Annotated in this window: 210 protein-coding genes, 1 tRNA gene and 2 riboswitches (1 of these 213 cut by a window edge); of the genes, 87 read left to right on the top strand and 124 right to left on the bottom strand. The window is 65.8% G+C overall.

The annotated features are described in order from the left end of the window. The 4 genes from VLK31_RS10315 to VLK31_RS10300 all read left to right on the top strand — a co-directional run. Nucleotides 1-555 carry the 3' portion of a GntR family transcriptional regulator gene (locus tag VLK31_RS10315; RefSeq protein WP_409168300.1) on the top strand. The gene continues 135 nt to the left of window position 1, outside the view, so the window shows 555 of its 690 coding nt (coding positions 136-690); the start codon falls outside the window, past its left edge; it ends in the stop codon at nt 553-555. Between the two features lie 171 nt (nt 556-726). Next, a complete protein-coding gene (locus VLK31_RS10310) occupies nt 727-1899 on the top strand; it encodes a DSD1 family PLP-dependent enzyme (RefSeq protein ID WP_409168299.1) in 1173 nt (390 codons plus the stop codon). 148 nt (nt 1900-2047) lie between these two features. After that, nucleotides 2048-3307 carry an acyl-CoA dehydrogenase family protein gene (locus tag VLK31_RS10305; protein WP_409168298.1) on the top strand — a complete coding sequence of 420 codons (1260 nt, stop codon included), beginning with the start codon at nt 2048-2050 and terminating at the stop codon, nt 3305-3307. 103 nt (nt 3308-3410) lie between these two features. Then, nucleotides 3411-3608, top strand: coding sequence for a hypothetical protein (locus VLK31_RS10300; RefSeq protein WP_409168297.1), 198 nt, complete (start codon nt 3411-3413; stop codon nt 3606-3608). A gap of 18 nt (nt 3609-3626) precedes the next feature. On the opposite strand, the gene VLK31_RS10295 is transcribed toward VLK31_RS10300, so the two are convergent. Further along, nucleotides 3627-3941, bottom strand: coding sequence for a hypothetical protein (locus tag VLK31_RS10295; protein ID WP_409168296.1), 315 nt, complete (start codon nt 3939-3941; stop codon nt 3627-3629). 367 nt (nt 3942-4308) lie between these two features. After that, the gene (locus tag VLK31_RS10290; RefSeq protein WP_409168295.1) at nt 4309-5136 is read right to left on the bottom strand and encodes a crotonase/enoyl-CoA hydratase family protein; all 828 of its coding nucleotides are present in this window, start codon (nt 5134-5136) and stop codon (nt 4309-4311) included. Nucleotides 5137-5265: 129 nt separating this feature from the next. Between VLK31_RS10290 and VLK31_RS10285 the strand changes: the two genes are divergently transcribed. Beyond that, nucleotides 5266-7161, top strand: coding sequence for a PhoX family protein (locus tag VLK31_RS10285; RefSeq protein WP_409168294.1), 1896 nt, complete (start codon nt 5266-5268; stop codon nt 7159-7161). A 46-nt stretch (nt 7162-7207) separates the two neighbouring features. On the opposite strand, the gene VLK31_RS10280 is transcribed toward VLK31_RS10285, so the two are convergent. Then, nucleotides 7208-7816: a glutathione S-transferase family protein gene (locus VLK31_RS10280; RefSeq protein WP_409168293.1), complete on the bottom strand. Its 609-nt coding sequence runs from the start codon at nt 7814-7816 to the stop codon at nt 7208-7210. 126 nt (nt 7817-7942) lie between these two features. On the opposite strand from VLK31_RS10280, the gene VLK31_RS10275 reads away from it, so the two are divergent. Next, nucleotides 7943-8401 (top strand): Lrp/AsnC family transcriptional regulator, encoded by a 459-nt coding sequence (locus VLK31_RS10275; RefSeq protein ID WP_409168292.1) that lies wholly within the window; start codon nt 7943-7945, stop codon nt 8399-8401. A 32-nt stretch (nt 8402-8433) separates the two neighbouring features. Here VLK31_RS10275 and VLK31_RS10270 read toward each other — a convergent pair whose 3' ends face one another. Then, nucleotides 8434-9336 carry an SDR family oxidoreductase gene (locus VLK31_RS10270; RefSeq protein ID WP_409168291.1) on the bottom strand — a complete coding sequence of 301 codons (903 nt, stop codon included), beginning with the start codon at nt 9334-9336 and terminating at the stop codon, nt 8434-8436. Between the two features lie 146 nt (nt 9337-9482). Here VLK31_RS10270 and VLK31_RS10265 point away from each other — a divergent pair, with 146 nt between their 5' ends. After that, on the top strand, nt 9483-10376 hold the full coding sequence (locus VLK31_RS10265) for a CoA transferase (RefSeq protein ID WP_409168290.1): 894 nt from the start codon (nt 9483-9485) through the stop codon (nt 10374-10376). Between the two features lie 25 nt (nt 10377-10401). On the opposite strand, the gene VLK31_RS10260 is transcribed toward VLK31_RS10265, so the two are convergent. Next, the gene (locus VLK31_RS10260) at nt 10402-11328 is read right to left on the bottom strand and encodes a hypothetical protein (RefSeq protein WP_409168289.1); all 927 of its coding nucleotides are present in this window, start codon (nt 11326-11328) and stop codon (nt 10402-10404) included. A gap of 82 nt (nt 11329-11410) precedes the next feature. Here VLK31_RS10260 and VLK31_RS10255 point away from each other — a divergent pair, with 82 nt between their 5' ends. Beyond that, nucleotides 11411-12130, top strand: coding sequence for a DUF1294 domain-containing protein (locus VLK31_RS10255; protein ID WP_409168288.1), 720 nt, complete (start codon nt 11411-11413; stop codon nt 12128-12130). A 42-nt stretch (nt 12131-12172) separates the two neighbouring features. Here the strand turns inward: VLK31_RS10255 and VLK31_RS10250 are convergent, their stop codons facing one another. Next, complete coding sequence (locus VLK31_RS10250; protein WP_409168287.1) at nt 12173-14590, bottom strand: YgiQ family radical SAM protein; 2418 nt, start codon at nt 14588-14590, stop codon at nt 12173-12175. A 141-nt stretch (nt 14591-14731) separates the two neighbouring features. Between VLK31_RS10250 and VLK31_RS10245 the strand changes: the two genes are divergently transcribed. Beyond that, nucleotides 14732-15688 carry a GNAT family N-acetyltransferase gene (locus tag VLK31_RS10245; protein WP_409168286.1) on the top strand — a complete coding sequence of 319 codons (957 nt, stop codon included), beginning with the start codon at nt 14732-14734 and terminating at the stop codon, nt 15686-15688. 141 nt (nt 15689-15829) lie between these two features. Here the strand turns inward: VLK31_RS10245 and VLK31_RS10240 are convergent, their stop codons facing one another. From VLK31_RS10240 to VLK31_RS10225, 4 genes are all read right to left on the bottom strand, one after another. Further along, nucleotides 15830-16612: a 3-hydroxybutyrate dehydrogenase gene (locus VLK31_RS10240; RefSeq protein ID WP_093122986.1), complete on the bottom strand. Its 783-nt coding sequence runs from the start codon at nt 16610-16612 to the stop codon at nt 15830-15832. A 45-nt stretch (nt 16613-16657) separates the two neighbouring features. Next, nucleotides 16658-17407, bottom strand: a complete 750-nt coding sequence (locus VLK31_RS10235; RefSeq protein WP_409168285.1) for an acetoacetate decarboxylase — start codon at nt 17405-17407, stop codon at nt 16658-16660. A 70-nt stretch (nt 17408-17477) separates the two neighbouring features. Further along, complete coding sequence (locus tag VLK31_RS10230) at nt 17478-18608, bottom strand: patatin-like phospholipase family protein (RefSeq protein ID WP_409168721.1); 1131 nt, start codon at nt 18606-18608, stop codon at nt 17478-17480. 179 nt (nt 18609-18787) lie between these two features. Further along, nucleotides 18788-19237 carry a CHRD domain-containing protein gene (locus VLK31_RS10225; RefSeq protein ID WP_409168284.1) on the bottom strand — a complete coding sequence of 150 codons (450 nt, stop codon included), beginning with the start codon at nt 19235-19237 and terminating at the stop codon, nt 18788-18790. A 160-nt stretch (nt 19238-19397) separates the two neighbouring features. Here VLK31_RS10225 and VLK31_RS10220 point away from each other — a divergent pair, with 160 nt between their 5' ends. Beyond that, entirely contained in the window at nt 19398-19949 is a 552-nt protein-coding gene (locus VLK31_RS10220; RefSeq protein ID WP_409168283.1) for a DUF924 family protein, read from the top strand. A 33-nt stretch (nt 19950-19982) separates the two neighbouring features. Here the strand turns inward: VLK31_RS10220 and VLK31_RS10215 are convergent, their stop codons facing one another. After that, nucleotides 19983-20909 carry a YihY/virulence factor BrkB family protein gene (locus VLK31_RS10215; protein ID WP_409168282.1) on the bottom strand — a complete coding sequence of 309 codons (927 nt, stop codon included), beginning with the start codon at nt 20907-20909 and terminating at the stop codon, nt 19983-19985. 85 nt (nt 20910-20994) lie between these two features. Here VLK31_RS10215 and VLK31_RS10210 point away from each other — a divergent pair, with 85 nt between their 5' ends. From VLK31_RS10210 to VLK31_RS10195, 4 genes are read left to right on the top strand one after another with little or no spacing between them, the layout of a single operon-like run. After that, a complete protein-coding gene (locus VLK31_RS10210) occupies nt 20995-21570 on the top strand; it encodes a chromate transporter (protein WP_409168281.1) in 576 nt (191 codons plus the stop codon). Further along, the gene (locus tag VLK31_RS10205) at nt 21567-22175 is read left to right on the top strand and encodes a chromate transporter (RefSeq protein WP_409168280.1); all 609 of its coding nucleotides are present in this window, start codon (nt 21567-21569) and stop codon (nt 22173-22175) included. The genes VLK31_RS10210 and VLK31_RS10205 overlap by 4 nt, the downstream gene beginning before the upstream one ends. A gap of 50 nt (nt 22176-22225) precedes the next feature. Continuing rightward, entirely contained in the window at nt 22226-23194 is a 969-nt protein-coding gene (locus VLK31_RS10200) for an aldo/keto reductase (RefSeq protein ID WP_409168279.1), read from the top strand. Nucleotides 23195-23207: 13 nt separating this feature from the next. Continuing rightward, nucleotides 23208-23684, top strand: a complete 477-nt coding sequence (locus VLK31_RS10195; RefSeq protein ID WP_409168278.1) for a DUF3237 domain-containing protein — start codon at nt 23208-23210, stop codon at nt 23682-23684. Between the two features lies 1 nt (nt 23685). On the opposite strand, the gene VLK31_RS10190 is transcribed toward VLK31_RS10195, so the two are convergent. After that, nucleotides 23686-24207: a GNAT family N-acetyltransferase gene (locus VLK31_RS10190; protein ID WP_409168277.1), complete on the bottom strand. Its 522-nt coding sequence runs from the start codon at nt 24205-24207 to the stop codon at nt 23686-23688. Between the two features lie 45 nt (nt 24208-24252). Between VLK31_RS10190 and VLK31_RS10185 the strand changes: the two genes are divergently transcribed. From VLK31_RS10185 to VLK31_RS10175, 3 genes are all read left to right on the top strand, one after another. Next, on the top strand, nt 24253-24867 hold the full coding sequence (locus tag VLK31_RS10185; protein WP_409168276.1) for a helix-turn-helix domain-containing protein: 615 nt from the start codon (nt 24253-24255) through the stop codon (nt 24865-24867). 104 nt (nt 24868-24971) lie between these two features. Then, a complete protein-coding gene (locus tag VLK31_RS10180) occupies nt 24972-25142 on the top strand; it encodes a hypothetical protein (protein WP_165840258.1) in 171 nt (56 codons plus the stop codon). Nucleotides 25143-25233: 91 nt separating this feature from the next. Then, nucleotides 25234-26442, top strand: a complete 1209-nt coding sequence (locus tag VLK31_RS10175) for an NAD(P)/FAD-dependent oxidoreductase (RefSeq protein ID WP_409168275.1) — start codon at nt 25234-25236, stop codon at nt 26440-26442. A gap of 24 nt (nt 26443-26466) precedes the next feature. Here the strand turns inward: VLK31_RS10175 and rlmB are convergent, their stop codons facing one another. The 4 genes from rlmB to VLK31_RS10155 are packed head-to-tail and all read right to left on the bottom strand — an operon-like array spanning nt 26467 to nt 29512. Further along, a complete protein-coding gene (gene rlmB / locus VLK31_RS10170) occupies nt 26467-27213 on the bottom strand; it encodes a 23S rRNA (guanosine(2251)-2'-O)-methyltransferase RlmB (protein WP_409168274.1) in 747 nt (248 codons plus the stop codon). Nucleotides 27214-27267: 54 nt separating this feature from the next. Next, complete coding sequence (locus VLK31_RS10165) at nt 27268-28248, bottom strand: hypothetical protein (protein WP_409168273.1); 981 nt, start codon at nt 28246-28248, stop codon at nt 27268-27270. A gap of 4 nt (nt 28249-28252) precedes the next feature. Continuing rightward, the gene (locus VLK31_RS10160; RefSeq protein WP_409168272.1) at nt 28253-28750 is read right to left on the bottom strand and encodes a ribosomal protein L7/L12; all 498 of its coding nucleotides are present in this window, start codon (nt 28748-28750) and stop codon (nt 28253-28255) included. Nucleotides 28751-28789: 39 nt separating this feature from the next. Beyond that, nucleotides 28790-29512, bottom strand: coding sequence for an ABC transporter ATP-binding protein (locus VLK31_RS10155; protein WP_409168271.1), 723 nt, complete (start codon nt 29510-29512; stop codon nt 28790-28792). A 36-nt stretch (nt 29513-29548) separates the two neighbouring features. On the opposite strand from VLK31_RS10155, the gene VLK31_RS10150 reads away from it, so the two are divergent. Next, nucleotides 29549-30211 carry an arylesterase gene (locus VLK31_RS10150; RefSeq protein ID WP_409168270.1) on the top strand — a complete coding sequence of 221 codons (663 nt, stop codon included), beginning with the start codon at nt 29549-29551 and terminating at the stop codon, nt 30209-30211. Nucleotides 30212-30270: 59 nt separating this feature from the next. On the opposite strand, the gene VLK31_RS10145 is transcribed toward VLK31_RS10150, so the two are convergent. The 3 genes from VLK31_RS10145 to VLK31_RS10135 all read right to left on the bottom strand — a co-directional run bounded on the left by VLK31_RS10145 (nt 30271) and on the right by VLK31_RS10135 (nt 32447). Further along, complete coding sequence (locus VLK31_RS10145) at nt 30271-30474, bottom strand: hypothetical protein (RefSeq protein WP_409168269.1); 204 nt, start codon at nt 30472-30474, stop codon at nt 30271-30273. 114 nt (nt 30475-30588) lie between these two features. Continuing rightward, nucleotides 30589-31782: a PLP-dependent transferase gene (locus VLK31_RS10140; protein ID WP_409168268.1), complete on the bottom strand. Its 1194-nt coding sequence runs from the start codon at nt 31780-31782 to the stop codon at nt 30589-30591. Further along, nucleotides 31779-32447: a hypothetical protein gene (locus VLK31_RS10135; protein WP_409168267.1), complete on the bottom strand. Its 669-nt coding sequence runs from the start codon at nt 32445-32447 to the stop codon at nt 31779-31781. The genes VLK31_RS10140 and VLK31_RS10135 overlap by 4 nt, the downstream gene beginning before the upstream one ends. Before the next feature lie 101 nt (nt 32448-32548). Between VLK31_RS10135 and VLK31_RS10130 the strand changes: the two genes are divergently transcribed. Next, nucleotides 32549-33409 (top strand): helix-turn-helix domain-containing protein, encoded by an 861-nt coding sequence (locus VLK31_RS10130; protein WP_409168266.1) that lies wholly within the window; start codon nt 32549-32551, stop codon nt 33407-33409. A gap of 106 nt (nt 33410-33515) precedes the next feature. Continuing rightward, nucleotides 33516-33971, top strand: a complete 456-nt coding sequence (locus VLK31_RS10125) for a VOC family protein (protein WP_409168265.1) — start codon at nt 33516-33518, stop codon at nt 33969-33971. A 23-nt stretch (nt 33972-33994) separates the two neighbouring features. Here VLK31_RS10125 and VLK31_RS10120 read toward each other — a convergent pair whose 3' ends face one another. The 20 genes from VLK31_RS10120 to VLK31_RS10025 all read right to left on the bottom strand — a co-directional run bounded on the left by VLK31_RS10120 (nt 33995) and on the right by VLK31_RS10025 (nt 54637). After that, complete coding sequence (locus VLK31_RS10120) at nt 33995-34519, bottom strand: phosphoribosyltransferase (RefSeq protein ID WP_409168264.1); 525 nt, start codon at nt 34517-34519, stop codon at nt 33995-33997. 17 nt (nt 34520-34536) lie between these two features. Further along, on the bottom strand, nt 34537-35868 hold the full coding sequence (locus tag VLK31_RS10115) for an adenylosuccinate synthase (protein ID WP_409168263.1): 1332 nt from the start codon (nt 35866-35868) through the stop codon (nt 34537-34539). Between the two features lie 23 nt (nt 35869-35891). Continuing rightward, entirely contained in the window at nt 35892-37052 is a 1161-nt protein-coding gene (locus VLK31_RS10110; RefSeq protein ID WP_409168262.1) for an ATP phosphoribosyltransferase regulatory subunit, read from the bottom strand. A gap of 44 nt (nt 37053-37096) precedes the next feature. Then, nucleotides 37097-37285, bottom strand: coding sequence for a DUF2065 domain-containing protein (locus VLK31_RS10105; protein ID WP_409168261.1), 189 nt, complete (start codon nt 37283-37285; stop codon nt 37097-37099). Between the two features lie 13 nt (nt 37286-37298). After that, nucleotides 37299-38198, bottom strand: coding sequence for a protease modulator HflC (gene hflC, locus VLK31_RS10100; protein ID WP_409168260.1), 900 nt, complete (start codon nt 38196-38198; stop codon nt 37299-37301). 20 nt (nt 38199-38218) lie between these two features. After that, a complete protein-coding gene (hflK, locus tag VLK31_RS10095; protein ID WP_409168259.1) occupies nt 38219-39583 on the bottom strand; it encodes an FtsH protease activity modulator HflK in 1365 nt (454 codons plus the stop codon). Between the two features lie 74 nt (nt 39584-39657). Next, nucleotides 39658-40827, bottom strand: a complete 1170-nt coding sequence (gene hflX, locus VLK31_RS10090) for a GTPase HflX (RefSeq protein ID WP_409168258.1) — start codon at nt 40825-40827, stop codon at nt 39658-39660. A 56-nt stretch (nt 40828-40883) separates the two neighbouring features. After that, complete coding sequence (hfq, locus tag VLK31_RS10085; protein ID WP_056522177.1) at nt 40884-41129, bottom strand: RNA chaperone Hfq; 246 nt, start codon at nt 41127-41129, stop codon at nt 40884-40886. Nucleotides 41130-41319: 190 nt separating this feature from the next. Beyond that, nucleotides 41320-42663 (bottom strand): ribosome biogenesis GTPase Der, encoded by a 1344-nt coding sequence (der, locus tag VLK31_RS10080; protein WP_409168257.1) that lies wholly within the window; start codon nt 42661-42663, stop codon nt 41320-41322. A 54-nt stretch (nt 42664-42717) separates the two neighbouring features. Further along, a complete protein-coding gene (bamB, locus tag VLK31_RS10075; RefSeq protein WP_409168256.1) occupies nt 42718-43860 on the bottom strand; it encodes an outer membrane protein assembly factor BamB in 1143 nt (380 codons plus the stop codon). Nucleotides 43861-43867: 7 nt separating this feature from the next. Beyond that, nucleotides 43868-44560, bottom strand: a complete 693-nt coding sequence (locus tag VLK31_RS10070) for a YfgM family protein (RefSeq protein WP_409168255.1) — start codon at nt 44558-44560, stop codon at nt 43868-43870. Nucleotides 44561-44566: 6 nt separating this feature from the next. Beyond that, nucleotides 44567-45877: a histidine--tRNA ligase gene (hisS, locus tag VLK31_RS10065; protein WP_409168254.1), complete on the bottom strand. Its 1311-nt coding sequence runs from the start codon at nt 45875-45877 to the stop codon at nt 44567-44569. A gap of 16 nt (nt 45878-45893) precedes the next feature. Continuing rightward, nucleotides 45894-47174, bottom strand: a complete 1281-nt coding sequence (gene ispG, locus VLK31_RS10060; protein WP_409168253.1) for a flavodoxin-dependent (E)-4-hydroxy-3-methylbut-2-enyl-diphosphate synthase — start codon at nt 47172-47174, stop codon at nt 45894-45896. Then, nucleotides 47174-48109 carry a helix-turn-helix domain-containing protein gene (locus tag VLK31_RS10055; protein WP_409168252.1) on the bottom strand — a complete coding sequence of 312 codons (936 nt, stop codon included), beginning with the start codon at nt 48107-48109 and terminating at the stop codon, nt 47174-47176. The genes ispG and VLK31_RS10055 overlap by 1 nt, the downstream gene beginning before the upstream one ends. Then, on the bottom strand, nt 48102-48956 hold the full coding sequence (gene pilW / locus VLK31_RS10050; RefSeq protein WP_409168251.1) for a type IV pilus biogenesis/stability protein PilW: 855 nt from the start codon (nt 48954-48956) through the stop codon (nt 48102-48104). Before pilW ends, VLK31_RS10055 begins: the two co-directional genes overlap by 8 nt. Before the next feature lie 4 nt (nt 48957-48960). Continuing rightward, complete coding sequence (rlmN, locus tag VLK31_RS10045; RefSeq protein ID WP_409168250.1) at nt 48961-50109, bottom strand: 23S rRNA (adenine(2503)-C(2))-methyltransferase RlmN; 1149 nt, start codon at nt 50107-50109, stop codon at nt 48961-48963. A 21-nt stretch (nt 50110-50130) separates the two neighbouring features. Next, nucleotides 50131-50556: a nucleoside-diphosphate kinase gene (ndk, locus tag VLK31_RS10040; protein WP_409168249.1), complete on the bottom strand. Its 426-nt coding sequence runs from the start codon at nt 50554-50556 to the stop codon at nt 50131-50133. 153 nt (nt 50557-50709) lie between these two features. Continuing rightward, nucleotides 50710-52656 (bottom strand): pseudouridine synthase, encoded by a 1947-nt coding sequence (locus VLK31_RS10035; RefSeq protein ID WP_409168248.1) that lies wholly within the window; start codon nt 52654-52656, stop codon nt 50710-50712. Continuing rightward, nucleotides 52653-53483 (bottom strand): SMC-Scp complex subunit ScpB, encoded by an 831-nt coding sequence (gene scpB / locus VLK31_RS10030; RefSeq protein ID WP_409168247.1) that lies wholly within the window; start codon nt 53481-53483, stop codon nt 52653-52655. Before scpB ends, VLK31_RS10035 begins: the two co-directional genes overlap by 4 nt. Before the next feature lie 131 nt (nt 53484-53614). Then, nucleotides 53615-54637, bottom strand: coding sequence for an RluA family pseudouridine synthase (locus VLK31_RS10025; RefSeq protein WP_409168720.1), 1023 nt, complete (start codon nt 54635-54637; stop codon nt 53615-53617). Nucleotides 54638-54672: 35 nt separating this feature from the next. On the opposite strand from VLK31_RS10025, the gene VLK31_RS10020 reads away from it, so the two are divergent. Then, nucleotides 54673-55479, top strand: a complete 807-nt coding sequence (locus VLK31_RS10020; RefSeq protein ID WP_409168246.1) for an outer membrane protein assembly factor BamD — start codon at nt 54673-54675, stop codon at nt 55477-55479. Between the two features lie 42 nt (nt 55480-55521). Here the strand turns inward: VLK31_RS10020 and VLK31_RS10015 are convergent, their stop codons facing one another. Both VLK31_RS10015 and VLK31_RS10010 read right to left on the bottom strand, forming a co-directional pair. Beyond that, complete coding sequence (locus tag VLK31_RS10015) at nt 55522-57624, bottom strand: ATP-dependent DNA helicase (RefSeq protein WP_409168245.1); 2103 nt, start codon at nt 57622-57624, stop codon at nt 55522-55524. Then, on the bottom strand, nt 57621-57824 hold the full coding sequence (locus VLK31_RS10010) for a YdcH family protein (RefSeq protein ID WP_409168244.1): 204 nt from the start codon (nt 57822-57824) through the stop codon (nt 57621-57623). Before VLK31_RS10010 ends, VLK31_RS10015 begins: the two co-directional genes overlap by 4 nt. A 107-nt stretch (nt 57825-57931) precedes the next feature. Here VLK31_RS10010 and VLK31_RS10005 point away from each other — a divergent pair, with 107 nt between their 5' ends. After that, entirely contained in the window at nt 57932-58702 is a 771-nt protein-coding gene (locus VLK31_RS10005; RefSeq protein ID WP_409168243.1) for a PP2C family protein-serine/threonine phosphatase, read from the top strand. 61 nt (nt 58703-58763) lie between these two features. Here VLK31_RS10005 and VLK31_RS10000 read toward each other — a convergent pair whose 3' ends face one another. From VLK31_RS10000 to VLK31_RS09965, 8 genes are all read right to left on the bottom strand, one after another. Further along, on the bottom strand, nt 58764-59438 hold the full coding sequence (locus VLK31_RS10000) for a hypothetical protein (protein ID WP_409168242.1): 675 nt from the start codon (nt 59436-59438) through the stop codon (nt 58764-58766). Then, the gene (zapE, locus tag VLK31_RS09995) at nt 59435-60535 is read right to left on the bottom strand and encodes a cell division protein ZapE (protein ID WP_409168241.1); all 1101 of its coding nucleotides are present in this window, start codon (nt 60533-60535) and stop codon (nt 59435-59437) included. The genes VLK31_RS10000 and zapE overlap by 4 nt, the downstream gene beginning before the upstream one ends. A 13-nt stretch (nt 60536-60548) precedes the next feature. Continuing rightward, nucleotides 60549-61976: a dihydrolipoyl dehydrogenase gene (gene lpdA, locus VLK31_RS09990; RefSeq protein ID WP_409168240.1), complete on the bottom strand. Its 1428-nt coding sequence runs from the start codon at nt 61974-61976 to the stop codon at nt 60549-60551. 15 nt (nt 61977-61991) lie between these two features. Then, nucleotides 61992-62453, bottom strand: a complete 462-nt coding sequence (locus tag VLK31_RS09985; protein WP_409168239.1) for a GNAT family N-acetyltransferase — start codon at nt 62451-62453, stop codon at nt 61992-61994. Between the two features lie 16 nt (nt 62454-62469). Beyond that, a complete protein-coding gene (gene odhB, locus VLK31_RS09980; RefSeq protein WP_409168238.1) occupies nt 62470-63735 on the bottom strand; it encodes a 2-oxoglutarate dehydrogenase complex dihydrolipoyllysine-residue succinyltransferase in 1266 nt (421 codons plus the stop codon). 52 nt (nt 63736-63787) lie between these two features. Next, entirely contained in the window at nt 63788-66664 is a 2877-nt protein-coding gene (locus VLK31_RS09975; protein WP_409168237.1) for a 2-oxoglutarate dehydrogenase E1 component, read from the bottom strand. Between the two features lie 179 nt (nt 66665-66843). Beyond that, complete coding sequence (locus VLK31_RS09970) at nt 66844-68757, bottom strand: propionate--CoA ligase (RefSeq protein ID WP_409168236.1); 1914 nt, start codon at nt 68755-68757, stop codon at nt 66844-66846. Between the two features lie 146 nt (nt 68758-68903). Beyond that, nucleotides 68904-69509, bottom strand: a complete 606-nt coding sequence (locus VLK31_RS09965; protein WP_409168235.1) for an isochorismatase family protein — start codon at nt 69507-69509, stop codon at nt 68904-68906. A gap of 161 nt (nt 69510-69670) precedes the next feature. Here VLK31_RS09965 and VLK31_RS09960 point away from each other — a divergent pair, with 161 nt between their 5' ends. Together VLK31_RS09960 and VLK31_RS09955 are read left to right on the top strand one after the other, a co-directional pair. After that, complete coding sequence (locus tag VLK31_RS09960; RefSeq protein WP_409168234.1) at nt 69671-70474, top strand: alpha/beta hydrolase; 804 nt, start codon at nt 69671-69673, stop codon at nt 70472-70474. 485 nt (nt 70475-70959) lie between these two features. Next, nucleotides 70960-71544, top strand: a complete 585-nt coding sequence (locus tag VLK31_RS09955; protein ID WP_409168233.1) for a C40 family peptidase — start codon at nt 70960-70962, stop codon at nt 71542-71544. A 116-nt stretch (nt 71545-71660) separates the two neighbouring features. Here the strand turns inward: VLK31_RS09955 and lpdA (VLK31_RS09950) are convergent, their stop codons facing one another. From lpdA (VLK31_RS09950) to aceE, 4 genes are all read right to left on the bottom strand, one after another. After that, complete coding sequence (lpdA, locus tag VLK31_RS09950; RefSeq protein WP_409168232.1) at nt 71661-73487, bottom strand: dihydrolipoyl dehydrogenase; 1827 nt, start codon at nt 73485-73487, stop codon at nt 71661-71663. Then, nucleotides 73484-74077: an MFS transporter gene (locus tag VLK31_RS09945; protein WP_409168231.1), complete on the bottom strand. Its 594-nt coding sequence runs from the start codon at nt 74075-74077 to the stop codon at nt 73484-73486. The genes lpdA (VLK31_RS09950) and VLK31_RS09945 overlap by 4 nt, the downstream gene beginning before the upstream one ends. Then, the gene (gene aceF, locus VLK31_RS09940) at nt 74074-75747 is read right to left on the bottom strand and encodes a dihydrolipoyllysine-residue acetyltransferase (protein WP_409168230.1); all 1674 of its coding nucleotides are present in this window, start codon (nt 75745-75747) and stop codon (nt 74074-74076) included. The genes VLK31_RS09945 and aceF overlap by 4 nt, the downstream gene beginning before the upstream one ends. Nucleotides 75748-75809: 62 nt before the next feature. After that, entirely contained in the window at nt 75810-78524 is a 2715-nt protein-coding gene (gene aceE / locus VLK31_RS09935; RefSeq protein ID WP_409168229.1) for a pyruvate dehydrogenase (acetyl-transferring), homodimeric type, read from the bottom strand. A gap of 217 nt (nt 78525-78741) precedes the next feature. On the opposite strand from aceE, the gene VLK31_RS09930 reads away from it, so the two are divergent. The 5 genes from VLK31_RS09930 to VLK31_RS09910 all read left to right on the top strand — a co-directional run bounded on the left by VLK31_RS09930 (nt 78742) and on the right by VLK31_RS09910 (nt 85580). Continuing rightward, nucleotides 78742-81282 (top strand): PAS domain S-box protein, encoded by a 2541-nt coding sequence (locus tag VLK31_RS09930; RefSeq protein ID WP_409168228.1) that lies wholly within the window; start codon nt 78742-78744, stop codon nt 81280-81282. Next, nucleotides 81279-81911: a response regulator transcription factor gene (locus tag VLK31_RS09925; protein ID WP_187109543.1), complete on the top strand. Its 633-nt coding sequence runs from the start codon at nt 81279-81281 to the stop codon at nt 81909-81911. Before VLK31_RS09930 ends, VLK31_RS09925 begins: the two co-directional genes overlap by 4 nt. Before the next feature lie 76 nt (nt 81912-81987). Continuing rightward, nucleotides 81988-82839 (top strand): bifunctional methylenetetrahydrofolate dehydrogenase/methenyltetrahydrofolate cyclohydrolase FolD, encoded by an 852-nt coding sequence (gene folD, locus VLK31_RS09920; protein WP_409168227.1) that lies wholly within the window; start codon nt 81988-81990, stop codon nt 82837-82839. A 5-nt stretch (nt 82840-82844) separates the two neighbouring features. After that, complete coding sequence (locus VLK31_RS09915; protein WP_409168226.1) at nt 82845-84902, top strand: M3 family metallopeptidase; 2058 nt, start codon at nt 82845-82847, stop codon at nt 84900-84902. A gap of 30 nt (nt 84903-84932) precedes the next feature. Then, nucleotides 84933-85580: a glutaredoxin family protein gene (locus tag VLK31_RS09910; protein WP_409168225.1), complete on the top strand. Its 648-nt coding sequence runs from the start codon at nt 84933-84935 to the stop codon at nt 85578-85580. Here VLK31_RS09910 and rpiA read toward each other — a convergent pair whose 3' ends face one another. Beyond that, on the bottom strand, nt 85581-86291 hold the full coding sequence (gene rpiA, locus VLK31_RS09905; protein ID WP_409168224.1) for a ribose-5-phosphate isomerase RpiA: 711 nt from the start codon (nt 86289-86291) through the stop codon (nt 85581-85583). It lies immediately after the preceding gene. A 40-nt stretch (nt 86292-86331) separates the two neighbouring features. Between rpiA and VLK31_RS09900 the strand changes: the two genes are divergently transcribed. Next, nucleotides 86332-87408: a quinone-dependent dihydroorotate dehydrogenase gene (locus VLK31_RS09900; RefSeq protein WP_409168223.1), complete on the top strand. Its 1077-nt coding sequence runs from the start codon at nt 86332-86334 to the stop codon at nt 87406-87408. Nucleotides 87409-87415: 7 nt separating this feature from the next. Here the strand turns inward: VLK31_RS09900 and VLK31_RS09895 are convergent, their stop codons facing one another. The 4 genes from VLK31_RS09895 to VLK31_RS09880 all read right to left on the bottom strand — a co-directional run bounded on the left by VLK31_RS09895 (nt 87416) and on the right by VLK31_RS09880 (nt 89891). After that, complete coding sequence (locus VLK31_RS09895) at nt 87416-88141, bottom strand: phage holin family protein (RefSeq protein WP_409168222.1); 726 nt, start codon at nt 88139-88141, stop codon at nt 87416-87418. 51 nt (nt 88142-88192) lie between these two features. Then, on the bottom strand, nt 88193-88489 hold the full coding sequence (locus VLK31_RS09890; RefSeq protein ID WP_409168221.1) for a YqjD family protein: 297 nt from the start codon (nt 88487-88489) through the stop codon (nt 88193-88195). Nucleotides 88490-88629: 140 nt separating this feature from the next. Continuing rightward, the gene (locus tag VLK31_RS09885; protein WP_409168220.1) at nt 88630-89733 is read right to left on the bottom strand and encodes an NAD(P)/FAD-dependent oxidoreductase; all 1104 of its coding nucleotides are present in this window, start codon (nt 89731-89733) and stop codon (nt 88630-88632) included. A gap of 35 nt (nt 89734-89768) precedes the next feature. Further along, nucleotides 89769-89891, bottom strand: a complete 123-nt coding sequence (locus tag VLK31_RS09880) for a stereocilin (RefSeq protein ID WP_409168219.1) — start codon at nt 89889-89891, stop codon at nt 89769-89771. A 346-nt stretch (nt 89892-90237) separates the two neighbouring features. Between VLK31_RS09880 and VLK31_RS09875 the strand changes: the two genes are divergently transcribed. Both VLK31_RS09875 and VLK31_RS09870 read left to right on the top strand, forming a co-directional pair. Then, a complete protein-coding gene (locus tag VLK31_RS09875; protein ID WP_409168218.1) occupies nt 90238-90840 on the top strand; it encodes an N-acetylmuramoyl-L-alanine amidase in 603 nt (200 codons plus the stop codon). Further along, nucleotides 90837-91208 carry a hypothetical protein gene (locus VLK31_RS09870; protein ID WP_409168217.1) on the top strand — a complete coding sequence of 124 codons (372 nt, stop codon included), beginning with the start codon at nt 90837-90839 and terminating at the stop codon, nt 91206-91208. The genes VLK31_RS09875 and VLK31_RS09870 overlap by 4 nt, the downstream gene beginning before the upstream one ends. Before the next feature lie 72 nt (nt 91209-91280). Here VLK31_RS09870 and VLK31_RS09865 read toward each other — a convergent pair. The 10 genes from VLK31_RS09865 to uvrB all read right to left on the bottom strand — a co-directional run bounded on the left by VLK31_RS09865 (nt 91281) and on the right by uvrB (nt 99929). Next, a tRNA-Val gene (locus VLK31_RS09865) sits at nt 91281-91355 on the bottom strand. 60 nt (nt 91356-91415) lie between these two features. Continuing rightward, nucleotides 91416-92138, bottom strand: a complete 723-nt coding sequence (gene dnaQ, locus VLK31_RS09860) for a DNA polymerase III subunit epsilon (protein WP_409168216.1) — start codon at nt 92136-92138, stop codon at nt 91416-91418. Beyond that, entirely contained in the window at nt 92138-92476 is a 339-nt protein-coding gene (gene fdx, locus VLK31_RS09855) for an ISC system 2Fe-2S type ferredoxin (RefSeq protein WP_409168215.1), read from the bottom strand. The genes dnaQ and fdx overlap by 1 nt, the downstream gene beginning before the upstream one ends. A gap of 9 nt (nt 92477-92485) precedes the next feature. Next, nucleotides 92486-94351 (bottom strand): Fe-S protein assembly chaperone HscA, encoded by a 1866-nt coding sequence (gene hscA, locus VLK31_RS09850; RefSeq protein ID WP_409168214.1) that lies wholly within the window; start codon nt 94349-94351, stop codon nt 92486-92488. 4 nt (nt 94352-94355) lie between these two features. Continuing rightward, nucleotides 94356-94874, bottom strand: coding sequence for a Fe-S protein assembly co-chaperone HscB (gene hscB, locus VLK31_RS09845; protein WP_409168213.1), 519 nt, complete (start codon nt 94872-94874; stop codon nt 94356-94358). Between the two features lie 63 nt (nt 94875-94937). Continuing rightward, nucleotides 94938-95261 (bottom strand): iron-sulfur cluster assembly protein IscA, encoded by a 324-nt coding sequence (iscA, locus tag VLK31_RS09840; protein WP_007828190.1) that lies wholly within the window; start codon nt 95259-95261, stop codon nt 94938-94940. Nucleotide 95262: 1 nt separating this feature from the next. Further along, nucleotides 95263-95682 carry a Fe-S cluster assembly scaffold IscU gene (gene iscU / locus VLK31_RS09835; protein WP_409168212.1) on the bottom strand — a complete coding sequence of 140 codons (420 nt, stop codon included), beginning with the start codon at nt 95680-95682 and terminating at the stop codon, nt 95263-95265. A gap of 59 nt (nt 95683-95741) precedes the next feature. Beyond that, nucleotides 95742-96962 (bottom strand): IscS subfamily cysteine desulfurase, encoded by a 1221-nt coding sequence (locus tag VLK31_RS09830; protein WP_409168211.1) that lies wholly within the window; start codon nt 96960-96962, stop codon nt 95742-95744. 79 nt (nt 96963-97041) lie between these two features. Then, nucleotides 97042-97578, bottom strand: a complete 537-nt coding sequence (iscR, locus tag VLK31_RS09825) for a Fe-S cluster assembly transcriptional regulator IscR (RefSeq protein ID WP_093237517.1) — start codon at nt 97576-97578, stop codon at nt 97042-97044. Between the two features lie 233 nt (nt 97579-97811). After that, the gene (uvrB, locus tag VLK31_RS09820) at nt 97812-99929 is read right to left on the bottom strand and encodes an excinuclease ABC subunit UvrB (RefSeq protein ID WP_409168210.1); all 2118 of its coding nucleotides are present in this window, start codon (nt 99927-99929) and stop codon (nt 97812-97814) included. A 105-nt stretch (nt 99930-100034) separates the two neighbouring features. On the opposite strand from uvrB, the gene VLK31_RS09815 reads away from it, so the two are divergent. From VLK31_RS09815 to VLK31_RS09805, 3 genes are all read left to right on the top strand, one after another. Next, a complete protein-coding gene (locus VLK31_RS09815; RefSeq protein ID WP_409168209.1) occupies nt 100035-101231 on the top strand; it encodes an amino acid aminotransferase in 1197 nt (398 codons plus the stop codon). A gap of 157 nt (nt 101232-101388) precedes the next feature. Then, nucleotides 101389-102876 (top strand): polyhydroxyalkanoate depolymerase, encoded by a 1488-nt coding sequence (locus VLK31_RS09810; protein WP_409168208.1) that lies wholly within the window; start codon nt 101389-101391, stop codon nt 102874-102876. A gap of 20 nt (nt 102877-102896) precedes the next feature. Next, a complete protein-coding gene (locus tag VLK31_RS09805; RefSeq protein WP_409168207.1) occupies nt 102897-103529 on the top strand; it encodes an RnfABCDGE type electron transport complex subunit B in 633 nt (210 codons plus the stop codon). A gap of 80 nt (nt 103530-103609) precedes the next feature. On the opposite strand, the gene VLK31_RS09800 is transcribed toward VLK31_RS09805, so the two are convergent. The 7 genes from VLK31_RS09800 to scpA all read right to left on the bottom strand — a co-directional run bounded on the left by VLK31_RS09800 (nt 103610) and on the right by scpA (nt 112519). Continuing rightward, nucleotides 103610-104095 (bottom strand): VOC family protein, encoded by a 486-nt coding sequence (locus tag VLK31_RS09800; RefSeq protein WP_409168206.1) that lies wholly within the window; start codon nt 104093-104095, stop codon nt 103610-103612. After that, nucleotides 104092-105138 (bottom strand): biotin synthase BioB, encoded by a 1047-nt coding sequence (gene bioB, locus VLK31_RS09795; protein ID WP_409168205.1) that lies wholly within the window; start codon nt 105136-105138, stop codon nt 104092-104094. The genes VLK31_RS09800 and bioB overlap by 4 nt, the downstream gene beginning before the upstream one ends. After that, nucleotides 105138-107186, bottom strand: a complete 2049-nt coding sequence (gene accC / locus VLK31_RS09790; RefSeq protein WP_409168204.1) for an acetyl-CoA carboxylase biotin carboxylase subunit — start codon at nt 107184-107186, stop codon at nt 105138-105140. Before accC ends, bioB begins: the two co-directional genes overlap by 1 nt. 20 nt (nt 107187-107206) lie before the next feature. Beyond that, complete coding sequence (locus VLK31_RS09785; RefSeq protein WP_409168203.1) at nt 107207-108751, bottom strand: acyl-CoA carboxylase subunit beta; 1545 nt, start codon at nt 108749-108751, stop codon at nt 107207-107209. 74 nt (nt 108752-108825) lie between these two features. Then, nucleotides 108826-109824, bottom strand: coding sequence for a methylmalonyl Co-A mutase-associated GTPase MeaB (meaB, locus tag VLK31_RS09780; RefSeq protein ID WP_409168719.1), 999 nt, complete (start codon nt 109822-109824; stop codon nt 108826-108828). Between the two features lie 44 nt (nt 109825-109868). Beyond that, complete coding sequence (locus VLK31_RS09775) at nt 109869-110342, bottom strand: GNAT family N-acetyltransferase (RefSeq protein ID WP_409168202.1); 474 nt, start codon at nt 110340-110342, stop codon at nt 109869-109871. A gap of 14 nt (nt 110343-110356) precedes the next feature. Further along, on the bottom strand, nt 110357-112519 hold the full coding sequence (scpA, locus tag VLK31_RS09770; protein ID WP_409168201.1) for a methylmalonyl-CoA mutase: 2163 nt from the start codon (nt 112517-112519) through the stop codon (nt 110357-110359). A gap of 128 nt (nt 112520-112647) precedes the next feature. Here scpA and VLK31_RS09765 point away from each other — a divergent pair, with 128 nt between their 5' ends. Next, nucleotides 112648-113289 (top strand): GntR family transcriptional regulator, encoded by a 642-nt coding sequence (locus VLK31_RS09765; RefSeq protein ID WP_409168200.1) that lies wholly within the window; start codon nt 112648-112650, stop codon nt 113287-113289. 28 nt (nt 113290-113317) lie between these two features. On the opposite strand, the gene VLK31_RS09760 is transcribed toward VLK31_RS09765, so the two are convergent. Both VLK31_RS09760 and dusA read right to left on the bottom strand, forming a co-directional pair. Further along, a complete protein-coding gene (locus VLK31_RS09760; protein WP_409168199.1) occupies nt 113318-114103 on the bottom strand; it encodes an IclR family transcriptional regulator in 786 nt (261 codons plus the stop codon). A gap of 209 nt (nt 114104-114312) precedes the next feature. Then, the gene (dusA, locus tag VLK31_RS09755) at nt 114313-115353 is read right to left on the bottom strand and encodes a tRNA dihydrouridine(20/20a) synthase DusA (RefSeq protein WP_409168198.1); all 1041 of its coding nucleotides are present in this window, start codon (nt 115351-115353) and stop codon (nt 114313-114315) included. A 453-nt stretch (nt 115354-115806) separates the two neighbouring features. On the opposite strand from dusA, the gene VLK31_RS09750 reads away from it, so the two are divergent. From VLK31_RS09750 to VLK31_RS09730, 5 genes are all read left to right on the top strand, one after another. Continuing rightward, on the top strand, nt 115807-115968 hold the full coding sequence (locus VLK31_RS09750; RefSeq protein WP_409168197.1) for a hypothetical protein: 162 nt from the start codon (nt 115807-115809) through the stop codon (nt 115966-115968). A 55-nt stretch (nt 115969-116023) separates the two neighbouring features. Next, nucleotides 116024-116305: a hypothetical protein gene (locus VLK31_RS09745; RefSeq protein WP_409168196.1), complete on the top strand. Its 282-nt coding sequence runs from the start codon at nt 116024-116026 to the stop codon at nt 116303-116305. 22 nt (nt 116306-116327) lie between these two features. Continuing rightward, nucleotides 116328-116744: a hypothetical protein gene (locus VLK31_RS09740; protein ID WP_409168195.1), complete on the top strand. Its 417-nt coding sequence runs from the start codon at nt 116328-116330 to the stop codon at nt 116742-116744. A 60-nt stretch (nt 116745-116804) separates the two neighbouring features. Next, entirely contained in the window at nt 116805-117065 is a 261-nt protein-coding gene (locus VLK31_RS09735) for a hypothetical protein (protein ID WP_409168194.1), read from the top strand. Nucleotides 117066-117140: 75 nt separating this feature from the next. Next, nucleotides 117141-117515 carry a pyocin activator PrtN family protein gene (locus VLK31_RS09730; protein WP_409168193.1) on the top strand — a complete coding sequence of 125 codons (375 nt, stop codon included), beginning with the start codon at nt 117141-117143 and terminating at the stop codon, nt 117513-117515. A gap of 59 nt (nt 117516-117574) precedes the next feature. On the opposite strand, the gene VLK31_RS09725 is transcribed toward VLK31_RS09730, so the two are convergent. The 5 genes from VLK31_RS09725 to VLK31_RS09705 all read right to left on the bottom strand — a co-directional run bounded on the left by VLK31_RS09725 (nt 117575) and on the right by VLK31_RS09705 (nt 125856). After that, complete coding sequence (locus VLK31_RS09725; RefSeq protein ID WP_409168192.1) at nt 117575-118270, bottom strand: hypothetical protein; 696 nt, start codon at nt 118268-118270, stop codon at nt 117575-117577. Between the two features lie 115 nt (nt 118271-118385). Further along, nucleotides 118386-122654 carry an AAA family ATPase gene (locus tag VLK31_RS09720; RefSeq protein ID WP_409168191.1) on the bottom strand — a complete coding sequence of 1423 codons (4269 nt, stop codon included), beginning with the start codon at nt 122652-122654 and terminating at the stop codon, nt 118386-118388. 1058 nt (nt 122655-123712) lie between these two features. Beyond that, entirely contained in the window at nt 123713-124552 is an 840-nt protein-coding gene (locus tag VLK31_RS09715; protein ID WP_409168190.1) for a helix-turn-helix domain-containing protein, read from the bottom strand. Nucleotides 124553-124602: 50 nt separating this feature from the next. Next, nucleotides 124603-125394 carry an acetoacetate decarboxylase family protein gene (locus VLK31_RS09710; protein WP_409168189.1) on the bottom strand — a complete coding sequence of 264 codons (792 nt, stop codon included), beginning with the start codon at nt 125392-125394 and terminating at the stop codon, nt 124603-124605. Between the two features lie 120 nt (nt 125395-125514). Then, nucleotides 125515-125856, bottom strand: coding sequence for a response regulator (locus VLK31_RS09705; protein ID WP_409168188.1), 342 nt, complete (start codon nt 125854-125856; stop codon nt 125515-125517). A gap of 247 nt (nt 125857-126103) precedes the next feature. Here VLK31_RS09705 and VLK31_RS09700 point away from each other — a divergent pair, with 247 nt between their 5' ends. Both VLK31_RS09700 and VLK31_RS09695 read left to right on the top strand, forming a co-directional pair. Beyond that, nucleotides 126104-126487, top strand: a complete 384-nt coding sequence (locus VLK31_RS09700; protein WP_409168187.1) for a response regulator — start codon at nt 126104-126106, stop codon at nt 126485-126487. Between the two features lie 14 nt (nt 126488-126501). Beyond that, nucleotides 126502-126897 (top strand): hypothetical protein, encoded by a 396-nt coding sequence (locus tag VLK31_RS09695; protein WP_409168186.1) that lies wholly within the window; start codon nt 126502-126504, stop codon nt 126895-126897. Here the strand turns inward: VLK31_RS09695 and VLK31_RS09690 are convergent, their stop codons facing one another. Next, a complete protein-coding gene (locus VLK31_RS09690) occupies nt 126898-128136 on the bottom strand; it encodes a serine hydrolase domain-containing protein (RefSeq protein ID WP_409168185.1) in 1239 nt (412 codons plus the stop codon). It lies immediately after the preceding gene. A 19-nt stretch (nt 128137-128155) separates the two neighbouring features. Then, nucleotides 128156-129061 carry a GntR family transcriptional regulator gene (locus VLK31_RS09685; RefSeq protein ID WP_409168184.1) on the bottom strand — a complete coding sequence of 302 codons (906 nt, stop codon included), beginning with the start codon at nt 129059-129061 and terminating at the stop codon, nt 128156-128158. Nucleotides 129062-129331: 270 nt separating this feature from the next. On the opposite strand from VLK31_RS09685, the gene VLK31_RS09680 reads away from it, so the two are divergent. The 8 genes from VLK31_RS09680 to VLK31_RS09645 all read left to right on the top strand — a co-directional run bounded on the left by VLK31_RS09680 (nt 129332) and on the right by VLK31_RS09645 (nt 138665). Continuing rightward, a complete protein-coding gene (locus VLK31_RS09680) occupies nt 129332-130672 on the top strand; it encodes an aspartate aminotransferase family protein (RefSeq protein WP_409168718.1) in 1341 nt (446 codons plus the stop codon). A gap of 22 nt (nt 130673-130694) precedes the next feature. Continuing rightward, nucleotides 130695-131795, top strand: coding sequence for a C45 family autoproteolytic acyltransferase/hydolase (locus VLK31_RS09675; protein ID WP_409168183.1), 1101 nt, complete (start codon nt 130695-130697; stop codon nt 131793-131795). Nucleotides 131796-131930: 135 nt separating this feature from the next. Next, nucleotides 131931-133493: an ABC transporter substrate-binding protein gene (locus VLK31_RS09670; RefSeq protein ID WP_409168182.1), complete on the top strand. Its 1563-nt coding sequence runs from the start codon at nt 131931-131933 to the stop codon at nt 133491-133493. A gap of 59 nt (nt 133494-133552) precedes the next feature. Further along, nucleotides 133553-134497, top strand: a complete 945-nt coding sequence (locus tag VLK31_RS09665; RefSeq protein WP_409168181.1) for an ABC transporter permease — start codon at nt 133553-133555, stop codon at nt 134495-134497. Beyond that, the gene (locus VLK31_RS09660; protein WP_409168180.1) at nt 134494-135306 is read left to right on the top strand and encodes an ABC transporter permease; all 813 of its coding nucleotides are present in this window, start codon (nt 134494-134496) and stop codon (nt 135304-135306) included. Before VLK31_RS09665 ends, VLK31_RS09660 begins: the two co-directional genes overlap by 4 nt. Beyond that, nucleotides 135306-136973 carry an ABC transporter ATP-binding protein gene (locus tag VLK31_RS09655; protein WP_409168179.1) on the top strand — a complete coding sequence of 556 codons (1668 nt, stop codon included), beginning with the start codon at nt 135306-135308 and terminating at the stop codon, nt 136971-136973. The genes VLK31_RS09660 and VLK31_RS09655 overlap by 1 nt, the downstream gene beginning before the upstream one ends. Next, entirely contained in the window at nt 136970-137956 is a 987-nt protein-coding gene (locus tag VLK31_RS09650) for an alpha/beta hydrolase fold domain-containing protein (RefSeq protein ID WP_409168178.1), read from the top strand. Before VLK31_RS09655 ends, VLK31_RS09650 begins: the two co-directional genes overlap by 4 nt. 58 nt (nt 137957-138014) lie before the next feature. Further along, the gene (locus tag VLK31_RS09645; RefSeq protein WP_409168177.1) at nt 138015-138665 is read left to right on the top strand and encodes an FMN-binding negative transcriptional regulator; all 651 of its coding nucleotides are present in this window, start codon (nt 138015-138017) and stop codon (nt 138663-138665) included. A gap of 78 nt (nt 138666-138743) precedes the next feature. Here the strand turns inward: VLK31_RS09645 and VLK31_RS09640 are convergent, their stop codons facing one another. From VLK31_RS09640 to VLK31_RS09625, 4 genes are all read right to left on the bottom strand, one after another. Then, entirely contained in the window at nt 138744-139856 is a 1113-nt protein-coding gene (locus VLK31_RS09640) for a fimbrial protein (protein ID WP_409168176.1), read from the bottom strand. A 3-nt stretch (nt 139857-139859) separates the two neighbouring features. Then, on the bottom strand, nt 139860-142523 hold the full coding sequence (locus tag VLK31_RS09635; protein ID WP_409168175.1) for a fimbria/pilus outer membrane usher protein: 2664 nt from the start codon (nt 142521-142523) through the stop codon (nt 139860-139862). A gap of 99 nt (nt 142524-142622) precedes the next feature. Further along, complete coding sequence (locus VLK31_RS09630) at nt 142623-143330, bottom strand: fimbria/pilus periplasmic chaperone (protein WP_409168174.1); 708 nt, start codon at nt 143328-143330, stop codon at nt 142623-142625. A 116-nt stretch (nt 143331-143446) separates the two neighbouring features. Beyond that, entirely contained in the window at nt 143447-143986 is a 540-nt protein-coding gene (locus VLK31_RS09625) for a fimbrial protein (RefSeq protein ID WP_409168173.1), read from the bottom strand. A gap of 313 nt (nt 143987-144299) precedes the next feature. Here VLK31_RS09625 and VLK31_RS09620 point away from each other — a divergent pair, with 313 nt between their 5' ends. Next, nucleotides 144300-146033, top strand: a complete 1734-nt coding sequence (locus VLK31_RS09620; RefSeq protein ID WP_409168172.1) for a hypothetical protein — start codon at nt 144300-144302, stop codon at nt 146031-146033. Between the two features lie 49 nt (nt 146034-146082). On the opposite strand, the gene ilvB is transcribed toward VLK31_RS09620, so the two are convergent. After that, nucleotides 146083-147882, bottom strand: a complete 1800-nt coding sequence (ilvB, locus tag VLK31_RS09615; RefSeq protein ID WP_409168171.1) for a biosynthetic-type acetolactate synthase large subunit — start codon at nt 147880-147882, stop codon at nt 146083-146085. Nucleotides 147883-147947: 65 nt separating this feature from the next. Between ilvB and VLK31_RS09610 the strand changes: the two genes are divergently transcribed. Both VLK31_RS09610 and VLK31_RS09605 read left to right on the top strand, forming a co-directional pair. Next, a complete protein-coding gene (locus VLK31_RS09610; protein WP_409168170.1) occupies nt 147948-148442 on the top strand; it encodes an Lrp/AsnC family transcriptional regulator in 495 nt (164 codons plus the stop codon). Between the two features lie 57 nt (nt 148443-148499). Continuing rightward, complete coding sequence (locus VLK31_RS09605) at nt 148500-149168, top strand: hypothetical protein (RefSeq protein ID WP_409168169.1); 669 nt, start codon at nt 148500-148502, stop codon at nt 149166-149168. A 21-nt stretch (nt 149169-149189) separates the two neighbouring features. Here VLK31_RS09605 and VLK31_RS09600 read toward each other — a convergent pair whose 3' ends face one another. Both VLK31_RS09600 and VLK31_RS09595 read right to left on the bottom strand, forming a co-directional pair. Continuing rightward, entirely contained in the window at nt 149190-150197 is a 1008-nt protein-coding gene (locus tag VLK31_RS09600; RefSeq protein ID WP_409168168.1) for an OmpA family protein, read from the bottom strand. Between the two features lie 161 nt (nt 150198-150358). After that, complete coding sequence (locus VLK31_RS09595) at nt 150359-151315, bottom strand: LysR family transcriptional regulator (protein ID WP_409168167.1); 957 nt, start codon at nt 151313-151315, stop codon at nt 150359-150361. A 111-nt stretch (nt 151316-151426) separates the two neighbouring features. On the opposite strand from VLK31_RS09595, the gene VLK31_RS09590 reads away from it, so the two are divergent. The 3 genes from VLK31_RS09590 (at nt 151427) to VLK31_RS09580 (ending at nt 154147) form a co-directional block, all read left to right on the top strand. Further along, a complete protein-coding gene (locus VLK31_RS09590) occupies nt 151427-152407 on the top strand; it encodes a tripartite tricarboxylate transporter substrate binding protein (RefSeq protein ID WP_409168166.1) in 981 nt (326 codons plus the stop codon). A 3-nt stretch (nt 152408-152410) separates the two neighbouring features. Next, nucleotides 152411-153289 carry an alpha/beta fold hydrolase gene (locus tag VLK31_RS09585; RefSeq protein WP_409168165.1) on the top strand — a complete coding sequence of 293 codons (879 nt, stop codon included), beginning with the start codon at nt 152411-152413 and terminating at the stop codon, nt 153287-153289. 144 nt (nt 153290-153433) lie between these two features. Next, complete coding sequence (locus VLK31_RS09580) at nt 153434-154147, top strand: Crp/Fnr family transcriptional regulator (protein ID WP_409168164.1); 714 nt, start codon at nt 153434-153436, stop codon at nt 154145-154147. Between the two features lie 77 nt (nt 154148-154224). Here VLK31_RS09580 and VLK31_RS09575 read toward each other — a convergent pair whose 3' ends face one another. Then, entirely contained in the window at nt 154225-155118 is an 894-nt protein-coding gene (locus tag VLK31_RS09575) for a LysR family transcriptional regulator (RefSeq protein WP_409168163.1), read from the bottom strand. 89 nt (nt 155119-155207) lie between these two features. Between VLK31_RS09575 and VLK31_RS09570 the strand changes: the two genes are divergently transcribed. After that, nucleotides 155208-156002 (top strand): NAD(P)H-dependent oxidoreductase, encoded by a 795-nt coding sequence (locus VLK31_RS09570; protein WP_409168162.1) that lies wholly within the window; start codon nt 155208-155210, stop codon nt 156000-156002. 13 nt (nt 156003-156015) lie between these two features. Here VLK31_RS09570 and VLK31_RS09565 read toward each other — a convergent pair whose 3' ends face one another. The 3 genes from VLK31_RS09565 to VLK31_RS09555 are packed head-to-tail and all read right to left on the bottom strand — an operon-like array spanning nt 156016 to nt 158824. Continuing rightward, entirely contained in the window at nt 156016-156981 is a 966-nt protein-coding gene (locus VLK31_RS09565) for a Bug family tripartite tricarboxylate transporter substrate binding protein (protein ID WP_409168161.1), read from the bottom strand. 56 nt (nt 156982-157037) lie between these two features. Further along, nucleotides 157038-157400: a hypothetical protein gene (locus VLK31_RS09560; RefSeq protein WP_409168160.1), complete on the bottom strand. Its 363-nt coding sequence runs from the start codon at nt 157398-157400 to the stop codon at nt 157038-157040. Continuing rightward, complete coding sequence (locus tag VLK31_RS09555; protein ID WP_409168159.1) at nt 157397-158824, bottom strand: acyclic terpene utilization AtuA family protein; 1428 nt, start codon at nt 158822-158824, stop codon at nt 157397-157399. Before VLK31_RS09555 ends, VLK31_RS09560 begins: the two co-directional genes overlap by 4 nt. Nucleotides 158825-158917: 93 nt before the next feature. On the opposite strand from VLK31_RS09555, the gene VLK31_RS09550 reads away from it, so the two are divergent. Further along, complete coding sequence (locus VLK31_RS09550; protein ID WP_409168158.1) at nt 158918-159835, top strand: LysR family transcriptional regulator; 918 nt, start codon at nt 158918-158920, stop codon at nt 159833-159835. A 365-nt stretch (nt 159836-160200) separates the two neighbouring features. On the opposite strand, the gene VLK31_RS09545 is transcribed toward VLK31_RS09550, so the two are convergent. Beyond that, complete coding sequence (locus VLK31_RS09545) at nt 160201-161088, bottom strand: patatin-like phospholipase family protein (RefSeq protein ID WP_409168157.1); 888 nt, start codon at nt 161086-161088, stop codon at nt 160201-160203. Between the two features lie 112 nt (nt 161089-161200). Beyond that, nucleotides 161201-162202 carry a Bug family tripartite tricarboxylate transporter substrate binding protein gene (locus VLK31_RS09540; RefSeq protein ID WP_409168156.1) on the bottom strand — a complete coding sequence of 334 codons (1002 nt, stop codon included), beginning with the start codon at nt 162200-162202 and terminating at the stop codon, nt 161201-161203. 266 nt (nt 162203-162468) lie between these two features. Here VLK31_RS09540 and VLK31_RS09535 point away from each other — a divergent pair, with 266 nt between their 5' ends. Beyond that, the gene (locus VLK31_RS09535; protein WP_409168155.1) at nt 162469-162858 is read left to right on the top strand and encodes a DUF427 domain-containing protein; all 390 of its coding nucleotides are present in this window, start codon (nt 162469-162471) and stop codon (nt 162856-162858) included. Between the two features lie 142 nt (nt 162859-163000). Here VLK31_RS09535 and VLK31_RS09530 read toward each other — a convergent pair whose 3' ends face one another. From VLK31_RS09530 to VLK31_RS09500, 7 genes are all read right to left on the bottom strand, one after another. Beyond that, nucleotides 163001-163381 carry a helicase SNF2 gene (locus tag VLK31_RS09530; RefSeq protein ID WP_409168154.1) on the bottom strand — a complete coding sequence of 127 codons (381 nt, stop codon included), beginning with the start codon at nt 163379-163381 and terminating at the stop codon, nt 163001-163003. A gap of 198 nt (nt 163382-163579) precedes the next feature. Beyond that, a complete protein-coding gene (locus VLK31_RS09525) occupies nt 163580-164602 on the bottom strand; it encodes an LLM class flavin-dependent oxidoreductase (RefSeq protein ID WP_409168153.1) in 1023 nt (340 codons plus the stop codon). After that, nucleotides 164599-165342: an ABC transporter ATP-binding protein gene (locus VLK31_RS09520; protein ID WP_409168152.1), complete on the bottom strand. Its 744-nt coding sequence runs from the start codon at nt 165340-165342 to the stop codon at nt 164599-164601. Before VLK31_RS09520 ends, VLK31_RS09525 begins: the two co-directional genes overlap by 4 nt. Beyond that, on the bottom strand, nt 165339-166331 hold the full coding sequence (locus VLK31_RS09515) for a FecCD family ABC transporter permease (RefSeq protein WP_409168151.1): 993 nt from the start codon (nt 166329-166331) through the stop codon (nt 165339-165341). The genes VLK31_RS09520 and VLK31_RS09515 overlap by 4 nt, the downstream gene beginning before the upstream one ends. Then, nucleotides 166328-167143: an ABC transporter substrate-binding protein gene (locus VLK31_RS09510; RefSeq protein WP_409168150.1), complete on the bottom strand. Its 816-nt coding sequence runs from the start codon at nt 167141-167143 to the stop codon at nt 166328-166330. Before VLK31_RS09510 ends, VLK31_RS09515 begins: the two co-directional genes overlap by 4 nt. A gap of 98 nt (nt 167144-167241) precedes the next feature. Beyond that, the gene (locus VLK31_RS09505) at nt 167242-169392 is read right to left on the bottom strand and encodes a TonB-dependent receptor (protein WP_409168149.1); all 2151 of its coding nucleotides are present in this window, start codon (nt 169390-169392) and stop codon (nt 167242-167244) included. Between the two features lie 145 nt (nt 169393-169537). Beyond that, nucleotides 169538-169818, bottom strand: a riboswitch (cobalamin riboswitch). Between the two features lie 79 nt (nt 169819-169897). Continuing rightward, complete coding sequence (locus VLK31_RS09500) at nt 169898-170467, bottom strand: TetR/AcrR family transcriptional regulator (RefSeq protein ID WP_409168148.1); 570 nt, start codon at nt 170465-170467, stop codon at nt 169898-169900. Nucleotides 170468-170715: 248 nt separating this feature from the next. Between VLK31_RS09500 and VLK31_RS09495 the strand changes: the two genes are divergently transcribed. The 9 genes from VLK31_RS09495 to VLK31_RS09455 all read left to right on the top strand — a co-directional run bounded on the left by VLK31_RS09495 (nt 170716) and on the right by VLK31_RS09455 (nt 180348). Beyond that, the gene (locus tag VLK31_RS09495; protein WP_409168147.1) at nt 170716-171579 is read left to right on the top strand and encodes a hypothetical protein; all 864 of its coding nucleotides are present in this window, start codon (nt 170716-170718) and stop codon (nt 171577-171579) included. A gap of 14 nt (nt 171580-171593) precedes the next feature. Then, nucleotides 171594-173258 (top strand): GMC family oxidoreductase, encoded by a 1665-nt coding sequence (locus tag VLK31_RS09490; protein WP_409168146.1) that lies wholly within the window; start codon nt 171594-171596, stop codon nt 173256-173258. Between the two features lie 34 nt (nt 173259-173292). Beyond that, nucleotides 173293-173613, top strand: coding sequence for an NIPSNAP family protein (locus VLK31_RS09485; protein WP_409168145.1), 321 nt, complete (start codon nt 173293-173295; stop codon nt 173611-173613). Nucleotides 173614-173684: 71 nt separating this feature from the next. Then, on the top strand, nt 173685-174737 hold the full coding sequence (locus VLK31_RS09480; RefSeq protein ID WP_409168144.1) for a BMP family ABC transporter substrate-binding protein: 1053 nt from the start codon (nt 173685-173687) through the stop codon (nt 174735-174737). Nucleotides 174738-174779: 42 nt separating this feature from the next. After that, nucleotides 174780-176342, top strand: coding sequence for an ABC transporter ATP-binding protein (locus tag VLK31_RS09475; protein ID WP_409168143.1), 1563 nt, complete (start codon nt 174780-174782; stop codon nt 176340-176342). 26 nt (nt 176343-176368) lie between these two features. Continuing rightward, nucleotides 176369-177397: an ABC transporter permease gene (locus VLK31_RS09470; RefSeq protein WP_409168142.1), complete on the top strand. Its 1029-nt coding sequence runs from the start codon at nt 176369-176371 to the stop codon at nt 177395-177397. Beyond that, on the top strand, nt 177394-178296 hold the full coding sequence (locus VLK31_RS09465; protein WP_409168141.1) for an ABC transporter permease: 903 nt from the start codon (nt 177394-177396) through the stop codon (nt 178294-178296). The genes VLK31_RS09470 and VLK31_RS09465 overlap by 4 nt, the downstream gene beginning before the upstream one ends. Nucleotides 178297-178298: 2 nt before the next feature. Then, on the top strand, nt 178299-179819 hold the full coding sequence (locus VLK31_RS09460) for an amidohydrolase family protein (RefSeq protein ID WP_409168140.1): 1521 nt from the start codon (nt 178299-178301) through the stop codon (nt 179817-179819). A 136-nt stretch (nt 179820-179955) separates the two neighbouring features. Further along, the gene (locus VLK31_RS09455) at nt 179956-180348 is read left to right on the top strand and encodes a VOC family protein (RefSeq protein ID WP_409168139.1); all 393 of its coding nucleotides are present in this window, start codon (nt 179956-179958) and stop codon (nt 180346-180348) included. On the opposite strand, the gene VLK31_RS09450 is transcribed toward VLK31_RS09455, so the two are convergent. The 3 genes from VLK31_RS09450 to VLK31_RS09440 all read right to left on the bottom strand — a co-directional run bounded on the left by VLK31_RS09450 (nt 180335) and on the right by VLK31_RS09440 (nt 182208). Then, nucleotides 180335-180835, bottom strand: a complete 501-nt coding sequence (locus VLK31_RS09450) for a plastocyanin/azurin family copper-binding protein (RefSeq protein ID WP_409168138.1) — start codon at nt 180833-180835, stop codon at nt 180335-180337. The genes VLK31_RS09455 and VLK31_RS09450 overlap by 14 nt on opposite strands. 102 nt (nt 180836-180937) lie before the next feature. Next, complete coding sequence (locus VLK31_RS09445; RefSeq protein WP_409168137.1) at nt 180938-181834, bottom strand: PhzF family isomerase; 897 nt, start codon at nt 181832-181834, stop codon at nt 180938-180940. Continuing rightward, complete coding sequence (locus VLK31_RS09440) at nt 181831-182208, bottom strand: RidA family protein (protein WP_409168136.1); 378 nt, start codon at nt 182206-182208, stop codon at nt 181831-181833. Before VLK31_RS09440 ends, VLK31_RS09445 begins: the two co-directional genes overlap by 4 nt. A gap of 100 nt (nt 182209-182308) precedes the next feature. Here VLK31_RS09440 and VLK31_RS09435 point away from each other — a divergent pair, with 100 nt between their 5' ends. The 3 genes from VLK31_RS09435 to VLK31_RS09425 all read left to right on the top strand — a co-directional run bounded on the left by VLK31_RS09435 (nt 182309) and on the right by VLK31_RS09425 (nt 184879). Continuing rightward, a complete protein-coding gene (locus tag VLK31_RS09435) occupies nt 182309-183229 on the top strand; it encodes a LysR family transcriptional regulator (protein WP_409168135.1) in 921 nt (306 codons plus the stop codon). Nucleotides 183230-183257: 28 nt separating this feature from the next. Beyond that, on the top strand, nt 183258-183764 hold the full coding sequence (locus VLK31_RS09430; protein ID WP_409168134.1) for a hypothetical protein: 507 nt from the start codon (nt 183258-183260) through the stop codon (nt 183762-183764). 161 nt (nt 183765-183925) lie between these two features. Continuing rightward, nucleotides 183926-184879: a hypothetical protein gene (locus VLK31_RS09425; RefSeq protein WP_409168133.1), complete on the top strand. Its 954-nt coding sequence runs from the start codon at nt 183926-183928 to the stop codon at nt 184877-184879. A gap of 31 nt (nt 184880-184910) precedes the next feature. Here the strand turns inward: VLK31_RS09425 and VLK31_RS09420 are convergent, their stop codons facing one another. After that, on the bottom strand, nt 184911-185117 hold the full coding sequence (locus VLK31_RS09420) for a hypothetical protein (RefSeq protein ID WP_409168132.1): 207 nt from the start codon (nt 185115-185117) through the stop codon (nt 184911-184913). An 18-nt stretch (nt 185118-185135) separates the two neighbouring features. Then, complete coding sequence (locus VLK31_RS09415) at nt 185136-185540, bottom strand: BLUF domain-containing protein (RefSeq protein WP_409168131.1); 405 nt, start codon at nt 185538-185540, stop codon at nt 185136-185138. 335 nt (nt 185541-185875) lie between these two features. Here VLK31_RS09415 and VLK31_RS09410 point away from each other — a divergent pair, with 335 nt between their 5' ends. Then, on the top strand, nt 185876-186121 hold the full coding sequence (locus VLK31_RS09410) for a hypothetical protein (RefSeq protein WP_409168130.1): 246 nt from the start codon (nt 185876-185878) through the stop codon (nt 186119-186121). Between the two features lie 67 nt (nt 186122-186188). Here VLK31_RS09410 and VLK31_RS09405 read toward each other — a convergent pair whose 3' ends face one another. Together VLK31_RS09405 and VLK31_RS09400 are read right to left on the bottom strand one after the other, a co-directional pair. After that, nucleotides 186189-186608 carry a cupin domain-containing protein gene (locus VLK31_RS09405; protein ID WP_409168129.1) on the bottom strand — a complete coding sequence of 140 codons (420 nt, stop codon included), beginning with the start codon at nt 186606-186608 and terminating at the stop codon, nt 186189-186191. Nucleotides 186609-186744: 136 nt separating this feature from the next. Further along, nucleotides 186745-187836: a DMT family transporter gene (locus tag VLK31_RS09400; protein WP_409168128.1), complete on the bottom strand. Its 1092-nt coding sequence runs from the start codon at nt 187834-187836 to the stop codon at nt 186745-186747. A gap of 338 nt (nt 187837-188174) precedes the next feature. Between VLK31_RS09400 and VLK31_RS09395 the strand changes: the two genes are divergently transcribed. The 4 genes from VLK31_RS09395 to VLK31_RS09380 all read left to right on the top strand — a co-directional run bounded on the left by VLK31_RS09395 (nt 188175) and on the right by VLK31_RS09380 (nt 193951). Next, nucleotides 188175-188447, top strand: a complete 273-nt coding sequence (locus VLK31_RS09395; protein WP_409168127.1) for a hypothetical protein — start codon at nt 188175-188177, stop codon at nt 188445-188447. Between the two features lie 348 nt (nt 188448-188795). Further along, nucleotides 188796-192551 (top strand): hypothetical protein, encoded by a 3756-nt coding sequence (locus VLK31_RS09390; RefSeq protein WP_409168126.1) that lies wholly within the window; start codon nt 188796-188798, stop codon nt 192549-192551. Nucleotides 192552-192635: 84 nt separating this feature from the next. After that, nucleotides 192636-193115 carry a DUF2845 domain-containing protein gene (locus tag VLK31_RS09385; protein WP_409168125.1) on the top strand — a complete coding sequence of 160 codons (480 nt, stop codon included), beginning with the start codon at nt 192636-192638 and terminating at the stop codon, nt 193113-193115. A 104-nt stretch (nt 193116-193219) separates the two neighbouring features. Then, on the top strand, nt 193220-193951 hold the full coding sequence (locus VLK31_RS09380; protein ID WP_409168124.1) for a DUF6882 domain-containing protein: 732 nt from the start codon (nt 193220-193222) through the stop codon (nt 193949-193951). Nucleotides 193952-194020: 69 nt separating this feature from the next. Here the strand turns inward: VLK31_RS09380 and VLK31_RS09375 are convergent, their stop codons facing one another. Beyond that, nucleotides 194021-194758 (bottom strand): NAD-dependent epimerase/dehydratase family protein, encoded by a 738-nt coding sequence (locus tag VLK31_RS09375; RefSeq protein ID WP_409168123.1) that lies wholly within the window; start codon nt 194756-194758, stop codon nt 194021-194023. Between the two features lie 152 nt (nt 194759-194910). Continuing rightward, complete coding sequence (locus VLK31_RS09370) at nt 194911-195993, bottom strand: ATP-dependent DNA ligase (protein WP_409168122.1); 1083 nt, start codon at nt 195991-195993, stop codon at nt 194911-194913. A gap of 445 nt (nt 195994-196438) precedes the next feature. Here VLK31_RS09370 and VLK31_RS09365 point away from each other — a divergent pair, with 445 nt between their 5' ends. The 6 genes from VLK31_RS09365 to VLK31_RS09340 all read left to right on the top strand — a co-directional run bounded on the left by VLK31_RS09365 (nt 196439) and on the right by VLK31_RS09340 (nt 202172). Further along, nucleotides 196439-197548: a GNAT family N-acetyltransferase gene (locus VLK31_RS09365; RefSeq protein WP_409168121.1), complete on the top strand. Its 1110-nt coding sequence runs from the start codon at nt 196439-196441 to the stop codon at nt 197546-197548. Further along, nucleotides 197545-198396: a PA4780 family RIO1-like protein kinase gene (locus VLK31_RS09360; RefSeq protein ID WP_409168120.1), complete on the top strand. Its 852-nt coding sequence runs from the start codon at nt 197545-197547 to the stop codon at nt 198394-198396. Before VLK31_RS09365 ends, VLK31_RS09360 begins: the two co-directional genes overlap by 4 nt. A gap of 27 nt (nt 198397-198423) precedes the next feature. Beyond that, nucleotides 198424-199377: an ABC transporter substrate-binding protein gene (locus VLK31_RS09355; protein WP_409168119.1), complete on the top strand. Its 954-nt coding sequence runs from the start codon at nt 198424-198426 to the stop codon at nt 199375-199377. Between the two features lie 175 nt (nt 199378-199552). Further along, nucleotides 199553-200755, top strand: a complete 1203-nt coding sequence (locus tag VLK31_RS09350; RefSeq protein WP_409168118.1) for an ATP-binding protein — start codon at nt 199553-199555, stop codon at nt 200753-200755. Continuing rightward, complete coding sequence (locus VLK31_RS09345; RefSeq protein WP_409168117.1) at nt 200752-201678, top strand: GNAT family N-acetyltransferase; 927 nt, start codon at nt 200752-200754, stop codon at nt 201676-201678. Before VLK31_RS09350 ends, VLK31_RS09345 begins: the two co-directional genes overlap by 4 nt. Beyond that, entirely contained in the window at nt 201675-202172 is a 498-nt protein-coding gene (locus VLK31_RS09340) for an SET domain-containing protein (protein ID WP_409168116.1), read from the top strand. Before VLK31_RS09345 ends, VLK31_RS09340 begins: the two co-directional genes overlap by 4 nt. 79 nt (nt 202173-202251) lie before the next feature. On the opposite strand, the gene VLK31_RS09335 is transcribed toward VLK31_RS09340, so the two are convergent. Further along, nucleotides 202252-202560 (bottom strand): DUF1090 family protein, encoded by a 309-nt coding sequence (locus VLK31_RS09335; RefSeq protein ID WP_409168115.1) that lies wholly within the window; start codon nt 202558-202560, stop codon nt 202252-202254. Between the two features lie 51 nt (nt 202561-202611). On the opposite strand from VLK31_RS09335, the gene VLK31_RS09330 reads away from it, so the two are divergent. Further along, nucleotides 202612-202818, top strand: coding sequence for a hypothetical protein (locus VLK31_RS09330; RefSeq protein ID WP_409168114.1), 207 nt, complete (start codon nt 202612-202614; stop codon nt 202816-202818). A gap of 20 nt (nt 202819-202838) precedes the next feature. Here VLK31_RS09330 and VLK31_RS09325 read toward each other — a convergent pair whose 3' ends face one another. The 6 genes from VLK31_RS09325 to VLK31_RS09300 all read right to left on the bottom strand — a co-directional run bounded on the left by VLK31_RS09325 (nt 202839) and on the right by VLK31_RS09300 (nt 211250). Next, nucleotides 202839-203348, bottom strand: coding sequence for a vWA domain-containing protein (locus VLK31_RS09325; protein ID WP_409168113.1), 510 nt, complete (start codon nt 203346-203348; stop codon nt 202839-202841). 140 nt (nt 203349-203488) lie between these two features. After that, the gene (locus VLK31_RS09320; protein ID WP_409168112.1) at nt 203489-204592 is read right to left on the bottom strand and encodes an ATP-binding protein; all 1104 of its coding nucleotides are present in this window, start codon (nt 204590-204592) and stop codon (nt 203489-203491) included. Next, complete coding sequence (gene cobN, locus VLK31_RS09315) at nt 204589-208443, bottom strand: cobaltochelatase subunit CobN (RefSeq protein WP_409168111.1); 3855 nt, start codon at nt 208441-208443, stop codon at nt 204589-204591. The genes VLK31_RS09320 and cobN overlap by 4 nt, the downstream gene beginning before the upstream one ends. A 36-nt stretch (nt 208444-208479) precedes the next feature. After that, a complete protein-coding gene (cobW, locus tag VLK31_RS09310) occupies nt 208480-209550 on the bottom strand; it encodes a cobalamin biosynthesis protein CobW (protein WP_409168110.1) in 1071 nt (356 codons plus the stop codon). 175 nt (nt 209551-209725) lie between these two features. Beyond that, nucleotides 209726-210403 carry an energy-coupling factor ABC transporter permease gene (locus tag VLK31_RS09305; protein ID WP_409168109.1) on the bottom strand — a complete coding sequence of 226 codons (678 nt, stop codon included), beginning with the start codon at nt 210401-210403 and terminating at the stop codon, nt 209726-209728. Nucleotides 210404-210663: 260 nt separating this feature from the next. Beyond that, a riboswitch (cobalamin riboswitch) is annotated at nt 210664-210948 on the bottom strand. A gap of 38 nt (nt 210949-210986) precedes the next feature. Next, nucleotides 210987-211250, bottom strand: coding sequence for a hypothetical protein (locus VLK31_RS09300; protein ID WP_409168108.1), 264 nt, complete (start codon nt 211248-211250; stop codon nt 210987-210989). Between the two features lie 124 nt (nt 211251-211374). On the opposite strand from VLK31_RS09300, the gene VLK31_RS09295 reads away from it, so the two are divergent. Then, nucleotides 211375-211779 (top strand): hypothetical protein, encoded by a 405-nt coding sequence (locus tag VLK31_RS09295; protein WP_409168107.1) that lies wholly within the window; start codon nt 211375-211377, stop codon nt 211777-211779. A gap of 32 nt (nt 211780-211811) precedes the next feature. Here VLK31_RS09295 and ybaL read toward each other — a convergent pair whose 3' ends face one another. The 3 genes from ybaL to phbB all read right to left on the bottom strand — a co-directional run bounded on the left by ybaL (nt 211812) and on the right by phbB (nt 216112). Then, nucleotides 211812-213518: a YbaL family putative K(+) efflux transporter gene (ybaL, locus tag VLK31_RS09290; protein WP_409168106.1), complete on the bottom strand. Its 1707-nt coding sequence runs from the start codon at nt 213516-213518 to the stop codon at nt 211812-211814. Between the two features lie 386 nt (nt 213519-213904). Continuing rightward, nucleotides 213905-215248 carry a dicarboxylate/amino acid:cation symporter gene (locus VLK31_RS09285; protein ID WP_409168105.1) on the bottom strand — a complete coding sequence of 448 codons (1344 nt, stop codon included), beginning with the start codon at nt 215246-215248 and terminating at the stop codon, nt 213905-213907. Between the two features lie 126 nt (nt 215249-215374). Continuing rightward, the gene (gene phbB / locus VLK31_RS09280; RefSeq protein ID WP_187109426.1) at nt 215375-216112 is read right to left on the bottom strand and encodes an acetoacetyl-CoA reductase; all 738 of its coding nucleotides are present in this window, start codon (nt 216110-216112) and stop codon (nt 215375-215377) included. Between the two features lie 226 nt (nt 216113-216338). Between phbB and VLK31_RS09275 the strand changes: the two genes are divergently transcribed. Next, the gene (locus tag VLK31_RS09275) at nt 216339-216989 is read left to right on the top strand and encodes a DJ-1/PfpI family protein (RefSeq protein ID WP_409168104.1); all 651 of its coding nucleotides are present in this window, start codon (nt 216339-216341) and stop codon (nt 216987-216989) included. A 7-nt stretch (nt 216990-216996) separates the two neighbouring features. Further along, nucleotides 216997-217524, top strand: a complete 528-nt coding sequence (locus VLK31_RS09270) for a CinA family protein (protein ID WP_409168103.1) — start codon at nt 216997-216999, stop codon at nt 217522-217524. Between the two features lie 77 nt (nt 217525-217601). Here the strand turns inward: VLK31_RS09270 and VLK31_RS09265 are convergent, their stop codons facing one another. Continuing rightward, nucleotides 217602-225869, bottom strand: coding sequence for a beta strand repeat-containing protein (locus tag VLK31_RS09265; RefSeq protein WP_409168102.1), 8268 nt, complete (start codon nt 225867-225869; stop codon nt 217602-217604). Nucleotides 225870-225878 lie beyond the last annotated feature (9 nt).

The raw sequence follows: 225878 nt of genomic DNA, 5'->3' as shown, positions 1-225878 counted from the left end.
GCGGGCGCGGTGCGCGAAGGCCTGGCCATGCTGGAGGCCGAGGCGCTGGTGGTGTCGGAGCCGGCGCGCGGCTTTCGCGTGAGCCCTGTTTCGCCGACCGACCTCGAAGAGCTGGTGACAGCGCGCATCGAAATCGAAAAGCTGTGTCTGGCCGAAGCCATTCGCCACGGCGACCTGGCCTGGGAAGGCAGCGTGGTGTCGGCGCACCACCGGCTGTCGCGCCTGGCCGAGCGCGACGCGGCCATGCCCACGGTGCTCAGCACCGAATGGACCGGCAGCCATGCGGAGTTCCACAACGCGCTGGTCTCGGGTTGCCCCAACAGCTGGCTGCTGCGCATGCATCAGATGCTGTACCAGCAGAGCGAGCGCTACCGGCAGCTGTCGGCACCGCTGTCGAAGGAATCGCGCGACGTGGGCGCCGAGCACCAGGCGCTGCTGGACGCGGTGCTCAACCGCGACATCCTGGCCGCGCAGACGTTGATTTCGGAGCACCTGCAGACCACCGGCCGGCTGCTGCTGGCCGCGTTGAAGGCCAACCCGCCGGCCGAGCGCTGAGGCCGTAGCGCGGCCCCACCGCCGCAGCCCAACGGCCGCGCTGCGGGCGGGCAAAGTTTGGGAAACTACGAGGCATCGAACGAACATTTCGATGCGATCATTTCCCCGCACACACATTTCCGATCTGCCTCGCTCCTGCAGGCAGACCCCTCCCCCCAAAGGCTTTCCTCGATGTTTCAAGACCTGCAAGTCAACGCGCCGCTGATCGGCGTTCCCGGCGGCCGCCATCTGCTGGACACCCCGGCGCTGCTGATCGACCTGCCCGCGATGACACGCAACATCGAACGCATGGCCGCCTTTGCCAAGGCACGCGGCGTCAACCTGCGCCCGCACGTGAAGACGCACAAGTCGGTGGAGATTGCGCGGCGCCAGGTGGCGGCGGGCGCCATTGGCGTGAGCTGCGTCACGCTGGGCGAGGCCGAGGTGATGGTGGAGGGCGGCATTCCGGGCGTGCTGATCACCTCGCCGGCGGTCACGCCGAGCAAGATCGCGCGGCTCATCAAGCTGGCGCAGCGCGCCCGGCCCGGCGACGTGATGGTGGTGGTCGACAACCCGCGCAACCTGGCCGACCTGGCCCAGGCCGCGAGCGAGCTCACGCATCCGCTGGACGTGCTGGTCGACTACGGCGCGGGCTACAACCGAACCGGCGCCGCCACGCAGGCCAAGGTGCTGGAGCTGGCCGCGCTGGTGGCCGCCGAGCCGCGCCTGCGGCTGCGCGGGCTGCAGTCGTACGCGGGCAACCTGCAGCACATCGTGGCGCGCGACCAGCGCAGCGCGGCGGCGGCGGGGCTGCGTGAAACGGTGGCGGGCATCGTGGCGGCGGCGCGGCGCCAGAGCCTGCACTTCGAGATCGTTACCGGTGCGGGCACCGGCACGCACGACCTCGACACGCAGGAAAACGCATTCACCGAGCTGCAGGCCGGCTCCTATGTGTTCATGGACGCGGAATACACGCAGGTGCTGGCCGGTGGCGGGCAGCCTTCGGCGTTCGAGGTGTCGCTGTTCGTGCAGACCGCGGTGGTCAGCACCAACGCGCCCGACTGGGTGACTGTGGACGGCGGCACCAAGTGCTTTTCGACCGACAGCGGCGTGCCGCTGGTGGCGCGCGGCGTCGATGCGGCCACGCGCTATGCCTTCTTCGGCGACGAGCACGGCAAGCTGATGCTTCCGCAAGGCACGCAAGGGATACAGGGCACGCACAGCGCCCGGCCCGCGCTGGGCGCGCGCGTCGAGTTCGTCACGCCGCACTGCGACCCGACCGTGAACCTGCACGACACGTACCACGTGGTCGAGGGCGGCACGCTGGTGGGCATCTGGCCGGTGGATGCGCGCGGCAAGCGGTGAAGCCCTGAAGGGCGGGCCGCGCCGCGAACGGTACTCGCACACGGCATAAGAAAACGCGAAAAGCGTATTTCACAAACGCGGGGGCGCGGGGGACAGTCGGACGCCTGTCTTCTCCCTTTCAGTGCGCGCTTTCAAGCCGCCCCGCCCCATGCCATCCACACAAGAAACGACGCGCCCCGCGGCGCACGTCGCCAGCGCGCAGGCGCCCTCCTCGCAACAACTCTTCGACCGCTTCCGCCGCGTGTTCGCACGCATCGCCGAGCACGCGACACGCCGGGAGATCGAGCGCGAACTGGCCTACGAACCGGTGGCCTGGCTCAACGCCGAGCGCTTTGGTGCGCTGCGCGTGCCGCTGGCGCACGGCGGCATCGGCGCGTCGGTCGAGCAGCTGTACGACCTGCTCATCGAGCTTGGCGAGGCCGACTCCAACCTGCCGCAGATCCTGCGCGCGCACTTCGGCTTCATCGAGCGGCTGCTCGCCGAAATCGACCCCGCGCTGCACGGGCCGTGGATGCGCCTGGCCGCGGAGGGCGTGGTGTTCGGCAACGCGACCACAGAGCTGGGCGACGGCGCCATCACCACCATGCAGACCACGCTCAAGCGCGACGGCGATGCATGGCTGCTCGACGGCGACAAGTACTACAGCACCGGCACGCTGTACGCCGACTGGATCTCGGTGTCGGCCCAGCGGTTGAACGACGACGGCAGCAGCGAACGCGTGATTGCGCTCGTGCCGGCCGAAGCAAAGGGCGTGGAGCGCGTGGACGACTGGCGCGGCTTTGGCCAGCGCCTCACGGCCTCGGGCACCACGCGCTTTCGCCAGGTGCGGGTGAAGGCCGAGAACGTGCTGCTCTACGTGCGCGACCAGCCCACGCCGCTCACCGCGCATTTCCAGCTCACGCACCTGGCCACGCTGGCGGGCATTGCGCGCGCCATCGTGCGCGACGCGGTGGCCTTCGTGCAGCCGCGCAAGCGGGTCTACAGCCATGGCAGCGGCAGCACCCCGCGCGAAGATCCGCTGGTGCAGCAGGTCATCGGGCAGCTGGCGAGCACGGCGTTCATTGCAACCGCCACCGTGCAGGCGGTGGCGCGCGGGCTGGGCGAGATCGACCGCTTTCGCGTGCGCGGCGAAATCGTTCCGCAAAGCCTGTTGTTCGAAGTGGAACTGAACACGGCCAAGGCGCAGGCCGGCATCGTCGACGCGGTGCTGCAGGCGGGCACGCGGCTGTTCGACATCGGGGGCGCATCTGCCCTGCAGGAAGACCGGCGGCTGGACCGGCACTGGCGCAATGCGCGCACGCTGGCGTCGCACAACCCGACGATCTACAAGGGCCGCGTGGTGGGCGACCATCTGCTGAATGGGGCGCGGCCCACGTTTTATTGGGCAGTAGGAGCGATCGCGTCCTGAAGAAGGGCTGCGCCGAAGGCTGCAGCGCTTAAAGTCCCGGGTCTTTTACCGACCGGACTCTCTCTTCATGCGCCGCTTGCTGCTTGCCCTTGCTCCCCTCGCCTTGGCCACACTGGCCGCCCTGGGTGGGTGTGCCACCCCGGTGACGGGTGTGGTGCGCCTCTACGACGGCATCCTGCGCGCAGCCGACACGCAAGAGGCAGAGGCCTATTGCCGCAAGGACGGCAACCCGATCCGCTTCCTGGAACCGGCGGATGCGCCCAACACACCGGGCAGCGGCGTGCTGTTCAGGTGCGACTGAGAGCGCACGGCGCCCTGTTCACACGCGCGGCAGCGCGGCCAGAAAGGTGGAGACCACGATCGCGGCGGCGCGATCGAGTTGCAGAATGTCCGCCACCTCGAAAGCGTGCGGCGCGGTTCGCCCGCTCGCGCCGACCGGCTTGCGGATTTCAACAAGCACTTCGGCCGCCAGCTCGCGGTCGCTGCGCGGCGCGCCGTCGGCGTCCATCACCCACTCGTCGACCTGGTCGAACGGAATGCTGCGAAACACCCCGACGATGGGGATGTACTTGTAGCGATCCTCTCCCACCAGGATGGGCACGCTGAGGTTACAAAAAAACGTAGTAATCGACATGCAGGAGCGCCGTCGCGAAACGAAAGCATCCAATTGTTGTTTAGTGCAGCGTCAGGGGCCATGCTCCCCAGTGGTCATCTGGGGGAAGATGTGATGTTCCGCACACAAATTGCTGTCAACGCCATCGATCTTCCCCGCAAAACAACTACTTTATTCTTACATAACGACGCCGAAAAAGCACTTTCTTCTCATTTTCGGGAAAGAAAGGTCAAAAAGTGTGCAGGCAGGGCAGAAGGCCGGCACGTATGGCGCCGTTGGACAAAATGAGACAGAAAGCGCGCGAGCGTGCGCCAAGACCGGCCCGCGCGGGCCCATGGGTTACCCCATGGCGTCGGGTTGCCGCCACACCCCGGCGGCCGGGAAAGCCTCAGGCGGGGTCGGCGAAACGCGGCGCGCGGCGCTCGATGTTGGCCTTCACCGCCTCGGCCTGGTTGGCGCTGCCGATCAGCGCCTTCTGCTCGACCGACTCGGCCAGCAGCAACTGTGCCGCGCTCAGCGATGCAGAGCCGTTGAGCAGCCGCTTGCCCGCGCGGATGGCGTCGGGGCTCTTCTGCGCGATCTCGTGCGCCATCTGCAGCGCCTCGGCCAGCGGGTCGACCGCCACGCGCGTGGCAAAGCCGATGCGCACAGCCTCTTCGCCCGAGAAGATGCGCCCGGTGTAGGTGAGCTCGCGCACCACGTCGTCGCGCGCCAGTTCGCGCATGAGCACCATGCCGGCCATGTCGGGCACCAGGCCCCACTTGATCTCCATGACCGACAGCCTGGTGTCGGGCGCCACGATGCGCACATCCGCGCCCAATGCCACCTGCAGGCCGCCGCCGAAAGCCACGCCGTGCACCGCCGCAATCACCGGCACCGGCACGTCGCGCCAGACCATCGCCACCTGCTGCGCGGCGTTGGCGATGCCGTGCGTGCGCACCAGCAGGTCGGCGCCGGCGGCGCCCTCGCCCAGCACGTCGGCGCCCGGGCCCTCCTGCATGCGCTGGAACGAGGCCATGTCCAGACCTGCGCAGAAGGCCTTGCCACGGCCCGAGATCACCACCGCGCGCACCGCCTTGTCATGGCGCAGCGCTTCGCCGACCTCGATCAGCGCGTCGAACATCGCGGGGTCGAGCGCGTTCATCTTGTCGGCACGGGAAAGCTGCAGTTCCACCACGCCGTCGGGGTGGCGGATGGATTCGATGCGGTCGTTCATTCGTTGTCTCCAGAGCGGCCCGGGGGCCGGGGGGCGGTCGGCGCGGTTTTGCGCGCCAGTATCGCGCCGCGGGGCCCTGCGCGATGATGGCGGCTGTCGCCTACACAACACTTGCCCAACCTCCCCGCCATGCCATTGGACCGCCGCCAGTTTCTTCTTCAATCGGGCTCGGCCGTGGCCGTGGTCGCGCTGTTCGGCCAGGGCTGCACGACAGCGGCACCCGGCATGCGCAACGAAGTGCTCGGCTTCACCGGCGTGCCCGCTTCGCTGCGCGACGGCGTGGTGATTCCGCCCGAATACGAATGGCAGTTGCTCTACCCCTGGGGCACGCCCACGGGCGTGGCGGGCCGCATGCCGGCGTTTGCGCCGGACGCAAGCAACAGCGCCGACGACCAGGCCGTGCAGGCCGGCATGCACCACGACGGCATGCACTTCTTTCCGCTGGGCACTGGCGGTGAGCGCGGCCTGCTCGTGATGAACCACGAGTACACCGACGAGTCGCTGCTGCACACGGACGGCATCAAGGGCGCCACAGGCTGGACAGAGGACAAGGTGCGCAAGTCGCTGCATGCCATGGGCGTGTCGGTGATCGAAATCCGGCGCACCGCACAGGGTTGGCGGCAGGTGAGCCCTTCTCCCTTCGCGCGCCGCGTGCACGGCCGCACGCCGATGCGCATCAGCGGCCCGGCCGCGGGTACGACGCTGCTGCGCACCGCCGCCAACCCGGCCGGCGACGCGGTGTTCGGCACCTTCGCCAACTGCGCCATGGGCGTCACGCCCTGGGGCACCTACCTGACCTGCGAGGAGAACTTTCACGGCTACTTCGGCGGCCCGAAAGAAGCCGCCAGCGCCATGACGCCCGCGCAGCGCCGCTACGGCACCGTGCCGGGCACGCAGTGGGTGGAGTACTGGCGCTTCGACGAGCGCTTCGACCTGAGCCGGCATCCGAACGAGGCGCACCGCTTCGGCTGGGTGGTCGAGATCGACCCCTTCGACCCCAGCGCCACGCCCATCAAGCGCACCGCGCTGGGCCGCAAGCGGCAAGAGAGCGCCACCTGCACCGTCGCGAAAGACGGCCGCCTGGTGGTCTACATGGGCGACGACTCGCGCTTCGAATACATCTACAAGTTCGTCAGCACCGGCAAGGTGGCGCTTGGCAGCGACGGCCAACCTGCGCCGGCGGCGGGGAATGCCAAGTTGCTCGACGAAGGCACGCTGTACGTGGCCCGCTTCGACGCCGACAAGCGCGGCCAATGGCTCGCGCTGACGCACGGCAGCAACGGGCTGAACGCCGCCAGCGGCTTTGCCGACCAGGCCGAGGTGCTGGTGCACGCGCGGCTGGCCGGCGATGTGGTGGGCGGCACGAAGATGGACCGGCCCGAATGGATCGCCGTGCATCCGCAGTCGGGCGAGGTGTACGTCACCCTCACCAACAACAGCCAGCGCGGCGACGCAGGCAAGCCCGGCCCCGACGCGGCCAACCCGCGCGCCAACAACTTCTTCGGCGGCATCCTGCGCTGGCGAGAAGACGGCGCGGACGCCGCGAGCACCGGCTTTGCCTGGGACCATTTCGCGCTCGCGGGCGACCCGTCGCAGCCCGGCAGCGGCGCGCGCTACCCCAGCGCCGACGCCGACATGTTCGGCGCGCCGGACGGCCTGCATTTCGACCGGGGCGGGCTGCTGTGGATTCAGACCGACCTGAGCGGCCAGGTCATCGGCAAGCCGCCCTACACCTCGCTGGGCAACAACCAGATGCTGTGCGCCGACCCAGCGTCGGGCCGCATCAAGCGCTTTCTGACCGGGCCGAACGGCTGCGAGATCACGGGCTGCGTAGTCACGCCCGACCGGCGCACGCTGTTCGTGAACATCCAGCATCCGGGCGAGGCACGCGACGACGGCGACGGCGTGCACAACAGTGCCTGGCCCGACACCCGCACGCCCGCCAGCACTCCACCCGACAAGGTGCGCCCGCGCTCCGCGACGCTGGCGATCCGCCGTCGCGATGGCGGCATCGTCGGCACCTGAAGCTCAGGCGAGGCACCGCCAGGCGAGCCCCGCCATGCGCCGAGGTTCAGGCCTGCGGCGCGCCCAGAAACACGGGCAGGCTTTCCGCCTGCGCAGCGTATGCGGCCAGCGCAGGAAAGTCTGCGGGCGAAACCAGCTCGGGCAGCATCAGCTGCGTGAAAGACCAGGCCACTGCGGTTGAAACGCCGGCCTGCGTCATCGTGTGTTCCTGCGCGGCCAGCGGCGCGGCGGCCACGTCGCTTTCGAGCGCCGCATACGCCGCCATGAGCTGGCTGCGCACCCGGTCCACCCACGGCTGGTGCAGCTTTTCGGCCGGTCGCAGGTTGTGCTCGTAGACGATCTGCACCGTCTTCTCGCAGGCCGCGAGCGCGAGCCCTGTGAGGCGCAGCGCACGCAGCCGCTGCACGGGGTCGGCGGGCATCAGGCTGCGCCCACTCAAGGCTTGGGCGTAGTCGATGATGAGCGTCGAGTCCATCAGCACCCCACCGTCGTCGCACACCAGCGTGGGCGCCTTCACCACCGGGTTGATCTCGCGAAACTGCGCGAAGGTGCTGAACACCGAGAGCGACTGGTGCGCGAACGGCACGCCGAGCAGGCGCAGCGAAATGGCGGCGCGCCGCACGTAGGGGGAGTCGAGCATGCCGACGAGTTGCATTGGTTCTCCTGAAAGGTGGGCGCCAAGATACCGCCGATGCGGCGCGCATCGAAGTGCAATCCATCGAAAATCGCGCCCGCAAACCGATCAACCATCGGCCTTCACATTGCAAGACACGGCACCCCAATGAACATCGACAAGAAGGACCGGCTCATCCTCGAAGCGTTGCAGACCGACGCACGCCAGAGCCTGGCCGCCATCGGCAAGCGCATCGGCCTGTCGCAGCCGGCCATGAGCGAGCGCGTGCGCAAGCTCGAAGAGGCCGGCGTGATCCAGGGTTACGGCGCGCGCGTGAACCTGCGTGCGCTGGGCGTGGGCCTGCAGGCCATCATTCGCATCGACACCACGCACGCGGGCATTGCCCGGTACCTGAAGCTGTTCGACGCCATGCCCGAGGTGCTGAGCGCCGACCGGGTGACCGGCGAAGACTGCTTCATCGTGCGCTGCGCCATCGCCGAGCCCGCCGACCTGGAGCGCGTGGTGGACGCGCTGGCGGTCGACGGCGCGGTGACCACGTCGCTGGTGCTGTCCAGCCCGGTGAACAAGCATGTGACGGTGCACGCGGCGAAGGCGCCGAAAAAGTAGCCCGCTCTGCACGCCCGGCAGGCTCGGTGCGGTCAGCGCTGCGCCTTGTCCTTCTGGTTCTGCGCCTCGATGCGCTCGCGCGCGGCCAGCCAGTCGGCGTCGCTCCACTGGCGCAGTTCGTAGAAGTTGCCGCCGGTGGCCAGCGCGTTGCCGCCGTCCATCATGATGCTCTGGCCCGTGAGCCAGTCGCACTGCCCAGACGCCATGAGAAAGGCCGCCAGGTTCTGCAGCTCGCTCATGCGGCCGGTGCGCGCCATCGGGTTGGTCGCCTTGCTGCGCGCGCCGGGCTCCTCGCCGGGGTTCAGGCGCTTGCTCATGCCCTCGGTGGGAATCTCGCCCGGGCCGACCGCGTTCAGGCGGATGCCGTGGCGCGCCCACTCGACCGCAAGCGACTTGGTCATCACGTCGATGCCGGCCTTGCTCATGGCCGAAGGCACCACGTAGGGGCTGCCGTTGTCGACCCAGGTCGTGATGATGCTCATGACGCTGCGGTATGCATCGCCCGCCTTCCAGTCGCCCGCCTTGGACTGCGCCACCCAGCGCTTGCCCACGGCCTGCGTCACGTAGAAGCTGCCGTGGAACACGATGTTGGCCACGGCGTCGAAAGCACGCGAGGAAAGGTTCTCGGTGGGCGAGACGAAGTTGCCCGCCGCGTTGTTGACCAGCCCCGTGAGGCCACCGCTCTGGAACAGGCTCTCGACCATGTCCTCGACCTGCTGCGCGATGCGGATGTCCACGCCGAAGGTGTCGACGCGCCGCCCCGGGAACTGCTGACGCCATTCAGCGGCCGTTTCTTCGCAGACCGCCTGGCGCCGCCCGCAGATGGCGACGTCGGCGCCCAGGCTCAAAAAGCGCTCGGCCATCGCACGGCCCAGGCCGGTGCCGCCACCGGTCACGAGGATGCGCTGGCCGCGCATCAGGGAAGCTTCGAACATGGGGTGTCTCCTTGTCGGTACGGGCAGCGGCAAGAGGGGTGGCTGCCACCGGCGCATGCTACGCGCGGGTGGGCCTCGCGGCTTGCGGGAACTGGCTTTGCATGGCCATGGAGAATGTTCGGCACAAGCTCCTGGAGACAACACCCATGCTGCGTTCCGCAAGCCCTGCTCACCTCATTCACGCCGACAACGCCGCACCGCTCGAAGGTGTGCGCGTGATCAGCCTCGCACTCAACCTGCCCGGCCCCGCCGCGCTGCTGCGCTGTCGCACGATGGGCGCCACCTGCCTCAAGCTGGAGCCGCCCGGCGGCGACCCGATGGCGCTGTACAACAAGCCGGCCTACGCCGCGCTGCACGAGGGCATCGAAGTGCGCGCGGTCGACCTGAAGACCGAAGCCGGGCAGCAGCAACTGCACGCCGACCTGGCCAACACCGACGTGCTGCTCACGTCGTTCCGCCCTTCCGCGCTCGACAAGCTCAAGCTCGACTGGCCCACGCTGCACGCGCGCTACCCGTCGCTGTCGCAGGTGGCCATCGTCGGCGCGCCGGGCGAGCGCGCCGAGGAGCCGGGCCACGACCTGACCTACCTCGCGGAAAGCGGCCTGGTCACCGGCACCGAACTGCCGCCCACGCTGTATGCCGACATGGGCGGCGCGCTGCTTGCCAGCGAGGCGGTGCTCAAGGCCGTGCTGCTGCAGTCCCGCAAGGCGGGCGGCGTGCACCTGGAGGTCGCGCTGAACGCCTCGGCCGACTGGCTCGCCCTGCCCCGCGCCTGGGGCCTGACGCAGCCCGCGGGCGCTGTCGGCGGCGCGCATGCGGGCTACCGCGTGTACCGCTGCGCCGATGGGCGCGTGGCGGTGGCCGCGCTGGAGCCGCATTTCGCGGCCCGGCTGTGCGAGGCGGCACAGCTCAGCTCGCGCGACATGATGGCGGTGCAAACGCACGAAGCCCTGGCCGCATGGATCGCCCAGCGCACGCGCGCCGAGCTCGACGCCATGGCGCGCGAACGCGACGTGCCGCTGCTTACGCTGGCGGACTGACCGCCAACATCACGCCGTCACGCCGTCACTTGACGGCGCCGTCGCGCTGCTTGTCTTCGCGCTTGAGCGCGAGGTACGTATCGAGCTCGACCTCGTGCAGCTGCCGCGGGTACTGCTCGGCCGCCGCGAACCAGCGGCGTTGCCTGCGGTCGGCCTGGTCGGCACCGGGTGCCGCAAGGTAGGCGTCCAGCGTGAGGAAGTAGCGCATGGCGTTGCGCTCCACCAGCCCGCGCAGGCCGCGAATGTAGTCGGGCTGCCCCTCCGCCGTCTTGCCCACCACGGTGAAGCCGACCTTGTCGCTGCCGAAGGTGGCCAGGTAGGCCATGGTGCCCAGCCGCACCATCGCGTTGTGGTCGTAGCTGTAGCTGAAGTGCAGAAAACTCTTGCGCTCGTCGAGCGCCACCGCCTCCAGCGTGACGCGGTAGTTGCTGGTGCCCAGCGGGCCGCTCTGCGCCGTGAGCTCGACCGACAGGTGCTCGGGCGTGGCGCTGGCCACGCGGTAGACAAAGGGCAGCTCGAAGGCGTCGTCCAGCGGCTTGTCGTAGCGGCGCACCACGTACAGCGTGAGCGTTTCGCGCCCTTGCGGCCCGGCGGCCACCTGGCAGCGCCGGTTGTTGATGTGCAGCGTGAGCACGTCGCACCAATGGGCAGAGCCCTTGAGCGTGGCGCTGATTTCCGCGAGGGGGTGATCGACCACCGCATAGACGTCGCCCTGCAGGCCGTCGGCCGTCTCGACCGAGTCGAGCTGCACGGGCCGCCCGAAGCTGCTGTGGTCGAGCTTGTCGCTGAGCCGCTGGTGGGTGGCACGCAGCGCCTGGGCAGGCGCCGACGCTGACGCGGGAGCGGCCTGGGCATCCGGCGCGGCGGCCGGCACCTGTGCCGAGACCGCGAGCAGCAACGCCCCCGCCAGGGTGCGCGTCCATGAAGCCAGTGGGTGGGGCGAACTGCTCATGGGGCCACACCATACAACGGCGCGCCCTTGCGTGCCTTTGCTGCGGTCGGCAACTCGGTCGGCAGCGGTGAAAATGCCGCCCATGAAACGCCAAGGCACACTCGTTCGCTGGGACAAAGACCGGGGCTTCGGCTTCATTCGCAGCCCTGAAGTCTCCGCCGACGTGTTCGTGCACCTGCGCGACTTTGCCGAGCGCGGCAGCACGCCGCAGATCGGCATGCAGCTCACGTTCGAAGAGATCCATGTGGGCGGCAAGGGGCCGCGCGCCGTGGCGGTGCAGGCGGCGGGCGCGATGCAGCAACGTCCGCAAGAACCACAACGCAGGCAACACCGGGAACAACGGGAACAACGGCAGCCGCATCGCGCTGTCGGCGCACACCGCGCAATGCCCGCCCGCCCCGCAAGCCGCCGCCGCGAGGCCGCGCCCTCTTCTTCATCTTCGCTGCCCATGCTGCTGCTGCTCGCCGGGTACGCCTTATTGCTTGGCTACGGCGTGTGGACCGGCCGCATTCCGGCGATAGCACTGGGCGTGTTGCTGCTGCTGAGCCTGGCGACCTTCTTCGTCTACGGCTTCGACAAGAACGCCGCCGAAACCGGCCGCTGGCGCACCGCGGAAAACACGCTGCACCTGCTCTCGCTGGCCGGGGGATGGCCGGGCGCCTGGGTGGCCCAGCGGCTGTTTCGCCACAAGGTGCGCAAGACGAGCTTCATGGCAGGCTACTGGGCCACGGTGCTGGCGCACATGGCGGCCGTGGGCGCATGGGTGGGCAAGCTGCTGCCAGCAGGGCTGCTGGCACTTTGACCTTGAGGCCGTGAGGCCCCAACGCAGCGAGGCCCTGTGGCTTCAGCGCGGCTTGCGGATGCTGCCGCGCACCGGGCCGGCGGCCTTGCGCGACGCGGCGGGGGCCGAGCCGTTGTCGCGCGGCGGCAGGCCGGTGTGCTGCGTGAGGATGCGGCCCTTGGAGGGCTTCACCGGCGTCAGCCTGACCGGCGCGGCCTTGGCGGCAACGGGTGCGGCCGTCGAGTTCTTGCGCCGCGCGCTCGTGTAGCCGCCGTCGGTCAGCGGCTGCCACGTGGGAATGAGGTGGTGCTTGCCGTTGCCGATGAGGTCGGCGCGGCCCATGCTCTTGAGCGCCTCGCGCAGCAGGGGCCAGTTGTTGGCGTCGTGGTAGCGCAGAAAGGCCTTGTGCAGGCGGCGGCGCTTGTCGCCGCGCACGATGTCCACCGTCTCGCTGTCGCGCGTGATCTTGCGCAGCGGGTTCTTGTTGGTGTGGTACATCGTGGTGGCCGTGGCCATCGGGCTCGGATAGAAGGTTTGCACCTGGTCGGCGCGAAAACCATTCTTCTTGAGCCAGATCGCGAGGTTCATCATGTCCTCGTCGCTGGTGCCCGGGTGCGCGGCAATGAAGTACGGAATGAGGTACTGCTTCTTGCCCGCTTCGGCCGAGAACTTCTCGAACATCTGCTTGAACTTGTCATAGCTGCCGATGCCCGGCTTCATCATCTTGGTGAGCGGGCCCTGCTCGGTGTGCTCGGGCGCAATCTTCAGGTAGCCGCCCACGTGGTGCTGCACCAGCTCCTTCACGTACTCGGGCGACTGCACGGCCAGGTCGTAGCGCAGGCCCGAGCTGATGAGAATCTTCTTGATGCCCTTCAGCGCACGCGCGCGGCGGTAGATCTTGATGAGCGGGTCGTGGCTGGTGTTGAGGTTCGGGCAGATGCCCGGGTACACGCAGCTGGGCTTGCGGCAGGCCGACTCGATCTCGGGCGACTTGCAGCCCACGCGGTACATGTTGGCCGTGGGGCCGCCCAGGTCGGAGATGGTGCCGGTGAAGCCCTTGACCGAGTCGCGAATGGCCTCGACCTCCTTGATGATCGAGTCTTCCGAGCGGCTCTGGATGATGCGGCCCTCGTGCTCGGTGATCGAGCAGAAGGTGCAGCCGCCGAAGCAGCCGCGCATGATGTTCACGCTGAAGCGGATCATTTCCCACGCGGGAATTTTGGTGGCGCCGTCGTGGCTGCCCTTGTCGTCGGCGTAGCTCGGATGCGGGCTGCGCGCATACGGCAGGTCGAACACCAGGTCCATTTCGGCCGTGGTGAGCGGAATGGGCGGCGGGTTGATCCACACGTCGCGCGCGGTGTTGCCCTCGCCATGCGCCTGCACCAGCGCGCGGGCATTGCCCGGGTTGGTCTCGAGGTGCAGCACGCGGTTGGCGTGGGCGTAGAGCACCGGGTCGCTGCGCACTTGCTCGTACGAGGGCAGGCGAATCACCGAATGGTCGCGCGGCGGCACCTTGATTTTTGCGCGCGACACCAGGGCCGGGTTGGGCACGAAGGTCAGCGGCTTGATGGCGGGGTTGACCAACGAAGCAGCAGCCACCGCTCCCGAAGTGCCTGCGGCTTGGGCGGCCTTGGCCACGGCTTCGGCCTCGTCTTCCTTCGCGCAGGTGGCGCCGTTGGCCTTGGCCTGCTCGGACACCATCAGGTACGGGTTGACGTGCGCCTCGACGCGGCCGGGCTCGTCGACGCTGGTGGAATTGATTTCGAACCAGCCCTCGGGCGTTTCACGGCGCACGAACGCGGTGCCGCGCACGTCGGTGATCTGCTGCACCGGCTCCTTGGCGGCCAGGCGGTGCGCAATCTCGACGATGGCGCGCTCGGCGTTGCCGTACAGCAGCAGGTCGCACTTGGCGTCGACCACCACGGAGCGGCGCACCTTGTCCGACCAGTAGTCGTAGTGGGCGATGCGGCGCAGCGAGCCTTCGATGCCTCCGAGGATGATCGGCACGTCGCTCCAGGCTTCCTTGCAGCGCTGCGAATACACGATGGCCGCGCGGTCGGGGCGCGAGCCGCCGACGTCGCCGGGGGTGTAGGCGTCGTCGCTGCGGATCTTGCGGTCCGCCGTGTAGCGGTTGATCATCGAATCCATGTTGCCGGCGGTCACGCCGAAGAACAGGTTCGGCTTGCCCAGCACCTTGAAGGGCTCGGCGCTTTGCCAGTCGGGCTGCGCGATGATGCCCACGCGAAAGCCCTGCGCCTCCAGCATGCGGCCGATCACCGACATGCCGAAGCTGGGGTGGTCGACGTAGGCGTCGCCCGTGACCACGATCACGTCGCAGCTGTCCCAGCCGAGCGCCTCCATTTCCTTGCGCGTGGTCGGCAGGAACTTGGCCGTGCCGAAGCGGGCCGCCCAGTACTTGCGGTAGCTGGTCAGCGGCTTGGCGGCACGCGCGAAAAAGGAGACGTCGACGGGGGCGTTCATCGGTGGGAGTGGACAGCGCCGCAGGGGCGCCGTTGTGGGCAACCCTCAATTTTAGGGTTTTCCACCATCGCTGTCGCTACAAACATCCGGTGACCGCGCCGTGCGCAGGTCTTCCTTTGATTGCCAAAGTCAATCAACCAAATGACAATGGCAACCATGCCAATGAATTTATCGACTGACGATACTGCCGCCGTCAAGGCGATCCGGCAGTTCAACCGCTTCTATACCCGGCGCATCGGCGCCCTCGACCCCTACCTGGGCAGCGCCATGTCGCTGACCGATGTGCGCGTGCTGTACGAACTGGCGCACCGCGAAACGGCGGTGGCCAGCGAGATCGGGCGCGACTTGGGGCTCGACGCGGGCTACATGAGCCGCATCCTCCGCCGCTTCGAAACCGAAGGCTGGCTCACGCGCGCGCCGCACCCCCGCGATGCGCGCCAGAGCGTGTTGCGCCTCACGGACACCGGCCACGCCGCATTTGCGCCGCTGCAACAGAAATCGCGCGACGAAGCGGCCAGCCTGCTCGCACCGCTGGCGCCCGCGCAGCGCCAGCAGCTGGTGCAGGCCATGGGCACGATGCAGTCGCTGCTCGACCCCGAAGCCCCGCCGGCCAGGCAGCTGGCCGCGGTGCTGCGCGACCCGGCCCCCGGCGACATCGGCTGGGTGGTGCAGCAGCACGGCGAGGTGTATGCGCGCGAGTACGGCTGGAACAGCCAGTTCGAGGCGCTGGTGGCGGGCATCGCGAGCGAGTTTCTGCTGAAGTTCCAGCCCGAGTGGGAGCGTTGCTGGATCGCCGAACTCCACGGCGAGCGGGTGGGCGCGATCTTCGTGGTGCGCAAGTCGCCCACGGTGGCGCAGCTGCGCATGCTGATCTTGGCGCCCGGTGCCCGCGGCCTGGGGCTGGGTGGCAAGCTGGTGGACGAATGCATCGCCTTCGCGCGGCTGAAGGGCTACAAGAAAATGGTGCTGTGGACCAACAGCTGCCTGGTGGCCGCGCGCGACATCTACGCCAGGCGGGGTTTCAAGCTGATCGAGTCGGAGCCGCACGAGGGCTACGGCAAGTCGTTGGTGGGGGAGACGTGGGAGCTGAAGCTGTAGTCAGCCGTGTTGCTCCTTCCCCCTCTGGGGGAAGGCTGGGATGGGGGCAAGCGCCCAACGAGCGCCTTGAAGAGCTGAAGGCTGTCGTGCCCCCACCCCGGCCCTCCCCCGGGAGGGGAGGGAGAAATACCGCAAACCCTCTTACTGCATGAACCAGCCGTGGCTCACCACCAGCGACTGGCCGGTCAGCGCATTGGTCGGGAAGCCCGCGAACAGCAGCGCCACGCGCGCCACGTCTTCCGTGGTGGTGAACTCGCCGTCGACGGTCTCCTTCAGCATCACGTTCTTGATGACTTCCTCTTCGCTGATGCCCAGCGTCTTGGCCTGCTCGGGAATCTGCTTTTCGACCAGCGGCGTGCGCACGAAGCCCGGGCAGATCACGTTGGCGCGCACGCCGTGCTTGGCGCCTTCCTTGGCCACCGTCTTGGCCAGGCCGATGAGGCCGTGCTTGGCCGTCACATAGGGCGCCTTCAGCAGCGAGGCTTCCTTCGAGTGCACCGAGCCCATGTAGATCACGCTGCCGCCGCGGCCTTGCGCGTACATGTGCTTCAGGCAGGCCTTGGTGGTGAGGAACGCGCCGTCCAGGTGAATGGCGAGCATCTTCTTCCAGTCGGCAAAGCTGAATTCTTCGACCGGGTGCACGATCTGGATGCCGGCATTGCTGATCAGGATGTCGATGCCGCCGAAGGCTGCAGCGCCCTCTTCCACCGAGGCATTCACCTGGTCTTCGTTCGTCACGTCGACCGCCACGCCAATGGCCTGCGCGCCCGTGGCCTTCAGCTCTGCCGCAGTGGCATCGGCCGCTTCCTTGTTCAGGTCGGCAATGATGATCTTTGCGCCTTCCTGAGCGAAAAGAATGGCAATTTCCTTGCCGATGCCGCTGGCCGAGCCGGTGATGTAAGCGACCTTGTCCTTGAGTTGCATGGTGACGTTCCTTGAATGGGTAGGGGTGAAAAAGAGGCTGCGAGATCAGGCGAGATAGTCGTGTTCGACGGTGCCCAGCGCAAGGGTCATGTCGGCGATGTAGTGCACCGCCGATTCAACCTTCAACACCGGCAGGTCGGCCACCGGTGCCAGCGCATGCGGATGCAGTTCGAGCGACGCGGGGCCGGCCCACGCACCGTGCAGCGTCACGTCGACCATGTGATAGCGCACCAGCTCGCAGATGCGCGCCGTGCCGTCCACGTGCGGAATGATCTTCAGCAAGAAGTTGGGCTGGGCAATGCCCGCAAGAATCGGCTCGGGCTCGAGCGCGCGGTGCTTGAAGCCCATGGTGGCCTTGGCGATGCGCACCTTGCCGTAGTCGAGCGTGCCGACCACCACGTCGGTTTCGTAGTCGAGCACCGGCGAGGCCAGCTTCTTCGGAAAGCCCCAGAGCTCGCGCCCGCCGGCAATGGGCGGGTGGTCGTTGAGGTACATCGCATGCACGTAGGCGCCCTTCTCCAGCCCCTTGGCGGTGCGCAGTTGCACTGGAATGACCTGGCCCGACTCGGTGTAGTCGCCGAAGCCGGTGGAGTCGGGCATGCGAATGAACTCGTACTTGACGAGCGGCTCGACCACCTCCAGCGGCTCGGGCACCACGGCGCGCAAAGCGTCCATGTCGGTGCGGTAGGTCACGATAAGAAATTCGCGCCGCATGAAGCGGTAAGGGCCGGGCGGAAACGCGGGGCTGGTGAGCGGCATTGCGAAAGCCGTGCGTCGCACATCTTCAATGTTCATGAACATTTCCTCCTGTTGAAGTGACGGCCCAGTCTGGCGCTGGTTTCTTAGTCGAAGCTGAATCGCGGGGCTAGCGCGCCAGGCCGGGCCGCTTGACGCGCCCCGTTCCGTGCTCACCCAGGTCGAAGGTGGTCACGCCGTTCACCGTGGCATCGGCGCGCAGCGTCTCCGGGTGCGCGAGCGTGATGCGCATGTCGCGCGCGCCGGAGTCCCAGTGCTCTTCCACCGCGGCGCGCGAGAACTCGTAGTCCTTGGAGTCGAGCTCGTAGGGCTTGTCGCGGTAGATCAGGTGAAAGATGTCGATGGGCTCGTGCGTGAGCTGCGACTGCACCGCAAGCACGCTCGGGTCGTTGCGCAGGCTGGCGGGCAGCTTGGTGATGAGGTCCGCAATGGCCTGCTGCAGGTTCATGTTGGCGGCCATCGCGTCGGTGTTCATGCGCGTGCGGCTCGAATAGGTGATGTCCTTCTGCCGCTCCAGCACGCCCGCCAGCGTGCGGGGCATTTCGCCGCGCGCGTTGAACAGGTCGACCTGCAGCACCACCAGCGGCTCGTTGCGCGGATGCATGTCCAGCACGTACTGCAGCGGCGTGTTCGACACGATGCCGCCGTCCCAGTAGTCGTCGCCGTCGATGGTGATGGGCGCAAAGCCCGGCGGCAATGCGCCGCTGGCCATGATGTGCTCGGGCCCGATGCGCTGGCGCGTGTTGTCGAAGTACACCGAGTTGCCGGTGCGCACATTCACCGCGCCCACGCTGAAGCGGGCCTCGCAGGCGTTGATGCGGTCGAAGTCGACCAGCCGTTCGAGCGTGGCTTTCAGCGGCGACGTGTCGTAGTAGCTCAGCAGCGGTGCGGCACCGCCCATGAGCAGGGCCGGCGAATAGCGTGGCTCGAAGAAGCCCGGAATGCCCACCAGCGAGGCCATGGTGGCGCTGAACTGGTTCTGCGCGGCGCGGTCGCCCATCCACGACGGCAGGCGCTGCGAAGGGCTCGACGACATGAGGTGCCAGAACTCGCGCAGCCGGTCGACCCGCTGCGCGGGCGCGTTGCCTGCAATCAGCGCCGCGTTGATGGCGCCGATCGACACACCGGCAATCCAGTGCGGCTCGAGTTCGGTTTCGCTGAGTGCGGCGTACACGCCAGCCTGGTACGCGCCAAGCGCGCCTCCACCCTGCAACACGAGCGCCTTGCGGGCACTGCGCATGTCTTCGCGGCGCGAAGCAAAGGGGTTGAGGGCGGGGGCGGCGGCACGGAGTTTCTTCTTCGAGGGTGTCGTCATGCGTTCATTTGACACCAGCCGTGCGACACCAACCTGACCAGGGAATTACCAGCAACTGACAGCAGTTGCCAAGGGCCCTTGCCTGGCGAGCCCCTGGCGTCGCGTCACATCTTCGGCAGCAGCTGCCCGCGAATTTCGCCGCCCGGGTTGGCCGCCGTGTGCACGTTGGCGTACCACTTGCCGGCGGACAGGTCGGCGGCCTGGGCCGGCGTGAGCGTGGCCTGGCCTTCGATCGGGCTGGCAGGGTTGGCAAAGGGCAGCACCACGCCGGCATTGGCGCCCGCGGCGGCAGGGCCGTGGAAGTGGGCCATGGTGGCGGGGCCGCTCAGGCCCGTGTAGGTGATCTTGTACTTGAGCACGTTGGTGTCTCGGTTGAGCCAGGCCTCGGCCATGCCGCTGCCACGCGTCATGTTGGGCGGGACTTCGCTGGCGGCGTTCATGGCGCCGCTGAAGCTCGCCACGTTCGACTTGGACATCATTCCGCAGCCGACCAACGCGGCACTGGCCACGCCGGTGATGAGGGCTGCGCGCAAAAAGGTGCCGTATTTGTTCATGTGCTGGGTCTCCTGAGCTGTCTGAGGTTATGGAAGCGGTCCCAGCATAGGCAGCAGCGCGCGAGTTGTCTTGTCGGCCATCACCCCGACTTTGGCGGCCTGCGCAGGCCTTACAACAGGCTTGAAGAAGGCTCATGGAGGGCTGAAAGAGAATGTGCCCATGACCGCTCACACCCTCCCCGCTCCCGCCGACGTGGTCGCCTTCTGGCGCGCAGCCGGCCCCAAAAGCTGGTTCGCGAAGAACGAAGCGTTCGACGCCGACTTCATCGCCCGCTTCGCGCACGCGCACCAAGCTGCGGCACGCGGCGAACTTCAAACCTGGATGGCCGATGCCGAAGGCACGCTGGCGTTGCTGATCCTGCTCGACCAGTTCCCGCGCAATGCCTGGCGCCACAACCCGCACATGCTGGCCACCGACGGCCAGGCCCTGGCCGTGGCGAAGAAAGCAGTTGATGCGGGCTTCGACACACAGCTGGAGGCCGCACTGCGGCCCTTCTTCTACCTGCCCTTCATGCACGCAGAAGTGCTGGCCGAGCAGGAGCGTTCAGTGTTGCTGAACGCGGCGCTGGACGCCAACACCCAGCGCTTTGCGCTGCTGCACCGCGACATCGTGGCGCGCTTCGGCCGGTTTCCGCATCGCAACCGGCTGCTGGGGCGCACGTCGAGCATGGAAGAGCAGAAGTACCTGGACGAAGGCGGCTTCGCTGGCTGACCCGCGGCCAGGTGTTCAGGCGTCTGAGGCATCTCAGGCGTCTGTATGCACTGGCAACGGCGCGTCGCGCGTGGGTGAGGGGTTCAGGTCGCCCACGCCCTTCATGTCTTTCATGGAGCCGTAGGTGCGCGCATAGACCCAAGTGAACTCGGCCCCCAGCAGGAAGATCTGCGCCGAGTAATACACCCACACCAGCACCACCACCAGCGAACCGGCGGCCCCGTAGCCGGATGCCACGCTGCTCTTGCCGATGTACAGCCCGATAAGGTGCTTGCCCACCGTGAACAGCAGCGCCGTCACCGCCGCGCCCACCCACACGTCGCGCCACTGCACCCGGGCCCGCGGCATGATCTTGTAGATCATCGCGAAGATCACGGTCACCATCGCAAAGCTGAAGAGAAAGTTGACCACCTGCGCGGTGCTCTCCCAGGCCCCGAACATCGGCGACCACCACTTGCCCAGGGCCGCGAGCGCGGCACTCGCCACCAGCGACACCATCAGCAAAAAGCCGATGCCCATGATCATGCTGAACGACAGCAGCCGCACGCGCAGCATGTTGAACAGGCCCGAGTTCTTCGCACGGGCCGGCGCGCGCCAGATGCGGTCTAGCGCGTCCTGCAGCTCACCGAACACCGTGGTGGCACCCACCACCAGCAGGCCGATGCCGATGACCGTGGCCACGACGCCTTCGGTGGGCTTGTTCACGGCCTGCAGCATGCCCTGCACCGCCGCGGCACCCTGCGTGCCCATGAGGCCCGAGAGCTGCGCAAAAATCTCGCCGCGCGCCGCCTCCTGGCCGAACACCAGGCCCGCCACCGCAATGACGATCAAGAGCAGCGGCGCGATGGAAAACACCGTGTAGTAGGCCAAGGCGGCCCCCATGCTGGGGGCGTAGTCGTTCGACCATGAATTGAAGGCTCGCTTGCAGAGGTCGAAGAGGGCGCGCAGTTGGTTGATCATGCGGAATTGTCTCTGTGGTGAAGGGCGGCGCCTTGTCAGTCCGCTGCCCGGCATGGTGAAGGCATGCCCACGATAATCGCAGCCCATGCACCCGTCTCCTCCAGCCACGGTTCGTCACCCGCAGTCGCCGCGCGACCTGTTCGTTTCATTCACCTTTTTGGCGCTGCAGGGCTTCGGCGGCGTACTGGCCATCGTGCAGCGCGAGATGGTCGAGAAGAAGAAGTGGCTCACGCCCGAGCAGTTTCTCGAAGACTGGGCCGTGGCGCAGGTGATGCCAGGGCCCAACGTGATCAACCTCGCGCTGATGATCGGCGACCGCTACTTCGGGCTGCGTGGCGCGCTGGCCGCGGTCGCGGGCATGCTGACCGTTCCGCTGGTCGTGATCCTGGCGCTGGCCGTGCTGTACGCCCATTACGCCGGCAACCCGCAGGTGGCCGCCGCGCTGCGCGGCATGGGCGCCGTGTCGGGCGGGCTGATTGCCGCCACCGGCATCAAGCTGGTGCCGCAGTTGCGCAAGCACCCACTGGGCTTCGTCACCTGCCTGATATTCATGGCGCTGGTGTTTCTGGCCATCGCGGTGTTCAAGGTACCGCTGGGCTGGGTGCTGCTGGTGGTGGGCGGGGTGGCCTGCGTGTGGACCTGGAAGAAGATCGCGCCATGACCAGCATGACCATCGTGATGCAGTGGCACGACTGGCTGGCCCTCTTCGGGCAGTACCTGCTGCTGTCGCTGCTGTCGATCAGCGGCGCCATCACCACCGTGCCTGACATGCACCGCTACTTGGTGGCCCAGCACGGCTGGCTCACCGACGCGCAGTTCAGCTCCTCGGTCGCCATTGCGCAGGCCGCGCCGGGGCCCAACGTGCTGTTCGTCGCGCTGATGGGCTGGAACGTGGGGCTCAACGCGGGCGGCGGCATCGGTGCAGGGCCCGGGGCCTGGCTGCTCGGGCTGTTCGGGCTGCTGGTCACCATGGTCGGCATCATGGTGCCGAGCACCACCCTCACCTACTTCGCCACCCGCTGGGGCCACCGCAACCGCACCCGGCGCGAGGTGCGCGCCTTCAAGCAGGGCATGGCGCCCGTGGTGGTGGGCCTGCTGATCGCCACCGGCTGGGTGCTGGCCGCAGGCAACCATGCAGGCAGTGCGCCTGCGTGGCACCTGTGGCTGCTCAGCGGCGTGGCCGCGCTGGTCGTGTGGCGCACGCGCATCCACCTGCTGTGGCTGCTGGGTGCCGGCGCGGTGCTGGGCGCCGTGGGCTTCGTCTAACCTTTGCTCCTTCCTACTTTCTTTCTTCCCTTCTTCAGGACACCTTCGACATGTCGCAACTTCGCCCGCTCGGCCGCTCCGGCCTCCTGGTTTCCCCGCTCGCCTTCGGCGGCAACGTGTTCGGCTGGACGGTGGACGAGGCGGCCTCGTTCAAGCTGCTCGACGCCTGGCTGGACGCGGGCTTCAACTTCGTGGACACGGCCGACGTGTATTCGGCCTGGGTGCCGGGCCACACCGGCGGCGAGTCGGAAACCATCATCGGCAAGTGGCTCAAGCAGACCGGCAAGCGCAACCGCGTGGTGCTGGCCACCAAGGTCGGCAAGCCGATGGGCGAAGGCAAGGTGGGCCTGTCGCCCGCGTACATCCGCGAGGCCGTGGAAGCCTCGCTCAGGCGCCTGCAGACCGACCACATCGACCTGTACCAGTCGCACGACGACGACGCAGCCACGCCGCTGGAAGATTCGCTGGGAGCCTTCGACGCGCTGATCAAGGAGGGCAAGGTGCGCGCCATTGGCGCATCGAACTACACCGCGCCGCGGCTCGAAGAAGCGCTGGACGTGTCGGAGCGCCTGGGCATTGCGCGCTACGAGAGCCTGCAGCCGCTGTACAACCTGTACGACCGCGCGGTGTTCGAAGACGCGCTGGAGCCGCTGTGCGTGAAGCGCGAAGTGGGCGTGATCAATTTCTACGCGCTGGCCGCGGGCTTTCTCACCGGCAAGTACCGCACCGAGGCAGACGCCAGCAAGAGCGCGCGCGGCGCCAACACCACCAAGAAGTACCTCAATGAACGCGGCCTGCGCATCCTGGACGCGCTCGACAAGGTGGCGCAGCAGTACAACGCCAAGCCAGGCCAGGTCGCCATTGCCTGGCAGATCGCCCGCCCCGGCGTGACGGCGCCCATTGCCAGCGCCACCTCGATAGCACAACTCGAAGAGCTGGTGGTCGCCACGCAGCTGAAGCTCGACGCCGGCACCATCGAGATGCTCGACCGCGCCAGCGCCGAGACCCCCGCCGCCTGACGGAACACGGGCGATGAGCGTCTTCGATTCCATCGCCGCGCCCGCGCTCGAGCACTTTGCCGACCTGCGCGTCGAGGTGGGCGTGCCGCAGGTGCTGGGCAAGAGCGCGCGCGGGCTGCGCCGCATGGTGCCGATCACCGGCGGCGAGGCCGTCGGGCATGGCTGGCGGGCCCGCGTGCTGCCGGGCGGGAGCGACTTTCAGCTGATCGTGAGCGACACGCTGTCAGAGCTGGACGCGCGCTACGGGCTCGAAACAGACGCGGGCGACCTGGTCTACGTGCAGAACCACGCGGTGCGCGCGGCGTCGCCCGAGGTCATGGCCCGGCTGCTGCGCGGCGAGCCGGTCGACCCTGCGCAGGTGTACTTTCGCTGCAGCCCGCGCTTCGAAACCACTTCGCCCGCGCTGAAATGGATCAACGAACGCATGTTCGTGGGCGCGGGCATGCGCCACCCGGCCGAAGTGGTGATGCGCTTCTACACGCTGGCGTAGTTCAGCCGTCGACCGGGTTCAGCGGCGTTGCCAATATGCGCTGGTAGAACGCCACGTCGAGCCAGCGGCCGAACTTGAAGCCGGCCTGGCGCACCGTGCCGGAGTGCTCGAAACCCAGACGCTCGTGCAGCGCGATGCTGCCTGCGTTGGCGGCATCGATGGCACCCACCATCACGTGCACGTCGCGCGCCGCGGCCTCGGCCACGATGGCTTCCATCAGCGTGCGGCCCAGGCCCTCGCCACGGTGGGCGCTGTCGACGTACACCGAGTGCTCCACCGTGTACTTGTAGGCCGGAAAGGCGCGGAAGGCCCCGTAGCTCGCAAAGCCCAGGAGCTTGCCGTTGTCGTCCACCGCGCCGATCACCGGAAAGCCGCCGGCACGCTTGGTGGCGAACCACGTGACCATGTTCTCCAGGGTGCGCGGCTTGTAGTCGTACAGCGCGGTCGAGGTGACGATGGCCTCGTTGAGGATGGCAAGGATCGCGGCGGCGTGTGCTTCTTCGGTGCAGGGGATCAGACGCATGGTGTTTCTCGGAGGTCGTTCAATATAGGAGAATAATAATCTCATATGAGAAACGAATCAGCGCCTTTTGCAACCCCTGTTCCTGCCGCATCGGAAGCACCAAGCGACGGCATCGACGCACTCATCGCCACCCGGCTGGCAGCGCTTCGGCAGGCGCAGGCGCTCAGCCTCGCGGAACTGGCGCAGCGCTCGGGCGTGAGCAAGGCGATGATTTCGAAAGTGGAGCGCGCGCAAAGCAGCCCCACTGCCGTGCTGCTGGGCCGCCTTGCCGCAGGGCTGGGCGTACCGCTGGCGCAGCTGCTGACCGAGGAGAAAGCGCAACCCCAGCGGCTGCGCCCCCGCGCGGCACAGGAGGTCTGGCGCGACCCGAAGGCAGGCTACCTGCGCCGGCAGGTCGCCGAGCGCCATGCGGGCAGCGGCGTCGAACTGGTCGAGGTCGAGCTGCCGCGCTCGGCCCAGGTCGGGTATCCGCGCTGGAGCGGCAAGCCCTACCGGCAGTGCCTTTGGATGCTCGAAGGGGCACTGCGGGTGGACTACGGCGACGAGCGTTTCGAGCTCGCACCTGGCGATTGCCTGGACTTCGGCGTGGACCGGCCCCTGGTTTTCAAGGCATTGGGGCGCAGCGGCTGCCGCTACCTGTTGGTGGCCAGCCCCGACTAGGCACAGGGTAGGCAAGCTCCCACACACACTGGCGACCGATGCCGGTGTGCAGCAACGCCGCCTTGGACATACTGCAATGCATCTCAGCTTCTGGAGGAACAGCGATGTCATTTGCGCTCTACATGATCGGTTTTGTGATTTTCCTGGGCGGTGTGATCTGGGGTGCATCGGTGGCCGGCGTGCCCACGCTGTACATCGGCATCGGCGCCATGATCCTGCTGGGCATCGGCATCTTCAGCGCGGTCGGCCGCACGCGCGGCAAGGACCCTTCCTGAGTTCACACAGGCTTCACGCCTCGCGCACAGGGGCTGGCTAACTTCGCATGCGCACCGCACAACGTGGTGCGCATCGAACCGTCAGCCGCCCATGCACACCTCTTCCAGCTTTTTCTCCTCCCTCGATTCGTCTTGTGCCGCGCCCGAGCCGGCACACATCCCTTCGACAAACAACGGCCTCGGCAGCATCAAGGTCGACCTGCTCGTGGTCGGCGCGAGCTTTGCAGGGCTCGCCTGCGCACGCGCCGCGGCCATGGCAGGCCTCAGCGTGATGGTGCTGGAGAAAAAGACCAGCGCCGGCGCCAAGCTGCACACCACCGGCATCATCGTGAAAGACGCGGTCGACAGCGTGCCGTGGCTGGCCGAAGTGCCGCCAGCGCTGGTGCGCCGCATTGACGGCGTGCGGCTCTATGCGCCCAACATGCGCCATGTCGACCTGCATGCACCCGGCTATTGGTTCTGGGCCACCGACGCGCCCGCCCTGCTCGACTGGATGGTCGACGCCACGCGCGCGTGCGGTGTCGATGTGCGCCTGGGCACGCTCTTCGAGCAGGCGCTGTGGCGCCTTGGCCGCTGGGAGGTGCCGGTGACGCAGGGCCCCTGCATCACCGCCAAGTACCTTGTGGGCGCGGACGGCCCGCATTCACGAGTGGCCAAGGCGCTGGGCCTGTCGCGCAACACACGCTTTCTTTACGGCATCGAGCATGAGTACCAGGGCGCACGCATGGCGCCCGACCTGCTGCATTGCTTCGTCGACCGCCAGCTCGCGCCCGGCTACATCGGCTGGGCGCTCGACGGCGTGGACGTGAGCCAGATCGGCCTGGCGCGGCGCGTGAGGCCGAACGATGCGGGCGCGCTGAAGCTCGACCCGCTCCTGCGAAAGATCGCCTCGGTGGTCACGCCGGGCGACGCGCCACCAGTGGCGGTGCGCGCCGGCATGATTCCTTGCGGCGGCGTGCTGCCGGTGGTGGCGCGGGAACGGGCCCTGCTGGTGGGCGACGCGGCCGGCATGGTGTCGCCCGTGACGGCGGGCGGCATCCACACGGCGCTGCAGCACGGCGAAGGCGCCGGCAAGGCCGTGGCGCGCTTCGTGCGCGGCGAGGTGGGCGACCCGGCCACGTGGTTCGTTCGCGGGTATCCGGGCTTTCGCCTCAAGCGCACGCTGCGCTGGGCCTTCGACCATTTCCAGAGCGACTGGATGTTCAACCACCTGCTGGGCACGCCGCAGATGCGGCGCGTGGCGGAACTCGTGTACTTCCACCGCAAGGGGGCGCCGCTGCCCCGGGACCCCAGGGCGTAATGCCTGAAGCGTCGGGCGTTCCGCTCAGACGCTGCGTTGCCGCATCGCCTCGTAGAGGCACACGCCGCTGGCCACGGAGACGTTCAGGCTCTCGACCGCGCCAGCCATCGGAATGCTCACCAGCTCGTCGCAGGTCTTGCGCGTGAGTTGGCGCATGCCGTCGCCCTCGGCGCCCAACACCAGCGCCAGCGGGCGCTTCAGGTCGGTCTGGTAGACCGTGCCCGGCGCGTCGTCGCTGGTGCCCACGCACCAGATGCTGCGCTCCTTGAGCTCGTTCAGCGTGCGCGAGAGGTTGGTGACCATGAAGTACGGCACCGTTTCGGCCGCGCCGCTGGCCACCTTGGCCACGGTGGCATTGATGCCGGCCGCATGGTCCTTGGGGGCGATCACCGCATGCGCGCCCGCGCCGTCGGCCACGCGCAGGCAGGCGCCCAGGTTGTGCGGGTCGGTCACGCCGTCGAGCACCAGCAGCAGGGGCACGGTGCCGGCGGCTTCCAGGCCTTCGAGCAGTTCGTCGAGCGAATGGATTTGCGCGACCGGCTCCACGCGCGCCACCACGCCCTGGTGGCCGTGGCTGCCGCTGAGCTTGGACAGCCGCAGGCCGTCGGCCTCGACCAGCCGCACGCCGGCATCTTGCGCACGCGCAATGAACTGTTTCATGCGCGCGTCGCGCCGGCTGGTGTCGAACATCACTTCGAGCACTGATTTGGGCGCGGTCTTGATGCGCACGCCCACGGCATGAAAGCCGAAGATCACTTTGGGAGAAGACATGGCCCGATTATCGAGTGCCGCGCGCCCCACCCCGCCAGAACGTGCCGCAAGGCCTCAGGCCAGCGGCAGGCCGCTGAGCGCGCGGGTGCGCTCGTCGTGCAGTTCCTGCACCGCCTTGGCGCTCGGATGGACCTTGTCGGCGTTGCCCACGCTCTCCAGGTACTGGCACGCGGCGTGGCCCACAGCGACTTGCTCGTAGCGCGCAATCCAGGCGTCGCGCTCGGCCAACTGCTCGGGCGCGACCGGCCACACGCCGCGCCGTGGCCGCACATGCTCATCGATGCCGATGCGCCAGGGCTTGGCGCTCAGGCGGGCGCGAAAACAGTTCTGGTTGCGGCACATGCGCGCATAGACCTTGTCCACGCCCAGCGCATGGAAGCAGTCGGCCACGGCCATGTCAGCGGGGTTGAACACATCGTGCATGGCCAGCAGGCGAAAGCCAGCGGGCGTGCGGTACACGCGCAGGTGCCAGTCGGGGTGCTGGTGCATGAAGCGGCCGATGCGCTCGGCCGCCTGCTTCTCGGGCGCCGGGTTGCCGCTGGGCTCCCCGCGCTTCTTGCGCTGGCCGATGAACCAGGCAACCGCAAACACCACGATGAAAGCGATCAGCCCGCCCAGCCAAGTCTTGGCGGCCCAACCACCAACCACGCCGGCAATGAGCGCGGGCACCAGCGCAAAGCCGAACACGCTGGTGCGCAAGGGCTGCTCGAAGTCGATGTCGACGAACAGCACGTCGGGCGTGTTGAGGCAGCGCGCGCCATAGGTGTTGCGCGTGACCACGGTGTCGCCCTGGCGTTCGACGATTTCCTCGCGGATGGGCACGCCGTCGGCGCCGTTGTAGGCCCGCTTGCGCTCGCGGCGGTCGAGCTTCTCGCCCTGCGCGATGCGGTCGAAGGCCTCGCGGGTGCGCTGGTCGGCATGGGCCTGCGCGGCCAGCGGGCTTTCGTCGGACCAGCCGTATCGGCGAACGGTGATCTGCTTGCCGGCCACCCGCTCCTGGATGCGGCCTTCGGCCCAGAACTGCGGAACGATCATCGCGTCAGACTTCTCCGCCGAAATACATCCACACCATCAGCGCCAGCAGCACGACGACGACCATCGGCAGCCATTTGTAGCTGCCGCCCTGCACGCGGCCCGGTTCCTCGACGCGACGGCGCGGCATGGCCGAGGGCAGCGGGCCGAAGCCGCCGGTGGACGGGTCGTCATGGTTCTCGACCAGCCGCTTGGCGGCGGCCAGGCCCAGCCCGGTGGCCTCGCGCGTGAGGCGGATGGCCTCGATCTTGTTGCCTTGCACCAGAGCCGCCAGCGCCGTCGAGGGCATCGATGCAAAGCCGCGGTCCTGCATGGCCGCGCTGGGCACGCCACGGCTGCCTGCGGTGTCTGCGTCGTCCCCTGCCGCCATGCGATCGGCATAGCGTTCGACAGCTTCCTTGGCCGACTTGAGGTCCATGCCCGTGCTGTCGCGCACGATCTTGATGGCCTGGATCAGCCTGCCGCTCTGCAATGCGTCCACGGCGTCGGGGGGAAGTTCTTCCATGCGGTCTCCTCGGATGTATCTTGCTATTTATTTAATAGCTTACAGCGCTTGCTGCACGGGCGCTACGGCAGCTTTTTCATTAATGGCCACACGTCCGGCCTCGATGGTGATGCGTCTTTCGCACTGCGCCGCAATGCCGCGGTCGTGGGTGACCAGCACAAGCGTGGTTCCCAGTTCGCGGTTCAGGTCGAACATCAGCCGCATGACCTGCTCGCCGGTGGCGAAGTCGAGGCTGCCGGTGGGCTCGTCGGCCAGCAGCAGCGCCGGCTGCACCACGAAAGCACGGGCCAGCGCCACGCGCTGCTGCTCGCCGCCCGAGAGCACCTTGGGGTAGTGGGCCAGGCGCTGGCCGAGGCCCACGCGGCCCAGCATCTCGGTGGCGGCCTTGCGCGCGTCCTTGCGGTTGGCCAACTCCAGCGGGAGCATCACGTTCTCCAGCGCGCTCAGGTTGCCCAGCAACTGGAAGCTCTGGAACACGAAGCCCACGCGCTGGGCGCGCACCGCGGCGCGCTCGTCCTCGTCGATGGCGAAGATGTCCTCGCCGGCAATGCGCACCGTCCCACGCGTGGGCGTGTCCAGCCCGGCAATGATCGACAGCAAGGTGCTCTTGCCGGAGCCCGAGGCGCCGACGATGGCCGCGGTCTCCCTTGCCCCGAGGGTGAAATCGATGTCCTGCAGAATGTCCAGCGTACCGGTCGAGTCGGTGACGGACTTGAAGACATGCTCGACGGCAACAATGGCATCTGACGGAGGTTGGGACATGGAAAGGCTTTGGTTTTGAATCGACGTGACTTTATCTTGACCACCGCCGCGCTCGGCAGCGCGGGGCTATGGGCGAACGCGGCGCAGGCCCAGGCACAGGCCCCGACATCGAACACGGCAGCCGCCTCGTCGGCGGGCAAGCCGGTGATTCTGGTGCTCGGCGATTCGCTGAGCGCAGAGTACGGGCTGAAGCGCGGCGAAGGCTGGGTACCCTTGCTGGAGAAAAGGCTTGCGCAGCAGAAGGTGGCCGCCAGCGTCGTCAACGCCAGCATCAGCGGCGACACCAGCTCGGGCGGACGCGCGCGTTTTCCGGCCCTGCTCACGCAGCACAAGCCTGGCTATGTGGTGGTCGAGCTGGGCGCCAACGACGCGTTGCGCGGCCTGCCGCTCACGGACACCGAAAACAACCTGCTGCAGATCACCAAGGCCGCGAAGGCCGCGGGCGCGAAGGTGCTGATCGTCGGCATCCAGGTGCCACCGAACTACGGCGGCGACTACACGCGCCGCTTCGAGGCTGTGTTCTCGAAGGTGGCAAGCGCCACGCAATCGGCCCTCGTGCCCTTCTTGCTCAAGGGCGTGGCTGACGCGCCCGACGCCATGACGCTGTTTCAGGCCGACCGCATTCATCCGACCGCGGCCGCGCAGCCGCAACTGCTTGACAACGTCTGGCCCGAACTGCGCAAGCTGCTGCCCAAATAAAAAAACCGCCGCAGGCGCAGGCCTGCGGCGGTTCATTCAATCGGTACGCCAGGAATGGATCAACCGTTCTTGGTGGGCAACTCGGGCACCGTGGGGGCATCGCGTTCAAGCGAGGCCACATCGGTTTCCGGGTCTCCGGGGGCAAGGCCGTCGCTGCTCGGGGAGAGTTTGCGATGCGCCTTTTCTCGGAGCTTCTCTTCCTTTTTCTTTCTCTTGGCCAGCTCTTTCTGGCGCTTCTCGTAGCCGTAATTGGGTGTTGCCACTGCTTCTCCTTGGGCGAGGCAGTCAGGGTGACTGCGCGGGGCCTACTGTAAGCGATAACGGTGCAGCCCCAAGACGTTACCCCGCGCAGCGCCCCAGAGGGCAGAAGCGATTTTTTACATTCGCGCCAGCGCTTGCTGCAGATCGGCGCGCAGGTCCTCGACATCTTCCAGGCCGATGGAAAAACGCACGAGCGTGCCCTTGTGCGGCCAGCGTGCCACGGACGCGTCGCGCATCAGCCCGATGTCGTAGGGCACCACCAGGCTGATCGGCCCACCCCACGAATAGCCGAGGCGGAACAGCTTCAGGCTGTCGCAGAAGCGGTCGACCTGCTCGCTGCTGTAGCGCTCGTCGAACACCACCGAGAACAGGCCGGCGGCCAGGTCGGTCTCGCCGCACAGCGCGCGCCAGTGCACATGGCCCGGCGAGTCTTCCAGCGCCGGGTGCAGCACCTGCGCAATTTCTTCACGGCCGTTGAGCCAGCCCGCCAGCTCGCGTGCCACGCGGTCGTGCGCGGCGTAGCGAAGCCCAATGCTGGGCAGCGAACGCAGCAGGGTCTCGACGTCGCCCACGCCAATACCGAAGCCCATGCGCATGTGCGTGAGCTTGAGCGCGCGGTGCAGGCGCTCGTCGCGCGTGACGACGCTGCCCATCAGCACGTCGCCGCCGCCGCTGGGGTACTTGGTGAGCGCGTGCACCGAGATGTCGACGCCCTGCCCGGTGCCCTTGAAATCGAAGGGCGCGAAGGCCAGGCCGGCGCCCCAGGTGTTGTCCAGCGCGGTCATCACGCCGCGTGCGCGGCAGACGTTCACCAGTGCGGGCAGGTCAGGGAATTCCATGGTCACCGAACCTGCCGCCTCGAGCCACACGAGCCGCGTGCGGTCCGACAGCTTGGCCGCAAGGTCGGCCGGGTTCATAGCGTCGTACATGCGGTGGGTGATGCCGAAGTTGGCGAGCTCGCCCGTGGCCAGCGCCTTGTTGGGGCCGTAGGCGTTGTCGGGAATGAGCACCTCGTCGCCGGTCTTCAGGAACGCGAAGGACACCAGCGCAATGGCTGCCAGGCCGCTGGGCACCAGCAGGCATTCGGTGCCGCCTTCGAGCGTGGCCAGGCGCTCCTCCAGGGTGAAGGTGGTGGGCGTGCCGTGCAGACCGTAGGTGTAGCCGGCCTTGGTCTTCCAGTCGCGCGCGCGCATGGCGGCGACGTCGGCGAAGAAAACGGTCGACGCCTTGAACACACCGGGCTGCGGCGCGGCAAATTTGGCGGGCGGGGTGTAGGGGTGGTGAATCAGGTGGGTGGAAGGCTTGCTCATGCGGCAATGCTAGCCGCCCTGGGCACCACCCACTCGGCCTTCAGCTCGAACAGGTCTTGCGGGTTGCGCCAGCTTCCGTAAGGCAGTTGGGACCGCAAAAAGCAGGACATGGTGCCGGTCCCCGCCTCGGAGCCCGACACCACGCTCACGCTGTCCCACAGAACGGCGCGCATCCGTGCGCAATCGACGAGCTCGTGCGTCTTGAGGTCCCACCCCAGTTCCACGACGCAGGCGCGGATGCGGTCCAGTTTCGACGGCATGGAGAGCGAGGCGATGTGCAGCGCGGGCTTGTCGAAACGCTCGGCATGCCGCAGCGAGAAGATCTCCAGCCCGGCACGTTGTGCTGCTTGCAGCGCCAGCTTCGCGTTGCAGCCGAGCATGGCGGCGACGGCCCAGTGGTCGTGGTCGCGGTCCGATGTCGTGAGGCGCGCAAGGCATCGGTCGAGCCACGCGGTTTCGTCGGTGCGCCATTCCGTCCACAGCGGGGCCAGCGAATTTCGCAAGAGACCGGCTTCGTGCGCGGCGCCGAGCAGATTGATGCGGCGATCAAGGTCGTCGCGGTGTGCGATCAGGTCGCCGCATGCGGCGGCCAGCGGAAAGCGCCCCTTCTCCAGCGACGTGGCTTGCAGTTTCAGGAGTTTTCGCTCGATGGGATCAGTGGCCATGGGGTCAGCTTATCCGAGCGCCATGGCCTCTTTCGGCCTGCCGGTTCCGCCGCACAATGCGCCGATGGGCGACACGCCCGCTTCCTGAAAAAGCCTGTGGCATGCAGCTGACACGCCTCCCTGCTCCCCACCTTCGGCCCTTTGTGCGGCTGCTGTGGACCTCGTCACCCCGCGGCACGCCACTGGCAAGGCCGGGCGCACGCGAGCATGTGCTGCCGACCGGCGGCATGCACCTCGTGTTCCGCATGGGCGGGCCGCCGCTGCGCCTGTTCCGCAACGACGCCGATGCACAGGGCTTCACGGTGGGCTACGCGATGGTGGGCGGCACGCGCAGCGCTTTCTTTGTGCGTGACGTGTCCGTCGAGACGCCTTCGGTCGGCGTCATGCTGCAGCCAGGCGCGGCCAGGGCGCTGCTTGGCGCGCCTGAAGATGCGCTGGCCGATTGCCACACGCCGCTCGACGCGCTCTGGGGCGCCGACGCAGGCTTTGCGCTGGAGCAATTGCACAGCACCGATGCCCCGGCGCGGCGGTTGGCGATCGTCGAGGCTCTGCTGACCGCACGCCTGGGCGCGCACTCGGCAGCACGCGCGCTGCACGGCCTGCACCCTGCGGTGGCGCATGCACTGGCCAGCCTGTCCGGCGCCATCGCCCACGGCCACGAAGCGCAAGCCGGCACCATCGGCCAACTGGTGCGGCACAGCGGCTACAGCCACCGGCGTTTCATCGCACTCTTTCGCGGCATGACCGGGCTGGCGCCCAAGCAGTACGCACGCATGCTGCGCTTCGACCGGGTGCTGGCGCAGTTCGCCATCGAACCCGGCCAGCCCTGGGTCGACCTTGCGCTGCAGGCCGGCTACAGCGACCAGGCGCACTTCAACCGCGACTTCATGACCATTGCCGGCATGTCGCCGCAGGCCTACCGGCGCGCAGCGCCTTCGGCCTCGCGGCATGTGGATGTTTGAGGCCTCTTCGGCAGTTGCGGCAGCTGCAGCAGGTCAAATTTGTCCAAGACCCGACGAGCGACGAAATCCAGAATCGCGCCCATCTTCAACTGAACGAGCAAAGACCATGGCCATCCACGAACTGTTCCCGTACCTCTGCGTGCACGATGCCGCTGCAGCCATCGACTTCTATTGCGAGGTCTTCGAGGTGAAGGAAATTTTTCGCCTGACCGAGCCCAGCGGGCGCATCGGCCATGCGGAACTGGACTTCCACAACGGCGCGGTCCTGATGATTTCGGACGAATTTGCGGAGTTCAACATCCGCAGCGCGAAGACGCTGGGCGGAACGCCCGTCTCGCTGCACCTGCATGTGGACGACGCCGACACGGTGGTGGCGCGTGCCGTGGCGGCAGGCGCCACGCTGGACATGGCACCGCAGGACCAGTTCTACGGGGAACGCTCCGGTGTCTTTCGCGACCCCTTCGGCCATCGCTGGAACGTGGGGCACAGCATCGAGAAGCTGACGCCGCAGGAGATGCAGCGGCGCTATACGGCGATGCTGCTCAATCCCGCCGCTGAGTGAGTCGGCAGGATTGAAAGCTCAAATCAGACCGACCACTTCTCGATGAGCTTCTCTGCACCCATCGAGTCGTAGCCTTCGAAGGGCTGGTGAATCCACGGGTTGGTGGCCAAAAACTCCACTTGGTAGTCAGGCGTGAAGGTCGACAGCGCCTTGGTCCAGATTACCGCGCTGCGCAGCTCGGTGATGGGCGGGTAGTTGTTGCGCAGCATGTCCATCACGGCATGCAGCGTGTGGCCCGAGTCGGCCAGGTCGTCCACCAGCAGCACGCGCCCGGCGATCTCGCCCTTGGGCGTGGTGATGAAACGGGCGATGTCGAGGTGGCCCTGCACCGTGCCGGCGTCGGCGCGGTACGAGCTGGTCGACATGATGGCCAGAGGCTTGTCGAAGATGCGGGAGAGCACGTCGCCCGGGCGCATGCCGCCGCGTGCCAGGCACAGGATGGTGTCGAACTCCCAGCCCGACTGGTGCACCTTGATCGCGAGCTTCTCGATCAGGTTGTGGTACTCGTCGTAGCTGACGTAGAGATGCTTGCCGTCTTCGGTCAACATGGTTCTGATTTTCCTCTTCAGTCGGCCAGGTAGGGGTGACGCATCATGATCGTGTGATCACGGTCGGGGCTGGTCGACACCATGTGGATCGGCACACCGGTGACCTGCTCGATACGCTGCAAGTACAGGCGCGCATTGACCGGCAGCTTGTCGTACTGCGTGACGCCCACCGTGCTCTCGGTCCAGCCTTCGAGGGTTTCGTAGATTGGCGTGCAGCGTTCGATTTCGTCCGCGCCCATCGGCAGGATGTCGGTGATCTCGCCATCGAGCTCGTAGCCGGTGCACAGGTCGAGCGTTTCCAGGCCGTCCAGCACGTCGAGCTTGGTGATGCACAGGCCCGACAGTCCGTTGACCTGCGCCGAGCGCTTGAGCAGCGCGGCGTCGAACCAGCCGCAACGGCGGCTGCGCCCCGTGGTCACGCCCTTTTCGGCGCCCACGGTGCTCATGTGGTTGCCGGGGGTGCCGGGCTTTTCCCAGTCGAGCTCGGTGGGAAACGGACCACCGCCCACGCGGGTGCAGTAGGCCTTGGTGATGCCCAGGATGTAGTGCAGCATGCCCGGGCCCACGCCCGAACCGGCGGCGGCATTGCCGGCCACGCAGTTGCTGGAGGTGACGTACGGGTAGGTGCCGTGGTCGACGTCGAGCAGCGTGCCCTGCGCGCCTTCGAACAGCAGATTGGCGCCGTTCTTGTGGGCGTCGTTCAGCTCGCGCGACACGTCGGCCATCATGGGCTTGAGCAGCTCGGCGTGCTTCATCGCTTCGTCGAAGACTTCGTCGTAGTCGATGGCGGGCGCGCTCAGCACCTGCGTCAGCACGTGGTTGTGCAGGTCGAGCAGCACGCGCAGCTTGGCCGCGAAGCGCTCGGGGTGCTTCAGGTCTTGCACGCGCAGCGCGCGGCGGGCGATCTTGTCTTCGTAGGCCGGGCCGATGCCGCGGCCGGTGGTGCCGATCTTCTCGATGCCACCCTTTTCGCGGTAGGCCTCGCGGGCGATGTCCAGCGCGGCATGGAACGGCAGAATCAGCGGGCAGGCCTCGCTGATGCGCAGGCGCGAACGCACTTCGACACCGGCTTTTTCCAGCCCTTCGATTTCCTCGAACAGCTTGGCGGCGGACAGCACCACGCCGTTGCCGATGTAGCACTTGACGCCGGGGCGCATGATGCCGCTCGGAATCAGGTGCAACGCGGTTTTCACGCCGTTGATGACCAGCGTGTGGCCCGCGTTGTGGCCGCCCTGGAAACGGACCACGCCTTGGGCGCTTTCCGTCAGCCAGTCGACCAGCTTGCCTTTGCCTTCGTCGCCCCATTGGGTACCGACGACGACCACGTTTCTACCGGTGGTTACGCTCATGCTCGTTCCATTGCTTCAAAAATTCAGATCGTTCGGACATTCCACTGCCCCGCTTGCTCGACGAGCTCGCGGTCGCAATGGAATTCATCGATTTCGCTGCCATGGCCCGGCAGCACGCAGACTACCGTTTCGCCAGACTTGCGCAATTGGGCAATTGCCTGACGCAGGCCTGCCGCGTCGCTCCAGGGCGCGCGGATGGCGGCACGCAGCGGGCGCGCCGGCAACACGCCGACCAGCTCCCGCACGTCGAGGCTGAAGCCGACCGCCGGACGGTTGCGGCCGAACACGGCCCCCACTTCGTCGTAGCGGCCACCGCGCACCAGTGAATCGGCCGCGCCGGGCACATAGATGCCGAAACGCATGCCGCTGTAGTAGGCGTAGCCGCGCAGGTCGGCCAGGTCGAAGCTGATCTCACGACCCGCCACGCCCTCCAAGCCGTTAGCGAGCTGCTTCAGGTCGGCCAGGGCCGCATTCACTGCGGGCGTACCCTTCAGAGCCTTGGCGGCCTCGTCGAGCACCGACGCATCGCCGTACAGCTGAACCAGCGCGCGCAGCCCGTCACGGGAGGCAGCGGGGAAATCCTTGGTGAGGACGTCGAGCTCGCTCGCATCCTTGGCTGCCAGCGCGGCATGCACCCGGGCCAGCCCGGCGGCGTCGATCGGCACGCCGTCGAACAGGGCACGCACGATGCGGGCATCGGCCAGGTCGACGATCACGCCCTCTTCCACACCGGCGGCCTGAAGGCAGTCGAGCGCCAGCAGCAGCGTTTCGGTGTCGGCCTCGAGGCCGGCATGGCCATAGATTTCGGCGCCGAACTGCAGCGGCTCGCGGGTGGCATGGGGCCGGTCGGGCTTGGTGTGGAGCACCGGGCCGCAGTAGCACAGGCGGGCCACGCCGTCGCGGTTCAGCAGATGGGCATCGATGCGCGCCACCTGGGGGGTGGTGTCGGCTCGAAGGCCCATGCTGCGGCCGGAGAGCTGGTCGACAAGCTTGAAGGTTTGAAGGTCGAGCGCCTCGCCGGTGCCCGAAAGCAGCGACTCAAGGTGCTCGAGCAGCGGCGGCATTACCAACTCGTAGCCATAGCCACGGGCGGTATCGAGCAGCTGGCGTCGAAGTTCTTCGATGTGGCGCGCCTCGGAAGGCAGCACATCGGCAATGTGATCCGGGAGAACCCAGGCGGACATGGGAATCGGGGGCGTGGTTAAACCGGGATTCTACCGGGACCGCGCTACCCCAAGAACCAGAGCAGTACCAAACCCAGCAGGATGCTGCAAAGTCCAAAGAAACGAAGCTGGCCGTCGCGCAGCTGCATGAGCTGCCCAAAGCCGCGCCGCCACCCTCCTGGAGAGACGAAAGGCAGGATGCCTTCGATGACCAGGACGAGCGCCAGCGCGCTCCAAAGGGTGTCGGCGCTCACGGGCTCCGGCGAATCAGCGACGCGGTGCGTTGGTGGTCGATCCCGAGCCTTGCATGGCGCGGAAGAAGTCAGACGACGGGTCGAGCACCAGCACATCGCTCTTCTTGTTGAAGCTCTGCTTGTAGGCCTCGAGGCTGCGATAGAACTGCGCAAACTGCGGGTCCTTGCCAAAGGACTCGGAATACGCGGCGGCGGCCTGGGCATCGCCCTCGCCCTTGATCTTCTGGGCATCGCGGTAGGCATTCGCGACGATCACTTCGCGCTGGCGGTCGGCGTCGGCCCGGATCTTTTCGCCTTCGGCCGTGCCGGTCGAGCGCAGTTCGTTGGCCACGCGCTTGCGCTCGGCTTCCATGCGGCGATACACAGATTCGGTGATGGCTTCCACATAGTCGACACGCGTGATGCGCACGTCGACCACATCCACGCCCCAAGGCTTGGCACCCTTCACCACTGCGAGCACTTCGCGCTGCACGTCAGCCATCAGCGCCTCGCGGCGCACCGAGATCAGGTCACGCACGGTGCGCTTGTTGATGTTTTCCTGGAACGCATTGCGCACCACGCGGTTCAGTTGCATGGCCCCAGCGTTCTCGTCGAGGCCGACGTTGCGGATGTAGGCCTGCGGGTCGCTGATGCGCCAACGCACGTACCAGTCGATCACCACGCGCTGCTTCTCGGCGGTGAGCATCGGCTCGGTGTCCAGGCTGGAGAGCGTCAGCAGGCGCTTGTCTATGTACGACACGTTCTGGAACGGCGGCGGCAACTTGAAGTTGAGGCCGGGCTCGGTAATGACCTGCTTGATCTGGCCGAGGGCATACACCACGCCGAACTGGCGCTGATCGACCACGAAAAGGGTCGAGCTGAGCAGCACGAGCAAGACGAGGATCGACGAGGCGATGAATCCGATTCTGTTCATGTTCTTCTAGGCCTTGTTCATCAACGCACGTCGCGGTCGCGCGAGCGGCCGTCACGGCCACGCACGTCGCTTGTGGTGGGAGCCACGGGGATCACCGAGGACTGGGCCGGCGCGGTGCCGGCAACGTTCGGGCTGGCCGCATCGACCGGCGTGGCCGCTGCGCTGTTGCCGCCCATCTGCATGAGCTTGTCGAGCGGCAGGTACAGCAGGTTGGAACCCTGCTTGCTGTCGACCAGCACCTTGGTGGTGCTGGCGTAGATCTGCTGCATGGCATCGGTGTACATGCGGTCACGCGTGACCTGCGGTGCCTTCTGGTACTCGGCCAGCACCGCGCCAAAGCGGCCTGCATCACCTTGAGCCTGCGCCACGATGCGCGCCTTGTAGGCCTCGGATTCTTCCTTCAGGCGCGAAGACGTACCGGTGGCCAGCGGCACCACGTTGTTGGCGTAGGCCTGGGCATCGTTCTTGGCGCGTTCGCGCTCCTGGCCGGCCTTCAGCACATCGTCGAATGCGGCTTGCACCTGCTCGGGCGGACGCACGCCACCCTGCTGCAGGTTGATGCCGACGACTTCGACGCCGACCTTGTAGCGGTCCAGGATGGTTTGCATCAATGTGCGCACGCGCGGTGCGATCTGGTCGCGCTCTTCAGCCAGGGCGGCGTCCATCTTCATCTTGCCGACCACTTCGCGCACGGAGCTTTCGGCCACCTGCACAATGGTTTCGGCCGGCGACTTGCTCTCATAGAGCCAAGCGCGCGCATCGCTCAAGCGGTACTGCACGGCGAACTTGATCTCGACGATGTTCTCGTCTTCGGTCAGCATGGCCGATTCACGCAGGCCGGTGGAACGCACGATGGCATCGCGGCCTACGTCGGTGGAACGGATCTGCGTGGTCACCACCAGCTCGTGGCGTTGAATGGGGTATGGCAGGCGCCAATTGAAGCCGGCGTTCACGGTGGACTTGTAGCGGCCGAACTGGGTCACCACGGCCTGTTGGCCTTCGTTCACGATGAAGAAGCCGGTGCCGAGCCAGATCAGCACGGCTACGGCGGCCACGAGCCCAAGGCCGAACCCTGCGTTCTTCATGTCGGGCTTGAAGCCATTGCCGCCACCGCCGCTGCTGCCGCCATTGGGGCGGTTGCCACCGCCCTTGCCGCCGAAGAAGCCTCCGAGCTTGCGATTGAGGTCGCGCCACAGCTCGTCAAGATCTGGCGGCCCCTGGTTGGGACCCTGTCCGCGGGGACGGTTGTCGTTGTTGTTGCCCGAAGGCGGGGGTGTCGGTGCGCCCGGAGGGTTGGCGTCGGGCGGCCGATTGCCGGCCGGGCCATCGCCGTTGGACGACGGTTCGTCGCCGCGCCCCCATCGGCCATCGTTCAGATTGAACATGCCCAGAAACCCTCTCCACGCTGGCTTTGAATTCATTCGCTTCGTTCTCTTGTCAGTGGCGGGATTGTGCCCAATCAATCGGCGGAATCGGGCAATTCAGCGTCCGCCTCAGGGGTCATCGTATCGGCTACCGAGCCCGACTGCCGGGCGAGCTCTGCGCGCAGCAGCGGCACACCCTCGCCGCTCTTGGCGCTCAGGAAGATGCGGGGCACCTGCACGCCGTCGACTTCCATCTCGTCCTGCAGATGCAGCGGATGTTGTGCGCTTTCAAGGGCATCGAGCTTGTTGAAGACAAGAAGCTGCGGCACGGTGTCCGCGCCGATGTCGCGCAGCACCGACTGCACCTCGGCCATCTGCTCGGGGTAATGGGGGTTGGACGCGTCTATCACGTGCAGCAGAAGATCGGCATCGACCGCCTCCTGCAGCGTCGCCTTGAAGGCGTCGACCAGGCCGTGCGGCAGGTCGCGAATGAAGCCCACGGTGTCCGAGATCGACACCTGGCGACGCGCGTCGCCCAGGTACAGGTTGCGCGTGGTGGTGTCGAGCGTGGCGAACAATTGGTCGGCCGCATACGCACGCGCCTTGACCAACGAATTGAACAGCGACGACTTGCCCGCGTTGGTGTAACCCACCAGAGAGATGTTGAAAGTCTCGCGCCGCTCACGCTGGCGGCGCTGCGTGCCGCGCTGCTTTTGCACCTTGGCAAGGCGCTCGCGCGTGCGCTTGATCGACTCGCTGATCATGCGGCGGTCAAGCTCGATTTGCTTTTCGCCCGGGCCGCCGCGCACACCCGCACCGCCGGTCTGGCGCTCCAGGTGAGACCAACGGCGTACCAGTCGCGTGCTGAGGTACTGCAGGCGAGCGAGCTCGACCTGCAGCTTGCCTTCGTGCGAACGCGCGCGCTGGGCGAAGATTTCGAGAATGAGGAAGGTGCGGTCGTAGACGGCAACGTCGAGCTGCCGCTCGAGATTGCGCTGCTGCGCAGGGCTCAGGGACTGGTCGAAGATGACTTCGCTGGCCCTGTGCAGGGCAGCCAGTTCCTTGATTTCTTCGGCCTTGCCGGTTCCAACGAACAATGCAGCGTCGGGTGCCTTGCGCTTGCACGCAATACGGGCGACAGGCGTGAGGCCCGCGGTCTGCGCGAGCAGGCCGAGTTCCTCGAGTTCGCTGTCGAAATGGGGCAGCCCGAAATCGACGCCGACGAGAACGGCGGCGCCTTCCAAGCGGGGGATCAGTTCAGACAAGCGGGATCAGAATAGGGGAAAAAGCGCGGCAGCCGGGGCTGCCGCGCTCCGCGCGATCAGGCAGCGGCGTCTTCGTTCTCGTTGGCCGAGAAGTTGACGGCACGACCCGGCACGATGGTGGAAATGGCGTGCTTGTAGACCATTTGTGTCACCGTGTTGCGAAGCAACACGACGTACTGGTCAAAGGACTCGATCTGGCCTTGCAGCTTGATACCGTTGACCAAATAAATGGAAACCGGCACATGCTCGCGACGCAAAGTGTTCAGAAACGGGTCTTGCAGAAGTTGCCCTTTATTGCTCACGATATTCTCCGTGTTCAAGAGTAGTTGTTGGAGATATGACCTTAACACAGGGTTTCCGCGCTGCAGCAACCGGGGTCAAAAGCCTTGAGAAAATAACGTCTCTCAAAAGGCGGAACTTCCGTGACAGCAGCAAGTCAACAGCGGCCATCGGAGGCCAAGCCCCCAAATGCCCTGACCGCTTGCTGCGCCCTTAGTCGTCCTTGTCGGCAAACGGATTCGCCGAACTCTTGAATTGAATGCGCAGCGGCGTGCCCACCAAGTCGAATTCCTTGCGAAAGCGCCCTTCGAGGAATCGCTTGTACGCCTCGGTCACATGCTCCAGCGAATTACCGTGGATCACGATGATCGGCGGGTTCATGCCCCCCTGGTGCGCATAGCGCAGCTTGGGGCGGTACATGCCACCGCGCTTGGGCGCCTGAAACTGCACCGCCTCGAGCAGGAGCCGGGTCAGCACCGGCGTCGACATCTTGCGCGTGGCCGACTTGTGGGCCTGCGCAATCGCCTGCCACACCGGGCCCAGGCCCTGGCGCTTGATGGCCGAGATGAAATGCAGCGCCGCGAACTTCAGGAAGGGCAGCCGGGTTTCGATCTGGCGCTGGATCTGCTCGCGCTGGTAGCTGTCGACCGCATCCCACTTGTTGATGGCAATCACCACCGCACGTCCGCTTTCGAGGATGTAGCCGGCAATGTGCGCGTCCTGGTCGGTCACGCCTTGCGTGGCATCCAGCAGCAACAGCACGACGTTGGCCGACTCGATGGCCTGCAACGTCTTGACCACCGAGAACTTCTCGATTGCCTCGAACACCTTGCCCTTGCGGCGCAGGCCGGCCGTGTCGATCAGCTCGAAGTGTTGCCCGTTGCGCTCGAACGGCACCGAGATGGCGTCGCGCGTGGTGCCCGGCATGTCGAAGGCCACGAGGCGCTCCTCGCCGAGCCAGGTGTTGATCAGCGTCGACTTACCCACGTTGGGCCGGCCGGCCACGGCCAGCTTGATCGGCTTGTTGACATCGTCTTCGTCGACCTCGTCCTCGGGGTCTGGCAGGTTCAGCGGCTCGAGCGCAAGCTCGACCAGGTCACGCATGCCCTGCCCGTGCGCCGCGGACACACCGTGAACGTCGCCGAAGCCGAGCTCGTAGAAGTCCACGAGCCTGGTGCCGTCCTGCATGCCTTCGGCCTTGTTGGCCGCCAGCACGCAGGGCTTGCCCAGTCGGCGCAGCTCGTTGGCAATGTCATGGTCTTGCGCCGACAGGCCTTCTCGGGCATCGACCACGAAGATCACCACATCGGCCTCGGCCACGGCCTGGCGCGTCTGCTTGGCCATTTCCTTGTAGATGCCGCTGCCCGCGTCGGGCTCGAAGCCACCGGTGTCGATGACGATGAACTCGTGCTTGCCCAGGCGACCGTTGCCATAGTGGCGGTCGCGCGTGAGGCCGGCAAAGTCCGCGACGATGGCGTCGCGCGTCTGCGTCAGGCGGTTGAAGAGGGTCGACTTGCCAACATTGGGTCGTCCGACCAGGGCCACGACCGGCTTCATGGCCGGCCTTTCGATGGCACGGAATTCATGGTCGGGCCTTGCAAGAAGTTCAAGTTATTCAGGGCGATAGCCAAACACGCCACCCTTCGCAGTCACGACCACGACCGTGTTGCCGGCCAGGACCGGCGTGACGGTGATGGCCGAGCCATCGGGCGTGACACGGTTGAGCAGCGCACCGTCTTCGCGCGACACGAAGTGCAGCGTGCCGGTGCTTTCACCAATGATGAGCGAGCGGCCCACAGCCAGTGGCGCGGTCAGCTCACGGTTCTTCAGTCGGGACATTTGCCAGGCGCGCTCGCCATCGGCACGACGCCACGCCACGATGTTGCCGTCGGATTCGGTGCCGTAGACGAAGCGGTCGTCGCCGCTCACGCCGTCGGCGCCCGAAGCAGGCTTGCTCCAGACGAGCGAACCGCGCACGGTTTCGACGCAGCCCACGCTGGCGTAGTACGCCCGTGCGCAAATCGTGTCGCCGTAACGGCTCACGCTGCCGGTCAGGTCGACCAGGCGTTCCACGTCGTTGGTGCCGCGCGGCGCCGCAATGGGCGATTCCCAGCGCGAGGTGCCATTGGCCGGGTTGATGCCCACCAGGCGCCCGCCAATGCCGGCGACCAGCGTGTCGCCCACGGCGATCAGCACGCCCGACTTGCGCAGCACCAGGTTTTCACCGGTGCGCTGCTGCAGCCAAAGGCGACGCCCGCTCTGGCCGTCCCAAGCGCTCAGGCTGCGGTCGGCGGTCTGCACGAACACACGTCGGCCTGCCACCAGCGGTGCGGTGAAGGCCTGGGCCGTCAGCTTCTGCTTCCACAGGACCTTGCCGTTTTCAATGGCGACCAGTTCGTTGTTGGTGGTAACGACAGCGGCCATGTTGCCGTCGCTGCCGACACCGGCTGCCAGCGGCGCGCCAACATTGGCGCGCCAGGTCTCGCGGCCAGCGCGGGCGTCGATGGCAACCACCGTACCGTCGCTGCCAGCCACGGTCACGGTGTCGCCGCTGATGTCGGTGGTCAAGGGGAACTTGACCTCGGGAATCCGCACGGTCCAGGCCTGGCGCACGCCGACCAGGGCTGGGTTGGCGGGGAGTTCTTCCGGCTTGGGCTTGCCACTGCCCGAACAGGCAGCGAGCATGGCCACCAAAACAAGAGCTGATCCCGCACGCAAGGCGGTCGATTCAGGCATGAGACGCTTGAAATTCATGATGCGGTCAGGGAGTTTTGGGGGCTGCGGGTGTGACGGTGACGACGGGCGCCAGGCTCTTCGGATCCACGCCGACGGCGTTGAGCTTGATCTCGATCAGGCGGCGGTAGTCGGAGGTTGCGCCAAGGCCGGTCCACGCCTTGCGGTATTCGGCTTGCGCTTCGGCGCGCTTGCCCTGGGCCAGGAAGATGTCGCCCTTGCGGTCGGCCACCAGCGGTTCGAATTCCTTGGGCACGGTGCCGTCGAGTTGCTTGAGCGCATCGTCGTACGACTTGGTGTCGAGCAACTCGGCCGCGAGCCGCAGCTTGGCGATGGCCTGGTAGCCGGGGTCGATGGCGCTTTGCGCCACCCACGTGAGCGCGGCGCGCGAGCCTTCGGTGTTGCCCTTCTCGTACAGCGTCTTGGCGACCAGCAGGCCGGCCTGCTGCGCGTAGGCCGTAGAGGCAAAGCGCTCCTTCATGTCGCCCAGCACGCGCTGAATGCGCTCGACGTCGCCGGACTGCGTGCTGCGTTCGACCTCGTCGTAAAGCGCGGCGGCCTGCGTTGCCTTGCTGCGCTGGTAGTACTGCCAGCCGTTCCAGGCCACGAAGGCGCCAGCGGCAAGCAGCACGACCCAGGTGATCAGGGTGCCGTAGGTATTCCAGAAATGCTTGAGCTGGTCGAGCTGTTCTTGTTCTTCGAGATCGAGATGGGTTGCCATGCGCTGTCAGGTGTTGGGAGCCGGCGATTGTAGGGTGACGGCCCAGGCGGCCACTTCTGCGAGGGGCCGTGCGGTCTGCGGGACACTGGCGTCGCGCAGGGCTTTGAGAGTCACTTCCCCGCGCGCAAGTTCATCCGCGCCGAAGATCAGTGCGAAGGTGGCGCCGCTGGCGTCAGCCTTCTTCATCTGCGACTTGAAGCTTGCGAGGCCTTCGGCGGTGGCCGCGTGCATCTGCACGCGCACGCCCGCTTCGCGCAGTTGCTGCAGGGTGCGCAGCACGAGCGGCATCGACGATGCATCGGGCACGATGGCATAGGCATCGGCCACCGGTGACGGCACGTCGGCGCCCTGCTCCTTGAGCAGGTCGAGCACGCGTTCCACGCCCATGGCCCAGCCCACGGCCGGCGCGGGCTTGCCGCCGATCTGCGCAATGAGGTCGTCGTAGCGTCCGCCCGCGCACACGGTGCCCTGCGCGCCCAGGCGGTCGGTGACGAACTCGAACACCGTGAGGTTGTAGTAGTCGAGCCCGCGCACCAGGCGCGGATTGATCGTGAACGCAATGTCGTTGGCCTTGAGGATGGCCTGCAGTCCCTCGAAGTGCGCGAGCGATTCGGCACCGAGAAAGTCGATGAGCTTCGGCGCCGACTCGACCACCGCCTTCATCGCCGGATTCTTCGTGTCCAGAATGCGCAGCGGGTTGCTGTGCAGGCGGCGCTTTCCGTCTTCGTCGAGCTTGTCGGCGTGCTGCTCGAAGTGGGCGATGAGCTGGGCGCGGTGCAGCGCGCGCTCGGCGGGCTGGCCCAGGCTGTTGAGCTCCAGGCGCACGTCGGTCAGGCCGATGGTCTTCCAGAGTGCGCTGGCCAACAGGATCAGTTCGGCGTCGACATCCGGACCGGCAAAGCCCAGTGCCTCGGCGCCGATCTGGTGGAACTGGCGATAGCGTCCACGCTGAGGCTTCTCGCGGCGGAACATCGGGCCGGTGTACCAAAGGCGCTTGGGGCCGTCGTAGAGCATGTTGTGCTCGATCACGGCGCGCACCAAGCCGGCGGTGTTCTCGGGCCGCATTGCCAGGTGCTCGGACTGGCCGTGTTTGTCGGAGCGGTCTTCGAAGGCGTACATCTCCTTCTCGACGATGTCGGTCACTTCGCCGATGCCGCGCACGAACAACGCCGTGTGCTCCAGGATGGGCGTGCGCACGTTGCGGTACGCAAAGCGCCCCATCAGGTCGCGCACGGTGGCCTCTAGCCACTCCCAGCGCGCCGATTCGGGCGGCAATATGTCGTTCATGCCTTTGACGGCATTCAATTTTTCAGCCATGGATCCTGCGGAGGTGTCAGGCAGCGACAGCGTGTTCGCCGCCGAAGCGCTTTTCGATGTAGGTTTCGACGAGTTGATGGAACTCGTTGGCGATATTGTCGCCGCGCAGCGTGAGGGCCTTTTCACCGTCGATGAAGACCGGCGCGGCAGGCGCCTCGCCGGTGCCGGGCAGGCTGATGCCGATGTCGGCGTGCTTGCTTTCGCCCGGGCCGTTGACGATGCAGCCCATGACGGCCACTTTCATCGTCTCGACGCCGGGGTACTTGGTGCGCCAGACCGGCATCTGCTGGCGCAGGTAGTCGTCGATCTGCTTGGCCAGTTCCTGGAAGGTCGTGCTGGTGGTGCGCCCGCACCCCGGACATGCGGTGACGCTGGGCACGAACACGCGCAGGCCCAGGGCCTGCAGAATTTCGTTGGCGATGAGCACTTCCTGCGTGCGCGACTCGCCCGGCTGCGGCGTGAGCGACACGCGAATGGTGTCGCCGATGCCTTCCTGCAGCAGGATCGACAGCGCCGTGGCTGAAGCCACCGTGCCCTTGGTGCCCATGCCGGCTTCGGTCAGGCCCAGGTGCAACGGATAGTCGCAGCGCCTGGCCAGTTCGCGGTAGACCGAGATCAGGTCCTGCACGCCGCTCACCTTGCACGACAGGATGACCTGGTTGCCGTTCATGCCCATCGATTCGGCCAGCTTGGCGGATTCGATGGCCGAGGTGATGAGCGCTTCGTACATCACCTGCTTGGCGTCCCACGGTTGGGCTCGCTGGCTGTTGATGTCCATCAGGCTGGCGAGCAGTTCCTGGTCGAGGCTGCCCCAGTTCACGCCGATGCGCACCGGCTTGTTCCAGCGCATGGCCGCGTCGATCATCTGGCCGAACTGCTTGTCCTTCTTGTCGCCCTTGCCCACGTTGCCGGGGTTGATGCGGTACTTGCTCAGCGCCTCGGCGCAGGCCGGATAGTCGGTCAGCAGACGGTGGCCGTTGTAGTGGAAGTCGCCGATCAGCGGCACGTCGATGCCCATGCGGTCGAGCTGCTCGCGGATGTACGGCACCTGTGCCGCGGCCTCCGGCGTGTTGACGGTGATGCGGACCATTTCCGAGCCGGCAATGGCCAGCTCCTTCACCTGAATCGCCGTGCCGATGGCATCGACGGTGTCGGTGTTGGTCATGGACTGCACGCGCACGGGCGCGTCGCCGCCCACCGTGACCACGCGCGGGCCCCAGGCCACGCTGGCCTGGCGCGAGCGGCGCGCCTTGGGCGCGGCCGCTTCAATGGGCAGGGGAAGGCTGTTGTTCGTCATCACTTCACCTCGAAACGCGCCACGCCACCGTTCTTGGTGACAGGCTTCAAGTCGTAGGGCTGGCCGCGCACCTGCACATCGACGCTGGAGGCGCGGCCGATCACGACAGACAGCGGCAACGTACCTGACAGGCCGAGCGTTTCGCCGGCCTTCAGGCTGCGTCGCAGCAACTGCTTGCCGCCGGCTTCGGTCACGGTCACCCAGCACTCTTCACGTGCCACGAGAACAAGTTGCTGGCTGCTTTCCGCAGGCGCCACAGGCGCGGACGCCACGGCGGCAGGTGCCATGGCAACGGGTGCATTGGCAGCCGAAGGCACCTGCCCCGCAGGCCCGCTGGGCGCCACCGCCTGCACGGGAGCGGTGTCGCCCGCCACGCCGCTGGCGCCCGAAGGCGCGTCGCTGGCCGTGCCTGCATCAGCACTGCCATGCGACGTGAAACGCGACACCGACGCACCGATCTGGTCGAAGACCGACTGGGGCATCCAGAACAGCGCGCCCGCGCCGATGAGCAGCAGCAGCACGACGGCCAGCAGCGCGCGCGACGGCAGGCCGCTCGAACGGCTGCTGCTGCCGCTCCAGCGCGGCAGGCCCGAGGAAATGTTGGTCTTGAGCGTGCGGTCGGACTCGGCGAGCGACACCCTCTGCGTGGACGGCAGCTTTGCAAGCACCGGCGCGGGGTCGATGCGCAAGGCGCGGCACACGCTGCTGGCCAGGGCACGTGCAAAGACCGGGTCGGGCAGCGAGGCGATGTCGTTGGCCTCGAGCGCCAGCAGTTTCTGCGGTGGCACCTTCAGCGCGGCCGCCACCATCTCGATGTGCAGGCCATGGGCCTCGCGCGCCTCGCGCAGCATGTCGCCGGCGGTCTTGTGCGTGATGTCGCCTTCTTCGAGCGTCTGTGCCACGGAAGTGCCGAACTCCGAAACCCGATCAGTCATTGAGATTCCCGCGCTCGTACGCCATTGCCTCCCGCGACTGAGGGAAGCGTCGTTGCAATTGACCGCCCAACTGCGAGGCGGCTTCGCGGTTGTTGAGCTTTCGTTCGATTCGCACGCCGAGTGCAAGCGTTTCGGCGCTGGCCGACGCGCTGTTGTTGACCCGGCGAATGTAGAACTGCGCGCGCGACCATTCTTCGCGCTGCGCGAGCACCGAGGCCAGGTTGAAACCAACCACCGGGTTGCCGGCGTCGATTTCGTAAGCCTGCATGAGGCTGCGCTCGGCCTGCTCGCGCTGGCCCGCCTTGAGTTCGCACACGCCGCGCGTCATCAGGGTCTTGGCACGGTCGGCATAAGCGGGCACCGCCAGGGCTTCGGTGAACTGCGCGGCGGCATCGCCGTAGCGGTTCTGCTGGCACAGCAGCCAGCCGTAGTTGTGGCGCGCATTCGCGTCGCGCGGGCTGATGGCAATGGCGCGGCGGAAGCTGTCCTCGGCCAGGGCGGCGTCGTCCAGGCGCATGTACACCAGGCCGCGCAGGTTGTAGGCGTCCGCGTTGTTCGGGTCTGCAACCAATGCTTGCTTGATTTCGTCGAGTGCCACGGTGTTCTGGCCCTGCTCGAAATAACCCGAGGCCAGCTCCATGCGCAGACGCGAGCGACGCTGGCGCGAGCTTTCGTCCGACTCTGTCACGATCTCGGTGCCCCGACTCGAACTGCTGTCGGCAAGGCTGGTGGTAGTGGTCCGCGTGTTCACGCAGCCCGAGAGCAGAAATGCCACGGCGACGCCGGCAAAGCTCGCGGCAAACAGCCGCGGCGAGCTCACGGTCGTCATCGGAAGGGCCATGCTCATGGGTTCAGTGCTCCTGGGGGGTGGTCTTGCGAACCGGATGCAAAACGATGGTGCGCTCGGACGCGCGGCGCTGGGCCATGCGTTCGGCCGCGCGGGTGCGGTCCTTGACGTCGCCGGCCAGCTGGCCGCAGGCGGCGTCGATGTCGTCGCCACGCGTCTTGCGCACCGTGGTCACGAGCCCGGCTTCGCTCAGCGTCTTGGCAAAAGCCAGCACGCGCGGCTGCGGCGAGCGCAGCAGGCCGGAGGCCGGGAACGGATTGAACGGAATCAGGTTGAACTTGCACGACACGTCATGCGTGCGCACGAGCTCGATCAACTGGCGCGCATGCTCGGGCTGGTCGTTCACGCCGTCGAGCATGCAGTACTCGAAGGTGATGAAGTCGCGCGGCGCGTGCGCCAGATAGCGCTTGCAGGCCTCGAGCAGTTCGGCAATGGGGTACTTGCGGTTGAGCGGCACGAGGTCGTCGCGCAGCGCGTCGTTGGGCGCATGCAGCGACACCGCCATGGCCACGGCGCAATCGGTGCCCAGGCGATCGATCATCGGCACCACGCCGGAGGTCGACACCGTGACCCGACGCCGCGACAGCCCGTAGCCGTTGTCGTCGAGCATGGTGCGCAGCGCGGGCACCAGCGCCGAATAGTTCTGCAGCGGCTCGCCCATGCCCATCATCACCACGTTGGAGATGACGCGATCGTTGCGCTTGAGGTGCGTGCGAAGGAAATGCTCGGCAAACCACAGTTGAGCGACGATTTCGCCCGTGCTGAGGTTGCGGCTGAAGCCCTGATGCCCAGTCGAGCAAAAGCGGCAACCGACCGCACAGCCGGCTTGGGACGACACGCACAGCGTGCCGCGGTCGCCCTCGGGAATGAATACGGCTTCGACGGCATTGCCGTCACCGACGTCGAACAGCCACTTGATCGTGCCGTCCTTGGATTCGTGCTGCGTGACGACCGGCAAGGCCTCCACGCGCGCGGTGGTCGCGAGCTTTTCGCGCAGCGACTTCGCCAGATCGGTCATCTGGGTGAAATCGCTCGCGCCACGCTGGTGGATCCAGCGGAACAACTGCGTGGCGCGAAATTTTTTCTCGCCGAGTTTTTCGCAGAACGCAGCCAACCCCTCGAGATCGAATTCGAGCAGATTGACTGTGGTCATGGAATCGGTCGAGCTACCGGTTCAGCGTGCGTAGACGTTGAGGCCGGCGAAGAAGAAAGCGATTTCATTCGCTGCGGTTTCCGGAGCGTCCGAACCGTGCACGGCGTTGGCGTCGATGCTGTCGGCGAAGTCGGCGCGGATGGTGCCGGCGTCTGCCTTCTTGGGATCGGTGGCGCCCATCAGGTCGCGGTTCTTGGCGATGGCGTTGTCGCCTTCGAGGGCTTGCACGAACACCGGGCCCGAAATCATGAATTCGACCAGGTCCTTGAAGAAGGGACGTGCGCTGTGCACGGCGTAGAACTGTTCGGCTTCGTTGCGCGACAGGTGCACCAGCTTGGCGGCGACGACCTTGAGGCCGGCGGCTTCAAAGCGGGAAACGATCTTGCCGATGACGTTCTTTGCAACGGCGTCGGGCTTGATGATGGAGAGGGTACGTTCGATAGCCATTGAAATGCTTCCTGGAGCTTTGATTTTGAAGTGTTTTGTCACAACTGCAACACAATGCGTGCGTCACCTGTCGACAAAGCCTCTGATTTTAACCGGCGCGGCCTTGCGGAATGGTGAAAACCCCGCGAAAGGCCGCGCTGTGGCGGCAGGCTTTCAGCGTCCGCGGCGGCGTCCGCCGCCCTGCCCTGCGGGCCCGCCGTAGCCACCACCACCGCCGCCGCCACTGCGACGGCCGCCAGGGCCGGTGCGCTGCTCCTTGCGCTGGCGCGAGAAGCTGTCGGCACCGATGTAGCCCAACGAGGTCTTCATCGGATCGGGCTGGTTGGCACCGCTGGGCTGACGGTCGTCACCACCCTGGCGATTGCCACCACCACCCTGGCGATTGCCACCACCGCCCTGGCGATTGCCGGCGTTGCCGCCGTTGCCGTTTCCGCCGTTGCCACCACCACCTGCGCGGCGCGCCTGTCCTTGCGGGGGACCGCCGTTGCCGGGGCCGCGGTTGTTGCGCGCACCACGGTCACCACGCGGGGGACGGGCCTCACCCAGCGGGCTGGGGATCGGGGCCTCGCGGCCGCCGTCATTGCGCATGTCGCGCGGCTGGCCTTCGCCCGCTCCGCCGCCGTTGCGATTGCCACGGCGCTTCTTGTTGCGGCCGTTGCGGCCATTTCCGCCATTTCCGCCATTACCGCCGTTACCGCCGCCGTCCTGGCCAGGGCCCCGCGCTTGCTGCGGGCTCGAACGCTCCGCCGCGCCGCCGGACGCCTGAAACAGCGCACGAATGTCGCGCTCGTCGAGCTCCATCCAGGCGCCGCGCTTCAGCCCGCGCGGCAGCACCATCGCGCCATAGCGGATGCGGATCAGCCGACTGACCGCATGGCCCACCGACTCGAGCAGCCGGCGCACTTCGCGGTTGCGGCCTTCGGAGATGGTCACGCGGTACCAGCAGTTGGCGCCTTCGCCGCCACCGTCCTCGATGGTGCCGAACTGCGCCATGCCGTCGTCCAGGCGCACGCCTTCGAGCAGCTTCTTCTTCTCTTCGCTGGTAAGCGCGCCCAGCACGCGCACCGCGTACTCGCGCTCCAGGCCGAAGCGCGGGTGCATGAGCTGGTTGGCCAGGTCGCCGGAGCTGCTGAACAGCAGCAGGCCTTCGGTGTTCAGGTCAAGGCGGCCGACCGACTGCCACTTGCCCTGTTGCAGGCGCGGCAACTTGCGAAAGACCGTGGGGCGGTTCTGCGGGTCGTCGTGGGTCACCACTTCGCCCACCGGCTTGTGGTACGCAATAACGCGCGGCGGCGGGGGCGCGATACGGAAGCGAATGGGCTTGCCGTTGATCTTGACCTGGTCGCCGAACTGGATGCGCTGGCCAATGTGGGCCGGCTCGTTGTTGACGGAAATGCGGCCCTGAAGAATCAGCTGCTCCATTTCGAGCCGCGAGCCCAGGCCCGCCTGCGCCAGCACCTTGTGCAGCTTGGGCGAATCGGCTTCGGGCAGCAGCACGCGCTTGAGCGGCGGCACTTCCGGGCTTTCCTCGTCGGCATCGAACTGGCCGGAAATGACGTCGGCGAAGCGGATCGGCTCGGGCGGCAGCGCATGGCGCTGTTCGCGCTCGGCGGCACGGCGGGCGCGGTCGAGGTCGTCCTCTTCCTCGTCGGGCTCTTCTTCCTCGTCCTCGTCGTCCTGATCGCCTTGGTTGTCGCGGTCCGTCTGCTCGGGCTGTTGTTGCTGCCGGGCTTGAGGGGCGGGCGATGGGACGACCTCTTCAGCCTCTTTCACTGGAACTGCAGCGACAGGCACGGCCACCTGGGCCACCTCGGCCGCATCAGCCACAACGGGCTCGACCACTTCAGGCGTTTCAGCTGCCACAGGTGCATCGGACGTCACGGACGCTTCGTCGGCCACTGGCTTCTTCTTGCGTGGCGCGCGCGGCTTCTTCGGCGCTTCGGCCTCGACGGGCGCAACGGCCTCAAGCGTCACGGCCTCCGGCGCTACAGCTTCAACAGCATCACCTGCCGCCTTCTTGGGCGCGGTCGCACGTTTTTTCTTTTTGACTTCGGGTTCGGCAGGCAGCATAGCCGCGTCTTCGGTGTCGTTTGTGCTCATGAGGTTTTTCCGGAGGAAGGAGCGTAAGGGTCGGCCTCGTCCAGGGACGGGGCATCGGGTTCGGGGGCCGGGGGCGCGGCATGAGCGGACACGGGCGTCGGCTCGGTAGGGAATTCAGGCTCTGCCGCGGCTTGCGCCACAGGCGAGTCTTGCAGCGTGTCGACGGGGGCGGCGGCCTGCACCAGCACTGACTCGACCGCTTCAGCGGTTGCCACCGCCTCCACAGCGTCGGCCACCTCCGGCGCGGCATCGATCGGCAGGCCCTGCTGCTCGCCTGAGGCCCGCTCCAGAGCGTCGACCAGCGCGGCCTGCTGCGCAGGCGTTTCGATCAGCGGCAACTGGTCGAGCGAGGCAAGGCCCAGGTCGTCCAGGAACTGGCGCGTGGTGGCGAACAGCGCCGGCCGGCCGACGGTTTCGCGGTGGCCGATCACCTCGACCCAGCCGCGGTCTTCGAGTTGCTTGATGATCAACGAGTTGATCGTCACGCCGCGAATGTCTTCCATGTCGCCACGCGTGGCCGGCTGACGGTAGGCAATGATGGCCAGCGTCTCGAGGGCGGCGCGCGTGTAGCGGGGCGGCTTTTCGGGGTGCAGGCGGTCAAGGTGGTCGCGCATCTCCGGGCGGCTCTGAAAGCGCCAGCCGCTGCCCACGCTCACAAGCTCCAGGCCGCGCTGCGCCCAGTCTTCCTGCAGTTCAAGCAACAGCACCTTGATGGTGTCCACACCCAACTCGTCGTCGAACAGCACGCGCATATCGCGCACCGGCAACGGCTGGCTCGAACAGATCAAGGCGGTTTCGAGAATGCGCTTGGCATCCGCCGTATTCATGGTTCGCGTTATCCGGGAAAAAGGCGTCTCGGGGGACGCTTGTTCAGAAGGATGAAAGGAGTAGGCGTTGCAGGCACTTGGCAAATGCAACGCAAGGCCGGCCTTGGGTGGCCGGCGCGGCACTCGGGCCGTCAGGCGCGATTGTAATCCAGCCCCCAGGCTTGCAAAGCCTGGGCCAGGTCGGGCGGCGGCGGCGAGCGAAACTCCATTGGCGCCTGCGTGACGGGGTGCACGAAGGCCAGCCGGAACGCATGCAACGCCTGGCGGGTCAAGCCCACGGCCGGCGCGCCACCATAAAGCGCGTCGCCCACCAGCGGATGGCCGATGGACGCCATGTGCACGCGAATCTGATGGGTGCGGCCGGTTTCGAGCGTGCAGCGCACCGCGCAGCCCTCGGAATGGCTGTCGAGCCGCTCGACGAGCGTGCGCGCGGTCTTTCCCGAATTGCGCTCCAGATCGACCACCGCCATGCGCAGCCGGTTGCGCGGGTCGCGTCCGATGGGCGCGTCTACCTGCCTGGCAGCGCTTCCTTCCCAAGGCTTGTGGCCCATTGCAAGGTATTGCCGCTTGACCTCGCGCGCTGCAATCAACGCCACCAGCGCGTCCATGGCGGCCCGGGTGCGAGCCACCATCATCAGCCCGCTGGTGTCGCGATCGAGCCGGTGCACGATACCGGCGCGCGGCAGCAGCACGGCCTTCGGATCGAGTGCCAGCAGGCCATTGAGCAGCGTGCCGCTCCAATGGCCCGGCGCCGGGTGCACCACCAGCCCGGCGGGTTTGTCGATGATGCGCAGGTGCTCGTCCTCGTGCACGGTGACGATGTCCATCGCCTCCGGCCGGAAGGCCTGACTCTGCGGCGTCGGGCGCAGCTCGATGCGCCCGGCCTGGCCCGCCTTCACCGCAGCCGACACTTTTTTGAGCGTGCGCCCCTGCAATTCGACCGCACCGGCCTCGATCAACTGCTGCAGATAGCTGCGCGAAAACTCTGGCACCAGAGCGGCCAGCGCGCGGTCGAGCCGTTGGCCATGCTGGGCCGCGTCGATGACGAAGGGGCGCAGTTCGCTGGGCTCGATGGGGTCGGCGCCCTCCTCGAGTTCGCTCGCCTCGGTGGCCTCAGGGGCTTCGAAGACAGGGCCCAGAGGGTCGGTCGATATAATTGAGGGTAACTGTTTCACGAAAGCCGTATGTGATGTTTCGCGCCAAATTATCGGTCCCCGCTTGGATCGCGCTCAGCGCGGCGGCTTTGCTAGCAGCTGGCTGCTCTTCTACCTCGGTCGACAAGACCGCGAACTGGAGCCCCAACCGCATCTACTCGGAAGCCAAGGACGAATCGGGTTCGGGCGCCTACGACAAGGCCGTGCCGCTCTACGAGAAGCTGGAAGGCCGCGCCGCCGGCACGCCGCTCGCGCAGCAGGCCCAGCTCGAAAAGGCCTACGCCCAATACAAGTCTGGCGAGAAGGCCGCGGCCATCTCCACCATCGACCGCTTCATGAAGTTGCACCCGGCGAGCCCCGCGCTCGACTACGCGCTGTACCTCAAGGGCGTGATCAACTTCAACGACGACCTCGGCATGTTCGCCTTCATGACGCGCCAGGACCTGTCCGAGCGCGACCAGAAGGCCGCCAAGGAATCGTTCGAGTCCTTCAAGGACCTCGTCACGCGCTTTCCGGACTCGCGCTACACGCCTGACGCCCGCCAGCGCATGAACTACATCGTGAACTCGCTCGCGCAGTACGAAGTTCATGTGGCGCGCTACTACTATTCGCGCGGTGCCTACCTGGCGGCCATCAACCGCTCGCAGATCGCACTGTCCGACTACCGCGAAGTGCCGGCGCTCGAGGAAGCCCTGTACATCATGGTGAAGTCGTACGACGCCCTCGGCATGAAGGACCTGCGCGACGACGCGCAACGCGTGCTGACCACCAACTACCCCAAGAGCGCCTACCTTGCCAACGGATTCAAGGGCAAGGACGACCCTTGGTGGAAGGTCTGGTAAGGCCGGCAACACAACAGCCAGCGCACGCGCGGCGCGCTCGGGTCAGGTCTTGAGCGCGTCCAGCGCGGCGTTGAAGTCCGCTTCGCTGTCCAGCCGCCGCATTGGCGGCAGCGCCGACAGCAACCGGCGGCCATAGCCCATGGCGACCAGGCGGGTGTCGCAGATTGCCAGCACGCCGCTGTCGGTTTCCCGGCGAATCAACCGCCCCGCCCCTTGCTTGAGCGCTACCGCCGCCTCGGGCAGCGAATAGTCCGCGAACGAACTGCGGCCTTGCGCCTCCAGCCGCTGCGAGCGCGCCTCGACCAGCGGATCGTTGGGCGGCGGGAACGGCAGCTTGTCGATCACCACCAGTTGCAGCGCATCGCCCGGTGCATCGAAGCCCTCCCAGAACGACGCCGACGCCACCAGCACGCAGCCTGCACGCCCGCCGCTCGCGCCTTCGCGAAAGCGGTCCATCAGCACGCGCTTGGGCAACTCGCCCTGCACCAGCACCTCGGGGCGCAACGCGGCATCCAGCAGCTCCAACTGCTGCTTCATGGCGTCGCCGATGGTGCGCAAGGCGCGCAGCGTGGTGGTCAGCACCAAGGTGCGCCCGCCGAGTTCCGTGGCGCCATGCGCGGCCAGTTCCGCCACCCGCTGGCTATGAGAAGGGTCGTTGGGCTTTGGAAAGGCACGCGGCACGTAGAGCGCCGCCTGCACCGCGTAGTCGAACGGGCTCTTCACGCGCAGCACTTGCGCGTCATGCAGGCCGCAGGGCTCGGTGAACCAGCGCAACGTGGGCTCGTCGCCCAGGGTGGCGGAGGTAAAGACCCAGGCGCGCCCGCCGTTCTGCTGCACCGGCGGCGCCTCGCCTGACTGGCGTTCGTCCGCTTGACGCTCTCCATAGGCGTCGAGATCGTCATCTTCGGCGGCGTCTTCAGCCGCATCGGACTGCGCATCAACGATCTTCAGCACCCGCTTGCGCATTGCGTCGGCGATGTCCAGCGGCGACTCCACCAGCCGCAGCTGCGTGCCCACATCAACCCAGCGCACCGAATCGACCGCGCACGGCAAGGCGAAGCGCGCGGTGCGCTTGGCGATCTGGCGGGCCCGCTCGTGCAGGCGCACGAAGTCGGGCGAAATTTCGCTGACGGTGGCCAGCCCTTCAGCGGCCTCTTCAAAGGAATGCTGCAGGTCGTCGAGCGCGCGTTGCCATGCCTCGGGATCGATGCCTTCCGGCGATGCGCCCAGCCAGCGCAGCTTGGCGCCCGGCCATTGCTTGCCGACCACCAGCCGCAACTCGCGCGCCGCGCGTTCGACGCCGGCCGCCAGTTGCTGCCAATCGACCAGCCCGCGCGCATGCTGCAGCCCGGCGCCAAGCATGTCGCGCGCAAAGTCGAGCGCTTGGCCGCTGCCCAGTTGAGCGCCAAGAAACTGTACCCCGGTTTCGTTGAGTTGGTGTGCCTCGTCGAACACCACCACGCTCACGGTCGGCAGGAGTTCCGCCATGCCGGTCTCGCGCACCGCCAGGTCGGCAAAGAACAGGTGGTGGTTGATGACGACGATGTCGGCCGCCAGCGCCTCGCGCCGCGCCAGGTTCACGTGGCAGAGCTTGAACTGCGGGCATTGCGCGCCCAGGCAGTTTTCGCGCGTGGAGGTGATCAGCGGAATGAGCGGCGAGCGTTCGTCCAGCCCCGGCAATTCAGCCAGATCGCCGGTGCGCGTGGCCTTGGACCATTGCTCGATCTTGGCCAGCGTGCGCAGGCTGCCGCGCTCGGGCAGCGACGCGTCGTGGCGGGCCATGTCGAGCCGGTGCAGGCACAGGTAGCTGCCGCGCCCCTTGAGCAGCGCCGTGCGCACCGGCAGCCCGAAAGCCTCGACCAAGCGAGGCAGGTCGCGCCCGTACAGCTGGTCTTGCAGCGTCTTGGTGGCGGTGGACAGCAGCACGCGCTCGCCACTCAGCAAGGCCGGCACGAGGTACGAGAAGGTCTTGCCCACGCCCGTGCCCGCCTCCACCACCAGCACCCCGCCCTCCTCGATGGTGCGGGCCACGGCCAGCGCCATTTCGGTCTGGCCCGAACGCTCTCGGAACTGCTCGGCGGCACGCGACAGCACGCCGCCTTGCGCGAAGGCGTCGCGCACCTGGTCTTCGAGCGCGCCGCTCACGCCGGCTCTTTCGGGTCGAGCACGTTCTCCAGCCGCGTGATCTGGTCACGCAGCGCGAGTCGGCGTTTTTTCAGGCGCCGCAACATCAGCTCGTCTTGCGGCGAGGTTTCGGACAACCGGTCGATGGAGGCGTCGAGATCGGCATGCTCGATGCGCAGCTCGATCAGTTGGCGGGAAAGGGAGTGAAGATTGGAGTCCAACGGTGGGGGGCGCTCACGGCGTTTTTGTGGCGCATGTTCATTCGATAATACGTCCTGACACGACCCCCAGTGACGACAGAAAAACGCGCTTCACGCGCATATGCCTCATGACTCAAGGCTTTCGACTTGCCGCGGCCACCGGACTCCACAAGGGAGACCGCCCGTACCAACAGGACCAGGTGATGGTCATGAGTCATCCCCGCGTACCGGGCTGCGTGCTTGGCGTGGTGGCCGACGGCATGGGCGGGCGCAGCGGCGGCCGCAAGGCCTCCGACCAGGTGCTGATGACGTCCCGCCAGCTCTTCACGCGCTACCAGCCCGGCCGCGACGACCCGCAGGCGGTGCTCAGGCAGATATTGGAAGACTCCCACACGGTCATCAAGCTCACCGCCGTGTCCAGCGAGCAGGAGCCGCACAGCACGCTGGCGGCCTTCCTCATGAACCCCAAGGGCGACTGCGCCTGGATCCATGCCGGCGATTCGCGCATCTACCACTACCGCGACGGGCAACTGGTCACGCGCACGCGCGACCATTCGTACGTGCAGGTGCTGATCGACCGAGGCCAGATCAGCGAGGCCGAGGCCAACATCCACCCGCAGGGCAACATCCTGCTCGGCTGCCTGGGCATGACGACCACGCCACCGCCCGTCGACCCTTACTACATCCCCAAGCTGGCACCCGGCGACCTGCTCATGGCATGCAGCGACGGCCTCTGGCATTACTTCAGCACGGAAGAAATGGCGAGCGTGCTGTATTCGCATCCGCCGCGCGATGCGGCGGAAATTCTGGTGGGCGAGGCGCGGCGCCGCGCCCGGGGCACGGGCGACAACATCTCGATCGCCGTGCTGAAGGTGGATGCGCTGCCGCCTGCTGTCTGACGCTGTCAGACCGGGTCAACCCTGGTGCGGTCAGCGCTTAGGTGACCCGGACCCGGCGCGCTCAGCGCGCGGGTGACGAGGCCGCGGCCTCTGGCGGGGGCGGTGGCAGCGGCGCGCCACGTGGCTTGCCGGGGTTGGCGTTGCGCCGCTCGCGGTCGGCCTTGTGCGCTTCTGCGCGCTTGAGCTTGTCTTCGTAGCGCTGGGCCAACCCTGGCGCTTCCGTCTTGCGCTGGGCGGCCCTGGCCTGCTCGTCGGCATGCGTCTTCTGCTTGGACTGAAACTCGCGTTCGCGCTCCGCAGCCTCACCGGCCGTGGACGCGCGGCTGTTGGCGTGGTCGGCCGCGCGCTGCTCGCGGTCCTTCTGGTTCTGGCTCGACTGCTGCTGCTTCTCGGGCGTGTCCTGCGTGCGTTGCTGGCCGGCCTTCTGGTCGAGTTTCTGCAGTTCGGCCGCGCCGCTGCGCTGGCGCTGGATGTCGTTGATTGCCGTTTCCTGGCGCTTGATGTTGTCGGCTTCCTTGCGGCGCCGCTCGCGGCTCTCGCGCAGGCAGTCTTCCACCGCGAACTTCTTGTAGCAAACCGCCCGCTCTTCGACAAAGCGTTTTTCGATGGCTTCGCGCTCGGTCGACAACCTGCGCTTCTCGACCTCGAGGTCGGCATTGCCCGCAGCCGCATTGGACTGCGCCCACAACGGCAGGCTGGCCAGGGTCAGGAGCAGGGCAAGGGCGAATTTTTTCATGTGAGTCGGGTGTCGACGATGCGGCGTTCCAGGGCAAGAAACTCGCTCGACTGCATTTCAGTGAGCCGGGAGACCGTGCGCGGAAACTCGTGCGCCAGCGGCCCCTCGGTGTACAACGCCTCGGGCGGAACCTCTGCCGACATGATGAGCTTGCAGCGCCGGTCGTACAACACGTCGATCAGCCAGGTGAAACGGCGTGCTTCGGAGGCCATGCGCACCGGCATGTGCGGCACGTCGGAAAGCAGCACCGTGTGGTACTGGCTCGCAATTTCCAGGTAATCATTCTGCGAGCGCGGGCCGCCGCACAACGTCTTGAAGTCGAACCAGACCACGCCGCCCGCCTTGCGCATTGCGCGAATCTCGCGCTGCTCGATGTGCAGGATCGGGTTTTCGTCGGCCGTCTCGGCCAGCTTGTCGAAGGCCTTGCGCATTTCCTTCTCGGCCGATGCGTCGTTCGGCGTGAGGTACATGCGAAGTTGCTCGAGCGTGCGGCGCCGGTAGTCGGTGCCGTTGTCCACGCTCAGCACCTCGAGCTTCTCGTTCAGGAGCGCGATGGCGGGCAGGATGCGGTCGCGGTGCAACCCACCCGGATACAGGTCGTCGGGCTTGAAGTTCGAGGTGGTGACGAAACCCACACCGTTCTCGAACAGCGATATCAGCAACCGATGAAGAATCATCGCGTCGGTGATGTCCGCCACATGGAACTCGTCGAAGCAGATGAGCTTGTAGCGCTTGGAAATGCGCAAGCCCAGCTCGTCGAGCGGATTGACCGTGCCCTGCAGCTCGCGCAGTTCGCGGTGCACTTCGCGCATGAACTCGTGAAAGTGCAGGCGCGTCTTGCGCCGCAGCGGCACGGCATTGAAGAAGAGGTCCATCAGGAAGCTCTTGCCCCGCCCGACGCCACCGTACATGTAGACGCCGCGCGGAAGCTCAGGCCGGTTGATGAACTTCTTCAGCGCGTTCGAACGCTGGGCCTTGTACTCGGCCCATTCGTTGGCGCAACGGTCCAGCGCCTCCACGGCATGCAGCTGCGCGGGATCGGCGTGGAACCCGCGCTTGGCGAGCTCCGCCTCATAGGCCTGTTTGACGCTGGTCAAGAGAAACGGCAGCTCAGAAGTTCAGCGTGCGCTTGTCCACGGCCAGAGCCGCTTCCTTCGTGGCTTCCGACAGCGACGGGTGCGCGTGGCAGATGCGTGCGATGTCTTCGGCGCTGGCCTTGAACTCCATCGCCACCACGGCTTCGGAGATCAGCTCGCTGACCTGCGGGCCCACCATGTGCACGCCCAGGATCTCGTCGGTCGTGGCGTCCGCCAGAAACTTGACCATGCCTGTCGTGTCGCCCAGCGCGCGTGCGCGGCCGTTCGCCAGGAACGGGAAGGTGCCAGCCTTGTAGGCGCGGCCTTCGGCCTTGAGCTGTTGCTCGGTCTGGCCGACCCATGCAATCTCGGGGTGCGTGTAGATGACCCAGGGCACGGTGTTGAAGTTGACATGACCGTGCTGGCCGGCAATGCGCTCGGCCACGGCAACGCCCTCTTCCTCGGCCTTGTGCGCCAGCATCGGGCCGCGCACCACGTCGCCGATGGCCCACACGTTGGGCAGGTTGGTCTTGCAGTCGCCGTCGACGTTGATGGCACCGCGCTCGTCGAGCGCCAGGCCCACTGCTTCGGGGTTCAGGCCAATGGTGTTGGGCACGCGGCCGATCGACACGATCAGCTTGTCGACGTCGAGCGTCTGCGCTTCGCCCTTGGCGTTGGTCCAGACGATGGAAACGCCCTTCTTGCCCGACTTGATCTCGCCGACCTTCACGCCCAGTTCGATCTTCAGGCCTTGCTTGTCGAACGCCTTCTTGGCTTCCTTGGCGATCTGCTCGTCCACCGCGCCCAGAAAGGTGGGCAGTGCTTCGAGCACCGTGACTTCCGCGCCCAGGCGGCGCCACACCGAGCCCATTTCCAGGCCGATGACGCCGGAGCCGATCAGCGCCAGCTTCTTCGGCACGGCGCCGATGCGCAGCGCGCCGTCGTTCGACAAAATGTTTTCTTCATCGAAAGCCGCACCTGGCAGCGCGCGGGCGTTGGAGCCCGTGGCCAGAATGATGTGCTTGCCGACGATGGTTTCTTCGGCCGCACCGGCCACCTTGATTTCGTAGCCGCCTTCAGCGGCCTTCACGAACGAGCCGCGACCGTGGAAGGACGCGATCTTGTTCTTCTTGAACAGGTAGGTGATGCCGTCGTTGTTCTGCTTCACGACCTGGTCCTTGCGGGCCAGCATCTTGTCGATGTCGAGCGACAGGCCCGACACGTTGATGCCGTGGTCCGCAAAGCCGTGGCCGGCGTGCTCGAAGTGCTCCGACGACTGGAGCAGCGCCTTCGAGGGAATGCAGCCGACGTTGGTGCAGGTGCCGCCGAGCGCGGGGCCGCCCTTGGCGTTCTTCCACTCGTCGATGCAGGCCACGTTGAAGCCGAGTTGCGCCGCGCGGATCGCGGCGATATAGCCGCCGGGGCCGCCACCGATGACGACGACGTCGAATTGTTTGGTCATGTGATTCTCAAAAATTTAGTGATGAACGCTCCGCACCATTTCGATGTGCGGTATCCCGTCTTCGTCGTAGGGCTCGCCCACAGTGGCAAAGCCTGCCGACGCGTACAACTTCTGCAGGTACGCCTGCGCGCCGATCCTCAGCGCGGTGTCGGGCCAGAGCATGTTCGCTTGCACGAGCCCCTTGTTCAGCAGCTCTTGCCCGAGGCCCTGCCCGCGATATTCGCGGCCTGTGAGGACGCGTCCGAGCGAGGCTTCCTCGTATGACACGCCCGGCGGCAGCAGCCGCATATATGCCGCCACCTGTTGCCGGCCCAGTGCGCCGTCCAGTGCGAACAGGTGATGCGCCTGCATGTCCTTGCCATCCGGGTCCAGGTACACGCAGCGCTGTTCCACGACAAAGACCTCGCTGCGCGCCGAAAGAATCGCGTAGAGCTCCCACGCCGTCAAAGCGTCGAAGGTCTTGCAAAACCACTCCATCGGCGGCGCGCGTGGATCAGATGTCGAACAGCAGGCGCGACGGATCTTCCAGCGCTTCCTTCATGGCGACCAGGCCCAGCACGGCTTCGCGACCGTCGATGATGCGGTGGTCGTAGCTCATGGCCAGGTAGTTCATCGGACGGATCACGATCTGGCCGTTCTCCACCACCGCGCGGTCCTTCGTGGCGTGCACGCCCAGAATGGCCGACTGCGGGGGGTTGATGATCGGCGTCGAGAGCATCGAGCCGAAGGTGCCACCGTTCGAGATGGAGAACGTGCCGCCGGTCATGTCTTCGATGCCCAGCTTTCCGTCTTGCGCCTTCTTGCCGAACTCGGCGATCTTCTTCTCGATGTCGGCAAAGCTCATCTGATCGGCGTTGCGCAGAATTGGCACCACCAGGCCACGCGGCGAACCGACAGCAATGCCGATGTCGAAGTAGCCGTGGTACAGGATGTCGTTGCCGTCGACCGAGGCGTTGATCACCGGGTACTTCTTCAGCGCATGCACTGCCGCCTTCACGAAGAAGCTCATGAAGCCGAGCTTCACGCCGTGCTCCTTGGTGAACGCGTCCTGGAACTTCTTGCGCAGGTCCATGACCGGGGCCATGTTGACTTCGTTGAACGTCGTCAGGATGGCGTTGGTCGACTGCGACTGCAGCAGGCGCTCGGCGATGCGGGCGCGCAGGCGGCTCATGGGCACGCGCTGTTCCGGGCGCTCGCCCAGGTCAGGGGCGCGGGCCGATGCGCTCACTTGCGGCAGCGCGGGCTTGGCAGCCGGTGCGGCAACGGTGGCGGCAGCAGCGGGCTTGGCACCCGAGGCCACGGCGCCGAGCACGTCACCCTTGGTCACGCGGCCGTCCTTGCCCGTGCCGGCCACGTCGCCGGTCTTCAGGTTTTTGTCGGCCAGCAGCTTGGCGGCGGCGGGCATGGCCACGTCGGCCTTCGAGCCGCCAGTGACTGCTGCAGCGGCTGCCGGAGCAGGCGCAGCGGCGGCCGGTGCGGCAGCGGGTGCTGCGGCAGCAGGTGCGGCGGCGGCCTTGCCTTCGGTGTCGATGCGGGCGATCAGCTGTTCGGCGATCACGGTGGCGCCGTCGGGCTGCAGAATTTCGATCAGCACGCCGGCCGAAGGCGCGGGCACTTCCAGCACGACCTTGTCGGTCTCGATCTCGATCAGGATTTCATCGACGGCGATGGCATCGCCGGCCTTCTTCTTCCAAGTGAGCATGGTGGCTTCGGCCACGGATTCGGAAAGCTGGGGGACTTTGACTTCTACGATAGACATTTGGAGTGAGCTCCGTTTTGTTCTTGAGGTGTTCGTGTGAAAAGAACTGGTTTTACTTGGTCAGCACGAAGCCCTTGAGCTTGCCAAACGCGCCATCCACGAGCGCTTTCTGCTGTTCTTGATGCAGGTGCGAGTAACCCACTGCCGGCGATGCCGAAGCGGCACGGCCGGAGTAGCCGAGCTTCTGGCCGTCCTGCATGTTTTCGTGGATGTAGTGCTGCACGAAGAACCAGGCGCCCTGGTTCTGCGGTTCGTCCTGGCACCACACCACGTCCACGAGGTTCGGGTACTTCTTGATTTCCGCGGCAAACGCCTTGTGCGGGAACGGGTACAGCTGCTCGACGCGGATGATCGCCACGTCGTCGTTGCCCTGCTCTTCGCGCTTCTTGGCCAGGTCGTAGTAGACCTTGCCCGAGCACGCGACAAGGCGCTTGACCTTCTCGGCCTTCAGGCCCTTGCTGTCCGGAATGACCGTCTGGAAGCTGCCCTTGGTGAACTCGGTCAGCGGCGACGTGGCGTCCTTGTTGCGCAGCAGCGACTTGGGCGTGAGGATGATCAGCGGCTTGCGCAGGTTGCGCACCATCTGGCGGCGCAGCACGTGGAAGATCTGGCTGGCCGTGGTGGGTTGCACCACCTGCATGTTGGTGTCCGCGCTCAGCTGCATGAAGCGCTCCAGGCGTGCCGAGCTGTGCTCGGGGCCCTGGCCTTCGTAGCCGTGCGGCAGCATCATGGTCAGGCCGTTGACGCGGCCCCACTTCACTTCGCCCGAGGCGATGAACTGGTCGATCACCACTTGCGCGCCGTTCACGAAGTCGCCGAACTGGGCTTCCCAGATCACGAGCGTGTTCGGGTCGTTCGAGGCGTAGCCGTATTCGAACGCGAGCACGGCTTCTTCCGACAGGATCGAGTCGATCACGACGAACGGCGCCTGGTTTTCTGCCACGTTCTGCAGCGGCGTGTAGGTGCCGGTGTCGAACTTTTCGCGGTTCTGGTCGTGCAGCACGGCGTGGCGGTGCGTGAACGTGCCGCGGCCCGAGTCTTCGCCCGACAGGCGGATCGGGTAGCCGCTGGCCACCAGCGAGGCAAAGGCCATGTGCTCGCCCATGCCCCAGTCGACGTTGACGTCGCCCCGGCCCATGGCGGCGCGGTCGTCCAGCACCTTCTTCACCAGCGGATGCACGGTGAAGCCTTGCGGCACGGTGGTGATCTTTTCGGCCAGGCGCTTCCATTCGGTCGAGGGAATGGCGGTGTCGCCGGCGTCGGTCCACTTCTTGTTGAGGTAGGGGCTCCAGTCGACGGCGAACTTGCTCTTGAAGTTCGTGAGCACGGGGTCGACCGTGTTCTTGCCTTCGTCGAAAGCGGCGCGCTGCGCCTTGACCATGTCGTCGCCGAGCGTGTCGCCCAGGCCTTGCGTGGCCAGCTTGTCGGCGTACAGCTTGCGCGTGCCGGGGTGCTGGGCAATCTTCTTGTACATCAGCGGCTGGGTGAGCGAAGGCGTGTCCTGCTCGTTGTGGCCCAGCTTGCGGAAGCAGATGATGTCCACAACCACGTCCTTCTGGAACTCCATGCGGAAGTCCAGCGCGAGTTGGGTGGCGAGCACCACGGCTTCGGGGTCGTCGCCGTTCACGTGCAGCACCGGCGCGTCGATCATCTTGACGATGTCGGTGCAATACAGCGTCGAGCGGCTGTCGCGCGGGTCGCTGGTGGTGAAGCCGATCTGGTTGTTGATGACGATGTGCACCGTGCCGCCGGTGGAGTAACCACGGGTTTCGGCCAGCGCCAGCGTTTCCATCACGACGCCCTGGCCTGCGAAGGCGGCGTCGCCGTGCACGATCACGGGCAGCACCTGCTTGCCCAGCGGATCGCCGCGGCGGTCCATGCGGGCGCGCACCGAGCCTTCGACCACCGGGTTGACGATTTCAAGGTGCGACGGGTTGAACGCAAGGCTCAGGTGCACCGGGCCGCCGGGGGTGGTCACGTCAGAGCTGAAACCCTGGTGGTACTTGACGTCGCCGCTGGGGAGTTCTTCAGGGGCGGTGTGATCGAACTCGGCGAACAGGTCGGCGGGCATCTTGCCCAGCGAGTTCACCAGCACGTTCAGGCGGCCGCGGTGGGCCATGCCGATCACGATTTCCTGCACGCCCTTGATGCCGGCCTGGTTGATCAGCTCGTCCATCGAGACAATGAAGCTCTCGCCGCCTTCGAGCGAGAAGCGCTTCTGGCCGACGTACTTCGTGTGCAGGAAGCGCTCCAGGCCTTCGGCGGCCGTGAGTCGGTTCAGCACGTGCTTCTTCTGCTCGGCGCTCAGCTTGGGGTTGGTGCGGGCGCTTTCGAGCCGCTGCTGCCACCAGCGCTTGTGGTTCTGGTCGGTGGTGTACATGTACTCGGCACCCATGGTGCCGCAGTACGTTTCACGCAGTGCGTTGAGCAGTTCGCGCAGGGACATGGTGTCCTTGCCGAAGAATGTGTTGCTGGTGTTGAACACCGTCTCGAGGTCGGCGTCGGTGAAGCCGTAGAACGAGGGCTCGAGCTCGGGAATCGAGGGACGCTCGGCGCGCTTGAGCGGGTCGAGGTCGGCCCAGCGGGCGCCGACGTTGCGATAGGCGGCAATCAGCTGCTGGACGGCGGTGCGCTTGCGGCCGAGTTCGGAGTCCGCGCCGCTGGCCACCACGACCTTGGTCGTGCCCTGCTTCGCACGTTCGGCGAAGGCGTTGATCACGGGCAGGTGGGGAACGTCGCGGGTGTTCGAGCCGTCGCCGGCGGGAACGTTCTGCAGGGCATCGAAGTACGAACGCCAGTTGTCGGGCACGCTGCCGGGGTTGGCGAGGTAGTTTTCGTACATCTCTTCGACATAGGGCGCATTGCCGCCGAAGAGGTAGGTGTTGCCTTGATAGGCGGTGTACGCCGATGGCGTCGATGAATCGCTCATGATCCGCTGACCTTCGCTTCCCTGAGGGAAGCACTAGCTGGTTAAGAAACCTTCCGCGACACGGCTGGACCGGTTGGCGGATGCGACTGTGGCTGGGGAAGGGCCTGAGTACCTTGGCATTGTGCCACGTCAACCATATGACGGTTCCAAGGGGGCCTGCAAGCCCACAGGGGGCTAACTCAGGGCGAAGAGAGTAACTGTTTGATCTGATGCAGCGTCGCGGGGTCGTCGATGGTGGTCAGATCGCCCGGGTCGCGCTGCTCGCACACGGCCTGGATGGCGCGGCGCAGCAGCTTGCCGCTGCGGGTCTTGGGCAGGCCGCTCACAAAGCGCACACGGGCCGGACGCGCCAGCGCGCCGAGTTGGTCGGCCACAAGCTTCATGATCTCGCCCTCCAACTGGAGCGCCGCGCCGGCATCGGCCAAGGCTTGGCCGTCCCTGGGCACGACGAAGGCCATTGCCACCTGACCCTTCAGCGCGTCGGCCACACCCACCACCGCCACTTCGGCCACGTTGGCATGGCCCGAGATGCTCTCCTCTATCTCGCGCGTGCCCAGCCGATGGCCCGCCACGTTGATCACGTCGTCGGTGCGGCCGAGGATGTAGAAGTACCCGTCTTCGTCGCGAATGCCCCAGTCGCAGGTCGAATAGACCATCTTGTCCGGCACGCTTTTCCAGTACGTGTCGACAAAGCGCGCATCGTCCTTCCACACGGTTTGCATGAAGCCCGGCGGGGTCGGGCCCTCGACCACGACCACGCCTTTCTGGTTCGAGCCGGTCAGCTCCTCGCCGGTCGACTCGTTCAAAATCTTGATGCGGTAGCCGTACATCGGCACGCCGGGGCTGCCGAACTTGCTCGGCTTGGCCTCCACGCCGTTGGCGATCGTGATCATCGGCCAGCCCGATTCGGTCTGCCAGTAGTTGTCGATGATCGGCACGCCCAGGCCCTCGCTGATCCAGCGTGCAGTGGGTTCGTCGAGCGGCTCGCCGGCCAGGAACAGCGCGCGCAGGCTGCGCAGGTCGTACTTTTTCAGCAGCGCCGGGTCTTGCTTCTTGAGCACGCGCACGGCGGTCGGCGCGCTGAACATCACCGTCACCTTGTACTTTTCGACCAGGCGCCACCAGATGCCGCCGTCAGGCTGCCGGTCGATGCCCTGCGTGGGCAAGCCCTCGTACAGAATGGTCGCCATGCCCGCGATCAGCGGCCCGTAGACGATGTAGCTGTGGCCCACCACCCAGCCGATGTCGCTGGTCGAGAAATAGGTTTCGCCGGGGCGGCCGTCGAAGATGTGCTTCATGCTCGCGGCCAGCGCCACCGCATAGCCGCCCACGTCGCGCTGCACGCCCTTGGGCTTGCCAGTGGTGCCGCTGGTGTAGATGGTGTAGCTGATGTCGGTGGAGGCCAGCCACGTGCAGGGCACCTGGGCATCGAAGTGCTTTTGCCGGAGTTCGCCGGCCAGATGGTCGCGGCCTGCGGTGAGGTCCATGGGCGCCAGGCCCCGGTCCGTCAACAGCACGGCTTCGGGCTTGTACTTGGACAGGCGGATCGCCTCGTCCAGCAGCGGCTTGTACGCAATGACCTTGCCGCCGCGCGAACCCGCGTCGGCGCTCACGACCACCTTGGGTTCGGCGTCTTCGATGCGCGTGGCCAGCGAGCCGCTGGCAAAGCCGCCGAACACCACGCAGTGGACCGCGCCGATGCGCGCGCAGGCCAGCATGGCGAACGCGGCCTCGGGAATCATCGGCATGTAGATGAGCACGCGGTCGCCCTTCCCCACACCCAGTTCCATCAGGCTGGCAGCGGTGCGCTGCACCTCGGCATGCAGTTCGGTGAAGCTGTAGCTCGTCTCGACGCCGGTTTCGGTCGACACGAAGATCAACGCGCGCTGGTCGCCCCGCGCGGCCAGGTGCCGGTCGACCGCGTTGTGGCACAGGTTGGTGGTGCCGCCGACGAACCAGCGCGCAAACGGCGGGTTGCTGGCATCGAGGATCTGCGTGGCGGGGGCCTGCCAGTCGATCAGCTTCGCCTGCTCGGCCCAAAAGGCTTCGGGCGCGTCGACGGACTGGCGATGGAACTCTTCGTAGCGGCTCATCGGGGTTTGTCTCCTTATATGTATTCGGCTCCAGCGGGCACCGCTAAAACTGAATTCATAATTATGGAGATCGATCTTGCAGGAAGCTGACGGCCGGAGCAAACCGGTTCAGCCTGCCCGCGGTACCAGTGCCGGCCGCCGTCAGCTCAGCGGATCAGCGCTTGCAGATCGTGGAACGCAGGGTGCTCGGCGGTGCGCAGCCACTCGAAGCCGACCATCTCGGTCGTCACCAGTTCGGCACCCGCTCCGGCCAGGCGGTCGAACGCGGCGTCGCGGTTGCGCTCGGTGCGCGAGCTGCAGGCGTCGGTGACGACCCACACGTCGAACTCGTCTTCCAGCAGGTCGAGCGCCGTCTGCAACAGGCACACATGGGCTTCGCAGCCGGCAATGACGATGGTGTTGCGCTCTTCGGGCGCGGCCTGCGGCTTTTGCAGGTGCTTGGGCAGGCTACGGGCATTGCCCTGCGGCGCGGCCTTGGCCGGTGCGCGCAGCCATTCGCCCAGCCCCTCTTCCACGCCGCTGAAATGCATCTTGGCCAGTGTCTTGCGGCACAGCGCGCGAATGTCGGGCAGGTTCTCGCCCAGCTTGGAGGGGTTCTGCTCGGTGCCCCACACGGGCACCTCGACCATTGCCGCCATCTTGCCGAGGCGCACCGCGTTCGCTGCCACGGCCTCGCTCTCGAAGACGGCCGGCATCAGGCGGGCCTGGTAGTCGACCAGCACGAGTTGGGAGAGCGAAGCATCGAGAAGCATGGGGTTTCTTTCTGGGGGGAGCGTGATTGACGGGTCAGACCGTACCACCGAACAAATTGATCAAGGCTCCAATTATCGAGCCGGCGCTAGCCCACCACTCCGCCCCAAGGAAGTCGTGATGGTCGACCTGCCGGCGCGCCTTCACACCTAAACTGCCGCGCATGACATTCTTTACGAAGCGGTGGGTTCTGGTCGTGCTGGGTGTGAGCGCCGCGCTGCTCACCGTGGCCTGCGGCGGCATGCGAAAGACGACGGTGCCGCTGGCGACCTCGCTCGAAAAGAGCAGCTGCTCGCGCAACACCGACACGCTGCTGGTGATGCTCCCGGGCCTGTACTCCACCCCGGACGAGTTCGAACGCGAAGGCTTCGTGCATGCGGTGCGCGACAACCGCATTGCGGCGGACGTGATGCTGGTCGACGCGCACATCGGCTATTACAACGACAAGACGATCCTCGAGCGCCTGAGCACGGACGTGGTCGCACCCGCACGCGGGCAGGGTTACAGGCACATCTGGTTCGTCGGCATTTCGCTGGGCGGCTTCGGCAGCCTGCTCTATGCGCAGACACACCCCGGCGATCTGGCCGGCGTGGTGGCGCTGGCCCCGTACCTCGGCGAACGCGTGCTGAGCACCGACATCGCCAATGCAGGAGGGCTTGCTCAGTGGAAGGGGCCGTTGAGCGACGCGCCTGGCAGCGCCCCGAACACTCCGGTCAGGCCGAACGAAACACAGCTCTGGCAATGGCTGCGCGGCTACGTGGGCTTCACGGACACCGCGGGCGCCCGGCCGCCGCTCTATCTGGGCTTCGGCGTGGACGACCGCTTCGCGTTCAGCCATCGGCTGCTGGCCGGGGCGCTGCCGCCAGCGCGCGTCTTCACGACCGAGGGCGGCCACGACTGGCCCGAGTGGCGGCGCCTGTGGCAGAGCGCACTGCCGACGCTGCCGCTGCCGAGCTGCCCTGGTTGAGCCTGTCACACGCGGTGGAGGTGGCCGAACTTGAGCGAGCCCAGCTCCGGCCAGCCACGGGAGGTCCGGCTTCTCCTTGAGCACGAAGCGTTCGTCTGCCAGGAAGGTCAGGCCCCATGGGTTTTCGAGTTCCGACGCGACGGTCAGGGATGTGATCTGCTGGCGCGAGGCCGATGAAACCGGTTACCTTGACCGCCGCAAAGACGCCCAAGAAGTCTCAAAGCGGACCTAATTGACTGTTAGCGACTTTTATAGAGAGTTGAGGCAATTTTGGGAAAAGATAGCCACCCGATTCCGTCCAAGCCTCAGTCCACCTCCTGCGTGAAGGCCCCCTCGCGGTCAACCACTTATGCCTAATAAACGTTCGTGGTTACATTTTTTCTTCGGTCGAATTGAAAATATCAATGTAAATCAATGACTTACATAAGAAATTGCTCATTCTTTTTAAATTGACATAACCGCGCGTCATCAATATCCTACGCGCCATGCGTTTTTTCGTCCTACCCGCGTCCCTCCTGTTTGCCGTCGCTGTCCATGCAGCCCCTCAACAGGATAAAACCGATGACGAGTTGGCACGAATGCTGGCCGACAAGGGCCTGATCGGGCAGCTCAAGCAGGTTCGCCAGACCGTCAAGGAGCGCACGTCCGACCTGGTCGTGACCGCCATCGGTTTCCTCGGCGTCCCGTACCGCCTGGGCGGCAACACCGCCGAATCGGGTTTCGACTGCAGCGGCTTTGTCCGCGCCATGTACAACCAGACGGTCGGCCACATGCTCCCGCGCCGCGCCGAAGAGCAAGCCGCCGCCACCGAGAAGATCGACGCCAGCCAGCTCAAGCCCGGCGACCTCGTGTTCTTCAACACCATGCGCCGCGCCTTCAGCCATGTCGGCATCTACGTCGGCGAAGGCAAGTTCATTCACTCGCCGCGCTCCGGCGCCCAGGTTCGCGTGGAAGACATGAACGGCAGCTACTGGCAACGCCGCTTCGACGGCGCCCGCCGCGTGCTGGGCGGCCCGGCGGACGAAGTCAAGGCCGCAGCAGTCGCCAACCTTCCCAGCACCGGCAACTGAGCCTTCCTGAGGCCCTGACCCTCACCAGGCCCCAGGCCCTTCAGGACGAAAAAAATCCCGCCTCGGCGGGATTTTTTGTGAGCGCTCGGTCGGCGCCCTCTTCTTCAGCCCGCTAATCAGCTCTTCTTGGCTGGCGGCAAATCGGTACAGGTGCCGTGCGCCACTTCCGCCGCCATGCCGATGCTCTCGCCCAGCGTCGGGTGCGGGTGGATGGTCTTGCCAATGTCGATTTCGTCGGCGCCCATCTCGATGGCCAGCGCAATCTCGCCGATCATGTCGCCCGCATGCGTGCCCACAATGCCGCCACCCAAAATGCGGTGCGTCTCGGCGTCGAACAGCAGCTTGGTGAAGCCCTCGTCGCGGCCGTTGGCAATGGCGCGGCCCGATGCGGTCCAAGGGAAGTGCCCCTTCTTGACCTTGATGCCTTCGGCCTTGGCCTGGTCTTCCGTCAGGCCGACCCACGCCACCTCGGGGTCTGTGTAGGCCACGCTGGGGATCACGCGGGCGTTGAAGGCCGCGCTCGACAGTTCCTTGTCGCCCTTCTGCTCACCGGCGATCACTTCGGCCGCCACATGCGCCTCGTGCACCGCCTTGTGCGCCAGCATGGGCTGGCCCACGATGTCGCCGATGGCAAAGATGTGCGGCACGTTGGTGCGCATCTGAATGTCGACGTTGATGAACCCGCGGTCCGTCACAGCAACGCCGGCCTTCTCGGCGCCAATCTTCTTGCCGTTCGGGCTGCGCCCCACGGCCTGCAGCACCAGGTCGTACACCTGCGGCTCCTTCGGCGCGTTCTCGCCCTCGAAGGTCACTTTGATGCCCTCCTTCGTGGCTTCGGCGCCCACCGTCTTGGTCTTCAACATGATGTTGTCGAAGCGCGGCGCGTTCATCTTCTGCCAGACCTTCACCAGGTCGCGGTCGGCGCCCTGCATCAGGCCGTCGAGCATCTCGACCACGTCAAGGCGCGCGCCCAGCGTGGAATACACAGTGCCCATCTCCAGGCCGATGATGCCGCCGCCCAAGATGAGCATGCGCTTGGGGTCGGTGCCCATTTCCAGCGCGCCGGTCGAGTCGACCACGCGCGGGTCTTTCGGCATGAACGGCAGGCTCACCGCCTGCGAGCCCGCCGCGATGATCGCGTTGCGGAACTTCACCGTCTGCTTCTTGCCGTTGGTGTCCCAGCTGGTGCCGGTGCTCTCTTCGACTTCCAGGTGGTACGGGTCGATGAAGTTGCCCACGCCGCGCAGCACCGTCACCTTGCGCATCTTGGCCATGGCCGTCAGGCCGCCGGTGAGCTTGCCCACCACCTTGTTCTTGTGGCCGAGCAGCTTGGCGCGGTCGACTGTGGGCGCGGCAAAGCTCACGCCCAGGTCGGCGAAGTGCTTCACCTCGTCCATGACCGAGGCCACATGCAGCAGCGCCTTCGACGGGATGCAGCCGACGTTCAGGCACACGCCGCCCAGGGTGGCATAGCGCTCGATCAGCACGACCTTCAGGCCGAGGTCGGCCGCGCGGAAGGCGGCCGAGTAGCCGCCGGGGCCGGCGCCGATCACGACCACGTCGCATTCGACGTCGACCTTGCCGCCATACGTGGACACGGGCACGGGCTTGCTCACCGGCGCGGCGGCGGAGGGTTGGGGTGCGGGCACAGGGGCGCTCGCAGGCGAAGCGGCGGGCGCAGCGGGTGCAGGCGCGGCCGCGGCGGCGTCCACTTCCAGCGTCAGCACGACCGAGCCTTGCTTGACCTTGTCGCCCACCTTCACGGCAATGGCCTTCACCACGCCGCCGGCGGACGACGGAATCTCCATCGAAGCCTTGTCCGATTCGACCGTGATCAGCGACTGCTCGGCCTTGACCGTGTCGCCTACATTGACCAGCACCTCGATCACCGCGACTTCGTCGAAGTCGCCGATGTCGGGTACCTTGATTTGTTGTTCGCTCATTTGGACACTTTCAGTTTGAGTGTGAGAACGTCGACCGGTGGGGCCGAATTGCGATCGAATTCGCAGGCGGCGGCAATGCCTGCCTCCGCCACGTCGCGCGCGCTGCGCGACTTGCTGTCATAGGCCGCGTGCATGGCGCCAAGCGCAAAGCTGCGCCCCGAGCCGATGGCCCAGAACTGCTTGAACTCGAACACCTCGCGGTAGCTGTAGATGCCGTAGATGCCGCTGCGGTTGGCCATCAGCATCGTGAACTGGCTCGACTCGTAGGGCTCGTGCTCGTCTTCCTTGGTCTGCATGAAGAACGACTCCTTGAGCACCGGGTGCAGCAGCGTGAAGGTGCGAAAGATCTCGTGCTTGCTGCCGAACAGCAACTGCTCGCGCGGTTGCGCGGCCAGCGCATGCTGCAGCACCAGAAAGTGCGCGGCGGCGCCGGCCACGGCGAACAGGCTCTGGCCTGCCGCGTCCTCGACGGTGAAGATCTTCTGGTTGGCTTCGGCGCGGTGCGAGAGCCGCGTGTCGCCGAAGGTCACCAGAGAGTCGGCTGCCATCGTGACCTGGCCGCCCTTGCGGACGACCACTACGGTGGTCATAACAGGATTCGACGGTAGTCCGCGAGCACCTGGCCCAGGTAGGCGTTGAAACGCGCAGCCAGAGCGCCGTCGATCACGCGGTGGTCGTACGACAGCGACATCGGCAGCACCAGGCGCGGCACGAATTGCTTGCCGTCCCAAACCGGCTTCATCTGGCCCTTGGAGAGCCCGAGGATGGCCACTTCAGGTGCGTTGACGATGGGCGTGAAGTGCGTGCCCCCAATGCCGCCGAGCGAGCTGATCGACATGCAGCCGCCCTGCATGTCGACCGATCCGAGCTTGCCGTCGCGCGCCTTCTTGGCAAGTTCGCCCATCTCGGCGCTGATCTGAAGGATGCCCTTCTTGTCGGCATCCTTCAGCACCGGCACCACGAGGCCGTTGGGCGTGTCGGCCGCGAAGCCGATGTTGTAGTACTGCTTGTAGACGAGCTGGTCGCCGTCCAGGCTGGTGTTGAACTCGGGGAATTTCTTCAGCGCCGCGACCACCGCCTTGATGACGAAGGCCAGCATCGTGACCTTCACGCCCGACTTCTCGTTCTCCTTGTTGGTGGAGACGCGGAAGGCTTCGAGCTCGGTGATGTCGGCTTCGTCGTTGTTGGTGACGTGCGGAATCATCACCCAGTTGCGGTGCAGATTGGCGCCGCTGAGCTTCTTGATGCGCGACAGATCCTTGCGCTCGACGGTGCCGAACTTCGTGAAGTCGACCTTGGGCCACGGAATGAGGCCCAGCGCCGCGCCGTCGCCACCACCACCGGACGGTGCCTTGGCGGCAGACGCCTTGGTGCTGGCCTGGCCGCTCATCACGGCCTTGGTGAAGCCCTGGATGTCTTCCTGCGTGATGCGGCCCTTGGGCCCGGAGCCCTTGACCTCGTCGAGCGGTACGCCCAGTTCGCGGGCGAACTTGCGCACCGACGGCGACGCGTGCGCCAGCTTGCCGGTGGGCGCGCTGGTGGGGTCGTGCGGTGCGGCTGCCGGTGCAGGGCTGGCGGCAGGTGCCGGCGCGGCAGCAGCCGGCGCCGGGGCGCTGGCGCTTGCCGTTGCCGGTGCTGCGGCAGCCTGCGCCGGGGCGGGTGCCGCGGCCGCTGTGCCTTCGAGCACCGCGATCAGGTCGCCGATGTTGACGGTGTCGCCAACCTTGACCTTCAATTCCTTGAGCACGCCGGCGCCCGACGACGGGATTTCCATCGAGGCCTTGTCCGTCTCCACCGTGATGAGCGACTGCTCGGCCTTCACCGTGTCGCCGACCTTCACGAGCAGCTCCACGACCGCGACGTCCTTGAAGTCGCCGATGTCCGGCACCTTGATCTCGATCGGACCCGAGGCGGCGGGGGCCGCTGCTGGCGCGATTGCGGCGGGGGCCGGTGCAGGCGCGGCGGCTGCGGGCGCCGCGGCAGGAGCCGTTGCAGGTGCAGGCGCCGTTGCAGCCGACTCCGCTTCAGCCTCGAGCACAAGCACCACCGAGCCTTGCTTGACCTTGCCTCCAATCTCGACCTTGATCTCCTTCACCACACCGGCGGTGGACGACGGAATTTCCATCGACGCCTTGTCCGATTCGACCGTAATGAGCGATTGCTCGGCTTTCACCGTGTCGCCCACCTTCACCAGCACCTCGATCACCGCGACTTCATCGAAGTCGCCGATGTCGGGCACTTTCACTTCCACTGCTGCCATATCGTTTGTCTCCCGCCGTGAGGCGCCGTTTCGTTCGTTGGTTATTGATTGCCTGGCGAGGCTCAGGCGTAGAGCGGGTTGACCTTGTCGACGTTGATGCCGTACTTCTTGATGGCTTCCACCACCTTGGCGACCGGCACCGTGCCATCTTCGCTCAGCGCCTTGAGCGCGGCCACCACGATGTAATGGCGGTTGATTTCGAAGTGCTCACGCAGCTTGTTGCGGAAGTCGCTGCGGCCGAACCCGTCGGTGCCCAGCACCTTGTAGGTACGGCCCTTGGGGATGAAGGGGCGAATCTGTTCCGCATAGGCCTTCATGTAGTCGGTCGAAGCCACCACCGGGCCGTTCGATGCGGCGAGCTGCTCGGACACGAAGGGCACGCGCGGCGTCTGGTCGGGGTGCAGCAGGTTCCAGCGGTCGGCGTCCTGGCCGTCACGCGTGAGCTCGTTGAAGCTCGGGCAGCTCCACACGGAAGCCGACACGCCCCAGTCCTTCTCGAGCAGCTCTTGCGCGGCAAAGCTTTCGCGCAGGATGGTGCCGCTGCCCAGCAGTTGCACCGTGGGTGCCTTGCCCTTGAGCGCGGGGCCCGGCTTGGACAGGTACATGCCCTTGATGATCTGCGCTTCGGTGCCGGGCGTGAGGCCGGGCATGGCGTAGTTTTCGTTCAGCAGCGTCAGGTAGTAATAGACGTTGTCCTGCTTCTCGACCATGCGCTTCATGCCGTGGTGCAGGATGACGCCGACTTCGTGCGCGAAGGTCGGGTCGTAGCTCACGCAGTTGGGAATGGTGTTGGCCAGGATGTGGCTGTGACCGTCTTCGTGCTGCAGGCCTTCTCCGTTCAGCGTGGTGCGCCCCGAGGTACCGCCCAGCAGGAAGCCGCGGGCCTGCATGTCGCCGGCGGCCCAGGCCAGGTCACCGATGCGCTGGAAGCCGAACATCGAGTAGTACACGTAGAACGGCACCATGATGCGGTTGTTGGTGCTGTACGACGTGGCAGCGGCAATCCAGCTGGACATGCCGCCGGCCTCGTTGATGCCTTCCTGCAGGATCTGGCCGGCCTTGTCTTCCTTGTAGTACATGACCTGGTCCTTGTCGACCGGGGTGTACTGCTGACCGTGCGGGTTGTAGATGCCGATCTGGCGGAACAACCCTTCCATGCCGAAGGTACGGGCCTCGTCCACCAGGATGGGCACCACGCGCGAACCCAGCGCCTTGTCGCGCAGCAGCTGCGTGAGAAAGCGAACGTAGGCTTGCGTGGTCGAGATTTCGCGGCCTTCGGCCGTGGGCTCGATCACCGACTTGAAGGTGTCCAGAGAAGGCACCGTGAAGCTCTCGTCGGCCTTGGTGCGACGGTGCGGCAAGTAGCCGCCCAGCGCCTTGCGGCGCTCGTGCAGGTACTTCATTTCAGGCGTGTCGTCGGCCGGCTTGTAGAACGGCAGTTCGGCGATCTGGCTGTCCGGAATCGGGATGTTGAAGCGGTCGCGAAAGGCCATGATGTCCTCGTCGCTGAGCTTCTTGGTCTGGTGCACGTTGTTCTTGCCCTCGCCGATCTTGCCCATGCCGAAGCCCTTGACGGTCTTCACGAGCAGCACCGTGGGCTGGCCCTTGTGCTCCTGCGCGGAATGGAAGGCGGCGTACACCTTTTGCGAGTCGTGGCCGCCGCGCTGCAGGCTCCAGACCTCGTCGTCGGTCATGTGCTCGACCATCTTCAGCGTGCGCGGGTCGCGGCCGAAGAAGTTCTTGCGCACGTAGGCGCCGTCGTTGGCCTTGAAGGACTGGTAGTCGCCATCGTTGCACTCCATCATGATCTTGCGCAGCGCGCCGTCATGGTCCTTCTCGAGCAGGGCGTCCCAGCCCTTGCCCCAGATCAGCTTGACCACGTTCCAGCCGGCACCGCGGAACTCGCCTTCGAGCTCCTGGATGATCTTGCCGTTGCCGCGCACCGGGCCGTCCAGGCGCTGCAGATTGCAGTTGATGACGAAGATCAGGTTGTCGAGGTTCTCGCGTGCCGCCAAACCGATGGCGCCCAGCGATTCGACCTCGTCCATTTCGCCGTCGCCGCAGAACACCCACACCTTGCGGTTCTCGGTGTTGGCGATGCCGCGGGCATGCAGGTACTTGAGAAAGCGCGCTTGGTAGATCGCCATGAGCGGGCCCAGGCCCATCGACACGGTGGGGAACTGCCAGAACGCGGGCATGAGCTTGGGGTGCGGGTAGCTCGACAGGCCCTTGCCGTCCACTTCCTGGCGGAAGTTGAGCAGTTGCTCTTCGGAAAGGCGGCCTTCCAGGTAGGCGCGAGCATAGATGCCGGGTGACACGTGGCCCTGGATGTACAGCAGGTCGCCGCCGTGGTTTTCGCTCTCGGCGCGCCAGAAGTGGTTGAAGCCGGCACCGAACATGCTCGCCAGCGAGGCGAAGGAGCCGATGTGGCCGCCCAAGTCACCGCCTTCGGGCGGGTGGTGGCGGTTGGCCTTGACCACCATCGCCATGGCGTTCCAGCGCATGTAGGCGCGCAGGCGCTGCTCTATTTCGAGGTTGCCGGGGCTGCGGGCTTCCTGCGATGGCTCGATGGTGTTGACATAGCCGGTGTTGGCCGAGAACGGCATGTCGACCGTGTTCTGGCGGGCATGCTCGAGCAATTGCTCGAGAAGAAAGTGTGCCCGCTCGGGGCCCTCGTTCTGGATGACGGAGGACAGTGCATCCATCCATTCACGGGTCTCCTGGGCGTCCGCGTCATTCGCGGCCGAGCCGAACAGGTTCTCTGGATTTGCCGACATGCTTGTCTCTCCTTTTAGGGCTGTGGCGGTAATTTAGTGCGCTATGCGATCAGCGCGGCGGAGTTTCTCATAGAAACATTGAGATTTCAAATAGTGCGCAATCGTTTCTTAATGTGATATTTCAATGAAAAAGCGCCCCCTGAATCCAACCATACCGGGGCCCATGTCACCGCAGCTTTCACGTTGCCGCTACAGGGGCTTCACCTAAACTCGGACCATGCCCTTCTCCTCCCCGCTGGCGGTTGCCCGCAGTGCCGTGAAAGCGTCCCCCCTGTCTTGGTGGCGCAAATGGTGGCGCCGGCAAACGCCGGTGCTCCAAGACGCCGTCGCCATGCTCGCGCCGATGGCGGCCGTGCTTCTTTTTCTGGCCGCCATCGTCTCGGCCTTCTGGTATTTGCGCACCGAGGAGGTCGAGCGAGAGCAGGAGTCGGTGCGCCGCGACGTCGAGTACGCGCAGCAGCGCATGCGCCTGCGCCTGCTGGAGCGCCAGGAGCAGCTGATGCGCATCGCGCGTGATGCCTCCAACCGCGAAATAGACCCGGTCGAATTCACCAGCCGCGCCGAGTCGCTGGTGAGCCAGTTCCCCGAACTGCAGACCATCACCTGGATCGACGACCGCCGCCGCTTCAAGGCCGGCTATGCCGCGCCCAGCGTGCACCCGGCACAGCAGCATCTGATTGGCGACGTGCTGCGCCCCGGCGACATCGAGAGCAACTACGCGCTCGCCCGCGAGCTGCGCCAGCCCGTGTATTCGCAGCCCGTGGCCGGCGGCGAACCGGCGGCGATGCTGCAGCTGCACATTCCCCTGTTCGACCAGGGCCTGTTCGCGGGCGTGGTGCTCGGCGAGTTCTCGGTCGACGGTCTGCTGCGCTACGGCATGCCCTCCGAGGTGCAGGCGCGCTACGCGGTGTCGCTGCTCGACGCCAAGGGCCATGTGATCGCGGGCAACACCACCAACCCGAAAGACACCGGCACCCGCCTGCTGCCCTGGACCGAGCGCACCAACGAATACGAAGTGCCGGTGTCGCCCGTGGGCAACGCGCTGGTGCTGCGTGCCCAGGCCTACCGCACGTCGCAAGGCGTGGTCGGCAACGGCCTGTTCTGGCTGGTGTGCGCGCTCAGCGTGCTCACCAGCTGGATGCTGATCGGCACATGGCGCCACACGCGCCGCCGCCTGCAGGCCCAGCAGCGGCTGGTGGCGGAAACCAACTTTCGTCGCGCGATGGAAAACTCCATGCTCACCGGCATGCGTGTGCTTGACCTGCAAGGCCGCATCACCTACGTGAACGCCGCCTTCTGCGCCATGACGGGCTGGAGCGAAGAAGAACTGGTCGGGCAGTCGCCGCCCTTCCCGTACTGGCTCGAGTCCGACCGCGAGGTGATGAACGAGCGCCTGGAAGAAGAACTGCACGGCCGCGCCCTGCCCGGCGGCTTTCAGGTGCGCGTGAAGCGCAAGAACGGCAGCGTGTTCAACGCGCGGCTGTATGTGTCGCCGCTGATCGACGCGCGCGGCCACCAGACCGGCTGGATGACCTCGATGACCGACATCACCGAGCCCACTCGCATCCGCGAGCAGCTGTCGGCCTCCTACGAGCGCTTCACCACCGTGCTGGAAGCGCTGGACGCCGCCGTGTCGGTGGCGCCCATCGGCAGCGAAGAGCTGCTGTTCGCCAACAAGCTGTACCGCCTGTGGTTCGGCTCGGACACCGTGGGCCACCTGGGCATGGTGGCGCAGGCCGGCGTGCCGGCATCGAACGCGCACGACGAGGGTCTGGACGACGTCGACCCCTACGCGGGCCTGCCGATCGACACGCTCACCGCGGCGCAGGCTGCCAACAACGAAATCTTCGTGCCGCACCTGGGCAAATGGCTCGAAGTGCGCTCGCGCTACCTGACCTGGGTCGACGGGCGCCTGGCGCAATTGGTGATTGCCACCGACATCACACCGCGCCGCGATGCCGAAGAGCAGGCCGCCGCGCAGGCCGACAAGGCCCAGTCGGCCAGCCGCCTCATCACCATGGGCGAAATGGCCTCCAGCGTGGCGCACGAGCTCAACCAGCCGCTGACCGCCATCACCAACTACTGCAACGGGATGATGTCGCGCATCAAGGGGCAGACGATCGACACCGAGGCGTTGCTCGCCGCGCTCGAAAAGACATCGAAGCAGGCGCAGCGCGCGGGGCAGATCATTCAGCGCATTCGCTCCTTCGTGAAGCGCAGCGAGCCCAACCGCACGCCGGCCGACGTGGCCACCATGGTGAGCGAGGCGGTCGAGCTTGCGGGCATCGAGCTGCGCCGGCGCAACGTGCGCCTGAACCATTACGTGGCCGCGCGGCTGCCGGTGGTGCGCGTCGACCCGATCCTCATCGAGCAGGTGATGGTCAATTTGCTGAAGAACGCGGCCGAGTCCATCGACATTGCCGACCGCCCGCTGGCGCGCCGCAGCGTCGAATTGCGGGTGCTGCCCAAGGTCATCGAGGGGCACAACGCCATTGAATTTTCGGTGCAGGACACGGGCAAGGGCCTGGCTCCGGAAGTGATGGACCGGCTCTACGAGGCCTTCTTTTCCACCAAGCCCGAGGGCATGGGCATCGGGTTGAATCTGTGCCGCACCATCGTCGAGTCGCACCGCGGCCGGATGCAGGCGGAGAACATCTACAATGGTCCGGATGTGATCGGATGCCGTTTCTCCTTCTGGATTCCGGTGTTGGACGCTATCAGTTCCGTAGCTAGCGACGAGGCAAAGGTACCTGCATGAGTTTGATTCCGAAGAAGGGCACGGTCTACGTCGTCGACGACGACGAAGCCGTACGCGATTCGCTGCAATGGCTGCTCGAGGGCAAGGACTACAGAGTCCGCTGCTTCGATTCCGCCGAATCCTTTCTCTCCCGATACGACCCGCGCGAAGTCGCGTGTTTGATCGTCGACATCCGCATGGCCGGCATGACCGGCCTCGAATTGCAGGATCGGCTGATCGAGCGGCGCTCCCCGCTGCCTATCGTGGTCATCACCGGTCACGGCGACGTGCCGATGGCGGTCGACAGCATGAAGAAGGGCGCCATGGATTTCATCCAGAAGCCCTTCAACGACGAAGAGCTCGTCACGCTGGTCGAGCGCATGCTCGAACATGCGCGCGGCGCCTTCACGCAGCACCAGCAATCGGCCAGCCGCGATGCGCTGCTGTCCAAGCTCACCGGCCGCGAGGCGCAGGTGCTCGAGCGCATCGTCGCTGGGCGCCTGAACAAGCAGATTGCCGACGACCTGGGCATCAGCATCAAGACGGTGGAGGCGCACCGCGCCAACATCATGGAAAAGCTCAACGCCAACACCGTGGCCGATCTGCTGAAGATTGCACTCGGACAGGCGGCACCAGTGGCCAAGGCCTAGAAGCTATCTCCCCGATAGCCATGCATATCCCCCACGCCTGCGCAAGCGGGCGTTTTTACTTGGAAAATCGAAACCGATGACCGCCCAACTGATCGACGGCAACGCCCTCGCCAAAACCATTCGCGCCGAAGTCGCCGGCCGCACCGCCGCACTCAAGGCCCGAGGCGTGAACCCGGCCCTGTCCATCATCCTCGTGGGCGAAGACCCGGCAAGCCAGGTCTACACGAAGCACAAGGTCAACGACAGCGCCCAGACCGGCCTGCAGGCCACGCTGGAGACCTACCCTGCCGATATGGCCGAGGCCGACCTGCTGGCCCGCATCCGCACGCTCAACGACGACCCGCTGGTGCACGGCATCCTGGTTCAGCTGCCTCTGCCCAAGCACATGGACAGCCAGAAGGTCATCGAGACGATCTCGCCCGCCAAGGACGTGGACGGCTTCCACGTGGCCAGCGCCGGCGCGCTCATGACCGGTGCCCCCGGTTTCTGGCCCTGCACGCCGCACGGCTGCATGAAGATGCTCGAGGCGATCGGCTACGACCTGCGCGGAAAGCACGCGGTGGTCATCGGCCGCAGCAACATCGTCGGCAAGCCGATGGCCATGATGCTGCTGGCCAAGAGCGCCACCGTGACCATCTGCCACAGCGCCACGCAGGACCTGGGTGCCATCACCCGCCAGGCCGACGTGATCGTCGCGGCCGTGGGCAAGCGCAACCTGCTGACGGCCGACATGGTCAAGCCTGGCGCGGTGGTCATCGACGTGGGCATGAACCGCAAGGAAGACGGCAAGCTGGCCGGCGACGTCGATTTCGACGGCGTGAAGGAAGTGGCCAGCTGGATCACGCCAGTACCTGGCGGCGTCGGCCCCATGACGCGCGCCATGCTTCTGGAAAACACCCTTGAAGCGGCCGAACGCGCCGCCAAGTAACTTTCATGGCCATGACGAACAACCCCCTCCTCGACTTCACCGACCTCCCGCTGTTCGACAGCATTCGACCCGAGCACGTCGCGCCCGCCGTCGACGCGTTGCTGGCCGATGCCGACACTGCGCTGCAGACCGTCACAACGCCTGAATTCCCGGCCGACTGGAATGCCATCTCGAAGGTGCTCGACGTGGCCTCCGAGCGCTTCAGTCGCGCCTGGGGTGCCGTCGGCCACCTGAACGCCGTGGCTGACACGCCCGAGCTGCGCGCCGCCTACAACGAGGCCATGCCGCGCGTCACCGCCTTCTGGACTCGCCTGGGCTCCGACGAGCAGCTCTATGCCAAGTACAAGGCCATCGACGTTGCCACGCTCAACGACGAGCAGCGCCAGGCCCACCGCAACGCGGTGCGCAACTTCGTGCTGGGAGGCGCCGAGCTGCAGGGCGATGCCAAGAAGCGCTTCGCCGACATCCAGGAGCGGCAGGCGGAGCTGAGCCAGAAGTTCAGCGAGAACGCCCTCGACGCCACTGACGCGTTTGCGTACTACGCCACCTTCGGCGAGCTCGAAGGCGTGCCCGAAGACGTGGTGAGCGCCGCGCGCGCGGCCGCCGAGGCCGACGGCAAGGACGGCTACAAGCTCACGTTGAAGATGCCGTGCTACCTGCCCGTGATGCAGTTCGCCAAGAGCAGCGCGCTGCGCGAGAAGCTCTACCGCGCCTACGTCACGCGCGCCAGCGAGTTCGGCGACACCGCCTTCGACAACACCGCGCTGATCACCGAGATCCTCGCGCTGCGCGAAGAAGAAGCCAAGCTGCTGGGCTACCAGAACTTTGGCGAACTCTCGGTGGTGCCGAAGATGGCCGAGTCGCCCGAGCAGGTCGTGAAGTTCCTGCGCGACCTTGCCACCAAGGCCAAGCCTTACGGTGAACGCGACCTGGCAGACCTTCGCGTCTTTGCCTCCGAGCAACTGAGCGTCACCGACCCCCAGCCCTGGGACTGGAGCTACATCGGCGAGAAGCTCAAGGAGGCGCGCTACGCCTTCAGCGAGCAGGAGGTGAAGCAGTACTTTCCGGCGCCCAAGGTCATGGCCGGCCTGTTCAAGATCGTCGAGACACTGTTCGAAGTGGCGATCCGCCGCGACAGCGCGCCCACGTGGCATCCGAGCGTGGAGTTCTATCGCATCGAACGTGCCGGCCAGAAGGTCGGCCAGTTCTACCTCGACCCCTCCGCCCGCGCCGCCAAGCGCGGCGGTGCCTGGATGGACGACGTGCGCGCCCGCTGGCTGCGCCCCGACAACGGCGTGCTGCAGACGCCCATCGCGCAGCTGGTGTGCAACTTTGCCAGCGGCGTGGACGGCAAGCCGCCGCTGCTCACGCACGACGACGTGACCACCCTCTTCCACGAGTTCGGCCACGGCCTGCATCACATGCTCACGCAGGTGAACGAGCGCGACGTGTCAGGCATCAGCGGCGTCGAGTGGGACGCGGTCGAGCTGCCGAGCCAGTTCATGGAAAACTTCTGCTGGGAGTGGGACGTGCTAAAGCACATGACCGCTCATGTAGACACCGGCGAGCCGCTGCCGCGCGCGCTGTTCGACAAGATGACGGCCGCCAAGAACTTTCAGAGCGGACTGCAGACGCTGCGCCAGATCGAGTTCTCGCTGTTCGACATGCTGCTGCACACCGAATACCACGCCGCCGACGCCAAGCCCGGCGACGTGATGGCGCTGCTGGGTAAGGTGCGCGCGGAGGTGGCAGTGATGCCCTCGCCGCCGTTCAGCCGCACGCCGAACACCTTCAGCCACATCTTCTCGGGTGGCTATGCGGCCGGCTACTACAGCTACAAGTGGGCCGAGGTGCTGAGCGCCGATGCCTACGCCGCCTTCGAGGAAACCGTGGGCGCCGACGGCGAACCGAACATCGAAACCGGCCGCAAGTACCGCCAGGCCATTCTGGAAGCCGGCGGCAGCCGCAGCGCCATGGACTCGTTCAAGGCGTTCCGCGGCCGCGAGCCCCAGCTTGATGCGCTGCTGCGACACCAGGGCATGGCACAGGCCCAGCCCGCTTGATGCGGCGCTGAAGCTTGCGATACTCGGGCGATGCATCCGACTTACAAATTCTCACTGCATCGCCTGACCGGCCTTGCCTTGCTGCTCGTTGCCACGGGCGCCATGGCGCAGCCGGTCTATCGCCAGGTCGACAAGAACGGCAAGGTCAGCTTCTCGGACCGAGCGCCCACCGCCAGTTCCGAGCCGGCCACCGGCCGCCAAGGCGAATCGGGCTCCTTGGGCTCCTCCACCGGTGCGGGGCTGCCCTACGAGCTTCGCCAAGTGACGCAGCGCTACCCGGTCACGCTCTACACCAGTGAAGAATGCGGCGCCTGCAGCGCGGCCCGCACGCTGCTTGTGACGCGCGGCATCCCGTTCGACGAGCGCACAGTGAAGAGCAATGCAGACGTCGATGCGCTGCAGCGCTTGAGCAGCCAAAGCTCGGTGCCGCTGCTCACCATCGGCTCGCAGCAGCTCAAGGGCTATTCGGACGCCGAGTGGTCGCAGTACCTGGACGCCGCCGGCTACCCCAAGAGCAACAGCCTGCCCGCCGGCTACCGCAATGGACCCGCGCGACCGCTGGTTGCACAGCAAACGGCACCTGCGCCGCGTGCGCCCGCAGCACCGGCCGCGCAGACAGCGCCGCCGGCTGCATCGAGCGAACCGGGTCCGAGCAACCCGGCCGGCATCAAGTTCTAGTCAGTCGAACTGCAGGGTCTGCACGCCCGACGAAGTGCCCAGCAGGCACACGTCGGCCTTCTGGTGCGCGAAGACACCCACGGTCACCACGCCAGGCCACTGGCTCACTTCAGACTCGAAAGCCAGCGGCTCGGTGATGCGCAGGCCGGTGACATCGACGATGTGCTGCCCGTTGTCTGTGACCAGCGGCAAGCCGTCCTTCTCGCGCACCTGAGCGATGCCACCCATGGCGGCAAACTGCCGCATCACGCGGCGCACGGCCATGGGAATCACTTCCACCGGCAGCGGGAAAGCACCGAGCGTCTCGACCAGCTTCGAGGCATCGGCAATGCAGATGAACCTGCGCGACTGGGCCGCCACGACTTTCTCGCGCGTAAGCGCGGCACCGCCGCCCTTCACCATGAAGCCGCGGTGGTCGATTTCGTCGGCGCCGTCGATGTAGACGGCCAACTCTTCCACCTCGTTGCTGTCGAACACCGGAATGCCCAGGGCCCGCAGGCGCTCGGTGGAGGCTACCGAGCTGGAAACGGCGCCGCGAATTTCGCCTTTGATGGTGGCCAGCGCATCGATGAACTTGTTCACCGTCGAGCCGGTGCCGACGCCGACGATCTCGCCCTTGACCACATAGGCCAGCGCGGCCAGGCCGACCTGGGCCTTGAGCTCGTCCTGCGACAGCGGGTTGGAGGGGGTTGGGGAGGCGGGTGCGGTCATCGCGGAGAATCCTTGGCTCATAGAAGTTCAGAATTATCCGATGCCCCTGATGATGCCCTCCTCGCTCTACGGCCTGGCCCGCCCTTTTCTCTTCGGCTTCGACCCCGAGCATGCCCACGAGATCACGCTGGACGGCCTGGCGCGCACGCAGAACACGCCGCTGGCCTGCGCCTACTCGGCACCGCGCGTGAACGACCCCATTCAACTTGCTGGGCTGACCTTTCCCAACCGCGTAGGCCTGGCCGCCGGGCTCGACAAGAACGCGCGCTGCATCGACGCCTTCGCCGCCATGGGCTTCGGCTTCGTCGAGGTCGGCACGGTCACGCCGAAGGCGCAGCCGGGCAACCCCAAGCCCCGCATGTTCCGCTTGCCGCAGCGCGATGCGCTGATCAACCGGCTGGGCTTCAACAACGATGGCCTCGACGCCTTCCTGGCGAACGTGCAAAAGGCGCGTTGCCGCAAGGGCGGCGTTGCCAGGTCACCCATGCTGCTGGGCCTGAACATCGGCAAGAACGCCGCCACGCCGATCGAGCGCGCGGTGGACGACTACCTCGCCTGCCTCGATGGCGTGTACCCGCATGCCGACTACGTGACGATCAACATCTCCAGCCCCAACACCGCCAACCTGCGCACGCTGCAGAGCGACGAGGCGCTCGACGCGCTGCTGGGCGCGGTGGCCGAGCGGCGCGAGGCCCTGGGCACGCGCCACAACAAGCGCTCTCCGCTGTTCGTGAAGATTGCACCAGACCTTGACGAAGCCCAGGTCGCCGTCATCGCAGCCACGCTGAAGCGTCACGGCATGGACGGCGTGATTGCCACCAACACCACGCTCGCGCGCGACGCGGTGAAGGGGCTGCCGCATGCCGATGAAGCCGGCGGGCTTTCAGGTGCGCCGGTGCGCGAATCGAGCAACCGCGTGATTGCGCAGTTGCGCGCCGCGCTGGGCACTGGCTTTCCAATCATCGGGGTGGGTGGCATTCTGAGCGCGGCGGACGCCAAGGCCAAGATTGCCGCGGGCGCGGACGTGGTGCAGATCTACACCGGCCTGATCTACCGCGGCCCCGGGCTGGTCCGCGAAGCCGCCCAGGCGCTGCTGCGCGATCGCAGCAAGGCCTGAGTTTTCTTCAGCGCATGCGCCAGAGCACTGGCGCCAGGAATGCGGCCCAGCGCAGCAGGCGCTTCGGCCGGATCACCACGACGGCGGCTGCGGCTACAACGCCCGCTGCAACCGGATGGGCGCGCGCTATGCGCAGTGCTGCGGCGCTGGCCGATTCGTTGGGCGGCGGCGCCTCGTGCTCGTTTGCACCTTGCGCGCCAGCCGGCTCGGTTTCGCCACCGCCTTGCAAGGTCGCGATGCGTTCGCGCTGACGCGCCATGCGTGCGAGCAACTCCTCACGCGTGGTGGGCCGCGCCGGACGCGGCGCGTCGTCGCCCTGCTCCGGGTCCTTGCCAAGGCCGAACTGGTCCTGAACCCAGGTCCAGTCGCGCTCGAACTCGTGGCGCGCCGGCACGAAGCTGTTGGAGGCATTGCGCAGCGTCAGCAGCAAGCCGACCGCGGCCACCAGCCATAGCACCACCCAAACGCCCGCCACCGACCAGGCGGCCGTGATGCGGTAAGGCGTTTCCCAGAAATGAACCACCACCGCCACGGACAGCAATGCGACCGTGACCGTGGTCAGCCCCAGCACGGCCACCACGAGGATGAGCATCAGCTTGAGCCGCTGCTTCTCGTCCTCCCAGGCCATGCGCAGCAACTGCACACGGTCTTCGGCAGCCAGAGCGCCTTCGGCTGCGGCGATGCGCAGCCGACGGACCCGGGCGTCAAGCCCGAACAAAGACAACAGCCTCATCGGTCGGCTCCTGCCATGTCCAGGTGAAAGCTGTTGCGGTACGTGCTCAGGTCAGCGGCGGCCAAGCAGCAGGCCCACCAGCACGCCGAAAGCCAGTGCGGCACCGGCGATCTGCCACGGTTCGTCGTGGGCGTAGGCGTTGGCGGAATTGGCCGCGTCACGGGCCTTCTTGGCAGCCAGCTTGCTCTTCTCGGCTGCGAGTTCGCGTGCGATGGCCAGCTTGGTGTCGATGCGCTGGCGCAGCGCCTTGATGTGGGGAACCGAATCCAGGTCCTTGCTTGCCAGCACGCCGCGCACGTCGCTGGCAATGTCTTCGGCTGCTGCTTCAAGATTTTGGGATGCACTCATTGGAAACTTTCCTCCGTGATGACACCGGCACCGCGCCGGCGGCTTCACGCCAGCAAATGGCGTGCTGTCATGGTACAGGCACAAAAGACCCTCATGCGTGACGGTGTGCAGACTTTGAAGCGGCACTCGTCACTAGTGAATCATGTGTCCGCCAACAGGCCTGCAACATGCCGTCCGATGGCCAGGCTGCTCGTGAGCCCCGGCGATTCGATACCGAACAGGTTGACCAGGCCCGGTACGCCGTGAGAAGCGGGGCCGTCGATCACGAAGTCGGCCGCTGGCTCACCGGGGCCGGAGATCTTGGGCCGCATGCCCGCATAGCCCGGAATCAGGGCGCCGTCTGGCAGCGCCGGCCAGTACTTGCGCACCTCGGCATAGAAAGCATTGCCGCGCGCCGCGTCCACGACCAGGTCGTCGGCCGATTCGACCCACTGCACATCAGGTCCAAACTTGGCCTGGTCGCCCAGATCAAGCGTCAGGTGAACGCCCAGGCCACCTGGCTCGGGCACGGGATAGACAAGGCGGCTGAACGGCGCCCTGCCCGACAAGGTGAAGTAGTTGCCCTTGGCGAAATAGGCCTGGGGCACCGCCGCCGAGGGGAGACCTTCGAAGCAGCGCGCCAGCGCTGGCGCCCCAAGGCCGGCGGCGTTCACCACGCTGCGGCAGCGCAGCGTGGTGCCGTCCTGGGCGATCAGCACGATGGCGTTGTCGCCGCATTCGGCGCGCACGATGGGCGATTTCAGGGCCAGCATGCCGCCCGCGTTCTCCAGATCCCCCAGCAAGCTCAGCATCAGCGCGTGGCTGTCGACGATGCCCGTGCTGGGCGAATGGAGCGCTGCCACGCAATTCAGTTGCGGCTCAAGCGCCATGGCCTGCGGCGCGGTAATCAGCACCAGATCGCCGACGCCATTCGCCGCTGCCTTGGCCTGAATGACCTCGAGCTGCGCGGCCTGGTCGGGCGAAGTGGCAACGATCAACTTTCCACAGCGCCGATGCGGCACGCCACGTTCGCCTGCATAGGCGTAGAGCAATTGCTTGCCCTCGACACACAGCTTCGCCTTCAGCGAGCCCTGCGGATAGTAGATTCCCGCGTGAATGACCTCGCTGTTGCGCGAACTGGTCCCAGTGCCAATCGCACCTTCGGATTCGAGCACCAGCACCTCCCGGCCTTCAAGCGCCAACGCGCGCGCCACGGCCAGGCCAACCACACCCGCGCCAATGACGGCGCAATCAATTTCTTCCATCGCGCGAGCTTAGCGCGGCGCGTGGTGCCTGCAGCTCACAGGACGGTGGGCGGTGGCACCGGGTCTGTGGTTTCGTCGGGGACGGTGCTCGGCCCTTGGTCGGGTTCTACGGGCAGGTCCGGGGTCACGGGTGTCGGAAGATCGGGATGGGTGGCCATGGTTTTGCTCCTTGTTCACTCGTTGTAGGCCCGTGCCTCAGAAAAGTCGAGAGGCCTTCGCTGCACTTGGCGTCAGCCTGTGCCGACATATCGCAGGAGATGGCTCAACCCGGGGCGATTGCACCGATGCATTGTCTTTGCGCGATACGCCGAAAGTGCGCTTGCGATACGGGCGGCCGCAACGAGCACCAGTGACAGCAAAACGTGGCACCTTCACGAAAGCATTCACTTCAGCTCGCATTGATAAACCGCGTTACCACTGCGGCTTGGGGATCTGCGAGTGGTGTGCTGTACTTTGCAGCGCTGGCGCCACCCGGCGAGCGGCTTTACAGAGGGAGGAGAAGAAATGTCCACCATCGACGCCAACGGGATGCTTGTCGACCCCAAGGTGATTCCCAGAAGGTCATCGGGTATCGAGCACGGCGCGCTGCCCAGCGTGCTGGCCATCGTCGTTCACCAGACCGACTCCGGCACCGCCGAGTCCAGCCTCAACGGCTATGAGGTGGGCGGCAACGGCGCTCACTTTCTGATCGACAAGAACGGCCAGATCTACCAGACGGCCAGCGTCTTCGCGCGGTGCTACCACGTGGGCAAGCTCATCAAGTCAAAGTGCCTGACCGTCAACAAGAGCAGCTGCGACACCGCTGCCATGGCCAAGATGCTGGCCATGTCGTGGACCAGCCAGATCAACGCCATCGACGCGCACGAGCGCGCCAAGCCCTACCCGGACCGTTTCCCGGTGAACAGCGATTCGATCGGCATCGAACTGGTGGGAAAGCACGTCGACGACAACAGCTACGAGGCCGTCACGGCCGCGCAGAACACGTCGCTTCAATGGCTGATCGAGGCGCTGTATGCGCAGTTCAACCTGAAGGCCAGCGACGTCTACCGGCACCCGACCGTGTCGTACAAGAACCCCGGAGAAGCAAGTTCGGCGGTGTGGAAGTGAGAGCCCGGGTTCTGGCGCTGCTGGCGGGCGCCGCGCTCGTCGCTTCTTGCGCCACGCGCGATGCCGCGTTCAGCAATGTCTATGTCGCCGATTTCCATTCGACGGAGCCGGCCTCTTGCCGAGCATCCGATGTGCCGCGCAGCCATGGCAAGGCACAGGCCTTCTTTTCGCGCGCAAAAGAAGTCGACTACAAGACCCTGCACGACAACTACGAACTGGCGCCCTGCTACGCCGAAGGCACGCTGACGCGGCAGGGTCGGTCGTGCGATTGGCAGATTCGCGCGGGCGCCACGGGTTCGGTGCAGTGCGGCGAGCAGAAGCTGTACTTTGCTTGCGACACCTGCGACGACCTGTTCGGCGCCCAGTAGCAATTCAAAGGCCAATCCAAAACAAACGGGCAAGAAAAAAGCGACTTGGAAATCCAAGTCGCTTTTTCTATTTGGTGGGCGGTGGAGGTTTCGAACCTCCGACCCCAGCAGTGTGAATGCTGTGCTCTACCCCTGAGCTAACCGCCCTGAGACACTGCTTTTGAGTTCAGTGTCTTGAACACGTATCGCGTTGTGCGAAGCCTCAGATTATGCCACAGCTTTTTCGCTGTTTTGGCGAAACAGCGTGCGACCACCACTGGATTTATCAAGTTGCGTCAAAACCGCCTCGTGCGCGGCCAGCTCCTGCTCGCCCGCAACAATCACAGGCAGTGCGAACTGGCTCAGGTCGATGGCCACCAGCGTGGTGCCCTGCACCGGCTCGTTCGACGCCACGTCGATCAGCAGTGCGTCCTGCCCGCGCGTGAGGTTGATGTACACATCGGCCAGCAATTGCGCGTCCAGCTTGGCGCCGTGGAACGTGCGGTTCGAGCGGTCGACACCGAAGCGGTCGCACAGCGCATCGAGCGAATTGCGCTTGCCCGGGTACACCTGCTTGGCCATGGCCAGCGTGTCGGTCACTTCGCTGACAAAGGTGCGCAGCGGCGGCAGGCCGGCGCGCTCGAATTCCTTGTTGAGGAAGCCGACGTCGAAGGCCGCGTTGTGAATGATCAGCTCGGCATCGCGCAGGTACTCGATGATGTCGTTGCCCAGCGTCGCAAACTTGGGCTTGTCGCGCAGAAAGTCGGTGGTCAGCCCGTGCACCTTGAGCGCGTCTTCATGGCTCTCGCGCTCCGGGTTGAAGTACATGTGCAGGTCGTTGCCCGTGAGCTTTCGGTTGAACAGCTCCACGCAGCCAAGCTCGATGACGCGGTCGCCGTTCTCAGCAGAGAGGCCGGTGGTTTCGGTATCGAGAACGATCAAACGGGACATCAGTGATTTTCCTTGGCGTGGTTGATCGAATACTTGGGAATCTCGATCGTCACATTCTCCTGCGCCAGGATCGACTGGCAACTCAGGCGCGACTGCGGCTCCAGGCCCCAGGCGCGGTCGAGCAAGTCTTCTTCGCCCTCTTCCGCTTCGTTGAGCGAGTTGAAGCCCGCGCGCACGATCACGTGGCAGGTGGTGCAAGCGCAGCTCATCTCGCAGGCGTGCTCGAGGTTGATGTGGTTGTCCAGCAGCGCCTCGCAGATGGAGGTGCCGGCGGGCGCGGTGATTTCAGCGCCCTGCGGGCAGTACTCAGGGTGCGGGTAGATCTTGATCGTGGGCATGTTGTTCTTCTAGAGAGATTCGACCTTGCGGCCAGCCAGTGCGCGCGCAATGCCGACGTTCATGCGCTCGGCGGCAAAGGCCTCGGTGTCGTCGGCGAGCTTCTTGGTGGCGGCCTCGATGGCGGCGGCTTCCTCGCTGCCCTTGGCAGCATCGCGCAGCTGAGCCATCGATGCGTCGATGACGGCGCGCTCTTCGCCGCTCAGCAGGTCGCCGTCGGCATCGAGCGCGCTCTGCGTGGCCAGCAGCATGCGGTCTGCATCGACGCGCGACTCGACCAGCGCACGGGCTTTCATGTCCTGTTGCGCGGTGGAAAAGCTCTCTTGCAGCATGGTGGCGATCTGGTCGTCCGACAGCCCGTAAGAAGGCTTCACGGCCACGCTGGCTTCCACGCCGCTGCCCTGCTCCTTGGCGCTCACGCTCAGCAAGCCGTCGGCGTCGACGGTGAAGGTCACGCGGATGCGCGCCGCGCCCGCCGCCATCGGCGGAATGCCGCGCAGCGTGAAACGCGCCAGGCTGCGGCAGTCGGACACCAGGTCGCGCTCGCCCTGCACCACGTGCAGCGCCAGCGCGGTCTGGCCGTCCTTGTAGGTGGTGAAGTCCTGCGCCATCGCGGTCGGAATGGTCTGGTTGCGCGGCACGATGCGCTCGACCAGGCCGCCCATGGTTTCGATGCCGAGCGACAGCGGAATCACGTCGAGCAGCAGCAGTTCGCCCGCGCCGTTGTTGCCGGCCAGTTGGTTGGCCTGAATGGCAGCGCCCAGCGCCACGACCTCGTCGGGGTTCAGGTTGACCAGCGGTTCACGGCCGAAGAAATCGGCGACGGCACGGCGCACCTGCGGCATGCGCGTGGAGCCGCCGACGAGCACGATGCCTTGCAGGTCATCGGACTTGAGCTTCGCGTCGCGCAGCGCCTTGCGCACGGCGGCGATGGTGCGCTCGGTGAGCGCCTGGGTGGCCGCGTAGAACTGTTCGCGCGTCAGCTCGAACGCGAGCGACTCGCCTGCAACGCTGGCGCTGAACACAGCCGATGCCGATTCGGTCAGCGCTTCCTTGGCAGAACGCGCCGCAACCAGCAACGCAGCCTTGTCGGCATCGCTCGCGGCCCGCAAGCCTGTTTGCGCGAGCACGAAATCGGCCAGCGCGTGGTCGTAGTCGTCGCCGCCGAGGGCCGAGTCACCGCCCGTGGCAATCACTTCGAACACGCCCTGCGTCAGCCGCAGGATCGAGATGTCGAAGGTGCCGCCGCCCAGGTCGTAGACCGCGTAGACGCCTTCGCTGGCGTTGTCCAGGCCGTAGGCGATGGCCGCGGCCGTGGGCTCGCTGATCAAGCGCAGCACGTTGAGGCCCGCCAACTGCGCGGCGTCCTTGGTGGCCTGGCGCTGCCCTTCGTCGAAGTACGCCGGCACGGTGATGACCGCGCCGTAGAGCTCGTCGTCGTCGAAGGTGTCCTGGGCGCGATAGCGCAGCGTGGCGAGGATCTCGGCGCTGATTTCGACAGGAGACTTCTCGCCCGCCAGCGTCTGCACCGTCACCATGCCGCCGTCGCTGCTGCCGATGCGGTAAGACATAGCATCACGGTTTGCAATGTCGGCCAGGCCCCGGCCCATGAGCCGCTTCACCGACGTGATGGTGTTGGTGGGGTCTTGCGCGCGCGCGGCCAACGCATCGAAGCCGATCTGGCGGCGGTCGCCCTGCAGGTAGCGGACGGCCGAAGGCAGCAGCACGCGGCCCTGGTCGTCGGGCAGGCACTCGGCCACGCCGTTGCGCACCGAGGCCACCAACGAATGCGTGGTGCCTAGGTCGATGCCCACGGCAATGCGGCGCTGGTGCGGATCGGGCGCTTGGCCGGGTTCGGAAATTTGAAGAAGAGCCATGCCTCTATTGTCCCAACTGATCGAATTTGTTTTCGACGTCCTGTGCGAAGCGCTCAATGAACATGAGGGCTCTCACCTGCTGCGCGGCGGCCGGGTGGTCGCCCTTCTGGTCGATCAGCGAGTCGAGCGAGGACAGCGCGCCCTCGCGCGCAGCCTCTACTTCGGCCTGCAGCTGGTCGAGCTCGGCGATGCTGTCGATGTCGTCGAGCGCCTCGCGCCATTCCATCTGCTGCATGAGAAACGCCGACGGCATTGCCGTGTTGTTCTCCGCGTTCAGCGGGGCGCCATTCAGCTCGCAGATGTAGCTGGCGCGGCGCACCGGGTCCTTGAGCCGCTGGTAAGCCTCGTTGATGCGCACCGACCACTGCATGGCCACGCGCTGCGCCGCGGCGCCCTGCGCGGCAAAACGGTCAGGGTGGGCTTCGCGCTGCAGCTCTTTCCAGCGCGCGTCCAGCGAGGCGCGGTCCTGCGCAAAAGTCGACGGGACGTCGAACAGTTGAAAGTCGGTGTCGTTCAGGTTCATGGCAAGAAAAAACCGCCAGCACATGACATGGTGGCGGCTGTGGTCGCGGTCAGCGACGGTGCATCAGATACGAAAACTCTCGCCGCATCCGCAACGGTCGCGTTCGTTCGGGTTGATGAACTTGAAGCCTTCGTTCAGGCCTTCGCGCACGAAGTCGAGCTGCGTGCCGTCGATGTACGCCAGGCTCTTCGGGTCGACCAGCACCTTCACGCCGTGATCTTCGAACACGACGTCTTCAGGCGTGAACTCGTCCACGTACTCGAGCTTGTAGGCCAGGCCCGAGCAACCGGTGGTCTTCACGCCCAGCCGCACGCCCACGCCCTTGCCTCGTTTGCCGAGGTACCGGGTGACGTGTCGCGCGGCGGCTTCGGTCAGCGTAACGGCCATGTCAGTGGACGGCTTCGGCAGCAGCGGATGCGGTCTTGACGCCGTGCTTGGCCTTGTAGTCGCTCACGGCGGCCTTGATTGCGTCTTCGGCCAGGATGGAGCAGTGAATCTTCACGGGCGGCAACGCCAGCTCTTCGGCGATCTGCGCGTTCTTCAGTGCAGCCGCTTCGTCGAGCGTCTTGCCCTTGACCCATTCGGTCACGAGCGACGACGAGGCAATGGCCGAGCCGCAACCGTAGGTCTTGAAGCGTGCGTCTTCGATCACGCCGGTTTCGGGGTTGACCTTGATCTGCAGCTTCATCACGTCGCCGCAAGCCGGTGCGCCGACCATGCCGGTGCCTACCGAGTCATCGCCCTTTTCGAAGGAGCCGACGTTGCGTGGATTTTCGTAGTGGTCGATGACCTTGGAAGAATATGCCATGGTGTACCTCTCAAACTTTGTTCAATCGTGGAGCCCTTGGCGGGCCGCTTGTCTCTGTGTCAGTGGGCCGACCACTGGATCGTGCTGATGTCGACGCCGTCCTGGAACATCTCCCACAGAGGGCTCAGCTCGCGCAGCTTGGCCACGTTGTGCTTGATGGTCGAAATGGCGTAGTCGATTTCTTCTTCGGTCGTGAAACGGCCGATGGTCATGCGCAGGCTGCTGTGGGCCAGCTCGTCGCTACGGCCCAGGGCGCGCAGCACATAGCTGGGTTCCAGACTGGCCGAGGTGCACGCCGAACCCGACGACACCGCCAGGCCCTTGATGCCCATGATCAGCGACTCGCCTTCGACGTAGTTGAAGCTCATGTTCAGGTTGTGCGGCACACGATGTTCGAGGTCGCCGTTGATGAACACCTGCTCGACATCCTTTAGGCCGTCCAGCAGACGCTTTTGCAGGCGGGCCGCATGGGCGATGTCGTCCTTCATCTCGAGCTTGGCGATGCGGAAAGCCTCGCCCATGCCCACGATCTGGTGCGTGGGCAAGGTGCCCGAACGCATGCCGCGCTCATGGCCGCCCCCGTGCATTTGCGCTTCGAGGCGAATGCGCGGCTTGCGGCGCACATACAGCGCGCCGATGCCCTTGGGGCCGTAGGTCTTGTGCGAGGCGAGGCTCATCAGGTCGATGGGCAGCGCCGTGATGTCGATCTCGACCTTGCCGGTGGCCTGGGCCGAATCGACGTGGAAGATCACACCCTTTTCGCGGCACACATTGCCCAGCGCGACCACGTCCTGAATGACGCCGATTTCGTTGTTGACGAACAGCACGCTGGCCAGGATGGTGTCAGGGCGGATCGCGGCCTTGAACTTCTCCAGATCGACGAGGCCGTTTTCCTCGACATCGAGGTAGGTGACCTCGAAGCCCTGGCGTTCCAGCTCACGCATGGTGTCGAGCACGGCCTTGTGCTCGGTCTTCAGCGTGATCAGGTGTTTGCCCTTGCCCTTGTAGAACTGGGCCGCACCCTTTAGCGCGAGGTTGATCGACTCTGTGGCGCCCGACGTCCAGACGATCTCGCGCGGATCGGCGTTGATCAACTCGGCCACCTGGCCGCGCGCCTTCTCGACTGCCTCTTCGGCTTCCCAGCCCCAGGCGTGGCTGCGCGATGCCGGATTGCCGAAGTGTTCGCGCAACCAGGGAATCATGGCGTCGACCACACGCGGGTCGACCGGCGTGGTGGCGCCGTAATCGAGATAGATCGGGAAATGAGGAGTGACGTCCATGGCTGGCTCGGGCTGGCGTGGGGGTTGTTCTTTGATCTGGGCTTTTCGCGGCGGCGCTTCAGGGCGCCGCTCGCGAATCTCAGGACTTGGCGAAGACGTTGCCGAGGGCGAACACCGAATTCGGCGCATTCACGCGAATCGGCTTGACCACCGGCTGCGCCGAAATCGCGCGCTTGACCACCGGCTTGTTCTCGATCTGCACGCCCTTGGCGATCTGGTCGTCGACCAGCTTTTGCAGCGTGACAGAGTCGAGGAACTCGACCATGCGCTGGTTCAGCGACGCCCAGAGTTCGTGGGTCATGCAGCGACCGGCTTCGCCGAGGCAGTTTTCCTTGCCGCCGCACTGGGTGGCATCGATCGGCTCATCGACGGACACGATGATGTCGGCCACGGTAATGTCCGCCGCCTTGCGCCCAAGGCTGTAGCCGCCGCCGGGGCCGCGGGTCGACTCGACCAGCTCGTGACGGCGCAACTTGCCGAACAGCTGCTCGAGGTACGACAGAGAAATCTGTTGCCGTTGGCTGATTGCGGCCAGCGTGACCGGACCGGTGTTCTGGCGCAATGCCAGATCGATCATGGCTGTGACCGCAAAACGGCCTTTGGTAGTGAGACGCATCGCAAGCTCCTTCAAGTGCTTACCGTTGAAATGACACCCTGGTCATGGACCGCGGTGACTTCGTCTCCGCCCTGCCCAACCCCTGACGCTGGTGAACCAGCCGGTAGGAGTCGGTCCTTCATCGCGAAGTTCTTTTTTTGTTGTTGAGTGTTTCGGTCAAGTATAGCAGAAGCCCCTCAACTCTGCTGGGGTAAACCCCAGCGCCAACCCCTTGAAGAACGCGGACTTCCGGCCTAAGTCGGCAAGATCACGATGTTGTCCCCGCCGGACGCCCCAAATGCCTGCTCCCGCAGTAGCGCCAACTGGTCGCGCACCCGGGCCGCCTTCTCGAATTCGAGGTTGCGGGCGTGCTCCAGCATCTGCTTTTCGAGCCGCTTGATCTCTCGGGCGATGTCCTTTTCGCTCATGTCCTCGACCCTGGCGCGTTCCAGGTCGAGCTTGGCCATTTCCTTGCCCGTCTTTTCGCTGTAGACACCGTCGATCAGGTCGCGCACCTGCTTGACGATGCTGCGCGGCGTGATGCCGTTGGCCTCGTTGTGGGCCACCTGGCGCGCACGCCGGCGTTCGGTTTCGTCGATCGCCTTCTTCATCGACTCGGTCATGCGGTCGGCGTAAAGAATGGCCTTGCCGCTCAGGTTTCGCGCTGCCCGGCCGATCGTCTGGATCAGCGAACGCTCAGAACGCAGAAAGCCTTCCTTGTCTGCGTCCAGAATCGCCACCAGAGACACCTCGGGAATGTCCAGCCCCTCGCGCAGCAGGTTGATGCCCACCAGCACGTCGAAGGTGCCCAGACGCAGGTCGCGCAAGATTTCCACACGCTCCACGGTGTCGATGTCGCTGTGCAAATAGCGAACCTTCACGCCGTTGTCGCCCAAGTAATCGGTCAGCTGCTCGGCCATGCGCTTGGTCAGCGTGGTGATGAGCACGCGCTCGTTCTTGTCCACGCGAATGCGAATCTCGCCCAGCACGTCGTCCACCTGGTGGGTGGCGGGGCGCACCTCGACCTCGGGGTCGATCAGCCCGGTGGGGCGCACCAACTGCTCGACGACGTTGCCCGCATGGTCCTTCTCGTACTGCGCCGGCGTGGCAGAAACGAAGATGCACTGGCGCATGCGCGTCTCGAACTCCTCCAGCTTGAGCGGCCGGTTGTCCAGCGCGCTCGGCAGGCGAAAGCCGTACTCGACCAGCGTGGTCTTGCGCGCCCGGTCGCCGTTGTACATGCCGCCGAGCTGGCCGATCATCTGATGGCTCTCGTCGAGGAACATCAGCGCGTCCTTGGGCATGTAGTCGGTCAGCGTGGCCGGCGGCTGGCCCGGCGCGGCGCCCGAGAGGTGGCGCGTGTAGTTCTCGATGCCCTTGCAGTGGCCGATTTCCGCCAGCATTTCAAGGTCGAACCGCGTGCGCTGCTCCAGCCGCTGCGCCTCCACCAGCTTGCCCACGCCCACCAGTTCCTTCAGCCGGTCGCTCAGCTCGAGCTTGATGGTTTCCACCGCCGCCAGCACCTTGTCGCGCGGCGTCACATAGTGGCTCGACGGGTACACCGTGAAGCGCGGCACCTTCTGACGTATGCGCCCGGTCAGCGGGTCGAAGAGCTGCAGCGACTCGATCTCGTCGTCGAACAGCTCGAAGCGAATGGCCAGCTCGCTGTGCTCGGCCGGAAACACGTCGATGGTGTCGCCGCGCACCCGGAACGTGCCGCGCGCAAAGTCCTGCTCGTTGCGCGTGTACTGCATGCGGATGAGCCGCGAGATCAGGTCGCGCTGGCCTACCTTGTCGCCCACGCGGGCAATCAGCCGCATCTCCATGTAGTCCTCGGGCGTGCCGATGCCGTAGATGGCGCTCACCGTGGCCACGATGACCGTGTCGCGCCGCTCCAGCACGCTCTTGGTGGCCGACAGCCGCATCTGCTCGATGTGCTCGTTGATCGAGGAGTCCTTCTCGATGAACAGGTCGCGCTGGGGCACGTAGGCCTCGGGCTGGTAGTAGTCGTAATAGCTGACGAAGTACTCGACCGCGTTCTTCGGGAAGAACTCGCGAAACTCGCTGTACAGCTGCGCCGCCAAGGTCTTGTTGGGCGCAAAGATGATGGCCGGGCGGCCCAGCTGGGCAATCACGTTGGCCATGGTGAAGGTCTTGCCCGAACCGGTAACACCCAGCAAGGTCTGGAACACTTCGCCGTCGACCACCCCCTCCACCAGGCCCTGAATGGCCTTGGGCTGGTCGCCCGCCGGCGGATAGGGCTGGAACAGCTCGAAAGGCGAGCCGGGGTAGCGGACGAATTCGCCCTGCGGCGCCGGGCCGATCGGGTCCAGTTTCTTCAGGTCTGCTATGGCTTCGTTGGTCTCTGGCATGGCTGTTCCCGACAGGTGGCGCTCGCGCCGGTAAAATTCAAGGCAACCGGAAAGCGTAGCGCAAGTCCGGTTGCCAGCGAAGCTTTCATCCCAAAGGACCTTTCCATGTCTATGTTCACCGCGGTCGAAATGGCACCGCGCGACCCGATCCTCGGCCTCAACGAGCAATTTGCCGCCGACACCAATCCCCAGAAGGTCAACCTCGGCGTCGGCGTCTATTACGACGACAACGGCAAGCTGCCCCTGCTCCAGTGCGTGCAGGCCGCCGAGCAGAACATGATGAAAGCGCCCTCGGCGCGTGGTTATCTGCCCATCGACGGCATTGCCGCGTACGACAACGCCGTGAAGGCGCTGGTCTTCGGCGCCGACAGCGAACCCGTCACGTCCGGCCGCGTGGCCACCATCCAGGCCATCGGCGGCACCGGGGGCCTGAAGGTCGGCGCCGACTTCCTGAAGAAGCTCAACCCCGCCGCCAAGGTGCTCATCAGCGACCCGAGCTGGGAAAACCACCGCGCGCTGTTCACCAACGCCGGCTTCGAAGTCGAAAGCTACCCCTACTACGACGCCGCCAAGCGCGGCATCAACTTCGACGGCATGCTCGCCGCCCTGAACGCTGCCGCCGCCGGCACCGTGGTCGTGCTGCACGCCTGCTGTCACAACCCCACCGGCTACGACATCACGTCCGAGCAATGGGACCAGGTGGTTGCCGCCGTCAAGGCGAAGAACCTCGTGGCCTTCCTCGACATGGCCTACCAGGGCTTCGGCTACGGCCTGAAGGAAGACGGCGCGGCGGTCGGCAAGTTCGTCGCCGCTGGCCTCACCTTCTTCGTGTCCACCTCGTTCTCCAAGAGCTTCAGCCTGTACGGCGAGCGCGTGGGTGCCCTGTCGGTGCTGTGCGAGAACAAGGAAGAAACCAGCCGCGTGCTGTCGCAGCTGAAGATCGCCATTCGCACCAACTACAGCAACCCGCCGATCCACGGCGGTGCCGTGGTGGCCGCGGTGCTCGGCACCCCCGAGCTGCGCGCCCTGTGGGAGAAGGAACTGGGCGAGATGCGCGTGCGCATCAAGGCCATGCGCCAGAAGCTGGTCGACGGCCTGAAGGCCGCCGGCGTGAAGGAAGACATGAGCTTCATCACCACGCAGATCGGCATGTTCAGCTACTCCGGCCTGAACAAGGACCAGATGGTGCGCCTGCGCAACGAGTTCGGCGTGTACGGCACCGACACCGGTCGCATGTGCGTGGCCGCGCTGAACAGCAAGAACATCGAGCACGTGTGTGCCTCGATCGCCAAAGTCATCTAAGTGACAGCAAGGTGTGAGGGAATCGGCCAAGCGCCAATTCCTTCACGCTCTGTGGAACATGCACCCTGACAGCGGGGTCGGTGTAGGGGTTAGGCCCCCTGCACCGCGGCGAATGCGCTGATATATTGCACTGCAACATTCCACTCCGACACCAGCGATGCTCTACCAACTCTACGAAGCCCAGCGTTCCTTGATGGAGCCCTTCTCGGACTTCGCCCAGGCAGCCTCCAAACTCTATGGTCAAGGCGCGGTATGGGGCCAGTTGCCCATGGCGCAACGCATGGCCGCAGGCTACGACCTGCTGTATCGGCTGGGCAAGGACTACGAAAAGCCCGAATTCAACATCAAGTCGGTGAAGGTCGACGGCGAAGACGTCGTCATTCAGGAAGCCATTGCGCTGGACAAGCCCTTCTGCGCGTTGCGCCGCTTCAAGCGCTTCACCGACGAGCCGCACATCCTCAAGACGCTCAAGAGCCAGCCCGTGGTGCTGATCGTGGCGCCCCTGTCGGGCCACTACGCCACGCTGCTGCGCGACACCGTGCGCACGATGCTGCAAGACCACAAGGTCTACATCACCGACTGGAAAAACGCGCGCCTGGTGCCGCAGTCGGAAGGCGAGTTTCACCTGGACGACTACATCAACTACGTGCAGGACTTCATTCGCCTGCTGCAGGCCGAATACGGCAACTGCCACGTGGTGAGCGTGTGCCAGCCGACCGTGCCCGTGCTCGCGGCCGTGTCGCTCATGGCCAGCCGCGGCGAGGCTCTACCCCTCACCATGACCATGATGGGCGGCCCCATCGACGCGCGCAAGTCGCCCACGGCGGTGAACAACCTCGCAACCAACAAGCCCTACGAGTGGTTCGAGAACAACGTGATCTACCCCGTGCCGCAAGGCTTTGCGGGTGCGGGCCGCCGCGTGTACCCCGGCTTCCTGCAGCACACCGGCTTCGTGGCCATGAACCCCGACCGCCACGCCACCAGCCACTACGACTACTTCAAGGACCTCATGAAGGGCGACGACGCCAGCGCCGAGGCCCACCGCAAGTTCTACGACGAGTACAACGCCGTGCTCGACATGGACGCCGATTACTACCTCGACACCATCCGCACCGTGTTTCAGGACTTCGACCTGGTCAACGGCACGTGGGACGTCAAGAACCCCGAAGGCCAAATCGAGCGCGTGCGCCCGCAGGACATTCGCAGCGCCGCCCTGCTCACCGTCGAAGGCGAGCTGGACGACATCTCCGGCTCCGGCCAGACCGAGGCCGCGCACAGCCTGTGCACCGGCATTGCCGACAGCAAGCGCGAGCACTACGAAGTCAAGGGCGCGGGCCACTACGGCATCTTCAGCGGCCGCCGCTGGCGCGACCTGGTCTACCCGAAGGTGGTGAAGTTCATCGCCGCCAACGACGAGCCCCAAAGCCGCGCCGGCAACCGGGCCGAGCTGGCGGCCGAAGACGCCGTCAAGCCCACCCGCAAGACCGCCGCAGTAGCCGCCGTCCGCGCCGTCCCTGCAGCACCTGCCAAGAAGGCACCGGCCCGCAAGGCCGCCGTGGCCGTCGCAGCACCAGCACCCGCGCCTGCTGCCGCAGTGAAGAAAACCGCCGCGCGCAAGAAGCCGCGCACCAGCGCCGCGCGCTGAAGCGCGCACGCTCTGTCCCAGTGAACGGACTTGCCGCACGCATCAACGACGCACTGCCCCAGACGCAGTGCACTCGGTGCGGCTACCCCGACTGCGCAGGCTACGCGCAGGCCGTGGCTGATGAAGAGGCCGGCATCAACCAGTGCCCGCCGGGCGGTGCGCAAGGCATCGAACGGCTGGCGCTGATCACCGGCCGGCCCCTGCTGCCGCTCGATCCGCAGTTCGGCACCGAAGGCCCACGCGCCATGGCCGTCATCGACGAGGCCTGGTGCATCGGCTGCACCCTGTGCCTGGACGCCTGCCCCACCGACGCCATTGTGGGCATCAACAAGCGCATGCACACCGTGATCGAGGCGCACTGCACCGGTTGCGAGCTGTGCATTCCGGTGTGCCCTGTCGATTGCATCTCGCTCGAAGTCGAAACGCCCGGCCTCAGCGGTTGGCAGGCCTGGTCTGCTGAGCAGGCCGACAGAGCACGGCAGCGGTATGACACGCACGCCAAGCACCGCAACACCGATGCACGGCTGGCCGAAAAAGCGACTGAACCCGCCGCCCCGCAAGACGCCAGCGACCGCAAGCGCTCCATCGTCGAAGCGGCACTGGCGCGCGCACGTGCCGCCTCGCAAGCGCGCCCTCCGCCCGCCAAGACCTGACGCTCACGCGCTGCCGCGCTCGCAGCGAGTGACCCTGGCGCTTCAGCGCTGCGACATGAAGCCGCCCGCCCAGCAACTGTTCAATGGGCAGCAGCAAAGGCGCTGAAAGCCGCAATCACTTCCACCGGCGCCTGCACCATCTCGATCAGCACGCCCTCGCCCGCAATCGGAAACTCCTCGTTTGCCTTCGGGTGCATGAAGCAGATGTCGAAGCCGGCCGCGCCCTTGCGGATGCCGCCCGGCGCAAAGCGCACGCCCTGCGCCGTGAGCCATTCCACGGCCTGGGGCAGGTCGTCGATCCACAGCCCCACGTGGTTCAGTGGCGTGGTGTGAACGGCGGGCTTTTTGTCAATGTCCAGCGGCTGCATCAGGTCGACCTCGACCTTGAACGGCCCCACGCCCATGGCGCAGATGTCTTCGTCGACGTTCTCACGCTCGCTCTTGAACGTGCCCGTCACCTCAAGCCCCAGCATGTCGACCCACAGCTTCTGCAGGCGCAGCTTGTCGGTACCGCCAATGGCGATTTGCTGGATGCCCAGCACCTTGAACGGACGTGGGGTGGTCATGCGGCGCATCCTTCTTCGCTGGTCTGCTGAACCTGCCGTGCGTTCAGGCCCAGCCTGCGCAGCAGCACCGTGTCGGCCTCCACGTCGGGGTTGCCCGTCACGAGCAGCTTGTCGCCGTAGAAGATCGAATTGGCGCCCGCCATGAAGCACAGCGCCTGCACCGCGTCGCCCATCTGCTGGCGCCCCGCCGACAGCCGCACGCGTGCGGTGGGCATGGTGATGCGCGCCACCGCGATCATGCGCACGAAGTCGAAGGGGTCGACCGGCTCCGAGTCGGCCAGCGGCGTGCCGGGCACGCGCACCAGGCTGTTGATGGGCACCGACTCCGGGTACGGGTTCAGGTTGGCCAATTGCGCGATGAGCCCCGCGCGGTGCACCGGCGCCTCGCCCATGCCGACGATGCCGCCGCAGCACACGCTGATGCCGGCGCTGCGTACGTGGGCCAGCGTGTTCAGCCGGTCCTGGTAGGTGCGGGTGTCGACCACGTCGGTGTAGTACTCGGGCGCGGTGTCCAGATTGTGGTTGTAGTAGTCCAGGCCCGCGGCCTTCAACTGCTGCGCATGGTGCGGCTCCAGCATGCCCAGCGTGGCGCAGGTCTGCAGGCCCAGGCCCTTCACGGCCTCGACCAGCACGGCCACCTTCTCCACGTCGCGGTCCTTGGGCGCGCGCCAAGCGGCGCCCATGCAGAAGCGCGTGGCGCCGGCGTCCTTGGCGGCCTGTGCGGCGCGCACCACCTCGTCGACCTCCATCAGCTTCTGCGCCTTCACGCCCGTGTCGAACTCGGCCGACTGCGGGCAGTAGCCGCAGTTCTCGGGGCAGCCGCCGGTCTTCACCGACAGCAGCGTGGCCAGCTCGATGTCGCCGGCCGGAAAGTGCTGGCGGTGCACCGTCTGCGCCTCGAACACCAGCTCCATGAAGGGCTTGTCGAGCAGCGCCTGGATGGCCTCGACCGACCAGCGGTCGGTGGCCTTGGCGGCCGCAGGTTGCACCGGCTTTGCGGGCCGGTGCAGCGTGACGGCTTGTTGCAGGTCGTTGGCACCCATCAGTTGAACTCCATGATGACTTGGTCCACCGCGAGCGACTCGCCCTTGTTCGCGGAAATCTTGCCCACCACGCCGTCTTGCGTGGCGAACAGCACGTTCTCCATCTTCATCGCCTCGATCACCGCGAGCTTTTCGCCGGCCTGCACCTGCTGCCCCGGCTGCACCGACACCTCGACCAGCAACCCCGGCATCGGCGACATCAAGAACTTGCTCAGGTCCGGCGGCGCCTTGTAGGGCATCAGCTCCAGCAGGCGCGCGCCCAGCGGCGACAGCACCAGGGCCTCGATCTGCGTGCCGTCGTGCGACACGCGCAGCGCCAGCGGGTTCTTGCCCGCGCCGCGCTCCACCTGCGCGGTGAAGGGCTTGTCGTTGACGATGCCCGTCACGCGAATTGCGCCCAGCGCCAGGTCGCTGTCGATCTTGTAGTTCTTGTCGCCCACGGCCACCGCGCTGGCACCGGTCTTGCCGTGGAAGTCGGTGACCGACACCGGGTGGTGCACATGCTTGCCCTCCGGCCCGAGTTGGACCACCACGAACTGCTCGCCCACCTTCACGCCATGGCCCGCGAGCTGCCCGCTGATGCCCGAGGCCCGTGCGCGGTAGCGGCGGTGCACATAGGCCGCCAGCGCCACCAGGAACGAGGGGTCGGCGTGCGGCACGTCTTCCGCGTGGAAGCCCTTGCCGTAGTGCTCGGCGATGAAGCCGGTGTTGAAGTCGCCCGCCACAAACTTCGGATGCGCCAGCAACGCCGCCTGGAACGGAATGTTGCTGCTGATGCCGCGAATCACGAAGCCGTTGAGCGCCTCGCGCATGAGGGCAATCGCATGCTGGCGGTCTTTGCCGTGCACGATGAGCTTGGCGATCATCGAGTCGTAGTACATCGGGATCTCGCCGCCGTCGTACACGCCCGTGTCCACGCGCACGCCGTTCAGGTGCGTGGTGTCGCTGGCGAACATGGTCTGCGCTGGCGGCTGAAACTTCACCAGCCGGCCGGTCGAGGGCAGGAAGTTGCGGAACGGGTCTTCCGCGTTGATGCGGCACTCCATGGCCCATCCGTCGCGCTTCACCTGCTCTTGCGTGAGCGGCAGCGGCTCGCCGGCCGCCACGCGAATCATCAGCTCCACCAGGTCCAGCCCCGTGATGCACTCCGTCACCGGGTGCTCCACCTGCAGGCGCGTGTTCATCTCCAGAAAGTAGAAGCTCTGGTCCTTGCCGACCACAAACTCCACCGTGCCGGCGCTCTGGTAGTTCACTGCCTTGGCCAGCTGCACGGCCTGCTCGCCCATCGCCTTGCGCGTGGCGTCGGAGATGAAGGGCGACGGCGCCTCTTCGATCACCTTCTGGTGGCGCCGCTGAATGGAGCACTCGCGCTCGTTCAGGTAGATGACGTTGCCTTGCGAATCGCCCAGCACCTGAATCTCGATGTGGCGCGGCTCCTCGACAAACTTCTCGATGAACACGCGGTCGTCGCCGAAGCTGTTGCGTGCCTCGTTGCGGCACGAAGTGAAGCCCTCGAAGGCCTCCTTGTCGTTGAAGGCCACGCGCAAGCCCTTGCCGCCGCCGCCGGCCGAAGCCTTGATCATCACGGGGTAGCCGACGTCGTTGGCAATTTCGACGGCGCGCTCGGCCGTTTCGATGGCGTCGTTCCAGCCTGGAATGGTGTTGACCTTGGCTTCGTTCGCGAGCTTCTTCGAAGCGATCTTGTCGCCCATGGCCGCAATCGAATGGTGCTTGGGGCCGATGAAGACGATGCCCTCTTCCTCGACCTTGCGCGCGAAGGCTTCGTTCTCCGACAGAAAGCCGTAGCCCGGGTGCACGGCCTCGGCGCCGGTTTGCTTGCAGGCCGCGATGATGCGGTCGGCCTGCAGATAGCTCTCGCGGCTGGGCGCGGCGCCGATATGCACGGCCTCGTCGGCCAGCTCGACGTGGCGTGCTTCCTTGTCGGCGTCGGAATAAACCGCGACGGTCAGGATGCCCATCTTCTTGGCGGTCTGGATGACGCGGCAGGCGATCTCGCCGCGGTTCGCAATCAGGATCTTCTTGAACATGTTCTTCTTCTCCGTGCCGCTCAGAGCGGAATGTTCCCGTGCTTGCGCCACGGGTTCTCAAGCTTCTTCTCGCGCAGCATCACCAGCGAGCGGCAGATTCGCTTGCGCGTCTCATGCGGCAGGATCACGTCGTCGATGTAGCCGCGTGCGCTGGCCACGTACGGGTTGGCAAAGCGGGCCTTGTATTCGGCCTCGCGGGCAGCCAGCTTCTCAGGGTCGTTCTTGTCTTCGCGGAAGATGATTTCCACCGCGCCCTTGGCGCCCATCACGGCAATTTCCGCGCGCGGCCACGCCAGGTTGACGTCGCCACGCAAATGCTTGGACGCCATCACGTCATAAGCCCCGCCATAGGCCTTGCGCGTGATGACGGTGATCTTGGGCACCGTGCACTCCGCGTACGCATACAGCAGCTTGGCGCCGTGCTTGATGATGCCGCCGTACTCTTGCCCCGTGCCGGGCATGAAGCCGGGCACGTCGACAAAGGTGACCACCGGAATGTTGAACGCATCGCAAAAGCGCACGAAGCGCGCGGCCTTGATGCTGCTCTTGATGTCCAGGCAACCGGCCAGCACCAGCGGCTGGTTGGCCACGATGCCGATGGTCTGGCCTTCCATGCGCGCAAAGCCGATCACGATGTTCTTCGCGTAGTCGGGCTGCAGCTCGAAGAAGTCGCCGTCGTCCACCACCTTCAGAATCAGTTCCTTGATGTCGTAGGGCTTGTTCGGGTTGTCGGGCACCAGCGTGTCGAGCGAATAGTCGGGCCGGTCGGCCGGGTCGCCCAGGCCGTTGTTGCCCAGGCGCACCGGCGGCTTTTCGCGGTTGTTCAGCGGCAGGTAGTTGTACAGGCGGCGCAGCATCATCAGCGCCTCGACGTCGTTCTCGAACGCCATGTCGGCCACGCCGCTGCGCGTGGTGTGCGTGATGGCGCCGCCCAGCTCCTCGGCGGTCACGCTCTCGTGCGTCACGGTCTTCACCACCTCGGGGCCGGTGACGAACATGTAGCTGCTGTCCTTCACCATGAAGATGAAGTCGGTCATGGCCGGCGAGTACACCGCGCCGCCCGCGCAGGGGCCCATCACCATGCTGATCTGCGGCACCACGCCGGAGGCCATCACGTTGCGCTGGAACACGTCGGCATAGCCGCCGAGCGAGGCCACGCCCTCTTGAATGCGCGCGCCGCCCGAGTCGTTCAGTCCGATGACCGGTGCGCCGACCTTCATGGCCTGGTCCATCACCTTGCAGATCTTCTCTGCATGCGCTTCGCTGAGCGCGCCGCCGAAGACGGTGAAGTCCTGGCTGAACACGAACACCAGGCGCCCGTTGATCATTCCGTAGCCGGTGACCACGCCGTCGCCGGGGATCTTCTGCTCGGCCATGCCGAAGTCGACCGAGCGGTGCTCGACGAACATGTCCCACTCTTCGAAGGTGTTGTCGTCCAGCAGCAGCTCGATGCGCTCGCGCGCGGTGAGCTTGCCCTTGGCATGCTGCGCGTCGATGCGCTTTTGCCCGCCGCCAAGGCGCGCCTTGGCGCGGCGCTGTTCGAGTTGTTCAATCAGTTCTTGCATGGTGTGTTCCGAAGCTGTGGTCCTGAATTTCTCTGCGATTTTTTTGCGATGTGTCTTGCAATGCGTTGGCCGTGTCAGGGGCGCGCGGTGATGGCCGCCGCCGCAAGCAGGCTGCGCGCCGCCGTGGAGGCCGGCAAGGTGCCCTGCGCCACCTGTTGCGTGAGTTGCGGCAGCAGCTCGCGCACCTGCGGGTGATGCCTGAAGGCGTGCTTGAGCCCGGCGTCGATGCGTTCCCACATCCACGCCGTGGCCTGCTTCTCGCGGCGCCTGGCCAGCTTGCCGTTGTCGCTCTGCAGTTGTCTGAACTGCGTGACGGCGTCCCAGAAGGCGTCGACACCGGTGCCCGCGAGCGCGCTCATTTGCAGCACCTTGGGCAGCCAGAAGCGCACTTGGGCGCCGTTGTAGGCGTCGTGCATGGCATGCGTGTGGTCGGGGTTGCCCTGGTGGCCGAACAGGCGCAGGGCGGAGGTGATCTGGGCCTGCGCGCGCGTGGCGGCGTCCTTGTCGATGTCGGCCTTGTTGATGACCACCAGGTCGGCGATTTCCATCACGCCCTTCTTGATGGCCTGCAGGTCGTCGCCGGCATTGGGCAGCTGCATCAGCACGAACATGTCGGTCATGCCGGCCACGGCGGTTTCGCTCTGGCCCACGCCCACGGTCTCGACGATGACCACGTCGTAGCCCGCGGCCTCGCACACCAGCATGGCCTCGCGCGTTTTCTCGGCCACGCCGCCCAGCGTGCCGCTCGACGGGCTGGGGCGGATGTAGGCGCGCTCGTGCACCGACAGATGCTCCATGCGCGTCTTGTCGCCCAGGATGGAGCCGCCGGAGACGGTGGAAGAAGGGTCGATGGTGAGCACCGCCACGCGGTGGCCCTTGCCGATCAGCAGCAGCCCCAGCGTTTCGATGAAGGTCGACTTGCCCACGCCCGGCACGCCCGAGATGCCCAGGCGAAACGAATTTCCGGTGCGCGGCAGCAGCGCGGTGAGCAGCGTGTCGGCCTGAGTGCGATGGTCGGCGCGGGTCGATTCGAGCAGCGTGATGGCCTTGGCGATGGCGCGGCGCTGCACCATGCCGGGCACATCGGACAGCGCGCTTTCAAGGCCCTGCACGGTGTTCAGCACGCCGCCTCCGACGCCACGCGCCAGCGGTAATGCAGATCGACGCCCTCCTCGCCTTCGAACACGAAGCCGTGCCGCAGGTAGAAGCGGTTGGCGTCGCTCTCCACCAGCGCGGTGAGCGCAATGTCGCGCTGCTGTTCACGCGCCTGTGCCTTGGCCCAATGCAGCACCCATTCGCCGATGCCCAGGCCCTGGAAGCCGGTGCGCAGATAAAGATGGTCGAGGCGCAGCGCGTCGGCGCCCTCGGGCTTCAGGGTGACGAAGCCCACGCGCTGTTCGCCGTCGAGCACGATGTGGTGCATGTAGGGCACCACGAAGCCCGCGCTCAGGCGCTCGCGCGCACGCTCGGGGTCGAAGCGGCCCACGCGCTCCAGGCTCGGGCGCATCGCATCGACGCGCAAGGCCAGCATGGCTTCGAAATCGGTGGAATCCACCGGCTGCAACGACAGCCGCGACAACAGATCGCTCACGTCGACCTTTCTGTTCAAGCCGCGACGGCCGCGCGAATCTGCTCCAGCACGTCCTTGGCGCTGGCCGGAATGGGCGTGCCCGGTCCGTAGATGCCCTTGACGCCGGCCTCGTACAGAAAGTCGTAGTCCTGCCGCGGAATGACGCCGCCGACGAACACGATGATGTCGTCCGCGCCCTGCTTCTTCAGCTCTTCGATGATGGCCGGCACCAACGTCTTGTGGCCGGCCGCGAGCGTGCTCACGCCCACCGCATGCACGTCGTTTTCAATGGCCTGGCGCGCGCATTCTTCGGGCGTCTGAAACAGCGGGCCCATGTCGACGTCGAAGCCCAGGTCGGCAAAGGCCGTGGCCACCACCTTGGCGCCGCGGTCATGCCCGTCTTGCCCCAGCTTGGAAATCATCACGCGCGGGCGGCGGCCCTGTTCTTCCGCGAAGGCGTTGATTTCGGTCTTCAGTGCTTCCCAGCCTTCGGCCGAGTCATACGCAGCGGCGTAAACGCCGGTCACCTTTTGCGTGTCCGCGCGGTGGCGCCCGAAAATCTTTTCGAGCGCGTCGCTGATCTCGCCCACCGTGGCGCGCAGGCGCACCGCGTCGATGCTCAGCGCCAGCAGGTTGCCGGTGCCGTCTTCGGCGGCCTGGGTCAGCGCGTCCAGCGCGGCCTGCACCTTGGCGGTGTCGCGCGCGGCGCGAATGCTCTGCAGCCGCGCCACCTGCTGGTCGCGAACCCTCACGTTGTCGATCGACAGGCTGTCGATGGCGTCTTCGGTCTTCAGCTTGTACTTGTTGACGCCCACGATCACGTCCTTGCCGGAGTCGATGCGCGCCTGCTTCTCGGCCGCGGCCGCCTCGATCTTGAGCTTGGCCCAGCCACTGTCGACCGCCTTGGTCATGCCGCCCATGGCCTCGACCTCTTCGATGATGGTCCAGGCCGCGTCGGCCATGTCCTGCGTGAGCTTTTCCATCATGTAGCTGCCGGCCCAGGGGTCGATCACGCTGGTGATGTGGGTCTCTTCCTGAATGATGAGCTGCGTGTTGCGCGCAATGCGCGAGCTGAACTCGGTGGGCAGCGCAATGGCTTCGTCCAGCGCATTGGTGTGCAGGCTTTGCGTGCCGCCGAACACCGCGGCCATGGCCTCGATGGTGGTGCGCACCACGTTGTTGTACGGGTCCTGCTCGGTGAGGCTCCAGCCAGACGTTTGGCAGTGCGTGCGCAGCATCAGGCTCTTGGGGTTCTTCGGGTCAAACTCTTTCATGATGCGGCACCACAGAAGGCGCGCCGCGCGCATCTTGGCCACTTCCAGATAGAAGTTCATGCCGATGGCCCAGAAGAAGCTCAAGCGCCCGGCAAAGCCGTCGACGTCGAGCCCCTTGGCCAGCGCGGTCTTCACGTACTCCTTGCCGTCGGCCAGCGTGAAGGCCAGCTCCAGCGCCTGGTTGGCGCCGGCTTCCTGCATGTGATAGCCGCTGATGGAGATCGAGTTGAACTTGGGCATGTTCTGCGCCGTGTACTCGATGATGTCGCCAATGATCCGCATGCTGGGCGCCGGCGGAAAAATGTAGGTGTTGCGAACCATGAACTCCTTGAGGATGTCGTTCTGGATGGTTCCGCTCAGCAGGTCCTGCGCCACGCCCTGCTCTTCGGCCGCGACCACATAGCCCGCCAGCACCGGCAGCACGGCGCCGTTCATCGTCATCGACACGCTCACCTTGTCCAGCGGGATCTGGTCGAACAGGATCTTCATGTCCTCCACCGAGTCGATTGCCACGCCGGCCTTGCCCACGTCGCCGGTCACGCGCGGGTGGTCGCTGTCGTAGCCGCGGTGGGTGGCCAGGTCGAAGGCCACGCTCACGCCCTGCCCGCCGGCGGCCAGGGCCTTGCGGTAGAACGCGTTCGATTCCTCGGCGGTGGAAAAGCCCGCGTACTGGCGGATGGTCCAGGGGCGCACCGCGTACATGGTGGCCTGCGGGCCGCGCAGGTAGGGCTCGAAGCCGGGCAGCGTGTTGGTGTACTTCAGGCCCTGCAGGTCGGCCGCGGTGTACAGCGGCTTCACGCTGATGCCGTCGGGCGTGAGCCAGTTCAGCGCGTTCACGTCGCCACCGGGCGCGGACTTGGCAGCGGACTTGGCCCAGGCCTCGAGGTCGGCGGGCTTGAAAGTGGGTTCGGGTGTGCTGCTCATGAAGGGGCCGTTCGCGGTGACTTGCAGGGAATTCGCAAATTTGCCTGCACGGATTTGCAAGCCGGCCGCGAGTCTAACCCAGCCATAATTATTAATTCAAACGCTTTTTTTCAAGTACAGTCCGGCCCATGTCCGCCGTCACCCTCACCCCCCGCGCCCTCTACGAAGAGGTGGCCGAGCTGCTGCGCCAGCGGATCTTCATGCGCGAGCTGGAGCCCGGCAGCTGGATCGACGAGCTCAAGCTGGCCGAGGAGTACGGCATCAGCCGCACGCCGCTGCGCGAAGCGCTGAAGGTGCTGGCGGCCGAAGGACTGGTAACGATGAAGGTGCGCCGCGGCGCCTACGTGACCGAGGTGTCCGAGCAGGACCTGGCGGACGTGTACCACCTGCTCTCCCTGCTGGAGAGCGACGCCGCCGGCGTGGTGGCCGAGCGCGCCACCGACGCGCAGCGCGCCGAGCTGAAGGCACTGCACGCCGAGCTGGAGGCCGCGGCCTCGCCCGAAGACCGCGAGCACTTCTTTGCGGTGAACGAGCGCTTTCACATGCAGCTGCTGGCCATTGCCAACAACAAGTGGCGCGACCAGATGGTGGCCGACCTGCGCAAGGTGATGAAGCTCAACCGGCACAACTCGCTGCTGAAGGCGGGGCGCATCGCAGAGTCGCTGGCGGAGCACCGCTCGGTGATGGCGGCGATCGAGGCGCGCAACGCGGAGGCCGCGATGGCGCGCATGCGAGAGCATTTTCACAACGGCCTAGAAGCCGCGAACTAAGCTCGCCAAGGGCTGCGCGGCAGCTTTCTCAGCCGGTGGTGAGAGTGCCGGCTTCGCCCGCGATGCGCTGTGCTGTTTCCAGCAGCAGCGGCGCGATGCGCGACACCATCGCGTCCTTGGGCAGCAGGTAGGCGGGGCCGCCGCAGCTCACGGTGTAGCGCTCGCCGCGCGGCCCTTCGATCGCGAAGCCCAGGGCGTGAATGTCCGGGTGCCATTCGCCGAAGGAGCCGCAGTAGCCGAACCGGGCGTATTCGTCCAGGCCGGCCATCAGCGCCGGTTCGATGGCGCCCCAGTTCTCGCCGCTTTCAAGCCGGATCTGCTCCAGCAACACCGCCTGCTCCACACCGGGCAACGAGGCCACATAGGCACGCCCCGCCGCTGAGGTGGCCAGCGTCATGCGCGTGCCGACCTCGATGCGCGAGCTGATGACCATCGTGCGCGGGCGCAGCGAATCGATGACCAGCACGTCGAGCGCGTCGCGCACACCCAGATGCACGCTCACGCCGGCCGACTCCGACAGCTGCGCCAGATACGGCCGCGCCGCCGTGCGCAGGTCGAAATGCCGCAGGTAGCGGCTGCTCATGTCCAGCAGCGCCGGCCCCAGGCTGAAGCGCTCGCTGTCTTCAGACTGGCGCAGGTACCCCGCGCTCACCAGCGTGGCGGTGAGCCGCGACACCGTGGCCTTGGGTATGCCCGTGGCCTCTGCCAGTTCTCTGTTGCCGATGGGCCCCGAGCCCATGCCAATCACCTTGAGGAGCGCCAGACCTCGTGCAAGCGCACTCACTTCTTCCTTGCCGCCAATCGGTTCATTCATGTATCGAAGCCTTTTTATTTCCCTGAACCCCCATTTTTCAGCAAAAAACGATTGACGCGCCACTTATCACGAAGTAGCAATTTCGGAACATCGTTTCACGAAAATGGAACCGCGCGCGCGAAGCGGCTTGCGCGCGAGGGCGAGGGAAGCAAAAAACGCAGGATTGGAGCCGCCTGAAGGGCTCGGGCCGCTCGGGCTGCTCGGGTGAATCAGGCTGCTTGCGCGACCGGCTCGTGCGCCAGGGCCATCACCTCGTGCGGCGGGCGCGTCTTCAGCTTGTGGTCGCTCCAGACCTGGCGCCAGCGGCGTGCGCCCGGCAGGCCGTTGCGCAGGCCCAGCATGTGGCGCGCAATCGACCACCAGTTGGTGCCGTGCTCGGCGGCTTCGCGAACCATGTAGTCGCACATCAGCGACTCCACCTCTTCGCGCGTCAGCGGCTGCGGCGCGGCGCCATAGAACTCGGCGTCCCACTCGGCCAGCCACCAGGGGTTGTGGTACGCCTCGCGGCCCACCATCACGCCGTCGAGCAGGCGCAGGTGTTCGTGCACCTGCGCGTTCACCGAAATGCCGCCGTTGATGGCGAAGCGCAGCGCCGGAAAGTCGTGCTTCAGCCGGTGCACCAGCTCGTAACGCAGCGGGGGAATTTCGCGGTTCTGCTTCGGGCTCAAGCCCTGCAACCAGGCGTTGCGGGCGTGCACGATGAAGGTCTGGCACCCGGCCTCGCTCACCTTGCCGACGAAGTCGCGTACGAACTCGTAGCTCTCAATCTTGTCGATGCCGATGCGGTGCTTCACCGTGACCGGAATGTCGACCACGTCGACCATCGCCTTCACGCAATCGGCGACCAGCTGCGGCTCGTTCATCAGGCAGGCGCCGAACGCACCGCGCTGCACGCGCTCGCTGGGGCAGCCGCAGTTGAGGTTGACCTCGTCGTAGCCCCACTCCTCGCCGAGCTTGGCGCAATGCGCCAGGTCGGCCGGCTCGCTGCCGCCGAGCTGCAGCGCCAGGGGGTGTTCTTCGGCGTTGAAGCGAAGGTGCCGCGGCACGTCGCCGTGCACCAGCGCGCCGGTTGTCACCATCTCGGTGTAGAGCAATGCGTGGCGGGAGAGCAGGCGATGGAGGTAACGGCAATGGCGGTCAGTCCAGTCCATCATCGGCGCCACGGACAGGCGCATGGCCTCGGTGGCGCTTGCTGTTCGAGGGGAATCAGGCTGCAGCCCAGTGCCTGTGGGGGTTTCGTTTGAAGTCATTCGGTTTCGTTCAGCGCGGATTTTTTGGTCTTGGTGGTATGTGGCAGCCACAAAGACGGCATGTGCCAACGGACATACACCGTTGGGCACCAACAAGAAACGCGAGCGCGCAGGCGGGAGGGTAGCGCACATAGCCCACATCCGCCTCCAGGAGGACGGGGACGTCGGCAGCCAAACGGAAACCTTCGACCGCGAGGCTGCAGACGCGCCGCCGCAGCTACGGGCTGTTCACACAGCACCTGCGCGCGTCCGGCCATCGGCTTTGTCTGTGCGGCGGCTACCACTACGAGCATCGCCCGGGCTCGCCCCTGTGCGTGCACAACCCGATGAGCGCGGCGCTGCTCGCGAGCCGGTATGGCGCCTCCGACGAGGAGGTGCTCGACATCGCGCTCGGAATCATCCTGACCACCCCGGGACGTGCATCCGTGCACTGCCCGTTCTGAAAGGCCGGCCATGCGCTCGACCTCGTTCCAAGAAACCAGCGTTGGCCTCATGAGGACTTCGCCCGTCTCGCCGTCCCCGCGCGTCCTCGCGACCGTCGCCGCAGTGGCGGTCTTCATCGTCCTGCCCATCGTGCTCGCCGCGATGTGCGTCTATGGCTGGAGCACACCATGACCACCACCACCAACGGCGTTTTCTTCGTGGGCAGCGCCGGCCCGGTCGCCCTGCGGTGAGCCACCACAAATCCGACGCGGGCGACTTCGTGCTCAAGCTGCGCGTCGTCGACAACCAAGGTCCGCGCGCCAAGGAAATCTATGTCGTGCGCTGGATCGGCCTGGACGCCGCCGCGTGGCGCGACAAGCACCCCGCCCTCAAGGCCGGTGACGCGCTGCGCCTTGAACTCACGAACCCGCGTTCGATGCCAGGCGCCCACGCGCCGGAAATCCACGCCGCCATCCGAACGTGCGAGCTGCTGCCCGCACGCGCCCCCGCGGTCGCACAAGCCGCATAGACACCCCCAACGCCTCGGACCTATGACCCCCACCACGCCTCCGGTGAAGCGCCCCGCGCTGCACCACCTCATCGCGCTGACCGGCCACGCTGGCGCCGGCAAGGACACCACGGCCGACCTGTTGGTCGCTCACGGCTGCTTCCGCAAACTGGCCTTCGCCGACGCGCTGCGCGGCGAGGTCTCCAACGCCTTCAACGTGTCGCTCGACGACCTCAACGCGCCGCACTTGAAGAACGTCGCGACGGTCGCACTGCGGATGCGCCTTGCGCCGCGCGACTTCCTCGCCGCTGTCGTGTTATCGCTCTCGGCTGCATCGCCCTACCATCGCACGCCGCTTAGCGACGCATGGCTCGACGAGCCGCGCAGCCCGCGGCGAATCATGCAGTGGTGGGGCACCGAGTACCGCCGCGCCCAGTCGCCGAGCTACTGGACTCAGTAGCTCATCGCCCGCCTCGCCTACTACCGCCGCGAAGGCGAAACCCGCTTCGTCGTCACTGACGTGCGGTTCGACAACGATGCCCACGCGCTGCGCATGGCCGGCGCCGTGCTCTGGCAAGTCATCCGCCCCGGGCATTACGGCGCAGCCGAAGGCTCGCACGTCAGTGCCACGGACGGTAGCCGCTTTACGCCCAAGGCTGTCATCGCAAACGTCTTCGGCGTGGACCATTTGCGAGTCGAAGTCTTGTCACTATTTATCGCCCGCGAATTCGGCCTAGACCGAGATCGCATGAGCTTCAGCATGGTGCCCGGCCCAAGGTAACAACACATTCCCCGCTCGATTTTGTAGCACGAAGAAAATTAACAGAATAGCAAATCATTGCCGTTCGCAAACAACTTGGCCAGCGAGGACGCTATGCAGCCGAAAAAATCTAACCGAAGCAAAATCATCGGAAAAAGACTATCGATTTCTAAATATTTAAACCGGACCGCAAAAATACAAAAAAATGAAAACGCTTTTTTATTGATGGCCCAATATGACGCGCGCCCCATAATTCCGCTGGAGTGGGTCCAGCGTGACTTTTTTAGCCATATAGACGTAAAAAAACTTGCGCTGAAGTGCGCGACGGGAGAAATTCAACTTCCGCTTATTCGCATAGATCCGAGTAGCCAAAAATCACTCAAAGGTGTTGGACTTGAAGATCTTGCGCTTTACCTCGACGTTCGCCAAAGAATCGCGCGAAAAGAACTTTCTCAAATTCGACCAATATAACGGCATTAAAATAGGTTGACAAGATCGAAATCTAGAGCGGAACAAAGTACACGCCAAGATCATCGGCCCACATCGACCAACTGCGGCCAGCCGGCAACGCCAGCTGCCAACAATCGCGAACTTGAAATCAAGAAATTTAGCGCGTCGTATGAAAATGCAACATAGGGCAATCTCGGTGCCAAAAGGGCACGCGCCCGGTCTACAGCTTCGTCGATGCGGGCCTGATGCCCCTCTTTTAATGCACGATCAAGTGCTATAACTGCAGGTTTAATTGATGTATCGAAATAGTCCCTGCGGGTCTCGCGATACTCCATTCCATTTAATTTTAGTACCGCGATGGTCGTCTGACCTTTAAGGCTGCCGTTACGCCCTCTAACCCACCAATCAAATGACGACGAAGATGACGGTCGGAGTGCAAAAAACTCCAAATGCTCCACCGGATTTACCAAATCCGATGGATCAATCAGCAACGGCAGTTCTGCTCCTGGCGCACTAAACTCTGCTTGTAACGAAACACTCCCCGCCGCCAGCGGAAATGCATCATTTTTTCCCGAACGATTGCATGCAGGGCAGGCAAAAAGTAAATTTTGCCAGTCGAAAGCCATCCACCAATATCCATGCGTTTGGTTGCAACCGGGTGCACGCTTGGCAGAGCCCTTCGGCCGATAATGTTCAACATCATTAAATTTCTCTGGGATTTTACGTTCGCAGTAACAACATTTATAATATTGCGCCCGCCAAAGATCAGCAGACACGCATCTATATCCGTCTATTTCTAACGACGTCGGTGGACGCCCTAGCAAGCGCAGCAACGCGAGTTGGGCTATGCGAACGTCCTCAAGCGCCTTCGGCTCAATTCCTCGGTGAACGTTAATCATTTTCCAGAAGGAATTGCATAGGATCAGACGACTGGTTGACAAACTCGTCAGCGACAAAACCGGAAGCCGCAAGCGAGCTTTTTAGACCGACAAGTTCAAGCTCTTCCTCCGCAGTTCGTTCAGTCATACCAGTCAAAAACCCAAACCGCTGCACATCGCGCGCAGTATCTACAGGATAAATATCTTCTATCCCGAAATAGCGGCTGTAAAGCTGTCCGCCACTCAACAGGGATGGATTAGCGACCCCCGGAGAAACTCTGACTCCCGATTCGTCCCTCTCCAAAATAAAAATTTCGCTAGCATCAGATCCAACCAAAGTGAGGGGGTTGTGTGTCGACACTATGAAGCTCATATTCGGCAGTAGCTTTTTCGTTCGGGCAATAACATCGACCTGCCAGCGCGGATGCAGGTGCAAATCGATCTCGTCGATCAAGACAAGGCCAGTCATTCGCGATAAGAAGTCGTCCGGCACCTCGTGTTGCGAATCGGCTGTTGCAACTAACCAGCGCGAGACCAAATCCAGGAACCATCCTGCACTAATTAAATAGCCATCGCTCAAGGCGCTTAATGGGATTTTTGGACTGCCAGTAAAACTGACCCAGACCTTCTGATCTTTTATTTCCACGTCAGATAGGCCCAAGAGAATTTTCAGGGCGCTACAAACAATAGAAAATATTTTCCGACTTAATTCACTTCGAATAGCGTCACCTTCAAGCGAAACCAACCATGTTTCTGCGTGAATCAAATTTGCATCCGAGTCAAAGAGGGTCGCAACTTCTGGGCCGTCATCCTCGCTAACATTAACTGCTCGTGCACCTCCTCCGAGAGCTGACCCGCGGCGGCAGCCGTAAGCGTACAAGGGACAAGCTCTGGACTCTTCTAGCTCCGGAATTTGATTTACAGTCATCTGTGAATCATCTATCCGAATAACGGTCTGAAAAACCTCACCTCCACCCAACTCAATCGTTATTGAGGCATCCACCACCGGACTTTCGCTATCGTTGGCAAGCCGAATCCAGCTATTAGAAAAAGCCCCCTTAGGCCAGATCACAGGATCTCTAACATTTCGCAGCCCCAGCGCTAAACTCTTTAAAATGGTCGACTTGCCCGTTCCATTTTCACCTAGTATTATGACCCATTGCCCCCCAGAAGCAGGAGGGGTGAACTCCAATTTCAAATTGGAAATCCCGGCGACATCCTTTAGAAGAATTGATCTGACTCCAACTGGAGCAATGGCTTCGGAATCTTTCTTCCTTTCCTCTCTGCCATCTCGCGGGCGCGGCAGCGGTAGGGCTAGTCGATCCCAAGTATGAGGAAGTCCAAGATTTGAAACCGCCTTTTGAAGTTGCGCTCTGATGAAACGCATCGCAGCGCTAGCGGCAGAGGTTTCCCGACCCACATCCCGGTAAATCAAAACCATGAGATCAAGCCCACGTCTGCCAGGCAAACGGCTTAGGGAAATCGCACTAACCAAGAGCTGCCAATAAAACTCGTTAGCTGTCGCCTCAGCAATAATTTTCGCAACTATCGGTCTGTCCAATTCAGTAGAACAGTTGCCGGCCAACAACACAATAAGAGCGAGATCAGCACCTACTGTACCAGCCAGATTCCAGTTTCCACGTTTCATAATCTCTATCGCGAGATCATCCGCTCCTTCGAAAGGGACTTCTTCTCGCGTAAACAAATGCTGCGCATAGAAGTGGATGGTAGAAACGAAAATTCGAACGATAGTAGGGTGGTAGCTGGATTCATGCACAGCTCGCGACATAAAAGCCGCGCCAATGTACAACGCCTCATAGTCCGTAGCGCAGTTGTCTAAAACCTTTAACCACTCTAATTGCTTCATAGCCCGCGGCTTCAAAGCGAGATACGTCGCAGCATTGGGTACTAATTCGATCCATTCCAACGGTTTGTAATTCTCACGCGCAAATCGGGAAGGCAAAATTTCCAAGCCCGCAAGGCAGATTTCACCAAGTCGAGATTTATCTGATACACGCTTCGCAACGCCAAAAAGCCTACTTGCGGCTTCGTAGACAGCACGCCCGGCCCTTGGTGTCCGAGTATGTTCAATGTAGATCCAAGCAGGAGTTAAAGCGAACGGGGGAGCAATGAGGCGCGACGAAGCATCGAGTGGCTCCTTATCAAAGGTTTCAAGTGTGGCAATCGCATCGAATGGCTTTTCGAGCCAACCTCGCTCCCACTCTATCCACTGTTCTGCATCCAAAAATCGATTAGCGTCTAGGTCTTTGGCGCATTGCAGAAGAGCGCTGCTTGTTTCGTAGTGCGAAAGGCAAGACGTAAGTGGCCAGGACGCACGTCGCACAAGGAATTCGGCGCTTAGGAGCGAACCACGCGCCACAATGCTTCTTAAAGCTTTAGATAAATTTTTTGCTGACGGACTTTGCTCGAAATCGGTAATCGCCAGAATTCCGTCCCACTGTATAGGAATCGGATAATCGGGCTGAGCATTTGGCGTCAGAGGGACGCCTGCTCCTATAGTATTTATATGCGGGTGTCCGCGCCGGCGTCGACCAAATTGTTCGGCTCCAAAAACTCTTTCAATATGAGCAAGCCATGTCTTTTGGGCGTCCTCCGTATAACTCCAACTATTAACAAAGAATTGGGTAATTTCGGCCAGCGGTAAGCTCTCCAATTTACGTGCCAGCCACAAGCCAACTTGTAAGTTGCAAGTGGCGAAAACGTCAATCAGTTCACCCGAAATTACAAGTTCATTTGCGTTTTTTTCGGCTATTTCCTCCGCCCATGGCTCATTGCCTGCTAGGGCTTCCAAGACTGTTAGCCATACGGATATATTGTTGAATTTTCGCCGACCATTAGGGGCTGCGAAATGTTGCAACAATTTTGATTCGAGCACTTCGGTGGTGTCGGGATTTTTCGCCTTACTGAGCCTTACATGGTCAGTTGATGGCGGTATTTCGAGCAGCCCAGCCGCCCTTTCCATCAGGAGTTTTGCTCGTTTAGGTTGAGTTAGGACCGCTCCCTCTTCTAAGGTTTCAAGCGCTAGCAATGCACCGGCCTTGGATGCCGCACTCGCAGAATCAAACTGCGGATCGTCTAAACTTGCGCAAACATCGTCGATGAAAAAATCTCTTAATGGAGACGCCTCGGAAAAGAATCGACTTGCACAAAACAACGTAGTATTTCGAAACATTGCAGATCTTGATATCTGCTTAATCCTATTTTCGACCGACGCGTCTCTTCCTGCAGTGAGTGCCTGAGCCGCCATAAACTCTTGGAGAGATCTAATTTCAAATCCAAACTTACCAGGCTCTGGCTCGACGAGAAAAACCAATCGCTCTTCTGCTGCTTTCGAAATCTCTCGCACCAGCTCTTTACGCCGCTCTTGAGGGACTTCTTCCTCGCCAAGGACGGTCGAAATTACCTCTTCAAGTCGCGCCTTAGTAATACCCGCGGTCCCGCCCTGTTGCTCTGATTCGACTTGTAAAATTAGTGCGATGCGTGCATGTATCTGTTCGACATGTGAGCGGTGATCTCTTAATAGCGCAGAAGCGTACGATCCGCGCTCGATTTCGCGAATATAAGTGTACGAGAAGTAGCTCTCGAAAAGATTCCAACGCTCTCGTGGTGCGCGCCCCATGTGCTGAATTAATGCGGTCAGGATAGTCACCTGAAGTGGAGTCGTCAGCAGCCTTTGAGTTGCGGGTTCATTCGCGGCTTCAACGACCCTATCAAGCATCATCTGACGTTGATCTGCGCCGTCGATTTTTGCCTGAATAAGTTTCTCAGCGTACTTGAGTGCATCCCCTTTTTCCAGCGGCAAGAGCGTTTGCTCTTGGAGACGCAACCCTAGTCTGCTCATCTCACCAGAATATCCTTGCGGACGAGTGGTGATAAGAAACTGTGTACTGACACTGTTACTACGCAAAGTCAATAGAAGTTCTGTTGCCCCATGCACGATTACAGCTCGATCTCTCGTCGCACCTACTTCATCAAAGCCGTCGAGGACCACAAGACAACCTATTTGCCTGCAAAGGGCAAGAAGGTTTTTAGCTGTAAAAGATAGTCGCGAAGCGCTGGGAAGCTGCTCGACATATCGCAAAATTGCAGGCGTGTGGGAGAGACTATCAGACCCGTTTTTTGTAGCCCATACCACAAACTCTGGCAGCGATATATGAATCGGCAACAAGGCTTGTGAAGGTACCGGAAGTGCAGCGCGTTGGTCAGTTTGACTGCCAGCTTCCATAAACGATCGAACCACTTCAGCTTGGCTGCGCGACAAATCCGATCGATAGGGCTGAAGTAGGACTGCTCGATGTAGTTGACATGCAAGCTGGCCTAGCGTTGACTTCCCCTGACCCGGGCCCCCTACTAGAAGTAATGCTCCCCAACCTGTTAGTGCCCGATATCTTGCGTGCGCTCGTTTCGCCAGGGTGGCTGCGTTCTCGTTAGATTTGTGGGGAGGGTCATTTTGGCGTTGACCGGGCTGGAAAACATCCGGATCGCTCAGATCAAGGACGGGTGACCGAATTAACCTATTCAAGAATCCGGCGCGTGCATCGGACCGGTCTCGGACCGGTCTCGGACCGCCACTGGCAGATCTACAAAGACTCGTCGTAGCGGAATCTGTGTGTTTGTATGGCCACCTTGTCCTAATTTGGCGTGCTCATGGGCCATTAGCTGATCCGCAAGCCAGAATTTTGCGGAAGAAGCTACTTCTTGCCCTAAGCCTGCTTCTCGAGCCGCTCGCTCAATGGTCATTTGGCCTCGGACCTTCGCAGGCTTCTCCATTCATAGCTCCATTTGTGGTGTTCTTCTCCAGAGTATCGCAGGCGAGCCCAGGCGCATAGATCGATTACGCAAGATCAGGAGCACGAGATACGAGGGCTCGAAAATTTTGTCGAACAATGCGCGATCAGAAGCCTCTGGTAGGCCTTACGCACGTCGCCTGCGCTCCATCAAAAGAGTATCGGCGAACGGCCGCCGAGCCGAGCTGCGCGCCGTATCACGCCACCAGATCCATGAGTACTGAAAAACGGCGGTAGTAGCTTAGGACCACGTGCGTGACGCAGTAAGGGACACGACCGCAGCCTAGCTTCGCGTTTGCCAAGACGTGTAGTCGTTGCGATGGCCAAGACGAAAGTGGCGCATGACACCCCGGTGCCACATGGGTGCCACATAACAAGCGCTGGGGAGCGCTAAGTCGTTCGCATGCTTATGTTTTCGCCAGTTAGTCCATCCAGTCCATCCAGTCCATCATGGGTGCTACGGAGATGACCTTCTCTTGCAAAACGCGGCGTCCTGTCGATGTGAATAGAGTTTCAGGCGGCAGCCCGAGCATCAGGCTGACAAGCCCCCGAGCTCCTCACGCGGCCCTTCCCCCCCGCACTCCCGCACACCCATGTAATTCCCCGGCGTAACCCCAAAACACCGCCGAAACCACCGCGAAAAATGCGCCTGGTCGGCAAACCCGCATTGCACCGCCACCTCGGCCGCCGCCTGCCCCTCGCGCAGCAGCACCTTCGCCCGCCCGATGCGCGCCAGCCTTGCGTAGTGCGCCGGCGTCATGCCGACCGCCGCACGAAACAGCCGGTGAAAGTGCTCGCGCGACACGCCCAGCCGCTGGGCCAGCGTGGCGGGGTCGATGCGGCAAGCATCTTCCGTGGCCAGCGCGTGGCACACCGCCTCGACGCGCGCGTCGCCCATCTGCCGTTCGACATTGACCAGCGCGTCGCCGGTCTGCGCGCGAACGATCTGCGCAAGCCGACGGCCAACCTCGCTCGCATCACGCGCCATCGCAGCGTCCGCTAGCGCATGGGCCGTGGCCTCGTCCTTCCACACCGCGCGCCGCAGCACGCCCCGTTGCGCATCTGGCCACCCGAGCCGCGCGGCCAGCCACACATGCGGCGCATACAGCATCACCATGCGAAAGCCCTGCGCGCTCACGCCAGCGGTGTGCAGCATGTACGGGGCCATCAACACCAGGTCGCCGGCTTCGGCCACCTGCCGCTCGCCCGCGCAGGTGAACTCGCAGCGGCCTTCCAGGATGGCGCCCACGCTCCACTCGGCGTGCCAGTGCAGGTCGAAGTGGGCCTTGGGGTCGCCCGCGAACATGGCCTCGACCTGCGCGCCGTCGTCCATGGGCAGGCTGATGACGTGCGACGTGGCGGGTGGTTTCATCGGCGCAAGGGTAGCTGCATGACGCGCATCAGGCGGCGATCGGGCCGCGATCAAACAGCGAGCGCGCCCCGCACCGTAAGCCCCATCCACCCCGCGCTGGCCGCGCCCGCGCGCACCTCGCCCAGCAGCGCAAGTTCTTCGACCGGATGATCGTGAAACTGCAGCGTCGCGCTGCCGCCGGTCCAGCCCGACTCCACGCGGTCGATGATGTCCGCGCGCAGATAGCACGGTGTCGCCGTGCTCCCCGGCTGCGTCAGGTCGGGCCAGCCGACCGCGCCAATGGTGGGGGCGGCCAGGAAGCCCAGGCGCTCGGCCTTCTCGCCCGTGAGCGTGACCGAGGCATCGACCAGCCGCCGCTCTTTCACGCTGAGGCTCGCGCCCAGCCGGCTGCCTGCCGACAGCGGCGCCGCCGCTGGGTGGATCAGCGGCATGCTGCGCGTGAGCCAGGTGTTGCCTATCTTCTTGGGCCAGCCCTGGAGCCAGCCGCGCAGCATCGAGATGTCCTGGTCGACATAGATGAGCGGGCAGTAGAAGCGTGCGTCCTCGCCCGGCTTGGGCGCGATCTCCAGCACGACGATGGTCTCGCGGTACTGGGCATACACCGGGTCGAGCAGTTCATGGCCATCGTCGCCGCAGGCCTGCCAGTCGGCGAAATGGACGCAGCCCTTGCCGGTGGCCGCGCCCAGTTCGGCGGGCACCAGCGCCGCGCCGCGCTCGGCATCGAACTCGAAGGCCACGTTGACGAGCCAGCCCGCGTAGTGCCAGGGCGGTGCCTGCACCAGCGCGCTGCGGCCTGAAGAAGTGAAAGGGGGTGTAAAAGCGGGCGTGAAGGAGAGCGGCATCGCGGGTGTGCAGTGGGCCTGCAAGTTGAAGACCGCCGCACGATACGGCCGCCCCCTCGGCCCGGTCTTGTACGCCAGTGATGTTTGCCGCGGCCCTGCGGAGCCTTGCGGCTCAGCGCCTCATGTCCCGACCACCGCCTGCGACCGCTCCAGCGCTGTCATCAACTGCTCCACCGTGTACGGCTTGCGAAGCCACACCGTGCCCTTCATGGCCGTGGCCGGCTCCGACTGCCCTGTCACGAAGATCACCGGCACGCGGTGGTCGCTCAGCAGCCGCTCGGCAAAGTCATGGCCCGACAGCGCGGGCAGGCCGATGTCGACCAGCACCACGTCGAACGCCCCGTCGAAGAAGCGCGCAATGGCCGCCTCCGCGCTCTTCACGCCGGTCGCCCAGTGGCCCATGGCTTCGAGCAGCTTCAGCGTGGTGGCCAGGGTGTCGACGTCGTCTTCGACCAGGAGCACACGCAGTTTCTTTTGTTGTTCCGAGGATGGATGCGTTTCGGTTGTCATTGATTTGCATTTTTCCAGACAAACCGCCGCCATGCGGCCCTCAGGGCGGGGTGGGCGCAGGGATCTACGACAGTTGGCGGTGTTGTCTGACTCGGCACCCCGTCTCGAAGGAGACAATTGATGCATCGGGCCGGCCAAACCGAGCCACATAAAGAGACACAACGAGACACCAACGCCTTTGCGCGTTCACGCCTGCAAGATGACCCGCATCTACCTGATTGAAGACAACCCCCTCATCGCCGACACGCTGACCGACGGGTTGCAGCACTTTTGCGAATGCGATGTCATCGGCAACGCAACCACCTCCAACGACGCGATTCACTGGCTCAAGGACAACCCCGAAGGCTGGGACGCCGCAGTCATCGACATCTTTCTGGCCGAAGGCAACGGACTCACCGTGGCGCAGTACCTGAAGGAGCACAAATCGCCAATGCAGCGCACGGTGGTGCTCATGAACTACGCAAGCTCTGAAGTGCGCGAAGGCGCGCTGTCGGCCGGTGTGGATGCGGTGTTCGACAAGTCGCTGGAGCTCGAAGCCTTCTACGACTTCTGCAAGCAGCTGAACATTTCGCCGCGGCGTTGAAGCAGACTAGGGGGATGAACACGCCCCCTCCACCCCTGCTCGATGCCGTTGCACTGCGGCAGCTTGCGCAGGCCTCCACCCCAAGCGCGGCCATCTGCCCGTGCCGTCTTCAAGCCGCCACCGCCTGGGAAAGCGTCACCGAAGAGCGCTGGCCGCAAGCGCTGATGCAGCCGGTGGGCACGCTGCGAGACCCCGATCTTCACGAGCCCACCTTCGAAGAATGGCACCCCGCCAGCACGCGCTACGACTCGCCGGACGCGCCCATCTCGGTAAAGCACTTTCCGTACAACCGCTGCAACGTGTACCGCTGCACGTCGTGCACGCGGCTGGTGTTGCGCTACACCGAGTTTGGTGGGTACTACATCGACCATCGCGTGCGTGTGGTGGATGGGGCGCTGATCACCGACTGATCATTCGTCCTTGTCCATGAGGTGCGCGGCCATGGCGCGAAAAGCTGGCAGCGACGTGGGCAGATGCGCATTCGCGGCGAGCGGATGCGAGGCGAAGCGCGCCACCACCATCTGCGCCACCGGGTCGATGTGCAAGACCTGCCCGTGGATGCCCTGCGCGGTGAAGCTGCCGTGCGCGTCGTGCGCCACCCACCACATGTTGCGGTAGCTCCAGCCGGCCAGCCGTGTGTAGCCCGCGCGTGCGAAGCGGGCCGGGTCGGCGCCGCACCGAATATCGGCCACCACGGCCTCGGGCACGACCTGTGTGCCATTGAAGAAACCGCCGAGCCGCATCGTTTCGCCCAGGCGCGCCAGGTCGCGCAGGCCGGCGCACAGGCCGCCGCCCGCAAAGTCCGCGCCCTGCCCATCGACGGCGAATGAAGCGTCCTGCTCCGCGCCAATGCGCGACCAGATCAGCTCGCTCAGCACCTGCGCCACCGGCTGCCCCGTGACGCGGCTGATGAGCCAGCCCAGCACATCGGTGTTGACGGTGCGGTAGGCGAAAGCGTCGCCATGCTTGCCCTGCCCTTCGGAAGCCTGCACGGTCTGCAGGAACTGCCGGTACCCCTCCGCGCCCGCATACCCCGCCGGGCGCGGCAGCAGTTCACCCGCGCGTGCGTGCTTCCACACGCCGGCCTGTGCGTCTGCATAGTCTTCCGAGTAGTCGATGGCGGTCGTCATGTCCATCACCTGCCGCACGCTCGCCTGGCCGAAGGTGCTGTCGGCCAGCTCGGGGATGTAGTGCGTGACGGCCGCGTGTTCGTCCAGCGTGCCGTCGGCCGCGAGCATGGCGCCCAGCGTGCCGACCACCGACTTGGTGACCGACATCGCCATGTGCTGGCCGTGCGCGTCCAGTTCGCCGAAGTAGCGCTCGTACACGATGCGCCCACGGTGCAGCACCACCGCGCCATCAGCGTGGATGGCCTCCAGCGCGCCCCGCCAGTCGGTCTGCGCGCCATCGGCGAAGCGCGGAAAGCACAGCGCATCGAGCTCCGGGCGCTCCGCGCGCGGCAGCACCGACACCGGCCCGTTGCCGCGCGCCACGTTGCGCGTGGGTTGCAGCTCGCGCAGGTGCGAGAAGGCCCAGCGGCTCTGCGGAAACTGAAAGATCGAGCGCTCTCGCGGGCGCTGCGCGGGGGTGCCGGCCGTGGGAAATCCGTCGCGCCAGCCGGCGGCCAGCGCTGTGTTGTCGTGTGTCATGAGGTGAAGGTGGGGCGGGTCAGTCGCCCAGCACGCCCAGCACGCGGCGTTCGAGCAGGTCGCTGGCACGGCTCAGGTGCAGCCGCATGTGTTCGGCGGCGGCGGCCAGGTCGTCGGCCTCCACCGCGTCAAGGATCTCCAGGTGCTCGTGACACGACTTGTGCAGCAGGTCGATGTTCACCAGCGGGTAGTCCGACAGGTCCGACATGCGGCGCAGCCGGTTCTGCTGGCGCACCGCGTCCAGGAAGAAGCGGTTGCCCGAGGCGCTGGCCAGCAACTCGTGGAACTGCGCGTTGGCCTCGAAGAAGTCCATCCACGAATAGCGCGAGGCATGCGCCAGCAGCCCTTGCTGGCGCTCCCTGCAGGCGAACAGCCGCTCGGTGTCGACCTTGAAGCCCGGCTCGCGCAGCCCTGCGCATTCGACCGTCAGGCGAAAGCGATAGCTCTCGCGCTCGCTCTCGACCGAGTCGAGCGTCTCGGTGAACTCCCAGCGCTGGTAGTGGCGCCCGCGCAGCACGCCGTCCTGCAGCAGCGTGGTGAGCACGGTGCGCAGCAAGGGGCGCGGCACGGCGTAGCTCTGCGCCAGCTCCAGTTCATTGACGCGCGTGGGCAGCTTGCCCGCCAGGCGGTCGCGCAGCAGGCGGTAGTAGAGCGTTTTCTCCTCGTCTTCCGGCATCTCGCGGCGCGCGCGGCCCAGGGCCTCGCGGTCGGCGACCAGCGTGTAGCCGCGGTTGGGTACATGCGCGAGCAACGCGCGCTCGTGCAGAAAGCGCAGCGCGGCACGCACCGGCGTGCGCGAAATGCCGAGCCGCCCGGCCAGATCGGCCTCGGTCATGTGGCGGCCGTTTTCGTAGCCGCCGGCCAGCGCCTGGTCGAGGATGTAGCGGCTCACGCGCTGGGTGAGCGGCGGGATCGTGTTGTCCATGGGGGCGGCCATTCAAGGGTTCTGCGCAATCGCGGGCTGGGGCGCCGATCATCGCTCCGGTTTTGTATTTTTGGCCTCAGAAAACCATGTACATACCGTGCCAAAAATACAATTTAAATTTCAAGATCGGCCCCACGACGACCCGAGCACCGGGTCGCTTCCAACGGAGAACACCTCGTGGCCCTCGCCGACAACCTTGCTTCGCCCAGCTCACCTGCCTTGCCCAACCCGCCTGCTTCGCCTGCTTCGCCCGCCTTGCCTGCCTCGTCCATGGCCTCGGTCTCCCCCGCCGCGCTCGAGGCGTTCTGGATGCCCTTCACTCCCAACCGCAAGTTCAAGCAAGCCCCGCGCCTCATCGTCGGCAGCGAAGGCCTGCACTACGACCTGGCCGACGGGCGCCGCGTGCTCGACGCCATTGCCGGCCTGTGGTGCGTGAACGCCGGCCACCGCAACCCGCGCATCAGCGCGGCCATGAAGGCGCAGATCGACGTGCTCGACTACGCCTCCAACTTCCAGATTGGCCACCCCGCCGCCTTCGCCTTGGCCGAGCGGCTCACGCAGATGGCGCCGGCCGGCATGGACCACGTGTTCTTCACCAACTCGGGTTCCGAGTCGGTCGACACCGCGCTGAAGATTGCGCTGGCCTACCACCGCGCACGCGGCGACGCCGGCCGCTACCGCCTTATCGGGCGCGAGCGTGCGTACCACGGCGTGGGCTTCGGCGGCATCTCGGTGGGCGGCATCGGGCGCCAGCGCAGCACCTTCGGGCCGCTGCTGAACGGCGTGGACCACCTGCCGCACACGCACGACCTGGCACGCAACGCCTTCTCGCGCGGCGAGCCCGCGCATGGCATCGACAAGGCCGACGCGCTGGAGGCGCTGCTCACGCTGCATGACGCCTCCACCGTGGCCGCCGTCATCGTGGAGCCCGTGGCCGGCTCCACCGGCGTGCTGCCGCCGCCACGCGGCTACCTGAAGCGCCTGCGCGACATTTGCGACCGGCACGGCGTGCTGCTGATCTTCGACGAGGTCATCACCGGCTTCGGCCGCCTGGGCACCAACTTTGCGGCTGACCTGTACGGCGTGACGCCCGACCTCATCACCACCGCCAAGGGCCTGACCAACGGCGCGGTGCCCATGGGGGCGGTGTTGATGCGCGGCGCGGTGCACGATGCGTTCATGCAAGGCAGCGTCAGCGCCGTCGAGCTCTCGCACGGCTACACCTACTCGGGCCACCCGCTGGCCTGCGCCGCCGCCATGGCCACGCTGGACGCCTACACGCAGGACGGCCTCATCGCCCAGGCCGGCGCCCTGTCGCCCTACTTCGAGGAATGCCTGCACGCGCTGCGCGGCCTGCCCGGTGTGATCGATGTGCGCAACGTGGGCCTGCTCGCCGGCATCGAGCTGCAGGCCTGGGCCAGCGGCCCCGGCACCCACGCACAGGCCGTGGCGCAGCACTGCCTGGACGCCTGCGTGCTGGTGCGCTCGGTGGGCGACACCATTGCGCTGTCGCCGCCGTTCACGCTGGAGCGCAAGCACATCGACCAGATCGTGGACAGCCTGCGCGCCGCCATTGCACAGACCGCGCAAGCCACCGACGTGGCCGCCTGAACCTCACCCGAAAGCACACCCCATGGACATCGAATCGTTCCCCCTCTACGACATTGAAGGCGACGCCCGCCAGTGCGGCCAGCAGTACGGCCGCGCCGCCGGCGAGCGCATCGACCTGAGCCTGCGCACCTACCGCAGCGCTTTCGAGCGCGTGGGCCTCAGCTGGGACCGCACGCGCGCGCTGGCCCGTCGCTTCATGCCCATGATCGAGGCCTTCGACGCGGGCATGCTGCGCGAAATTGAAGGCGTGGCCGAAGGCGCGGGCGTGCCGACCGAAGACATCGTGGCGCTGAATGCGCGCAGCGAAATGCTCTACGCCTTTCAGCAGCTCGAAGCCACGGAGCCGCCCGACGGCTGCACCGGCGTGGTGGTGATGCCCTCTGCCTCGCGCGACGGCAAGCTCATTCACGCGCAGAACTGGGACTGGCGCGTGGAAAGCCTGGAGCTTGGCGTGGTGCTGCGCATCCAGCCGGCCAAGGGCCCGTCGATGCTCACCTTTGCGGAAGCGGGCACGCTGGCGCGCGCGGGCCTCAACAGCGCAGGCATTGCGGTCACAGGCAACTTCATCAAGGCCGACGGCGACGGCAAGCAGCAAGGCGTGCCGCTGGCGTTGATTCGCCGCGGCATCCTGCAGTCGGAGCTGTACGCCAACGCGCTGGGGGTGGTGTGCCGCACGGCGCGCTCCATCTCCAACAACATGATCCTCACGCACGCCGAAGGCGAGGCCGTGAGCCTGGAGACCTGCCCCGACCAGGTGTTCTGGCAGCAGCCCGAGGCCGGCATTCTGGTGCACGCCAACCATTTCAAGACGCCGGCGGCGCTGGCACGCGTGGTCGATCGCAGCCTGGAGACCACGCCCGACTCGCTCTACCGCGACCGCCGCGTCACCGAGGCCCTGCACCTGCAAAACCAGCGCGCCGGCCACCTCACCGAGCAGGACGTGCTCGACGCGCTGCAAGACCGCTTCGGCGCGCCGCGCGCGGTGTGCCGCAGCCCCAGCGCGGGCCCGGGCGGTGCGTCGTCGGCCACGGTGGCCACCATCGTGATGGACCCGGCGGCACGAAAGATGCGCATTGCACCGGCGCCTTTCAGGGCCCATCGCTTCACCGAGTACTCGCTCTGAGTTTTTTGCGCTTCCCTTGATCCGACCGGCCCAGCCCACGCCAGGAGTGTTGTCATGAACGTATCCGTGTTCCCAGTGCCCCGTGTATCCGCCCTGGCGGCCTTCCGCCCGCAATGTGCACTGCGCGCAACCTCCGTGGCCCTGGCCTTGGGCCTGGGCCTTGGCGCTGCGGCCCCGGTGTGCGCACAACCCGCGGCCGGCGCCGGGCAGACCTTGCGCGTGCAGATCAACTCCGACATCCGCGGCACCGACCCCGGCGGCAACCGCGACGACAACACCGACAACGTGCTGCTGCACGTGGGTGAAGGGCTGGTCGCGCTGCGCGAAGACACCTCGGTGGGGCCCATGCTGGCAAGCAAGGTCGACACCTCCACCGACGGCCTGACCTACACCTTCACCCTGCGCGACGGCGTGAAGTTTCAGAACGGCGCCACCCTCACCGCCGACGACGTTCTGTGGAGCTGGCAGCGCTACCTGAAACCCACCAGCGGCTGGCGCTGCCTGAGCGAGTTCGACGGCAAGGGCATGACCAAGGTGCTCTCGGTGGAAGCGCCCAACCCCAAGACCGTGGTGTTCAAGCTCGACCGCGCAAGCTCGCTGTTTCTCACCATGATGGCGCGCCCCGACTGCGGCAGCGCGGCCGTGATGCACCGCAGCTCGGTGGGCGCCGACGGCGCCTGGAAAGAGCCCGTGGGCACCGGCCCCTACAAGCTCAAGGACTGGAAGCGCGGCCAGTACATCGAACTCACCCGCTTCGACGGCTACACCTCGCGCGCCGAGCCACGCGACGGCCTCACCGGCGGCAAGAAGGCCGAGGTGGAAAACCTGCGCTTCGTCGTCATTCCCGACTCGGCCGCCGCCAAGGCCGCGCTGTACAGCGGCGGCATCGACGCCTTCGTGAGCCCCAGCCCGTCAGATGTCATCGAGATGCGCAAGCGCACCGACGTGCTGGTCGACACCACGCCCGTGATGACCATGGTGGCCTTGCTGCTGCAGACCAACGACCCGGTGCTGAAGGACGTGCGCATTCGGCGCGCGCTGGCGCTGTCGCTGGACACGCCCGACATCGCACGCACCGTGACCGAGGGCCTCTCGCCCGTCAACAACTCGGTCGTGCCCTCGTCCAGCCCCTACTACGACGCGGTGCAGGGCGGCGGCTTCAAGCGCGACCTGCCGGCCGCCAAGAAGCTGCTGGCCGAGGCCGGCTACCGCGGCCAGCCGATCCGCATGATTGCCAACAAGCGCTACGAGGCGCTCTACTCGGCCGCCGTGCTGGTGCAGGCCATGGCCTCGGAGGCCGGCATCAACGTGGAGCTGGAAGTGCTCGACTGGGCCACCCAGCTCGACCGCTACACCAAGGGCCAGTACCAGAGCATGGCGTTCATCTACTCGGCGCGCATCGACCCCTCGCTCAACTACGAGATGGTGACCGGCGACAAGGCCACCCAGCCGCGCAAGGCCTGGGACAGCGCGTATGCACAGAGCCGCCTCACCGAATCGATGGTGTCGCGCGACAAGGCACGCCGCCAGGTGCTGTTCGACGAAATGCACAAGCAGATGCTGCAGGACGTGCCGATGATCGTGCTGTTCAACGCCAGCGACGCCACCGCCATGCGCAAGAGCGTGGTCGGCTTCAAGGGCTGGGCACCGGCCAAGCCGCGCTTCTGGAACGTGCGGCTGGCCGCCGCCGGCGGCTGACGCCCCCCAGACTCCCCGCCCCCCCGCCAAGCACCCCTGCAACAGAGGCCCCGCCCTTCATGCTCGCCTATCTCCTGCGTCGGATCGCCATGACCGTCCCGACGCTGCTGCTCGTCTCCATCGCGGTCTTCGCCCTGATGCGGCTCATTCCGGGCGACCCGGTGCTGCTGATGCTGGGCGAAGGCGCCGACCCCGCGCAGCTCACCCTCATGCGCCACCAGATGGGGCTGGACCAACCCCTGCCCGTGCAGTACTTCGTGTGGCTGCGCCATGCGCTCACCGGCGACCTGGGGGTCTCGACCACCAACGGCCTGCCGGTGCTGCCGCTCATTTGGGAGCGCTTTCATGTGAGCGCGGTCATCGTGCTGGTCGCGGTGGCGCTGGCCTCGCTGGTGGCCGTGCCGGCCGGCCTCATCGCCGCCTGGCGCAAGGACAAGCCGACCGACCTGGCCATCATCGGCGCGGCCACGCTCATGCTGTCGGTGCCCAGCTTCTGGCTCGGCCTGCTGCTACTGATGTTCTTCGGCCAGTACCTGGGCTGGTTGCCGGTGGTGGGCTACGTGCCCATGTCGGAGAACTTTTCGCAGGGCGTGATGTACGTCATCCTGCCGATCGTCACACTGCTGCTGGTCGAAACCGGCGTGCTCACGCGCATGTCGCGCGCCAGCACCATCGAGATCCTGCGGCTGGAATACGTGACGCATGCGCGCGCCAAGGGCGTGCCCGAGTCGCAGGTGCTGCGCCGCCACGTGCTGCCCAATGCCTTCAACCCCACGCTCACCATGATCGGCCTCATCCTGGGCCATCTGCTGAGCGGCATCGCGGTGCTGGAAACCGTGTTCACCCTGCCCGGCCTGGGCCGCCTGATGATCGATTCGATCTTTGCGCGCGACTACCCGGTGCTGCAGGGCTGCCTGTTGTTCACGGCCTGCATCTACGTGGTGATCAACCTGGTCGTCGACATGTGCTACCCCCTCTTCGACCCCCGGGTCTCGGTGCAGTGAAAAAGCTCAAGACCCATACCCTTGTCGGCGGCGTGCTCATTGCGGTGCTGCTGGTCCTGGCCGTGCTTGCGGCCTTGTGGACGCCCTACAACCCGCTGGGCATCGATCTGCGCGCCAAGCTGCAGCCGCCCTCCCTGGCGCACTGGCTCGGCACCGACGAGTTCGGCCGCGACGTCGCCAGCCGCGCCATGCAAGGTGCGGCCACCAGCTGCCTGGTGGCGCTGCTCACCGTGACCCTGGCCACCGGCATCGGCCTGGTGGTCGGCGTGGTGGCCGGCTTCGTGCGCGGCTGGACCGACCGTGTGCTGATGGCCTTCAACGACACGCTGCTGGCCTTTCCGGGCCTGCTGCTGGCGCTGGGCGTGATGGTGATCGTCGGCGCCAACAAATGGGGCATCGTGCTGGCGCTGAGCCTGGCGTATGCGCCTTCGGTGGTGCGCGTGGTGCGCGGCACCGTGCTGTCGCTGCGCGAGCGCGAGTACGTGGAGGCCTCCCGCATGATCGGCAACAGCGAGGTCTACACCATGTGGCGCCACATCCTGCCCAACTGCGTGGCGCCGGTGGCCGTGCTGGCCACCAGCATGTTCGGCTGGGTGCTGCTGTCTGAAAGCGCGCTGAGCTTTCTTGGCCTGGGCGTGCCGCCGCCTGCGCCCACCTGGGGCAACATGCTCGCCAGCGCGCGGCCCTACATGGCCTCGGCCGTGTGGCTGTGCGTGGTGCCGGGCCTGTGCATTGCGCTCACGCTGCTGGGCATCAACCTGCTGGGCGAATCGCTGCGCGACCGGCTCGACCCACGCACGGAGAAATGATGAACACGCTTTCAACCCCCCCTGTGTTGTCGGTCGAGCACCTGAAGATCGAGCTGCGTCATGGCACGCAACCGCTGGTGCACGACCTGTCCTTCGACGTGAAGCCCGGCGAGTTCCTCGCGGTGGTAGGCGAATCGGGCAGCGGCAAGACCATGGCCGCGCGCGCCATCCTGCAGCTGCTGCCGCCGGGCATTTCGCAAACCGGCGGGCGCATTCTTTTCGACGGCGAAGACCTGAGCAGCCGCGACACGAAGGCGATGCGCCCCATTCGCGGCCCGGGCATCGGCATGGTGTTCCAGGAGCCGATGGTCTCGCTCAACCCGGTGCACCGCATCGGCGCGCAGATGGCCGAAGGCTTGCGCATGCACACCAGGCTCTCGGCTGCGGAAATCAGCGCGCGCATTCTCGACATGCTGCGCCGCGTGCAGATTGCCGACCCCGAGCGCTGCATGCACGCCTACCCGCACGAATTCTCGGGCGGCATGCGCCAGCGCATCATGCTGGCCAGCGTGATGCTGCTGAAACCGCGCCTGCTGATTGCCGACGAGCCGACCACCGCGCTCGACACGCTGAGCCAGCGCGAAGTGCTCGACCTGATGGTGGGCCTGGCGCGCGACAACGGCACGGCCGTGCTGCTGATCACGCACAACCTCGGGCTGGTGGGGCGCTATGCGCAGCGCGCCATCGTGCTGGAAAAGGGCCAGCTGGTGGAAACCGGCGACGTGCCCGCCATTCTGGTTGCGCCCCGGCAGGCCTACACCCGCAAGCTGGTCGACGCGCTGCCGCGCCGCCAGCCGGCCAAGACCGACAGCGCCACGCAGAAGCAGCAGCCCCTGGTGCAGGTGCGCGGCCTGTGCGTGAGCTACCCCGGCGCGCGCGCCGGCCTGTTCAAGCGCCATGCGCCGCAGCGCGTGATCGACACGCTCGACCTCGACATCCACCCCGGCGAGATGGTCGCGCTGGTGGGCGGCAGCGGCTCGGGCAAGACCACGCTGGGGCGCGCCATCCTGCGCCTGGCGCCGTCGCAGAGCGGGCAGATCCTGTTTCGCGGAGACGATGTGCGCACCGCCGACCGTGCCGCGCTGCACCGCTTTCGCCTGGCCTGCCAGCTGGTGTTTCAAGACCCGTTCTCCTCGCTCGACCCGCGCATGCGCGTGCACGACATCGTGGCCGAGCCGCTGCGCCACCTGCCCTCGCTCAACGCCGCGGCACGGCTGCAGCGCGTGCATGAAACGCTGGACGAGGTGGGCCTGGACGGCCTGGGCGCGCGCTACCCGCATGAGCTGTCAGGCGGCCAACGCCAGCGCGTGGCCATTGCCCGCGCGCTGGTGCGGCGCCCCGCCTTCGTGGTGGCCGACGAGCCCGTGTCCGCGCTGGACATGACCATCCAGGCGCAGGTGCTGCGCCTGTTCCAGAGCCTGCAGGCGCACCACGGCTTTGCCTGCCTCTTCATCAGCCACGACCTTGCGGCCGTCGAGCAGATTGCCGACCGCGTCATCGTGATGGAGCGCGGGCGCATCGTGGAGCAAGGCCCACGCGACGCGGTGTTCGACGACCCGCGCCATGCCTACACGCAGGCCCTGCTCGCGGCCACGCCGCGACCGCTGGCCGCCCTTGCCACATCCGACGCGGCCCCCGCGCCTGTTCCCGAGAAAGCCGTCGCGTGACATCGCCCACGCCCTACAGCTGGCAGCACCCTTGCGCACCGCCGCCGCTCGACGCGCAGATCGTCGAGTTCATGCGCCTCATGGGTGCCGAAGGCGCGCGCTACCCGAAGCGCCACACCATCTCCATCACCAAAGGCCGCGCCAATGCCGAGAAGGTGCGCGCCCCCTGGACGCAAGGCGGCCCCCAAATGGCCCGCACCGTCGAGCACCATGTGCCCACGCGCCACGGCAGCGTGCGCATCCGCGTGCACTACCCCGCGCAGCGTGCGCTGCAAGGCGCACTGGTCTACATCCACGGCGGCGGCTTCGTGCTGTTCAGCCTCGACACCCACGACCGCGTGATGCGCGAGTACGCGGGCCGCGCGGGCATTGCCGTGATCGGCATCGACTACACGCGCGCACCGGAGGCGCGGTTTCCGCAACCGCACGACGAATGCGTGGACCTGATGCGCTGGCTGCAAACCCATGCCCCCGCGCTCGACATCGACCCCGCGCAGCTCTTCATCGGCGGCGACTCGGCCGGTGCCAACCTGTCGGTCGGCGCCTGCCTGGTGCTGCGCGACGCCGGTGATGCGCTGCCGCTGGGCATGCTGCTGAACTACGGCGCCTACAGCACGGAGCTGTACCGCGAATCGGTGGTGCGCTATGGCGCGGGCGAGTACGGCCTGTCGCTGCACATGATGGTGTGGTTCTACGGCCTGTACCTTCGCAACCCCGGGGATGCCGCCGACCCGCGCGTGCACAGTCTCAAGGCCAGGCTCGAAGGCCTGCCGCCCGCGTGCATGGTCGTCACCGAGTGCGATCCGCTGTACGACGACAACGTGTTGATGGCAGGCGCGCTGCGCAGTGCCGGCGTGGCGGTGACCGACACGCTGTACCCCGGCACCATCCATGGCTTTCTGGAAGCCGTGTCGGTCGCCGACGTGGCGGGCCGCGCGTTCGACGATTCGGTGCGCTGGCTGCGCACGCTGGCCGCGCGCTGACACGGCCACGTACACAGTCCCATACGCCCCCATACACCGCCCGCCCCGACACCCAACCGTGTACACGCCCAAGCCCTACCTAGAAGCCGACCTCGCCACGCTGCACGCCGGCATGCGTGCATGGAGCTTTGCGACGCTCATCACCGTCGGCCCTGCCGGCGTCAACGCCACGCACCTGCCCTTTCTGCTCGACGCGCAGCACGATGGCCCCGGCCTGCTGACCACGCACCTGTCGAATAAGAACCCGCAGTTCGACGACCTGCGTGCGGGCGGCGAGGCGCTCGTCATCTTCCAGGGGCCGCATGCCTTCGTCACGCCCAGTTGGTACGTGAAGCAAAGCACCTTTCCAACCTGGAACTACATCGCCATCCATGCACGCGGCGCGCCCCGCGTCATCGAAGAGCGCATGGCCGTGCACGCCGTGCTGCGCCGCACGGTCGCCCAGTACGACGCGCCGCTTCGCGACGAGTTCGGCGGCAGCTGGGACTACGACGCCATGCCCTTCGACTTTGTCGCGCCGCGGCTGGACATGATCGCGGCGGTGGAAATTCCTGTGCGGCTGCTCGAAGGCAAGTACAAGCTCAACCAGGACCGTTCGGAGGAAGACCGCCGCGGCGTAATCGACGCACTGGAGCGGCTGGGAGATCCGCAAGGCGTGGCGGTCGCGGAGATGATGCGGCGGCAGATGGCGGCAGCCGCACGCGCCTGAGCCGTTGCTCGAGCGCGCGCCGCAGCACAGGCTGCCGGCACGCGATGCGGTCAAGGCCTATGACAGGGCACCATGTTTCTACTGATAGTTCATGGTGAACTCCAGCAACGCATTTGCAGTGCCAGCACCAATGGTGGTTGCCGTCTGGTAGTACGCTGCATTGAAGGTCATCGTGAAAGAGCTGCTTGCCGTCTGCGTGTTGTAGCCAGGTACCACATATCCTGGGGCGCCGAACGTCATTGCCGCACCCCCGGGCGCCTGGGTGAGCTTCACGCCGATGCCCTTGGCGGTTGAATTGCTGCTCAAGTTGATGACGCCGCCGGCCTGATCGATGTAGCCCGAAGGCGCTACCAGCTGAATGCCGATTCGGCTCATTCCCGCCGGGCAATTGTTGATGGCCACCGAAAAGGGAACAGGCGTGGTGGTGGAGCCGATGCCCTTGAAGGCCGTTGCAAGATAGGTCCCCATGGGAACCGTGACGTTGGGCGTCGAGCAGCTCAGCACCACGACGTTGACGGAACTGATGTTGACAGAGCCCAACAGGGCGCCTTGCTGAATGGTGTTGTTGCTGTCCAGCAGCGCCAGTTGCATGACCTGAATTCCGGCGATCACGCCCGGTTGCACGACCGCAGCCGTTTTGACCAGGCCCACTGCCCATTGCAGACCCGAGTTGGCGGTATCGCCCGGCGCAGTGCCATTGCATGCAGAGACCTGCCATCCTGACACCGACGCGGCAGGCACGTTATTTACGCCATACCAAGAATCCACGCCACAGCCTGTATCAATATTCCTGACCGCGATGACGATCCCGATGCCAGGCACGCCCGTCTCGTAGACCGGAATGTTCAGGGTTTGGCCGGTGAGCACGATGCTGACGGTCTGTCCTGCTCCGGTCAGATTAGACTTCCTGGCCGCGCCGCTGTAGTTCTTCAACGTCGCATTGGTGCATCGATACAAGTCCAAGAGCTGCGGCCCCAGAACGGGTGCCACGAGCATGGTTCCGACCGGTGCATTGCGGGGAACCGTAATACGCGCTGGCAACGTCAAGGTATGAGCACCGCCGCCCGTACAAGTACGAAGCGTTTGCGCCGACGCATCTCCTGGCAACCAAAAGAGCAGCGCCGCAATTCCCATGGCGCCGAAACGCGCAGCCCATCGAACAGCGCTGAAATACCGTGTGCGCATCGTCATTGATCAATCCTGTGAACCAACAGGGCTGCACAGAGCGTCTATCGTTGTCAGTGCGTGGCCTGCACCCGCCTCGGGTTGAGAAGCAGGTGTAATCGCCAGCCTGCACCGCTCCGCTGGGCCTTCACCCCACTTCAGCAGGTAGGCGTTGCGCCCGGGCTCCACGCCGCGAAGCAGCAACTGGCCGAACTGCGCGACGATGCCGACGCTCTGACCCGCAGCATCGAAGGCCTGCGCGCCGAAGGGGGCCGGCGTGCCATCGGCCAGCATTGCACGCACCAGCACTGCGCGCCCTCCCCCTGCGGTCTCGAACTTCAGCCTGACCACCGCGCCCGCGGTCGGCGCGACGTGCTGCATGCTCGTCTTCAGCTCGACGCTCAACGGCAAGCCCTTCGGATCGAGCTCGATCTCGTTGCGCGAGAACGGCACCAGGTTGGGCACCACGGCATGGCCCCATCGGTCCACCCGCAAACCGCTGCCGTTGAGCACCCGGGCGCCGGCCGCCTTGTCGGCTTCGACCACGGCCGTTGTGTCGCCCATGATGGGCGTGAGCATCACGCCGCCCTCATAGGCAACGACGCCGCCCGAGACGCCCGCGCTGAATTGCGAGGACTGCGGTCCACCCGACGCGCTGGCCGTCAGCGCTGCCATCGGCGAGGCATAGCTCAGGTTGGCGCCTGCGCTGGCCCGCGCCCCCGCCCGATCGCCGTTGGCTTGCGTCGCGTTGAGGCCGTAGTTGAAGGCGCTGTCTTCGCCCGCGGATCCCGTCACCGCCTGCTGCACGCTGGAACGGCCGTTCATGTCGCTCTGCAGATTGGTCGACGCGTAAACCTGACGGGAACCGATTTCCAGGGGAATGCCCAGCGTGATCATTGCCACATTGCCCCAGCGCTTGAACCTGGCGTCGAACTGCCGCGACACCGAAAGGCCCACGTTCACGCGCCCCACACGGGTGTTGTAGCCCAGCTGAAACTGGGTGTCCCGCCCGTCGCGATTCCAATAGTCCTGGGTGGAGCCGCTCACGTAGAGCGAGCCCCAGTCGCGTGGCAACTGCTGGTTGATGGACAGCTGCAGGCGCCCGCGCATCGGGCCGTTCTGCAGAAAGCTGTCTCGCGCGAAGCCGCGCCGTCCCCCCATCCCACCCATGCGGTCGCCGTCGTCGCGCAGCGTCATCGCATCGCGCAGGCTCAGGTAGCCGCTGCTGGAATAGCGAAAGGCAGCAACGGAGATGTTGGTGTCGGTCGGTGCAATGAGCTTGGTGTAGGACAGCCGCACGCTCTGGCCCGACCTTGTGCCGGAGCGGGGAATGCGGGCCGTCGATTGCTGGGCATCCAGGCCTATCGCGCCCCACTCGGTATTGACCGCGGCGCCAATCAGCCCGGACGCATAGCCTTGCGCAACGGTGAGGCCGCCATAGCCGGTCAGGGTGTTATTGAGGCCATGCTGCACCGTGGCCTGCGCCACCATCGACGTGTCGCTTACCTGCGTATCGCGGTAGCGGCCCACCGTTGCGCTGTAGCGCGTGATGCCCGGGCGCAGCGCATTCACAGCCGCCGCATACGGCACGCTGGAAACATGCACGCTGCCGTCGGACTCGGTCACCTCCACATCGAGGTTGCCGCCATAGCCGGTCGGGTACAGGTCGTCGATGGAGAACGCACCTGGCGCCACATTGGACTGATAAATGATGTTCCCGTTCTGCTTGATGCGCACGACCGCGTTGCTGCGTGCAATGCCCGTCACGCGTGGCGCAAAACCGCGCTGCGATTCCGGCAGCATGCGGTCGTCTGTCGAGAGCTGGATGCCGCGAAAACCGAAGCTGTCGAAGAGCGAGCCGGACGTGAAGCCGTCGCCAATCACCAGTTGGCTGCGCAGTGACTCGATGGAGCGCTGCAGCGTCGTTTGCACGCCTTGGTAGCGCGTGCCGGTGGAGTTTGCGCTGCTCAGGTTGCCGCTGTGCCGCAGCCGCCAGGGGCCGAAGTTCAGGCCCGCCGTCAAGCCGAGGTAGCCCTGGCTGAAGGTCGCTCCTTGGGAGCTCGACCGGAAGAAATTGGCGTTGTACTGAAGCAGCGCGGCGGGCACGCCGTCGTCCCAGTAGCGCGGATCGACATAGCCGCGCGCTGAGCGCCGCAAGGAAACCTGCGGCACGCTGACGTTCAGGCGCTGCTCGCCGATGTCGAAAGAGGCGGTGGCGTCCGGCACCAACTGCTCGAGCGCAATGCAGGCCGGCGTCTTGCTGCTGCCTCGGCCATCGGTGCCCGACGCGCCGTCAAGCATCGCATTGGCCGCGGGACTGAGCTTTTGCACGTCGACCCCGACGCGCTCGAGCAATTCGCGATCGAAGCACACCACCACGTTGTGGGTGCCGCTGCCCACCTGCCTGAGCACAACCTGTCCACGACCCAGCCACGCTTCGTTGACGTACAGGTCCGCGCGGTACGCACCTGGCATCACCGGATTGCCCCTGCTGTAGCGGCTCAGGTCAATGGCCTGCCCGCTGTGCGCCAGGAACTGTTCGTTGAACTGGACCTGCGCGACCTGGGTCGCCCGACCGCTTTCGTCCGCGTGAGCTTCGATGGCGACGATGGCCAGCAGTGCCAGCGCACGGCTTGGATGCACCGTAAAGCACGCAAGCGAACGCTTTCTTCTATTTTTCATAACGGGAGCCACAGATTTCGAGCGAGTCCGGCCCCGCCGCTGTTGCACAGCGCCGCAAAGACCAAAGGGATGAAGTGGGGGGAGAGCTGGCGGCGTGCCGGCCAGGTGGGGCTAGCGCTTGCCTTGCTGCAGCGTGGTCTCGCCGGGCATGACACCGCCGTAGTCATTGATCGCTTCGTAGCGAACCTTGACGGATGCATCGGCGGCCGTCAGGGTGCCCTTCAAGGGCAGGCGGCGGGTTTCGCCCGGGGCGATCATCACGCCTTCGTCGAACGACGCCTGGGCAGTTGCGTTGTGAACGTCGATGGCAGTGAACGTCACGTAGTACTCGGTGGGGTTGTGGGCCTCCAGGTGCAATTCGCCCTGCTGGCTGTCGAGCCCCCACGTGACTGCCGCGGGGGCTTCGATGGGTCGGCCCTTGAGTTCGGTGGGCCGGTAGAAAAGCTTGATTCGGGAACGGAAGGCAAGCTGCAGCTTGTTCATGTCCGCGATGTCGGCGTCGGGCTTGGGTGGAACCTCGAGCACGTTGAGCCAGAAGACCGACTCGCGCTCGCGAGGCAAGGGTTCGCCGGTGTAGACGATGCGCAAGGTCTGCGCTTTTTTGGGTTCCACGCGCGCCATGGGGGGCGTCACGAGAAACGGTGCACCTTGTTCGGCAGGCCTCAGGGCGGGGTCGCCCTTGTCGGTCCAGGTCTGTACCAGCGCGGGCTCGTCGCCCTCGTTGGACAGCTTGAGCGTGACTTCTGATTCGCTGGCCGGGTAGATCACGCGCGTGCCCCCGATGACGATGCCCGCATGAGCCTGAGCCATCGTCAGCATGACTGCCGCGACGACGGCAATCCAGGTTCTAGCGCTTGCGTGTTTGATATTCATTGCTCTTGGAGAAACGGAAACAAAAAGGGGCCGGCGCATGACGCGCCGCCCCCGAAGAACGCTTACTGGTAGTTGAGCGAATAGAGCACGCGCGTGGTGGCAGTGCCGGGACCCACGGCGCCTGTACGCACGTACTGCGCAAAGTAACGCAGGGTGGCGCCACCGGACGCGATAGTCACAGGCGTTGCGCCATTGGCACTTGCCGCGTCGCCGCCGAGGCGGATCTTGGTGGCATCGCTGTTCAGCAGGCTGATTTCGACGCCGGTAGCGCTGCCGGCAGCGGTGTCCAGCTTCAGATTGCCCGTATCGAAATCCACGGTGGGGCCAGCTTCGAAATAGGCGGACACCCGGGTCAACGCGCCCGTGCAACCGCTGAGAACGAGGGCGAACGGCGTGGTGCCTGCGGTTGCGTTGAGCGCTGGCAATGCGCTCGCCTGGATGGCCGGCAGCGTCACGGTCACGTTGCCCACCGTCGATCCGTTGATCTGGCAGGTGTTGGCAGTAACAAGGCCATTGATGGTGATGGTGCCATCAGAAGCAAAAGCCGATTGAGTGGCTGCAGCGACCAGTACGGCCGCGAAAATACGAGACTTGGAAAACATGGAAACTCCGGAAAAAAAATTACTGATCCCCTCTGAAAAAAGGGAGCGCCATATGTAAGCGCTGGGGGCATTCTTGATACTTTCGGTCATAGGACACATAAGACTGGTCCTAGATTCTTGGAGGTTCGAAACTTCGCTTCGCATCGCGTTAAATAATTCCGTCACGCCGCAATAAGGTCATTCCCTTGCCTCGCTGCTGACCGCGCGCATCCCAAAGAAATCGATCGGCAATGTCTGCGGCGGTCCGCTCGAACAAAGCGAGGGCAGCGGGCTTCGAGCAAGGGCTGCGCGAGTGGGCGGCACAATCGTCCGCGTGCATTTTTTCAACCACTGCCTGTCCGCCGGCTTCGCGCTGGCGTTCACCCTTGCTGCCACGGTCGCGCATGCCGCCGAGCCGGTGCTGCTTGTCACCTCCCCCGTCGCCTTGCAGACCGCGGAAAAATCCGGCGCGGGCTTTGCGCGCTGGTTTGGCGAAACATCGGGCGGCGACGGCCTGGCAACCAACCAGGCGCTGACGCGCTCGCCCGCATGGCGCTCCCTCACCGAGCCGATCGCTGCCAGCCTCGCCGGCGTCCAGCGGCGCGACAAGCAGGCCGGCGTCGGCATCGCCAAGTACCCCCACCGCCTGTTCGACGCGCGCTGGCTCGCAAGCCCCGATGCCTGGTTCGAGCTGGTGGGCGTGGCCAACCGCATGGACCGGCGCCCCTTTCAAGATAATGCGTGCGGCGAGACCCGGCTGGTGTATCGCCTGGCCTACCGCACCGCCGCGACGCAGTCACGCCTGCCGATGACAGTCAACGTCGAGCTGCGCGGCGATGCGCCGGACCCCAACGGCAGCTGCGCGACCATGGCAAAGCGCTGGCAGCCGCCGCAGGCTTCGATGAGCGACGAAGCACTGGGCCGCTGGCTGACGTCTGCAAACGGCCCGCTCGCGCCGCAACGCCTCGCGCTCGCGCGCGTCTCACAGGTCACGACCAATCTGCAGAGCGTGCGCTGGCCCTCTGCCGTTCGGCCCGACCTGGGCGGCCATGCCGAGTACATGCTGCGGGCCTTCCGCTGGAACGCGGGCGCCAGCCGCTTCGACGTGGCGCCGCTGGAGAACACGCCCGACGTCGCCAGGCTCAAGGCCAGCGCACCGCTGCGCAAGGCGCTGCAGCAGTGGCTGCAGCAGCCCGCCAACTTGCGTGCGCTCGACGAAGCCACCGTGCAGATACCGGAGAGGTTCCTGGCGACCGAAGCCACCTCGGTCGCGCCGCGTGGCCTTGAGCGGCTGGCCAACCAGCCCTTCGCGCAGGTCTTCGCGCCCGGTGAATGGAAGGCTGTGGAAGGCAGCCGCACGCTGACGTCACCGCAGGCCGTGCTGCGCCGGCTCGACGACCTGAGCTGCGCGGGCTGCCACCAGAGCCGCGCGGTCGCGGGCTTTCATTTGCTGGGCGTCGACCGGCGTGGTGCCTCGCGCACCTTCACCACGGGCAACGCGCTGGCGGTGCCGCATTCACCGCATGTGCAGGACGAACTGGCGCGCCGTGGCACCTATGTGCGGGCGGCAATGTCGACGCTACGGCCCGATCCGTTTCGGCCGCTGGCAGAACCCGATGCACACGATGCACCCGACGCCGTGCAAGAAAAAGCCATCGTCGGCGCGCGCTGCGAACCCACGCGCATCACACCTTCTGCCAACCCGTGGCTCGACCGCGCGCAGAAGCTGCCGCGCATCGCCTGCGACGGTGCGGCGTCGGTGTGCGAGACCACGTCGGTCGGCTTTCCGGGCGGCATGTGTTCGGGCCCGTGCGACGCGAAAGACAAGAACGGCACGTGCGGCGGCATCGCGATCTTGAGCGACTTCAACAGCTGCCTGGCCGCGAAGAAGCCCTTCGGCGATTGCCTGGCCAAGCACACGCGGCCCGGCAACCTGCGCAGCTGCTCGGCAGAGAAGGCCTGCCGCGACGACTACATCTGCGCGCAGGCCGATGGGCAGCCCGAGGGGCACGGCGCGTGCATACCGCCGTATTTTTTGTTCCAGATGCGGGTGGACGGGCACTCGTAGACCTCGGCCCCGCATCGCTCGCTCTCCCAGAGGGAGAGGCAACAACACATCACGCCTCCTCGTACCACCTGTCCTTCGCCAGCATCACCCTGTGGTGCCCGTGCCCTGACGGCATCATCGGAAAGCAGTTCTCCTGCGCCGCCACTTCCACGTTCAAAAAGAACGGCCCCTCGCTGGCCAGGCACTCGGCCAGCGCCTCTTCCAGCTCGGCCGGGTCCGTCACCCGCCGCGCGCTCCAGCCGAAGGCCTTGGCCAGCGCCACAAAATCGGGCAGCGCCTCGTTCCAGCTGTGGCTCAGGCGGTTGCCGTGGTTCAGTTCCTGCCACTGGCGCACCATGCCCATGTAGCCGTTGTTGCACAGCACCAGCTTCACCGGCACGCGGTGCTGCACGGCCGTCGACAGCTCCTGGATGTTCATGAGCACCGACGCATCACCGCTCACGCACACGGCCAGCGAATCGGGGTGGCCGATCTGCGCGCCGATGGCCGCCGGCAGGCCGTATCCCATCGTGCCCGCCCCGCCGGACGTGAGCCAATGGCGCGGGCTGTCGAAGCGCAGGTACTGCGCGGCCCACATCTGGTGCTGGCCCACGTCGGTCGACACGATCGCGTCGCGCCCGGTCGCGCCAATGGCGCGCTGCAGCGACGACATCAGTCGCTGCGGCAAGATCGCGTCTTCGCGCGGCGTGAAGGCCAGGCAGTCTTCGGCACGCCAGCGTTCGATGCGCGCCCACCACGGCGCAAGCCGCTCGGGCGCAAAGCCCTCGGCGGGCAGCAGCGCCAGCAGGCCTTCGAGAATCAGCGCGCAGTCGCCCACCATCGGCACGTCGACCTGCACCACCTTGTTGATGCTGCCGGGGTCGATGTCGATGTGGATCTTGCGTGCATGCGGGCAGAACTCGTCGAGCTTGCCGGTCACGCGGTCGTCGAAGCGCGCGCCAATGCACACCACCAGGTCGGCCTCGTGCATGGCCAAGTTGGCTTCGAGCATGCCGTGCATGCCGAGCATGCCGATGAACTTGGGGTCGGACGCCGGGAACGCGCCCAGCCCTATCAGCGTGAGCGTGCACGGCGCATGCAGCAGGTTCACCAGCTTCGTGAAAGCCTCGCACGCAGCGGGGCCCGAGTTGACCAGCCCGCCGCCGCCATAGATCACCGGGCGGCGCGCGGTCGACAGCAGATCGGCCGCGCGCTGCATCATGGCCTTGGGCGGCAGTGCGGAGCGGCTGGTGCGCAGTGCGCGCAGCGGCGCGGGCTCGCTCGCCTGGCCCAGGCGGTTGAGCTGAATGTCCTTCGGCACGTCGAGCAGCACCGGCCCGGGCCGGCCCGAGGTGGCGATCTCCAGCGCGCGGCGCACCAGCGCGGGCACGTCGTCGGCCGAGCGCACCTGCTTGTTCCACTTGGTCACCGAGCGCGACATGCCCAGCGCGTCGCTCTCCTGAAAAGCCTGCGTGCCGATGACCGCGGTGGCCACCTGCCCGCTGATGCACAGCACCGGCACCGAGTCGCTCATGGCATCCAGCAACCCGGTGATGGTGTTGCCCACGCCCGGCCCCGAGGTGACCAGCACCACGCCCACCCGCCCGGTGCTGCGCGCATAGCCTTCGGCCGCATGCACGGCCGCCTGCTCGTGGCGCACCAGCACATGGCGCAGCCGTGGCTCGCCGTGCAGCGCGTCGTACAGCGGCAATGCCGCGCCGCCGGGGTAGCCAAAAATGGTGTCGACGCCGCATGCGACCAGCGTGTCGAGCAGGGCTTCGGCGCCGTTGCGGATGCGGGCGGGCACGTCGGGGTGGACCTCGTGGTGGAGGGACAGGGTGTTCGTGAGGGGTAGGTCGAGCAGTCGCATGCCGTCAATTCTTCCGGTTTCAGCGCAAAATATGCTTCTTTTTTTTGGCTATTCGGCCTCGATTCATGAAAATCAATCGGCAAATCCCCGGCGACAACGAAGGATCTTTCGACAAGATTGACCTGGCCATCCTGCGCGTGCTGCTGCTCGACTCGCGCAAGACCCTGCAGGACATCGGCAACGAGGTCGGACTGTCCCCCACCAGTTGCTGGACGCGCATCAAGAAGCTGGAGGCCTCGGGCGTCATCAAGCGCTACACGGTCGACGTGGACGCGGCCAAGCTCGGCTACCACGACTCGGTGATCGTGCAGGTCACGCTGGAGAGCCACACCGACGAAACCCTGTACGACTTCGGCCGCACGCTGGCCACCATTCCGGAGATCCAGGAGGCCTACCTCGTCTCCGGCGACTACGACTACTACATTCGCATTGCCGTGCGCGACACCCGCGACTACGAGCGGCTGCTGCGCGAAAAGCTGTACAAGATTCCCGGCATCCGCCACAGCAAGTCTCACTTTGTCCTACGCGTATTGAAGGAAACCAGCGTTCCGCTGATCTGAAGAAGCTGCCAGCATGGCCCAACGCTGCAAAAGCGCCCATGCCCAAGGACCCCTCGGATGTTCGATTTCTTCAAGAAAAAGCCACAGCCCGCCGGCACCAGTGCCGCGGCCACAGCCGCGGCCTTGAGGTCGGTGCCGAACGGAGCAGCGGTGCCCCCTCCCCTGGCCGGGCGCAACGGCCACGTGGGCGCCATCGAGGCCGTGGCCATCGACGGCACCATGTACTTTTTCGGGTTCGACTTTCGCAGCGACCTGGTGCTGTCCCCGCTCATCGACGACCCTGCACTGATGGCGCGCTTTGCAAGCCGCCACATGGCCCAGCGCGACGGCACGCACGACGAGGCCTACTGGCATGGGCTGGTCGGCCTGGCCCAACAGACCTCCGAGCTGTGCAACGACGACGACGGCCGCCGCTTCAACAGCCAGATGCTGGCCGCCACCCTCGCCCGGCTCGACCGCGTGCGCCGCAACGGCACGCCCGACCCGGGCTTTCGCATCGAGCACCACCTGCGCTACCTGCTGGGCGCGGCGGGCGGCTGGCGCATGGCCGACCCGGCCGGCCCTGAAGACGTCGACCTGTGGATCGCGCAGATCGCCGGCAAACAGCCGCTGGCCGACGGCGCAGCGCTGCAGGACGTGGCCGCGCGACTGCAGCAGCACCTGAACGCGCTGGTCGCCGCGGCACCCGGCAACTGGGCGACGCGCTTCGCCGTGTTGCACAGCTGACGCGCCCGCGTCAGACAGACCTCAGAGCCGCACCAACTCCACCCGGCGGTTCTTCGCCCGCCCCGCCTCGTTGTCGTTGGGGGCCACCGGCTGCGATGCGCCCGCACCGCGCGTGGTGAAGCGGCGCGGGTCCACCCCCGCCTTCACCAGCACCGCAATCACCGCCAGCGCGCGGCGCTTCGATAGATCGTCGTTGTGCTGCGCCTCGCCCTGCGCGTCGGTGTGCCCCACCACCGACAGCTTGAGCGGCGGGTTGTTGCGCATCAGCTTGGTCATTTCGTCGAGCGTGGGTTGCGACTCGGGCTTGATCACGTCCTTGTCCAGGTCGAACAAGATGCCGTACAGGTTCACGCGGCCCGTGTCGGCCAGGCTCTTCTGCATGGCCGAAGCATCGACGAACACGATCTTGTTGTCTTCCATCGCCTTCGTTTCCACCACGCGCACGAAGGCGTGGTTGCCCACGTCGGCGTTGTGCTCGGCCAGCGCGATGCTGGCGTACACCGTGCCGGTGGGGCCGGTCTTTTTGGCGAGCAGGTAGCGCGCGCCCACCGCAAAGTAATTGCGCGCGTAGTCACCACGGCTGCCCAGGCGCGGCCACTCGGGGTTGTCGAAGGCCAGCGCAAAGTCGTACGGCGTGTTGGTGTCCACGCTGTTGGGCCGCGGCTTGTAGCAAGACGCGTTGGCCGTGCCGCAGGTGAACAGCACCTCGAAGCCCTTGGCCTTCAGGCTGGACTCGTAGTTGCGCTGCACCTCGAGCAGCGAGCGCTCCTTGGGCAGCTTGTAGAGGTAGAGCGTGACCTTGCCCTCGACCTGCAGCAGATCGGGCTTGCCGCCGGCCCAGTTCTGAAACGGTTCCTTGATGAGGCCGACCTCGTCATAGGCGGCGGCCTTGTAGCCGTCGAGCACGGCGCCTTCGTAGCGGCCGACGAGCGGGTGGTCTTTAGCGGGTTCGGCAGCGAAGGTGGCGGGTGCCGTGAGTGCGCCAAAGCAAAGCAAGGCCGTGGCAGCGAAGAAGGCGAGCTTTTTCATCGAAGACGTTGGGGTGGGCGGCAACGTTTCGGATGCTAGGGCGGGCGCGGGCTGTTGGGCATTCGACGGACGGTCTATGCCGCCAGCGCATTCAGCTCTGCTGCCTCACGACTTGCCAGCAGCAGCCGTGCGGACAAGGTTCCGCAAGGCTGCTCCGGAGTTCACGACACAGGCCGCCTGGTGCGAGGCGTCGACCGCGCTGTGAGGAATGTCGCGAAGCGGTCCAGCGCGCCGCTGCGTTCACGCAACGGCAGCAGCAAGCCGATGTCACGGAATGCCGCGGGCGCATGCCAATGCAGTTCCACCAGATGCCCCCCATCCAGCAGATGCCGCACCACGCTGCACGGCAGCAGCGCCAGCAATTCCTTCTTGGCAAGCAGCGCCCAGACCATCGTTGGTGACGTGGTCAGCACATTGCAAGTCTTCGGCGGCTGCGCGGAGTCCGCGAAGAGTTCATCGAAGGCTTGGCGAGCCGCCACCGGCGCCGGCGTTGTGAGCCAGGTCGCAGCCTCCAGCTGGGCCAGCGACAGCTTTTTCTTCCTTGCCAGCGGATGGCCCGGCGCAGCGACAACGGCGAAGCGGTCTTGCTGCAAAGCGATGAACTCCCACCCCTCCGGCAGCACCTCTGGCGCGCGGCATACGAAGCAGTCGACTTCGCCGGCGGTCAGCAGCGACGGCTGGTTGCCCGCATCGGCCTCCTGCAACTGCACCAGGATGTCAGGGTGGGTGCTGGCGAACGCCGGCAACGCGTCTCCCAGCAGGCCGCTGATGCCTGCGGCAATGGCCGCCACGCGAACGACCGAACTGGCACGGCTTGTGATGGCCACCGTTTGCGTGGCGGCTTCGTCCACCAGCGCCAGCATGCGCCGCGCCATCGGCAGCAGCGCGCCACCCAGCGCCGTGGCGGACATGCCCTTCGAATGCCGCAGAAACAACGCACTGCCAAGCAGCGCTTCAAGGTCCGACAGCGCCTGCGTGGCGGTCGGCTGCGCCATGCCTATCGCGTCGGAAGCGCGCTTGACGGAGCCCAGATCGGCGGTGCGAACAAACACTTCCAGATGGCGCAGACGCGCGCGACTCAGCAGGCGGTTGCGCAGCACGGTGGCGGACAAAGTCATGCGTTGAGGGGTATTGAATATGCCGATATCGAATGGCAAAAAGCGATTGGAAGTCTATCGCTCCAACGACCAAACTGGTGGACGACAAAACATCGAACCGGAGACATTCACTTGGCCCTCTTCAAACACGCACAACGCCTGCGGGCGTCGCTGCTACTGGCTTGCGCCGCCGCGTGCGTCTTGCCCGCCTTTGCGCAGATCTACCCTGACAAACCCATCACGCTGATCGTTCCCTACCCGCCCGGCGCCGCCGTCGACCGCGTGGCGCGGGGGCTGTCGCTGGAGCTTGGCAAGCGCCTGGGCCAGAGCGTGATCGTCGACAACGTCGCCGGCGCCTCCGGCACCGTGGCAGGCAAGCGCATGCTGCGCACGCAGCCTGACGGCTACACCTTGATGATCGGCACGGTCAATGAACTGGTGGTCGCGCCGCCCGTGATGAAGGCGGGCTACACCGCACGCGATTTCACGCCCATTGCAAAGATCTCCAACAACTCGACCGTGCTGGTCGCGCATCCGGGGTTCGCCGCCAACAACGTCGACGAGCTGATCGAACTGGGCCGCAAGAGCCGCGAACCTCTGTTGTCCGGCGCCACAGGCACGGCCACGATGCAGACCTTCGGCGGCACGATGCTGGCCAACGCAGGCGGCTTCAAGATGACCCACGTTGTCTACAAGGGTGGCTCGCCGCTGCTGAACGACCTTGTCGCGGGGCAGGTGCAGCTTGGAACCATCGCGCTCACTTCCGCGCTGCCGTTCATTCGCGACGGCAAGCTCAAGGCCATTGGCATCCTCTCGATGCACCGCGACCCGACGGCCGCCAACATACCGACGGTGAACGAGGGCAAGACCGTCAAGAACGTGCAGGCCGACCTTTGGACCGGCCTGATAGGCCCTGCGCACATGCCTCCCGCGGTGGTGGCCAGGCTGAGCAGCGCGGTGCGCGAGATCATGGCCAGTGCGAGTTACCGGGAAGCCGAATTCAAGTCGGGCAGCGTGGTGGCCGACTTTGCCGAGCCCGCTGCCTTCGGCAAATTCCTCGCGCAGGAAGAAGAGCGCGTGCGCCCCCTGCTCGCCAACGTGAAGCCGGAGTAGAAATTGAGCCTGACATCGCTGCCGCTGAACCGGATAGACATCGCAAGCAACATCGAGAAGGACATCGGGAACGGAATCGAAATCCACTATGTCGAGGCCGGCGCCGGCACGCCGCTGATCTTCGTGCACGGCGGCATGGGCGATTGGCAGTCTTGGGCGCCGCAATGGCAGGCGTTTGTGCCGCACTTTCGCTGCATCAGCTACAGCCGCCGCTTCAGTTCACCGAACCGCAACCTGCTGGCTTCCACCACGCACTCGGTCATTGAAGAGGCGCACGACCTTGCCGGTTTGATGGACGCCATTCATGCCACACCCGCGGTGTTGGTAGGCACGTCGTATGGTGCGTACACCGCACTCGCGCTGGCCTTGCGCTGGCCGGAGAAAGTGCGAGCCCTCGCGTTGACAGAGCCACCCGTGCTGCCGTTCGCAGACCGCGTGCACGGCGGACGAGAGGCCCGCGAGCTCTTCGAGCGCGAGGTGCTGCGACCATCGGACGCGGCGTTTGCGTCAGGCGACATCGACCATGCGATCGACATCCTCACCGGAGGAATCAACGGGCGCGACAGCAAGGAAGCGATGTCAGAAGCCGGGCTGGCCGGCCGCCGTCGCAACGCGCAGGCGATGCGCGCGCTCGCCCTGTCGAGCGAGCCCTATCCCGCGCTGAGCGTCGAAGCGCTGGCCGCGCTCCAGACTCCGACGTTGCTGCTGCGCGGCGAACGAACCCAACCCATCCACCGCGCGATATCCGGCGCGCTTGCGGGGCTGATGCCCCATGCAAGCACGATCGAAGTTCCGGCAGCGGGGCATGGCGTGCATCGCGACAACCCGGCGCTTTTCAACTTGGTGGTGCTTCGCTTTCTTGCGGGTCAACACATGGCGTAAGACGGACCTTCGGCTCCAACTTCGATTGCTCGCAAGGCATCCCCATTTCCAGGGATGACGCAACACTTGATCGCAAGCACACAGTGGGGCGCGGTGTCCCACGTGGTCACGCGCATATGTTCACTTCCCTCGGCCCCAATACGCGTGAACAATCGGGCCATGTATTTCCACCCACTGCTGGTTGGCCTGCCAGCAACACAGCGTGCGGCGCTCGCCAAAGCGAGCCACCTTCGCTTCTACAAGCGAAACGATCAGATCCTCCTCGCGGGCGAATCGACGGACCAGGTGTATTGCGTTGGGAGCGGGCTGTTGCGGGCGGTCATTCCGGGCCGTGTCGTCGGCTCGGAGGTGACGACGGAGTTCTTCCGTCCGAACGAATTCGTGTGCGACGTTCCAATCAGCTACAACCGCTACATGTCCGTCCAAACGGTTGTGGCGGCACTGCCCTCCACGGTCTACCTGGTGCCCATCGCGGTCATGCGCGACCTGTGCGCAACCCACCCCGGCGTGGCGGTGGGCCTGCTCGGACTGGCGATGAAGCGCATGGACCTGCTGCGCTTGCACCTTCAACACGTGCAAGCGCTGTCGGCCCAGGATCTGGTGTGCCGCATCCTGCATCAGTTGACGGACCTCGCACCGGCCGGCGCGAGCTGCTACGACAAGCGCATCACGCAAGCGGTCATCGCCTCCTATTCGGGCTTGTCGCGCGAGGTCGTGAACAAGACCATGCGTGAGTTCGAAAACCGCGGCCTCGTGCGTCGTGACGAAGACGGCATCTACGTTGCGGACTATGCTCAAGTACCTGTTCACACGAGCCCGGCAAGCGCCCGCATCGACTCGCGCATGTCTTCGCTGTGAACGCAGAACCTCACAAGCCTGCGTCAGTCCGATGCAGTTCGAGCAGGCCCCGCAAAAGATCATTCATGCGGGTCTCCTCACAAACTCCCGGCAATCACCTCCCTCACCCACCGGTGCCCCGCATCCCGATGCCTTCGCTCATGCCACAGCATCGCCATCTCGTACCCCGGCACCTCCAGCGGCGCTTCCACCACCCGTAACCCAGGCGCCCCGCGCGCCAGCCGCTCCGGCAGCATCGCCACCATGTCGGTCGTGGCCAGCACCGACATCATGAAAAGAAAGTGCGGCACCGACAGCACCACGCGCCGCGTCAAACCCTTCGCTGCCAGCGCCTCGTCCGTCGGCCCGACGAAGCCACCGCCGCCCAGAGACACCACCACGTGCTCCAACGCGCAGAACTGCGCAAGCGTGGGCCGGCGCCTCAGGCGCGGGTGCCCTGCCCGCCCGGCCAGCACATAGCGTTCATGGAACAGCACGCGACGGTGCAAGCCGGGCGGCGCACCCACGCTGGTGTGAAAGAACAAATCGATCTCGCCCTGCTCCAGTTGCCGCGCCATGCGCGACGGCACCGCCTCCAACACGGCCAGCCGCGTGTGCGGCGCCTCGGTGCGCAGCCTGGTGAGCGCGGGCAGCAGGATGGCTGACTCGGCGTAGTCGGCCGCTGCCACGCGCCATGTGGTGGTCGCTTGCGCGGGCTCGAAGGGGCGCGATGGCGCGACCGCGCGGCCCAGCCCTTCGAGCGCTTCGCGCAATGGCTCGCGCAGTTCGTCGGCGCGCGCGGTGGGCCGCATGCCGCGTTGCGCGGGCACCAGCAGCGGGTCGTTGAACACCTCGCGCAGCTTGGCCAGTTGCACGCTGACCGAAGGCTGAGACAGGTTCAACCGCTCGGCGGCGCGGGTCACGTTGCGCTCGGTCAGCAGGGTGTCCAGCGTCACCAGCAGGTTGAGGTCGAGGCGGCTGAAATTGTTCATGGCAATGGCTGGAATTCGATCTATTCATTTCCAATATATCGCCACGCTGCCTAACCTGCGGGCATCTTCACTCGAACCCCTGCAAAACCGTGAACATCCTGCTGGTCCTTGCCCATCCCGAACCCGACTCTCTCAACGGCGCGTTGCATCGCTTCATGCTCGAGCGCCTCGCGGCCTCGGGCCACTCCGTGCGCACGTCCGACCTGTACGCCATGCGCTGGAAGCCTGCGCTCGACGCCGACGACTTTCCCGCGCGCGACAGCGCCGTGCGCTTCGACCCTTCGCTCGAATCGCTGAAGGCTTTCGAGGCCGGCACGCAGACCGCCGACATCGCTGCCGAGCAGCAAAAGCTGCTGTGGGCCGACGCCGTCATCGTGCAGTTTCCGCTGTGGTGGTATTCGATGCCGGCCATCCTCAAGGGCTGGTTCGAGCGCATCTACGCGTACGGCTTCGCCTACGGCGTGGGCGAGCATTCAGAGACGCATTGGGGCGACCGCTTCGGCGAAGGCACCCTGGCCGGCAAACGCGCGATGGTGGTCACGACGACCGGCGGCTGGGCCTCGCACTACGCGCCGCGCGGCATCAACGGGCCGATGGACGACCTGCTGTTTCCCATTCAGCACGGCATCCTGTACTACCCGGGCTTCGACGTGCTGCCGCCGTATGTGGTGCACCGCACGCACAAGGTGGATGCCGCTGCGTATGCGCGCATCACCGAGGAACTGGGCCAGCGGATGGACATGCTGTTCACCGCCGACCCCATTCCCTTCCGCCCCCAGAACGCCGGCGACTACAAGATTCCCGCGCTCACCCTGCGGCCCGACATTGCGCCGGGGCAGGCAGGGTTCGCGGTGCACAGCGCACCGACCGCAGGCCGCGGCTAATGCGCTTCAGGCCTTATTCCGCTTCGATGCCCGCAGCCTTCACGATGCGGCCCCACTTCTGCGACTCGGCCGTCTGAAACTTGCCCAGCTCTTCGGGCGAGCTGGTGAACACCTCGGTGCCCGTGGGTTCGTAGAAGGCCGTCTTGGCGGCTTCGCTCTTCGCGGCCTTCACCAGCAGCTCGTTCAGGCGCTTGACCACGGCGGGCGGTGTCTTGGCGGGCGCGTAGGCCGCGAACCAGTAGCCCATTTCATAGCCCTTCACGCCAGCTTCGGAAATGGTCGGCACATCGGGCGCCAGTGGCGAGCGCGCGGCGCTGGAGATGCCCAGCGCGCGCAGCTTGCCGCCCTTCACCTGCGGCAGGCCGGTGGCGGTGTCGGTGATCATCATGTTGATCTGGCTGCCCAGCAGGTCGGTCACGGCCAGCGTGTTGCTCTTGTAGGGCACGTGCAGCAGCTTGATGTCGGCCATCTGCTGCAGCAGCTCGCCCGCCATGCGGCTGGACGAACTGCCGCTGCCAAAGCTGTACTTGCCCGGGTCCTTCTTGGCCAGCGCAATGAACTCGCCCACGCTCTTGGCGGGGAACGCGGGGTTCACCACCATGATCTGCCCGCCCTTGCCCAGCGCGGTGATGGGCGCGAAGTCTTTCACGGGGTCGTACGGCAGCTTCTTGAACAGGTGCTCGTTGGCCGCGTGCGTGGTGTTGGTGGTGATGAGCACCGTGTAGCCATCGGCAGGTGCCTTGGCCACCGCCTGCGAGGCGATGAAGCCGCTGGCGCCGGCCTTGTTGTCGATGATGACGGCCTGCTTGGTCTCCGCGGCAATCTGGTTGCCGATGGCGCGCGCAATCTGGTCGGTGGCGGTGCCGGCCGCGAAGGGCACGACGAAGGTGATCGACTTTTCCGGAAAGGCCTGTGCATGGCCCAGCAGCGGCGCCAGGGCCAGGGCGGCGGTCAGCATGGTGAGGGGAAATCGTTTCATTGTTTTGTCTCCGAATGGGAAGTGCGAAAGGGTCAGGGGAAATTGAAAAGGCGCTGCTACGGCCCGGCCAGCAAATGCAAGAGCGCGCGCGGCACGCGAACGGGCATGTCGAGCAGCAGAAAGGACAGCGCCTTGCCGTGCGCATCGAGGTTCAGCGCATCGTTCACGCCGCCGTCGAGCACCGCGTCGAGCACGAAGTTCATCGCATGCAACCTGGGCAGCACGAAGCGCTGCACCTGCGAGGGCGCGCGGTGCCGAAACTGCGCGGCCACGCGCTCGGGCGTGAGCTGGTCGAGCAACAAAGGGAACAGGTCGGGGTGCCAGGCGATCACGCTGATGTTGGAGCGGTCGCCCTTGTCGCCGGTGCGGCCGTGTGCGGCGCGATAGAGCGGCACGTCGATCATGTCGGTGGTGGTCATGCAAGGTCCTCCGCATCCATCAGCTCGAAGCGCACCGGCACCGACTCGCGCGGCAGCAGGCACGACAGCGTGTTCAGGCGCGGCGTGAGCGCGGTGCGCACACCGCCACCACCGGCAGGGCCGCAGGTGTAGAGCGCCATCACTTCGCGCGTGAGCCGCTCGGCCTGCGCGCGATCGGTGTGCGTCGCGGCCACGCGCAGGCGCACGTCGCGCAGCCCTGCGTCTGGCGTGTCCGCCAGCGCGCGGCCGGCGTCGTCGCCCAGGATGCTCAGCGCGCCGATCAGGTCCACACGCAGCGTGAGGCCGTGCAGGCGCTTCGTCAGCACGTCGGCCGCAAGCCGGGCACGGGCCTCGGCGCGCGGGCCGGCGTAGGAGATTTCTCCTTCGGCGAGCCAACCGCCTTCATGGCACACGTTGACCTTGTAGCGGCTTGGGCGTTCATGGCCGCGCACGCCGGAAAGCTCGACGCGGTCGGCACCGTCGGCACCGTCGGCACCCTCGGCACCCTCGGCACTGGGCAAGGCGCGCACCTCGGCATCGGCAATGTCGGCCACGACGTCGGGCGTCAGGTAGGCGGCGGGGTCGTGCACTTCGTAGAGCAGTTGTTCCGTCACCGTGGCCTCGGTCACCAGGCCTCCGGTGGCGTCGGCCTTGCCGATGGTGCAGCGGCCGTCGGCGTCGATCTCCGCAATGGGGAAGCCCACCGCCTCGAGCCCCGGCACGTCTTTGTAGCCGGGGTCGGCAAAGTAGCCGCCGCACACCTGCGCGCCGCATTCGAGCAGATGGCCCGCCATGGTGGCGCGGCCCAGTCGGTTCCAGTCGTCGGCGCGCCAGCCGAAGTGCGACATGGCGGGCCCGACCGTCAAAGAGGGGTCGGCCACGCGGCCGCACACCACAATCTGCGCGCCCGCGTCCAGCGCCGCGGCAATCGGCTCGGCGCCGATGTAGGCGTTGGCGCTGACCATGCGAATGCCGTCCATCTGCGCGCCCAGCGCTTCGTTCAGCAGCGCGCGGTACTCGGGCCCGGACAGGTCGTCGCCCTCTACCACCGCAATGCGCGGCGCGCTCGTTCCCAGCTCGCGCGCCATGCGGGCGATGTGCCGCGCGGCGGCGCGCGGGTTGGCCGCGCCAAAGTTGCTCACGATGCGAATGCCGTGCGCCAGGCAACGTGCGAGCACCGGGCGCAGCATGTCGTCGAGCAGCGGCTCGTAGCCGGCCTCGGGGTTGGCGCGGCGGCGCAGCTGGGCCAGGGCCAGCGTGCGCTCGGCCAGCGTCTCGAAGATCAAGAAGGCGCGTTGCCCCGCGGGTCCGCTGGCCAGCCGCGCGATCAGCGTGTCGACCACGGGGCCGGCGGCGTCGGTGCGGTCACCCGAAAAGCCGGCGGCGCAACCGATCAACAGCCGGGGCGGTTCAATGGAGTTCATTGGCGTGCACTGTAGGCAGCGGCCCGTCATCCGTAAAATAGAAAGTTCGGATCGATTGATCTGCTTTTCAAATAGCCGCCTCCCGTTCCATCCATGCGAAAGACGCCCGACCTCTCCACCCGGCAGCTGCGCGCCTTTCTGGCGCTGGCCGAGCACCGCAACTTCACGCGCGCGGCGCAGACCAGCCACCTGTCGCAGCCCGCGTTCAGCGCGCTCATTCGCACGCTGGAAGACGCCGTCGGCACGCGCCTGTTCGACCGCGACACGCGCAGCGTGCAGCTCACGCCGGAGGGCACGCTGTTCGAGGGCGCCGCGCGCCGGCTGCTCGACGACATGGCCAGCGCCATGGGCGACCTGGCCGACCACGTGGAGCGCCGCAAGGGACGCGTGCGCGTGGCCGCCCTGCCTTCGCTCGCGGCGGGCTGGCTGCCGGCGGTGTTCGCCGAATTCATGCAGGCCTGGCCGGGCATTCGCATCGACCTGGACGATGCGCTGTCGGACGCCTGCATTGCGCTGGTGCGCAGCGGCCAGGCCGACTTTGCGCTTGCCGCCTCAGGCGCAGGTGGCACGGCACACAGCGACCTGCGCGCACGCAAGCTGTGCACCGACCGCTTTCACCTGGTGTGCCGCGCCGACCATCCGCTGGCCCGCGAGCCGCGCCTCACTGCGAAGAAGCTTGCGCCCTACCCTTTCATTCAGATGGCGCGCAACAGCAGCGTGCGCCAGGCGCTAGACGCGGCGCTGCATCCGTTGCGCATGAACGCGGTGTTCGAGGTGGAGCATCTGGCCACGGTCATGGGGCTGGTGGAGGCCGGGCTGGGCATCAGCGTGGTGCCGGCGCTGACGCTCTTTCACTTCCAGCGCGAAACGTTGGTGACACGGCCGCTGCCGGTGGCAGCCCTTACGCGCACGCTGTATCTGGTGCAGCGGCGCGAAGGCAGCCTGTCGGTGGCGGCGCAAACGCTGCACGACCTGATCGTCGCGCGGCTGGGGTCACTGAAGCTGGGCTGAGGTGGGGCCAGTGCATCGAGGAGAGCAGGCCCTCCTTGTTGCGCGCGATCAGTTGGTGCAGCCGCGCTGCGTCGTCTGTGCAGACTTGCCGCAACAGCAGGCCTCCGAAAGCGGCCACGCGCAATGCGACGTCGTTCACTTGATTCCTCCCGGTCTTTTTTGATGAAGCCGGCAACCCCGGTTTTTTCATCCTGGCAGCCCGCTGCCAGGTGAACCGTTGAAGCAAGTCGCCACGGCAAGGGCTTGCCGCAATGGTCTCGACCTGCGAGCCACTCCCCACGACAGCAAGGAAGCCCGCCAAATGGCACACGCATTGCGCATGAAGAGCTTCGGGAGTCGACGCGACGGCGTCCAATGAAGGACCTTCAGGCCCTGCCATTCACAAGATCGGCGGCCTCGCGCAATCCCTGGTCATAAGTCAACTTGATATTGCGACCACTGGTGCAATCCATGTTGATTGCCGCAACAGGCTTGAGGGGTTGCAGGTACACGCGTTGCTCGTGCTCGAACACTTGAGGCAAGTCACTGCGGTGACGTGTCAGCAAAACAAGGGTTCCGGGGTCGTGGGTTCTGCACGTGGACAAAGGCATGCTGTCGTAGAAGCCGCCGTCCAGTGCCGCGCGCCCCTCGATTTGAAAAGAAGGGGTCAAGGGCACGGCGGCTCCCGACGCCAGCAGCAAATTGCGCGCAGCATTTAGATCGACGCTCTGAGCCAGATCGAATTGCTCGGAGCGAAACCCGAGCCGATGCGGCAGTCGCGCATGAAAGCTTTTGAGCCAGAACTTTTCTGTCGAATACAGCGCCAGCGCCAGCGCGGTCGAAACTGCGACCGGGAGAAAGGAAATGGGGCGAGTGATGGCCACTTCAATCTTGAGCGGCGCCCGCTTCAAACGCGCCAGATCGCTGTCATCCAGAAAGCTGTTGATCCACTCCGGAAAAATATGCGACAACACAAAGGGGCGTTGCCCTTTGAGCAGGTTGCGCCATTCGACGTTTCGGGCGATTGCATCGAATCGCACCATCCCCTGGGCCAAGGAATCTTTGATGCGCCCTGTCGCAAAAGCGGTTGCAATGCTCGCGCCCGCACTTGCGCCAATGAACCTCGCCGGCTGCCAACAACGGCGTTGCGACAAGGCCTCGAGCACACCGCCTTGCCACCAGCAACGATTGCCGCCACCAGCAAACACGATGCTCTGATAGGTTCGACTCAAGAACTGCGACGAAGTAAGGGAATTGGAGGAGTTGAACGACATCGCCCCATCTTATGGAGCGCCTGCGTGAAGGAGAAACGGCGTTCGTGACTGAATGCTCAACCGCGTCTTGAAAGCGTGTTCCCAGAGCGCATGGGCCGTTGCTTCTCGCCCGTCACTGATCGAGGCGAATGCCCACCTTGGCAATGATCGCGCCCCACTTGCGGCCTTCGCTGTCGATGAAGGCCTTGAACGCCTCCGAAGAGCCGCCGCCCACCACCAGCCCCTGGGCGGCCAGCAGCTCGCGCACGGCCGGGTCTTGCAGCACGGTGTTGACGTCGGCGTTGATGCGGCGCACCACCTCGCTCGGCGTGCCGCTGGCGGTGAACAGACCGTTCCACGCGAGCGACTCGAAACCGGGGTAGCCCGACTCGGCCACCGTAGGCAGGTCTTTCATCAGCTCGGAGCGCTCGGCGCTGGTAACGGCGATGAGCCTCACGCGCTGTCCGTGAATGAGCGGCAGCAGCGCGGGTGCCACCGAGAACAGCGCCTGCGTGTCGCCCGCGGCCAGCGACAGCCCCGCGGGCGGCGAGCCCGCATACGGCACGTGCACCGCCTCGATGTGGGCCACGCTGCGAAACAGCTCCATCGTTAGGTGCGACGAACTGCCCGCCCCCACCGACGCATAGCTGAACCGGTCCCCCTGCTGCTTCGCCCATTCGACGAACTCGCCCAGCGTGTGGGCCGGGTTGCTCGCCTGCACCGCGAGCACGTTGGGCTGCGATGTGGTGAGCACGATAGGGAGCAGGTCGCGTGCTGGCGCGTACGGCATGCGGGCGTACAGGTAGGGGCCGAATGCGATCGGCCCGTTGAAGCCGATGCCCAGCGTGTAACCGTCGTGCGGCGCCTTGGCCACCGCGTCCATGCCGATGAGGCCGCCACCGCCGGCCTTGGTTTCGACGATGACGGGCTGCTTCCACATCACGCGCAGGCGGTCGGCCAGGGTGCGCGCGATGAGGTCGAGCGAGCTGCCGGCGGATGCGGGAACGATCAGGCGTATGGGTTTGGTGGGCCAGTCTGAAGCCAGGGAATGAGACTGGGATTGAGCCTGGGCGCCCAGGGACACGAGCCCGGCGAACAGCACGGTGAGGAAAGTGGCGAGCGGGTTCTTCTTCACTGCGGTCTTTTTGGGTGGATCGGCTCCGGGGCGGCGAAACGTTGCGTAACTTGCGCGACCGGTGGTCGGGCGGGAATTATCGGGTTGCCGTCGAACCGGCCGCGCGAAAGGCGTTTTTGTAGGCCGGCTGTTTGCAGAGGCCGCAGAAGCCTTGACCACGTCGCCAATGGGTAGATTTTCGGGGGGCTTCAATTTGGCGCGGCATCGCGGCAAGATGCGCGTCCGCCGATTCTTGCGTCATCACGACCCGATTGAAGGAGCTGCCCATGTTCGCCACGCCAGAACGCACCATCAAGACCCCCGGCCCCGAACACCCGATCACCATTGCGAAGAACCCGCTTCGCGTGGTGGTGTCGGTCGACGGACACGTCATCGCCGACACGCGCGATGCGCTGACCTTGCGGGAGGCGCACTTCGGCACCGTGCACTACATACCGCGCAAGGACGTCAACATGTCGCTGCTGCAGCGCAGCGCGCACGCCACCTACTGCCCGTACAAGGGCGAGGCCGCGTACTACAGCATTCCCGCGGGCGGCGAGCGCTCGGAGAACGCGGTGTGGACCTATGAGTCGCCCTACGACCCGGTCGCGCCCATCAAGGACCATGTGGCGTTCTATGCGGACCGGGTGGGGCCTATCGAAGAGCGCGTGGTTTAGTGGTTCAGCGGGCGCACTGCGGCCTTCTCACACCAGCCCAGCCAAAGAAAAAGCCGGGCCCTGCTCTCGCGGGGTCCGGCTTTTGTGCGTGGCGTCTCGCCTTTTCAACTCGACTGCGAGAGATTCAGCGAGGCCTTTGCAATTACAGCGGCAGCGCGTCACCGCGGGCTGCGGCACGGGCCGCGGCGCGCACGGTGGAGCGGTCCACACCGCTGGCCAGCACCGGGGCCACGCGGGAGGTCACGCCTTCGGCGTAGGGGTTCTCGCTGTGCGCGGCGGCCACGGCTTCGGCGCGGATGGCGGCGCGGCTGGTGTTCGAGGCGGTCAGTTGCAGCGGGCCTTGGTTGGCGCCGTCGGCGTAGGGGTTGGCGCTGTGCGCGGCAACCACGGCCTGGCTGGAAACGTCGGCGCGGCTGGTGGCCGAGGTCAGTTGATGCACACCGTCATAGCTTTCGGCATGGGCGGCGCCAGCGGCGGCCAGCAGAGCGAGGGAGATGGCGGAGAGGAGCTTCGAGGCGGTCATTTGGATTTCCTTCAATTGGTTTCGGTTTCTTTCTTGCCTGGATCAGCTGAAGGGCTGGTCCATGGGATGAAGTTTGCGCCGATAACCTGGTGAAAACCCTAGGCAAAAAGAACCGCGGTGTTCATGTGATGGAAACAATGGCGCGGCTTGCGGCTACGTCCCGATGCCTCGCGCGTGCTCACGCGGCCTCACGCGGGCTCACACGCCCTGCCGCAACGCCGGCATCGCTTCCTGCGCGAACAGCCTCATGCCGACCAGCGCCTCCTCCCGCGCCAGCGCGCCGTTCCCATTGAACACGCAGCGCAACTGCCGCACACCCGTGCGCGCCACCAGTTGCCCGATCTGCGCCACGCACGCCTGCGGATCGCCCATCACCACCTGCTCGCGCAGCACGCGTGCCACGTCCAGCACCGGCAACTGATCGGGCGCCACGCCGCGAAGCCGCGCGAAGTGCAGTCGGCGCGCATGCAGCAGCGGCAGCAGCCGCTCAGCCTGGGCCAAGGCTTCCGCCTGCGTCGCGCCAATGCAGACATGGCGCGACAGCGAAGAGCCGGCCAGCATCCGCGCCTGCCCTTGAATATCGCTTTCAGCAAACGCCGCCGCCACGTGCCCAAGCTGCGCCGTCTCCGGTGGCTCCAGGCTCAGCAGCAACGGAAACCCGTGCGCCACCGCAAAGCCCATCGTCTGTGCCGTCGAGCCCGCGATGTACAGCGGCGGGTGCGGTCGCTGCACGCAGGCCGGGCCCACCGTCTGCGCATCGAAACGCCAAGGCCCATCGTTGGAAGACACGGCCTTGCCACTCAGGGCATCGCGCAGCAACAGGCAGGCGCGCTCGAAGCGCTCGCGCGTGGTGGCGGGGTCTATCTGCAGCGCGCGCAGGGTCGATGGGTCGGTGCCCCGGCCGATGCCGATGTCGATGCGCCCTTCGCTCTGCACGTCGAGCTGCGCAATCTCTTCGGCCAGCAGCAGCGGGTGGTGCAACGGCAGCACCAGCGCGGAGATGCCCACGCGCAGCCGCTCGGTGCGTGCGAGCAAGGCGGCGGCCAGCAGCATCGGCGACGGGTACGGCCCGCCGCCCTGCAACAGCCGAAATTCATGGAACCACACACCGTCGAAACCCAGCCGCTCGGCCTGCGCGAAGAAGGCCAGAAACGCGCGGTGGTCGCCGAGCGTGGCTTCGCGCGAGTAGCCCGCCAGGTCGATGCGCAGTGGCGTGTTCATGCCGGAGTTCCTTGGCCAGGCACACCCGTGAAGAAGCGCAGCGCGCCAACGTCATGCGATGCAATCGGCGCGCCATAGGCCGACGACAGCAGCGCAGGCGTCAGCACCTCGGCAGGCGCCCCATGCGCCAGCAGCCGCCCACCCGACACCAGCGCCAGCCGCTCGCACCAGGCGCTGGCCACATGCAGGTCGTGCAGCACCACGACCACCGCGCGCTGCATTGCCGTCTCGCGCAGCAGCGCCATCAGCCGGTGGTGGTGCGGAATGTCGAGGTGCGCGGCGGGCTCGTCGGCCAGCAGCAGCGCGGGGCTGTGCGCCAGCGCGCGGGCCACGCTCACGCGCGCCTTCTCGCCGCCCGAGAGCGTGGCGAAGCGGCGCGTGAGCAACGGCCCCAGCTCGCAGCGTTCGACCAGCGCGGGTGACAGCGCGGGCGCATTGAGCTTCAGCAGTTCCGTCACGCTCAGGTCCCAGTGGCTCGCGCCCTGCTGCGCCACATAGCCGATGTGCCGCGCGAACTCGCGCGCGGGCCATTGCTGCAACGGGCGCCCGCGCAGCAGCACGCGCCCGGCCGACAGCGGCATCAGCCCCAGCGCCGCGCGCAGCAACGTGGTCTTGCCCGACCCGTTAGGCCCGACGATGCCGAGCAGGCCGCGCTCGGGCACCGCCATGCTCACACCGTCGAGCAGCAAGCGACGCCCGACACATACGCCGACGTCTTCAAAAGCCAGCGCATCGCTCATGCCCGCCTCCACAGCAGCAGCGCCAGAAAGAACGGCCCGCCGATCAGCGCCGTGAGCAGGCCCGCTGGAATTTCGCTGGGCGCCAGCGCGGCACGCGCCACGCCGTCGACCAGCACCATCAAGATGCCGCCGGCCACCGCGCAGGCGGGCACCAGGCGCGCATGCAGCGGGCCGATCCACCAGCGCAGCACGTGCGGCACGATGAGCCCCACAAAGCCGATGAGCCCGCCCCAGCTCACGGCCAGCGCGGTCGCCAGCGAGGCCACCAGCACCGCCCATGCCGCAAAGCGCGGCACGCGCACGCCCATGCTGTGTGCGGTGTCTTCGCCCATGCCGAGCGCATCGAGCCCGTAGGCCAGCGAGCGCACCAGCAGCACCAGCACGGCCAGCACCGCGAACAGCACCGCCACCTCGCCGGGCGTGGGCGTTTGCACGCCGCCCAGTTGCCATGAGATGACCGCGCGCAGGTTGGTCGACTCGTCCCCGTACACCATGAGGATCAGGCTGCGCAGCGCCGCCAGAATGGCGGCCAGCGCCACGCCGGCCAGCAGCAGGCGACCGGCCTGCCATTCACCGCCGAGCCGCCCGACCAGCAGCACCAGCCAGCTCGCGCCCCACGCGCCCAAAAAGGCCAGCAACGGCAGGCTGAACGCGGGCGGCAAAAAGGCCGGCAGCAGCAACGCAATGGCCGCGCCCACGGCCGCGCCGCTCGCGCTGCCCAGCAGATAAGGCTCGGCCAGCGGATTGCGAAACACCCCCTGAAACACCAGCCCCGCCAGCGACAGGCAGGCCCCCACGAAGAAGGCGCCCGCCACGCGCGGCGCGCGCCACACGCGCACCAGTTCCGCGTCCAGCGAGCCGCTGGCAAACCAGCGCGTGGGCCACACCGTGCCCGCGCCGATGCTCAAGGCCAGCGTGACGGCCATCACTGCGGCAAGGCCCAGCACCAGCCACAACGTCACGTTTGAAACGCGCTTTCTATCGTTCATGCAAACAGCTCCGGATGCAACGCCCGCGCGTACTGCTCGACCGCCTCGATCTGCCGCGGCCCAGGTATCAGCTTGTGGCTGCGCTCCAGCACCACCACACGCCCGCTCTTCACCGCGCGCAGGCTGTGCCAACCCGGCCGTTCGGCGATCAGCGCGGCGTCTTTGGGCACCTGCTGCAGCGAAATGATGACGTCGGGGTCGCGCACAAAGATGGCTTCGGCACTCACCTGCTGCGAGCCCTGCAGGTCGGCGAACACGTTACGCCCGCCGGCCCACTGCAGCGCGTCGTTGGCGTAGTGGCCCGTGCCCATGGTCTGGAAGGCGCCGCGCGCGGCAGCGGCCGTTTCCAGGTACACGCTGCGTCGCGGCGACACGGCCACCTTGCCTGCGATGGCCTGCAGGCGCCCTTCCATGCCGGTGCGCAAGGCACGCGCGGCTTCGTCGGCGCCCGTCGCGCGCCCCAGCAGATCGATGTTGCGCAACAGCGAAGGCAAATCAGGATGCGCCAGCACCACCGACGGCACCTGCACCCGCTCGAAGGCCTCCACCAGGCTCAATGCCGAGTAGTGCGATGGCGTCACCACCACCAGGTCGGGCCGGTAGGCGGCCACGGCCTCTGCCGAGTAGCCGAGCGCGCCGCCGATGCTGGGCTTGGCCCGTGCCGACTCGGGCCAGCGCACGCGACCGCCGATGGCGACCACGCGGTCTTCCAGCCCCAGCGCCCAGGCCAGCTCCACGTTGCTGGGGAACACGACGACGATGCGTTGCGGCGGCGCCGCGATGCGCACGCGGCGGCCGATCGCATCGGTCACTTCACGCGGGAACCCTTCAGCGGCGAACGCCAGTGAAGCACTTAACCCGGTCGTCATCAGCGCCATTCCCCTCAGCATCGTTCGCCGCTTCATCGCGCTCAGAAGGTGTAGCGGGCGCGCGCGAAGAAGGTGCGCGGTGCTCCGGCGTTGCCGGCGTCCTGCGCCGAGAGGTCGTCGCCGATGTAGTACTTGTTCGTCAGGTTGTTCACCCCGGCCTGCAGCGTGAGCTGCGGCGTGGCCTTGTAGCTCACCGCCACATTGGCCAGCAGGTAGCCCGGCAGCTTCTGCGGGTTGACCACGTTGTCGCGCAGGTAGCGGCTGCCCACGTAGTTGGCCGTGCCCGTCACCGACCACGGCCCCTGCGCCCAGGTCACGCCCGCACCGGCGATGTTGTGCGCCGACATGCGCACCCGGTAGCCGCCGAAGTTGGTGCTGCGCGCGCCGCTGTCGGTGTAGGTTTGAAAGTCTTTCAGGCGCGCGTCTTGCCACGTGTAGTGCAGGTAGCCGTTCCAGTGCTGCGACAGCTGCAGCTGCACCGAAGACTCGATGCCCTTGGCGCGCGAGGTGGCGTTGCTGAACACGAACGAGTCGGGCCCGCTGCGGTAGGCGCGCTGGCCATCGACCTTCTCGGCCTCGAACAGGCTCACCTGATAAGCCCAGGCCTCGTTGGCCGCGCGGCCCTTCACGCCCACCTCTTTGCTGCGCGTGAGCTCGGGACGAAGAATGTCGGGCACCACCACGTTGTTGCGCGTGTTCAGCGCCACGGCCTGCGGGCGGAAGCCTTCGCTCCAGTTGGCGAACACCGCGTGCGTGGCAGTTGCATTGCGCGAGAAGGCCCAGTCGGCGCCCAGCCGCGGGCTGGTGCGGCTGCCCTCCTGCGCGGAAATCACTTGCGTGCCGGAGCGGCCCAGCGTCTGCTCGAACTTGTCGTGGCGCAGGCCGGCGGTGATGCCGAAGGCGTCCCACTCGAGGCGGTCTTGCAGGTAGAAGCTGCGCACATCCTGGTCGAAGCGCGAGAACGTGGTGGCGCCGCGAATGCCGCGCGGGTCGTTGCGCACGTTGGTCACCGGCACGTTGTAGAACGGGCCGCGGTACGTGGGTGCGTTGGTGAAGGTGGGCGAGTCGAGGTTCTGCCAGCCGCGCTCCAGGTTCACGCCCACCTGCAGCTCGTTGCTCCAGCGCTTGCCGCCGGTGAGCCAGGTCAGCGCCACGTCGTGGAACACGCCGCGGTCGGAGGTGTCGCTTTCGGAGTAGCCCTTGTTCACCGCCGCGGGCGGCGGCACGATGGTGATGCCGCCGGCAAAGAAGCGGTCGTAGCGCGAGAAGCTGCTCAGGTGGTTGAGCGACCAGCCGCCGCCAAAGTCGACCTTGTTCTTCCACGCGATCGACTGGTAGTCGCCCACCACGTACGAATCAGGTATGCCGTAGTTGTCGCGCGAGGTGATGGCGAACATCGGCTTGCCGTACTGCAGCGGCACGATGGAGCCACGGTCGCCGCGCACGTGCGAGTCGTAGATCTGAAAGCCCGTGGTCCAGCTGTTGGTGACGGCAAAGTCGCCGCCCAGCACGGCCGCCGTTTGCGCGCGGCCCGCGTCGCGCTGAAAGCCCTTGTAGTCGTTGTTGGCCGCGCCGATGTACAGGTTGCCGCGCTCGAAGTCCCAGCGGTAGCGCACGCTCGCGTCCTTGCGCCCGAAGCTGCCGAGCGTGGTGCTCACGCTGCCGCCGGCGCGCTCGGGCTTCATGAAGAACTGCGCCACGCCGCCAATGGCGTTCTTGCCGTACAGCGCCGAGGCCGGCCCCTTGATGAACTCGATGCGGTCCACCAGGTCGGGCGCGATGAGCGTGATGTCGGCATTGCCCTGCAACTGGCGCAGCGGCACGCCGTCGATGAGCACCAGCACGTCCTGCGTGTCGCGCAGGCCGCGCGTTTCAAAGCGCGTGTAGTAGTTGCCCTGCGTGCCGAACTGCAGGCCCGGCACGGTGCGCAGGGTGTCTTCCAGCGTGACCGCGCCCATGGCGTCCATTTGCGCGCGCTCTACCGAGTAGGTGGTGAACGGAATGCGCAGCGGATCGGCTTCTAGCCGGGTGGCGGTGGAGATGGTTTTTTTCTCGTTGACCGTGAGCGTGGGCAGCGCATCGGCGGCCTTCGTTTCCTGCGCGGAGGCGCCGGAGAGCGCCAGCAGCAGGCTCGCGCCGATGAGGGAGGTGTGGGGGCCGGAGAGGGCCTGAAGGCCGAGGTGATCGCGCACGCGTTGTTCCTTGTGGCCCGCACGCCCGCGGACCGTTTCACAGAAGCGAACGCCAAAGAAAAAACACCTGCACGACATCGGCAAAAGCGCGCACGCACAAAGGCACGCGGCACCTGCCGACCCGGACAAACGCACTCCCGCAGCGTCCGAAGGCGATTGCGAAGGCCGGTATCCGGGCTTGCGAATTGCCAGGGTGTCGCATGCTTTTTTGCAGCGCACACCCAGGCGGAACACCCTGCCTTCCCACGCCCGAAGGCGCAGTGGCTGCGCATGCCATGCAGGCATGCACACAGGGGGTTCCAGATCCGCTTACCGTTGCGGGGGCAGCGCAGGCATTGCCATGTCTGAGCGACGCGGCGCACCTGCTTCCCGTTTAACCCCCGTGGCCATGTGGCTGGCGGGGGCACCTTCGAACCGTTGAATTGCGCGGCAGCACGTCCCCAGGAAGAACTGCTGCGCAAAGGGGCGGAATTATAGGGACCGTCAGTGCGCAATCAGTGCGTCGTCAGTCCAGCAGCACGCCGCCGAGCACCGTCGACACGATGCTTTCGAGCGCCTGGTCGTAGTGCGCCGCGGTGAGCTTCTTCACCTGCAGCACGGCGTTGACGATGGGTTCGTAGTCGGCATAGAACTGGGTTGCGGCCCAGAGCATGAACAGAAAGTGCCGGGGGTCGATGGTGCGAATTTTCTTGGCCGCCATCCAGGCCTCGAACACCTCGATGCTGGCCGCCGTGCTCTTGGCAATGTGGGCCCGGTCGGCGGCCGAAAGAAAGGTGCCGCCGCGCACCACCTCGTTGGCGAACAGGCGCGCCTCCAGCGGGTTCTTGCGCCCGAGCTTGAGCTTGGCTTGCACGTAGGCACGCAGTGCCACGGCGGGCTCGGTGTCGGCCTTCAGGATGCGCAGTGCGCTGTCCCACTCTTCCAGCAGCGGCGCGAAGGTGGCGCTGTACAGCTCTTCCTTGGTGGCGTAGTAGTAGTAGACGTTGGCCTTGGGCAGCTCCGCCACGGTGGCGATCTCTGCAATGCGGGCGCCGTCGAAGCCCTTGGCGGCGAACACCTCGCTCGCGGCCTTCAATATCTTGCGCTTGTTGGCCGCCCGGATCTCCCTGTCCGCTGGGGTTTCCGGTTTGGGAAGTCTGGAAGGTCGGGGAGTTGATGTGTCGCGCATGGGCAATGGATGTCACTGGTGACAGAACGCAAATTTTAGGTGCGCCCCGAAATGGCGCACGGGCAAGCACCAAAAAAATTCTGACCAACTCGTCAATTTATTCCTTAGAATTTCCTGACGAACTGGTCAGCTTTTTTAAGTTTGAATGGAGCCCGATGCCCCAAGCCCTGTGCACCGCCCTGCGCACCGCCCTGCAAGAAACTCTGGCCGACTGGCCAAACGACCTGCCCCCCGCATGGCGGGCCGCGCTGGGCGATGTGGCGCTCGACTTCGCGGGCATCGACCCCGCGCTCGATCTGCACGCATGGGAGCCGATTTTTCCGGCGCGCAAGGGCCGCCAGCTGGCAGGCATGCCCCACGGCGCGCACATGCTCAAGGCCTTCGACAGCGTGATGCCCGCGGGCGTGCGATGCGTGGTGCTGGGGCAAGACCCGTATCCGTCGATCGACATTGCCACCGGCCGCGCCTTCGAGGTGGGCAACGTAGCGCAGTGGCGCGAGCTCGACAAGATGTTCACCAAGAGCATCCGCGCCTGGGTGCAGATGCTGGCCGAGGCACGCACCGGAAACGCGGGCTACGGCGGCAGCTTTGCCAACTGGCCGCGCACGCTGCAAGACATCGAATCGGGCGTGCTGCCCTTCGAGACACCCGCCACGCTGTGCGACCGCTGGGCCGACAGCGGTGTGCTGCTGCTCAACACCTCCTTCACGCTCAGCCGCTTTCAGGTGGCGATCGACCCGCACCAGTCGCACGGCCACCTGGTGCTGTGGAAGCCGCTCATTGCGGCGGTGCTGTCGCACCTGTTGCAGCGCGGTGAGCCGGTGGTGTTCATGGGCTTCGGCGCCTCCGCGGCCGAGGCGTTGCAGGCCGCGGGCATTGCGCAAGGCCGGCACGGCCACGTCGCCTGCCTGCTGCGCGAGCACCCTGCCTATGCAGACGCCGTGCTGGGCCTGCCCAACCCCTTCGCGCTGTGCAACGCCCATCTCGCCGAGATGGCCTGCGACCCCATTCCCTGGTGAGACCCGGTGACCCCATGAACCAAAACCACAACTACAAAAGCAGCGACAGCGACAACGCCGACAGGAACGACTACGACTACATCGTGGTGGGCGCCGGCTCCGCGGGCTGCGCGCTGGCCGCCCGGCTCAGCGCCCGCCCCGCCACGCGCGTGCTGCTGCTGGAGGCCGGCGGCAAAGATTCGAACCCCCTCTTTCGCCTGCCGATGCTCATGGGCAAGCTGTTTCAGTCGGGCATCTACAACTGGCACTTTCACTCGGAGCCGGAGCCCAACCTCAACGGCCGCAAGATCTATTGGCCGCGCGGCAAGGTGCTGGGCGGCACGTCGACCATCAACGGCATGATCTACGTGCGCGGTGGCAAGCAGGACTACGACGGCTGGGCCGCCATGGGCAACCTGGGCTGGTCTTACAAAGACGTGCTGCCTGCCTTCAAGCGTTCCGAAGGCCACATTCAGCGCGAAGGCGTGTTCCACAACACCAAGGGCGAGCTCACCGTGTGCCGCGCGCGCGGCTGGAACGCGCTGCTCGACGTGTTCTGCCTCGCGGGCCAGCAGGCCGGCTACCCGCTGAACGACGACTTCAACGGCGCAAGCCAGCTCGGCTTTGGCCGCTACGACTTCACCATCAAGCAGGGCAAGCGCTGGTCCACGTCCTTCGCGTTCCTGCGCCCGGCGCTGAAGCGCAGCAACCTCAAGGTAGTGACCCGCGCGCTCACGCACAAGGTGCTGGTCGAAAAGAACCGCGCCGTGGGCGTGGCCTACGAAGTGCTGGGCCAGTTGAAGACCGTGCGCGCCCACAAGGAGGTGATTCTTTGCGCCGGCGTCGTCGGCTCGCCGCACCTGCTGATGCTCTCGGGCATCGGCCCGCAGGAAGAACTGGCCAAGCACGACATTGCCGTCCTCAAAGACCTGCCCGGCGTGGGCGGCAACCTGCAGGACCATGTGGACTGCGTGATGTCGTACGAGTGCAAGCAGCCCGTCACGCTCTACAAGGACCTGCGCGCCGACAAGATCGCGTTCTCCGTGGTGCGCGGCATGCTGTTCGGCGAAGGCATCACCACCACCTTTCCGTACGAGGCCGGCGCCTTCATCAAGACCCGGCCGGAGCTTGCGCACCCCGACGTGCAACTGCACTTCATGCCCGCGCTGGAGAAAACGGCGAACCTGTACTTTCCCAACCCGTTCAAGAAATCCACCGTAGAGGCCAAGCACGGTTTCACGCTGCGCGTGGGCCCGGTGAACCCGAGCAGCAAGGGCCGCATCAGCCTGCGCTCCGGCCGGCCCGACGACGCACCGCTCATTCGGCCCAACTACCTGCACACCGACTTCGACCGCCAGACCATGGTGGACGCCATTCGCGCCACGCGCCAGGTCATTGCGCAGCCCGCGTTCGACGCCTACCGCGGCAAGGAGCTGGCACCCGGCCTGGAGAAGCAGAGCGACGAAGACCTCGTGGCCTGGCTGCGCGCCACCGCCATGACCACCTTTCACCCGGTGGGCACCTGCAAGATGGGCCTGGACGACATGGCCGTGGTGGACCACCGCCTGAAGGTGCACGGCATTGCCAACCTGCGCGTGGCCGACGCTTCCATCATGCCGGTCATCTCCAGCGGCAACACCAATGCACCGGCCATCATGATCGGCGAGAAGTGCGCTGAATTCATTCTGGCCGGCCAGTAAACCGCAGCCGTATCCGCATGCCAAGGAGCACTTCATGATCATCGAACACCGCCTCTACACCTTTCGCCCCGGCACCATCGACCAGTGGCGCGACAAGTACGAGCGCGAAGGCCTGCCGGTGCAGCAGCGCCACCTGAACAAGTTCGTGGGCCTGTACATATCGGAGATCGGCCGGCTGCACACCTCGGTGCTGATGTGGGCCTACGACAGCCTGGCCGACCGCGAGGCGCGCCGCGCCGCCATGTATGCCGACCCCGCGTGGCAGTCGTTCATCAAGAGCGTGTGGGCGCTGGACGCGATCCAGAGCCAGGACGTGATGATCATGAACCCCGCGCCCAGCTCGCCCACGCCTTGAGTTCTTCTCACGTTCTTTCCCGAGTTCCTTCCGTCGTCCGTTCTTCCTTCCTCAACCCCAGAGATATCCGCATGACACACCACGCATCCTCCAGCGCCAAGACGCCCCGCCGGCAGCTCCTCAAGGCCGCGGCCGGCCTGGGCGGCGTCGCCATGGCGAGCGCCCTGTATCCGTTGATTGCCAACGCCAAGGGCGGGCTCATCGCGCTGGTGCACACGCAGGCCGCGGGCGACGCCAGCGCGGTCGACGCGATGATTGCGCGGCTCAAGCTGCTGGGCAAGGAAACGGGCATGCAGACCCGCGCCATCTACGCCAAAGACCCGTCGACCTACGAAACCATTTTTCGCACGCTGGCCGACGCCGGCGCGGCCGTGATCGTGTCGACCTTCAACGAGGTGAGCGAGCCCTTCAAGGCGCTGGCGCCCAAGTACCCGAAGACGCAGTGGCTGCAGCTGTTCGGCGACGAGATGAAGCCCGTACTGCCCAACGTGACCACCGTGTCCTACGACTACTACCTGGGCACCTACCTGGCCGGCATCTTCGCGGGCCGCATGTCGACCACGGGCAAGATCGGCTTCATTGGCGGCATGTCGATTCCGCCGCTCAACGCGGACTACAACGCCTTCAAGGCCGGCGTGCTGTCGGTGCGCAAGAACGCCACCGTCACGGTCGCGTTCGCGGGCTCGTTCCAGGACCCAGTGAAGGGCCGCGAAATTGCCACGCAAATGTTCAACGGCGGCATCGACTTCATTCAGACCGATGCAGCCGCCACCGACGCGGGCATCATTGCCGCGGCCAACGACAAGCCCGGCCGGCTGGTGAGCTGCCTCGACCCGGCGCAGTACCCGCAGGGCCCCAAGTCGCTCATTTCCATCGTGAGCCTGCACTTCGGCAAGTCGCTGTACGACGAGGCCTCCAAGATCTTGAAGACCGGCAAGGGCGGCGCGCACCTGAACACCGGGCTGGGCACCGGCGTGGTGGGCCTGGAGCTGTCGCCCGTGTTCCAGAAGGAAGGCGACAAGGCCGTGGCCGCCAAGGCCGAGCAGACCATGGCCGAAATTCGCACCGCGCAGGCCGCCATCTTGAACGGCTCGCTCAAGGTGGCGTTCAACACCGTGCTCTGACCTTGCCGATTTTTTCGACGCTCTGACTCTCTCCTTGCAGACATGAACCCCAGTTCCCCGAACAGCGAGACCCACCCGGCGCGCCCCGCGCTGGTGCTGGACGGTGTCACCGTGCAATACGACAGCGTGAAAGCGCTGTCGAACGTGTCCATCGCTTTCGAGGAAGGGCGCATTCATGCCGTGGTCGGCCAGAACGGCGCGGGCAAGACCACTTTTGCCCGCGTGTGCTCGGGCCTGGTCAAGCCCACGCACGGGCGCGTGCACATCGGTGCGCATGAAATTCGCACCGGCCACGTGAACGCCGCGCGCGCGGCCGGCGTGGAGCTGGTGCACCAGAGCTTTGCGCTGCCGGCCTCGTTCACCGTGGCGCAGGCCATGGAGTTCGGCTCCGAGCGGCACCGCGGCATCTTCACCTCGGGCCAGCTGCACAAGCGCTGGCAGGCGCACCTGGACGGGCTGGGCCTGTCGGTGAGCCCGCGCGAGGTCATTCGCAACCTGCCGATCGAAACGCAACAGGGCATCGAGATTGCGCGCGCGCTGGTCACCGACGCCAAGGTGCTCATCCTCGACGAGCCCACCGCCGTGCTGGCACCGGCCGGCGTGGAGACCTTGTTCGAGCGCATCCGCATATTGAAAAAGCGCGGCGTGACGGTCGTGCTCATCCTGCACAAGATCCGCGAAATGATGGCCATCGCCGACACCGTGAGCGTGCTGCGCCGCGGCGAGCACGTGACCGGCCCCGTGCCATGCGGCAGCACCAGCGCCGCCAAGCTGAGCCAATGGATCATGGGCGACGCCAAGGCGCCTGCGCCCAACAGCGCAACCACCTCACACACCGCACCATCGCGTCGCGACCTGGCGGCACCCACCGTGCTGCAGCTGCAAAACCTGTCCACCAAGCCCGACGCCGAAGGCGCCGCGCTGGCAGACGTGAGCCTGAACATTCGCGCCGGAGAAATCATCGGCATCGCGGGTGTCGAGGGCAACGGCCAGCGCACGCTGGTGCGCGCCATTGCCGCACTGGCACAGACCGCCAGCGGCAGCATCGAACTGGCCGGGCGCGACGTGACCCACAGCGACCTGGCCACGCGTCGCGCGGCGGGCCTGCGCATCATCCCGTTCGAGCGCAACGTGGAAGGCCTCTCGCTCAACAGCAGCCTGTGGGAGAACTGGTCGATGGGCCGGCTGCTGCAAGGCGGCCTGCTCGCGTTCGTGCGACCGTCCAGGCTGCAAGCCGCGTGCGACACCGCGCTGGCGCAATGGGACGTGCGCTATGCCCACTGCGGGCAACCGGCCGGGTCGCTCTCGGGTGGCAATGCGCAGAAGGTGATCTTCGCGCGCGAGGTGGACGCCAGCGCGCGACTCATCATTGCGGCGCAACCCACGCGCGGGCTCGACATCGGTGCCACCGCCTATGTGTGGAAGGCGCTGCGCGAAGCGCGCGACCGGGGCGCCGCCATCATTCTGATTTCTTCGGACCTGGACGAACTCTTCGACATCAGCGACCGCGTGCTGGTGATGCTGCGCGGGCAGGTGGTGGGCGACTACGGCGCGCCGTACGACCTGCGCGAAGTGGGCCAGGCGATGGTGGGAGCGCACGCATGATGGGCCGCATTTTTTCCCCGGCGCGCATGTTGCCCGTGCTTCCCGTGCTTCGCGTCGTTCTGTACGTGTGCCTGGCGCTGGTGCTGTGCGCGCTGGCGTTCCAGGGCGCCGGGCTGGCGGTGGGCGAGCTGTTCACCGGCATTCTGGACGGCGCCTTTTTGCGCGACGGCGCGCTGCACCAGGGCCTGCGCTGGGCCATGCCGCTGTTCATTACCGCCACGGGCGTGGCCATCGCGTTTCGTGCCGGCTTCTTCAACATCGGCGCGCAGGGGCAGTTCTATGTCGGCTCCATTCTTGCCGCGTTCACCGCCGAATGGCTGGGCGGCGCGCCCGCATGGGTCGTGGTGTCGGGCTGCCTGCTGGCCGGCATGGTGGGCGGCGCGCTGTGGGCCATGTGGCCGGGGCTGCTGCGGCTGCGCTCGGGCACCGACGAGGTCATCACCACGCTGATGGGCAACTTTCTCGCGGGCCTGCTGCTGGTGTACGTCACCTCCGGCCCGCTCAAAGACCCGTCTGGCTCCGGCCAGCAGGCGTCGAGCCGGCCCATTGCGGACGCCTACCGCATCTCCGATTCGCTGGGCGTGTCGCCGCTCATCTGCGCGCTCACGCTGGCGGTGCTGGTGCTGTCGTGGCTGCTGGCCAACCGCACGGCGCTGGGCATCGTGGCCAACCTGGCGGGGCGCAACCCGACGATGGTGGCGTGGCAAGGCGCGCGGGTCGGTCGCATCGGGTTGTTCAGCTTCTTGGTGAGCGGCGCGCTGGCGGGGCTGGCCGGCAGCATCGAGCTGCTGGGGCCCAACGGCCGGCTGGCCAGCGGCTTCTTGCCCGCGCACGGCTTCACGGCCATTCTGATTGCGCTGGTGGCGCAACTGTCCATCGTGGGCACGGCCGTGTCGGCCCTGTTCTTTGGCGCGCTGGCGTCGGCCGCGCTGTACCTGCCGGTGATGGTCGGCATGCCGGCGGCGGCCATCGAGGTCATCAACGCGACCATCGCGCTCTTCATCACGTCGCGCGCCAAGTGGCTCGACAAGCTCCTTACCCGAAAGCCCGCATGACCGACACGCTGGTATCCATCCTCATCTCCGGCACGCCGCTGGTGTACGTCACGCTGGCGGGCGTGCTGGCGCAGCGCGCGGGCATCTGGAACCTGGGCCTGGAGGGGCTGATGATCATCGGCAGCTGCGCGCTGATCGTGGGCATCGTGCAGACCGGCTCCTTCGTGCAGGCCATGCTGATTGCCGCCGCGCTGTGCGTGGCCGCGTCGGCACTGCTGTGGTACGTGGTGGAAAAGCTCAAGGCCAACCCGATCATTGCGGGCCTGGGGCTTACCGGGCTGGGCCTGGGCGGCACGTCGCTCGCCATTCAGGCGCTGTACGACAGCGAGGCCACCGTGACCGCGCCCTTCGGCATTCCCAAGCTCGGCAGTTTCTTCAGCGCCGATCTGGGAGCCCTGGGCGGCCTTTCTGTGTTCGTGCTGTTCATGCCCGTGGCCGTGTGGCTGGTGTGGCTGCTGCTGGAGCGCACGCGGCTGGGCCTGCGCCTGTCGGCTTCCGGCGAGCACCCGTTCGCCGCGCGCAGCGTGGGCGTCAACCCCAGCCGCATGCGGCTGCTGGCCCTGGCGCTGGGCGGCGTGCTGTGCGCCATTGGCGGTGCCGAGCTGGCCGGTGGCAGCCTGCAGATCTTTTCGCAGAACATGACCGCGGGCCGCGGCTTCATGGCCTTTGCCGCGGTGATCTTCGGTGCCGGCAGCGCGCTGGGTGCCACGGCCGCCGCGCTGTTCTTCGCGGTGGTGTCGGCGCTGGGCATTCGCGCGCAGCTGGTGTACGGCGGCGCCATTTCCAACGACCTGCTGCAGGCCCTGCCCTACCTGGCCACCATCTTCGGCGTGTGGCTCAGCACCAAGCTGCGCGGCGGGCTGGGCTCCATTCGCGGCACGGCGGAAATGCGCGACTGAGCATGTCCACCATGTCCACGATGCCCACCGCCCTCCTGATTCAAGGCGCCGAAGTGCTGGCCGTTGGCGGCCCGCAGGGCCATTGCCCGGTGCGTGCCGACGTGCTGCTGCAAGACGGCAAGATTGCCGCCATCGGTCTTGACTTGGCCCGGCCCGCCGCGTGCGACGTGATCGACGCGCGCGGCAAATTGCTGATGCCCGGCCTCGTCAACGCGCACACCCATTCGAGCGAAACCTTCTTCAAGGGCCGCTACGAGCAGATGCCGCTGGAAACCTGGCTGCTGTATGCCTACACCTACCTGTCGGGCAGCCCCATCTCCGACCGGCTGCTGTACCTGCGCACCCAACTGCTGGCCATGCAGTCGCTGAAAAACGGCGTGACCACGCTGTGCGACGACTTCTTCGACCCCATGGCCCACAGCATCGACCGGCTGGGCATCGTGTTTCAGGCCTACCGCGACGCGGGCATTCGCGTGAACGTGTCCAGCGCGGTGCTGAACACCCCGGTGCTCGACTCCACGCCCTTCGGCCACGAGGTGTTTCCCGCGCACCTGGGCGCCCAGCTGAAGTTTGGCGCGCCCACCACCGCGGCCGACTACACCGCTTATTGCGAAGAGGCTTTCCGCCGCTTCCACGGCCAGGCCGAAGGCCGCCTGCGCTTTGCCATCACGCCGTCAGCCCCGCAGCGTTGCACCACCGACATGCTGCAGGCCTGCCATGCGCTGGCCGTGCGGCACGGCGTGCCGCTGCACACCCACCTGCTCGAAACCAAGGTGCAGGCCGTGGCCGGCCAGATGTTCTACGGCAAGACGTTGCTGGCGCACATGCACGACATCGGCACGCTCGACCGGCACACCACGCTGGCGCACGCCATCTGGCTCACCGACGCAGACATCGCACGCATGGGCGAGGCCGCCTGCTCGGTGGTGCACAACCCGCTGAGCAACCTGAAGCTGGGCTCGGGCCTGGCGCCGGTGCGCAAGCTGCTGAACGCGGGCGTGGCCATTGGCCTGGGCACCGACGGCCTTTCTTCGAACGACAGCGCGCGCGTGTTCGACCTGATGCGCTTTGCCGCGCTCATGCACAACGTGAACGGCAGCGAGCCCACGCAATGGCTCAGCGCCTTCGAGGTGCTGAAGATGGCCACGCTGGCCGGCGCGCGCACCGCCATGCTCGACGACATCACGGGCTCCATCGAAGTGGGCAAGGCCGCCGACCTGGTGCTGCTCGACCTGAACAACGACAACTTTCGCCCGAGAAACGACATCGTGAAGCAGCTGGCCTATTGCGAGAACGGCAGCGCGATTGACCTGGTGCTGGTGGGCGGGCACATCGTGGTGTGCGACGGCCAGCTCACCACGGCGCGTGAGCATGAAGTGTGGGCCGAGCTGAACGAGTTGCTGCCCGCATACCTGGAAGAACACGGCCGGTGGGAGGTGGCCAACCAGGTGTTCGAGCCCTACTTTGCCGAGGTCATTCGGCGGTGCAAGGGCATTGACGTGGGCGTTCACCGGTACGCCTGAAGGGGCCGATGCAAGCGATGGGCTTCGCGCCAGCGGGTGCATCGCGCGGCGCCGGCGCGTTGATGGGTAGAGTGCGATTCCGCCGGGCCTGCGCCCCTGCACCTTTCAACGCTTCTCTACACATCGCACATCGACCATGAAGTTCGGCTACACCATCGCCTACGTTCCCAGCGTGGCCCAGTCCCTGCAATTCTTCGAGCAGGCCTTCGGCTTTGCCACCAAGTTTCTTCACGAGTCCGGCACTTACGGCGAACTGGTGACCGGTGAAACCACCCTCGCCTTTGCCGCGCACGAGTTGGCCGAATCCAACTTTGCGCAGGGCCACGTGGCCGCGTCCGAATCGGTCAAGCCGCTGGGCATGGAACTGGGCTTCGTGACCACCGACGTGCCGGCCGCGCATGCGCGCGCCGTGGCGGCGGGCGCCACCGAACTCACGCCGCCCACCACCAAGCCGTGGGGCCAGGTGGTGTCTTATGTGCGCTGCCCCGACGGCACGCTGGTGGAGCTGTGCTCGCCTATCGGCGGTTGACTTCGCGTGACACGGGCAACGCAGCCACGGTCACAGCGCCCTTCATGCCCGCGTCGTAATGCCCCGGCTGCAGGCAGCCGAAATCGACCTTGCCGGCCTTGGTGAACTGCCAGACGACCTCGCCGGTCTTGCCCGGCGCCAGCGTCACCATGTTGGGCTCGGCGTGCTCCATCTCGGGGTGCTTCTTCATCGCCTCGTAGTGCGCTTTCAGGTCTTGCGCGGTGCCCAGCACCAGCTCGTGCTTGAGCTGGCCTGAATTCTTGACGACGAACCGAACCGTCTCGCCCTGCTTCACCTGAACGTCGGCAGGCGTGAAGCGCATGGCGTCGGTCATGTCGACCTGAACGGTGCGCGTCGCCTTGGCCGCCACGCCGGGCTGGCCGATGGCGTCGGCATGCGAGCCCGATGCGGCGGCGCCGGTCGCGGCTGCCGCGAGCAGCGTGCAGAAAGTGAAGGTGCGCAGGGGTCGGGCGGGTGCGTGTTTCATGCATCGCACTCTAGAAACCCCATCTCCCCGTTGCCTGTCAGCCGGATGACAAACCCGCAATGACCGCGCACTGGCTGCAACGGGCACCGTCAGGCAAGCCAGTCAGAGCCGCAGAGGCGCGGAAAACAGCAGCACCGCATCGCCCTTGATCGTCACCTGCACAGGCTCGCCCTCATGTACCGTTACCTCGACATGAACCTCTCCGTCGCGGCCGATGGCCCTGCCCTGGTGGCCGGTGAACGCAAGGCAGCGGCCGTCGTGCGGCATCAGCCGGTGCCGCACCAGGTAGGCACCCAACGGGCCGTTGGCATTGCCGGTGACCGGGTCTTCGGGAATGCCGATGGCCGGCGCAAACATGCGTCCGCAGGTTGCACGTTCCACGGGGTCGATGACGAACGGAAAGTAGCCGTTGCAGCCAATGCGCGCGCTCAGCGCGGTCAGTGCCTCGTGGTTCGGCGCCAGCGCATCGAGCGTGTTCACCGACTGCATGGGCACCATCACTTTCGAATGCCCGGTCGACACGACCTGCAGCGGCGCACCGGGCAGCAAGTCGTGCGCGGTCATGCCCAGCGCATGGGCAATCTCGTGGCGCAAGTCCGACGCGAAGGGGGCGCCGAACTCGATGGCGCCTTGGCGCATCACGACCCTGTAGTCGCCGTGTGCGCGCTCGATGCGAATCGACTGAATGCCGGCGCCGGTCTTCTGACGCAGCTCCGTCTCCCCGAGGCCCAGTGCCAAGGCGCGCGCGTAGTGCGCGGCGATGGTCGCGTGGCCGCAGATGGGCACCTCGGTGGTCGGCGTGAAATAGCGGATGCGCACCTCGTGGCTCGCGTCTTCGGGTGCCAGCACAAAGGCGGTCTCCGAATGCTTCAGCTCGCGGGCCAGCGCCTGCATCTGCGCGGGGCTCATGCCATCGGCATCGAGCACGACGCCGGCCGAATTGCCGCGAAACGCCACGCGCGTGAACGCGTCCACATGAAACAGCTGCGGTGTCTTCATGCCTGCGCCCCTTGCGCCGCGACAAGGCTCGCCTGCACCGCGAACTGCTTGCGGATCTGCGCCACGCCAATGACGGTGCGGGCCGGGCGGTGCGCGCCGAAGAACGCGGCCAGCATGGCGTCGGCTTCATCCCAGCGGTCGAGGTCCGTGAGGTACAGCGTCAGCGACAGCACCTGGCTGCGGCTGCTGCCGGCATGGCGCAAGACCGCGTCGCAATTGACCAGCAGCTGCGTCATCTGCACGGCGAAGGCGTCGGTGGGCGCCGCCGGGAGCGGCAGCGTGCCGGAGACGTGGACAAGGCCGGCATGAACGACGGCCGGCGCGTAGTGGCCCAGGGGCTGAGGCAGATCAGCATGAGCGAGTGAAAGTGACATCGGCAAGGCTTGGCAAAAGAAGGGAACAGGCCATGCTATTTCTAGCGACCGCTTGCGATAATCCCTACAGTTTCAATTCACTCATTCCGTCACGGCACCAATGGAAGACCCACCCCTGCACCTGGTCCGCGCCTTCGTGAAGGTCGTCGAGCACAACAGCTTTGCCCGTGCGGCGGCACAGCTGCAGGTAACGCCCTCTTCCATCAGCCGGCTGGTGAAGGCGCTGGAGCAAGACATCGGCACGCCGCTGCTGCATCGCACCACGCGGGCCATGTCGCTGACCGACGCCGGCAAGCGCTTCTTCGCCGACAGCCAGGCGGCCCTTGCTGCCCTGGCACATGCGTTCGAACAGGCGCGCGACGGGCAGGGCCAGCCGCGCGGCCAACTGAGGCTGAGCGCGCCGGTGTCTTTCGGGCGGTCGCACGTCGTGCCCTTTCTGCCGGCTTTTGCGCAGCGACATCCGGAACTGGAGCTCGACCTTGTGCTGACCGACCGCTATGTCGACATCGTGGCCGAAGGCATCGGCCTGGCCATACGCATCGGCAAGCTGGACGACTCCTCCCTGGTCGCGCGCCGGCTGCTCGACAACAAGCGCTTGCTGGTGGCCTCCCCGCACTACCTGGCGCAGCACGGCACACCGCAAGAAGTCGACGACCTGCGCGGCCACCAGTGCCTGGTGCTGAGCGTCAACCGCGACGGCGAACTGTGGCGCCTGAAAGGGCCGGGCAAAGACTGCGCGTGGCGACCGCAGGGGCGCATGCGTGCCGACAACGGCGATGCCATTCGCTCGTTTGCGCTGGCCGGCATGGGCATCGCGTTTCTCTCTTCCGTGAATGCGGCATCGGCCTTGCGTGACGGCTCGCTGGTGCGTGTGTTGCCGCAATGGAGTGGCCGCTCGACCGGGGTGTATGCGGTGTGCCCGCCGGTTCAGCCGGTGTCACCGGCGGTGCGCGCGATGATCGATTTTCTGGCCGAGTGCTGGGATGCGGACAACAACAGCAGCAACAGCAACAACGGGTAGCGGAGGACGCATTTTGGAAGTCGATGCAATGGGCACTTTTCTGGCCGCCGTGGTCATCGGCGCACAGGCGCTGTCGATCTGGTTCATCTACTGGATCTGGAAGACGAAGCGCAAGACCAGGGCACGCGCCGCGGCGGGCGCTGGCGCTGGCCTTGCCGACATCAAGAACGGCGAGGTGCGCGCCCTGGCGACGTTCACCGGCTTGCGCGGGCTGCCGTGGGTCGCGTTGGCAAACAACAGCCTGAACCCCGTGTTCCGCATCGAAAGCGGGCAACTGGCCTACCGCGTGATCCGCGCGCAGCAGCGGCCTTTTACGGACATCCGCGAGGTCGATGTGCGCGAGGCCTACGGCACCTTCAACCTGATCTTCGCGTTCCGCGACACACCCCTGACCTTTGCGGTCAACGTGGGCACGGCGGCCCGTGGCGCGCAGGCACTGGCCCTGCTGCCGAGCAGCGTGCCGCTGACCGAGCGCGCGCGTTCAGCATTGCAGGCAGTGCCTGCGAGCGACAACGCGCAAAAGCCGCCGCTGTAACTGCAAGACAGCAGGACAACGGGACAGCGCCGGACTTGCAAACCACAAGCGCCGGCTCGACTGTTGCAACTGTTGCATCCCGCCATGTAGATTGGGTGATAGACGCCTGTGCTGCAAAGACTAGCCTGCGCCACATACCCATTACAAAGACGGAGACAGTCATGATTCCTCATCTGCGCGGCCGTCATGTGGGGCAACACCACGCGTCCGGTCTCATCCAGCAGGACGACCCCCAGACCTGGTTGCAAATCAACGAACAGCCCTTCGCGTTCCATCACTCACTGGCCGACAACCCGCTGCTGTCTGTCGAGCGCCTGGCCCAACTGTCGGAGCGCGCGTTCGACCGCGACCACTACAAGCGCTACTTCAAGGGAGCCGACCTGAAGCTGCCCGTGTCCACGCTCAAGGCCCGGTTCCGAGACAGCATCGAGCAGATTGCAGACAACGGCCAATGGGTGGCGCTGCACTACATCGACGAAATGGACCCGGCCTACGGCGAGCTTTTCGATCTGCTGCTGGCCGACGTCGAAGACATCATTCACCGCCCCGTGCGCAGCCAGATGACGTGGGGCAGCATGTCGGTTTTTTTGAGTGCGCCGGAGCTGTCGGTGCCCTACCACTTCGACCACGAGACCAACTTTCTCATGCAGGTGCAGGGCGAGAAAGACGTGTGGCTGTACCCGCGTGCGTTCGGCACGCTCACCGCGCCGGAGATTGAAGACTTCTACCGACACAACCCGGTCGCCGGCATCTACCGCGACGAGCTGGAGAGCGCCAGCAGCAGTTGGCGGCTGGCGCCCGGCATCGGCGTGCACCACCCGCCGCTTGCACCGCACCGCATTCAGAACAGCAACAACGTGTCGGTCAGCCTGTCGCTGTACTACGCCATGCCGGACATGGAAGAGCGCGGGCACGTGTACCAGGCGAACTACTGCATGCGCAAGCTGGGCCTGAGCCCGCGCGCGCCGGGGGAGTCGGCGCTGTCGGACGGCATGAAGATCAAGTTCATGCGCGCGCTGTCGACCTCCAACCCGCGCACGCACGACGAGCTGCTTTACTCCGGCGTGTCCAGACTGGCCGCGCCGTTCAAATGGGCCAAGCACCTGCGGCACTGACGGGCATGGCGGTGGCAGGGCGTGGGCTGCCTCATCGGCCCTGACTCAAGCGATGCACGCCCTGGTCGGTGATGTACTCGCGCCCGTCTGCATCGGCGGCCACCAGGCCATGCGAGCTCATGCGGCTCGACGTGCGCGGCGCATCCGGCGTTGCGCCGTTTTCTCGCGTGCGGATCGGCATCACCGGCAGGGCCAGCAGCTTTGTCCATTGCTCGTCGTTCAGACGTATTTTTTTCATGGCTCCTCCTCCATCAAATCAGGGCTCCATGTCGATCAGCGGCAGCATTTCAGCAAACGCCCGTCGCGCGCCCTCCCCCTCTTGCAGCTCCAGGGACTGCAGCGGCTCCACGTCGCCCAGGCTGGCGTAGCCCATGCTGAAGCGCTGAAACTTTCGCTGCGTGCTCGCGCACTGCTGAAGAAGTTGCACCTGCATGTGGCGCGAGTCTGCCTCGATGCGCTCGAAGAGCTGGCGTACCACGTGGGCATAGCCCTCCAGGTGCTGCGCAAACCGCTGACCGTCGAACACCAGCAGGCCGGTGATGCCGTTCATGGCGTTGCTCGCGCGTGCGTCGCGGGCAATTTGCCCGACCGCCCTGACGTCGGTTGAAGGGGCAATGCAGCTGACGTACAGCAGCTCGAAAAGGTCTGGCTCGGTTGTCATTGCAGCTCCGTCCGGGGAGCTCACTGAACCTCTTGTCTCAGCGAGACTACAGCCGGGCAGCGCGAGGAGTGTGCGCGCAAACGGCGTGCGCTGGTTGCTATTCGCTCGGGTGCGGCGAGCGCGCGTTTAAGCCTCGCCTAAGCTGCGCGCCAGACACTGCTCCTCGGCAGCCCGCTTTTGTTCTTCTCCTCCTCCCTCCTCGGGGGCTGTCCTTGACCCGCTACGGCGGGTTTTTCTTTGTTCAGCCGGAGTGCTCTTTTTTGAAATGACGCCGCGTGGCCGACGCGGGGCCACGCACACTCAGGGCAGTACCTTTCCTCTTTGGTGACACACGCATGGACAGCTTGCAGACACTGCAGTCACTTGGCCTCACGCTGCCGAGTCCGGCCTACATCGTCGGGGTCGTGCTGTTCGGCCTCATCGGCATTGGGGTGTACCGCTATGCCAAGCGCGCAGGGCGCAGGCGCAGCAAATGGCTGGGGGTTGCGTTGATGCTCTACCCCTACGCGGTGGCGCAGACCTGGCTGCTGTATGTCGTGGGCGTGGCGCTGTGCGTAGGGGTTTTCTTCGACCGCGCTTGAGCCTTGCACTCGACCGTTCGTGCAATGCCACTGGCCCGCACTGACGACAGCCCCAAGCCCCACGCGCTCAGGGCCTGAACACATCCACAGGCAGCAACACCACCGGAACCGTGCCCCGGTTCTCCCACCAATGCGACACGTCTTGCGTGGCGCGCACCATGTCGCCTTGGCGGTGCGGAATTTCGACGCCGTTGCGAATCTCCACCACCTCGCCTTGCACGACGTATTCCAACGTCGGGCGGTCCTTGTGGCTGTGAAAGGCGGTGTGGCCGCCCGGCTCGATGGTGACGAGCCTTGCGCGAAGCTCGCGCCCGACGCCGCCATCGAATTCAGTTGCCAGGTCGATGCTGCCGAGTGCTGCGGTGGTCGAGCCCTTGCCGCTTGAAGGCGTCTGCGGCTGCGCATGTGCGAAGGGCACTTGCGTGAGAAGCGCAACGCCGATGCCGGCGATGGCAACCAGTGGCAAACGAGGTGTGGCGCTTTTCATCTGACCTCCTGACAACGGCAAGAGTGGCCTGGAGCAACAGTGTCCCTGCCTTGTGCTTACCTGGCACTGACCACCACGCAACACAGCGCCTGCAGCCCGCAAGCACCAGCCCCGCAAGCCTTGCTGCGCCCCGCCCCTAATGCGGGTGCATGTGGTGCACGTCTGGCACGTGCGAATGCGCGTGGCGCATCGGCGCATGGCGATGCGGGTGGCTGTGCTCGCCCACCGGCATCTGCGCATGCGTGTGCGTGTGGTGGCCGTCGCCATGGCTGTGTGCGTGTTCGTGGTCCACGGGCTCGTGGTCGTGCGCGTGCTCGTGTGCTTCCGCCAGATGCAGGGCGACGCCCGCCAGCATCAGCGCCGCGCCCGCCATCATTCCGACGCTCAACGCACGCTCGCCCAACGCAATGGCCACCGCCGCGCCAATGAACGGCGCAAACGCGAACACCGAGCCCGTCCGCGCCGCCCCGAATGCGCGCTGCGCCAACAGATACAGCCGCAGGCTGAGCCCGTAGCCGCAAGCACCGATGCCGACAAGCGCCGCAGCCGCAAGCAAGTGCGGCAAGGGCTCGCCCGCAGCCCAGCCGATGACCGCAGCCGCGCTCGCGCCCAACGCCGATTTGCCGAGCACCACCTGCGCGGGGTCGCGCTCCGCCAGCGCGCGGGACAAGGTGTTGTCCACGCCCCAGGCGGCCGTGGCCGCCAACACGGCGAGCAGGCCGAACAGTGCGCCGGTGCCTGCGGCTGCTCCCGCGCCTGCTGCAGGACCTGTTCCGCCCGTGTCCACGATCAGCGTCAGCCCGCCCACCATCAGCAGCACCATCGCGCACCACACGCGCTTGTCCATCGTTTCGCCGTAGAGCACCCGCGCCAGCACCACGGTGAACAAGGCCTCCAGCGCCAGCATGAGCGACGCGCTGGTGCCGCTGGTGCGCTGCAACCCCCAGGCCAATGCGACGGGGCCGATGACCGCGCCGAACAGCGCCATCAGCGCCAGCCGAGGCGCGTCCCCACGGCGCAGCGCGGCCTCGCGTTCGGGCGGCTTGCGCAGCAGCGCGCCGAGCAAGGCCGCGCCCGCGTACAGCAGCGCGGCCGTGGTGAACGGGCCGACGCCCACGCCCGCGCGTTGAACGAAGGGCGTGCTGATGCCGAAGAGCACCGCCGCGCCCAGCGCAAGCAACGCGCCGCGAAGCGCTGGCAAACGGGAGATGGGCAAGGGCGTGGACACGATGGGTTTCCTTGGCGTCGAGCTGCGGACTACGTCATGCAGCCGAAGCTGTATTTGTTGGCGCGAATCGCGATTGCGTGCTGCGCGGGGCGCCCCTGCGGCACGCGCTCTTATCTACAGTGAATGCCCCTGTCACTCAAAGCCCCACCAAGGGCACACGGAAGGCGCGACACACAACCACCCGATGAACTGAATGAAGAACTGCCTGCCTCGCGGCGGGTTGTCGGTGCGAAAGCAACGATGCAAATGCGAGGTATCAGAAGGCGACGGCCGGGGTGTTAGAGCACCCCGACCGTCTAACCAAAGAAGTGCAACTACCTACAAAGGACCGCACAAAAATGGCTACCAAGACTATAGCCGGGGCCCCCTCGCCCCGAAATTCCTCCGACGAGCCCGCCCAAGACCCGGCGGACCTGCTCGAAACCACCCTGACCCACCTGGAATCGCTGCTGTGGATCTGCTATGGGGAATGCATCGACTGGCACACGGGGGACGGGCCTCGGCATCTCGACAACGTGCTTTGGCTGGCGGCTGAGATGGCGCGGAAGGCTGGGGAGGTGTTTCAGGTGATGGAGAAGGGGCGGAAAGACGTGCCTGAGACTGGCGGCTAGCGGCTAGCGGCTGATCTGGCGGGCTGTGGAAGTCGCAGCCCCGCCTTGAGCGTCAAATGCTGCAGGCTAGACGCTCAGCGCGACGTCTGCATTCATGACACTGGAGTACTGGTTCAGACGGCAACGAGCTGCCGCGCATCAGCAATTCGAAGACCGATGGTTTTCGAAATGGGCTGCAGAGCTTCTTTGCGGATGTTGGCCTGCAGCGAAAGTTGTCATCAGCCATTAGGCCAAATGCTAGGCTAGACGCTTTTTTCTAAGCAAACCACTGCGCGACCAAATACCTGACAATTGCTGTCGAGTGCGTCGTAGCTTAGCAACGACGCCAAACCGCCAAAGGAATAGAAAATGCAATGGATCGACGAAAAAGGCCTCGCAATATGGGCGGCCCGTACTGATGCCCGTGCGTTGTTGATAGATATGGTCGCAGATCTTATTCGCGCAACGATATCGGACGCGAGTCGATTTAGATTTCCTGGCGGAGACGTAGGTCAGCTTCGGGGCTGGGACGGAGATCTGGAAACGGCGGAAGCTGTAGGACTAGTTCCAGCCGGCAAATCCAAATGGGAATTCGGTTCAGGCGCAGGCGCGGCAAAGGCATCGGCAGACTACAAGAAACGAACCGGTTCGACGGGCGCCGAAGTAATGGCTGAAAACGCATTAGTGCTTGTAAATCTGGATTTTTGGGACACACCCCGATCAAAGCTTACAGAATGGGAAGACGAGCGAAAAGCGGAGGGAAAGTGGAAAAACGTGAAATACGTCGATGCAGTCAGCCTTGTCCATTGGCTTGATCAAAACCCTGCAGTCGCCGCGCGATATGCCAGAGATGTCTTGCGCTCTGCGCCCCAAGAAGGGGCCCTAAGTACTGATGAATTTTGGGAGGAATTCAGCCTCCAGTTTAAGCCGAGGGTCACTGAGAAATTGGTCATTGGCGATCGCCAGGAGTTCGCAACTGAACTTGTAGATACACTGAAGGGACCAGCGCAATCAATTCTAATTGGTGCAGAAACATCAGAAGAGGTGATTGCCTTTGCAGTTGCTGCGATTCGGAATTCCGAAACAGAGCAACGCCGTGCGCTTGAATCCAAAACGCTGATCGTTCGAACGGAAAGTGCTGCCCGATTCTTAAGCACGCGTTCAGGACTCATTTTCCTTGCAGCGAACGGCGCAGAGCCACTAGCCGGTGTACTCGCCGAAAGAGGCGCAACGCTGTCCGCAGCAACAGGGGCACAGGCAAGAAAACACAAGCTTCTTCAGCGTCCGACCGCTACGGGCATGGCTGAAGGATTTATGTCAATGGGACTTGAACGCGACGCCGGATACGAGTTAGCGCAGCGATGCGGCAGAAGCCTCACTATCTTAAAACGGCTTATTCCAACTGGCCCAGTTCCTCAGCCCGAATGGTTTCAGCATGCGGTTGCGTTGAAGCCAGCATTTCTAGCCGGAGGCTGGTCCTCCAACGTGCAACTGGATCGCGAAATTTTAAAAGTGCTGGGTGGATTTCAAGATTACGCTCATTTAGAAAGTGTCTTGATGACGACGATTGCGATGTCTGATCGTCCAATTGATAAGGTAGCTGATGTCTGGCAGGTACGAGCCCCCGTCGACGCCTTCCATTTCTACGGGCAACAAATCACAGATACCGATTTGGAACGGCTCCGCGCCGCCATCTTGAAAGTCTTTACACACGCACCGACTCAACCATCACGCGATCAACAGTTCAGTTTGAGTTATGTGCCGCCCGCCGACTACAGCAAATGGCTACGCGACGGGCTGGCTCTGACGCTAGTAATCATTGCCGCGATGCATAGTCTTGCGAACCTGCATGTCAATGGTGGAACAGCACAACAATACGTCGACGAGATTGTTACTGCGCTACCTGACTGGGGTAAGAGTCATCAGTCTTTAAGTCGCTTAGGAGATCAGACAGTTCTGTTTGCTGAGGCCGCACCCAACCCTTTTTTGACGGCCCTCGAGTCTATGCTCGAGGGCGACCGTGGTGAGATCAAGACTTTTTTTGTTTCGAAAGATGATGGTTTTTTCAAACGCTCAAGCCCACATGTCGAATTACTCTGGGCGCTTGAAGTGTTGGCTTGGGACCCTAAACACCTCAATAGAACCGTATTAGCACTTGCAAAGCTTGCTGAAATTGATCCCGATCCGGAGTCAAATCTCAGCAATCGCCCTATAAACAGCTTGCGCTCAATTCTGTTGAGTTGGTCACCGAACACTTACGCTCCGCTTGCACAGCGGCTTGCTTGCCTGGAATCGATTATCAAAGTAAGTCGAACCATTGGGTGGCAATTGCTGATGAAATTACTTCCACGAATCCACGACTCTTCTTCCCCAACTCAGCGGCCGAGGCTGCGAGATGTCGAGCCGAAAAATCCGGAGATACTGACATTCGGGCTGGTTTGGGACTTCCAAGCGGCCGTCGTCAAACGAGCTTTGACTATGGCTGCGGATAACGAAGAGCGGATCATTGCGCTAGTGAAAGCCATGTCAGCATTCCAATCCAATAGCCGCTCGGCTGTGCTTGAGTATGTCGACCAATACTTAGCCTCTCATCAAACGCCAGATGGAAGCAAAGTTTGGCACGAACTTAGGAATGAGTCTTCACGCCACGAATTTTTTTCAGACGCCGATTGGGCAATTCAACAGGAAGAGCGAGAATTCATCGCTTCAATCATTGACCGCCATCGGCCTGCCGATCCGATTGTCGAAGACCGGCAAGTGTTCGATGACTGGTTACCTCATATCGGGAAGTATTTGCCAGACTCTGCCCCTTCTGAAGACCCGGATCAGTTGCGCGCGGCGGTTTTGCAACGCGTATTAGACAGAGATGGAGTGCATGGAATTCTGCGGCTAGCGAAAATGGTCAGACTTCCCAATTTGATCGGTCCCGCACTGCGCAACACATCAATATCTTCTGAGCAACTTTTTGAACTCCTTGCTTCTGCCTTAGATCCATCAGCGCCCCGAGATTTAGCCTACTTCGTTTCCGCAGTCGGAGCCGATAAGTTTGGCAATCAGTGGAAGGAAATCTTTGAACAACGCGCCCTCCAAGCCGTTCATGACCCTGCCATCAAGGCTCAATTGCTACTTGGATGGCCTCTTGACGAGACAACATGGTCTTTCGTTGAGAGCTTGGGTGAGGAAGTACGCGGAGAGTACTGGCGACAGATAAGCGCTCTGCCCATACGGGGCACTGTCGAGCAGCTAATTTTCGCTATTGGTCAGCTCAGGCAGCAAGGCCGTGACCTTGAAGCGCTCGGGCTTGCACACCTGCGGCTAAAGGATTTGCCAACAGATCTAATCGAAAGCCTCCTGACAATCGGAATTAAACAAGCACCCACTGCCGTCAGTCGGATGGGCAACATGCTCTCTTACTATGTTTCTAGCGCGCTTGCTGAGATGCGAAAGCGAGACGATGCGAACGAGCTCGCCATTGCAAAACTTGAATATGCCTACCTTCCTGCGCTGCATTACGAGAAAGAACCGCTGACCATCATAGGAATGATGGCCAAAGACCCCACGCTTTTTATTGAAGTCTTATCGCATGTATTCAAAGGGAAGAATTCAATTGAAAAGGACGAAGTTAGTCTCGAAGAGAAAGCCAAGGCCAGCACCTCATACGATCTTTTGTCAGCTTTCAAAATGGTACCTGGACTCGATAATGGGAGGATCAGCAGCACTTTGCTATTTACTTGGGTGACCAAAGCTCGTGAGTTGGCGAAGGAAAAAGATCTGACACAGGTTGCTGATATTTACATTGGGCATGTACTCGCACACGCGCCAATCGATCCAGACGAATTTTTCTGGCCTCCTTCAGCAATCTGTATGGTCATCGAGGAGCTTGCTTCCAACGACATCGAACATGGTATTAGCACCGAATGCTTTAACAAGCGTGGCGTATATGGCAAAGCCATTAATGAGGGTGGAGCACAAGAACGCAAGCTTTCAAACCAATACCAAGATTGGGCTGGAAGTACGAATCAATTTCCGAGGACGTCGACCCTTTTGACCGCTATAGCAGACATGTGGCGACAACAAGCAGACGGGGAAGATACAAGAGCAGAGAAGGACAAGTTAAAGATGTGAGACTAGCCGTGCAGGCGAGATGTTGCTTCGAAGAATCGAAGAATCGCATTACCCCGCGCAATTTGAGCGTGGGGGTCGACATGGATGACCGTCTGCGCAATAGAAACGTATCCACGCGCGATACAACCCATGAAAGCCAAGCAATTCACCCCCCCGCGCAAAAGCACCCCGCTAAAGTCCGCGCCGATCCCTCAGCAAACCCACCCCATGCCCACCCTCCCCGCAAGCACCCTCTTCCTCCTTGCCACCCTCACCTGCCTAACCACAGCCTCAGCCCAATCCCTGAGCTGCGGCGGCCGCCTCTCCAGCGTGGGTGACTCCAGGTTCTCCCTCGTCCAGAAATGCGGCGAGCCGGTGTCGCGTGAGTTCGTGTGCGTGCCGCGCCCGCAGGTCGTGTGGATTCCCTCGCAGTACCCCGGCGGCCAGCCGCAGCAGGTGGTTACGCAGCAGTGCGTGCCGATGGAAGACTGGACGTACTACCGCGGCGAGGGCAACTTTCTGGGTATCGTGCGGGTCTTCAACGGCGCGGTCGAGTCGGTGCGCGACGGCGACAGGGTGCGGTAGGCCACCGCCAACCCCATCGCGCCACACACACCAAGTCGCACCAAGTCGCACTACGCAGCACCACGCAGCGCCGCGCAACAACCAACTCCAACAACCGAAACCCCATGCCCACATTCCAAGACCACTTCGCCGACCACGCAGCCTCCTCCTTCGCCCGGCAGATGGCCTTGGGCGATGTCATTGGTGAGCGGGCCTGGAGCCTAGACGTTCAGAAGGGCCTGCTGCGCTTCGGCGACGACCAGGAATATCGCGTTCAACTGCTCGGCTCGCACGCCTTCGAGCCCGGCACCTGGCTGTGGATCTGGGCCAATGCGCAGAGCGACATTCCACCGCAGCACACGCAGGCGGCCTTGCGCATTCAGCAGCTTGGGGAGGCGCAGGGCATTGGCGCTTTCACCGAGGCGTCGGTGCAGCTGGGCGACGTGACCGACCACATGATCGCGATCACCTGCAGCGGTCTGGAGGGCGGGCGCTGCTTCTACCGCGCGCCCTATGACGGCGGCGCGCTGTTCATGCTGCTCGAAGACGCGCCCGCGCAGGTGCTGGCGCCCGTGCCGCTGGCGCGCGTGAACACGGTGCTGATGGAAGTGGTGTCGCAGTTCGAGGTGGACCATCGCCGGTTGGTCACCAGCTTTTTTCAGCAGCAAGGGTTGGACGCGACGGCGACCGAGTCGGGCGGCATTCGCGCCACGCGCGCGGGTGAAGGCCACATCGAGATCAACTTCGACGCGCTCGGTCGCATGTCGAAAGTCACCGGCACGTTGACGCCGGCTGCGGCGCAAGAAGCGCCAGTGCAGGCTGCGCCCAAGAAGCCGCGCTGGCAATTCTGGAAGTGATGCGCGGGCGGGCCCTTCGCGCATTCGCCTGACGGCCCGCGGCTGCGGCTGGGGCGCTGCGGCAGTGCTTCAGCGCTGTTGTGCGTCGGCAGCCCAACCCCAGGCGCGCCGGGCCTTGTCGGTGCTGACTTGCGCATCGCCTTCCGCGATGTTGAAGACGCCGCCTGTCGAATGCCGCAGCGCCAACAATGCCGCTCGCGCCGCCGCTTCCACATGCAGCGGCATCGCGCCCTTGGGCTCGGCGGTCGATGTGCCCGGGCCGTAGAGCTGGCCGTAGCGCAGCACGGTGCCCACAAGGCCCTGCGCGCCCAGCACGGCCTGCTCCAGCGCCACCACGCCGCCCACGCTCACGCCGCGTGTGCCTTGCTCACCGACAGCGTTCACGTCCAGCGGCTGGTCTTCGGTGAAGGGCTTGGGGCCGGGCGCGTAGGCCCACGCAATGCTCTGCGCCACCATGCGCTCGGCGCCCGCGGCCTGCGCGGCGGCCACCAGGTTGCGCGTGCCCTGGGTGCGCACGCGGGCGTTGAGGGCGGCGGCCTCGGCCATGCGTGCGGGGTCGAGGTCTTTGGGCAGGTCTGTCAGCTGGTGCACCACGGCCCACGGTGCGATGCGCACCAGCGCCGCGCGCAAGGCGTCGGCATCGAACACATCGACGACCACGGGGTGCACGCCTTTCGCCTGCAGCGCGGCCGTGCGGTCGGCGCGCCGGGTGCTGCCGTGCACGGTGTAGCCGGCGCCGATCAGCAAGGGGATCAATGCGGTGCCTACCGCGCCGGTGGCACCGGCCAAAAATACGCTCTGGCTCATCGTTCGCTCTGCAATGTTTTCATGCAGGGCAGCTTAGGCGGGGGATGAACGCGCGGTAAGCACCAAGAACGGGGCGTGCGACTGGACCATGGTTGCGCAGTGCCGTAATGACTCAATGACGCGTACGGGTCAGTGCGTCACACCCTCGCCTGCTACGCCGCGTCGTCGTCCATCGCCGCGCTGCGGTCCTTGATGCGCGTGACCTGCGACAGCACGGCGTCCGCGGGCGCCATGTCCGGCCGCTGGCCCTTGTACACGGGCTGCTCGAACTTGCCGCCCGCATAGCGGTACAGGTAGCGCACCTCGACCAGCGTGCCCACGGCGGGCAGTGCCTCGTTGGGCGGCACGGTCACGTTGCCCAGGTCTGTCAGCACGCCCGCCTCGTCGCGCAGGCCCACGGCCACCGAGCGCTGCGCGTTGACGCGCATCACCTCGCAGGTGGCGCTCTGGTTGAACTTGAACTTCAGGCTGGTGGTGCTGCGGCCCGCGCTGAAGGGCGCCTGCAGCGCCTTCAGCACGTAGCCTTCGCCGTGCGCGGCCAGCAGTTGGGCGGCGCGGGCGCGCTTGGCTTCGGCGCTGAGTTCGAGTTCCAGCACGGTCATCCACGGCACCGGCGCGGCCACCTCTCGCAGGTGGGTGAAGCGTTCGATGAACGGCGCGCCGCGCAGGTCTTGGCCGTCGCGCTCCAGCAGGTCGAAGGCCATGAAGGCGTCGCCCACGTGCTCGCCGGCGACCACGGTGCGGCCCGCGGGCAGGTGGGCGCCGCCCACCCAGGCTTGCGGAATGTCGACGAACAGGCCGCGGCGGTTGGTGCCGCGCACGGTGTCGGCTTCGATGAGCAGCAGGCGGTTTTCTCCATCGGCCTTTTCCTGCAGGCCCCAGGCGGGGTCGTCGAAGTAGCGGGCCACCTGCTCTTCGAGGATGAGCGTGGGCAGTTGCGGCAGCTCGCCGCTGATGCGGCCGGCCAGGTCGGTCGATGTGTAGAGCGCACCGGACTGGTCGGGCGTGTAGCCCTTGGTGGTCTTTTCTTTGACTACCTTGTCGTAGATTTTCAGCGCGGCCTCGTAGGCGAGCGGGCTGCTGGTCTTGGTGCCGGTGGCCAGCGTGCCGCCGCGCCGGCCGTTGCCGTAGTCGACCACCCAGCCTTCGTCTTTCTGGCGCAGGTGCACCTGGTAGACCTTGTCGGAGCCCTGGCCGGTGAAGTAGAGAAAGCTCGACTGGGGGATCTGTTCCATGGGGGGCATGTGGGATGTGAGGCAAGACCAAGAAAGACTTCCACGCTCGGCCGCGTGGCGCTTGCGTAGAGGCGGGCAAGGAATGCTACACATGCCTCACAAGCGCTTGCGCCAAAACCACAGCGCACTGCACAACGCACTTCACAGCGCCGGGCAAGCCCGCTACATTCGCCCTTCGACAACCACACATAAAGCGGAGGTGCGCCATGGAAGACACTGCAATGAAGCCACTACCCATGTGCGGTTTGTCGGGCGTTCTGGCTAGCTGATTTGATCTGATCTGATCTGACACCGAGCACTTAGCTCACGCGTTCACCGCGTCGTCAGCCTGCCCCGCGCGGTCGCTTCGGCCGCCTCGCCCCCAAGCCGCTTCCCTTCAAAAAACGCCGTTGCCCGCACGCCCGTGCCCGCAGCGCCCCGTTCATTTGTCGAGCCAAGGCCCACCATGTTTGAAACCCGTGCCGCGCATTTGCGGCATACCGTCACCAATGTTTTCGATCCCCAGCACGCATCCGAGGCCGACTGGGAGCGCGTTCTCGCCTACTGGCGCCAACGCATCGCCGAGGACCAGCCTGGCGAGCCCATGCTCAGCGACGCCGACACCCGGCACAACGTGCTGCAGCCCAGCCCGCTTTACGACATGCACCGCATGCTGGCCGTGAACGCGCAAGGCGAGTTCATCGGCAGCCTGAACGCGAGCTTCAGGCGCGAAGGCACGCCCGACCACGCGGCCTTCGCGCCCTTCATCGACGCCTGGGGCGGCGTGCTGCAAGCGCACAGGCGCCGTGGTGTGGCCAGCACGCTGCTGCAGGGGTTGCTGGCGCTCATGGAAGCGCATGGCAAGTCGGTCGCGACCATCGGCGCGCACCTGCCCGAAGGCCATGCGTTTCTGCAGGCCATCGGCGCGGTGGAAAAGCACCGCACCGTGGAAAACCGCATGGCCTTTGCCGGGCTCGACTGGCCAATGCTGGCCCGCTGGCGCAGCGAAGGCTTCGCGCCCGCGCACGGTCTGCACGCCGAAGTGCATGTGGGCCGGGTGCCGCTGGAGCGGCTGGCTGCGTTGATGGCGCCGCTGTCGGTGCTGCTGAACGACGCCCCCACCACCCAGCTGGAGCGACCGCCGATGCGCTTCGACCTGGAAGGCTTCGGCCCCTGGTACGCCGACATGGACCAGCGCGGCGGCGACCACTTTCTGGTGCTGCTGCTGAACGGAGCCGAGGTGGCCGCTGTGTGCGACGCCAGCTGGAGCCCGCGCTTTCCGGACCGCATGCACCAGCGGCTGACGGCGGTGGCGCGGGGCTGGCGCGGCAAGGGCCTGGCCAAGGGCGTGAAGGCGGCGATGCTGCAGCTGGTGCGCGAGCGCCACCCGCAGGTAGCGCTGGCCGTCACCCACAACGCGGAGGTGAATGCCCCCATGCTGGCCATCAACCGGCGGCTGGGCTTTGCGCCGCACAGGCATGATGGGCAGTACCAGATCGGCATTGAAAGCCTGAGGGCGTTTGTCTCGACACGCACCTTGGCATCACAACAGGAAACACAGGAGGAAAGGCCATGAAAGCACCCCCCAGACTGCAGGCATTGATAGACGAGGGCCTGATCGACACCGTGGTGCGCCAGCTCATGAGCGGCAAGGAGGCCATGGTGTACGTGGTGCGCTGCGGCGACGAAACCCGCTGCGCCAAGGTCTACAAGGAGGCAGACAAGCGCAGCTTTCGCCAAGCCGTGGACTACACCGAAAACCGCCGCGTGAAGAACACGCGCGAGGCGCGCGCCATGGCCAAGGGCACCAAGTTCGGCCGCCAGGTGACAGAGGCCATCTGGCAAAGCGCCGAGGTCGATGCGCTGTACCGCCTGGCCGCCGCCGGCGTGCGGGTGCCCACGCCGCACAACTTTCTGGAAGGCGTGCTGCTGATGGACCTGGTGACCGACGCCAACGGCGACGCGGCCCCGCGCCTGAACGACGTGGCCTTTTCCCCCGAAGACGCCACGCGCCACCACGCCAGCCTGCTGCGCGAGGTGATGCGCATGCTGTGCGCGGGCGTGGTGCACGGCGACTTGTCGGAGTTCAACGTGCTGCTGGCCGAAGACGGCCCGGTCATCATCGACCTGCCGCAGGCGGTGGACGCGGCGGGCAACAACCACGCCAAGCGCATGCTGCTGCGCGACGTGGAAAACCTGCGCAACTTCTTCGGCCAGTACGAGCCCGGCCTGCTGCGCACGCACTACGGCGACGAGATCTGGCAGCTGTACGAGCGCGGCCTGCTGCGGCCGGAAACCGAGCTCACGGGCACCTTCGTGCGCGAGACCGGTCCGGTCGACCTGGGCAATGTGCTGCGCGAGGTGGAAGACGCGCGCATGGAAGAAGCGGCGCGCCTGGTGCGCATGCAGACGCCGCGACAATAGCGGGCGCTTTTTTCTGCTGCCCCTTTAATGAACTCCACCGCCCTGCCTGACCCCGCCACGCTCTGGCACCAGCCGCTTTCGGCCACCGCCCGCCGGATCGCCAAGGCGGCCGCGTTCGTGGCGCTGGGGTTCGGCGCGGCGGCCCACCCGGCCCATGCAGCGCCGGGCATTCGGCTGGACGACGACCGCGGCACCACGGTCGAGTTGCAGGCGCCGGCGCGGCGCATCGTATCGCTGATGCCCTCGCTGACGGAAACCGTCTGCGCGCTGGACGCCTGCGACCGGCTGGTGGGCATCGACCGGCACGCCAACTGGCCGGCGTCGGTGAAGGGCCTGCCGCAGGTGGGCGGCATCGACGACGCGAACATCGAACGCATCGTGGCGCTCAAGCCCGACCTGGTGCTGCTGCGCCCGCGCAGCCGCGCGGCCGAGCCGCTGGAGCGCCTGGGCATCAAGGTGCTGGCGCTGGACGCCAAGACCCATGCCGACATGCGCCGCGTGATGGAAACCGTGGCCCGCGCCACCGGCCGCCCCGGCGCGGGCGAGGCCTTCTGGCGCAAGCTCGACGCGGGGCTGGACGCCGCCCGCGCCCGCGTGCCGGCCGGCTGGCAGGGTCGGAGGGTGTACTTCGAAGTGCACGGCGGCATGGCGGCGGCCAGCGAGAGCTCCTTCATCGGCGAAACCCTGGCCCGGCTCGGCCTGGGCAATGCGGTGCCGGGCACGCTCGGGCCCTTTCCCAAGATGAGCCCTGAATTTGTGGTACGCGCCAACCCCGACGTGCTGATGGTGTCGGCGCTGGGAGAAATATCGGCCATGGCCACGCGCCCCGGCTGGTCGGCCATGTCGGCCATTCAGCGCGGGCGGGTCTGCAGCTTTGCCGCGGCCCGCTTCGACTTGATGATGCGGCCCGGCCCCCGGCTGGACGAGGCGGCCGACGCCATCGTGGGCTGCCTGGCCTCGCTGGGCGAGCCGAAGCCCTGACCGCGTGGGGCCTGCCCCCGTGAGCCCTCGGCGCTTGATTGCGGCCTGACCGTGCGCTGACCCGCCGCGACACAATTTAAAAGCCCTGTCGTACCATTCGCCTACTTTGACTCCCAGCCCTGACAACCCCCTCGCGAACCTCTCGCCCGTCTCGCCCGTCGCGCCCGTCGCACCCGTGGCTACCGTTGATGCCATCGACTCCGCCGAGGCCATTGCGCGAGACGTGGCCGCCATTGGCCGCATCAGCGCGGTGCCCGCGCTGCTCAAGGTGATCTGCCAGAACACGGGCATGGGCTTTGCCGCCGTGGCCCGCGTCACCAACGGCACCTGGACCGCCTGCGCGGTGGAAGACACCATCGCCTTCGGGCTCCTGCCCGGCGGCCAGCTGGAGGTGAACACCACGCTGTGCAGCGAGTCGCGCATGGCCCGCCAGCCGGTGGTGATCGACCGGGCCAGCACCGACCCGGTGTACTTCAACCACCACACGCCGCGCATGTACAACATCGAGAGCTACATCTCGGTGCCCATCATTCACACCAATGGCGACTACTTCGGCAACCTGTGCGCCATCGACCCGCGCCCGGCCGTGGTGTCAGACCCGCGGGTGGTGGCCATGTTCACCGCCTTTGCGGACCTCATTGCGCGCCAGCTGGAAAACGAAGAGCGCCAGGAGCGCACCGAATCGGCCCTGCAGTCGGAGCGCGCCACGGCCGAGCTGCGCGAGGAGTTCATTGCCGTGCTGGGGCACGACCTGCGCAACCCGCTGTCGGCGGTGAGCGCCACGGCCGAGCTGCTGGTGCGCCGCCAGTCGGAGCCCGACCTGGTGAAGCTGGGCACCCGGCTGAAGGCCAGCACGCGGCGCATGTCGGCGCTGATCGACGACGTGCTCGACTTTGCGCGCACGCGGCTTGGCTCGGGCGTGGGCCTAAGCATTCGCGAGGCCGACTTTCTGGCCTCGGGGCTGATGGACGTGGTGGAGGAAGTGCGCGCGGCCAACCCGCTGCTCGACGTTCGCGCCAGCATTGCCATCAACGGCGCGGTGCGCTGCGACCAGGGGCGCATTCAGCAGGTGCTGTCCAACCTGCTCGGCAATGCGGTCGCGCACGGCGCGCCCGACCGGCCCATTGCCGTGCGCGCGGCCATCGAGGGCGACCACCTGCTGCTGTCGGTAACCAATGGCGGCACGCCGATTCCGCCCGACGACCTGCCCAAGATCTTTCAGCCCTACTGGCGCCCCGCCCACAGCAAGCCCGGTGGTGGCCTGGGGCTGGGCCTGTACATCGCGTCGGAAATCGTGGCCGGGCACGGCGGCACGCTGCAAGTGACCTCCTGCGCGAGCGAAGGAACGCGGTTCCTGGTGACGCTGCCGGTGGCATGAGCAGTCTGCGCAACGTGACGGTGGCTCCCGCGTCGGACTTTGGCGCCGCCGAACTCACGGCCCTGTGGAACCGCGCCTACGAGGGCTACTTCGTGCCGATCGCGTTCGACGAGCAGCGCTTTGCACGGCACCTGCGGCGCGGCAACGTCGATCTGGCGCTGTCGCGCGTGATGGTTGCCGACGGCGCGGCCTGCGGCATATCGCTGGTCGGGCGGCGTGGGGAGCGTGCGTACCTCGCGGGCTTTGGCATTGGCGGCTCGCATCGGCGGCAGGGTTTGGCCGGGCAGCTGATCGGCGCGCAGATCGCCGCGTTGTCGCAGGCCCGCATCGGGCAGGCCTTGCTCGAAGTGATCGAGCAGAACCCCGCCCGCGCGCTGTACCGGCAAGCGGGCTTTACCGAACTGCGCATGCTCGAGGTGCTGGAATGGGGCGCCGAAGCACGCGCGTTTTTTTCAGCTCATGTTCCGGCCCATGTCCTCGACACCGCCGCGCTGGCCGCCGTGCACGCGGCCTGCAGCGCGCTGTGCCGCCCCACCTGGCGCCGCGAGCTGCCGACCGTGCAAGACGCCGTCGAGCGTGAAGGCGCCGTGGCACTCGGTGTGCGGCAAGGCGCCGCCACGCGTGCCTACGCCGTGCTGCCCCGCTCGCAAGACCCGCAGGGCGTGCTGCTGGACGCCGCCGCCATCGACAACGACGCAGCCCACCAGTTGCTGGACATGCTCGCGCTCGCGCACCCCGGCGTGCGCTGGCGGCTGGTCGACGAGCCGCCAGACAGCGCGCTGTGCCGCGCGGCCTTTGCGCGCGGTGCGGCCACGGTCATTCGCCAGGTCGAAATGGCGTTGACAGTGCAGACAGACGCGCACGCACACGACCAAGCCCAGGCCCAGGCCCAAGCCCCCACCGTTTTTTCTTTTTCCCCATGAAGCACCGCAAGCAAACCTCGTCCACCCCTTTCATTCGGGTGGGCCCCAGCGGCGTGCACGGCCTGGGCGCCTTCGCCACCCGCGACCTGCCGGGCGAAGCCTTTCTGGGCCTGTACGAGGGCCGCCGCTACAGCAAGGCCGAGATCGCCACCAAGGCCTGGGACGACCAGCTCACCTACCTGTTCACGCTGACCAACCAGGAAACCATCGACGGCGCCAAGGGCGGCAACGCCACGCGCCACCTGAACCATTCGTGCGAACCCAACTGCGAGGCGGTGGAGGAATACGACGAAAGCGGCGAACTGGTGCTGAAGTTTCAGACGCTGGTGGCGGTGGACGCGGGCGACGAGCTGTTCATCGACTATTCGCTCACCGCGGACGACGGCTCGCCGCCGTCGAAGTACCCCTGCCATTGCGGCGCGCCAAGCTGCCGGGGGACGATGCTGGCACCGCCGGACACGGTGGCGGAGGCCACTGAACAGCCGACGCTTTGAGGCAGCCGGGCCGCAGGTATCGCGGGTATCGCGAGCGTCGCGTGCATGCCCGTCACGGCAGTGATGGCAGTCCTAGCAGTCACGGCGCTTGGTTGCGCAGGCTGCGCAGTTGCGCCTCGGCCTGATCGAGCTCCGAGCGCAGCAGGCGAATGTCCTGCTCCAACCTGTCGATGCGGGCCTGCCGGCTCTGCGGCGCGGCCGGCAATTTGCATTGCGCCTGCAGCGCGCTCAAGGTGTCGGCCAGCTCGCGGCGGCGCAGCATCTGGCCCCTGGAGCGGGCCAGCTCCATGTCCCGCTCCAGCACGGCTTGCTGTGCCTTGCAGTCTTCGGCGCCCAACGGCTGAACGGATGGCGCAGGCTGTGCGAAGGCGGGCGTGGCCAGGGTCAAGGCAAGGGCCAGGAAGCAGGGTTTCAAAAGCATGCGGCACGGTAACCGAACTTGCCCGCTGAAGTCGGCATTGACACTGCGGCGGCCCGGGCGGAGCCAATCAAAACAGATGCCTATCGACGCATCGCCGCCTCCCATTGGCCAACGAAATGCTCAAGAGAATTTCACCAAAATAGCGGTTTTCAGCAAACGCTGAAACAGGGCATTTCAGTGAAATTTTCAATTTCGGGAAAAGCCAGCGACCCGAAATTCCGGTAGCGCAGGCAGCTATCGCGGGCTCAGCCCGCAGCCTCCGCCACCAGATACCGCGCATCCCACCGCTCGGCAAGCCGCCTCGCGCGATGCAGCGGCACGCGCGCCGCCTCGAAGTCGACCACGCAGGCCACATCGGCCGCGTCGGGCCGCGCGGGGTTTTCGCTGCTGCGCCCGTCGGTCAGCAGCCACAGCCAGCGCTGGCGTGACTCGCTCTTGGCCAGCAACTGATCGGCGCGCTGCACGCCCAGCGCCAACGGCGTGCCGCCACCGGCCGCGATGGGCGCGACCCAGTCGTCGTTCCAGGCGCTGGCGCGGCGCGGCGGCAGGCGCAGCTCGACCACCTCGCCGGCAAAGCACAGCAGCGCGACATGGTCGCGGCGCTGGTAGGCCTCTTGCATCAACGCAAGCAGCAGGCCCTTGGCGCGCGCGAGGTTGCCGTCGTTGCGCATCGAGGCCGAGCAGTCGAGCAGGAAGCAGTGCAACGCGCCGCTGCGCGACTGCTGCGGGCGGTGGCGCAGGTGCTCGGCACGCAAGGGCGCGGCACCACGGGCCGCGAAGGTGCGTGGCCAGTCGAAGGCCGTGCCCTGCGTGGCGGGGCCGTGCCACGCGTCCCTTTGCGAACCCTGCCTTCGGTCACCCTGGCGCGCGCCAGCGGGTGCGGTGTTCCGAAGGCTCAGACTTTTTTTGAGGCGGACTGCTGGGGCGAGAGCAGCGGGCGCAAAGGCTTCACACGCTCGATGCCGACGGGCTCGGGGGGCATGGCGCCCCAGTCGTTGTCGTCGCCCTTGCTGCCCTTGCTGTCCTTTCTGTCGCCGGTGTTCTGGCTGCTCGCAGGTGCGGCCGCATCGCTCTGGGGCGGCCGGCTTGCGGGCGCAGGCGGCGTGGCCGGCGGTGCGCCTGCGGCCTCGGGCTTGCGACGGTGCAGCAGCACGGCTTCGGCCACGCGACGCACATGGTCGCCGGTGATCTCCGCCGCGCCATCCCATGCCGCAAGCCCACGCGCGGAACGCAACATGACGAGGTCGGCGCGCAGCCCGTCGACACCGGCCGCAATGCACAGCGCGCTGACCGCCTCGTGCACCGCATCGCCATACGGCAGCGCCGACGCATCGGTCACCAACGCGCGCGCACGAACCAACGCAGCGGCCAGCGCCGCCTCTTCCTGCGCGTGCCTCTCGCGAAAGCCCTGCGGATCGGCATCGAAGGCCAACCGCGCCCGCACGATCGCTTGCCGCTCGGCCGCGTTCTCGATGTTGCGCAGCTGCACGCACAGGCCGAAGCGGTCGAGCAGTTGCGGGCGCAGCGTGCCCTCCTCCGGGTTCATGGTGCCCACCAGCACAAAGCGCGCTGCATGCCGGTGCGAGATGCCGTCGCGCTCCACCACGTTCACGCCGCTGGCGGCCGCGTCGAGCAATGAGTCGATCAGCGCGTCGGGCAGGAGGTTGATTTCGTCCACGTACAGCACGCCGCCGTGCGCGCGCGCCAGCAGGCCGGGCGCGAACTTCAGCGCATGGCCGGCCAGCGCCTGGCCCAGGTCGAGCGTGCCGACCAGGCTTTCAAGGCTGGCGCCCAGCGGCAGCGTGACGAAGGGCGCGCCGGGCAGCAGCTCGGCCAACGCGCGCGCGGCGGTGGTCTTGGCGGTGCCGCGCGGGCCTTCGATGAGCACGCCGCCCAGCGCGGGGTCGACCGCGGCCAGCAGCAGCGCCTGGCGCAGCAGGGGCTGGCCCGCAATGGCCGCAAAAGGGAACGGCACCGGCATGGGGGCGGCTGAGGTCATCGCTGGCTTCCTTCCATCCGCTGCTCCTGGTCGAGCAGCAGGTTTTCCAATTGATCTTTGTAGTCGCCGGGCGCTTGCCACAGGCCACGCTGCATGGCTTCGAGCAGGCGGCTGAGCATGTCGTGCAGCGCGCGCGGGTTGTGCTGTTGCACGAAGTCGCGGGTGGCTGCGTCGAGCACGTAGGCATCGGCCACCATGGCGTACTGGTGGTCGCCGACCACGCGCGCGGTGGCGTCGAAGCCGAACAAATAGTCGACCGTGGCGGCCATCTCGAAGGCGCCCTTGTAGCCGTGGCGCTTCACGCCGGCAATCCATTTCGGGTTGACCACGCGCGAGCGAATGACACGGCTGATTTCTTCTTTCAGCGTGCGCACGCGCGGTGCCTGCGGGTTGCCGTGGTCGCCGTGGTACATGGCCGGCTGCTGCCCGCTCAGGTGGCGCACGGCGGCGGCCATGCCGCCCTGGAACTGGTAGTAGTCGTTGGAGTCGAGCAGGTCGTGCTCGCGGCTGTCCTGGTTCTGCATGACGACGTTCATGGCGCGCAGGCGGCGCACCAGCGCGTCTGCCGCCGGCACGCCGTCGCTGCCCTGGCCGTAGGCATGGGCGCTGCCGCCGACGTAGGCGTTCGACAGGTCGTCGTCGGTCTGCCAGTCGCCCTGGTCGAACAGCGGCTGCAGGCCGGAGCCGTAGCTGCCGGGAGCCGAGCCGAACACGCGCCAGCCGGCCTGCAGGCGCGCCGCCTCGGGCGCGGTGCCCTGCGCCTCCAATGCCGCGGCTTCGCGCAGGATGCGCGCGCGAATCGGGTTGCGCTCTGCGTCTTCGTCTTCCTGCGCGGCCACGGCCTGCACGGCGGCGTCGAACATCTGCACCGCGTTGGGGAAAGCGTCTCTGAAGAAGCCCGAAATGCGCAGCGTGACGTCGATGCGCGGACGCCCGATGCCGACCGTGGGCAGCACCTCGAAGTCGACCACGCGCTGGCTGCCCGGCGCCCACTTGGGCCGCACGCCGATGAGCGCGAAGGCCTGCGCCAGATCGTCACCGCCGGTGCGCATGGTGGCCGTGCCCCACACAGACAGGCCCATGGCCACGGGGTAGTCGCCATGCTCCTGCATGTGGCGTTCGACCAACTGCGCGGCCGACTTCAGGCCCAGCATCCAGGCGGTGGGCGTGGGAATGGCGCGCGTGTCGACCGCGTAGAAGTTGCGCCCGGTCGGCAGCACGTCGGGCCGGCCGCGCGAGGGCGAGCCGCTGGGGCCGGGCGGCACGAAGCGGCCTTGCAGGGCGCGCATCAGCTGAAGCATTTCTTGCGGGCCGCAGGCGTCGAGCGCGGGTGCAAGGCTTTGCGCGATGCGGCGCATGACGGCGGCGGTGTGCGGCAGGTCTGCAGGGCAGGCGCGTTCTTCAAACGAGCCTTCGAGCGAGCCTTCCAGCAGTTGCTGGGCCAGCAGCTCCAGCCGCTCGCGCGTGTCGCCGTGGTGGCGCCAGGGGTCGGTGCTCACGGCTTGCAGCAGCGCGGGGCGCGCGCCCTGCCAGGGCTTGGCGGCGTCGATGTCCAGCGGGTCGAAGGCTTCACCGGGCAGCAGGTCTTTGGCGAGTGCGCCGAGCAGGCCGGCGTTGTCGCCAGTGCCGTCCAGCGCGGGGTAGCGTGCGAGCGCCAGCAGCGTGTCGCGCCTGAGGCGCTGCTGCGGCGACGCGCCGAACACATGCAGGCCGTCGCGAATCTGCGTTTCCTTCAGCTCGCACAGGTAGGCGTCCACGCGCGCGAGCACGGCGTCGTCTTCCGCGCCGGGCATGCCCAGCTCTTCGACCAGGTGCTGTGCGCGCACGGAAGTGAGGATCTGCGCGCGCAGCACCTTGGCGCGTCGCGCATCGACCAGCAGCGCGTCGTAGTACTCGTCGACCTGGCGCTCCAGGTCTTGCAGGGGGCCGTGGTTTTCCGCGCGGGTGAGCGGCGGCATCAGGTGGTCGATGATGACCGCCTGCGTGCGCCGCTTGGCCTGCGCGCCCTCGCCCGGGTCGTTGACGATGAAGGGGTACACGTTGGGCAGCGGCCCCAGGACGGCGTCGGGCCAGCAGGTCTGCGACAGCGCCAGGCTCTTGCCCGGCAGCCACTCGAGGTTGCCGTGCTTGCCGACATGCACCACCGCGTCGATGGCGAACACGTCGCGCAGCCAGAAATAGAACGCGAGGTAGCTGTGCGGCGGCACCAGTTCGGCGTCGTGATAGCTCGCGTAATCGGCCGTGCCTTGTGCAGCAAGAGAACGCGCGGGCTGGATGCCGACGAACACGTGGCCCAGCCGCAACCCGGCGATCATGAAGCGGCCCTGGCGCACCATCGGGTCTTGCTCGGGCGTGCCCCATCGGGCGTCGATGGCGTCGGCCATGCCCTGGGGCAAGGCCGCCAGGCGCGCGCGGTAGCCGGCGAGCGTGTAGCTCTGCCACGCGGGCCGCGATGCCCACTGCGCGGGGTCATTGGCAATGCCTTCCTGCAGCTTGCGCATGAGCGCGTCGCCGTCTTGCGGCACAGCAGCCGCGTCACCCAACCCATAGCCCTCTGCCTGCATCGCGCGCAGGATGCCGATGACCGAGGCCGGCGTGTCCAGCCCCACGCCGCTGCCGATGCGGCCTTCGCTGCCCGGGTAGTTGGCCAGGATCAGCGCGATGCGCTTGTCGGCCGCGCCCAGGCTGCGCAAGCGGCACCAGCGCCGGGCCAGCTCGGCCACGAAGGCCACGCGGTCGGGCTCGGGCTGGTAGTTGACCACCTCGGTCTGCGTGAGTTCGCAGCGGTGCGACAGGCCCTTGAAGCTCACGGCGCGCGTGATGATGCGCCCGTCCATCTCGGGCAGCGCGATCTGCATGGCGATGTCGCGCGGGCGCAGGCCCTGGCTGTCGGCCAGCCAGTCTTCGCGGTTGCCGCCGCTCACGATCACCTGCAGCACAGGCGCATCGCCCGCGAGTGCGATGGCTTCGCCTTCTGCGTTCTGCGCGCCCTGCCCCAGTGCCGCGAAGGCGGTGGTGTTGAGCACCAGTTGCACGTCGTGCTCGCTGCACAGCGCACGAAAGGTTGCAAGGCACAGCGGGTCTTTGAGCGAATCGAGCGCCACGGGCAGCGGGTTGAGCCCTTGCGCGCTCAGCGCCTCGGCCATCGCGTCGAAGGCCACGGTGTTGCCCGACTGCAGGTGCGAGCGGTAGAACACCAGCGCCACCACGGGGGCGCCGTCGTGCCAGCCGGCGCGCAGGTCGTCGATGCCCGCCACGGAGTGCGCGGCATTCATTCCGCCCGACATGTGCGCAGGCACATGCAGCGCCACCTGCGGCAGGCTGCGCGGCGGCAGCGGCGCCGGGCCGTGGCCCAGGCCGTGGAAGGCCACCGCGCGCAGAAACTGCATCGCATTGGCCGCACCGCCGCTGCGCGAGTACTGCCACAGTTGGCGGCTCACGTCGCGCGGCACGGTGCCGCGCGCGAGCAGGTCTTCGTCTTCCTGCAGGTCGCCCGAGAACATGGCGAGCTGCTGGCCCTTGCGCTTGGCGAGCTTCTCCAGCTGCTGCAGCCCATAGGCCCAGGCCGACTCCGCCCCCAAGTGGTCGACCACCACCACGCGCGCATGCTGCAGCACCTCGTCGATGTACAGGTCGAGCGAGGCCGGCTGGCGCAGGTACATCAGGTTGGCCAGCCGCAGTGAAGGGTAGCCGGGGTCGGTGGCCGCCAGCGACGTGCGCGCCGCGGCCAGCAGCGCGAGCGTGGTGTCGGCCGAGCTGAGCACCACGATGTCGCCCGGCGTCTGGTCGAGCCGGGTGACCACGCTGTCGTCTTCGACGAAGCGGCCGGGCTGGGTGCTCAGCAGGTGCATGGGGTCAGGCGGTCAGGCTGTCGAGCTGCAGGGCTGTCATGCAGCTGCGACCGCGCTCGCCTCTTGCAGCGCCTTGCGCAGCGCGCCCTCGTCCAGGTCTTCGCCGATGAACACGAGCCGCGTGCGCTGTGCCTCGCCGTCGCGCCAGCGGCGGTCGAAGTGGTGGTCGAAGCGACGGCCCACGCCTTGCACCAGCAGGCGCATCGGCTTGCCCGGAATGGCGACGAAGCCCTTCACGCGGTAGATGGTGTGCTGCTCGACCAGCCTGGCCAGCACGGCCAGCAGGCTGTCGCGATCCACGGGCGGCAGCTCGATGACGAGCGAGTCGAACTCGTCGTGGTCGTGGTCCTCTTCATGGTCGTGGTGGCTCTCGCGCAGGTGAATGCTGGCCTCGGCCGCGCGGCCCTGGCCCAGCAGCAGCGCGAGCGGCAGCTTGCCTTGGGTGGCGGCAACGATCTTCACCTCGGGCGGCAGCTCTTCGCGCACCAGCGCCTCCACTTGCGCGCGCGCGGCGTCGTCCATCAGGTCGGTCTTGTTGAGCACCACCAGGTCGGCGGCGGAGAGCTGGTCTTCGAACAGCTCGTGCAGCGGCGACTCGTGGTCGAGGTTGGGGTCGGCGCGGCGGGCTTCGTCCACGGCCGCGGGGTTGGCGGCGAACTGGCCCGATGCGGCAGCCGGGCCATCGACCACGGTGACCACCGAATCGACGGTGAAGATGTTGGCAATGTCCGGCCACTGAAAGGCCTGCACCAGCGGCTTGGGCAGCGCGAGGCCCGAGGTTTCGATGAGCACCGCGTCGATGTCGCCGCGCCGTTCGGCCAGCTGCAGCATCACGGGCAAGAACTCTTCCTGCACGGTGCAGCACACGCAGCCGTTGGCCAGCTCGTACAGGGCACCTGCGCGCTCGTTGCCGTCGTCGTCGCAGCCGATGCCGCAGCCGCGAAGAATTTCGCCGTCGATGCCAAGCTCGCCGAACTCGTTGACGATCACCGCGATGCGGCGGCCCTCTGCGTTGCCGAGGATGTGGCGCAGCAGCGTGGTCTTGCCGCTGCCGAGAAAGCCCGTGACGATGGTGACGGGAATCTTGGCGTTGCTTGTGGGGGTCATGGGAATGTTCTTTCAGGCGCCGAGGGCGAACAGATGGCAAGAAGCCAGCAAAGCGAGGGGTCAACGCGAAGCAGGCGCCCAGCGGCACGCCAGCTTCGAATTTTCCAGAGGATGCGCCGCAGTCCCCAGACGTGCCCGGGACCGCGGCAAGAAGGCAACAGAGACGAAGCCGGGCTCAGACGCCGCCGTACAAGCGGTGCTCGACAAAAACCGAGCCCTGCAGCCGGCGCCAGCCCTTGGCCGCGGCCAGCACGCCCAAGTCGACCAGCGGCTCGACCAGCACGACCGTCATGTAGGCGGCGCCGAAGCTGGCGATCTGGCTCAGGTTCTCCAGCCCCGTGCCGCGCCCGTAGAGCGCCCAGAAGCCGACCCACACCACAATGCCGCCCTGGTAGGCCACCGACAGCTTGAAGGCCTGCTGGTAGCTCAGGTCCACATAGGCCACGTTCTGCGGAATGATCCGGCGCGCCAGCGCGGCCGTGGCGAACAGCGGCACCAGCAAGGTGGTGACGTTCATGCCGAACTGCGGCAGATCTTGCGGCTCGAAGAACAGGCCTTGAATGAGCAGGCCGCCCGCCAGCCCGATGGCCGCGGGCGCCAGCCCGAACACCAGCAGCAGCGTGGTGCCCAGAATCAGGTGCACCTCGGACACGCCCACCGGGTGGTGCGGCAGCAGCTCGAAGAAGCAGAACACCAGCGCCATGGCAATGGCCGAGCGCAGCACCAGGGCGGCGGGCCCGTCCTTCATGAGGGTGTCGAAGGCCACCTTGCCGGTGTATGCGAGTGCAGCGGCCGCCGTGGCGTAGCTGAGAAAAATCTTGGATCCGTCGACAAGACCGGGTTCGATGTGCATCGCGCACCTCCTGAATTGCACCGAGGTGCGAAAGTTGATTGTTGGTTCATGGGCTGGCTTGCGCAAGCCCCTTCGAGGCGGCCGCGCACCCCAAAGCCGTGCGGCGTGGCGCCCGTGTTGTTCGACCCATGTGACCTCTGCTGCGGCCCGCGTCCCCGCAGGTTCCTGACCGATGAAGGACGCGAAGGGAGAGGCGAAGGGACTGCCACGGTGCGCGCAAGAGCGCGAGGCGGCAGGCCCGAACGCGCACTCCCGCTGCGTCCGAAGGCGGTTGCGAAGGCCGGTATCCGGGCTCGCGGAGCGCCGTGGTGTGCTGCATGAAGCATGCACACCGCGACCGAAACCCTCGCCTTCCCATGCCCAGGCACAGTGGCTGGCGATGCCTTTCAACAGAAGGCTCGCGCGAGAGGGTTTCCAGATCCGCTGACCGTTGCGGGGGCAGCGCAGGCTTTGACGCGTCACTGACGACGCGGCGCACCTGCTTCCCGTTTAACCCCTGGGCCATGTCATATGGCGTGCGGGGCACCTTCGAACCGTGGTGTCTGGCGCAGCCGATGAACATCGGCGCGCCAGACGGGCGGGATTATAGGGAGCCGAGGCCCGAGCCGGGGCCAGCGCCGGGGCCCGAGCTGGGGCCGGAACCGAGCATGCGCCGCATCACGGCCACGCCGGCCACCAGGGCGTTCGAGTAATTGGCATAGGCCTCGAGCGCGGAGTCGATGGGCACGTACACATGGGGGGCTTCGCCCGGCGCCGCGCCGCTGTCGACCGCCTCCATCACCACCCAGTAGAACTCGCCCGGTTCCAGTTCGTGGACCGTGAGTGCGATGTTCCGGGAAGAAGGCATGGGCTTTAAGCGAGGGGGCTCCACAGTCAATGGGTGGCGCAAAGGTCCGGTTGACAGCCCAGGGCTTCTCCTACATGGCAGGCCCCGCGCAAGACCTACGGTTTGCCCAACATATGGAGGCAGCATGAAACCTTTCAGTCTCGACCCCAGCATGCGCGCGACCCTGGGCGGCGCGTTCTACCCGACCGGCTACTCGATGGTGCTGTTCGCGAATGCGCATGACGCAACCCGCGTGGGCCAGCGCCTGATCGACGAGGGCATGAGCGGCGACGACATCTTTCTGATTCCGCCAGAGGCCGTGCTCTCGCAGATCGCGCCCACGGTGGAGGCCGCGGACGACCCGCTGCCCTCCGCCGGCACCGAAGGCGCGACTGTGCGGGCCTACACCAAGCTCGCACAGGAAGGCCACACCGCGCTTCTGGTGAAGACCGACGACAGCGACGCAGCTGAACGCCTGATGGTGGCTGTGCGCACGGTGCCCTATTCCATTGCGCAGCGCTACCGCGCGCTGGTGATCGAAGACCTCTGACATTGCAGAGCCGCGCGGGCTCTGGTCTTTTTTCAGGCCGGCACGGCAATCGACACGGCGCGCTGCACCACGTCGCGCGCCATGGCCTGAGCAAGTTCATGCTCGCCGAGGAACACGGTGGCCGAGGTTTCCTGCGTGAGCAGGCGTGCTTCTTGTTCGTTGTGGCTGCGAATCACGGTCTGGATGTTGGGGTTCAGCGTGCGCGCGGTTTCCATCATCTGGCGCACGTTCAGCGCGTCGGGCGTGGCCACCACCAGCACACGGGCGCGCGCAATGTGCGCCTGAATCAGCACGGCCGGGTCGGCCGCATCGCCCCACACGGCAGGCGTGCCGGCTTCGCGCAGCTTCTCGACCAGCTCGCGGTTCTGGTCGGCCACCACATACGGAATGTCGTGCGCATCGAGCTCCTGCGCAATGCGCCGCCCGACGCGGCCGTAGCCCACCAGCACCACCTGGCGTGAGAGGTATTTAGCCTCCGTGGTCGTCGGCAGCTCGGCCAATGGGTCGTCACGCGATTCCAGCCCGCGCGCAAAAGATGAATGGGCGTGCAGCCATTTCTGCATCGGCACGATCAGGCTGAACCACAGCGGGTTGGTGGCAATGGAGATGAGCGCGCCCGCCAGCACCAGGCTCTGCCCTTCCACCGGCAGCAGGCCCAGCGACACGCCCAGCCCGGCCAGGATGAACGAGAACTCCCCGATCTGCGCCAGGCTGGCGCTGACCGTGAGCGCCGTGCCCAGCGGGTAGCGAAACACCAGCACCAGCGCGCAGGCCGCAATCGACTTGCCCAGCACGATGACCAGCACCACCGCCAGCACCTGCAGCGGCCGCTCGATGAGCACCGACGGGTCGAACAGCATGCCGACCGACACGAAGAACAGCACCGCAAAAGCGTCGCGCAGCGGCAGCGACTCTTGTGCGGCGCGGTGGCTGAACTCGGACTCGCGCATGACCATGCCGGCAAAGAAGGCGCCCAGTGCAAACGACACGCCGAACAGTGCGGCCGACGCAAAGGCGATGCTCACGGCCGCGGCCACCACGCACAGGGTGAACAGTTCGCGCGAGCCGGTGCGCGTGACCTGCCAGAGGATCCACGGGAACACGCGCCGTCCCACGACCAGCATGAGCGCCACGAAGCCGCCGACCTGCAGCAGCGTGAGGCCCAGGGTTTGCCACAGCGGATCGGCCGGGCCGGCTTGGGTGTTGTGGCCGCCTAGCGTGCTGGCCAGGGGTGGCATGAGCACGAGCACAAGCACCATGGCAAGGTCTTCGACGACGAGCCAGCCGATGGCGATGCGGCCGGTGAAGGAGTCGAGAATGCCCAGGCTTTCGAGGGCGCGCAGAAGCACGACGGTGCTGGCCACGGACAGCGCGAGCCCGAACACCAGCGCCGCGCCGGGGCTCCAGCCCCACCACATGGCGAGGCCGCCGCCTAGCAGGGTGGCGACGGCGATTTGAGCGAGGGCGCCGGGGAGTGCGATCTTGCGCACTGCGAGCAGGTCGTCCAGTGAAAAATGCAGGCCCACGCCAAACATGAGCAGCATGACGCCGATTTCGGCAAGCTGTGCGGCGATGCTGGCGTCGGCCACAAAGCCGGGTGTGAAGGGGCCGATGATGACGCCGGCGAGCAGGTAGCCGACGAGGGCTGGTAGTCGAAGTTTGGCCGCCAGGAACCCGAACACGAGGGCCAGCCCCAGGCCGGCGGCAATCGTGTTGATGAGGGAAACGCTGTGGGGCATCGTTGCATTTTGCAGGAACGATGTCTGTCCCTTCGTGTCAGCCGGCCAATCTTTGGCCGACGATTTACGGCTCTTTGTTCAGGGGTCTTTGTTCGGGGCTCTTGGTTTGCGCTCTTGTTCAGGGCGCGTGCACAGGCCGCCGGGTACTCCCCTCCGCGAATGTCCCCCGGGGCTTCGCCCCTCCTCCTTTATTTCGCTGCGGGGAGCACCCGACGCCCTGTGCCCGTGGACGCGCCGCTGGTGTTCCGCTGATCAACGACTGCTCCTGATAACGCTCACGAGGGTGGGGTGCCTTGCGCAGCGAAATAAAGGAGGAGGCCGCAGGCCGGGGGACATTCGCGGAGCAAGGTACCCCGCCCTCGTGAGCGCCGCCCTGGACTGCCTTCTTACCCAGACATCTTGCTGGTACGAGCAACCTCAATAGCCTCGGGCTCCTGCGCCTCCACCCACGTCTCGTTGTTCAGCGCAGCCTGCAGCCGAACCTCGTCGAGCTCGTTGGTCCACTTGGCCACCACGATGGTTGCCACACCGTTGCCGATCAGGTTGGTCAACGCACGTGCTTCCGACATGAACCGGTCGATACCCAGAATCAACGCCAGCCCCGCCACCGGCACATGCCCCACCGCCGACAGCGTGGCCGCCAACACGATGAACCCGCTGCCCGTCACACCCGCCGCCCCCTTCGAGGTGAGCAACAGCACCGCCAGCAACGTGATCTCCTGCACCAGCGTCATGTGCGTGTTGGTCGCCTGTGCGATGAACACCGCCGCCATCGTCAGATAGATCGAAGTGCCGTCCAGGTTGAACGAGTAGCCCGTTGGAATCACCAGGCCCACGCAGGTCTTGTTGGCGCCCAGGTTCTCCATTTTTTCCATCATGCGCGGCAGCACCGACTCGCTGGACGACGTGCCCAGCACGATCAACAGCTCCTCCTTGATGTACTTGATGAACTTCCAGATGCTGAACCCGTGAAAGCGCGCAATGAGCCCCAGCACCACGAAGATGAACAGCAGGCAGGTCAGGTAGAACGTGCCCATCAGCTTGCCGAGCGAAAACAGGCTGCCCAGCCCGTACTTGCCGATGGTGAAAGCCATCGCGCCAAAGGCACCGATGGGGGCCAGCTTCATGATGTAGTTGACGATGCCGAAGAGCACATGCGAGCCCTTCTCGATCACGTCGAACACCAGCGTGCCGCGGCCACCGAAACGGTGCAGCGCAAAGCCGAACAGCACCGCAATCAACAGCACCTGCAAGATCTCGCCCTTGGCAAAGGCGTCGACCAGCGTGCTGGGAATGATGTTCAGAATGAAGTCGACCGTGCCGGTCATCTTGCCCGGGCCGGTGTACGAGGCAATGGCCTTGGTGTCCAGCGTGGCCGGGTCGATGTTCATGCCCGCGCCGGGTTGCAGCACGTTCACCAGCACCAGGCCCACCAACAGCGCAATGCTGCTGACCACCTCGAAATACAGCAGCGCCAGGCCGCCGGTCTTGCCGACCTTCTTCATGTCCTCCATGCCGGCAATGCCCACCACCACCGTGCAGAAGATGATGGGCGCAATGATCATCTTGATCAGCTTGATGAAGCCGTCGCCCAAGGGCTTCATGGCCTCACCCGCCGCCGGGTAGAAATGGCCCAGCAGCACGCCGATGATCACGGCGGTGATCACCTGCACATACAGGGAACGATAGATCGGGAGCTTTTTGGCAGGTGTACTTGTTGTGTTTTCCATGGATGCCTCCGGGGGGGTTCAAAAACTGTAGGGAGCGTGTGGGCCGTTTTCCATTCGTGAAAGCCACATTCCGTGAACAAAAAAACCCGCCGAGGCGGGTTGTTCTTCAGGTGAGCGTCAGCATGCTCAGTGCATGTGCAGGCCGCCGTTGACCGAAAAGTCGGCCCCCGTGCTGTAGCCGCCTTCGTCGGTGGCGAGCCACGCGATGATCGAGGCAATTTCGCTCGGCTCGCCCAGGCGCTTGACCGGAATGGTGGCCACGATCTTGTCGAGCACTTCCTGGCGGATGGCCTTGACCATGTCCGTGCCGATGTAGCCCGGGCTCACGGTGTTCACCGTCACGCCCTTGGCCGCCAGCTCCTGGGCCAATGCCATGGTGAAGCCGTGCATGCCGGCCTTGGCCGCGGAGTAGTTGGTCTGCCCGGCCTGGCCCTTGGCGCCGTTCACCGAGCTGATGTTGATGATGCGGCCCCAGCCCTTTTCAACCATGTCGCCCACCACCTGCTTGGTGACGTTGAACATGCTGTTGAGGTTGGTCTCGATGACGGCGCTCCAGTCCTCGGGCGTCATCTTCAAAAACATGCGGTCGCGCGTGATGCCCGCGTTGTTGACCAGCACGTCGATGGCGCCGTGCGCTGCCTTGGCAGCGGAGAAGGCCTCGACGGTGGACTGCCAGTCGCCGACATTGCCGACCGACGCGTGGAACTCGAAACCTTCGGCTTTCTGTTCGGCCAGCCATTTGGCGTGGTCGCGGGTAGGACCGCAACCGGCAATCACAGTGAACCCGTCCTTGTGCAGACGCTGGCAGATGGCTGTTCCGATGCCACCCATGCCCCCGGTGACATATGCAACTTTCTTGCTCATAAGATTTCCTTGATGTGTACGTAGCAAAAGCCTGAACGGCCGCCTTCACTCTAGCGAGTTTCAAGCCATGCCCCTCTGAGGAAAACACTGAGCCAAGCTTGCAACCAGCTGTCACGAACCGGGGTTCGACGAGGCGCAGCGCCGTTCGCGGGCAGGCCCTATCCTCGCACCTGCCCCAGTCTCCCCGTGCCCCTGCGGGGCCTTCCCCACAGAGGAGTTCAAAAGTATGAATTTCGGCATCGTCCTCTTCCCCGAGGTGGAGGAACTCGACTTCGTCGGCCCCTGGGAAATGCTGACCATGTGGAGCAAATTGGCCGGCGGCCCGGCGCATTGCCTCCTGGTGGCGGAAAAGCCCGAGCCGGTGGTGTGCGCCAAGGGCATGTCGGTCAACCCGCATGTGTCGTTTGCGCAATGCCCGCCGCTGGACTACCTGCTCGTGCCCGGCGGCATGGGCACCCGCCGCGAGGTCGACAACCCCGCCATGACGCGCTTTCTGGCCGAGCGGGCGCCCGGCTGCAAGGCGCTGCTGTCTGTATGCACCGGTGCCTTCGTGCTGCATGCGGCCGGCCTGCTCTCCGGCCGCACGGCCACCACGCACTGGGCGTCGCTCGACCGGCTGCGCGCGCTGGGCGACGTGAATGTGGTCGAGCAGCGCTTTGTGCAAGACGGCCATGTGTGGACGTCCGCCGGGGTGTCTGCCGGCACCGACCTGATGCTGGCCTTCATTGCCCACACCGCCGGCGAGGAAGCCGCGGCCAAGGTGCAACTGCAATCCGAGTACTACCCGGCCGACACGGTCTATGGCAGCACCGCGAGCCACGAGCGCGCGCCGGCCTATGTGAAGCGGCCGGGCCAATCTGTTTCCAAGACGCCATGAACAAGCCATGAACCCCACTTCTTTGCCCGACTCCCTTCCCGACTCCCTGGCTGTTCTTGCCGCGCGCGTGGGCGAAACGCTGCGCGCACGCGGGCAGACCGTGTCGGTGGTCGAGTCGTCGGCCGGCGGGCTGGTCTCGGCCGCGCTGCTCGCCGTGCCGGGTGCGTCGGCCTACTTTCGGGGTGGCGCGGTCGTGTATTCGCGCCGCGCCGGCCGCGCCCTGCTGGGCCTGACCGCCGAGGACATGACCGGCATGCGCGGGGAAACCGAGCCTTACGCCCGCCTGGTCGCGGGCCGGGTGCGCGACACCCACCACACCACCTGGGGCATCAGCGAAAGCGGCGCGGCCGGGCCGGCGGGCAGCCCGTACGGCGACGCGCCGGGCCATGTGTGCCTGGCCATCGTGGGCGCAGCAACGGTCAGCCGCACCATCGAGAACGGCGGCACCGACCGGCCCCGCAACATGGACCTGTTCGCGCGCCAGTTGCTCGCGCTGTTCGAAGAGACGCTGCGGGCTCAAGACACCTCTGCATGATGGGTGGCCTGACTTGCCGCCTGTCGCGTGTCGCGCCGGCCGCTCCAGTGCCGCCAGTGCTGCCGCACTGCCACCGTTCACTCCCACACCCCGCTGATGCCTACACGCACGCCCACCGTTCCGGCCGAGGCCGCGGACACGCCGCCCGTGACGCTCCAGCGCCCGTTCTCCGCCGTCTTGCGCAGCGACACGCCCACAGCCGACTCGCCGCTGTAGATGCCCATGCCTGCCGCGTAGGTCAGCTTGCCCGGCACATACGGCGCGCTTTCCATCGCCATTGCCGACGCCGTGCCGGAATAGGCCCGCTTGGCCACGCCCCGCAACGCCTGCCCCAACTGGTTGACGCGCGCGTCGGTGTAGGCCGCGTTGGCCGCGGTGGACGCCCCTAGCTGGTTCATGTTCACCGCGTCGGTGCCCTGCACACCTGGCGCCACGTTGGAAATGCGCGTGCCGTCCGGCGCCTGGTCGTTGCCCAGAATGATCTGGTTGTGGTTGAGCGACCCGTCGGGGTTGGTCGCGTACTGCACGCTGGCGGCCTTCACCGCGCCAGCGGACGCCTTCAGCTGCGCCACGTTGGCCGCGTCGCTGTCCGCCGTGCCCGCCGCCACACCGGTGATCTGGCGGAGCTGGCCGTTGGCCGCATCGCCGACCGACACCGCCGCGCGCGTGCTGTTCGTCGCCGCGATGGCCGCTGCTTGCGACTGGCCGGCGCCGGGTGGCACGTAGCCCGCCACGCCTGCCGCCGTGGATGCGACCGAGTCCGTGCCCAAGGCAACGCCCCCTGTGTGCTTCACGACTGCGTTGAAACCGATCGCGGTGCCCCGGGAAATTTCGGGCGCGGCACTCAGCGGCGTGCCGCCGGCATCCGCACCGTCGCCCAACGCCGCACCACCGCCACCGGCCCGCGCGTCGGCACCAATGGCTTGCGAACCCGTGGCCAGGGCGCCCCTGCCGATGGCAATGGCGTGGGTGCCGCTGGCCACCGCGTCGGGCCCGATGGCAACGGCATCCTTGCCGCTTGCTGTCGCGTCGGGCCGTTCGGAGTTGGCGCGGAAATACTTGATGCCCTTGCCGCCGATCGCCTGGTTGAGCGTGCTCAGGTTGCCGTCGACGGCCGACAGCGCACCGCCCACGTTGCTGAAGGCGTTGCCTCCCACCGTGTAGCTCGGCCCCTTGCCGGTGCCCAAGTCCGCGCCGCCGCCCAACGCGGCGGAGGCCGCCTTGTTCGCCGTGTCGAGCTGCGCGCCGTTGACGGCATCGGTCGAGGTGGCCGACACGCTGCCCTGCGCCACGTTGCCGATCTTCGTGCCGTGGGTCTTGCCGCCGTCGGTGGACGTTGCGCCGCCCATGGTGACGCGGCCCTTGTCCGCGCTGTCGTACTGCACCGAGTTCTGCGCAACGGCCTTCACGGCGTCGACCGCGCCGTCTAGGCTAACCAGCTTCTTGTCGACCGCGCCCAGGGCGCCTCCCACGTTGTTGAAGGTGCTGCCCTGCACCGTGTACACAGGTGCCTTGCCGGCCACGACATCGGCCCCGCCGCCAAGGTAGGCCGAGGTGTTGGCCGCGTTGCTCGCCACCGCCTTGTTGGTCGCGTCGAGCTGGGCGCCGTTGACCGCGTCCGTCGAATCCGCGCCGAGCCTGCCCTGCGCCAGATTGCCGAGCCTGGTGCCGCGGCTCTTGCCGCCGTCGGTGGACGCCGGGCCGCCGAGCGTGGCCTGGGCCTTGTCGGTGCCGTCGTACTTGATGGCGTTGCCGACATCCTTTTGCACGTCGAAGAGCTGGCCGCCGTTCACTGCGTCCTTGCTGTCCTTGGCCACGGAGCCCGGGGCCAGGTTGGTCAACTTTTGCGCAGCGCCGGGCGCGGCACCCGTCTTGCCGGCCTCGACCAGCGCCAACTGGTTCGCCGTGCCGGTGGTTTGCACCGGGCCGGCGGTGCCGTTGTTGACCGCGTTGCCCGGGTTGGTGAGCGCGCCCTGCACCGTCGTGGCCGGGCCACCGATGGTGGTGAAGGTCGGGCCCTGGTAAACGCCGCCGGCATAGGTGCCGCCGAGCACGCCGGCAAGGCCGTTGCCCAGGCCCGAAAGCTGGCCGCCGTTGACCGCATCCTTCGAGCCCGCGGCCACACTGCCGTCCTTCACGTTGCCCAGCTTCACGCCCTCCGGGGCCACGGGGTTGCCGTCCTTGTCGAGGCCGCCCAACTTGATGCCGCTCTTGTCCGGCGTGCCGTCGGCCTTCTTGTCGTACTGCACCGCGTTGTCGGCGACCTTGCCGACGTCTTCGAGCTGCTTCATGCTCGCTGCGTCGGTGCCTTTGACGCCGGGGCCCACGTTGGTGAGGGCCTTGCCGCCTGCATCGATGCCTGCGGTGGTCACGCTCGGGCCTGCCTTGCCGTCCGCGCCGGTCGTCGTCAGTCCGTTGCTGCCGAGGGTGCCTGCACTGCCGTCCGCGCCCTTGACCGTCACGCCCTTGTCGGCCATCGTCGTTGCGCCCGTGGTCACCGAATCGAAGGTCGGTGTCTTCGACACGTCCACCTGGATCTGGTTGCCGGTGCGCTTCACCGTCGTGTTGCTGCCGTCGATGAAGTCGACCTTGCCGCCAGGTGCGATTTTCTGCGGCGTCGCTTCTGCGTTGACGCTCAGGTCCCAGCCCTTGCTGGCCGTGGCGCTCACCGCATCGAGTTGACCGCGATTGACCGCGTCGCTGGGTGCCTCGCCGGCTGCCACGTTGCCCAGCACCTGTGCGGCACCGGGCGCAGCGCCCGTGTTGCCCGGCGCCACCAGCGTCAACTGGCCTGCCTTGCCCGGCACGGCCTGCACCGGGCCCAGGGTCGCATTGCGCATGCTGTTGCCCAGGTCGGTGACGTTCTGGTTGGTGGTGTTCAGCTGGCCGCCATTGACTGCGTCCCTGGAGCCCGCTTCCAGCAGCCCGTCCTTCACGTTGCCCAACTTCACGCCGTCCGGCGCCACGGGGTTGCCGTCCTTGTCGAGGCCGCCCAACTTGATGCCGCTCTTGTCCGGCGTGCCGTCGGCTTTCTTGTCGTACTGCACCGCGTTGTCGGCGACCTTGCCGACGTCTTCGAGCTGCTTCATGCTCGCTGCGTCGGTGCTTTTCACGCCGGGGCCCACGTTTGTGAGGGCCTTGCCGCCTGCATCGATGCCTGCGGTGGTCACGCTCGGACCGGCCACGCCGTCAGCGCCTCGGGTCGTCAGGCCGTTGCCGTCCAGCGTCGTTCGCGGGGCGCCCAGTGCGCCCGGTGCGCCGACTGTGCCTGGGGTGCCCGAACCCACGCTCACCGAGTCGAACACTGGCGCCTTCGACACGTCCACGCGGATCTGGTTGCTCGTGCGTGTGACGCTCGTGTTGCTGCCGTTGACGAAATCGACCGCTCCACCTGGTGCGATTTGCAGAGCGTTCACGCCGTTGGCGCTCAGGTTCCAGCCCTTGTTGGCCGTAGCGCTCACCGTGTCGAGTTGACCGCGATTGACCGCGTCGCTGGGTGCCTCGCCGGCTGCCACGTTGCCAAGCACCTGTGCGGCACCGGGCGCAGCGCCCGTGTTGCCCGGCGCCACCAGCGTCATCTGGCCTGCCTTGCCCGGCACGGCCTGCACCGGGCCGAGCGTCGCGTTGCGGATGCTGTCGCCCAGGGTGGTGACGTTCTGGTTCGTCGTGTTCAGTTGGCCGCCGTTGACTGCGTCCTTCGAGCCAGCAGCCAGAGTGCCGTCCTTCACGTTGCCGAGCGACACGCCGTCCGTGACCAACGGCTTGCTGTCCTTGTCCAGCCCGCCAAGCGTTGCGCTGCTTGGCTGGGTCTCGCCCGTCTTCTTCGGGTCGTACTGCACCGCATTTTTGGCCGCCTTGCCGACGTCGTTGAGCTGGCCGATGTTCGCCGCGTCGGTGTCCTGCGTGCCCTTGCCCACGTTGGTGAGGGGCTTGCCGGCAGCATCGATGCCTGTAGCGGTCACGCTCGGACCGGCTACACCGTCCGCGCCTCGGGTCGTCAGGCCAGTACCGTCCAGTGTCGTGCGAGGGCTGCCTGGTGCACCGACGGTGCCTGGCGCGCCCGAACCCACGCTCACTGAATCGAAGGCAGGTGTCTTCGACACGTCCACACGGATCTGGTTGTCGGTGCGTGTGACCGTTGTGTTGCTGCCGTTGATGAAGTCCACTTTGCCTCCCGGCGCAATGTTCTGCACGGCCCCACCGTTGGCACTCAGGTCCCAGCCCTTGTTCGCCGTAGTGCTCAGCACATCGAGTTGGCCGCGATTGACCGCATCATTCGGTGCCGTGCCGTTGGCAACGTTGCCCAGCACCTGTGAAGCGCCAGGCGCAGCGCCTGTGGCACCCGTCGCCACCAGTGTCATTTGCCCCGTTTTGCCCGGCACGGCCTGCACCGGGCCCAGCGTCGCATTGCGGATCCCGTCACCCAGGTTGGTGACGTTCTGGTTAGTGGTGCTGAGCTGGCCGCCGTTGACTGCGTCCTTCGAGCCCGCAGCCACGTTGCCGTCCTTCACGTTGCCCAGCGTCACGCCGTCAACGACCAGCGGCGCGCCGTTCGCGCTGGCGCCACCCAATGTGACGTTGCTCTTGTCCGGCGTACCGTCGGCCTTCTTGTTGTACTGCACCGCGTTGTCGGCTACGTCGCCGAGTTGCTTCATGTTCGCGGCATCGGTGGCGTTCACACCGGGGGCCACGTTGGCGATGGCCTTGCCGCCACCGTCGATACGTTCGGCCGTCACGCTCGGACCGGCCACACCGTCGGCGCCTCGGGTCGTCAGACCATTGCCGTCCAGCGTCGTGCGCGGGCTGCCCAGTGCACCGACGGTACCCGGCGCGCCTGCGCCCACGCTCACCGAATCGAATGCAGGCGTCTTCGAAACGTCCACGCGGATCTGGTTGTCTGTACGTGTGACGCTCGTGTTGCTGCCATTGACAAAGTCGACTGCGCCGCCGGGGGCGATTTTCAGAGCGTCCACGCCATTGGCGCTCAGGCTCCAACCCTTGTTGGCCGTAGCGCTCACCGTGTCGAGTTGACCGCGATTGACCGCGTCGTTCGGTGCCTCGCCGTTGGCAATGTTGCCCACCTTCACCGGAACCGTGGCCGGTGTGCCGTCGGCATTGCGACCGCCCAGCGTCACACCGTTCTTGCCCGGCGTACCGTCCGCGTTCCTGTCGTACTGCACCGCGCTGCCGGCCAGTGCATCGAGTTGACCGACATTGGCCGCGTCGGTCGGCGCCTTGCCGGCCGCCACGTTGCCCAGCACCTGTGCGGCACCGGGCGCAGCGCCCGTGCCGTTCGGCGCCACCAGCGTCATCTGGCCTGCCTTGCCCGGCACGGCCTGCACCGGGCCCAGCGTCGCGTTGCGGATGCTGTCCCCCAGGTTGGTGACGTTCTGGTTCGTCGTGTTGAGCTGGCCCCCGTTGACTGCGTCCTTCGAGCCCGCAGCCAGAGTGCCGTCCTTCACGTTGCCCAGCGTCACGCCGTCCGCGACCAGCGGCGCGCCATTCGTGCCGGCGCCACCCAATGTGACATTGCCTTTGTCCGGCGTGCCGTCGGCTTTCTTGTTGTACTGCACCGCGTTGTCGGCTACCTTGCCGACGTCGCCGAGCTGCTTCATGTTCGCGGCGTCGGTGGCGTTCACGCCCGCTGCCACGCCGGTGATCGTCTTAAGCCCACCGTCGATGTGTTCAGCCGTCACACTCGGACCCGCCACACCATCAGCGCCTCGGGTCGTCAGGCCGTTGCCGTCCAGCGTCGTACGCGGGCTGCCTAGTGCACCGACGGTACCGGGCGCGCCTGCGCCCACGCTCACCGAATCGAAGGCAGGTGTCTTCGACACGTCCACGCGGATCTGGTTGCTCGTGCGTATCACGCTCGTGTTGCTGCCGTTGACGAAATCGACCGCTCCACCTGGAGCGATTTGCAGAGCGTTCACGCCGTTGGCACTCAGGTTCCAACCCTTGTTGGCCGTGGTGCTCACCGCATCGAGCTGGCCGCGATTGACCGCGTCGCTGGGTGCCTCGCCGGCTGCCACGTTGCCAAGCACCTGTGCGGCACCGGGCGCAGCGCCCGTGTTGCCCGGCGCCACCAGCGTCATCTGGCCTGCCTTGCCCGGCACGGCCTGCACCGGACCCAGCGTCGCGCTGCGGATGCCGTCACCCAGGGTGGTGACGTTCTGGTTCGTCGTATTGAGTTGTCCGCCGTTGACTGCATCCTTCGAGCCAGCAGCCAGAGTGCCGTCCTTCACGTTGCCCAGCGTCACGCCATCCGCGACCAGCGGCTTGCCGTCCTTGTCCAGGCCGCCAAGCGTTGCGCTGCTTGGCTGGGTCTCGCCCGTCTTCTTCGGGTCGTACTGCACCGCGTTGTTGGCCGCCTTGCCGACGTCGTTGAGCTGGCCGATGTTCGCCGCATCGGTGTCCTGCGTGCCCTTGCCCACGCCGGTGATGGTCTTAAGGCCACCGTCGATGTGTTCAGCCGTCACACTCGGACCCGCCACACCATCGGCGCCTCGGGTCGTCAGGCCATTGCCGTCCAGTGTCGTGCGCGGGCTGCCCGGTGCACCGACGGTGCCTGGGGTGCCAGAACCCACGCTCACCGAATCGAAGGACGGCGTCTTCGACACGTCCACAAGGATCTGGTTGTTGGTGCGCGTCACGGTTGTGTTGCTGCCGTTGATGAAGTCGACTGCGCCGCCAGGCGCGATGTTCTGCACCGCCCCACCGTTGGCACTCAGGTTCCAACCCTTGTTGGCCGTAGTGCTCAGCACATCGAGTTGACCGCGATTGACCGCATCGTTCGGTGCCGTGCCGTTGGCGACGTTGCCCAGCACCTGTGAAGCGCCAGGCGCAGCGCCTGTGGCCCCCGGCGCCACCAGTGTCATCTGCCCCGTTTTGCCCGGCACGGCCTGCACCGGGCCCAAGGTCGCATTGCGGATGCCGTCACCCAGGTTGGTGACGTTCTGGTTCGTCGTGTTCAGTTGGCCGCCGTTGACCGCATCCTTCGAGCCAGCAGCCAGAGTGCCGTCGTTCACGTTGCCCAGCGTCACGCCGTCCGCGACCAGCGGCGCGCCATTCGTGCCGGCGCCACCCAAGGTGACGCTGCCCTTGTCCGGCGTGCCATCAGCTTTCTTGTTGTACTGCACCGCGTTGTCGGCTACGGCGCCGAGCTGCTTCATGTTCGCGGCATCGGTGGCCTGCGTGCCCGCACCCACGCCGGTGATGGCCTTCTCGCCAGCATCGATGCCTCTAGCCGTGACGCTCGGACCCGCCACACCATCAGCGCCTCGGGTCGTCAGGCCGTTGCCGTCCAGCGTCGTACGCGGGCTGCCTAGTGCACCGACGGTGCCTGGCGCGCCCGAACCCACGCTCACTGAATCGAAGGCAGGTGTCTTCGACACGTCCACGCGGATCTGGTTGCTCGTGCGTGTCACGCTCGTGTTGCTGCCATTGACGAAGTCCACCGCACCGCCCGGCGCGATGTTCTGCACACCGCCCCCGTTGGCACTCAGGCTCCAACCCTTGTTGGCCGTCGCGCTCACCGTGTCGAGTTGACTGCGATTGACCGCGTCGTTCGGTGCCTCGCCGTTGGCAATGTTGCCCACCTTCACCGGCAACGTGGCCGCTGTGCCGTCGGCATTGCGACCGCCCAACGTCACACCGTTCTTGCCCGGCGTACCGTCCGCGTTCCTGTCGTACTGCACCGCGCTTCCGGCCAGTGCATCGAGTTGACCGACATTGGCCGCGTCGGTCGGCGCCTTGCCGGCCGCCACGTTGCCCAGCACCTGTGCCGTACCGGCTGCAGCGCCCGTGGCCCCCGGCGCCACCAGCGTCAACTGACCCTCCTTGTTTGGCACAGCCTGCACCGGGCCCAAGGTCGCACTGCGGATGCTATTGCCCAGGTTGGTCACGTTCTGGTTCGTCGTGTTCAGTTGGCCGCCGTTGACTGCGTCCTTGGAGCCCGCAGCCACATTGCCGTCCTTCACGTTGCCCAGCGTCACGCCATCCGCGACCAGCGGCGCGCCATTCGTGCCGGCGCCACCCAAGGTGACGCTGCCCTTGTCCGGCGTGCCATCAGCTTTCTTGTTGTACTGCACCGCGTTGTCGGCTACGGCGCCGAGCTGCGTCATGTTCGCAGCATCGGTGGCCTGCGTGCCCGCACCCACGCCGGTGATGGTCTTGCCGCCGCCGTCGATGCGTTCGGCCATCACGCTCGGACCGGCAACACCGTCGGCGCCTCGGGTCGTCAGGCCGTTGCCGTCCAGCGTCGTACGCGGGCTGCCTAGTGCACCGACGGTGCCTGGCGCGCCCGAACCCACGCTCACTGAATCGAAGGCAGGTGTCTTCGACACGTCCACGCG

The sequence above is a fragment of the Variovorax sp. H27-G14 genome (assembly GCF_046156345.1).
GTDB lineage: Bacteria > Pseudomonadota > Gammaproteobacteria > Burkholderiales > Burkholderiaceae_C > Variovorax.
The sequence above is the reverse complement of the archived record's forward strand: the minus strand, read 5'-3'. Positions and strand labels throughout refer to the sequence as shown.

Excerpts from the sequence above, each read along its gene's own strand:
- VLK31_RS10265 (WP_409168290.1), top strand. The coding sequence starts at position 9,483 with ATGCTGCGTTCCGCAAGCCCTGCTCACCTCATTCACGCCGACAACGCC.
- VLK31_RS10185 (WP_409168276.1), top strand. The coding sequence starts at position 24,253 with ATGAGAAACGAATCAGCGCCTTTTGCAACCCCTGTTCCTGCCGCATCG.
- VLK31_RS09445 (WP_409168137.1), bottom strand. The coding sequence starts at position 181,834 with ATGAAGACACCGCAGCTGTTTCATGTGGACGCGTTCACGCGCGTGGCG.
- VLK31_RS10055 (WP_409168252.1), bottom strand. The coding sequence starts at position 48,109 with ATGACTGATCGGGTTTCGGAGTTCGGCACTTCCGTGGCACAGACGCTC.
- VLK31_RS09875 (WP_409168218.1), top strand. The coding sequence starts at position 90,238 with ATGTCCACCATCGACGCCAACGGGATGCTTGTCGACCCCAAGGTGATT.
- VLK31_RS09275 (WP_409168104.1), top strand. The coding sequence starts at position 216,339 with ATGAATTTCGGCATCGTCCTCTTCCCCGAGGTGGAGGAACTCGACTTC.
- VLK31_RS09420 (WP_409168132.1), bottom strand. The coding sequence starts at position 185,117 with ATGAAAAAAATACGTCTGAACGACGAGCAATGGACAAAGCTGCTGGCC.
- folD (WP_409168227.1), top strand. The coding sequence starts at position 81,988 with ATGACCGCCCAACTGATCGACGGCAACGCCCTCGCCAAAACCATTCGC.
- VLK31_RS09550 (WP_409168158.1), top strand. The coding sequence starts at position 158,918 with ATGCGAAAGACGCCCGACCTCTCCACCCGGCAGCTGCGCGCCTTTCTG.
- VLK31_RS10200 (WP_409168279.1), top strand. The coding sequence starts at position 22,226 with ATGTCGCAACTTCGCCCGCTCGGCCGCTCCGGCCTCCTGGTTTCCCCG.
- VLK31_RS09965 (WP_409168235.1), bottom strand. The coding sequence starts at position 69,509 with ATGCTTCTCGATGCTTCGCTCTCCCAACTCGTGCTGGTCGACTACCAG.
- VLK31_RS09880 (WP_409168219.1), bottom strand. The coding sequence starts at position 89,891 with ATGGCCACCCATCCCGATCTTCCGACACCCGTGACCCCGGACCTGCCC.
- VLK31_RS10125 (WP_409168265.1), top strand. The coding sequence starts at position 33,516 with ATGGCCATCCACGAACTGTTCCCGTACCTCTGCGTGCACGATGCCGCT.
- bioB (WP_409168205.1), bottom strand. The coding sequence starts at position 105,138 with ATGGGTGCCAACGACCTGCAACAAGCCGTCACGCTGCACCGGCCCGCA.
- VLK31_RS10195 (WP_409168278.1), top strand. The coding sequence starts at position 23,208 with ATGAGCGTCTTCGATTCCATCGCCGCGCCCGCGCTCGAGCACTTTGCC.
- VLK31_RS09900 (WP_409168223.1), top strand. The coding sequence starts at position 86,332 with ATGCCCCTGATGATGCCCTCCTCGCTCTACGGCCTGGCCCGCCCTTTT.
- VLK31_RS09435 (WP_409168135.1), top strand. The coding sequence starts at position 182,309 with ATGGAAGACCCACCCCTGCACCTGGTCCGCGCCTTCGTGAAGGTCGTC.
- VLK31_RS09380 (WP_409168124.1), top strand. The coding sequence starts at position 193,220 with ATGCCCACATTCCAAGACCACTTCGCCGACCACGCAGCCTCCTCCTTC.
- bamB (WP_409168256.1), bottom strand. The coding sequence starts at position 43,860 with ATGAATTTCAAGCGTCTCATGCCTGAATCGACCGCCTTGCGTGCGGGA.
- VLK31_RS10155 (WP_409168271.1), bottom strand. The coding sequence starts at position 29,512 with ATGTCCCAACCTCCGTCAGATGCCATTGTTGCCGTCGAGCATGTCTTC.
- dnaQ (WP_409168216.1), bottom strand. The coding sequence starts at position 92,138 with ATGTCCCGTTTGATCGTTCTCGATACCGAAACCACCGGCCTCTCTGCT.
- VLK31_RS09545 (WP_409168157.1), bottom strand. The coding sequence starts at position 161,088 with ATGTCGTTCAACTCCTCCAATTCCCTTACTTCGTCGCAGTTCTTGAGT.
- aceF (WP_409168230.1), bottom strand. The coding sequence starts at position 75,747 with ATGGCAGCAGTGGAAGTGAAAGTGCCCGACATCGGCGACTTCGATGAA.
- VLK31_RS09945 (WP_409168231.1), bottom strand. The coding sequence starts at position 74,077 with ATGACCACCGTAGTGGTCGTCCGCAAGGGCGGCCAGGTCACGATGGCA.
- odhB (WP_409168238.1), bottom strand. The coding sequence starts at position 63,735 with ATGTCTATCGTAGAAGTCAAAGTCCCCCAGCTTTCCGAATCCGTGGCC.
- hscA (WP_409168214.1), bottom strand. The coding sequence starts at position 94,351 with ATGGCTCTTCTTCAAATTTCCGAACCCGGCCAAGCGCCCGATCCGCAC.
- VLK31_RS09370 (WP_409168122.1), bottom strand. The coding sequence starts at position 195,993 with ATGGAACAGATCCCCCAGTCGAGCTTTCTCTACTTCACCGGCCAGGGC.
- VLK31_RS09890 (WP_409168221.1), bottom strand. The coding sequence starts at position 88,489 with ATGAGTGCATCCCAAAATCTTGAAGCAGCAGCCGAAGACATTGCCAGC.
- VLK31_RS09450 (WP_409168138.1), bottom strand. The coding sequence starts at position 180,835 with ATGAAACACGCACCCGCCCGACCCCTGCGCACCTTCACTTTCTGCACG.
- VLK31_RS10305 (WP_409168298.1), top strand. The coding sequence starts at position 2,048 with ATGCCATCCACACAAGAAACGACGCGCCCCGCGGCGCACGTCGCCAGC.
- VLK31_RS10035 (WP_409168248.1), bottom strand. The coding sequence starts at position 52,656 with ATGAGCACAAACGACACCGAAGACGCGGCTATGCTGCCTGCCGAACCC.
- VLK31_RS09925 (WP_187109543.1), top strand. The coding sequence starts at position 81,279 with ATGAGTTTGATTCCGAAGAAGGGCACGGTCTACGTCGTCGACGACGAC.
- VLK31_RS09525 (WP_409168153.1), bottom strand. The coding sequence starts at position 164,602 with ATGAACACGCCACTGCGCATCGACCTGGCGGGCTACTCGCGCGAAGCC.
- VLK31_RS10290 (WP_409168295.1), bottom strand. The coding sequence starts at position 5,136 with ATGAACGACCGCATCGAATCCATCCGCCACCCCGACGGCGTGGTGGAA.
- VLK31_RS09385 (WP_409168125.1), top strand. The coding sequence starts at position 192,636 with ATGACCGTCTGCGCAATAGAAACGTATCCACGCGCGATACAACCCATG.
- VLK31_RS10180 (WP_165840258.1), top strand. The coding sequence starts at position 24,972 with ATGTCATTTGCGCTCTACATGATCGGTTTTGTGATTTTCCTGGGCGGT.
- VLK31_RS09680 (WP_409168718.1), top strand. The coding sequence starts at position 129,332 with ATGGCCTCGGTCTCCCCCGCCGCGCTCGAGGCGTTCTGGATGCCCTTC.
- VLK31_RS09665 (WP_409168181.1), top strand. The coding sequence starts at position 133,553 with ATGCTCGCCTATCTCCTGCGTCGGATCGCCATGACCGTCCCGACGCTG.
- VLK31_RS09475 (WP_409168143.1), top strand. The coding sequence starts at position 174,780 with ATGAACCCCAGTTCCCCGAACAGCGAGACCCACCCGGCGCGCCCCGCG.
- VLK31_RS09895 (WP_409168222.1), bottom strand. The coding sequence starts at position 88,141 with ATGAGGCTGTTGTCTTTGTTCGGGCTTGACGCCCGGGTCCGTCGGCTG.
- ilvB (WP_409168171.1), bottom strand. The coding sequence starts at position 147,882 with ATGCGACTGCTCGACCTACCCCTCACGAACACCCTGTCCCTCCACCAC.
- pilW (WP_409168251.1), bottom strand. The coding sequence starts at position 48,956 with ATGAGCATGGCCCTTCCGATGACGACCGTGAGCTCGCCGCGGCTGTTT.
- VLK31_RS09810 (WP_409168208.1), top strand. The coding sequence starts at position 101,389 with ATGCTCTACCAACTCTACGAAGCCCAGCGTTCCTTGATGGAGCCCTTC.
- VLK31_RS10270 (WP_409168291.1), bottom strand. The coding sequence starts at position 9,336 with ATGTTCGAAGCTTCCCTGATGCGCGGCCAGCGCATCCTCGTGACCGGT.
- VLK31_RS09710 (WP_409168189.1), bottom strand. The coding sequence starts at position 125,394 with ATGCCGCTCTCCTTCACGCCCGCTTTTACACCCCCTTTCACTTCTTCA.
- VLK31_RS09360 (WP_409168120.1), top strand. The coding sequence starts at position 197,545 with ATGAAAGCACCCCCCAGACTGCAGGCATTGATAGACGAGGGCCTGATC.
- VLK31_RS09555 (WP_409168159.1), bottom strand. The coding sequence starts at position 158,824 with ATGAACTCCATTGAACCGCCCCGGCTGTTGATCGGTTGCGCCGCCGGC.
- VLK31_RS09430 (WP_409168134.1), top strand. The coding sequence starts at position 183,258 with ATGGGCACTTTTCTGGCCGCCGTGGTCATCGGCGCACAGGCGCTGTCG.
- VLK31_RS10210 (WP_409168281.1), top strand. The coding sequence starts at position 20,995 with ATGCACCCGTCTCCTCCAGCCACGGTTCGTCACCCGCAGTCGCCGCGC.
- VLK31_RS10280 (WP_409168293.1), bottom strand. The coding sequence starts at position 7,816 with ATGCAACTCGTCGGCATGCTCGACTCCCCCTACGTGCGGCGCGCCGCC.
- VLK31_RS09365 (WP_409168121.1), top strand. The coding sequence starts at position 196,439 with ATGTTTGAAACCCGTGCCGCGCATTTGCGGCATACCGTCACCAATGTT.
- VLK31_RS10120 (WP_409168264.1), bottom strand. The coding sequence starts at position 34,519 with ATGTTGACCGAAGACGGCAAGCATCTCTACGTCAGCTACGACGAGTAC.
- ndk (WP_409168249.1), bottom strand. The coding sequence starts at position 50,556 with ATGGCTATCGAACGTACCCTCTCCATCATCAAGCCCGACGCCGTTGCA.
- VLK31_RS10070 (WP_409168255.1), bottom strand. The coding sequence starts at position 44,560 with ATGGCAACCCATCTCGATCTCGAAGAACAAGAACAGCTCGACCAGCTC.
- VLK31_RS09415 (WP_409168131.1), bottom strand. The coding sequence starts at position 185,540 with ATGACAACCGAGCCAGACCTTTTCGAGCTGCTGTACGTCAGCTGCATT.
- VLK31_RS10165 (WP_409168273.1), bottom strand. The coding sequence starts at position 28,248 with ATGATCGTTCCGCAGTTCTGGGCCGAAGGCCGCATCCAGGAGCGGGTG.
- VLK31_RS09610 (WP_409168170.1), top strand. The coding sequence starts at position 147,948 with ATGAAAATCAATCGGCAAATCCCCGGCGACAACGAAGGATCTTTCGAC.
- VLK31_RS09575 (WP_409168163.1), bottom strand. The coding sequence starts at position 155,118 with ATGAACAATTTCAGCCGCCTCGACCTCAACCTGCTGGTGACGCTGGAC.
- VLK31_RS10285 (WP_409168294.1), top strand. The coding sequence starts at position 5,266 with ATGCCATTGGACCGCCGCCAGTTTCTTCTTCAATCGGGCTCGGCCGTG.
- VLK31_RS10240 (WP_093122986.1), bottom strand. The coding sequence starts at position 16,612 with ATGCAACTCAAGGACAAGGTCGCTTACATCACCGGCTCGGCCAGCGGC.
- accC (WP_409168204.1), bottom strand. The coding sequence starts at position 107,186 with ATGTTCAAGAAGATCCTGATTGCGAACCGCGGCGAGATCGCCTGCCGC.
- VLK31_RS09535 (WP_409168155.1), top strand. The coding sequence starts at position 162,469 with ATGTTCGCCACGCCAGAACGCACCATCAAGACCCCCGGCCCCGAACAC.
- VLK31_RS09440 (WP_409168136.1), bottom strand. The coding sequence starts at position 182,208 with ATGTCACTTTCACTCGCTCATGCTGATCTGCCTCAGCCCCTGGGCCAC.
- VLK31_RS09785 (WP_409168203.1), bottom strand. The coding sequence starts at position 108,751 with ATGCAAGAACTGATTGAACAACTCGAACAGCGCCGCGCCAAGGCGCGC.
- VLK31_RS09600 (WP_409168168.1), bottom strand. The coding sequence starts at position 150,197 with ATGAAAAAGCTCGCCTTCTTCGCTGCCACGGCCTTGCTTTGCTTTGGC.
- VLK31_RS09530 (WP_409168154.1), bottom strand. The coding sequence starts at position 163,381 with ATGACCGCCTCGAAGCTCCTCTCCGCCATCTCCCTCGCTCTGCTGGCC.
- VLK31_RS09695 (WP_409168186.1), top strand. The coding sequence starts at position 126,502 with ATGAACACGCCCCCTCCACCCCTGCTCGATGCCGTTGCACTGCGGCAG.
- meaB (WP_409168719.1), bottom strand. The coding sequence starts at position 109,824 with ATGGTGCAGCGCCGCGCCATCGCCAAGGCCATCACGCTGCTCGAATCG.
- rlmN (WP_409168250.1), bottom strand. The coding sequence starts at position 50,109 with ATGACCACAGTCAATCTGCTCGAATTCGATCTCGAGGGGTTGGCTGCG.
- VLK31_RS09955 (WP_409168233.1), top strand. The coding sequence starts at position 70,960 with ATGCGTTTTTTCGTCCTACCCGCGTCCCTCCTGTTTGCCGTCGCTGTC.
- VLK31_RS10000 (WP_409168242.1), bottom strand. The coding sequence starts at position 59,438 with ATGAAAAAATTCGCCCTTGCCCTGCTCCTGACCCTGGCCAGCCTGCCG.
- VLK31_RS10115 (WP_409168263.1), bottom strand. The coding sequence starts at position 35,868 with ATGAGCGTAACCACCGGTAGAAACGTGGTCGTCGTCGGTACCCAATGG.
- VLK31_RS10205 (WP_409168280.1), top strand. The coding sequence starts at position 21,567 with ATGACCAGCATGACCATCGTGATGCAGTGGCACGACTGGCTGGCCCTC.
- VLK31_RS10275 (WP_409168292.1), top strand. The coding sequence starts at position 7,943 with ATGAACATCGACAAGAAGGACCGGCTCATCCTCGAAGCGTTGCAGACC.
- VLK31_RS09640 (WP_409168176.1), bottom strand. The coding sequence starts at position 139,856 with ATGACGATGCGCACACGGTATTTCAGCGCTGTTCGATGGGCTGCGCGT.
- cobN (WP_409168111.1), bottom strand. The coding sequence starts at position 208,443 with ATGCACCTGCTGAGCACCCAGCCCGGCCGCTTCGTCGAAGACGACAGC.
- VLK31_RS09565 (WP_409168161.1), bottom strand. The coding sequence starts at position 156,981 with ATGAAACGATTTCCCCTCACCATGCTGACCGCCGCCCTGGCCCTGGCG.
- rpiA (WP_409168224.1), bottom strand. The coding sequence starts at position 86,291 with ATGACCGCACCCGCCTCCCCAACCCCCTCCAACCCGCTGTCGCAGGAC.
- VLK31_RS10190 (WP_409168277.1), bottom strand. The coding sequence starts at position 24,207 with ATGCGTCTGATCCCCTGCACCGAAGAAGCACACGCCGCCGCGATCCTT.
- VLK31_RS09910 (WP_409168225.1), top strand. The coding sequence starts at position 84,933 with ATGCATCCGACTTACAAATTCTCACTGCATCGCCTGACCGGCCTTGCC.
- VLK31_RS10245 (WP_409168286.1), top strand. The coding sequence starts at position 14,732 with ATGACAATGGCAACCATGCCAATGAATTTATCGACTGACGATACTGCC.
- VLK31_RS09515 (WP_409168151.1), bottom strand. The coding sequence starts at position 166,331 with ATGAACGATAGAAAGCGCGTTTCAAACGTGACGTTGTGGCTGGTGCTG.
- VLK31_RS09375 (WP_409168123.1), bottom strand. The coding sequence starts at position 194,758 with ATGAGCCAGAGCGTATTTTTGGCCGGTGCCACCGGCGCGGTAGGCACC.
- VLK31_RS09960 (WP_409168234.1), top strand. The coding sequence starts at position 69,671 with ATGACATTCTTTACGAAGCGGTGGGTTCTGGTCGTGCTGGGTGTGAGC.
- VLK31_RS10220 (WP_409168283.1), top strand. The coding sequence starts at position 19,398 with ATGACCGCTCACACCCTCCCCGCTCCCGCCGACGTGGTCGCCTTCTGG.
- VLK31_RS09625 (WP_409168173.1), bottom strand. The coding sequence starts at position 143,986 with ATGTTTTCCAAGTCTCGTATTTTCGCGGCCGTACTGGTCGCTGCAGCC.
- VLK31_RS09270 (WP_409168103.1), top strand. The coding sequence starts at position 216,997 with ATGAACCCCACTTCTTTGCCCGACTCCCTTCCCGACTCCCTGGCTGTT.
- VLK31_RS09405 (WP_409168129.1), bottom strand. The coding sequence starts at position 186,608 with ATGAAAAGCGCCACACCTCGTTTGCCACTGGTTGCCATCGCCGGCATC.
- phbB (WP_187109426.1), bottom strand. The coding sequence starts at position 216,112 with ATGAGCAAGAAAGTTGCATATGTCACCGGGGGCATGGGTGGCATCGGA.
- VLK31_RS09490 (WP_409168146.1), top strand. The coding sequence starts at position 171,594 with ATGAACCAAAACCACAACTACAAAAGCAGCGACAGCGACAACGCCGAC.
- VLK31_RS09915 (WP_409168226.1), top strand. The coding sequence starts at position 82,845 with ATGGCCATGACGAACAACCCCCTCCTCGACTTCACCGACCTCCCGCTG.
- VLK31_RS09355 (WP_409168119.1), top strand. The coding sequence starts at position 198,424 with ATGAACTCCACCGCCCTGCCTGACCCCGCCACGCTCTGGCACCAGCCG.
- hflC (WP_409168260.1), bottom strand. The coding sequence starts at position 38,198 with ATGAACAGAATCGGATTCATCGCCTCGTCGATCCTCGTCTTGCTCGTG.
- VLK31_RS09520 (WP_409168152.1), bottom strand. The coding sequence starts at position 165,342 with ATGAGCGATGCGCTGGCTTTTGAAGACGTCGGCGTATGTGTCGGGCGT.
- VLK31_RS09690 (WP_409168185.1), bottom strand. The coding sequence starts at position 128,136 with ATGACACACGACAACACAGCGCTGGCCGCCGGCTGGCGCGACGGATTT.
- VLK31_RS09930 (WP_409168228.1), top strand. The coding sequence starts at position 78,742 with ATGCCCTTCTCCTCCCCGCTGGCGGTTGCCCGCAGTGCCGTGAAAGCG.
- VLK31_RS09410 (WP_409168130.1), top strand. The coding sequence starts at position 185,876 with ATGGACAGCTTGCAGACACTGCAGTCACTTGGCCTCACGCTGCCGAGT.
- fdx (WP_409168215.1), bottom strand. The coding sequence starts at position 92,476 with ATGCCCACGATCAAGATCTACCCGCACCCTGAGTACTGCCCGCAGGGC.
- uvrB (WP_409168210.1), bottom strand. The coding sequence starts at position 99,929 with ATGCCAGAGACCAACGAAGCCATAGCAGACCTGAAGAAACTGGACCCG.
- VLK31_RS09320 (WP_409168112.1), bottom strand. The coding sequence starts at position 204,592 with ATGACCTCAGCCGCCCCCATGCCGGTGCCGTTCCCTTTTGCGGCCATT.
- hisS (WP_409168254.1), bottom strand. The coding sequence starts at position 45,877 with ATGGCTGAAAAATTGAATGCCGTCAAAGGCATGAACGACATATTGCCG.
- VLK31_RS09830 (WP_409168211.1), bottom strand. The coding sequence starts at position 96,962 with ATGGACGTCACTCCTCATTTCCCGATCTATCTCGATTACGGCGCCACC.
- VLK31_RS10215 (WP_409168282.1), bottom strand. The coding sequence starts at position 20,909 with ATGATCAACCAACTGCGCGCCCTCTTCGACCTCTGCAAGCGAGCCTTC.
- ispG (WP_409168253.1), bottom strand. The coding sequence starts at position 47,174 with ATGACGAACAACAGCCTTCCCCTGCCCATTGAAGCGGCCGCGCCCAAG.
- VLK31_RS09455 (WP_409168139.1), top strand. The coding sequence starts at position 179,956 with ATGAAGTTCGGCTACACCATCGCCTACGTTCCCAGCGTGGCCCAGTCC.
- iscU (WP_409168212.1), bottom strand. The coding sequence starts at position 95,682 with ATGGCATATTCTTCCAAGGTCATCGACCACTACGAAAATCCACGCAAC.
- VLK31_RS09470 (WP_409168142.1), top strand. The coding sequence starts at position 176,369 with ATGTTGCCCGTGCTTCCCGTGCTTCGCGTCGTTCTGTACGTGTGCCTG.
- VLK31_RS09425 (WP_409168133.1), top strand. The coding sequence starts at position 183,926 with ATGATTCCTCATCTGCGCGGCCGTCATGTGGGGCAACACCACGCGTCC.
- VLK31_RS09345 (WP_409168117.1), top strand. The coding sequence starts at position 200,752 with ATGAGCAGTCTGCGCAACGTGACGGTGGCTCCCGCGTCGGACTTTGGC.
- iscA (WP_007828190.1), bottom strand. The coding sequence starts at position 95,261 with ATGGCCGTTACGCTGACCGAAGCCGCCGCGCGACACGTCACCCGGTAC.
- lpdA (WP_409168240.1), bottom strand. The coding sequence starts at position 61,976 with ATGACCAAACAATTCGACGTCGTCGTCATCGGTGGCGGCCCCGGCGGC.
- VLK31_RS09630 (WP_409168174.1), bottom strand. The coding sequence starts at position 143,330 with ATGCTGACGATGGCTCAGGCTCATGCGGGCATCGTCATCGGGGGCACG.
- VLK31_RS09815 (WP_409168209.1), top strand. The coding sequence starts at position 100,035 with ATGTCTATGTTCACCGCGGTCGAAATGGCACCGCGCGACCCGATCCTC.
- iscR (WP_093237517.1), bottom strand. The coding sequence starts at position 97,578 with ATGCGTCTCACTACCAAAGGCCGTTTTGCGGTCACAGCCATGATCGAT.
- hscB (WP_409168213.1), bottom strand. The coding sequence starts at position 94,874 with ATGAACCTGAACGACACCGACTTTCAACTGTTCGACGTCCCGTCGACT.
- VLK31_RS09465 (WP_409168141.1), top strand. The coding sequence starts at position 177,394 with ATGACCGACACGCTGGTATCCATCCTCATCTCCGGCACGCCGCTGGTG.
- der (WP_409168257.1), bottom strand. The coding sequence starts at position 42,663 with ATGAAGCCGGTCGTGGCCCTGGTCGGACGACCCAATGTTGGCAAGTCG.
- VLK31_RS10135 (WP_409168267.1), bottom strand. The coding sequence starts at position 32,447 with ATGGCCACTGATCCCATCGAGCGAAAACTCCTGAAACTGCAAGCCACG.
- VLK31_RS09460 (WP_409168140.1), top strand. The coding sequence starts at position 178,299 with ATGTCCACCATGTCCACGATGCCCACCGCCCTCCTGATTCAAGGCGCC.
- VLK31_RS09395 (WP_409168127.1), top strand. The coding sequence starts at position 188,175 with ATGGCTACCAAGACTATAGCCGGGGCCCCCTCGCCCCGAAATTCCTCC.
- VLK31_RS10250 (WP_409168287.1), bottom strand. The coding sequence starts at position 14,590 with ATGAACGCCCCCGTCGACGTCTCCTTTTTCGCGCGTGCCGCCAAGCCG.
- VLK31_RS09295 (WP_409168107.1), top strand. The coding sequence starts at position 211,375 with ATGAAACCTTTCAGTCTCGACCCCAGCATGCGCGCGACCCTGGGCGGC.
- VLK31_RS10255 (WP_409168288.1), top strand. The coding sequence starts at position 11,411 with ATGAAACGCCAAGGCACACTCGTTCGCTGGGACAAAGACCGGGGCTTC.
- VLK31_RS09985 (WP_409168239.1), bottom strand. The coding sequence starts at position 62,453 with ATGGAGTGGTTTTGCAAGACCTTCGACGCTTTGACGGCGTGGGAGCTC.
- VLK31_RS09605 (WP_409168169.1), top strand. The coding sequence starts at position 148,500 with ATGTTCGATTTCTTCAAGAAAAAGCCACAGCCCGCCGGCACCAGTGCC.
- VLK31_RS09970 (WP_409168236.1), bottom strand. The coding sequence starts at position 68,757 with ATGAGCCGCTACGAAGAGTTCCATCGCCAGTCCGTCGACGCGCCCGAA.
- aceE (WP_409168229.1), bottom strand. The coding sequence starts at position 78,524 with ATGTCGGCAAATCCAGAGAACCTGTTCGGCTCGGCCGCGAATGACGCG.
- VLK31_RS10130 (WP_409168266.1), top strand. The coding sequence starts at position 32,549 with ATGCAGCTGACACGCCTCCCTGCTCCCCACCTTCGGCCCTTTGTGCGG.
- VLK31_RS10140 (WP_409168268.1), bottom strand. The coding sequence starts at position 31,782 with ATGAGCAAGCCTTCCACCCACCTGATTCACCACCCCTACACCCCGCCC.
- VLK31_RS09305 (WP_409168109.1), bottom strand. The coding sequence starts at position 210,403 with ATGCACATCGAACCCGGTCTTGTCGACGGATCCAAGATTTTTCTCAGC.
- VLK31_RS09390 (WP_409168126.1), top strand. The coding sequence starts at position 188,796 with ATGCAATGGATCGACGAAAAAGGCCTCGCAATATGGGCGGCCCGTACT.
- VLK31_RS09700 (WP_409168187.1), top strand. The coding sequence starts at position 126,104 with ATGACCCGCATCTACCTGATTGAAGACAACCCCCTCATCGCCGACACG.
- VLK31_RS09975 (WP_409168237.1), bottom strand. The coding sequence starts at position 66,664 with ATGAGCGATTCATCGACGCCATCGGCGTACACCGCCTATCAAGGCAAC.
- VLK31_RS10310 (WP_409168299.1), top strand. The coding sequence starts at position 727 with ATGTTTCAAGACCTGCAAGTCAACGCGCCGCTGATCGGCGTTCCCGGC.
- VLK31_RS09740 (WP_409168195.1), top strand. The coding sequence starts at position 116,328 with ATGACCCCCACCACGCCTCCGGTGAAGCGCCCCGCGCTGCACCACCTC.
- VLK31_RS09485 (WP_409168145.1), top strand. The coding sequence starts at position 173,293 with ATGATCATCGAACACCGCCTCTACACCTTTCGCCCCGGCACCATCGAC.
- VLK31_RS09285 (WP_409168105.1), bottom strand. The coding sequence starts at position 215,248 with ATGGAAAACACAACAAGTACACCTGCCAAAAAGCTCCCGATCTATCGT.
- VLK31_RS10160 (WP_409168272.1), bottom strand. The coding sequence starts at position 28,750 with ATGGAAGAACTTCCCCCCGACGCCGTGGACGCATTGCAGAGCGGCAGG.
- scpB (WP_409168247.1), bottom strand. The coding sequence starts at position 53,483 with ATGAATACGGCGGATGCCAAGCGCATTCTCGAAACCGCCTTGATCTGT.
- VLK31_RS10235 (WP_409168285.1), bottom strand. The coding sequence starts at position 17,407 with ATGAACATTGAAGATGTGCGACGCACGGCTTTCGCAATGCCGCTCACC.
- VLK31_RS10295 (WP_409168296.1), bottom strand. The coding sequence starts at position 3,941 with ATGTCGATTACTACGTTTTTTTGTAACCTCAGCGTGCCCATCCTGGTG.
- VLK31_RS09800 (WP_409168206.1), bottom strand. The coding sequence starts at position 104,095 with ATGACCACCCCACGTCCGTTCAAGGTGCTGGGCATCCAGCAAATCGCC.
- lpdA (WP_409168232.1), bottom strand. The coding sequence starts at position 73,487 with ATGAGCGAACAACAAATCAAGGTACCCGACATCGGCGACTTCGACGAA.
- VLK31_RS09480 (WP_409168144.1), top strand. The coding sequence starts at position 173,685 with ATGACACACCACGCATCCTCCAGCGCCAAGACGCCCCGCCGGCAGCTC.
- VLK31_RS09885 (WP_409168220.1), bottom strand. The coding sequence starts at position 89,733 with ATGGAAGAAATTGATTGCGCCGTCATTGGCGCGGGTGTGGTTGGCCTG.
- VLK31_RS10110 (WP_409168262.1), bottom strand. The coding sequence starts at position 37,052 with ATGTCCGCCTGGGTTCTCCCGGATCACATTGCCGATGTGCTGCCTTCC.
- VLK31_RS10225 (WP_409168284.1), bottom strand. The coding sequence starts at position 19,237 with ATGAACAAATACGGCACCTTTTTGCGCGCAGCCCTCATCACCGGCGTG.
- VLK31_RS10260 (WP_409168289.1), bottom strand. The coding sequence starts at position 11,328 with ATGAGCAGTTCGCCCCACCCACTGGCTTCATGGACGCGCACCCTGGCG.
- VLK31_RS09760 (WP_409168199.1), bottom strand. The coding sequence starts at position 114,103 with ATGAATGAACCGATTGGCGGCAAGGAAGAAGTGAGTGCGCTTGCACGA.
- VLK31_RS09655 (WP_409168179.1), top strand. The coding sequence starts at position 135,306 with ATGAACACGCTTTCAACCCCCCCTGTGTTGTCGGTCGAGCACCTGAAG.
- VLK31_RS09685 (WP_409168184.1), bottom strand. The coding sequence starts at position 129,061 with ATGGACAACACGATCCCGCCGCTCACCCAGCGCGTGAGCCGCTACATC.
- hflK (WP_409168259.1), bottom strand. The coding sequence starts at position 39,583 with ATGTTCAATCTGAACGATGGCCGATGGGGGCGCGGCGACGAACCGTCG.
- VLK31_RS09300 (WP_409168108.1), bottom strand. The coding sequence starts at position 211,250 with ATGCCTTCTTCCCGGAACATCGCACTCACGGTCCACGAACTGGAACCG.
- rlmB (WP_409168274.1), bottom strand. The coding sequence starts at position 27,213 with ATGTCTTCTCCCAAAGTGATCTTCGGCTTTCATGCCGTGGGCGTGCGC.
- VLK31_RS09595 (WP_409168167.1), bottom strand. The coding sequence starts at position 151,315 with ATGACTTTGTCCGCCACCGTGCTGCGCAACCGCCTGCTGAGTCGCGCG.
- VLK31_RS10020 (WP_409168246.1), top strand. The coding sequence starts at position 54,673 with ATGTTTCGCGCCAAATTATCGGTCCCCGCTTGGATCGCGCTCAGCGCG.
- scpA (WP_409168201.1), bottom strand. The coding sequence starts at position 112,519 with ATGAGCAGCACACCCGAACCCACTTTCAAGCCCGCCGACCTCGAGGCC.
- ybaL (WP_409168106.1), bottom strand. The coding sequence starts at position 213,518 with ATGCCCCACAGCGTTTCCCTCATCAACACGATTGCCGCCGGCCTGGGG.
- VLK31_RS10230 (WP_409168721.1), bottom strand. The coding sequence starts at position 18,608 with ATGCGCAGTGCCCGCAAGGCGCTCGTGTTGCAGGGTGGAGGCGCGCTT.
- VLK31_RS10175 (WP_409168275.1), top strand. The coding sequence starts at position 25,234 with ATGCACACCTCTTCCAGCTTTTTCTCCTCCCTCGATTCGTCTTGTGCC.
- VLK31_RS09765 (WP_409168200.1), top strand. The coding sequence starts at position 112,648 with ATGTCCGCCGTCACCCTCACCCCCCGCGCCCTCTACGAAGAGGTGGCC.
- VLK31_RS09495 (WP_409168147.1), top strand. The coding sequence starts at position 170,716 with ATGCCCCAAGCCCTGTGCACCGCCCTGCGCACCGCCCTGCAAGAAACT.
- VLK31_RS10005 (WP_409168243.1), top strand. The coding sequence starts at position 57,932 with ATGACTCAAGGCTTTCGACTTGCCGCGGCCACCGGACTCCACAAGGGA.
- cobW (WP_409168110.1), bottom strand. The coding sequence starts at position 209,550 with ATGACCCCCACAAGCAACGCCAAGATTCCCGTCACCATCGTCACGGGC.
- dusA (WP_409168198.1), bottom strand. The coding sequence starts at position 115,353 with ATGACTTCAAACGAAACCCCCACAGGCACTGGGCTGCAGCCTGATTCC.
- VLK31_RS09715 (WP_409168190.1), bottom strand. The coding sequence starts at position 124,552 with ATGAAACCACCCGCCACGTCGCACGTCATCAGCCTGCCCATGGACGAC.
- VLK31_RS09560 (WP_409168160.1), bottom strand. The coding sequence starts at position 157,400 with ATGACCACCACCGACATGATCGACGTGCCGCTCTATCGCGCCGCACAC.
- VLK31_RS09340 (WP_409168116.1), top strand. The coding sequence starts at position 201,675 with ATGAAGCACCGCAAGCAAACCTCGTCCACCCCTTTCATTCGGGTGGGC.
- VLK31_RS09675 (WP_409168183.1), top strand. The coding sequence starts at position 130,695 with ATGGACATCGAATCGTTCCCCCTCTACGACATTGAAGGCGACGCCCGC.
- VLK31_RS09750 (WP_409168197.1), top strand. The coding sequence starts at position 115,807 with ATGCGCTCGACCTCGTTCCAAGAAACCAGCGTTGGCCTCATGAGGACT.